Consider the following 227913-nt stretch of genomic DNA (forward strand, 5'->3'; position numbering starts at 1 on the left):
AAGTACCGTTGAGGGCCCCCGGGTCCCGGGGTGCGATCAAACGGCTCAAGGGGCCCGGGGCCCCGATGAGGGCCCCGGGGCCCTCATCCGTCCCACCCGCACCGACTTCCGGCATTCGCCCGGATCCCGGGAACCCGGGCCCCTCCCGGTTCGTCACATCCGCATGCTGCCGGACGAGTCTCCGCGGTGCGGTGTCGGCTTCGCTGCTGGCTGCGATCGCTGACCAACCCTCTCCGCCGCCCGCGGCCGGCAGCACGCCGTCACCGGCGCGCCCCCCTCCAACTGCGCCGGTGGCGGCCCCTTCCCGGATACTGTGCACCCCCTTGACTGGCAGAAACTTCCCGGATATTCGTGACTCCTCGGAAGTTTCCTTCACGAGGGAAGGAGCGCTTGTGCGCGACTCCAGCACGGGAAGCACCGCAAGACCGTCCGGGCCGACCGAGCCGGACAGACCGTCAAGGCCCTCCCGGCGTACGGTTCTCGCCGCCACGGCGGGCATCACCGCCGCGCTGGCCGCCGGCCCCCGCGCCCACGCGGCCGACGCCCGCCCGGGCACCGACAAGGCACTGCGCGCCCTGATCTCCCGTATGACCCTGGAGGAGAAGGTCGGCCAGCTCTTCGTCATGCGGGTGTACGGCCACTCGGCCACCGCGCCCGACCAGGCCGACATCGACGCCAACCTCACGGAGATCGGTGTCCGGACGGCCGCCGAGCTGATCGCCAAGTACCGCGTCGGCGGCATCATCTACTTCGCCTGGGCGCACAACACCCGTGATCCGCACCAGATCGCCGATCTGTCGAACGGGATCCAGCGGGCCTCGCTGGAACAGCCGCGCGGACTGCCGCTGCTGATCTCCACCGACCAGGAACACGGGATAGTGGCACGGGTGGGCAAGCCCGCGACGCTGTTCCCGGGTGCCATGGCGCTGGGCGCGGGCGGCTCGCGGGCCGACGCCCGGACGGTGGGCCGTATCAGCGGCGCCGAACTGCGCGCGATCGGCATCAGCCAGGACTACTCGCCCGACGCCGACGTGAACGTCAACCCGGCCAACCCGGTGATCGGCGTCCGCTCCTTCGGTGCCGACCCGGACGCGGTGGCGGGCCTGGTGGCCGCCGAGGTGAAGGGGTACCAGAGCTCGGGGGTCGCGGCCACGGCCAAGCACTTCCCCGGCCACGGCGACACCGCGGTGGACAGCCACTTCGGCTTCCCCGTCATCACCCACAGCCGCGAGTTGTGGTCGGCCCTCGACGCGGTGCCCTTCCGGGCGGCGATCCGCGCCGGCATCGACTCGATCATGACCGCGCACATCATGGTCCCGGCGCTCGACCCGGCCGGCGACCCCGCCACCCTCTCCCACCCGATCCTCACCGGCATCCTGCGCGGCGAACTGGGCTACGACGGCGTCGTGGTGACGGACTCGCTGGGCATGGAGGGCGTCCGGACGAAGTACGGCGACGACCGCGTCCCCGTCCTCGCCCTCAAGGCCGGAGTCGACCAGCTCCTCAACCCGCCCGACCTGAGCGTCGCGTGGAACGCGGTGCTCAACGCCGTACGCGGCGGCGAACTCACCGAGGCCCGCCTCGACGAATCGATCCTGCGCATCCTGCGGCTCAAGGCGAAGCACGGGCTGCTGGGCGACCCGTACGTCCGGGACGCGGGCGTCGACCGGGTGGTCGGCATCCCGTCGCACCTGAGGGCGGCCGACCGGATCGCCGAACGCACCACCACGTTGCTGGTCAACAAGGACGGGCTGCTCCCGCTGTCCCGGCGGCGCACCCCGAGGGTGCTGGTGGTGGGCGCCGATCCCGCCTCGCCGTCGCTGTCCGACGGGCCGCCCACCACCGTTCTCGCCGGCGCGCTGACCGAGCTGGGCTTCACGGCGACGGCCCTGTCCACGGGGACGGCACCGTCGGCGGCGACGATCGCCAAGGCCGTTACGGCGGCGGCCGGCGCGGACGCGGTGGTGGTCGGGACGTACAACCTGACGGCGACCGGGTCCCAGAAGACCCTGGTCGAGCGTCTGCTCGCCACGGGTGTCCCGGTGATCGCCGTCGCCCTCCGCAACCCGTACGACGTCGCCCTGCTCCCCGGGGTCGGCGCCTGCCTGGCCTCGTACTCCTGGACCGATGTCGAAGTGCGCGCCGCCGCCCGGGTGATCGCCGGCCGGGTGGACCCGCGGGGCAGACTCCCCGTGGTGGTGCGACGGGCGGACGATCCGGCGCAGGTGCTGTATCCGATCGGGTACGGGCTGACGTACTAGCCGTACGCAGCCCACCCGGCGTGCCACCCCCAAGTGAGCCAAAGGGTCCCGGATGTCTGGCGTGTACCCGCCTCGGCGGGTCACGCTGGGCAGGGGTCGGGGGGTGAGCCGTGCGAGCCAGCTCGGTGTGTCGGCGTTCCGCGGGAATGGTGTGCGCTCTGCTGCTGGCCGGGACCGCACTCGCGGGCTGCGACCGCTGGTCGGGATCCGGTACCGCCGCCCCCGACCCGGCGGCGGCCTCGACGCGTCCCGCCGGCTACGGACCGGTCTTCCTCGGCCGCGGCGAGTGCAGTTCCTTCGGCACGACCAGTTTCACCGAGGTGCCCTGCGACAGCGAACGGGCCGCCGCCCGGGTGACCGCCCGCTACGACGGCGACGTCGCGGACGGCCCGTCCTGCCCGGCGACCACGGACTTCGTCCTGCACATCAGCGAGACCGAGCCCTCCTCCGACGAGAGCGGCGACGCCGCCGTCCCGCAGGGGTACGCCTGCATGCGCAAGCTCGAACCCCCGCACCCCGGCGACCCGGGCGGCGGCGGAGGCCCCCGCACCATCGTCGGCGACTGCGTCTACGGATCGGGCCGCGGGCAGGTCCGCGAGACGGCGTGCGACGGCACGGGCGAGAAGCGCCCGGAGTACAGGGTGACGTCGGCTGTCACGGCCCGCCCCGCGTGCCCGTCCGCCACGGAGCTCTACGTCGATCTCGGCGGCACCAGGCCGGTGGGCTGCGCCCGCCCGGTGTGAACCGGCGAGCCCCCCGAAGGACTACGGGTCAGCAGAGGATCCAGCCGGAACTCACCGATCCCGAGCCGACCGAGCCCTTGATCCGGACACAGCGGTGGCCCGCGTACAGGGTCACCGGGCCCGCGTGATGCGCGAAGTGCCCGGAGTCCATCACCGGCCGGCCGCCGCGCGCCTGCACGCTGACGGACATCGGCTTGCGGGAGCTCCGCGCCCCGGGGAACGTCACCGCGCAGACATAGCCGCTGCGCTTGTACACCTGCACGGAGCCCGTCGTGAAGGGCAGCGTGCGGACCTTGCGGCCCGAGCAGGTGGTCGGGGCCGCCTGGGCGCTGCCCGGACTCATGAGCGCGAGCAGTCCGGCCGCGCTGAGCACGGCCAGGCCGAGCGCCAGCCGTCGGCGTATCGCACCACTGTCCACTGTCGTCCCTCCCGCAGCAATCAGCGTACTGATGTACGGACGCAGAACATGCGGCGGATGGTTGCGTACCGCTATGACATCGCTGTCGGTTCCCGCTTCATCCGTGAGAGGTTTTTTCCTTTTTCAGGGCAACCGTGCCCGTTTACCCGGGGTCCAACTGGTCAGAAAACGAAAGGCGGTAGTTCATGTCCGGCATCACGTCCTCCCGCACGACCGGCCGCGCACTCGTCGCCGCGGCCCTTCTGATCACCGCCGGTGCCTCGGTACCGGCCGTCGCGCGTTCCACCGCCCCACCGCCCGCCCGCAGCGGGAGCAACGGTCCCGTCTACGACCGGGTGGCCGACTTCTACGGCGCCTACATCGACGCCGTGACCGACACGGGTTCCGGCCGTCTCAGCACCCAGTTGCGCTCGTTCTACCTGACCCCGGGGCTCCGCACCCAACTGGCCGGCTGGGAGCGCCGGCAGCACGCCGACGGGGTGCTGCGCGCCCAGGACGTGCCGAGCGCCTGGAGGGTGACGGCGGGCGACAGCGGCGCCGGGCACACCTGGTCGACGGTCCGGCTGACCTGGGGCTCCCCGCAGCACCCGACGTACACCTATCTGACGGTGCAGTCGGATCTGGCGACGAAGAGGATCTCCGGCATCAAGCCGAGGAGCTGACAGCGGGCCAGGGAACCGACATCAGGCCGAGGAGCTGACCGGCTCCTCGGGCTCCGGGGACCCCACGAAGGTCCGCCACAGCGCGGCGTACCGGCCGTCGAGGCGGAGCAGTTCGTCGTGGGTGCCGTCCTCGGTGACGCGGCCGTGGTCCATCACCACGACCCGGTCGGCGCGGGCGGCCGTCGTCAGCCGGTGGGCGACCACCAGCGTCGTACGGCGGCCCGCCAGCCGGTCGGTGGCCTGGTTGACCAGTGCCTCCGTCCCCAGGTCCAGCGAGGCCGTGGCCTCGTCGAGGAGCAGCACGTCCGGATCGACCAGCTCCGCGCGGGCCAGCGCGATCAACTGGCGCTGTCCCGCGGAGAGGTTGCGGCCGCGCTCGGCGACCTCGTGGAGGTAGCCGCCCTCCAGCGTGGCGATCATGTCGTGCGCGCCGACGGCGCGGGCGGCGGCCTCCACCTCGGCGTCGGTGGCGCCCGGGCGGCCGTAGGCGATGGCGTCGCGGACGGTCCCCTGGAAGAGGTAGGCCTCCTGGGGGACGACACCGAGCCGGTGCCGGTAGGAGGTGATGTCGAGGTCGCGCAGATCCAGGCCGTCGACCGTGACCCGCCCGCCCGTCGGGTCGTAGAACCGCGCGACCAGCTTCACGAGGGTCGACTTGCCCGCGCCGGTCTCCCCGACGAAGGCGACGGTCTGTCCGGCGGGGATGGTCAACGACACGGCGCTGAGCGCCTCTTCGGCCTCGCCCGCGGGGCCGTACGCGAAGTCGACGTCCTCGAAGGCGATCGCGCCCCGCAGCGACGGCACGTCCAGCGGCTCGGCGGCGGCCTTCGTCGACGTCGGCTCCCGCAGCAGTTCCTGGATGCGGCCCAGCGAGACGGTGGCCTGCTGGTAGCCGTCGAAGACCTGCGAGAGCTGCTGCACGGGCGCGAAGAACAGGTCGATGTAGAGGAGGTAGGCGACCAGCGCGCCGGTGGTGAGCGTGCCGGAGTCGATCCGCTGGGCGCCGACGATCAGCACGGCGGCCGCGGCCCCCGAGGCCAGCAGCTGCACGAACGGGAAGTAGACGGAGATCAGCCACTGCCCGCGGATCCGCGCCCTGCGGTAGCTGTCGCTGCCCTCGGCGAACCGCCGCGCGCTCGCGTCCTCGCGCCGGAACGCCTGGAGGATCCGCAGCCCGGACACCGACTCCTGGAGATCGGCGTTGACCACCGACACCCGCTCGCGGGCCAGTTCGTACGCCTTGACGCTCGCCCGGCGGAAGAAGAACGTGCCGATGACCAGCGGCGGCAGCGTCACGAAGACGACCAGCGCGAGCTGTACGTCGATCACCAGCAGGGCGACCATGATGCCGAAGAAGGTGACGACGGAGACGAACGCGGTGACGAGCCCGGTCTGCAGGAACGTCGACAGTGCGTCGACGTCGGTCGTCATCCGGGTCATGATCCGGCCCGTGAGCTCCCGCTCGTAGTAGTCGAGCCCGAGGCGCTGGAGCTGCGCGAAGATCTTCAGGCGCAGCGCGTACAGCACCCGCTCGCCGGTACGGCCCGTCATCCGGGTCTCGCCGATCTGCGCGGCCCACTGGACGAGCACGGTGACCAGGGCGAGCGCGGCCGCCGCCCACACCGCGCCGAGCGCGAGCCGGGTGACGCCCTGGTCGATGCCGTGCCGGATCAGGATGGGCAGCAGCAGCGTCATCACCGCGTCGACGGCGACCAGGGCGAGGCTGACGAGCAGCGGGGCCCCGAAGCCGCGCAGCAGTCTGCGCAGTCCGTAGGAGTCCTCGGCGCCGACCGCGCGGGCCTCGTCGATGTCCGGGACATCGGTGGCCGGGGGCAGCGCCTCGACCTGGGCGAGGAGTCCGGGGGTGGCGGGCATGCCTTCGAGCGCGTTGTCCCTGGGCTCGCGGTCGCCGGTCCACAGGCGCGGTGTCACCCCGCGCTCGGCGTCGAACTCGGCGTCCAGCTCTTCCCGTACGGAGGTGTCCTCCTGCGGTGCCGCGGGCAGGGCGTGTCCCGGGGAGACGCCGCCCAGCTCGTCGGGGTCGGTGAGCAGCCGCCGGTAGAGCGCCGAGCGGTCCTGGAGCTCCGCGTGGGTGCCGATGTCGGCGAGCCGGCCGCCTTCGAGGACGGCGATGCGGTCGGCGAGGTTGAGGGTGGAGCGTCGGTGCGCGATCAGCAGGGTCGTACGGCCCCGCATGACGTGCCCCAGCGCTTCGTGGATCTCGTGCTCGACCTGGGCGTCCACGGCGGAGGTGGCGTCGTCCAGGACGAGCAGCCGCGGGTCGGTGAGGATGGCGCGGGCGAGCGCGACCCGCTGGCGCTGGCCTCCGGAGAGGGTGAGGCCGTGCTCGCCGACCTTGGTGTCGTAGCCGCCGGGCAGCTCCGCGATGAAACGGTCCGCCTGGGCGGCGCGGGCGGCGGTCTCGATCTCGTCCTGTGTGGCGTCCGGGCGGCCGTAGGCGATGTTGGCGCGCACGGTGTCGGAGAAGAGGAAGGAGTCCTCGGGGACGAGCCCGATCGCGGCGCGCAGCGACTCGGTGGTCAGCTCGCGGACGTCGTGCCCGCCGATCAGGACGGCGCCGTGCGTCACGTCGTAGAAGCGGGGCAGCAGCAGCGAGACCGTCGACTTGCCGGAGCCGGACGAGCCGACGACGGCGAGGGTCTCGCCGGGCCGGATCTCGAAGCTCAGTCCGTCCAGGACCGGCCGGCCCTCCACGTAGCCGAAGGACACGTCGTCGAACTCGACGGTGGCGGGCGCGTCGGCCGGCAGGGTCTTGGTGCCGTCCTTGATCGACGGCTCGGTGTCGATGAGTTCGAGGACCCGCTCGGCGCCGGCGCGGGCCTGCTGTCCGACGGTGAGGACGACGGCCAGCATCCGCACGGGTCCGACGAGCTGCGCGAGATACGTGGAGAACGCCACGAAGGTGCCCAGCGTGATCTGGCCGCGCACGGCCAGCCAGCCGCCGAGCGCGAGCATCGCGACCTGGCCGAGGGCGGGCACGGCCTGGAGGGCCGGGGTGTACTTGGCGTTGAGCCGGATGGTCCGCAGCCGGCCCGCGAAGAGCCGCCGCCCGACCTCGCGCAGCTTGCCGGTCTCCTGGTCCTCCTGGCCGAAGCCCTTCACCACGCGGACACCGCTGACGGCGCCGTCGACGACACCCGCCACGGCGGCGGCCTGCGCCTGCGCGTACCAGGTGGCCGGGTGCAGCTTGGAGCGGCTGCGCTTGGCGACGAACCAGAGGGCCGGGGCGACGGCCAGCGCGACCAGGGTGAGCGGCAGGGACAGCGCCGCCATGATCCCGAGGGAGATCAGGAAGAGCAGGACGTTCCCGATGGTCATCGGGAGCATGAAGAGCAGGCCCTGGATGAGCTGGAGGTCACTGGTCGCGCGGCCCACGACCTGCCCGGTGGACAGCTCGTCCTGGCGCCGCCCGTCCAGCCGGGTGATCGTCTCGTACATGTCGGTACGGAGATCGTGCTGGACGTCGAGGGCGAGCCGGCCGCCGTAGTAGCGGCGGATGAAGGTGAGGACGTAGACGAGGACCGCCGCGCCGAGCAGCGCGCCCGCCCAGGGGGCCATGCCTCTGCTGTGGCCGCCGATGACGTCGTCGATGATCACCTTCGTGATCAGCGGGACCACCGCCATGAGGGCCATGCCGCCCAGGGAGGAGCCGAGCGCGAGCACCACGTCCTTCGGGTACCGCCACGCGTACCCGGCGAGCCGCCGCGCCCATCCCCGTTCCGTCGCCACTCCGGTGCCTTCCGTAGATCTCACTCCGCCGGAAGGCACCAACACCGAGCGAAGCGGATTTCATCCCTCCGCAACAATTCGTCCGCCGGTCTCCGCCACAGCAGTCCGCCCGCCGGGCACGGTGGCCGGGCGGGCGGAAGACGACGAGAGGCGTGCGGACGCGGGAGTACGAGGCGTACGGACGCCCGGGGCGCGGCCTAGGTCAGCCGGCCGGGACGGCCGGGAAGGCCTCCGCCGGCTGCGAGGTCGGCGTGAAGCGCTGGGCACTGACGGTGACCGGAACGAGGTCCTTGTGGATGGCCTTGGCGACGCCCTGAATGGTGGCGACGCCGTAGTCCATGGTGCTGCTGCCGACGGTGAGCACCGACATCATGTAGTCGTGGCCGCCGCCGTTGAACGTGCCGAGGCTGTGCACCCGCCAGGCGTTCGTGGAGCGCGAGAGCCAGCCGTTCTTGACGTGCACGGCGACGGTCGAGGGCGCACCGGCGGGGGTGCCCCAGCGCTGCGAGGAGATGACCTGGCCCATGAGCTTCAGGATGTACGCGCGGGAGTTGTCGCTCAGCACCGTGTTCTTGGCGGTGACGAGCTTCAGCAGCTTCTGCTCGTCGGTGACGTTGATCTGCGTCAGACCCCAGTAGCCGCCGGTGCCCGGCGTGGTCTTCGTCATCCCCGCCGCGGTCAGGAAGCCCTTGATCTTCGTCAGACCGAGCTGGTTCCACAGCTTGGTCGTCGAGGCGTTGTCCGACTGGGTGATCATCTTGGTGGCGAGCGACGTCTCGGTGCTCGTCAGATAGCGGTTGTGCTTCTTCGCGTCCCACAGCAGCGTGGCGAGGACGGTGACCTTCACCGTGCTGGCCGAGTCGAACGAGGTGGTGGCGCGGAGTGAGCAGGTGGTGTTGGTCGTACGGTCGTAGAGGCCGACCGCGACGGTGCCCTTGCGGTTCGCGAGCGCCGCGGTGATGTCCTTCTGCAGTTTGGCGGCCAGACCGGCCTTGCCCGACGTACAGCTGACGGCGGGCGCCGCCGCGACGGCGGGCGCCGCGGCGGCCACGCCCGCCAGGAGCACGCCGGCGGTAAGACCCGCCGCCACCACTCGCGCACGTCTGAATATCTCGTGAGTCATGCCCGTGTTGACTCACGAGTTCGACCGAATGGTTGTACGGATCATCGCGGGGATTGTGTGTCGGTCGCCGGTGCCGGCGGTACACGCCGGGAGCCTCCGAGTCCCGTGCGCCGGGTCTCGGAGGCTCCTTCAGGGTTACTTCACGACCCCGGGGTTACTTCACGACGGCGCCGAACCGGACGCCGGCTGCCGGGAGGCCTCCGGTGCCCGGGGCGTACGTGGTGATCGCGGCCGCCGTGCCACCGGTCGCGTTGGACCAGGGCAGCACGTGCACCGCGCCGTACGCCGACGGACCGTAGGGCATGCCCACGTACAGGCTGGTGCCGGTCGCGGCGATGCTGATGCCGACCTGCTGGTTGGTCGCCGGAGCGCCCGGCAGACCCGAGGCACCGCCGGCCTCGATCCAGTAGTCGGAGTCACCCGGAGCGCCCAGCAGGGAGAACGTCTGGATCGCGCCGGACTTGGTGGCCGTACCGATCGCCTCGCCCGGGATACCGACCGCGAGCCTCATCGTCGCCGCCGTGCTCAGCGCGCGGGGCGCGGTGTTCATGACCGCCACCCGCTCACCGAAGCGGTCGCCCACCTCGGCGGTGCCGGTCACCCCGTCGCCCTCCTGGCTGATGTCGCCGATCTGGCTGACCACGCCCGCGGCGGTGATCCGCAGGGTCACCACACGTCCCGCGTTCGCCTTGTCGACGTCGCTCACGGTCAGCGACTCGCCCGGCGAGCCCACCGCCAGGATCGAGTCGGTCGCGGCCGTGGCCCCGGCCGGACGGTACTCGGTCATCGACAGCGACGCGCCGAACTGGTCGCCCGCCTCGGCCGCACCGGTGATCCCGTCGGTGTCCTGGTCTATGCCCGCCAGCGGGGTCGGGATACCGCCCGCGTTCAGCTTGTGGTCGAAGACCGCCAGACCGCCGGATGCCGCCAGCGTGCCGATCTTCTCGCTCGGGATGCCGACCGCGATGTGGTTGGCGTCACCCGCGACCGAGGTGCCGAAGCCGTCGTTGGCCTCCGCCGTGCCCGGCACGTCCGTCTTCTCCTGGTGGACAGCCACGTTGGTGGTGCCGCGCAGGTAGAACACCTCGCCCGCCTTGGTCACCGTGCCGAGCGACTCGCCCGGCACGCCGATCACCAGCCACGGCTCGCCCGCCGCGGTGGCACCCGCGGCCAGGGAGTAACCCATGAGGTCGCCGGCCTCGGGGGTCGACCCGAGGATCGCGCCCGAACCGGTGCCCTGCTCGAGGTGCAGCGTCGCCGGACCGGTGCCGAAACCGCCGCTCCCTCCGTACAAGACATCCACGAAACCGGCGTCCGCCGCAGAACCGACGTCCTCGTGCGGCGTACCGACGACCAGGTCGGTGTAGCCGTCCTGGTTGTAGTCGACGGTCGCCAGGGCCGCGCCGAAGCCGTCGCCCGTCTCCGCGCTGCCCGGCACCCAGGACAGGTCCTGGGTGATCTCGGCGGTGCCCTTGCCCCCGCCGTACACGATGCGCACCAGGCCGGCCTTGGTCTGGGTGCCGACGGTCGCCTCGGGGTCGGCGACCGCAATGTCCTCGATGCCGTCGCCATTGAAGTCGTTCACCTGGGTGGCGTTGACCTTGGAAGTGATCCAGGAGCCGAGGTCGTCGACGCGGGTGGCGACGGCGCCGGTGCGGGTCTCGGTGGCGTCGATGCCGTAGCAACCGCCCTGCCAGGAGCGGCTGTTGATCGCGACGAGCTGGGCATTGCCGCCGGTGACGCGAATCTCGGGGCCGCCGGTGTCGCCGGGGCAGACGGACACGCCGTCCTTGCCGGTGACGGAGGCGGTGGTGGCGTCGGAGGCGTCCACCGAGAAGGCGCCGGTGTGCAGGGCGAGGGGCGCCCACTCGTCCTTGGTGCGGCCGTATCCGGCGACGCGCAGTTCCTCGCCGACGGTCGGCGCGGTGGTGGCCAGGGCGATCGGGTTGACGCCGGTCGCCGGGCCGGAGAGGCGGGCCAGCACCAGGTCGCGGTCGGTGCGCGGCACCAGCTCGACCACGTTGCGGACCACACCGGCAGTACCGGTCAGGTCGGCGCGACCGATGGTGGCGGTGGTGGCGAGCTTCGGCGCGCCGGCGGGCACGGTCAGGCCGGCTGCGGGGTCGTCGACGAAGCAACTGGCGGCTGTGAGCAGCCATTCGGGATCGACGAGGACTCCGGAGCAGCCGCGAGTGCTGTTGCCGATGTCCAGGCGGACGGTGTAGCCGTAGGTGGTGTCGGCGGCGGCGACGGCGGGGCCGGTGAGGGCCTGCGCGGGCACGGCGCACAGGGCGAGCGGCGCGGCGATCAGGGTCGCGGCCAGCGCGGCGACCCGGACGGGTCTGGCGTGTGGGGTGAGCATGACGTCCTTGGGGCGAGAAGACGGAAAAAAGGAAGAAGAAGGAGTCGGCCGGGAGCAACAGGGCTCGCTTCGGAGCGACTTGGGCCGTCCGGCCCGCAACACGACGCTCACGAAGTGAACTCGACGGCCACGGAGCGAACTCGGCTGTCCCTCGGAGTACTTGACGGAGCGCTACTTGGTGGTCCTGATCTCCACGAGCATGAACTCGCGCCCCTGATCGTCCGCGCTCTCGCCCACGGCCGTCCAGGTGTTCTTGGTGATGTCGTAGGACTTCTCCTCGTCACCCACGGTCATGTCCACCTGCGTCGCGTAGTCGTTGCCCCTCACGACATAAACGGCGGGGATCTCCAGCGTCAGCCAGCCCGAGCTGCCGACCGTCTTGAAGCAGATCGTCTTCGACTGCCGCCGGGCCATGACCTGGAGAAGGCCGGTGCCACTGGCACAGTCGGCCAGGGTGATGTGACCGTCACCGCGCTTGAGAACGATGCCCTGCTCCGCCAGGATCTTGCCGGCCTGCGGGTAGTCGAAGTTCTCCACCGCGTAGCCGGGCGCCTCGCCCGCGACCGGAGCCGCCCCGGCGGCCGACGCGCCCACCCCGGCAGACCCGCCCGGCAGTCCCTGTGCCACGACGAGCCAGCCCATGGCGGCCGTCGCCGCCAGGGCCACAACACGCCGCACAAGTCTCCCGCGGCTCGGCCGCGCCTGAAGCGCGGTACGCACACGTGCCTTTATCACAGTCTTGATCCACAGCCTTTGTCGTCGGTTCCGGGAAACTCCGGAACGCGGAATGAAAGGCGGGCATTAAAGCCGTGTCCAGCGGCGAGGGCACGTTCAAGGATGCGCGAAGAAACGACTCTCGACATAACAAAGCGACAGCATGCAAACGCATATCCATAAGCTCACCCTCCCCCTGGAACCCCCGGCTGCTCCGCCCCCAGACAGCCACTCAAAGTCCCGTCCACCCACCTTGCCGCACGATGAGACCAGGGGTCGGGGAAGCACCCAGCCGCACGGGCAATGGACCGCGAAAGCGCTTGTACATCCCGAACGGGAGCCTTTGACTGCGCTATGAAATCTCATGATCCACACTTTGTCCAGCCCGTCGCGCTCTACGCATAAGTGGACATAAGACCGGCTCCGGTCGCGACGTACGGCACCTCATCATGAACGTCTCGCATGCTTCACACAATCAGAACGCAAACATCAAGTGATGGATCGGCAAGGGGCAGTCCGGTCCGCCGGCACCCCCGCCACTCCCTCACACCCACCCGACGCATACGCGCGCCCATGCGGGATAAATCAGACATGTTTGCCTTGTGCGTGAATTCACCCGTGCGATCCATGCCATCCTTCCGCCGGTAATCGATGACATCGGCACCTGTTTCGGGAGGAACAAAGGGACCCTTGCGCCGCTTACCCCTTTCGCGGGTGCCTTTTGGTCCTCCCCGGGGGGTACCCAAAGGTGCGAGACAACGGCCACGGCCGCAGAGCAGGCAGCGCCGCCCTGGACTCCGGCGGCCAGGCGGCCAGGCGCCCTGGCCACGCTCATCACGCATACCCCTCGGCCACGCGCCGCTCGACCGGCCCATGCGCCTCCGGCCCACCGCGCACGGGAGACAAGCCACTCGCCATACGGCGTCGAGGGCTCGGGACTGCACCACCGACCCCCTCGCGGCCGCGCGCACAGGGAAGGAGCAGTAGTCGTCCTTGACCGAGTGGGCAGCGGGGATCTCCAGGATCAGCCGGCCCTCGTCACCGATGTTGTTGCAGGCCAGGAGCTCGAACCGCCCGGTCCTGTCACGCAGCCGTCAAGCGTGGTGCGGCCGTCACCATGCCTCAGGGCGAGGCCCTTCCCTGCCAGGAGCTTGCCGGCCTGCGAGTGGTCGAAGCCCTCCACGGCATGGCCGGGGGTGCCGTCCGCGACGCTCGCCACGTCGGCCTTCCCGGACGGCGCGACAAGGACCCCGGCGGTCATGGGGAGTACGGCAAGTGCGCCTGCCGCCGCAGTGGCAGGCATCCGCGCAACAAGTCGCTTGCTTCGCCGCTTCACAGCCATTACGTCACGCTCCATCAGCGCACCCCTCGCCTCGAAGCGGAATGGCAGCTTTACGAAATACCCCTCATATCGAGCTGTGTCGCAGCTACTCCGTAAAGGCTCGCCCGACCTCTCACGGCGAGGACTGCAGGCCTGCACGACCTTCACGAACGCAACCACGGCAACACAGACACACAGTGCTGATCAACCGTCAAAGTCCTTTTAGAAGCGAGATCTTGACGATACATCAGGTGTGATGTGCGCCACCTCGCGAAAGGTTGTATGAAAAGAAGCGGCAATCGAGTAACACCTCCCGTCGCACCTACGACCTTCCCGGTCCTTTAACTCGGCTTTCACCGTGGTGAGTTGATAGGGTCACCGTCATTCATCGACGTTTCCACGTATACCCATGCCGGATCCTGCCCGCGCGGTTTCAGCGGAGCTCATCCCACTTTTCACGCGAGGAAATCCCCTTTGCAGACAATTTTCTGGAGCCGACGCCGCGTGCTCGGTGCGCTCGCCGCCGCGACCGCCGTCGCGGCTATTCCTTCGGTCCTGATACCGGCCACCGCCGCTGCCGCCGAAGGCACCGCACCCGAACCGGTGCCGCTGCCCGACACCGAGCGCGCCAAGGTCGTCAGGGCGTGGCTGACCGGTGGCAAGGGCGCCAAGGCCGCCGCCGCCGAGGCCCTCTACGGGTCGGACGCCGACATCCAGACCTTCCTCGCCGAGACGCTGCCGAGGCAGACCGTGGAGGACAACCGGGTCGCGATCGTCCGCAGCCTGGACCGTGCGGGCAAGGGCCTGCGCCGGGAGGCCGCCGCCGCCCTCGACAACGGCGACGCCGCGATCGCCGCGTTCCTGAAGGACGGCTTCAAATCGGCCATCCTCGAAGATCTCCAAGTCGCCACCACCACCGTCTCGGCCACCGGCGGCAAGGCGGTGGTGCGCAGCGCCAACACCGCCCTCAACGCCGGCACCAATCCGGCTCTCACCGCCTTCCTCACCGACAGCCAGTACGACTCCCGCCTGGAGGACACGCGGGTCCAGGTCAGCACCATGCTGATAACCGCCGGCCCGGAGGTGCAGAAGTACGCGAGCCGTGCGCTCGACGGCGCCGCAGCCGATGTGCAGTGGTTCATCGAGACCGGCCAGCACATCGCGCGCGCCCGTGACCAGGAGTCGGCGACCATCGAGGAGCTGGTGGCCCTCGTCGAGCGCGAGGGCAAGCTCGCCGAACAAGAGACCAACCTGGCCGTGGAGGCCTCGGCCCGCGCCGAGACCGCCGCCGGGAAGGCCAAGGAAGCCGCCGAGAAGGCCGCTGCCGAGGCGACCGCCGCCCAGAACGATGTGCAGAAGTCGGGGGCGGCGGCCCGCAAGGCGGCGAGCGCGGCGAAGGGAGCGGCGGACGCCGCACGCAACGCCATCAACGCCTCCAATGCCGCGGTGAGTGCCTCCCGCCGCGCCTCCTGGGCGGCAACCGGCGCCGCTCAGGCCGCCTCGAAGGCGGGCAGCGCCGCAGCCACTGCCTACAAGGCCGCGATAGCCGCCTCCAAGGACGCGAGCAAGACGGCGGAGGCCAAGAACGCCGCGGTCGCCGCCAGGAACGCGGCGGCCAAGGCCCGTAGCGCCGCCAAGGCCGCCGACAAGGCAGCCATCGCCGGCGATGCGGCCGCGACCGCCGGCAAGGCCGCCGCCTCCGCCGCACGCAACGCGGCCGCCGCCGCCACGGCCGCCGCCCAGGCCGCCGTCGCCGCCGGTGTCGCCCAGGCGGACGCCGACGAGGCCAAGCACCAGGCCGCGATCGCCACCGCTGCCGCCAACCGTGCCACCAACGCGGCCTCCACCGCACAGGCCCTGGCCAGCACTGCCGCCGCCGCGGCCCGCACCGCCCGCGACGCCGCCAACTCAGCCGCCGACCACGCCGACAACGCGGCAGCCGCGGCCGAGGAGGCCGTGAAGTACGCGGGCCAGGCCATCGACTACGCCAACAAGTCGACCGCCCACGCCGATGCGGCCGTGAAGGCGGCGAACGTCGCCACCAAGGCCGTCTCCGACGCCATCGAGGTGGAGAAGAACGCCCGCGCCGCCGAGGCCCAGACCCTGGATCAGGACAAGCAGCAGGCGATGGAGGAGGCGCGGTTGCTCGCCTCCGTCGAGGCGGACGAGCTGTCCGACGCCCGCGACAAGCGGCTCCTGGCGGACCGCACCGCCCAGGACATCAAGGACCTCACCTCCAGGGCCGAACAGGCCCTGTACTCCGGCGACCTGACGCTCGCGGGGACCCTGGGGCGCAAGGCCGCGATCGGCCTGCTCGACGCCCGGGGAGCCTGGACCCGGCAGGCCGCCCAGCACGCCCTGGCGGGCTCCGACGACGACATCTTCGCCTGGATCGACCTCGACCGGGCCCTCGCCGAAGCCCAGGACGACCGCGAGACCGCCCTCCATGTGGCGACGGTCGCCGCACCGAAGATCGCCCAGGCCGCCCAGCTCGCCCTGGCGAGTTCCAGCTCCACGGCCGTCGGCGACTTCCTCACCATCGGCATCAAGAACGCCTCCGACGAGGATCTGCGCGTCGCGATCGGCAAGATCCTCAAAGATGGCGCGGGCAAGGCCGTCACCAAGGCCGCCAACGATGCACTCGACGCCAACACCACCGAATCCCTCAACCACTTCTTCGACGAGGCCTACCCGCTGGCGCAGGAGGAGGACGACAAGGTCCTCGCCGGCCAGCTCATCTCCACCGCCGGCGCCTTCACCAAGGCCTACGCCGAGGTCGCCCTACAGGGCCCGGCGTGGATGCTCCGCAACTTCATCTCCCTGGTGCAGTTCCAGACGGCCCAGCTCGACCACGACACCGCCACCCATGTCGCCGCGATCCTCGGTGCGATCGCCGCCGCCTCGAAGATCGCCTACCAGGCGCAGCAGAACGCGGACCTCGCGTCGAAGGCCGCCGCTGAGGCCCGTAACGACGCCCAAAAGGCCCAGGAGTGGTCGGACAAGGCGCTCGACTCGGCCGCCAAGGCCGACGATTACGCGGACGAGGCGCGAGCGAACGCGGACGCCGCCGACAAGTCGGCCGCTGACGCCCAGGCTTCCGCCGACAAGGCGAAGGCGGCTGCCGCGACCGCCCGTGGCGCGGCGCGTACAGCCAACTACGCGGCCAACAAGGCGATCGACTCGGCGCGTGCCGCCCTCAAGTCCTCCGCCGACGCCCAGACTTCGGCCAACGCCGCCCGTGCCGCCAAGCTCGCCGCGCAGGCGAACGCGAAGGAGGCCGCCGCCGCATACTCCGACGCCAAGCGGATCGCCGCCGAGAAGCACCGGGCCGAAGTGGACGCCGCGGCCCTGGAAGCCCTCAAGCAGGCCAATGAGAACCGCCAGAACAAGAATGACCCCGCCAACAACAACCAGAACAACCAGGTCAACCCCAACGGCACCAAGGACCCCGCCGACTCCGACGAGTGGTGGAACAACGCCCAGTCCTACGCCGACGCGGCCAACGCGGTCAGCATCGGTGCCGGCTTCCTGGCCGCCGGCTGCGCTCTCGCAGGCTTCGTCTTCCCACCGGCCTTCGTCGCGGCCGGCTTCTTCGCCGAGGTCTCCATGGGTGCCAGCGCCATCAGCACCGTCTTCACCGGCATCGAACACGGCTTCACCAGCAGCGAGTTCGGGTGGTCCGCCGCAAGTACCGGCCTGAGCCTGGTCACCTACGGCGCGAGCAAGGCGCTGGGCGCAGCCGCAAAGCCCGCCAGCACTCTCGTCAAGCCCGTCGTGAGCCAGATCGCGGGCTTTGCCGAGGACGGGGCCTCCTCCATCACCAGAGGTCTCGTCGATCTAGTCAGCTGACGAGTGCGTCCCTTTGATCCGGCCCTGACGCGGTAGAGCGCAGCCCACCCACCACTGCCGTTCGGGGGGCACTGCATGTCCGGTGCCCCCTGCCCCCCCTGCCCCAAGACAAAGAACCAAGGAAGAGAGATCTGACGTACATGCACGAGATACGCCCGAGAGGCGCGGCCCGAATACGGGCCCGGTCGACCGTACTGGCCGTACTGACCGCGGTGACGCTGGGACTCACCACGGCGGGTACGGCCACGGCACAGCAGAGCGCGGACGAGAAGCCGCGGCAGGTGGGGAGGGTGGACCTGACCGACCGGACCGCCGCCACCGCCACCGCCACCGCCACCAGCGCCTTCCCCAAGCAGTCCGGGGAACACTGTGAGGCCACGAAGGCAGGCTCGAAGGAGCGCCGGGCGGGCGCCGTCAAGGCGTGTGTGAGCACCAGCCCCATCCTGGCCGCGCGTACCACGGCACAGCCGCAGAGCCTTGCCGCCACTGCCGCCGCCCCCACTGCCGCCGCCGCTGCCGCCGCCAGCTGCTCCGTCCCCGGCGACTACTCCTACGAGCGCTTCAGTTACTGCGTGACCGGGATCAACGTCCTCTACCTCCTGCGCGACAGCAACGGCGCGGAGCTCGGGCGCGGCACCCTGGAGATCTCCACCAGTGCATCGCTCCCCGCGAGCGGCACGACGTGGAGCGAGCACGTCACCGTGACGATGACCTCCGCGCAGAACGCCGTCACCGCCCTCAACGCCAAGTTCCGCGCCGCCTGCGGAACCGGCTGCACGGCGACGACGACCGCGCCCTGGTACAACAGCGACCTGGTCCTGGGGAAGAGCCTCAACGGCGACGTCAAGTACTCCTCGTCCCCCGCGGCGGGCGGCGTCGCGCAGTTCCTCACCTCGTACAAGATGTACGTGACCTCCCCGGGCGCCACGGCCATCGACCCGAACGCCTCGTGGGACAACCCGCGCAAGATCCGCTGTGACAACGCGGTCGGGGGCACCTCGACGGCGGGCTGTGTCATCCCTTCGATCATGCCCGTCGTACCGATGAGCGCGCAGGCCTCCGACGCCGGCGGCGCCGTGGCCGCTTATGCGTGGGCGCAGCAGAACCTCGACGGTGGCTGGGGAAAGAAGGGCAAGCCGCTGACCCGGTCGACGAGCGGCGTGGCCAACCGCACCGCCAGCACGTGCGGAGGCTTCACGGCCGAGACGGAGATCGTCGAGAACGACTCCTGCGGTGACTTCCCCTTCGGCGAGGCGAAGGAAGGCGGCGCCGCCGGCGCGGAGTGCGTCGAGGTGATCCCCAATCTCGGCAACGGCGAATGGGACACCTACATCCTGAACGACGCCCGTGACCTGGACCGCACCTCACCCTGCGTGCAGGCCCATGTCACGCCCGCCGAGAAGCAGTACGCCGACAACCAGCTCGCCGACGGCTTCAAGAACCAGCGGGTGATCGACGCCGACCAGTTCGAGCTGACATTCTCGTTGCCGGACACTGGCCCGCAGGCCAGCTGCTTGAACGACCCCGCGCCGTTCAACTCGCTTCCCAACAGCGACGGCTGGTTCTTGAACACCAAGGAGGCGGTTCCTCTCATCAACAAGAGTGAGCCGGCGGACGGGTCCGGATACAGGCCGACCCGGGCGCAGGCATGCGTGGGGCTGAATGTTAAGGAGGGGACCGATACCAGCAATCCCGTCACCGGCATGAAGGACGCGGTGGAGTACGCGAAGACGAACAACCTCACCTACGACCAGTCCCGGTGTCATCTCATCCCGAAGGTCCTCGGCGGAAAGGGCACGAGCAAGCGCACTCGGTTCAACCTCGTCCCTTGCTGGCAGGTCGGAATGAACACGGGCACGCCCAGCATGCGGACGTACGAGAAGATGGCGGAGGACCTGGTCAAGGGCAACGATCCCAATCGGGTCCTCGGAACGAACGACGCGATCTTCTACCAGGTGACACCCGTCTACAACGACGCGACCAGCACCATCCCGGTGGGCGTCACGATGAGCGCTTACATCGAACGGGCTAACGGGACGACCGAGGAACTGTTCCCCAACGTCTACGTCACCAACACCCATGGAAACACCGGGTTGTATAACCTCGGTAACTGATCCCACTCAGTTAGCGCCAACGGGAGCCGGCATGAGTTTCACCACCCCACCGCGGCCGTTCGACATCACCGCGCTCTTCCCTCAGCTGGCCCCGCTGGCGCGCTCGGCGACCCGGTTGCACCCGCGCCCCGGGTCGCCGACCGTGCACGACAGCTCCGTCGGCGGGCCGCTCCTGTGGCCCGCCGACGAGGCGTGGCCGTACTGCGACGAGCCACACGACAGCCGCGCGGCCCCGGTGGTCCACTCCCCCGACGACGTCCGGCTCCTGCGCCACGACCGCGCCGCAGCGGCCGAGCGGCGGCGCCTCGACCCCGAGGCACCTCAGTGGACTCCCGAGGAACGGGCGACCTGGGAGCGGCTCGCGGACCGCCCGTGGTTCGAGGGCCCGATCCCCCTCCTCCCCGTCGCCCAGCTCTACGCTCGCGACGTTTCCTTCCCGCGCCCGCCCGACGCGGACCTCCTCCAGGTCCTCTGGTGCCCCTTCGACCACGAGATGGCCCACCCCCGGACAGCCCTCTTCTGGCGCTCCTCGGCCACCGTCACCGACGTTCTCGACGCACCGCCCGAGCCGCCCATCGTCCAGCGGGACTGCTACCTCCCGGAGCCGTGCCTGTTCTCACCGGAGCAGGTCACCGAGTACCCCAACCCCTTGGACCTGGACAAGGAGCTTCAGGACCAGCTGGACGACATGAGCCACTGGGAGACGATCGACCCCGCGCGGTACAACACGTACGCGGACGACCCGGGCGAGCTCTACCTGAACAACCTCTCCACCGCCCCCGGCTGGAAGACCGGTGGCTGGACCCGCTGGAGCCTCACCGACCCCAAGCCCCGCCCCTGCCCCGAGTGCGGCACCGAGCAGGTCCCTCTCCTCACCATCGCCTCCTGGGAATGGGACGGCGGCAGCGGGACCTGGATCGCCGAGGAGGAACCGACGAATCCGGCCCCGCCTCCCCTGGGCGCCAAGGCCGGCAACTTCACCTTGATCGACATCGTCGGCGGCTACAACCTCCAGCTCCACGTGTGCCCGAAGTCCCCGGACCATCCCCACATCGAACTGGTCCAGTGAGCAAGCCCAACGCCCAAGCACCGGGACGCCTACCCCTGCACGCCCGCCTCGCTGCACTCGAACCCGGCGAGGCGGGCCCCGCGGCTCTCCGCGACACGGTGGACGTCGCGCAGCGCCTCGGCCAGGCGAGCGGCCAGGAATCGGAGTTGCGGGGGCGTGGCCCTGCGGTCGGCGAGCATGTCGGCGGCGTGGGTTCCGTTCATCGCAGCCGTCAAGGCAAGCTCTCGCATCCTCTGAACCGGCCCCCCCCTGCGCCCTGTCCCGGAAGGACACCGCTCCCGTGCTCGCGTCCGTCTCGACCGAGTGGCTGTGGCTGCTGGCCATGGCCGCCACCGTGATCCACTGCTCCGCCATGGCCAAGTGGATCCCGGTCCAGAAGTTCTGGACGGTGTACCCGTCCATCATGGTCGGCTGCGGCACGGGAGCAGGCGCGGTCGGCCTGCGATCCGGCTTCGGTCTGGGCGCCATGCTGGTCCTGTGCGCGTTCGCCCTCATCGGGCTCACCATCGGGCTGTTCCCGACCCGCAAGCTGCTCACAGCCTGGGCACAAGAGATCAACAACGGGGTGACCCGCGACCGCTACGACTACCCCCGCTCACACGTGGTGTTCTGCATCGTCGTGGTGGTCGCCCTGCTGATCGCGGGCTTCGCGCTGACCCGCTGACCGGCTGACCCGCTGACCCGCCGACCCGCCGACCCGCCGACCACGACGATGGTGGGATTCAAGGTAGGATACGTAGCATGAGTGAGCCTACCGGCAAGTACTCGATCACCATGCCGCGTGACATCGCCGAGGCCGCCAAGGCCCGCAGCGGCCCCTCCGGACTCTCCGCCTACGTCGCCGCGGCCGTCGCCCGCCAGATCGAGCGGGACAGTCTCAACGAACTCATCACGGTCGCGGAGGCCGAACACGGTCCCGTCACCGACGAAGAGATCCAGGCCCTGCGAGACCAGCTCCACCGAGCCCGGGAGCAACAGACCCGAGGCGGGGCGGACGCCGCGTGAGCCCCTCCCCCGCCGTCCCCGGCGGCACTCTGGTCCTCGACAGCGAGGGGCTGGCCAGGGCCGTCCTGCGCGACCGCACGGTAACCGGCTGGCTCGCCCTGGCCCGCGCCGAAGACCTGAGGGTGATCACATCCGCGGTCACCCTCGTGGAAGTGATTCACCCACGGATCAACCGGCCGGCCCTCGAATGGACCCTGTCCCGCCTCGTCGTCGAACCGGTCACCGAGCCCATCGCCCGGCACGCCGCCGCCCTCCTCTCCGACACCGGCCTGCACGGCCACAAGTACGCCATCGACGCCATGGTCAGCGCCACCGCCCTCGCGGCCCCCGGTTCGGTGACGGTCCTGACCTCCGATCCGGAGGACATCATGGCGCTGTGCGGCGGGCACGCCACCGTCATCAAACTCTGATTCCCTCCAGGCACATCGGCACAGCACCGGTCACGCTCCGCAACGCCGTTCTCGCGCCAACCGGCTAGGACGGGTGCTCCCCTCACCCACACACCCACAGGCTGCCCCCAGCCTGGGCACAGCTGTCACCCATCGGGGGTCTGCACGGTGCAGTGGTGACATCTGCCACCGATCCACTCCCCCACCCCACCGCGACCCCCGACTCGCCGCCGGCCACGCCCGCGGCGCCGCCGGAGAGGTCGCCACGCTGGTCGCTCCCCGCCCTGATCGCGATCCTGATCCTGGCGGCGGTGCTCTACTCATGGAACCTGTCCGGCTCCGGCCTGAACAGCTTCTACAGCTCCGCCGTGTTCAGCGGCACACAGAGCTGGAAGGCCTGGTTCTTCGGCTCGTTGGACGCGGGCAACTTCATGACCGTCGACAAGCCGCCGTTCGCACTGATGGTCATGGGCCTGTCCTGCCGGGTCCTCGGTTTCGGCACCTGGCAGATGATGCTGCCGATGATCCTCGTCGCGCTGGCGACGATCTGGATCCTGCACACCTCCGTGAAGCGGGTGTGGGGTGACGGCGCGGCGACCGTCGCCGCGCTGGTGCTCGCGCTGACCCCGATCACGGTCGCCATCAACCGGGACAACAACCCCGACACCCTGCTGGTGTTCCTCATGGTGTCGGGTGCGGCCCTCGCCCTGCGGGCGACCACGAACGGCAGGCTGCTGCCGCTGCTCGGCTCGGCCGCCTGCTTCGGCCTCGCGTTCAACACGAAGATGCTCCAGGGCTACATCGCACTGCCCGCCGTCTTCGCGGTCTACCTCTACGCGGCCACGCCGAAGCTCAGGAAGCGGATCGTGAACCTGCTGCTCGCGGGTGTGGTCCTGGCCGTCTCCAGCTTCTGGTGGGCGACGGCCGTGTCCCTCGTGCCCGCCGACGACCGGCCCTACATCGGCGGTTCGACGGACGGCACTGCCTGGGACCTGATCATGGGCTACAACGGCCTCGGCCGGGTCCTCGGCGGCGAGGGCAACGGCGGGGGCGGAGGCGGCGGGGGCGGCGGCTTCTCCGGTACCGCGGGTCTCGGCCGGCTGTTCAACGACATCCTGGGCGGCCAGATCTCCTGGCTGATCCCCTTCGCGGCCATCGCCCTCGTCGGCGGTCTGGTGCTGCGCGGCCGTGCCCCGCGCACCGACCTCACGCGCGCCGCGCTGGTGCTGTGGGGCGGCTGGCTGCTCCTGCACTACCTGACGTTCGCCATGGCCGAGGGCACCATGCACCCGTACTACACGACCGCGGTCGCCCCTGGCATCGCGGTGCTGTGCGGGGGCGGCGGCGCCATGCTGCTGCGCGCCTTCCGGGGCGGTGACGTGCGCTGGTCGTGGGTGCTGCCCGCCGGGTTCGCGGTCACCGGCGTCTGGGCGGTCGTGCTGCTGCGCCGGGCCACCGACTGGAACGCCTGGCTGTGGCCCGCCGTCGCGGTGGTCATGGCGCTGGCGCTCGTGGGCCTGGTCCTCTTCCGTACCGGCCGACGCGCCCGGCTGCTGGCCGCGTCCGTGACCGCCGCGATCGTCGCGGCCCTCGCGGGTCCGACGGCGTACGCGGTCGCCGTTCCGGCGAGTACGGGCGGCGGAGGCATGGGCGGCAGCAACCCGACGGCCGGTCCGTCCACCGGCAACGGCTTCGGTGGCCGCGGTGGCGGCCCTGGTGGCAACGGCGGCGGCGAGCTGCCCGGCGGCACCCGGCAGGGCGGCCAGGCCGCCGGCCAGGAAGGCGGTCAGATGACGCCCGGCGGGGGCACGAACGGCGAGCTGCCCGGCGGTGCCCCACAGGGCGGCGGGAACGGCGGGTTCCCGGGCGGCGGCGAGAACGGCCAGGGCGGCGGCGTCCCCGGCGGCGAGAACGGCACGGCTCCCGGCGGCACGGCCCCGAACGGCTCGGGCGGTCGGCCCGGCGGCGGGGGCGGCTTCGGTGGCGGTGGCGGCATGGGCGGCGAAACCAGCAGCGAGCTGATCTCGTACCTGGAGAAGCACCAGGACGGCGCCGAGTGGCTGCTCGCGGTGTCCAACTCGCAGAGCGCCGGGCAGTTGATCCTGAGCACCCACAAGCCCGTCATCTCCATGTTCGGCTTCACCGGCAGTGACAACGGCATGACGGTCGCCAAGCTCAAGGAGCTGGTGAAGAAGGGCGAGCTGCACTACATCCAGGTCGGCGGCGGAGGCATGGGCGGCGGAATGGGCGGTGGCAACAGCGCGAGCTCCGCGGTCACCGCGTGGGTGCAGAAGAACGCCACGGCGGTGAAGGCCAGCGAGTACAGCAAGAGCACGACGTCGGCGTCGGGTTCGAGCTCCGAGGCCCAGAACGGCCAGTCGACCTCGACGCTCTACCGGCTCGACCCGTCCGACCTCGGCTGATCCCACGTCCGACACCCGGCGGCCCCTGACCACGCCCGGTCAGGGGCCGCTCGACGCTCGACGATCCTGGCCGGAGACGTCCGGTATGTCATGTCTCGCACGCAGCGGGCGAGTTGTTGAATCCCGACACGGAACCGACACCTCCCCTTAACCCCAGGAACCTCATGTCCATGTCACGCTCCCGGTTATCCGCTCCATTCAACCCGCGTAGAACGGACACCCCACGATGCCCGCCACGCACATACGCCGCTGGAAGACCCTGGCGCTGAGTACCTCCGTGGTTCTCGTCGGCCTCACCCTGCCGGCAATGACCGCGACCCCCGCGAGCGCCACCACGACCGCGTACGACAGCACGTACTACAAGAACGCGATCGGCAAGTCCGGCACGAGCCTGAAGTCCTCGCTGCACACCATCATCAGCAGCCAGACCAAGATCTCGTACTCCGCGGTCTGGAACGCGCTGATGGCCACCGACCAGGACCCGAACAACAGCAACAACGTGATCCTGCTCTACAGCGGCGTCTCGCGCGCCAAGTCCCTCAACGGCGGTGACGTCGGCGACTGGAACCGTGAGCACACCTGGGCCAAGTCGCACGGCGACTTCGGCGAGGTGACCGGTCCCGGCACGGACCTGCACCACCTGCGCCCGGCGGACGTCCAGGTCAACAGCATCCGGGGCAACCTGGACTTCGACAACGGCGGCAGCGCGGTCACCAACGGGGGCGGCAGCAAGGTCGACTCGGACTCCTTCGAGCCGCGCGACGCCGACAAGGGCGACGTGGCCCGCATGATCCTCTACATGGCGGTCCGCTACGAGGGCGACGACGGCTTCGCGGACCTGGAGCCCGACGAGAAGGTCAACAACGGCAGCGCCCCGTACATCGGCAAGCTGTCCGTGCTCAAGGCGTGGAACGAGCAGGACCCGCCGAGCGCCTTCGAGGAGAAGCGCAACCAGGTCATCTACGACACCTACCAGCACAACCGCAACCCGTTCGTCGACCACCCGGAGTGGGTCGAGGCGATCTGGTAGACGGGCCGGCCGACCCGGCGGTCTCCCGTGCCCCGGGACATCTCCCCTGCGGGAGGGGTCCCGGGGCGGGCTCTCGGCCCGGGACGGGCGCGGGCGCTCAGCCCAGGTGCGTCGGCGCGAACATCCGCAGTACCGCCGGGAGGACGACCACCGAGGGGCCGGGGGCGGCCAGCGCCTTGGCCAGGTCCTCCTCCAGCGTCTCGGGGCTCGTGAGGACCCCCGGCACGCCGAACGACTCGGCGAGGGCCACGTAGTCCGGGCGGGACAGCTCCGTGGCGGTCGCCTGACCGAAGGCGCCGGTCATGTACTCGCGCAGGATGCCGTATCCGCCGTCGTCGACGATCAGCCAGGTGACCGGGAGAGCGCACTGCTTCGCGGTGGCCAGTTCGGCGATGGAGTACAGCGCGCCGCCGTCGCCGGAGACCGCGAGGACCGGGCGGGAGGGATCGGCCGCCGCCGCGCCCAGCGCCGCCGGGAAGCCGTAGCCGAGGCCGCCGGCGCCCTGCGCGGAGTGCATGGTGTTGGCTCCGCGCGGGTCGAACGCCGACCACGCCCAGTACGCCAGGATCGTCATGTCCCAGAAGGACGGCGAGGTGTCCGGCAGGGCCCTGCGGACGGACGCCAGCACGTCCTGTTCCAGGGTGAGTTCCTGGGCGGCGATGCGCTCCGCGACCCGGGCGAGGACCGTGCTCACGCGGTCCGGCGCCGCCGGGTCGGGGCGTTCCTCCACCGTCTCCAGGAGCGCGGACAGCGCGAGGCGCGCGTCCGCGTGGATGCCCAGCGCCGGGTGGTTGGACTCCAGCTTGCCGAGGTCGGCCTCGATCTGGATCACCCGGCCGCGGGGCCTGAACGTGTGGTAGTTCGAGGAGAGTTCGCCGAGGCCCGAGCCCACCACCAGCAGGACGTCCGCGTCCTCCAGGAAGTCGGTCGTGTACCGGTCCTCCAGCCAGGACTGGAGGGACAGCGGGTGCTCCCAGGGGAAGGCGCCCTTGCCGCCGAAGGTGGTGACGACCGGCGCGTTCAGCTTCTCGGCGAGCGCGCGCAGCTTGCCGGAGGCGTCCGACCGTACGACACCGCCGCCCGCGATGATCGCGGGGCGGGCCGCCGAGGACAGCAAGTGGGCGGCCAGCGCGGTCAGTTCGGGGCGCGGGACGACGTCCTCGGGGGTCGCGTCCATCGCCGTCACCATCGGCAGGCTCGTCTCGTCGAGGAGGACGTCCTGCGGGATCTCCACCCAGACCGGGCCGTGCGGGACGGTCAGCGCCGACTCCCAGGCCGCCGCGATGGCGGAGGGGATCTGGGACTGCGTACGGACCGTGTGAACCGACTTCACCACGCCCCGGAACGAGGCCTGCTGGTCGGGGAGTTCGTGCAGATAGCCGTGACGGCCGCCGCCGAGGCCGGCGGTCGGGATCTGGCTGCTGATGGCGAGGACGGGCGCCGAGGCGGCGCGCGCCTCCTGGAGCGCGGCGAGCGAGGTCAGCGCCCCGGGGCCGGTGGAGAGCAGCAGCGGCGCGGCCTCGCCGGTGATCCGGCCGTAGGCGTCCGCCGCGAACCCGGCGTTGTTCTCGACGCGCAGGCCGACGTACTGGAGGGACGAGCGGCGCAGCGCGTCGAACATGCCGAGCGCGTGCTGGCCCGGCAGTCCGAAGACGGTCGTCGCGCCGAGCCCGGAGAGGGTCTCCACGACCAGGTCTCCGCCGTTGCGGCCGGGGGGAGGGTTGAGCGCGGCCTCCGTCTGTGCCGCCGTGGGGCGGAGAACCAGGTCGTGGTCGTGGGTCACTTGCTTCGGGCCTCCGCGATCTGGCGGGACATGATGGTGGTCAGTTCGTACGCGGTGTGGGACGCCGCCACCGCGGTGATCTCGGCGTGGTCGTACGCCGGGGCGACCTCGACCACGTCGGCCGAGACCAGGTTGCAGGACGACAGTCCGCGCAGGATCTCCAGGAGCTCGCGGGAGGTCATGCCGCCCGCCTCCGGGGTGCCGGTGCCGGGCGCGTGCGCCGGGTCGAGGCAGTCGATGTCGATGGAGATGTAGAGCGGGCGGTTGCCGATGCGCTGGCGCAGCTGGTCGGCCACCTCGTCGGCGCCGCGGCGGTAGACGTCCGCCGAGGTGACGATGCCGAAGCCCATCTTCTCGTCGTCGGTGAGGTCCTGCTTGCCGTAGAGCGGCCCGCGGATGCCGACGTGGGAGAGCGCCGAGGTGTCGAGGATGCCCTCCTCGACGGCGCGGCGGAACGGGGTGCCGTGGGTGTACTCGGCGCCGAAGTACGTGTCCCAGGTGTCGAGGTGCGCGTCGAAGTGGAGCAGCGCGACCGGGCCGTGCTTCTTGGCGACGGAGCGCAGCAGGGGCAGCGCGATGGTGTGGTCGCCGCCCAGGGTCATCAGGCGGGCGCCGGTGCCGAGCAGTTCGTCGGCGGCGGCCTCCACCGTCTCCACGGCCTCGTTGATGTTGAACGGGTTCGCCGCGATGTCACCGGCGTCCGCGACCTGCGCGAGGGCGAACGGGGAGGCGTCCTGCGCGGGGTTGTAGGGGCGCAGCAGCCGGGACGCCTCGCGGATCGCGTTGCCGCCGAAGCGGGCGCCCGGCCGGTACGAGACGCCGGAGTCGAACGGCACACCGACGACGGCGACGTCGGTGGTGCCGACCTCGTCGAGGCGGGGCAGCCGGGCGAAGGTCGCGGGGCCGGCGTACCGCGGGACGCGGGACGAATCGACGGGGCCGCGGGGCGTCTCGTTGCTGCTCATGGGGTATTGCCTTCTTTCCTACGCTTTGTCGCGTATGTACAACTAAGTACAAGTAATACGACTCTACTGGTGAACCGGGACCGGTTCGGACAGGGGTTCGGCGTCACGGCCCGCGAGCCGCTCCCGCCAGGTGGCCAGCACCGCGGCGTCGGTCGCCGGCGTGGCCAACGAGACGATCACGTACGCGGCCAGGGAGAGGAGCAGTCCGTAGTAGACGGGCTCGTTCGCGAGGATGCCGTAGCCGGCCATCAGGCCGATGACGGCGACACCGCCGACGGCGACGGAGGCGAGGGCGCCCTGCGCGGTGCCGCGCTTCCACAGCAGGCCGCCGAGGATCGGCACGAGCAGACCGCCGACGAGCAGGTTGTACGCGACGGTCAGCGCCTCGACGACGTTGTTGAGCGCGATCGCCGTACAGATCACGGCGATGCCCATGACCAGGATGAAGACCCGGTTGCCCTTGACCTCGTCGTGGTCGTCGGTGTCGCGCTTCACCGCGCCGCGCAGCCGCGACCAGATGTCGTTGTTGGCGACGGTGGCGCAGGCGATCAGGGCGCCGGAGGAGGTGGACATCACAGCGGCGAGGGCCGCGGCGAGCACCAGTCCGCGCACACCGACCGGGAGTTCGTCCTTGACGATGGTCGCGAAGGCGGTGTCGGCGCTGGGCAGCTTCGGGTAGAGGACCTTGGCCGCCGTGCCGATGACGGCGCCGGCCACGGCGTACACCAGGCAGTAGGTACCGGCGACGGTGCCGCCCCACCTGGCGGTCCTGTCACCGCGCGCGGTGAACACGCGCTGCCAGATGTCCTGTCCGATCAGCATGCCGAACGTGTAGATCAGCACATAGGTGAAGATCGTCTCGCCGCCGATGCCCAGCGGGTCGAAGTACTCGGTGGGCAGCTTGGCCTTCATCGCACCGAACCCGCCGGCCTTGACGACCGCGATGGGCAGGAGCAGGAGCAGCACGCCGACGGTCTTGACCACGAACTGCACCATGTCGGTGAGGGTGATCGACCACATGCCGCCGAGCGTGGAGTACGCGACGACGATCGAGCCGCCGAGGACGATCGCGAGCGTCCGGTTCATGTCGAAGAGGACGTCGAAGATCGTGGCGTAGGCGATGGTCGAGGTGACGGCGAGCATCAGGGTGTACGCCCACATGACGACACCGGAGACGAGACCGGCCCGGCCGCCGTAGCGCAGGTCGAGCATCTCGGAGACGGTGTAGACCTTCAGGCGGGCGATGCGGGCGGAGAAGAAGACGCTGAGCGCCAGCAGGCCGAGGCCGATGGTGAAGACCATCCAGGCTCCGGAGAGCCCGTACTGGTAGCCGAGGCCCACACCGCCGATGGTGGACGCGCCGCCCAGCACGATGGCGGCCATGGTGCCGGAGTACATGACGGGCCCGAGCCGCCGTCCCGCGACGAGGAAGTCGCTCTTGGACTTGGCGCGGCGCATGCCCCACCAGCCCATGGCCAGCATGCCGGCCAGATAGACGACGATCACTGCGTAGTCGACGGCCATAGGTCTCCTCAGGGCGTTCGGTGGCGTGTCGTGCGGGGATGTGGGGGACGAGCCGGCAGCTGATCGCGGGGACATCCGCCCGTACCCGTGGCTGCCGGTCGGGACCGACATTAGGTGGCCGGAAAGCGGCTGCGAAGTGTACGTTTCATCCATTCGATCCGAATGGGATGGAGGAACCGTCCACCGTGCCGGACCCTCAGTCACCTTCCGCCCCGGCCGTACCGCCGACTCCCCCGGTACCGCTGTCGGCGCTGCTCGCCCGCGAGGACCTGGCCCTGCGCCTGATCGCCGGACCCGCGGAGCCCGACACGGTGATCCACTGGGCGCACACCTCGGAGATGGCCGACCCCTACCCGTACCTGCTGGGCGGCGAGCTGCTGCTGTCCGCGGGGGTCCACATCCCCGAGGCGGCCGGCTCGGGCACCTATTTCGACGACTACGTCTCCCGCATCGTCGCGGCGGGCGGCGCTGCACTCGGTTTCGGCCTGGCGCCGGTCCACGACACGGTCCCGCGCGCCCTGGTCGCGGCCTGCGACGCCTACGGGCTGCCCCTGCTGGAGGTCCCGCCCCAGACGACGTTCTCCGGGGTCGCCCGCGCTGTGTGGCAGCTCATGGCCCAGGCACGGCTGGCCGAACTGCGCCGGGTGACCGAGGCCCAGCAGAGCCTGGCGGCGGCCGCCGCCCGCCCCGATCCGGTCCCGGCGGTGCTCCGGCAACTGGCCCAGCGGCTGGGCGGCCGGGCGGTGCTGTACGGCCCGGAGGGCACGGAACTGGCCCACGCCGGGAGGTTCCCGCCGCCCGCCCCGCGGGAAGCGGCGCGGGCGGCGACCGAGGCCGGCCCGGCGACCGCCTCCCAGCGGGCGGAGACGCCGTCCCCCGAGGAGGCGCTCGCCGAGCTGGCCGGTGTCGTGCGCCCCCGGGGAGCCCACGGGCCCGCGCCGTCGTCCGCCACCGACACCGTGGACGGCGTCCATCTCGCGGCCTACGCCCTCGGCAGCGGCCAGGGCTTCGTCCTGGGGGTCGCCGCGCCGCGCCGCGAGCCCGGCGACCACACGATCGCCTCCGTCGCCTCCGTACTGCTCTCCCTGCTCACCGGGGAGCACCAGAGCGGGAGCGGGGCCGCGCGGTCGGCGGCGCTGGTGCGGCTGCTGCTGGGGGCCGCGCCGGAGACGGTGGCACCGCTGCTCGGCGGCGAGCGGTGGGTGGTCGTGCACGCGCGCCCCGCCGGGGACGGTCCCGCCCCGGACACGGTCTCCGCGTCCGCGCTGGCGGCCGCGCTGGGCTCCGCGCTGGTGGACGTCGGCGGCGACATCGTCCGCGTCCTCGTCCCCGGCGACCGCGAGCCCGCCGCGCAGCCGGGCTGGACCTGCGGGGTCAGCGCTCCCGCAGGCCCGCACGCGTGGGCGGCGGCCGACACCCAGGCGGCCCGCGCGCTGGCCCGCGCCCGCGCCACCCGGGTGCCCCTGGTCCGTCACGGCGACCGTCCCGCGCTCGCCGACCTCGTCCCCCCGGCCGACGCCGAGGCCCACGCCCACGCCCTGCTCGCGCCCGTCGCCGGGATCCCCGCCCTGACCGAGACCCTGCGCACCTGGCTGTCCCTGCACGGCAGTTGGGACCGGACCGCGGTGGCCCTCTCCGTCCACCGCAACACCGTCCGCCAACGCATCGCCCGCTGCTCGGCGTTGCTGGGGGCGGACCTCGACGACCCGGACGTACGGATGGAGTTGTGGTTCGCGCTCCGGGAGGACTGAACGCCGGCCGGCCCCGGTCCCGTACACCTGAGTGACGCACATCCCAGCGACGGGGACAGCCGCGCCCCCGGCCGGAGCGCACCGGCACAATGGGGGTATGCCGATACCCGGGACTCCCAGCCGCGCCGAACTTGTCGACCATCTCGTGAAGACCCGTATCGCGGGCGATGTCGCCACGCCCCGCGAGAACAACCTCTCCCACTACCGCAAGCTGGCGAACGGCGAGCGCAACTGGTGGCTCGGCCTGGAGCTCGGCGACCGCTGGAGCGACGAGCAGGACGTGCTCGCGGTGATGGCGGAGCGGACCGGCGTCAACGACGATCCGGAGTACCGGTACGGCCAGGACACCATCGACCCCGAGCTGACCGTGGACGCGCTGGACCGTCTCGCGGCCCGGCTGCGCAAGGCGGCCGAGGGCCGCCAGCAGGTGCTGTTCGCGACCGGCCACCCGGGCGGGCTGCTGGACGTGCACCGCGCCACGGCCGCCGCCCTGCGCGCCGCCGGCTGCGAGATCGTGGTGATCCCGGACGGCCTGCAGACGGACGAGGGGTACGTCATGCAGTTCGCGGACGTGGCGGTCCTGGAGCACGGCGCCACGCTGTGGCACACGCACTCGGGCGAGCCGATGCGTGCGATCCTCAACGGCCTGGAGCGGGAGGGCCGTCCGCTGCCCGACCTGGTCGTGGCCGACCACGGCTGGGCCGGTTTCGCGGGCCAGCGGGGTCTGGACTCCGTCGGATACGCCGACAGCAACGACCCGGCGCTCTTCCTCGCCGAGTCGGAGGGCACGCTCCAGGTCGTGGTCCCGCTCGACGACCACGTCCTCAGCCCGCGCCACTACGACCCGATGACGGCGTATCTGCTCAAGGAAGCGGGCCTGGCCTGAGGCCCCATCTCCTCGGATCCCGGCGACCGACCCGGGGGCGTGCTCGGCGCGGGCGAGCCCCCGGTGACGCCCCCGGTTGGCGTTCACCGTCCCCGAACCGTCGGATCGCCTTCACCGTTCCGTACCGCCGGACCGCGTGGCGCACGCCCCGACCGCGTCTCACGGCCAGGGATTCAGCCCCTCGTCCCGCCGCTGGGCGTACCCCGGTGTCGGGTCCAGGTACACCCGGCTCACCGAGGGGAACACCGCCCGGAGCCGGTCCTCGGCCTGTTCGCAGGCCCACTCGATCTCGGCCGCGGTCGACGCGTCCCGGAAGTCGACCTTGGCGGCGATCAGCGCCTCGCGCGGCCCCTGCACGAGCGTGATCAGTTCCAGTACGGCCTCCACGTGCTCCACCGCCAGCAGCTCCGTCCGGATCCGCTCCCGCATCGGCCTGGGCAGCGGCCGTCCGATCAGCAGCTCCGCGTTGGAACGGCCCAGCACCCAGGCGACGTAGAGCAGCAGGAGTCCGATGAGCAGCGAGGCGATGCCGTCCCAGACGCCCGATCCGGTGAGCTGGCCGCCGAGCAGGCCGCCCGCGGCGAACACCAGTCCGACCAGCGCGGCCGAGTCCTCCATGACGACGGCCTTCACGGCGGTGTCGGGCGTGCGCCGGAGGTAGGTCCTGAAGGGGGCGTCGACCCGGGCGGCCTCGCCGCGCGCCTGCCGCAGCCCCGTCCGCAGGGAGAAGCCCTCCAGGAGGAAGGCGACACCCAGCACGATGTACGACACCAGCGGGTCGCCGAGCTCCTCCCCCGCGACCAGGGTGTGGATGCCGTCGTAGATCGAGAAGACGGCGCCGCCGACGAAGGTGGCGACGGCGGCGAGCAGCGCCCAGATGTACCGCTCGGGACCGTAGCCCAGCGGATGGTCCTCGTCGGCCGGTTTCTCGCTCCGTTTGAGGGCCGTGAGCAGCAGCAGCTCGGTGACGGTGTCGGCGACGGAGTGGGCGGCCTCGGACAGCATCGCGCTGGAGCCGCTGATGACCCCGGCGACCGCCTTGGCGAGGGCGATCCCGAGATTGGCCGCGGCGGCGACGATCACCGTGGAGACGCTCTGGCCGCTCCCGCCGCCGCTGTCCTCGTCCTGTGCCGCTGCTTCGGTCATGCCTCAGTCTTACCGAGGAACGCCTCCGGGCCGGGGAACGCGTCGCTATCGCGGGACGCGGACCACGCCTTCCTGGATCACCGAGATGGCCAGCCGGCCGTCCTGGGTGTAGATCCGGGCCTGGCCGAGGCCGCGGCCGCCGGATGCCGACGGTGACTCCTGGTCGTACAGCAGCCATTCGTCGGCGCGGAACGGGCGGTGGAACCACATCGCGTGGTCGAGCGAGGCGCCGACGACATCGCCGGTCACCCAGCCGCCGCGCCCGTGCGCGAGCAGGATGGAGTCGAGGAGCGTCATGTCCGAGACGTAGGTGGCGAGGACGACGTGCAGCAGCGGGTCGTCGGCGAGTTTGCCGTTGGTGCGGAACCACACCTGGGAGCGCGGCTCACGGGCCTCGCCGACGGTGGCGTACGGCGGCGCGTCGACATAGCGCAGGTCGACGGACTCCCGGGCCTCCAGGATGCGCTCCACGACCTCGGCGTCGGTGAAGACGTCGGCGTACAGCGGAAGCAGTTCGGCGGCCGTGGGCAGCGTCTCCGGGTCGGGCGCGGGCGGCATCGGCGCCTGGTGCTCCATGCCCTCCTCGTACGTCTGGAAGGACGCGGAGAGGTGGAAGATCGGCTGTCCGTGCTGGACGGCGACCACCCGGCGGGTGGTGAAGGAGCGGCCGTCGCGGATGCGGTCCACGGAGTACACGATGGGTGCGCCGGGGTCGCCGATCCGCAGGAAGTACGCGTGCAGGGAGTGGGCGAGCCGGTCCTCGGGGACCGTGCGCCCGGCGGCCACGAGGGCCTGCGCCGCCACCTGTCCGCCGAAGACCCGTGGGACGACGGCGGACCGGGAACGGCCGCGGAAGATGTCCTCCTCGATCCGCTCGAGGTCGAGCAGATCGAGGAGGGACTGAAGTGCCTCGCTCATAAGGCAGTTGTACCGCGCAGTCTTTTCGCGGACCTTACAGGCCCATGTCCTTGGCGATGATCGTCTTCATGATCTCGCTGGTCCCGCCGTAGATGCGGTTGACGCGGTTGTCCGCATACAGACGCGCGATCGGGTACTCGTTCATGAAGCCGTAGCCGCCGTGGAGCTGGAGGCAGCGGTCGATGACGCGGTGCGCGACCTCGGTGCAGAACAGCTTGGCGCTGGCGGCCTCGGCCGGGGTCAGCTCACCCGCGTCGAGGGCCTCCAGGGCGCGGTCGGCGACGGCCTCGGCCGCGTCCACCTCGGCCTGGCAGGCGGCCAGCTCGAACTTGGTGTTCTGGAAGGAGGCGACGGTCTTGCCGAAGACGGTCCGCTCCTGGACGTACTCCTTGGCGAACCGGACGGCGGCCTTGGCCTGCGCGTAGGCGCCGAAGGCGATGCCCCAGCGCTCGGAGGCGAGGTTGTGGCCGAGGTAGTAGAAGCCCTTGTTCTCCTCGCCGAGCAGGTCCTCGACGGGCACCTTCACGTCGACGAACGCCAGCTCGGCGGTGTCGGAGGTCTTCAGGCCGAGCTTGTCCAGCTTGCGGCCGATGGAGTAGCCCTCGGACTTGGTGTCCACGGCGAAGAGGGAGATGCCGTAGCGGCGGTCCTCGGCGGTGGGCGCGGAGGTGCGGGCGCAGACGATCACGCGGTCGGCGTGGACGCCACCGGTGATGAAGGTCTTGGAGCCGTTGAGGACGTAGTGCGTGCCGTCCTCGGAGAGCTTGGCGGTGGTCTTCATGCCCGCGAGGTCGGAGCCGGTGCCCGGCTCGGTCATCGCGAGGGCCCACATCTCCTCGGCGCTGACGAACTTCGGCAGGAAGCGCTTCTTCTGCTCGTCGGTGGCGAGCATCTTGATGTAGGGCAGGCCGAGCAGCACGTGCACACCGGAGCCGCCGAACTGGACACCCGCGCGCGAGGTCTCCTCGTACATCACGGCTTCGAACTTGTACGAGTCGATGCCGGCGCCGCCGAACTCCTCGTCCACGCGGATACCGAAGACGCCGAGCTCGGCGAGCTTGTAGTAGAAGTCGCGCGGCGCCTGGCCGGCGGCGAACCACTCGTCGTAGACCGGGACGACCTCGGCCTCGATGAAGGCGCGCAGGGTCTCCCGGAACGCCTCGTGGTCCTCGTTGAACACAGTACGGCGCACCGCCGCCACCTCCGCCTGGATACCTGGGTCATTTCTAAGCGCTTGCTCAGATACGAGGTTACCCGCCGGTCACGAGCGCCGTCCAGGGGTCGCCCCCCGAGACGCTCGTCACGCCCCGGGAGCCGCACGAGCCTCATGAGCCACTGCCGTCACACCAGGAGCCACGGGAGTCCCGGGGGGCACGGCGGCCGCCCCGAAGGCCCCCCGCGCCATCCGGTGCAGCAGCTCCGCCGTCCCCGCGCGCCCCGGAAGCGCGCCCGGGCGCCCCAGGTGCGGGGTCGAGTTCAGCAGACCGAAGACCGAGTGCACGGCGGAACGGGCGGCGGGCTCGGTCAGCTCCGGGTACACCTCGCGGACCACCTCCACCCACAGCTCGACGTACTGGCGCTGGAGCTGCCGCACGAGCTTGCGGTCGCTGTCCCGCAGGCGGTCCAGCTCGCGGTCGTGCAGGGTGATCAGGGGGCGGTCGTCGAGCGCGAAGTCGATGTGCCCCTCGATGAGCGAGTCGAGGAGCGTCTCCGCGCCCCCCTCGGCCTCCGCCACCCGGCGTTTGCCGCCCGTGAGCAGCTGCCCGCTGATCCCCACCAGCAGCTCGGCGAGCATCGCGTCCTTGCCGGCGAAGTGCCGGTAGAGACCGGGGCCGCTGATGCCGACCGCCGCTCCTATCTCATCCACTCCCACACCGTGGAAACCGCGCTCGGCGAAGAGCCGGGCGGCCTCCCTGAGGATCTGCTCGCGCCGGGTGGGGGCGTCGGTTCTGGTGGCCATGAAAACAATTCTAGACACGGCGGTTAGCGGTCGTTAACCTGAAGGAGTTGCGTTAACGCTCATTAACTGGTCGATCACCTGGTGAGGGGACCGCAGGATGCAAGAGGCACCTGAGCTGACGAGCGCGGCAGACCCCGCGTCGGAGGCCTGGAGGGCCAACGAGGCGGCACACCGCGCGCTCGGCGAGGAACTGCGCCAGAAGCTGGCCGCGGCGGCGCTCGGCGGCGGCGAGAAGGCACGCGCCCGGCACACCGCGCGCGGAAAGCTGCTGCCCCGCGACCGTGTGGACGCCCTGCTCGACCCCGGCTCACCGTTCCTGGAGCTGGCTCCGCTCGCCGCCGACGGGATGTACGACGGAGCGGCCCCGGCCGCCGGGGTCATCGCCGGGATCGGCCGGGTCAGCGGACGCGAGTGCGTGATCGTCGCCAACGACGCCACCGTCAAGGGTGGCACGTACTACCCGATGACGGTGAAGAAGCACCTGCGCGCCCAGGAGGTCGCGCTGGAGAACCGCCTGCCCTGCGTCTATCTCGTCGACTCCGGGGGCGCCTTCCTGCCCATGCAGGACGAGGTGTTCCCGGACCGCGACCACTTCGGGCGGATCTTCTACAACCAGGCGCGGATGTCCGGCGCGGGCATCCCGCAGATCGCCGCCGTCCTCGGCTCCTGCACGGCGGGCGGCGCCTACGTCCCGGCGATGAGCGACGAGGCCGTGATCGTGCGCGGCCAGGGCACGATCTTCCTCGGCGGGCCACCGCTGGTGAAGGCCGCCACCGGTGAGGTCGTCACGGCCGAGGAGCTGGGCGGCGGCGAGGTCCACTCCCGTGTGTCGGGTGTCACCGACCATCTTGCGGAGGACGACGCGCACGCGCTGCGGATCGTCCGGAACATCGCGGCCACCCTCCCCGCGCGCGGGGCGCTCCCCTGGTCCGTGGAGCCGTCGGCCGAGCCCAAGGTCGACCCGTACGGGCTGTACGGCGCGGTGCCGGTCGACTCCCGCACCCCCTACGACGTGCGCGAGGTCATCGCGCGCGTGGTGGACGGTTCACGCTTCGCCGAGTTCAAGGCCGAGTTCGGGCAGACCCTGGTCACCGGGTTCGCGCGGATCCACGGACACCCGGTCGGGATCGTCGCCAACAACGGCATCCTGTTCTCCGAGTCGGCCCAGAAGGGCGCCCACTTCATCGAGCTGTGCGACCAGCGCGGCATCCCGCTGGTGTTCCTGCAGAACATCTCCGGGTTCATGGTGGGCCGCCAGTACGAGGCCGGTGGCATCGCCAAGCACGGCGCCAAGATGGTGACGGCCGTCGCCTGCACGCGCGTGCCGAAGCTGACCGTCGTGATCGGCGGTTCGTACGGGGCGGGCAACTACTCGATGTGCGGCCGGGCGTACTCGCCGCGCTTCCTGTGGATGTGGCCGGGCGCCAAGATCTCCGTCATGGGCGGCGAGCAGGCCGCCTCGGTCCTCGCGACCGTCAAGCGCGACCAGATCGAGGCGCGCGGCGAGTCCTGGCCCGCCTCGGACGAAGAGGACTTCAAGGACCCGATCCGCCGGCAGTACGAGCGGCAGGGCAACGCCTACTACGCGACGGCCCGGCTCTGGGACGACGGCGTGATCGACCCGATGGAGACCCGGCAGGTCCTCGGACTCGCCTTGACCGCCTGTGCCAACGCGCCCCTGGGTGACCCCCAGTTCGGCGTCTTCCGGATGTGAGGGGACCCATGTTCGACACGGTGCTTGTGGCCAACCGGGGCGAGATCGCCGTACGCGTCATCCGTACCCTGCGCGCGCTCGGCGTGCGCTCGGTCGCCGTCTTCTCGGACGCCGACGCGGACGCCCGGCATGTCCGGGAGGCCGACACGGCCGTACGGATCGGACCGGCGCCCGCCTCCGAGAGCTATCTGTCGGTGGAACGGCTGCTGGAGGCGGCGGCCCGGAGCGGCGCCCAGGCGGTGCACCCGGGCTACGGCTTCCTCGCCGAGAACGCCGCCTTCGCGCGGGCCTGCGCCGAGGCCGGACTCGTCTTCATCGGGCCGTCCCCCGAGGCGATCTCCCTGATGGGCGACAAGATCCGCGCCAAGGAGACGGTGAAGGCGGCCGGCGTCCCGGTCGTCCCCGGCTCCTCGGGCAGCGGTCTGACGGACGCCGAGCTGATCGCGGCGGCCGGCGAGATCGGCGTGCCGGTGCTCCTGAAGCCGAGCGCGGGCGGTGGCGGCAAGGGCATGCGCCTGGTGCGCGACGCCTCGGTCCTGGCCGACGAGATCGCCGCCGCCCGGCGCGAGGCGCGGGCCTCCTTCGGCGACGACACGCTTCTCGTCGAGCGCTGGGTCGACCGGCCCCGGCACATCGAGATCCAGGTCCTGGCGGACGGGCACGGGCACGTCGTGCACCTGGGCGAGCGCGAGTGCTCCCTCCAGCGCCGCCACCAGAAGATCATCGAGGAGGCGCCCAGCGTGCTCCTCGACGCCGCCACACGGGCCGCGATGGGCGAGGCGGCCGTCCAGGCGGCCCGGTCCTGCGGCTACCGGGGCGCGGGCACGGTCGAGTTCATCGTCCCCGGCGGCGACCCGTCCTCGTACTACTTCATGGAGATGAACACCCGCCTCCAGGTGGAGCACCCGGTCACCGAACTCGTCACGGGCCTCGACCTCGTCGAATGGCAGCTCCGGGTCGCCGCCGGCGAACACCTGCCGTACGCGCAGGAGGACATCACCCTCACCGGGCACGCGGTGGAGGCCCGGATCTGCGCCGAGGACCCGGCGCGCGGCTTCCTCCCCTCCGGGGGCACCGTGCTCGCCCTGCACGAGCCGCAGGGCGACGGCGTGCGCACCGACTCGGGCCTCTCGGAGGGCACCGAGGTCGGCAGCCTCTACGACCCGATGCTCTCCAAGGTCATCGCCTACGGCCCCGACCGCCCGACGGCACTGCGCAGGCTGCGGGCCGCGCTCGCCGAGACGGTCACGCTCGGGGTCCAGACGAACGCGGGCTTCCTGCGGCGTCTGCTGGCCCATCCGGACGTGGTCGCGGGCGACCTGGACACCGGTCTGGTCGAGCGGGAGGCGGCGGGGCTCGTCCCGTCGGAGGTGCCGGAGGAGGTGTACGAGGCGGCGGCGGCCGTCCGGCTCGCCGAGCTGGCTCCGCCGGACGAGGGCTGGACCGACCCGTTCTCCGTGCCGAGCGGCTGGCGGCTGGGCGGCACCCCCCGGCCGGTGGGCTTCTCCCTGCGGGTCCTGGACCCCGTGGAGTACACCCCGCGCGGCACCCACACGGTCACCGCCGACCGGGTCGCGGTGACCCTCGACGGGGTGCGCCACACCTTCCACCGCGCCGCCGACTGGATCGGCCGCGACGGCGACGCCTGGCAGGTGCGCGACCACGACCCGGTGGCCGCGTCGCTCACCGGCGCCGCGCACGCCGGTGCCGACTCCCTGACCGCCCCCATGCCGGGCACGGTGACCGTCGTGAAGGTCGCCGTCGGCGACGAAGTGATCGCGGGCCAGAGCCTGTTGGTGGTCGAGGCGATGAAGATGGAGCACGTCATCTCCGCGCCGCACGCCGGAACGGTCAGCGAGCTGGACGTCAGACCGGGCACGACGGTCGCCATGGACCAGGTGCTGGCGGTCATCACCCCCGCGGAGGAGACAGAATGAGCACGGCCGAACTGGGCCTGCCGATGGCCGTACCGGCCCAGGACCTGCCCGCCCGGGTACGGATCTACGAGGTCGGCGCGCGCGACGGGCTGCAGAACGAGAAGGAGACCGTACCGACCGAGGTCAAGGCGGAGTTCATCCGGCGCCTCGCGGACTCGGGCCTGACCACGATCGAGGCGACCAGCTTCGTCCACCCCAAGTGGGTTCCCCAACTGGCCGACGCGGAGCGGCTGTTCCCGCAGGTGGCCGACCTGCCGGTGGCGCTTCCGGTGCTGGTGCCGAACGAACGCGGCCTTGAACGGGCACTGGCGCTCGGCGCCCGGCACGTGGCCGTCTTCGCCAGCGCGACGGAGTCCTTCGCGAAGGCCAATCTCAACCGGACGGTCGACGAGTCGCTCGCCATGTTCGAGCCGGTGGTGAGCCGCGCGAAGGCCGCGGACGTCACGGTCCGCGGGTACGTCTCGATGTGCTTCGGCGACCCCTGGGAGGGCCCGGTCCCGGTCCATCAGGTCGTCCGCGTCTGCAAGGCGCTGATGGACATGGGCTGCGACGAGCTGAGCCTCGGCGACACGATCGGCGTGGCGACACCGGGCCATGTGCAGGCCCTGCTCGCCGAGCTGAACGAGGAGGGCGTGCCCACCAGCGTGCTCGGCGTGCACTTCCACGACACCTACGGCCAGGCACTCTCCAACACGCTGGCCGCCCTCCAGCACGGCGTCAGCACCGTCGACGCCTCCGCGGGCGGCCTAGGCGGCTGCCCGTACGCGAAGTCCGCGACCGGCAACCTCGCCACGGAAGACCTCGTATGGATGCTCCAGGGCCTCGGTATCGACACCGGGGTCGACCTCGGCCGCCTCACCGCCACGAGCGTGTGGATGGCCGGACAACTGGGCCGACCCAGCCCGTCCCGCACCGTCAAAGCACTCGGTAAAACGACTCAGTCCCACCAGGAGTGATCCGCATGTCCCTGGACCACCGCCTTTCCCCCGAACTCGAAGAACTCCGCCGTACGGTGGAGGAGTTCGCCCACGACGTCGTGGCACCGAAGATCGGCGACTTCTACGAGCGGCACGAATTCCCGTACGAGATCGTGCGGGAGATGGGCCGCATGGGCCTGTTCGGGCTGCCGTTCCCCGAGGAGTACGGCGGCATGGGCGGCGACTATCTCGCCCTCGGCATCGCCCTGGAGGAGCTCGCCCGGGTCGACTCGTCCGTGGCGATCACCTTGGAGGCGGGCGTCTCGCTGGGCGCCATGCCGATCCATCTCTTCGGCACGGAGGAGCAGAAGCGGGAGTGGCTCCCGCGGCTCTGCTCCGGCGAGATCCTCGGCGCCTTCGGCCTCACCGAGCCGGACGGCGGCTCGGACGCGGGCGCGACCCGTACGACGGCCCGGCTCGACCCCGAGACGGACGAGTGGGTCATCAACGGCAGCAAGTGCTTCATCACCAACTCCGGCACGGACATCACCGGCCTGGTGACGGTCACCGCGGTCACCGGCCGCAAGCCCGACGGCAAGCCGCTGATCTCCGCGATCATCGTCCCCTCCGGCACCCCGGGCTTCACGGTCGCGGCCCCGTACTCGAAGGTCGGCTGGAACGCCTCCGACACCCGTGAACTGTCCTTCGCGGACGTGCGCGTCCCGGCGGCCAACCTGCTCGGCCAGGAGGGCCGCGGCTACGCGCAGTTCCTGCGCATCCTGGACGAGGGCCGCATCGCCATCGCGGCGCTGGCCACGGGGCTCGCGCAGGGCTGTGTCGACGAGTCGGTCAAGTACGCCAAGGAGCGGCACGCGTTCGGGCGCCCGATCGGCGCCAACCAGGCGATCCAGTTCAAGATCGCCGACATGGAGATGAAGGCCCACATGGCCCGCGTGGGCTGGCGCGACGCCGCGTCCCGTCTCGTCGCGGGCGAGCCCTTCAAGAAGGAGGCGGCCATCGCCAAGCTGTACTCCTCCACGATCGCCGTCGACAACGCCCGTGAAGCCACCCAGGTCCACGGCGGCTACGGCTTCATGAACGAGTACCCGGTCGCCCGCATGTGGCGCGACTCCAAGATCCTGGAGATCGGCGAGGGCACGAGCGAGGTGCAGCGGATGCTGATCGCGCGCGAACTGGGCCTCACGGGCTGATCCTTCGCACCCAGCCACCACATCGCGGCCACCGCCGGGCACCCGCCCGCCGGTGGCCGCCATGCGTCCGGCGTCCGGCCGACGGCCTCAAGGGCCGTGGGCGCCCGCGGACGGGATCGTCGCCGTCCCGTCGAGCCGCAGGTGAAGGGCCACCGGGCGGTCGCCAACGGCAGGGCACGACCGCCTGACCGTCCGTCACCCCGCCGAACCGAGCCGGGTCGACAGGTGAGTCGAGGCGCCGTGGTCCCCTGCCCGACCCCAGGGGACCACGGCCTCGTCACGTCGGCCGCACCGCGCAGGCCGCGGATTCGGCCGTGGTGCGACCTGCCCCCGGACAGGAACTGAGGTTAGGCTAACCTACCTTCGAACTCATCCGGCGGGCGCTCCCGCCCCGTGCCGAAAGCAGCCACACTCATGCCCAACGCCCGTGCCACTCACCTCACCCGTCGCGGCATCCTCGCCGCGGGCGGCGCCCTCGGCCTCGGTGCCGTCCTCGCCGCCTGCGGCGACGACAACGCCTCGAAAGACGGTGGCTCGGACTCGACGAAGGCCGCCGAGAAGTCCGGCCCGTGGACGTTCGAGGACGACCGCGGCACGACCGTGAAGCTGGACAGGGTTCCGGCGAACATCGTCGCCTTCACCGGTGTCGCCGCCGCCCTGTTCGACTACGGCATCGAGGTCAAGGGCGTGTTCGGCCCGACGAAGACCAAGGACGGCAAGGCCGACGTCCAGGCCGGCGACATGGACATCAGCAAGGTGACGATCCTCGGCAACGAGTGGGGCCAGTTCAACATCGAGAAGTACGCGGGCCTGGCCCCCGACGTCCTCATCTCGACCATGTTCGACACCGCGGGCACGCTCTGGTACGTCCCCGAGGAGTCCAAGGACAAGATCCTCAAGCTGGCCCCGAGCGTCGGCATCGGCGTCTACGACGTCCAGATGCCCCAGCCGCTGGAGCACATGCTCGCCCTGGCCGAGTCGCTCGGCGCCGACGTGAAGTCCGCGAAGACCGTCCAGGCGAAGAAGAAGTTCGAGACGGCCGCCGAGCGGCTGCGCAAGGCCGCCAAGGCCCGCCCCGAGATCAAGGTGCTCGCAGGCAGCGCGAGCCAGGACATCTTCTACGTCTCCGGTTCCAACCTCTCCATCGACCTGGAGTACTTCAAGGCGCTCGGCGTGAACATCGTCGAGCCCTCCGCCAAGGCCCTGAAGGCCAGCGGCGGCTGGTTCGAGAACCTGAGCTGGGAGAACGTCGACAAGTACCCGGCCGACATCATCATCATGGACGACCGCACCTCGACCATCCAGCCGGCCGACATCACCGAGGCCACCTGGAAGAAGCTCCCCGCCGTCAAGGCCGGCCAGGTCATCGCCCGCACGCCCGAGCCGATCCTGTCGTACGACAAGTGCACCCCGATCCTCGACAAGCTCGCCGAGGCCATCGAGAACGCGAAAAAGGTCGCCTGACACCCGCTCTCCCACCGCCTGACGATGACTCAGGAGCCCTCATGAAGACGGCCGTAGCCGCTCCGTTCCGTTTCTTCTCCCTCCAGGTCGTACGGACGAGGCGGCTCGGCCCGTCCCTGCTCCGCGTGACCTTCGCCGGGCCCGATCTACGGGAGTTCCACTCCGACGGGCGCGACCAGTCCCTGTCCCTGTTCCTGCCGCATCCGGGCCAGAGCGAGCCGGCCGTGCCGATCGAGCTCGGCGACAACTGGTGGCAGGGCTGGCGCGAACTGCCCGACGCCGTACGGGCGGTGATGCGCTCGTACACCCTGCGCGAACTGCGCCGCGATCCCGACGAGATCGACATCGACTTCGCGCTGCACGGGCTGGAGCCGGGCGCGACCGTACCGGCGGGACCCGCCTCGCGCTGGGCCTCCGGCGCCCGGTCCGGTGACCGTGTCGTCCTGCTCGGCCCCGCCGTCGAGGACAACCGGGCCATCCGCTTCCGGCCGCCCGCGGACACCGACCTCGTGGTCCTGTGGGGCGACGAGACGGCCGTCCCCGCGGCCTCCGCCATCCTCGCATCGCTGCCGGCGGGCCTGCGCGTCCGCGCCTGGCTGGAGGTCCAGCACGCCGCCGACATCCAGGATCCGACGACCTCGGCCGACGCCGAGATCACCTGGCTCGTCCGGGACGAACACTCCGACGCGAGCCACCCGGGCTCGCCGGGCTCCTCCATGGCCCTCGACGCCCTGCGGGCCGCTCAACTCCCCGCCACCCGGGCCCCGTACGCCTGGATCGCGGGCGAGTCCGGCCGCATGAGGGAACTGCGCCGCCATCTGGTGCGCGAGCGGGGCATCGACCGCAGGCGGGTCACCTTCGTGGGCTACTGGCGGCAGGGGCTGAGCGAGGAGCAACTACGGGAGCGGGGCGAGTAGTTCGCGGACACCCGCGGCGCCTCCCGGAAGTCCGGAACGGTCCGGCGCCGATCCGGGGCGTGCGTCACGAAAGACCAGGTGGGGCAGGGTCGCACGATCGACTTAGGTTAGGCTAACCTAAGTTGAACGTCGCGACTCCGCCCTTCTCCTGTCCCGCTCGGACTCTCCCCCGCACGGAGGACCCCCACATGCGCTCGCACCTGCTCAATGACACCACCGCGGACCGGTACCGCCGCTCCGTGACCGAAGGCGTCGAGCGGGTGGCGGCCAGACTCGCCACCACCGAACGCCCGTTCACGGGTGTCACGGTCGACGACCTCGCTCCCCGCATCGAGCGGATCGACCTCGACAAGCCCCTGCACGACACCACGGCCGTCCTCGACGAGCTGGAAGAGGTCTACCTCCAGGACGCGATCTACTTCCACCACCCCCGCTACCTCGCCCACCTCAACTGCCCGGTCGTCATCCCGGCCGTGCTCGGCGAGGCCGTCCTGTCCGCCGTCAACTCCTCCCTGGACACCTGGGACCAGTCGGCCGGCGGCACCCTGATCGAGCGCAAGCTCATCGACTGGACCAACGAGCGGATCGGCCTCGGACCGGCCGCCGACGGTGTGTTCACCAGCGGCGGCAGCCAGTCCAACCTCCAGGCCCTGCTGCTGGCCCGCGAGGAGGCCAAGCCCGGCGGGGAGGGCTGGGAGGGCGAGGGAACGAGGGCCGACCTCGGCAGACTGCGGATCTTCGCCTCCGAGGCCGGCCACTTCAGCGTGAAGAAATCGGCCAAACTCCTCGGCCTCGCTCCCGACGCCGTCGTCTCGATCCCCGTCGACCACGACAAGCGCATGCAGACCGTCGCCCTCGCCCGCGAGCTGGAACGCTGCCGCCAGGACGGCCTCGTTCCGATGGCCGTCGTCGCCACCGCGGGCACCACCGACTTCGGCTCCATCGACCCGCTGCCCGAAATCGCGGAGCTGTGCGCCCAGTTCGGCGCCTGGATGCACGTGGACGCGGCCTACGGCTGCGGACTGCTCACCTCGCTGAAGAACAGGGACCGCGTCGACGGCATCGAGCGCGCCGACTCCGTCACCGTCGACTACCACAAGTCCTTCTTCCAGCCGGTGAGTTCCTCGGCCGTGCTGGTCCGGGACGCCTCGACCCTGCGCCACGCCACCTACCACGCGGAGTACCTGAACCCGCGCCGGATGGTCCAGGAGCGCATCCCCAACCAGGTCGACAAGTCCCTCCAGACCACCCGGCGTTTCGACGCGCTGAAACTGTGGATGACGCTGCGCGTGATGGGCGCCGACGGTATCGGCGAACTCTTCGACGAGGTCTGCGACCTGGCGGAGGAGGGCTGGAAGCTGCTCGCCGCCGACCCGCGCTTCGACGTCGTCGTCCAGCCCACGCTCTCCACCCTCGTCTTCCGGTACATCCCGGCCGCCGTCACCGATCCAGCCGAGATCGACCGCGCCAACCTGTACGCCCGCAAGGCCCTGTTCGCCTCCGGTGACGCCGTCGTCGCGGGCACCAAGGTCGGCGGACGCCACTACCTGAAGTTCACCCTGCTCAACCCCGAGACCACGACGGACGACATCGCCGCCGTCCTCGATCTGATCGCCGGCCACGCCGAGCAGTACCTGGGAGAGCCCCTTGACCGCGCTTGCTGAATCCACGGACACGACCTACGACTTCGTGGGGATCGGGCTCGGGCCCTTCAATCTCGGCCTCGCCTGCCTGACCGAGCCGATCGCCGAACTCAGCGGCGTCTTCCTGGAGTCGAAGCCCCACTTCGAGTGGCACTCCGGCATGTTCCTGGAGGGCGCGCACCTCCAGACCCCGTTCATGTCGGACCTGGTCACCCTCGCCGACCCGACGTCCCCGTACTCCTTCCTCAACTACCTGAAGGAATCGGGCCGTCTCTACTCGTTCTACATCCGCGAGAACTTCTACCCGCTGCGCGTCGAGTACGACGACTACTGCCGCTGGGCCGCGTCGAAGCTGAGCAGCGTCCGCTTCTCCACGACGGTCGCGGAGGTGACGTACGAGGACGAGGTGTACGACGTACGGACGGAGGCCGGTGAGCTGCTGCGGGCCCGGCGCCTGGTCCTCGGCACCGGCACCTCGCCCCATGTCCCGGACGCCTGCGCGGACCTCGGCGGCGACTTCATCCACAACTCCCGCTATGTGCACCACAAGCGGGAGCTGCAGGCCAAGGAGTCGATCACCCTGGTCGGCAGCGGCCAGTCCGCCGCCGAGATCTTCCACGACCTGCTGAGCGAGATCGACGTCCACGGCTACCGGTTGAACTGGGTGACCCGCTCGCCGCGCTTCTTCCCCCTCGAATACACCAAGCTCACCCTGGAGATGACCTCTCCGGAGTACATCGACTACTTCCACGCGCTGCCCGAAGCGACCCGCTATCGCCTCCAGTCGGAGCAGAAGGGCCTCTTCAAGGGCATCGACGGGGAGCTGATCGACGCGATCTTCGACCTGCTCTACCAGAAGAACCTCGGCGGCCCGGTCCCCGCGCGTCTCCTCACCAACTCCTCGCTGGAAAGCGCGCGTTACGACGGGGGCACGTACACCCTCGGCCTCCGCCAGCAGGAGCAGGGCAAGGACTACGAGCTGAGCTCGGCCGGCCTGGTCCTGGCCACGGGCTACCGGTACGCCGAGCCCGCGTTCCTCGCACCCGTGCGTGACCGGCTCCGCTACGACACCCGGGGCAACTTCGACGTGGCCCGCAACTACGCCATCGACATCACGGGGAACGGGGTCTTCCTGCAGAACGCGGGAGTCCACACCCACTCGATCACCTCACCAGACCTCGGCATGGGCCCGTACCGCAACGCGTCCATCATCCGCGAGCTGCTCGGCGGAACCGAGTACTACCCGGTCGAGAAGTCCATCGCCTTCCAGGAGTTCGCCGCATGACCACCGCGACCGACCTCGGCACCTTCACCGTCCGCCCCCTCGACCCCGTCGAGGACGCCCCGCTGCTGCACGGATGGGTGACGCATCCCAAGGCCGCCTTCTGGATGATGCAGGAGGCGAGACTGCACGACGTGGAGCGCGCGTACATGGCCATCGCGGCCAGTGACCACCACGACGCCTTCCTCGGACTGCTGGACGGCGAGCCCGTCTTCCTGATGGAGCGCTACGACCCCCGGTACGTCGAACTCGTCGGCCTGTACGAGCCGGAGCCGGGCGATGTCGGCATGCACTTCCTGGTCGCGCCGAGCGACACGCCCGTGCACGGCTTCACCCGGGCCGTGATCACCGCGGTCATGGAGCATCTGTTCGCCGACCCGGCCACCCGCCGGGTCGTCGTCGAGCCCGACGTGGGCAACACGGCCGTGCACGCCCTCAACGAGGCCGTCGGCTTCGTGCCCGAGCGGGAGATCCGGAAGCCGGAGAAGAAGGCGCTGCTGAGCTTCTGCACCCGGGAGCGGTTCACGAAGGCGGTGTCGGCATGAGCCTCGCCGAGAGCGTCGCCCACCTCTCCCCCGAGCGCTGGGCCCTCGCCAACCGTCTTCTCGTCCGCAAGGCGCTCGCCGAGTTCGCCCACGAGCGGCTGATCACCCCCCGGAGCCTGCCGGACGGCCGGTACGAGGTCCGCGGCGACGACGGGCTGACGAGCTACCGGTTCACCGCCACCAGGCGTTCCCTCGACCACTGGCAGGTGGCCGCCGAGTCGGTCACCCGGCACCGCGACGGCGCCGAACTCCCGCTGTCCGCACTGGACTTCTTCATCGAGCTGAAGGAGTCGCTCGGTCTGAGCGACGAGGTCCTGCCGGTCTACCTGGAGGAGATCTCCTCCACCCTCTCGGGCACCTGCTTCAAACTCACCAAGCCGCCGATCCCGGTCCGCGAGCTGGCCGGCGCCGGTTTCCAGGCCATCGAGACCGGTATGACCGAGGGGCACCCCTGCTTCGTCGCCAACAACGGGCGGCTCGGCTTCGGGGTGCACGAGTACCTCGCCTACGCCCCCGAGACCGCGAGCCCGGTCCGGCTGGTGTGGCTGGCGGCGCACCGCTCACGGGCCGCCTTCACGGCCGGCGTCGGCATCGAGTACGAGTCCTTCGTGCGCGAGGAGCTGGGCGCGGAGACGGTCGAGCGGTTCGCCCGGACGCTGACCGGCCAGGGTCTCGACCCCGAGGACTACCTGCTCATACCCGTGCACCCCTGGCAGTGGTGGAACAAGCTGTCCGTGACGTTCGCCGCCGAGGTCGCCGAGCGGCGTCTGGTCTGCCTCGGCGAGGGCGACGACGCGTACCTGGCCCAGCAGTCCATCCGGACGTTCTTCAACACCAGCAGCCCGCACAAGCACTATGTGAAGACGGCGCTGAGCGTCCTCAACATGGGCTTCATGCGCGGTCTGTCCGCCGCCTACATGGAGGCGACCCCGGCCATCAACGACTGGCTGGCCCAGCTCGTCGAGAACGACCCGGTGCTGAAGTCCACCGGCCTGTCGGTCATCCGCGAGCGGGCGGCCGTCGGCTACCGGCACCTGGAGTACGAGGCGGCCACCGACCGCCACTCCCCGTACCGCAAGATGCTGGCCGCGCTGTGGCGCGAGAGTCCGGTCGGCTCGCTCCAGGAGGGCGAGAGCCTCGCGACGATGGCGTCCCTCGTCCATGTCGACCACGAGGGCGCCTCGTTCGCGGGCGCGCTGATCGAGCGGTCGGGCCTGACGCCGGTGGAGTGGCTGCGCGGCTATCTGCGCGCCTACCTCACCCCGCTGCTGCACAGCTTCTACGCGTACGACCTGGCTTACATGCCGCACGGCGAGAACGTCATCCTCGTCCTGAAGGACGGCGCCGTACGGCGGGCGGTCTACAAGGACATCGCCGAGGAGATCGTGGTCATGGACCCGCACGCGGTGCTGCCACCCGCGGTCGAGCGGATCCGGGTCGAAGTCCCCGACGACCAGAAGCTGTTGTCCGTCTTCACCGACGTCTTCGACTGCTTCTTCCGCTTCCTGGCGGCCCAGTTGGCGGAGGAGGGCGTCCTCGCCGAGGAGGACTTCTGGCGGACCGTCGCCGAGTCGGTGCGCGCGTATCAAGAGGCGACGCCCGAACTCGACGACAAGTTCCGGCAGTACGACCTGTTCGCGCCCGAGTTCGCGCTGTCCTGCCTCAACCGGCTCCAGCTGCGCGACAACCGGCAGATGGTCGACCTGGCGGACCCCTCGGGCGCGCTGCAACTGGTCGGCACCCTGAAGAACCCGATCGCCGGGTTCTGAGCACCGCGCTCCACGGAGAGCCCCACGGACAGGCGGGCGCCCCGGAGACGGTCCTCCGGGGCGCCCGCCGGCATGTCGGGCTAGCTCGCAGGCCAGGGGACCTGGGGCGAGCGGTAGTAGCCGATGCCCAGGGCGTCCCAGCGCGGCCCCTGGGCGGCGAGCCGCACCTTGTAGGTGTCCCAGTCGTGCGTGGACGCGGGCGACCAGCCGAGTTCGGCGGCCCCGGGCAGCCTCGGGAAGGCCATGACGTCGATATCGGCGGAGGTCACGATCGTCTCGGTCCACAGCGGCGCCTCGACGCCCTTGACGGCCGTGGCGGGCACGCCGGGAAGGTAGCTGCCCGGGTCCCAGTCGTAGGCCCGCCGCACCTCCACCAGGCCGGCCCAGTCCTGGCCGAGCGGGGTGTCGGCGGTGTACTTCATGTCGAGGTACAGCCGGTCCGCGGGCGACAGCACGAGCCCGGTCCCGTTCCGCGCGGCCTGGGCGACCTGTGCCTTCTCCTCGGCGCTGGTGTCGTCGAGCCCCCAGTACTGCGCGATGGCGCCCTTCGCGGGGGTGGCCCCGGTGAGCTGGTGCCAGCCGATCACCTTCTTGCCGTACTTGGCGACCAGGGGCTGCACCTTGTCCATGAAGGTCACGTAGTCGGCGTGGCTGGTGGAGTGCGCCTCGTCGCCGCCGATGTGGAGGTACGCGCCCGGGGTGAGCGCGGCCAGTTCGCGGATCACGTCGTCCACGAAGGCGTACGTCAGCGGCTTGTTCACGCACAACGAGGAGAAGCCGACGTCGGTGCCGGTGTAGAGCGGCGGCGCGATCCCGTCGCAGTTCAGTCCGGCGTACGAGGCGAGGGCGGCGTTGGTGTGTCCTGGCATGTCGATCTCCGGGACGACCTCCAGATAGCGCGCGGCGGCGTACCGGACGATCGCGCGGTAGTCGGCCTTGGTGTAGAAGCCGCCCTGGCCGCCGCCGACCTGGGTGGAGCCGCCGTGGGCCGCCAGCCGCGGCCAGGAGTCGACGGCGATGCGCCAGCCCTGGTCGTCGCTCAGATGAAGATGCAGCTTGTTGACCTTGTAGAGGGCCAGTTCGTCGATGTACCGCTTGACCTGGGCGACGGTGAAGAAGTGCCGGGAGACGTCGAGCATGGCCCCGCGGTAGGCGTAGCGCGGGGTGTCCACGATGGTGCCGCCGGCGATCAGCCAGGGTCCGCGCTGGACGGAGTCCCTCTCGACGGCGGCGGGCAGCAGTTGCCGCAGGGTCTGGACGCCGTGGAAGAGGCCCGCGGGCCGTCCGGCGGTGATGGTGACTCCGGACGCGGCGCTGTCGAGGCGGTAGCCCTCGTCGCCCAGTCCCTTGCCGCCGAGCCGCAGCCGGATCTCTCCCGCGCCGTGCGAGCTGACCGGCAGCCGGTAGCCGGTGGAGGGCCGCAGGATGTCCGCGAGGTACTCGCCGACCGTGCGGGCCTCGCGGGAGTCGTCGACGCGGATGCGGGTGTCACCGGAGACGCGGAACGGGGATCCGCCCGGCTCCACGGAGGCGGGGGCCGGGACGACGCGGCCGAGCGGAGCGGCGGCCCGGGTGTGCGGTGCCGCGCCGACGAGGGAGATACCGGCCGCCGCCACGAGCAGCAGCGTACCGAGAAGACGGGGCGTTCTGTGGTGCTGTCTCACATGCGCTCCCTTCGGTGCCCGACGGGGGCCCCGGCCCGTCCTCGGCCGCGCCCCTCGCCGTGCCCTTCGAATCGGTCGAGAACCAATTGGTCGAGACCACTCTCCCGCAGACGCGGTGGAACAATCCCCGTCATGGCGGAAATCATCCAGCGGGACGGCACCTGGATCTTCGACGGCGACGCTCTGCGGCTGACCCCGGGACGGGACAAGAACGTCGGGCTGCTGCGCCGCACACTGGGTGAACTCATCATGCCGCTCGGCGCGTTGGCAGGGGTCTCGCTGGAGCAGGGCAGGAAGGCCGGGCGGCTCAGGCTCCGGCTGCGCGACGGCGCCGACCCGCTGCTCCAGGCGACCGGCGGCAAACTCGCGGAGCCGAACGACCCGTATCAGCTCACGGTGGAGGCCGACCGTTTCGGCGTCGCCGAGTACTTCGTGGACGAGGTGCGGGGAGCGCTGCTCCTCGACCAGGTTCCGTCCGACCCTGTCGACGGCTATCTGCTGCCCGGCCCGGCGGTGCCGCTGTCCGCGTCCGCCGGTGACGGCACGGCGAGCTTCGACGGTGAACACGTACGCCTGGAGTGGAACTGGAAGACGGAGGACGCGAAGTCCGCGTCGGGCGCCCGGACCCTCGCACTCGGCGACATCACGGCCGTCGAGTGGCGTCCGGCGGCCGGTCTCGAGAACGGCTGTCTGCGCTTCACCGTGCGCGGCGCCGACACCAAGGCGCCGCCGAAGTACGACCCCAACTCCGTCGAGCTGTGGGGCTTCAAGAAGGACCCGCTGATGGCGCTGGTCGCGGCGGCCGTACAGGCGCGACTGCCGCATCCGGCGGCGGCGGTGGAGGACCGGCCGGCCGGTGAGCCGGCGTTGCCCGCCGCCGCCGATCCCGGACCCGAGGCCGACCACGACGCCCTCCTGCGCAGGCTGCGCGAACTCGGCGAGCTGCGCAAGGAGGGCGTCCTGACGGACGAGGAGTTCACCCTGGCCAAGCAGGCGGTCCTCAAGCGCCTGTAGGAACGGGCGCTCGGGGACCGCCGCTCGCGGGAGCGGGCCACCGGCCAGGAGGCGGTACGCCCCGCCTTCCGGGCGTACCTGCGTGCCGGTGTCTCTACGTACCCGTGCGCCCGGGAGCTACTTGGCCCGGCGCGCGATCGTGAAGTGGTCGACCTCGGCACCGGTCTCGGCGATGCCGCGGACCTTCAGGGTTGCGAGGCGGCCCTTCGGGGCCGGGTTCACGTCGACGCGCAGGAACGAGTAGTTGAGGTAGCGCACGCGCGACCAGGCGACCGTCTCGGCCTGCTTGCCGTCCTTGAGGTTGATGAAGGAGGCGACGGACTCGACCTCGTTCTCCTTGCCCTCGTAGGACTCCGGGGCGGTGAAGGCGTACAGGCTGCGGCCGGCCGCGCCCGCCGTCACGTACACGACACCGTCGGTCTCCGTGTACGCCGTGCCGCCGATCGGCAGCTTCTTGGTGACCGCGTTCGCCTTGATGACGTCCGTGCGCTCGTACTGGTGGTTGTGGCCGTTGATCACCAGGTCGACGGTGTACTTCTCGAACAGCGGCACCCACTCCTGTCGCACGCCCCCCTCCGAGGCGTGCGCCGTGGAGGTGCAGTACGCGCAGTGGTGGAAGAAGATCACGACGAAGTCGATGTCCCGCGAGGCGCGGTACTTCTTGAGCTGGGCCTCCAGCCACTTCGTCTGAGTACCGCCGGAGATGCCGAGGTTGGCCGGAATCTCGAAGGAGATGTCGTTGGCGTCCAGCGAGATGATCGCCGTGTTGCCGTGGACGAAGGAGTAGACGCCGGGCAGGTTGGCCTTGTCGGGGCCGTTGTCCGGCAGCGTCCAGCGGGCCTCCTCGCCGCCGTAGCCGTTGGGCGAGTACCAGGCCTCCATGTCGTGGTTGCCGTACGCCGGCATCCACGGGACCTGCTTGGCGACCGTCTCGGTCTGGGCGAGGAACTGGTCCCAGATGCGCGAGTCGAAGCCGGTGTCGGCGGTCTTGCCCGCGCCGGACGGGTCCGCGTACGCGATGTCGCCGGCGTGCAGGTGGAAGGCCGGGTTCTGGGCGAGCAGCAGGGCGTCGTTGGCGAGGCCGTGGTAGCCGACGCCCTCGTCACCGAAGGCGGTGAAGGTGAAGGGCTCGGCGTGCGAGGGCGCGGTGGTGAAGGTGCCGAGCGTGCCGAGGAGGTGGGGCTCGGCCGGGTCGAAGCCCGCGTGGCCGACGCCGTAGTAGTAGGTCTTGCCGGGGCGCAGGTGGGTGAGCTTGGCGTGCAGGTAGTACTGGGTGTGGTCGCCGCTCGCGCCCACGCCGGCCGGCGTGTAGAGGGTGCGCACCTCGGCCTCGATCTTGCGCGAGAGGTCACAGGGGTGGGCGCCGATGCGGATGTAGGGCCTGCTGACCGCGACCGGAACCTGCCAGGAGACGGTCATCTCGGTGCGGGGGTCGTTGCCGAAGGCGAGGTGGCGGCCGAAGGGGGCGACGAGCGCGCCGTCCACCTTCTCCGTCGAGGTCGGGGCGGCCGTCCGCTGCGTCGGGACGGCGGCCTGTGCGACGCCGGGAACGAAGGCGCCGCCGGCGACGGCACCGATGGTCACGGCGCCGCCTCTGATCATGTTGCGCCGGGAGAACTTGGCGCGAAGGTACTCGTACTGCTCGGCCATGGTCATCTTCTCGGCGAGCTGGTCGGGTACGCCCATGCGTGGAGTGTCCATGGCACCAGAAGTTGCTCCCGGCAATCGACGCGACGCAAGACGCCGCATGGACAGCCTGTAAACAGCACACCATAAGAGATCCAACACCCGGTTGCCCGATATCGGGCAGGATTCTTGCGAATCGTCTTCCGGTGCCCCAGGATCATCGAGTGCACGACGAACTCGTTGATCATTTGACGCGGTCGACCCCCCTGAACCGGGGCGAGGCGCTGCGAGTGATCCAGGACGTGCTCGCCTACTTCGACGAGACGACCCCCGAGTTCGTCCGTCGCCGCCACCGCGAGCTCCAGGCCCAGGGCCTGGTGAACGCGTCGATCTTCGAGCGGATCGAAGCGGACCTGAAATATCGCGCGGTCGCGCCGCCGGAGCTCACGCTCAGGCAGCTGCGCCGCATCGTTTACGGCTGAGGGACTCTACGTATATGTGCGGAATCGTCGGATACATCGGCAGGCGTGATGTGACCCCGCTGCTCCTCGAAGGGCTTCAGCGCCTGGAGTACCGCGGCTACGACTCGGCGGGCATAGTCGTGACCTCCCCGAAGTCGGCCGGCCTGAAGATGGTCAAGGCCAAGGGCCGGGTCCGCGATCTGGAGGCCAAGGTCCCCAAGCGCTTCGCCGGCACCACGGGTATCGCCCACACCCGCTGGGCCACGCACGGCGCCCCCTCCGACGTGAACGCGCACCCCCACATGTCCGGCGACAACAAGGTCGCGGTCGTCCACAACGGCATCATCGACAACGCCTCCGACCTGCGGAAGAAGCTTGAGGCCGACGGCGTCGAGTTCCTCTCCGAGACGGACACCGAGGTCCTCACCCACCTGGTCGCCCGCTCCCAGCAGGAGAAGCTGGAGGACAAGGTCCGCGAGGCGGTGCGTGTCATAGAGGGCACCTACGGCATCGCGGTGATGCACGCCGACTTCCCCGACCGCATCGTGGTGGCGCGCAACGGCTCCCCCGTCGTGCTGGGCATCGGCGAGAAGGAGATGTTCGTCGCCTCGGACATCGCCGCCCTGGTCACCCACACCCGCCAGATAGTCACGCTGGACGACGGCGAGATGGCCACGCTCAAGGCCGACGACTTCCGGACGTACACCACCGAGGGCACCCGTACGACGTCCGAGCCGACCACCGTGGAGTGGGAGGCCGCGTCGTACGACATGGGCGGCCACGACACGTACATGCACAAGGAGATCCACGAGCAGGTCGAGGCCGTGGACCGCGTGCTGCGCGGCCGTATCGACGACCGGTTCTCGACGGTCCACCTCGGCGGGCTGAACCTGGACGCCCGCGAGGCGCGCGCGGTGCGCCGCGTGAAGATCCTCGGCTGCGGCACCTCGTACCACGCGGGCATGATCGGCGCCCAGATGATCGAGGAGCTGGCCCGTATCCCCGCGGACGCCGAGCCGGCCTCCGAGTTCCGCTACCGCAACGCGGTCGTGGACCCCGACACCCTGTACATCGCGGTCTCCCAGTCCGGTGAGACCTACGACGTGCTGGCCGCCGTCCAGGAGCTGAAGCGCAAGGGCGCGCGGGTGCTCGGCGTGGTCAACGTCGTCGGCTCGGCGATCGCCCGCGAGGCGGACGGCGGCATGTACGTCCACGCGGGCCCCGAGGTCTGCGTCGTCTCGACGAAGTGCTTCACGAACACCACCGTCGCCTTCGCGCTGCTCGCCCTGCACCTCGGCCGCACCCGTGACCTCTCGGTCCGCGACGGCAAGCGGATCATCGAGGGCCTGCGCAAGCTGCCCGCGCAGATCGCCGAGATCCTGGAGCAGGAGGACGAGATCAAGAAGCTGGCCGCGGAGTACGCCGAGGCCCGCTCGATGCTCTTCATCGGCCGTGTCCGGGGCTACCCGGTGGCCCGTGAGGCCTCGCTGAAGCTCAAGGAGGTCTCGTACATCCACGCCGAGGCCTACCCGGCCTCCGAGCTCAAGCACGGTCCGCTGGCGCTGATCGAGCCGGCGCTGCCCACCGTCGCGATCGTCCCCGACGACGACCTGCTGGAGAAGAACCGCGCCGCCCTGGAGGAGATCAAGGCCCGCAGCGGCCAGATCCTCGCCGTGGCGCACCGCCACCAGGAGAAGGCCGACCAGACGATCCTCGTCCCGAAGAACGAGGACGAGCTGGACCCGATCCTGATGGGCATCCCGCTCCAACTCCTCGCCTACCACACGGCGTTGGCGCTCGGCCGGGACATCGACAAGCCGCGCAACCTGGCCAAGTCGGTCACCGTCGAATAGTCGGGCAGCCGGTCACCGGGCGGCCCGCCGCCCGAACGATCAGCCCGCATCATCCGCCCGCCGCGACACGTCCCCCGCAGACGGCCGGACATGAACGATCCCCGTGCGCACCACCCGCGCACGGGGATCGCCCTTCAAGGGGCCGGAGCCGCCCAATGCCCCGGCCCGCGCCGAGGTCAGCCGGTGGCCGTCACGCCTCGGCCGGCGGCGCGTCGCGGAAGTGCCGTGGGCCAGTGGGCGAACGCCGCGGTCGCCGCGTACCAGGCGACCGCGCCGGACGCGACGGCGAACCAGCCGCCCGCCTTGGCAAGGTCGGTGCTGTCCGCGAAGCGGCCGATGGCGAGAAGCAGCAGGGAGACGAAGAAGAGTCCGTAGGTGCCCTGGCCGAGCACGTCCCCGCCCGCGAGGGCGAGCGACAGCACGACGAGTGCGAAGAGCAGCAGGAAGAGTCCCGCCGCGTTGTCGGAGACCTGGCCACCGGCCGAGACGGCCCAGGTGAACCAGAGAGCGCCGAGTCCCGTGAAGGCCGTACCGGTGGCCGTGTCACGGTCGCGGAACGCGAGCAGGCCGGCGACGAAGAGCGCAACGCCGCCTACGTAGTGGGCGAGTGACACGGCGTCGGCCGCCGTCACTCCGTCGATCAAGCCGGTGTACCCGAGGCCGAAGGCCAGCAGGGTGACACCGAGCGCGAGTCTTCCTACGATCGTGGTGGTGCTTCCCGCAGAGACGTCATTGTCCACGGCGGGCTCCCTTCATGCGTGTGCAGTCGCGCTGCGCCGTACCGGTCGCCGCGTAGGACCGGCGTCCCGTATATGCCCTTCACAAAGGCACAAACACCTCTACGCGCCAGTAGGTTCACCCACCGCGCACAGAACGCCCTCCGCCCTCCGGCGGCCGTCCCACCTGGGATGACGGTGCGTTACGGAATGACGATGACGGGCCGCTTGGCGCGCTTGGCGAGCCGGCCGGCGACCGAGCCGAAGATGCGCCCGACGATGCCGTGCGTGGAGCCGACCACTATCGCGTCCGCCTCGTACTCCCGGCCCACCTCTTCGAGTTCGTGGCAGATGTCACCGCCGCGCTCGACCAGGATCCAGGGCACCTCGGAGAGGTATTCGGCGCAGGCGAGCTCCAGCCCCAGCACCTCGGTGCGGTGGTCGGGAACGTCGACGAAGACCGGTGGCTCGCAGCCCGCCCACACCGTGGTGGGCAGCCGGTTGGCCACATGGACGATGATCAGGCCGGAACCCGAGCGGTGGGCCATCCCGATCGCGTAGGCGAGGGCACGCTCGCTGGACGTCGAACCGTCGAAACCGACGACGACGCCGTGCTTGAAGGCTGGATCGCAGGACTGGCGGGGTTCTTCCGCCGCCAGGGGCTCGGCCGCCGTGGGATCGGCGAGCGGGCGCTTGCGGTCCGCGGGATCGAAGAATTCGTGACCGGCCATGGGTGTCTCGGCGTTTGGATCCTCGTGGTGGGGACGACAACGAACGGCAGAGCTGTGTCTGGGAAACATCTTCCCAACCCCATACCCCCAAGGGTACGGCGGCACGCCTCCTCTGCCCAGATCCCGCGCGCCTTACGCGGCATTCCAGGGAGCATGCATGAGAAGGCGCCCGTAACGCAATGGTTGCTGCCCCGTACAGGCGGTTTGCGCAAGGCACCCCGGGAATTTGCTCAGGCTCCCGGGGAACGGGGGCCGGCGTCGCCGTGCGGAGCCGGGCCGCCCCCTTCCGGACGCACGCGCCGCCGGCCGGGCAGTGACCGGCCGGTCGAACACGCGTTGAACGGGACACAGCCACCGCCATGGAGAACGGACGCCATGGAGAACACGGAGAACACCGGAGTACTAGGGAGCAGCACGTGCCCGGACCCGACACCGTCCCTCATTCCTCCGCCCCCTCCACCCCGTCCACTCCCTCCGGCCGCTTCCCGTCGCACGCGGCACCCCCGCCGGGATCGCGATCGGGAACACACTCCGCAGCGTGTCCCCCGGCGGCGCCCGCGACCGACACCGTGGGCGATGTGGTCCGCTGGGCGGCCTTCAGCTGCGTCCTGGTCCCGGTGGTCCTCCTCTGGTGCGGCACCTCGCTCGCCGGCGCGACCGGCACGGCCCTCGGTCTCGCGGCCGTGACCGGTGCCTGTCTGGTCCTGCTCCGCCAGTCCGAGCGGGGGGCGGCGCCGCCGGCCGAGGAACGACATGGGGTGTCCCGCTCACGCACCCGGCAGGGCGACGCGCGGCAGCGCGGGCGGCACGGGCGGAGCGGCCCGGGGAACACGGGCGCTACGAGGAACGCGGGGTGCACGGGGCGCCGGAGCGGAGCGGGACCGTGGGCCGGCCCACGAGGCGGAAGCGGCGCGGGAGTTCACCGAGGCGCTCGTCACAGTGGGGGAAACAAGCCGGTCGACTGACCGGTTTGCGCGTACGGCTACGCTTCTTTTCAGCCAACTTGTGGCTGTGGCCCATCCCTTGCTCGAACGACCCCCCAACCCCCGTTCGACCTGCGCTTAAAGGGGTACGGAGGGCGCGCGCACCCTACGTGGATTGGCCACTGCCACGAGGCGCACTTCCCTGCGGCGCCCACGAGTGCAACGCTTCGTGATCGAATGCTTCACGCCAAGTTGCCATGTCGACATTCTGCGGAGTACCGAACTGGTCACCTTGGCGTCAGCGGACACAGTAGATTCGATCTTGTCTTACGGCGGGGGACTCGTGCAGGACCGAGGGGAAACGTGCAGGAGCGACACAACCGAGGAGCCGCGACCACCGAGGGGGGCTTAGCAGGATGAGCCACGACTCCACTGCCGCGCCGGAAGCCGCGGCCCGGAAGCTGTCCGGGCGACGCCGCAAGGAGATCGTCGCGGTGCTGCTGTTCAGCGGCGGCCCCATTTTCGAGAGTTCCATTCCGCTGTCGGTGTTCGGGATTGACCGCCAGGACGCCGGCGTGCCGCGCTACCGCCTTTTGGTGTGTGCCGGCGAGGAAGGCCCGCTGCGGACCACAGGGGGCCTGGAACTCACCGCACCACATGGCCTGGAAGCGATCTCCAGGGCAGGCACGGTGGTCGTGCCCGCCTGGCGGTCGATCACCTCGCCACCACCGGAGGAGGCGCTCGACGCACTGCGCCGCGCTCATGAGGAAGGCGCCCGCATAGTCGGGCTGTGCACCGGCGCCTTCGTGCTCGCGGCGGCCGGTTTACTGGACGGCCGTCCGGCGACCACCCACTGGATGTACGCACCGACTCTGGCCAAGCGCTATCCGTCGGTGCACGTCGACCCCCGCGAGCTCTTCGTGGACGATGGCGACGTGCTGACATCGGCGGGTACGGCGGCCGGAATCGATCTCTGTCTGCACATCGTGCGGACGGACCACGGCAACGAGGCGGCCGGCGCGCTCGCCCGGCGTCTGGTGGTCCCACCGCGCCGCAGCGGCGGCCAGGAGCGCTACCTCGACCGGTCGCTGCCGGAAGAGATCGGTGCCGATCCCCTCGCGGAGGTCGTCGCCTGGGCGCTGGAGCATCTCCATGAGCAGTTCGACGTCGAGACGCTGGCGGCTCGCGCCTACATGAGCCGCCGGACCTTCGACCGCCGGTTCCGCTCGCTCACCGGAAGCGCTCCGCTGCAGTGGCTGATCACTCAGCGCGTGCTTCAGGCCCAGCGCCTCCTGGAGACGTCCGACTACTCGGTGGACGAGGTCGCGGGCCGCTGCGGCTTCCGTTCGCCGGTCGCGCTGCGGGGTCACTTCCGCCGCCAGCTCGGTTCGTCGCCCGCGGCGTACCGGGCGGCGTACCGCGCCCGCAGGCCGCAGGCCGACCGGTCCCCGGATCCGGACGGCCCGACGGGTCCGGTCGGACCGCCCACGTCGCTGCACCAGGAGCACGCGGGCCCGGTCCCGATGCAGACCCGCCGCACCGCGGCGGCCGGCGCCCTGGGCGCGGCCGCGTCGCTCTCCGCGGAGGCGATGCGGGAGCGGGCGGAGTTGTACGCGGCGAGCAGGCCGAGCCTGCCCGGACAGCGCAGCGCGCCGTAGTCCGGCAGGCGGAAGACGCGCGGGGCCCGCACCTTCGGGTGCGGGCCTCTTCGCACGTGGGCCCGGCCCCGGAGCGATCCGCCACCCCGGCGGGACGCACGGGCGGGTCCACCGGACGGGGGCGGGCCGTAGGGTGAGACACATGAACGATCGCATGGTGTGGATCGACTGCGAGATGACCGGACTCTCGCTGTCGGATGACGCGCTCATCGAAGTGGCCGCGCTGGTCACCGACTCTGAGCTGAACGTGCTCGGCGACGGTGTGGACATCGTGATCCGCCCGCCGGACGCGGCCCTGGAGACGATGCCGGACGTGGTGCGCCAGATGCACACGGCCTCCGGCCTGCTGGAGGAGCTCGCCGGGGGCACGACCCTGGCGGACGCCGAGGCGCAGGTCCTCGCGTACGTACGTGAGCACGTCAAGGAGCCGCGCAAGGCCCCGCTCTGCGGGAACTCCGTCGGCACGGACCGCGGCTTCCTGCTGCGCGACATGGCGGCGCTGGAGGGCTATCTCCACTACCGGATCGTGGACGTCTCCTCCGTCAAGGAGCTGGCCCGCCGCTGGTATCCCCGGGCGTATTTCAACAGCCCGGAGAAGAACGGCAATCACCGCGCCCTGGCCGACATCCGCGAGTCCATCGCCGAGCTCCGCTACTACCGCGAGGCGGTCTTCGTCCCGCAGCCCGGCCCCGACTCGGACACCGCCCGCACCATCGCGGCCAAGCACGTCCTGCCCGCCGAATAGGCCTTTGACGGGGCCCTGATGGGCCCCGGAAAAAGCCGTGCGCGAGCACCCCTTCAGACCCTGTACACTTTTTCTCGGCCGGTCGGAGAAACACGAAGACCGGACATGGTGGGTGTAGCTCAGTTGGTAGAGCACCTGGTTGTGGTCCAGGTGGCCGCGGGTTCAAGTCCCGTCACTCACCCTGAGTAATCAGCCGGTGACCTGTTGAACAGGTCACCGGCTGATTGCGTTCCCGGGCTTCATCGCAGCTGATCCCCCTCCGCGCCGATCCGCCGGGACTCCGCGGAAGCGGGCGCGAGCCCCCGGCCCGTACGCTCCCCTCGTGCGTCCTCCCGAGGAACCCTCCGCCCCCGAAGCCCACCGCCGGAACCGGCCCGCCGAGCCCGTCCCCGGCGCGGTCACCGAACCGACGGCCTCCACCGCCCGGCTCGGTCTCCTCCCGTTGCGCGTCGAGCATGCCGAGGAGATGGCCGAGGTGCTGTCGGACCCGGCGCTGCACGCGTTCATCGGCGGGGCGCCGCACACTCCGCGGGCGCTGCGGGCACGGTACGAGCGCCTTGTCGCCGGCTCGCCCGATCCCGCCGTGATCTGGTGCAACTGGGTACTGCGGGAGCGTACGGACGGACGTCTGGTGGGGACCGTCCAGACGACCGTGTCGGGAGAGGTCGCGGAGGTCGCCTGGGTGGTGGGCACGCCCTGGCAGGGGCGGGGATACGCGGTGGAGGCGGCGCGGTCGCTGGTCCGGCACGTGGTCCGCGCGTTCCCCGTCCGCACGGTCGTGGCCCATGTGCACCCCGCTCACCACGCGTCCGCCACCGTCGCCGCGGCGGCGGGACTCACCGCGACCGATACCGTCCTGGACGGCGAGGTCCGCTGGGAGCTGACGGTACGACGGTGACTCACCGCTCCCGGGACGCCCCGGCGGCGTGCCAGGCGGCCGCGAAGCGGTGCACGTCGCCGTAGCGGTCGTCCGGGTCGGGGAAGGTGGCGCGTTCGACGACCGCCAGCTGCTGCGCGGTGCCGCGCCAGGCGCGTTCGTCGTCACCCGCGTCGAGCAGGAGCCGGGCGGCGCGGCCGAGGGTGAACACGGTCGTACGGGTGTCGATGACGGCGCCGCGGACGAACTCCTCGGGGGCCATGAACCGTCGTGATCCCGGCAGCCGTTCGTCGTCGAGGACGAAGGGGCCCGGCCGGTACTCGTCGAGGTCGATCAAGTGGACGGCGCGGGCACCGAAGTCGTAGAGCAGCGCGCCGTCGTAGAGGTCGACGGCGACATGGCCGGCGGCCTCCACGGTGAGGTGCGCGTCGAGGACCCGGTCGAAGGCGCGCCGCACCTCGGCGGTGGGAAGCGACCGGAAGCGGGACATGGGGCTGCCCGGACCCGTACGGTCCTGGGGCCCGCCGCCCTCGGCGGGGCGGTACAGCACCTCACCGGAGCGCCAGGGCATGACGACCGCCCAGTCGTCCCGCACGGCGATCCGGTGGACCTGCGGGACGATCGCCGTGTGCCGAACGGCCCGGTGAAACGCCCATCCTCGTTCGAGTGAACAGCGACCGCGTTCGTTGACCGCCTCCTTGACGAACCACCGGGCACCGTCGAGCAGCCGCACTCCGTACGACACACACCCCGAGTCCTGCTCCCCGAACACCCTGAACACCTCGCCCACCCGGCCCAGATAGGACTCCACGGCGGGCACTTCGTCGATTCCCAGCAAGGGATGCAGGACCATGGACGCCAGCCTGCCCTACCCGGACGCCCGGGAACGACAGAAGCGCAGGCCGGACACCCCGAATGAATCCGGGCGCCCTACGACGAGGCCCGCACCACCAGTTCCGCCGGCAGCACCAACTGGCGCTTCTCCAGACCCCGGGAGACCGCGGGACGGCGGTCCGCGATCTCGCCGAGGAGGAGGTCGATCATCGCGCGGCCCATCTCCTCGATGGGCTGGCGGACACTGGTCAGGGGCGGGTCCATGTGCCGGGCGATGGCGGAGTCGTCGTAGCCGATGAGCGCCACGTCGTCCGGGATGCGGCGGCCGGTCTCGCGCAGCACCTGGCGGGCGCCCGCCGCCATGACGTCGGAGCCGGCGAACACCGCGTCGAGGTCGGGGCAGCGTTCCAGCAGCAGGGACATGGCACGCCGGCCCCCGTCCTCGGTGAAGTCTCCGGGGACGATCAGTTCGTCGACCACCGGGCGGCCCGCGTCGAGCAGGCCCTGGCGGTAGCCGTCGACGCGTCGCTGGGCGCCGTAGACGTCCATGCGGCCGGCCAGGTGCGCGATTCTGCGGCGGCCCCGCGAGATGAGGTGCTCCACGGCCGCGCGCCCGCCGCCGTAGTTGTCGGAGTCCACCGACGGAAGCGTCTCCTCGGCCGAGCGCCGGCCGCTGATCACCGCCGGGATCTCCAGCTGGGAGAGCAGGTCGGGGAGCGGGTCGTCGGCGTGCACCGAGACCAGCAGGACGCCGTCCACCCGGTGCGCCGCGAGGTACTGGGCCAGGCGCTGGCGCTCCCGGTCGCTGCCCGCGAATATCAACAGCAACTGCATCTCGGTCTCGGAGAGTTCGGCACCGACACCGCGCAGCATGTCCGAGAAGTACGGTTCCGCGAAGAACCGGGTCTCCGGTTCGGGAACGACCAGCGCGATCGCGTCCGTGCGGTTGGCCGCGAGGGCGCGGGCCGCCGTGTTCGGGACGTACCCGAGCTCCGCGACCGCCGCCTCGACCGCGGCGCGGGTCGCGTCGCTGACCCGTGGGGAGCCGTTGATCACCCGGGAGACCGTGCCGCGGCCCACTCCCGCGCGCGCGGCCACCTCTTCGAGGGTCGGCCGCCCACCGCTGCGGCCCCGCGCTCCGTGGACTGCCATGGACTCCGCCTCCTGTCGACACCAAGTTGGCCTGGAATCTAACAGCCTCGTCCGAGAAGGCGAGCGCCGCTGGGCCGCCGTCCCGGGAGCCTTGTCCCACCGGCCGCTCGTCTTCGAACGCCGGACGGGCTATAAGACTCTTCAGGCCATGTGGCGGAATGACATCTTCAGCTAACAGGCCGATAACTGAACGCATCTCTCCGCTCCCCCACCCTTGACACCCTCGCCGGAACCGACGACTCTTCAACACATCACTGGTGGGAGCGCTCCCACAGTACCTGACACATACACAACCCGCACGTTCCCCGCCCGAGCCGCAGCGAGTAACAACGGGCGCCACCAATGCAGTTGGCCGGGGGGTCGGCACGTCAGGCAACAGGAGGACGCAATGCGTACGAGTACCCGCCGGTCCCGCAGGCTGGCGGCCATCGCGGCCGTCGCAGCGATGACCGCAGGGCTGCTGGCCGGCTGCTCGAAGGACTCGAACGACGACTCGTCGAACTCGGACGGGGGAGGCGGCAAGGGCAAGACCACGCTGACCATCGGGACGTTCGGCGTGTTCGGCTACAAGCAGGCCGGTCTCTACGACCAGTACATGAAGCTGCACCCGGAGATCTCGATCAAGGAGAACGTCACCACTCGTACCGACGTCTACTGGCCCAAGACGCTCACCCGTCTCCAGGCCGGGTCCGGCACCGACGACATCCAGGCGATCGAGGTCGGCAACATCACCGAGGCCGTCCAGACCCAGGCCGACAAGTTCGTCGACCTCGGCAAGGACGTCGACAAGTCGCAGTGGCTGGACTGGAAGACCGCCCAGGCCACCACCAAGGACGGCAAGACGATCGGACTCGGCACCGACATCGGTCCGATGGCGATCTGCTACCGCAAGGACCTCTTCGCGAAGGCCGGTCTGGAGACGGACCGGACCAAGCTCGCCGCGCAGTGGAAGGGCGACTGGTCCAAGTACGTGGCCGTCGGCAAGGACTACATGAAGAAGGCGCCCAGCGGCACCAAGTTCGTGGACTCCGCCTCCTCGGTCTACAACGCGGCCCTCGGTGGCGAGAGCCAGCGGTACTACGACAAGGACGGCAACGTCATCTGGGACAAGTCCACGGGTGTCAAGAAGTCCTGGAACGCCGCGATGGACGTGGCGACCAGCAACATGTCGGCGAAGCTGAAGCAGTTCGACCCGACGTGGGACCAGGGCTTCGCCAAGGGCTCGTTCGCGACCGTGGCCTGTCCCGCGTGGATGATCGGCTACATCGAGCAGAAGTCCGGTGACTCGGGCAAGGGCAAGTGGGACGTGGCGGCGGCGCCGACCGCGGCCAACTGGGGCGGTTCGTTCATCGGCGTGCCGGTGGCGGGCAAGCACCAGAAGGAGGCTGTCGCGCTGGCCAAGTGGCTGACCGCGCCCGAGCAGCAGGCGACGGTCTTCGCCAAGCAGGCCAGCTTCCCCTCGACCCCGGGGGCGTACGCGAACCTGAAGCCGGCCGCCGACACCACGGCGTACTTCTCCGACGCCCCGATCACGCAGATCTTCGGCGACTCGGCGAAGACCATCCCGGTCCAGTACTTCGGCGTCAAGGACCAGCCGATCGGTACCGCGATCACCGACGTGGGCATCCTCCAGGTCGAGCAGAAGGGCAAGACTCCCGACCAGGGCTGGAACGCGGCAAAGGCTGAGATCAAGGACGTGCTCGGCCAGTGACCAGCTCCAAGCAGGCTCTCGCGCACCCCGCGACGAGCGCCGACGCCGCGCCCGGCTCTCAGCCGGGCGCGGCCCGGGGCGCTCAGGGTCGCGGTACGCCGGCGCCGAACCCGGATTCCTGGCGCAGCCGGCTGTACCGCTGGGACATGAAGGCGTCGCCGTACGCGTTCATCGCCCCCTTCTTCGTCTTCTTCGGTGCCTTCGGGCTCGTACCGCTGCTCTACACGGCCTGGTACTCGCTGCACAACGTGCAGCTGTCCGGCCTGGACCACCAGACCTGGGCGGGTCTGGACAACTACAAGAACCTGCTGTCCTCGGAGTTCTTCTGGAACGCCCTGGAGAACACCTTCACCATCGGCCTGATCTCCACGGTGCCGCAGTTGCTCATGGCGCTCGCGATCGCCCACCTGCTCAACTACCGGCTGCGCGGCTCGACCGTGTGGCGGGTCGTGATGCTCACCCCGTACGCCACCTCGGTGGCGGCGGCGACGCTGGTCTTCACGCTGCTGTATTCGTGGGACGGCGGCATGGTCAACTGGCTGCTGCACTTCGTCGGGGTCCACCCGATCAACTGGCGCGAGTCCGACTGGGGCGGTCAGTTCGCGGTCTCCTCGATCGTGATCTGGCGGTGGACCGGCTACAACGCGCTGATCTACCTCGCGGCGATGCAGGCGATCCCCACCGACCTGTACGAGTCGGCGGCTCTCGACGGCGCGGGCCGCTGGCAGCAGTTCCGCCACGTGACGATCCCCATGCTGCGGCCGACGATCCTGTTCACGGTGGTCGTGTCCACGATCGGCGCGACGCAGCTCTTCGGTGAGCCGCTCCTGTTCGGCGGGGTCAGCGGTTCGAAGGGCGGCTCCGCGCACCAGTACCAGACGCTCGGCCTGTACATGTACGACCAGGGCTGGGGCATCGGCAACCTCGGCAAGGCGTCAGCGATCGCATGGACGATGTTCCTGATCCTGCTGATCGTCGCCGCGATCAACCTGCTGATCACCCGACGGCTGAGGAAATCCCAATGACCACCACTGAACTGACTGCCCCTCAGACTCGGGTGAAGGGAACCCCGGGTGTCCGGGGTCCCGGACGCCGCCGGGTGCTCGGCGCGGGCAAGCAACTGCACGCGGGTCCGGTCACCTATCTCGTCCTGACCGTCTTCGCGCTGGTCTCCCTCGCTCCGTTGGTCTGGACGGCGGTCGCGGCCTCACGCAACAACCAGCGGCTGGCGCAGACACCGCCGCCGCTGTGGTTCGGCGGGAACCTGTTCAAGAACCTCCAGGCCGCGTGGGAACAGGCCGGGCTCGGCACCGCGATGGTCAACTCCACGATCGTCGCCGGGACCATCACCATCGGTACGGTCGTGTTCTCCACGCTCGCCGGGTTCGCCTTCGCCAAGCTGCGGTTCAGGTTCTCCGGCCTTCTGCTGCTGCTGACCATCGGCACGATGATGATCCCGCCGCAGCTCGCCGTCGTACCGCTGTATCTGTGGATGAGCAACCTGGGCTGGTCGAACCAGCTCCAGACGGTCATCCTGCCCACCCTGGTGAGTGCCTTCGGTACGTTCTTCATGCGGCAGTACCTGGTCCAGGCGCTGCCCTCCGAACTGATCGAGGCGGCGCGGGTCGACGGCGCCAGCAGTCTGCGCGTCGTCTGGCATGTCGTCTTCCCGGCGGCTCGGCCGGCCATGGCGGTGCTCGGCCTGCTGACGTTCGTGATGGCCTGGAACGACTTCCTCTGGCCGATCATCGCCCTGAACCAGCAGAACCCGACCGTGCAGGTCGCGCTCAACGCGCTGGGAACCGGCTACGTGCCCGACCAGGCCGTGATCATGGCGGGCGCGCTGCTCGGCACGCTGCCGCTGCTCATCGCCTTCCTCCTGTTCGGCAAGCAGATCGTGGGCGGGATCATGCAGGGCGCGATCAAGGGCTGACCGCCCCTCCAGGGGGCCGGGTCACCGCCGCCTCGGCCCCCTCAAGTCCCGCCTCTCCTTCCCTCCTCCAACCCATCGGTCTTCACGACCCCCCTTGGGAGCGCTTCCATGCCTGAGTCCGTAACGCCCGTGACTTTCCCTCCGGCCTTCCTCTGGGGCGCGGCGACCTCCGCGTACCAGATCGAGGGCGCGGTGCGGGAGGACGGCCGCACGCCCTCGATCTGGGACACCTTCAGCCATACACCTGGCAAGACGGCCGGCGGCGAGCACGGTGACATCGCTGTCGACCACTATCACCGCTACCGCGACGACGTGGCCCTGATGGCGGACCTCGGACTGGGCGCGTACCGCTTCTCGGTCTCCTGGTCGCGGGTGCAGCCGACCGGCCGGGGCCCCGCCGTCCAGCGCGGCCTGGACTTCTACCGGCGCCTGGTCGACGAGCTGCTGGCGCACGGCATCAAGCCGGCCGTCACCCTCTACCACTGGGACCTGCCGCAGGAGCTGGAGGACGCGGGCGGCTGGCCCGAGCGCGAGACCGCGCTGCGTTTCGCCGAGTACGCGCAGATCGTGGGCGAGGCGCTGGGCGACCGCGTGGAGCAGTGGATCACGCTGAACGAGCCCTGGTGCAGCGCCTTCCTCGGGTACGGCTCAGGAGTGCACGCCCCCGGCCGGACGGACCCGGCGGCGTCGCTGCGCGCGGCCCATCACCTGAACCTCGCGCACGGGCTCGGCACTTCGGCGCTGCGCTCCGTGATCCCGTCCCGCAACTCGGTCGCGGTGAGCCTCAACTCCTCGGTGGTCAGGCCGGTTTCGCAGGACCCGGCGGACCTGGACGCCGTCCAGCGCATCGACGACCTGGCCAACGGCGTCTTCCACGGCCCGATGCTGCACGGCGCCTACCCGCAGACCCTGTTCACCGCGACCCGTTCGGTCACCGACTGGTCGTACGTGCAGGACGGCGATCTCACCGCGATCCACCAGCCGTTGGACGCGCTCGGCCTCAACTACTACACGCCGACGCTGATTTCGGGGGCCGCCGCTCCCGCCGACGGTCCGCGCGCGGACGGTCACGGCGCCAGCTCGCACTCCCCCTGGCCGGGCGCGGACGACGTCGCGTTCCACCAGACCCCGGGCGAGCGCACGGAGATGGGCTGGACGATCGACCCGTCGGGCCTGCACGACCTGATCATGCGGTACACCCGTGAGGCGCCGGGCCTGCCCCTGTACATCACGGAGAACGGCGCGGCCTACGACGACAAGCCGGACCCGGACGGCCGCGTCCACGACCCCGAGCGCATCGCCTACCTCAACGGCCACCTGACGGCCGTGCACCGCGCGATCGCCGACGGCGCGGACGTCCGCGGCTACTACCTCTGGTCCCTGTTGGACAACTTCGAATGGTCCTACGGCTACGGCAAGCGCTTCGGCGCGGTCTACGTCGACTACGCCACCCTGGCCCGCACCCCGAAGTCGAGCGCCCACTGGTACAGCCGGGCGGCCCGCACGGGAACGCTGGCACCGGTGACGCCCGCCGAGTAGGCCCACGGTCCGGGGGACACGGGGGACACGGGGGACACGGGGGACGGGGCGCGGCACCCGAGGGGGGTGCCGCGCCCCACCGCGTTCGACCCCGTTCCCCCACCGCAGGGACCTCGCCCACGCGCTGTCCCTCCCGCGGCCCCGGGGCGATCCGGACGACGCCCTGGTGCTGTGACGGGGAGCCTCACCGAGGCGGTGCGTCCCGTTTCCCGGGCGGAGGCGTGAGTGAGGCCAGCGCGGTGGGCCGCACCGCGCCGGCCGCGGCCGAGCCGAGCAGCAGTCGGGTCAGATCATGGGGCCGCGCCCGCTCCTCGGTCGGAGCCGCCGCTGTGATGCGGTCGAGCCGGAAACCCCGGCCGGCCTGCCGCGTGCGGCACCAGGCGATGAGGTACCACCGGCCGTCGGTGGTCAGCAGTCCGGCGGGCTCCACCACGCGGTCGCTCTCGCGTCCTGCCGCGTCCACGTAGGACAGCCGCAGGACCGCGTTCGTGGTGAGGGCCTCCTCCACCGCGGCGCGGACCGTGGAGTCGGTCGGGGAGGGCAGCGCGACGATCCGTGCGGCGAGTTCCTGTGCCGCCACCGAGGCGGGACCGGTCATCGAGGCCGCGATCTTCTGGGCTGCCGTGCGGGCCGCACCGGCGTACGGTGCGGAGGCGTCCGCCCCGGCGAGCGCGACGGCCAGTGCCGAGGCTTCGGCGGCCGTGAACCGGATCGGGGGCAGGGTCATCTCCGGGTCGATCGACCAGCCCCCGCCTCGCCCGGGTGTGGCGCGCACCGGGACACCGGCCTCCATCAGCGCCTGGAGGTCACGCTGCACCGTGCGGGTGTTCACCTCGAATCGAGCGGCGAGCGCGGCGACCGTCAGTGGCCGCGGCGCCGCCGCGCGCAACTCCTCTACCAGCGCGTAGAGCCGAGTGGTGCGGTTCACGCGGCCGACGTTACCGTCCCGCGGTGGACAGGAAGTCCCGCTCGCGCCGCAGTTCCCGCTCGGTGATGGTCAGAGGGAACAGGGTGAAGCCGTGCATCGCGCCGGCGACGACACCGAGTTGCACAGCCGCACCCGCCGCCTGCCAGCGTTGAGCGAGGAACAGCGAGTCGTCCAGGAGCGGATCCTCGGTGCCGACGACGATGCGGGCGGGCGGCAGGCCGGCCAGGTCGGCGAACAGCGGTGAGACCTCGGGATCGCGGCGCTGTTCCGTCCCCATCGACGGTGTGAACAGCTCATAGCTGCCCCGCAGCGTCTCGGTGTTGGTCAGCAGCCGCTTCGATCCGAACAGTCGCTGGCTCGGTGTCATCGACAGGTCGTAGGGGCCGAAAAGCAGGTGGGCCGCCCGGAACGCGCCGGTGATGCCGTGCCGGTCGCGAAGGCGCAGCAGGGTCACGACGCTCAGGTGGGCACCGGCCGACTCACCCCCGATCAGGAGCCGTCGAGTGCCGAACTCGGCCGCGGCGTGGTCCACCAGCCATCGGGCGGCCGCTTCGCAGTCGTCGGGGCCGGCCGGGAACGGGTGTTCCGGCGCGAGGCGGTACTCCACGCTGACCACGGCCAGCCGTGCCTGCTCGGCGAGCCGCCACAGCCTCTCGTCCTGCCCGTCGGCGGAGCCGAACGCCCAGCCGCCGCCGTGCAGGTGCAGGTACACGCCGTCGACGTGGTCGGGTACGAACACGCGGGCCTTCACCCCGCCCGCGATGACGCGGTCCTGGCCCTGCGGCAGTCTCACCGGGGGCGCGTCTCCGGCGAGCCGGTTGCGCCGCAGGGCGGCGAGCAGGGTCGCGTCCGGCACCCCTTCGCGCGCCGGGCGGCTCGCCGCGGTGGCGGCGAAGCTCTCGTTGAACTTCAGGGTCTCGGCGAGGCAGTCCTCGTCTGTGATCGTCATGCTGTCGACGGTCGCAGCCGTCCGCGACAACGTCCTGTCACCTTTTCCTGGTGAGCCGCGTCACACATCTGTCGCAGCGCCTGTCATCCCACCCGGCCCTGCTGTCCGCGTGGTCGCGCATCGCACCCGGCAAGCGGCGGCGCTCAGCCGGACGGCCGGCGGCGCTCAGCCGCGGGTCACGACCACAGGTCACGGCCACAGGTCTCAACTGCCGGTCACACCCACGGGGCAGGTCCTAGCGGATGAGCCCCGCGACGATCGTGGTCAGGGTCCGTTCCACCACCGCGTCGCGCTGGTCCGGGGGCAGGAGGGCCAGCGGGCCGTCGAGGATGAGCAGGGACAGGCCGTGCACGGTCGCCCAGGCGGCCGCCTCGGCGGCGGGGCGGTTCTCCGAACGCATCCGGCCCGTCGCGACCAGCGCGTCGAGGGTGTCGGAGAGTTCCCTGAACGCGGCGAACTCGGCGCCCGTGTCCGGCACTTCGATCCCGGTGAAGTCGTGTTCCGCCGCCGCCTCGGTGCGGCAGAAGGCACTGCGGTAGAGGCCGGGGTGCTCGATCGCGAAGCGGACGTAGCCGCGCCCGACGGCCTCGGTCCTGCGCACCGCCGCCTCGCCCGGGTCGTCGCACGCGGGCAGGGCGCGTACGGCCTCTTTCATCGAGGCGGCGAGGGCCTGCTGACCGTGGGTCTTCACTTCCTCCAGCAGTTCCCCCTGGCCCTGGAAGTGCCGGTAGGCGGCGGTGGGCGACACCCCGACACTGCGGGCGGCCTCCCGCAGCACGACCCGCTCCGGGCCGCCCTCCGCGGCGAGTTCGACCGCGGCCTCGATCAGGGCGTTGCGGAGGTCGCCGTGGTGGTAGCGCGACCTGCCGCCACCGGACCGCGTACGGGCACCCACCTTCCCCCGGTCGTCGGCACCAGGGCCGGACTCCATCCCCGGGGTGCCCTCTCCACCCGTACGGGAGCCGCCGTCGGCCCCCGCGCCGGAGCCGGTGCCGCCCTCGGCCCTCGCGTCACCGCCGGTGTCCGTCCTGCCGCCCGGGATCGATTCCATGACTCCATCCTGCCCGAATCGACGGTTCCGCCCGCACCCCCGTTCCGGTCCTCCGGCCTACCCGTCCTTGCCCCTCCCCTTCAAAGTTGACGCCGTTAACATCCTATGCCATCGTCGATGTTAACGGCGTAAACATACGGAGGCGATCACCGTGTTCGACCGCATCGCACAACTGGCCCTCCATCGGAGCCGGCTTCTGCTCGCCCTCGCCGCGGTGGCCGTGGTCGCCATGGCGGCCGTCGGACTCGGGGCGTTCGGCAAGCTCCAGAGCGGCGGCTTCGAGGATCCGAGCGCGCCCTCGGCCCGTGCGCAGGCTCTCATCGACCAGAAGTTCGGCGGCGAGAGCAACCTCGTCCTGCTCGCCAGGGCCGACCACGGCGGGGCCGTCGGCTCCCCCGCCGCCGACCGCGCCGGGCGCGACCTGACCTCCCGGCTCAAGAACGAGCCCGCCCTGTCGAACGTGATCTCGTACTGGGACACCGACGCCTCCGCGCTGACCTCCCGGGACGGCAAACAGGCCCTCGTACTGGCCCACGTCAAGGGCGACGACACCCAGCGGGGCGACAACGCCTCGGCGGTCATCGGCCGGTACACCGGCGACCGGAACGGGCTGACCGTGCGGGCAGGCGGCGAGGCCGCGGTCGGCGACGAGGTGCCCACCCAGGTCGCCAAGGACCTCGCGGTGGCCGAGGCCATCGCCGTACCGCTGATCCTCGTTCTCCTGGTGATCGCCTTCGGCAGCTTCGTCGCGGCGCTGCTGCCCCTGGTCATCGGGCTGATCGCGATCGTCGGCACCTTCGCCGAGCTCTACGTACTGGGCAGCCTCACGAACGTGTCGGTGTTCTCGATCAACCTCACCACCGCGCTGGGCCTGGGTCTCGGCATCGACTACGCGCTGCTCATGATCAGCCGGTTCCGCGAACACCTCGCGGAGGGCGCCCAGGTCCCGGACGCCCTGAGGCACACGGTCCGCACCGCGGGACGGACCATCACCTTCTCCGCCGCGACCGTCGCCGCCGCACTCGCCGCGCTGCTGGTCTTCCCGCAGTTCTTCCTCCGCTCCTTCGCCTACGCGGGCATCGGCGTGGTGGCCATCGCCGCCCTGAGCGCGCTGCTGGTCATGCCGGCCCTGCTCGCCCTGCTGGGCCACCGCGTCAACAAGGGCCGGCTGCCCGGGGCGCAGACGGTCCGCAGCGCCGAGGCCCCGCTCTGGGCCAGGCTGTCCCGCACGGTGATGCGCAGGCCCGCCCTGACCGCGCTCCCGGTCCTGGCCGTCCTGCTGCTCGCGGCCTCCCCGCTGCTCGGCGTCGTCTTCGGCACACCCGACGAACGAGTCCTGCCCGAGAGCGCGCAGAGCCGGCAGGTCGCCACCGCCGTCCAGCACGACTTCACCGGCAGCGACGAGTCGGCGGTGCAGATCGTGACGACGGGGCCGGTGTCACCGGGCGCGCTGAGCACGTACGCGATCACGCTGTCGCGGCTCGACGGCGCGGCCCGCGTCGAGACCTCCGCCGGCACCTACACCGACGGCCGTTCCGGTCCGCCCGGACCGGCCGCCGCCTCGCTCGGCCGCCCCGACGCCCAGCGGATCAGCGTCGTCACGGGCCTCACACCGAAGTCGGACCAGGCCCAGGGACTGGTCAAGGCCGTACGGGCGGTCGACTCGCCCGGCGGGACCGAGGCCCTGGTCGGCGGCACGGACGCCCGGCTGGTCGACTCCAAGTCCTCGATCGCGGACCGGCTCCCGGCCGCCATCGGCCTGGTGGCCGGCAGCACCTTCCTGATCCTGTTCCTCTTCACCGGCAGCGTGGTCCAGCCCCTGCGGGCCCTGGTCCTGAACGCCGTCAGCCTCACCGCGGCCATCGGCGTCATGGTGTGGATCTTCCAGGACGGTCATCTGTCCTCTCTGCTCGGCTTCACACCGCAGCCGATGGACACCTCGATGACCGTGCTGATGTTCTGCATCGCCTTCGGTCTGTCCATGGACTACGAGGTGTTCGTGACCAGCCGTATCAAGGAACTCCACGACGCGGGCGCCGACACCGAGACCGCGGTCACCAGCGGGCTCTCGCACACCGGACGGATCGTGACCATGGCCGCCGGGCTGCTCGCGGTCAGCTTCTTCGCCTTCGGCACGGCGCACGTCAGCTTCATCCAGATGTTCGGCCTCGGCAGCGGTCTGGCGATCCTGATCGACGCGGTGGCCGTACGCGGAGTGCTCGTCCCGGCCGCCATGCGGCTGCTGGGCCCCGCGGCCTGGTACGCGCCGCAGCCCCTGCGCGCGCTGCACGGACGGCTCGGCCTCAGCGAGGGTTCGTCCCCGTCGGACGCCTCCGCCGCCTCCGCCGCCTCCTCCGGGCGGTCACCCGCGAAGGTCTGACCGTCCCAGCTCGAACCAGGTCGCCTTGCCCCGCCCCGGCCCGTGTCCGCACACGCCCCAGGCGTCGGCACCCCTGGAGATCAGCTGTATCCCCCGGCCTCCCTCCTCATCGGGGCCGGGGGTACGGCAGTCGGGACGGCCCGGGGCCTCGTCGTGCACGAGGACACGCAGGCGGCGGGGGCCCGCCCAGCCGGCGTGCAGCGTGACGGGAGCCGAACAGCCCTGACCGGTACAGGCGTTGACGGCATTGGTGACCGCCTCGGAGGTCAGCAGCACCGCGATGTCCGTGAGTTCTGGCCGGTGGGACGCGGCGAGCAGGGTACGGACGGCCTCCCGGGCGGTGCGCACCCAGACGGGCAGCGGCGGAAAGACGAGGGAGACGTCGGTGGGGCGTGGGGGGTCCTCCATCGGAGGGTGCTCCTTCACGTTGCGCGCGACCGTGGTGACCAGGTCCGGGGGCCTCAACTCCGTTGAGGGTGGGGGTACTTCCGCGGGCGCGGGGCGGATGGATCGCTTCGACGGTAGGGAAATGTTTCCCTTGGGATAAGCATTTCCCGTTGATGTCACCTAAGTGGGTGACGTGCCGACAGGCCGCTGACTCGGAGGACTCGGGATCGGCAGACTGCTCGACCAGGAGGTCGGACATGGCACCCAGAAGCAACCCGAGCGAGCGCCAGCGCAGGCTCGGTGCGGAGTTGCGCAAACTACGCGTCCGCGCCGGGCTCTCGGGCGAACGCGCGGCCGCCATCCTCGCCGCCGACCGCGCTCGCGTCAGCAACATCGAGACCGGACGCATCGACGTCTCGCGCAACCGCCTGCACAAGGTGCTCCAGGAGTACGGCTGTCCGCCCGGACCCTACTTCGACGGGCTGATGGCGATGGCCCAGGAGAACGGCAAGGGGTGGTGGGACGCCTTCAACGACACCATCGGGCCCGCGGCGCGGGACCTGGCGGAACTGGAATCCCGGTCCACGGTGCTGCGGACGCACGAGCCGCTCGTGATCCCGGGGATGCTCCAGACCGAGGAGTACGCCCGTGCGGTGCTGGAAGCCACCGAGGGGGACCCTCAACGAGCCGTCCGCTACGCCGAGTTCCGCCTGACCCGGCAACGCGTGCTCACCGGCGGCTCAGCGGTGACATATCGCGCCGTCATCCACGAGGCCGCGCTGCACACCCATGTGGGCGGAGCCGCGGTCATGCGTCGGCAACTGCTGCGACTGATGGAGATCTCGCGACTGCCCAACGTGGTCGTACAGGTGTACCCGTTCGAGGCCGGGATCTACTCGGCACACACCCAGTCGTTCGTCCTCTACGGAAGTTCCGCACCCGAACTGGACACGGTCTACCTGGAGCACCCGACGAACTCACTCTTCCTGCGGGATGTGGAACACCTCGATGAGTACGCGAAAATGTTCGAACGACTGTCAGAGCTGGCACTGGCGCCGGTCGACCCCGAGTCGGCACCGGAGTCGCACGCGTCACGTGACTCACTGAGCCTGATCCAGCACGTCATGTACGCCCTGTGAAAGGAACCCGCGATGTCCCGACCCAGTTGGCAGAAGTCCTCGTTCAGCACGGGCGGCGAAGGCAACTGCGTGGAACTGGCGACAGCCGCGACCGGTCACATCCACCTCCGGGAGAGCGATCGGCCCGGCGACATCGCCACCTCGACGCCCCGCGCGCTGGCGAACCTGCTCCTCGTGCTCAAGGGCGACTCCTGGGGGCCGGATCGGAGTCGGTGAGACGGGCAAAGGGCCTGGGCCGTGTCCGGAAGATCACCGGATACGGCCCAGGCCCTTGGTGCGGTCCGGCTACGACGCCCCGGCCGGGTGGGGGGTGGAGAAGCCCGGCCGGGGCGCGCAACCCCCGTTTCACAGTGGCCGGTTGGGTTACTTCAGCGCGGCGAACGCGGTCGAGAAGGCGCCGTCGCTCTGGACGATGGAGCTGCACACCGCGTCCGCGGTGTTCTTGGCACCGCCGGCGCACTGCTTGTCACGGGCGGCGGACCACATCGACAGCCAGCCGATGCCCTTGGACTGAGCGAAGGTCACGAGCTGCGAGGCGTCGTCGACCTTGAAGATCTCCGAGGACACGTCGTTGACGCCGATCATCGGGGTGATGGCGACGGTCTTCCACGCGGCGCTGTCGGAGAGGCCGAGGACGCTCTTGATCTGCGCCTGCGTGGCCGTGGCGGCCTGCTGGGCGAGGTCTCCCATGTCACCGCTGAACGCGGGGCCGTAGTCCATCGCCATGATGTTCACGGTGCTGATCTTCACGCCGTTGGACTTGGCGTCGGAGAGCAGGTTCACGCCGTCCTGGGTGAGGCCCTGCGGCATGACCGGCAGGGTGAGGGAGACGTCCAGGCCCGGGTGCTGCTGCTGGAGCTTGACGATGGCCTTCGCGCGGTTCGTGTTCGCGGTCGCGTTGGGCAGCGCGCCGCCCTCGACGTCGAAGTCGACCTTCGTGAGCTTGTAGGCGTCCACGGCCTTGCCGTAGGCAGCCGCCAGCGTGTCGGCCGAGGAGCAGGTCGTGGCGAGCTCCGAGCCGGACGCTCCGCCGAAGGAGACCCGCACGTCGCCGCCCTTGGCGCGCAGCGCGCCGATCTGCGCCGCCACCGCGTCACTGGCGAGGTCGCTCACGCCGCCCCACTTCGGCGTGCAGCCGCCGCCGTCGGTGATGAAGGCGAGGTTGTAGTTCTTCACGCCGGTGGTGTCGGCCGCCTTGACCAGGTCGAAGGCGGGGAAGAGGGAGGTGTCGACGTAGGGCGCGAAGCCCGCGGACGTCGTGGTGCCGCCGCCCGAGGTCTGCGTGGGGGACGGGGTCGCCGTGGCGGTCGCGGTGGCGGTCGGCTTCGGAGTCGCGGTCTGTGTCGCGCTCGCGGTCGGGGTGGGGGTGGCCGTCGGGGTCGCGGTCTGCGTCGGGCGGCCGCTCGGCTCGGGCGTCGCGCCGTCCACCGAGCACTTGGTGCCGTCGATGACACAGCCGGTCGGGTTGGCGGTGCCGTTCACGACGAAGCCGACGGTGACGGACTCGCCGGCCGCCAGACCGTCCTTGTCCCAGGACGGCGGCGTCACGGTGACGTGCTGCCCGCTCACCGACGAGGTCGCGTCCCACAGCGAGCTGAGCTTGGAGCCCGAGGGCAGGTCGAACTCCAGCTTCCAGTCCGGCTTCGCCTGGTTCGTGTCGTTGGAGACGACGTACTGCGCGGTGTACCCCGTGGACCACTCGCTGGTCCTGGTGTACGCGGCGCCGACGCTGGACGCGTTCGCGATGCCGGTGAACAGGAGAGCGCCACCGCCGGCCACGGCCGCCGCGACGATGCCGCCTATCGCCTTGTTCCTGCCACTGACCTTGCGCCGGTGCGTGCTGCTCATCGCGTGTGCCTGCCTTCGCGGAATCACGGGGGGGGTTCACTGGGGACGTCCCAGGAGGTGCGGGCATCACGCTAGCGATCCGGAATCGGTCAAACCGCTTGATCTGGACGGCGGTTGAGGATCTTAGGGTCCGCTTAAGGAAGGCATCGGGAGCCGTTAAAGGTCGAGACCAATGTGGGCGGTTTGGCGCGTCGCACAGCCTTCTCTCAGCGCACGCCCGCGCCGCGCCTGCGGCGCCGTACGCTGCCCCGGTGCCCGCTCCGGACGGGTGCCCTTCCGTCGAGCTGGATCCAGATGCGCACCTCGGTTCCGCCCAGCACGGAGGAACCGATCCGTACGTCCCCGCCCGTCGACTCCGCGAGCCGTCGCACGATGTCGAGGCCGAGGCCCGTCGAGCCGTCGTTGCCCGAGCCCCGGCCGCGCGCCATCGCCGCCACCGGATCCGCTATTCCCGCGCCCGCGTCCGACACCAGCACGATCACGGCGTCCTCGGCGTTGTGCACGTCCACCGCGAAGGCGGTGCCCTCGGGGGTGTGGCGGAAGACGTTGCCGAGAAGGGCGTCGAGCGCGGCGGCGAGATCGGCGCGGGCCACGGGTATGCGCACCGGCCGGTCCACACCGGCCACCCGCACCTTGCGGCCCTCGTCCTCGGCGAGCGCCGACCAGAAGTCCATGCGTTCCCGGACGACTTCGGACGCGTCGCACCCGGCGCCGACACCGATCGCCGCGGTCTGCGGCTTGGCCTCCCGGGCCGTGCGGATGATCGTGTCGACCTCGCGTTCCAGTTGCGCGACGGCGGCCCGGGTCTGCTCGGCGGCCGGCCCGTCGCCGAGCGAGGCGGTGTTGAGGCGGAGCACGGTCAGCGGTGTACGCAGCCGGTGCGAGAGGTCGGCGGCGAGTTCTCTTTCGTTGGCGAGCAGTTGGACGACCTGGTCGGCCATGGAGTTGAAGGCGACGGCGGCCAGCCGCAGTTCGGTCGGCCCCTCCTCGGGCACGCGGGAGCCCAGCTTCCCCTCGCCCAGTTCGTGCGCGCTCTCGGCGAGGTGCTGCGCGGGCTGCACCATCCGCACGCCCAGCCGGTCGGCGACCGCGACGGAGCCGATGACGAGGGCGACGCCGACCCCGGCGAGAACCGCCCAGGCCGTACCGACGCCGTTGCTGACCTCGGCCTCGGGGACGTACACCTCGATGACCGCGATCTCGCCGGAGCTGAGCGCGATGGGCTGGAGCAGCGCGGAGCCGCCGGGCACCTCCGCGGTGGAGGCGCGGCCCAGCCGCCGGGTCATGGCGATGTCCTTGCCCGCGGCGCGCTGCTTGCCGATCTCGACCGCCGGCTTGCCGTCGGCCGCGGGGATGTGCACGCCTATCCCCGCGTCCGAGCCGGCCGAGGCGACGACCCGCTCCAGCTCGTCCCGTTCGGTGGTGATGGAGAGCGCGGGCGCGATGGCCGCGGCCTGCCGCTCGGCGTTCGAGAACGCCCGGTCCCGCGCCATCTCCTTGATCACCAGGCCGAGCGGGACCGCGAAGGCGACCACGACCATCGTCGTCACCGCCACGCACACCTTGACCAGTGCCCACCTCATAGCGGCCGCTCCGCTCTCGGCGGCTCCAGCTTCACGCCGACGCCCCGCAGCGTGTGCAGATAGCGCGGACGCGCCGCCGTCTCCCCCAACTTCCTTCGCAGCCACGACAGATGGACGTCGATGGTCTGGTCGTCGCCGTAGGCCTGCTGCCACACCTCGGCGAGCAGTTCCTTGCGCGGCACGACGACGCCGGGGCGCCCGGCGAGGAAGGCGAGCAGGTCGAACTCGCGCCGGGTGAGGTCGAGTCGTACGCCGTCCAGCTCCGCCTGGCGGCGCAGCGGGTCGATGGCGAGCCCGCCGACGCGGATGACCGTCGACACGGGCGCGTCGCCCGCGGTGGTGCGCGAACGGCGCAGCACCGCGGCCATCCGCGCCGACAGGTGCTCGACCGAGAACGGCTTGGTCAGATAGTCGTCCGCGCCGGCGTTCAGCAGGCGGACGATCTCCGTCTCGTCGTCCCGCGCGGTGGCGATGATCACAGGGACATCGGTGATTCCGCGCAGCATCTTCAGTGCCTCGGACCCGTCGAGATCGGGCAGTCCGAGGTCGAGGATCACGACGTCGAAGGAGAAATGGGCGACCTCGCGCAGCGCCTCCAGGGCGGTGCCGACGCTGCGCACGATGTGCGCGGCCTCGGTCAGATGCCGGATGAGGGCCGAGCGTACGAACTGGTCGTCCTCGACAACGAGCACACTTGCCATGGGCGGCACCGTACGCCATCCGGGTGCGGCCGTACGGCGCCTGTGGACAACCCTGGTCGGGCACCTGTGGACAATCCCGGCCCGCCCTGCGGGGACATTCCGGATCTTGGCGGGGCCGTGAGACACCCGTGGTGCTCGTGGTGCAGTATGGCCGGGATGCGCAGAGGACTCGTACACGTACTCGCGTGGTTGCTCGCCACGGGCGCGGCGGTCACGCTGTCGTGGTGGGGTGTCCACACCGTCATGACGGGGACGGCCTACGACCCGCCGCGGGCCCTGCCCATCACGGTGGCCGGCGCGACGGCGCCGGAGACGCGGCCGTTGGCGTCCTCCACACAGCGCCCCGAGCCGTCCCGGAGCGCGCCGAACAGGCCCTCACCGAGCGCGAAGCCGAGCACGGCACCTTCGAAGTCCGCGCCCGCGAGCAGCAGTCCGACGTCGGCCTCCCCGGCCCCGTCCTCCGCGCCGACGCCCTCCGGGCAGGTCAAGAGCTACGACTCCGACGGCGGCCGGGTGGTCTTCGACATCGCCGCCACGTACGGGACGCTGGTGTCCGCGACCCCGAACACCGGATGGTCCATGCAGGTATGGAAGACGGACACCTATATCCGCGTGGAGTTCACCTCGGGCGCCGACCGGGTGTCGGTGTTCTGCGACTGGCACGACGGGCCGCCGCACGTCGACATCGGGACGTACTGAGCCGCTGTCCAGGGCGTGTTGAGGCCGGGTCAGCGGAACACGGACGGCGGCGGCGCGGGTGACGCGACCGCGACCGCGTCCGTGACCGGTGCGGCGCCGCCCGTGAAGTCCAGGAGTTCCCTGCCGTGTTCGACCCGGGCGGGGTGCGGGTCGGAGGCGGCGCGGCGGGTCAGTTCGGTGATCGGCAGCGGGCGGCCCGAGGCGACGAGGACGGCGTTCCCGAAGCGTTTGCCGCGCAGCACCGTCGGGTCGGCGACCAGGGCGAGTTCGGGGAAGACGGAGGCCACGGTGGCGATCTGGCCGCGGAGGTGGGCGAGCGGGGGCCCGTCGGCGAGGTTCGCGGCGTAGACCCCGGAGTCCTTCACCGTCCGGCGGACCTCCGTGACGAACTCGACGGACGTCAGATGTGCCGGCGTGCGCGCGCCGCTGAAGACGTCCGCGATGACCAGGTCGGCCCAGCCGTCGGGCACTTTCGCGAGACCTTCCCGGGCGTCCGTGGAGCGCACCCTGATGCGGGCGTTCGGATCCAACGGGAGCTCGCGGCGGACCAGTTGGACGAGGGCCGCGTCGCGTTCGACGACCTGCTGGGTGGACCGGGGGCGGGTCGCGGCCGTGTAGCGGGCCAGACCGAGGGCGCCGCCGCCGAGGTGCACGACCTGCACGGGCTTGCCGGGCGGGGCGATCAGGTCGATGACATGGCCGAGGCGGCGCTGGTACTCGAAGCTCAGGTAGGCGGGGTCGTCGAGGTCGACGTGGGACTGCGGGGCGCCGTCGATGAGCAGGGTCCAGGCGCGTGCCCGGTCGCGGTCGGGCAGCAGCTCGGCGAGCCCGCCGTCGACGGCCTCCACGACCGCCTCGGCCGCCGCCTGCCCACGTCGCCCGCCCCGCCCCGTGTCGCGGCCCTCGTCCGCCCGCTGATTCCTCGCCCTTGCCATCCCGCCATTATCGGGGCGCGACGGCGGCTCGGCCCAGCGACCGGTCACCGGGGTGGCCGGCCGGGCGCCCGGCAGGACTCACGAGGGCCGACAGCGGGGTGCCCTGACAGGCGCCGGGAGGACTCATGGGTGCCGACCGCGGGCTGCCCCGACAGCCGTCGCCAGGACTCACGGACGCCGCCACCGGGCAGCCCGGACAGGGCAAACAGCAGGACTCACCGGCGCCACCGCCGGGACCTTCTCTCCGCCACCCACGGGCATCGGGAAGCGGCGTTTGCAGGACCCACGAACAGCGCGACCGGGACGCGCTCCCGCCGGCCACGGGCGTCGAAGAGCAGCAGTCGCGGGGCTCGCGGGCGCCGCGACCGGGACCGCTCCCGCCGCCCGCGGGCATCGGGAGGCGGCGGTCACCGGTCGCGGCCCGGCGGCCTCACCGGCAGCCGTCCGCCGCCTCGATCAGCCGCGCGGCCTCGCCGAGCGCGGCCCGCAGCATCGCCGGGTCGGTCGCGAGGTCCGCCTCGCCGGGCGGGAGCAGCCAGTCCGAGCCCTCGACCGGGGGCTCGGGCGCCGGCCGCAGGCCGCGGCCGTTGGTCTGCGTACAGGTGCTGCCGGGCACGTCCCAGGCGTCCGCGGTGCCCGGTGGCACCAGGAAGCCGAGGGTGTCGCAGCCGCCGTCGTGCAGGACGGGCCCTACGAGGTCGGCCGCACCGCGGCGCAGGATGTCGACCGCCTCAAGACCCTGCCGTGCCGGCACGGTCACCAGGTCGCATGCGGCGGCCGACCGCAGCGGAACGCCGTACTCCGGGGACGGCCCGTGCTGCGCGGTCGACGGCGGCGTACGGAACTCGGTGCTCTGCGTGATCTGCATCCCGGCCTCCAACGGAACCCCTCCTCATGACGAGTGGGTCGGGAGTTCGGGCGGCTCCCGGTCCACCCGGTTCAACGCGCCAGGACGTCAACGGCTACGGCGAAACTCCGCCATAAAGGATGGCAGTTCATGGCAGATCGTGGATGAGATATCCGGTTTGTAGCTAAACCCAGCGTGGCGGCGTTGTCACAGCAGGTACGTTCTTGCCCCGCCGGAAGCAGGGCACCTACTGGGCACAACCCGGTCAACCCAGCCCGAAATCCGGCTTGGTTCGACGGTTCGCAAGAGAGGGCCCGGCCATGGCGTCGTCAACGGTGACCTCGTCCCCGTCCCCCCGGCCACCCCGGCCGAATCTCGCCTTCCGGCGGTTGCGCGGCCAGCGCTCCCCGGGCGAGTTCGCCGCGGCGGTGCGGAGGGCCGCGCGCGAGATCGGCGAGCGGGTCAGCTGCGACGCGCGCTACATCGGGCGCGTCGAGGCGGGTGAGATCCGCTGTCCCAACTACGCGTACGAGCGGGTGTTCCTGCACATGTTCCCCGGCCGCACGCTGACCGACCTCGGTTTCACCCCCCGCTCCTGGGTACGCGGACGCGGGGCGCGCGACACGGACGACACACCCCTCGCGCACTCCACGGACCCTTCACACGCCCCGTATGAGACGGACGGGGCGCACGAGACGTATGAGACGCCGGGCGCACACCGCTCCCGGGCCCTGTACCCCCCGCACACCGCGCACGACCCGTACAGCCCGCATGATCCGCACGACTTGCATGATCCGTACGACCCGCACCATGCGTGCGACCCGTACGACCCGTACGAGAAAAGCGATCAGAACCACGAGGAGAGCGACGTGCAGCGTCGCGCATTCATGACACGAGGCACCGCCACCGTGGCGGCGGCCTCACTGGGCCCCTTCGGCGGCGGTGCCGCGGCGGCCGGACGGCACGTCCACCGGGCGGGCACGTCCGAGGCGGGCGCCCTCGAGGAGGCCGTCCGCAAGATCCGGCTGCTCGACGACCGGCACGGGGCCGACGGCCTCTACCGACGCGCCGCGGCTCCCCTGCGCACGGCGTACGCGCTGCTGGACGCGGGCACCACGCGGCAGACCACCGCCGACCGGCTGTACTCCGGCGCGGGCGAACTGGCCATCTCGGTGGGCTGGTTGGCCCACGACTCAGGGCGCTTCGACGACGCGCGCTCGCACTACGCGGAGGCCCTAGCGACCGCCCGGATGGCCGGCGACCCGGGTCTTGAGGCCCATGCCTTCTGCAACACCGCGTTCCTCGCGCGCGACGCGGGGCGCCCGCGCGAGGCCGTCCGCGCGGCCCAGGCGGCCCAGCGCGCCGCACGCCCCCTGGGCTCCCCCCGCCTGCTCTCCCTGCTCGCGCTGCGCGAGGCGGGCGGCTGGGCCGGGCTCGCCGACCGCAGGGGATGCGAGCAGGCGATGGCGCGCGCCCAGGCCCTCTACGAGCGCGGCCCCTCGGAGACCGACCCCGAGTGGATGACCTTCTACGGAGAGGCCGAACTGGAGGGGCTCGAAGCGCAGTGCTGGTCGACGCTGGGCGACTGGACGCGGGCGGCCCGCCACGCACGCCGCGCGGCCCACCTCCAGGACCCGCACTTCACCCGCAACATCGCCCTCTACACCGCGGAACTCGCCGACGACCTGGCCCGTGGCGGCCGCCCCGACGAGGCCGCCCTCGCCGGTCTGCGCGTCCTGGACCTGCTGAACGAGGTCCAGTCCTCCCGCATCCAGACCATGCTGGCGGGAACGGCCCGCGTGCTGCTCCCGCACCGCAGGGCCTCGGGCGTCTCCGCGTTCCTCGACCGCCACGCGAGCCTGCCGCGCACGGCGTGAGCGCCGCTCCGGGCTCCGGTCAGGCGCTCAGGTGTCCGCAGTCGTTCCACACCTCGACGGCGGGCTCCCCGTAGGCCCAGCCGAGCACCGACAGCGAGGTCGGGTTGAGGCGGATGCGGGCCGCGAAGTCCAGCGGAAGGCCCAGCCAGCGGGCGCCTATGGAACGCAGGATGTGGCCATGGGCGAAGACCAGCACATCGCGGTCCTCGGAGCGGGCCCATGAGACGACCTCGTCCGCGCGCGCGGAGACCTGCTCCAGCGTCTCCCCCTCGGGAACGCCGTCGCGCCAGATGAACCAGCCCGGACGGATGCCCTGGATCTCCGCCGGGGTCATGCCCTCGTAGGCGCCGTAGTCCCACTCCATGAGCGCGTCCCAGGTGCTCGCGCGCTCCCCGAAACCGGCGAGTTCACACGTCCCGTGCGCGCGCGACAGCGGGCTGGTGCGCACCTCCACCCCGGGAAGCCCGTCGAAGGGCGCCCGGTGCAGCCGCTCGCCCAGCAGCTTGGCGCCGCGTCGTCCCTCTTCCAGGAGCGGGATGTCGGTCCTGCCGGTGTGCTTTCCGGACAGCGACCATTCGGTCTGTCCGTGCCGGGCCAGCAGGATGCGCGGTGCCATGGAGAAGAGCCTTTCCGGGACGGGCCGCACGAATGAGAGATGGCTCACTCGACGACGGCTTGAGGAGTGGGTGATTCCATCATCGCTCACCTCAGTTCAGGGCAACCCGGGGGGCGATCTCCGCGTCTTTGAGATCCGGGGCGCCCCTTCGGGGCATTCGCGTACACCGTAAAATCCCGGGGTGGCCGCGGACCGTCGTCAGCGGACAACGGACCGTCGGGTCACCACGAGCAGATGGGCACGAGCAGATGGGGGAGGGCGATCGGATGCCGCAGACCGATGCACCGCGTACCGAAGCGGCACCGCGCGCCCGGTCGCGCCGGGAGACCGAGCCGCGCACGTCCGCGGCGGAGCGGGCACGGCTCCGCTGGTGGACCGAGGTCCCGCTGATCCTGCTCGTGTACGCGTCGTACACGGCGGGCCGGCTGCTCGCCCGGGGCGACACCGACGGCGCCGTCGGCCACGGCCTGTCGATCCTGCGGATCGAGAAGGCCCTCCACCTCAACGCCGAACATCCGCTGAACCGGCTGTTCACGCGTGAGGCCTGGCTGGGCGTGCCCGCCGACTTCTGGTACGGGTCGCTGCACTACCTGGTGACGCCCGCGATCCTGATATGGCTCTTCCGCTCCCGGACCGTCCGCTACCGCGCGGCCCGCACCTGGCTGATGACCTCCACGTTCATAGGCCTGATCGGTTTCACCCTGCTGCCGACCTGCCCGCCCCGGCTGCTGTCGCCCGGCCACGGCTTCGTCGACACGATGGCCCAGTACAGCTCGTACGGCTGGTGGGGCGGCGAGGCCAGTGCGCCGCGCGGTATGGGCGGGATGACGAACCAGTACGCGGCGATGCCGAGCCTGCACGTGGGCTGGGCCCTGTGGTGCGGGGTGATGCTCTGGCGCCACGGCCGTACGCCGGCCGCCAAGGTCGCCGCCGTCGTCTATCCGCTGTTCACCACCATCGTCGTGATGGGCACGGCCAACCACTACTTCCTCGACGCCGTCGCGGGCGCCGCGGTGATGGGGGCGGGCCTGCTGCTCACCCCGTTCGTGATGCGGGCGGCGAACCGTCTGCGGACCCTCGTCGAGGGCCGCGTCCCGTGGCTCTCGGGTGCCTCGCGGGGCGAGGGTTCCACGATTGTCAGTGCGGGGTGCCAGACTTCCCCGGGTGAACGAATTCCCCGACAGCGCGAGTCCCGATCCGGGCCGGGAGCGGAGCAGGGTGCCTCTCCCACGGACGCGGGGGAAAGCGCTGCGACAGCAGCTCGCTGAGCTGCGCGGTCCGGACGTCGCACCGAAGGCGCTCGACGCGCGCGCCCTCGCGGCGCTCGCGGCCAACCCCGGGTGCGACCGCCGTGCCCTGCTGGACGGGGCGGGCGTCGACAAGGCGAAGCTGGCGAGTGCGCTCGGCGCGCCGTCCGCGTTCGGGATGTCGCAGTTCGCCTTCATGCGGGGCAACGCGTTCGAGGCGCGGGTCAAGGCCGACGGCGGTGCCGAGCTGCTGCGGCTGGTGCACGAGAAGCTGGACCCCGGCGCCGAGCCGCCCGGTGCGGGTGCCGTGCCCGACCTGAGCGCGATCGGCCCCGAGGGACGCGCAGCGCGTACGGCGCTCGCGCTGCGCGAGGCGACCGAGGCGGGCGTCTGGACCCTGCTCGACCACCCCATGCTCGCCCTCGACGTCGCGGGCTCCGCCGCCTTCCTGGAGCCGGACGCCGTGGTCGTGCACCCCGACGGCCGCTGGACGGTCGTCGAGATCAAGTCGTTCCCGATGCTGGACGGTTCGGCCGACCCCGCCAAGGTGGGCGCCGCCGCCCGGCAGTCCGCGGTGTACGTGCTGGCCCTGGAGGAGGTCGCCGCCCGCCTCGACCCGGCCCCCGAGGTCCGCCACCGTGTCCTCCTGGTCTGCCCGAAGGACTTCTCCAACCTGCCGGCCGCCTCGGCCGTCGACGTACGCAAGCAGCGCGCGGTCACCCGCCGCCAGCTCGCCCGGCTCACCCGCGTCGAGGACATCGCGGCCGCCCTCCCCGAGGGGAGCTGCTTCTCCCCCGCCCTCCCCGCCGAGGAACTCGTCACGGCCGTCGAGGCGGTGCCCGCGACCTACGCCCCCGAGTGCCTGTCCGCCTGCGAGCTGGCCTTCCACTGCCGGGCCCGCTCGCGCGCCGAGGGCGCGGTGACCTCGCTCGGCCGCTCGCTGCGCGCTGAGCTGGGCGGTCTGACGACCGTCCCTGACGTACTGGCGGCGGCGCGCGGAAGGGCCGGGGACCCCGACGACCCCGCCGTCGCGGCCCTCAGGAGAGCGGCACTGCTACGGGCGGAGGCCCTGCGCGGCACGGCGTCGGAGACCCACGCCCGAGCCGGGGAGGCCCGGGTGCCGGTCGCGTCGGCGTCGCGGGCCCGCGTACCGGAAGACCTCGCGTCACGAGTTCCCGAACGCGGAGCCTCCGCGCCCGCAGTTCCCGCACCCGGAACCCCGGTGTCGGAGGCCGACGCACCCGGAGCGCCGGTGCCCGGAGCCTCCGCGACGAAAGCCCCGGTGCCGGTGGCCGGTGCCCCGGAAGGCCGGGAGGCGGGCGCATGTCGCTGATCGCCACCCTGGCGCGGCTGGAGGCCGTGGAGAGCGGGCGGGCGCAGCCCGCCGCCACCGTGCTCCACCGCCATCTCGTCGAACGGCCGCTGGTGTTCGTGCCGCTCACCACCTCGGGCGAGGCGGGAGCGCCGCTCGGCGCGCTCGTCGGCACCGACCGGGACGCGCCCCGGCTGCTGGTCGTGCCGCAGCCCCGCGGCCGCGACCTGCGGTTCGCCTTCCTCGCCGAGCTGGCGGACGTCGTCCTGCCCTACCTCGACTCGTACGCGGACGTGGTCGAGGCGGCCGAGCGCAGCGAGACCGACCCGGAGACCGGCAAGCGCGTCAAGGTCGAGGTCGAGCTGTGCGCCGACGCGCCGCAGATCGTCGTGCCGGGCCGCGCGGGCATCGAGTTCGTCCGCCTCCTCGGGCGTTCCACGCGCTTTCGCCGCACCGCCGAGCAGGATCCCGAGACCCCGCATCCGGCGCCGCCCCGGGTTCCGTTGTTCGGGCGCTGGCTGACCCACTTCGGGGAGCGCGCCCGGGTGCCCGGCTCCGCCCTGCTCCTCGCCCTCACCGACGTGCTGTCCCGGCACTGGGCCACCGGCCAGAGCAGCCTGGAGGACCAGCATCTCGGCGCGCTGCTCGCCTGGCTCGATCCGCCGGAGGGGGAGCCGGGCGCCGAGGCCGCGGTGCGGGCCGAGCTCCAGCGGGACGCGCGGGGACAGCTCGTCTGCCCGCCCGCCGGACCGGCCACGGACCCCGCCTTCGACAACCAGCTCCTGGCCCCCGCCATCGAACGCTACGACCGCGCGCGCACCGCGCTGGCCGCCGCCGAGGACGGCATCGAGGCGGACGACCGGCTCGGTGAACTCACCGCCGCGGAGCGGGAGATCCGCGAACTCGTCGCGAGCGTCACCCTGCCCACCTGGGACGCGGTGTGGCGCGGGCTCGACCTGCTGCGCGCGCTGCCGGAGGGGGCGCACGCCGCCGACCGGTGGACCCGCGACCGCTGGTCGTTCACCGGACACCGCGACCGGGTCGTGGCGGGCGAGCCACCGCAGCCGCGCCGCGACGACGCGGTCACCGCCGCGAACAAACTGGCCGGCCGCGAGCGGGAGCAGGCCCGTCTGGAAGCGCAGGAGGCCCTGGACGACCCGCTGGTCATGGCCGGCCGGCGGCTCGCCGGAGAGGCTTTCGCCGGAGAGGTCACCGATGTCGTGATGGCGTACAGCGAGGGCAAGCGGCCGAGCCCCCGCCCGCTGGTGACCGTCCGCACGGACGACCGCCCGCACCTGGGGGAACGGGCCAGGGTGTACCGCTCGCTCGGCGGGAAACCGCAGGCCGCGGAGTTCGTGGGGTACGACGACGAGGGCGCCGCCGTGGTGCTGCGGATCGTCGACAAGATGGGGCGCGGCAAGGAGCCCGAGGCCGGCTCCCTGCCGGAGAAGGGGGACCTCGTCTGCTTCACCCTGTTCGAGCACGAACAGCGCGGGGGCGCCAAGCTGCCCGACCCGGAGGAGACGCCGTGGACGCACGGAGGACCGCCGGGTGAGCCCGACGCCGTACCGCCGCCGGACGCGGTGACCGAGGAGGACGTGCTGTGACCGCCGTGTTCGACCCGGGTGCCGAGGCCGCCCGCGCCACCGACGCGATCCTGCGCGACACCCTGCACGGCACCGACCGCGGTGTCGTGGTGGACTCCCCGCCGGGCGCCGGCAAGTCGACCCTCGTCGTCCGGGCCGCACTCGAACTGGCCGCCGCGGGACGCCCGTTGATGGTCATCGCGCAGACCAACGCCCAGGTCGACGACCTGGTGCTGCGGCTCGCCGAGAAGGCCCCGGAGCTGCCGGTGGGGCGGCTGCACAGCAGCGACTCCGACCCGTACGACAAGGCTCTCGACGGTCTCGATCACGTGCGCAAGTCGACGAAGGCGGCCGACCTCGCGGGCCTGGACGTCGTCATCTCGACCGCCGCGAAGTGGGCCCACGTCAAGGGCGTCGAGCCCTGGCGGCACGCGATCGTCGACGAGGCGTACCAGATGCGCTCCGACGCGCTGCTCGCCGTCGCCGGGCTCTTCGAGCGGGCCCTGTTCGTGGGCGACCCAGGGCAGTTGGACCCGTTCGCGATCGTCGGTTCGGAGCAGTGGGCGGGGCTGTCCTACGACCCGTCGGCGTCCGCGGTGAGCACGCTGCTCGCGCACAATCCGCATCTGCCGCAGCACCGGCTGCCGGTGTCCTGGCGGCTGCCCGCGTCGGCGGCACCGCTGGTCTCGCACGCCTTCTATCCGTACACGCCGTTCCGCAGCGGCACCGGTCACGGCGACCGGCGGCTGAACTTCGGTGTCCCGTCGGACGGTTCGGGCACCGACCGGGTCATCGACGAGGCGGCCGAGTCCGGTTGGGGTCTGCTGGAGCTGCCCGCCCGGCACACACCGCGTACGGACCCGGAGGCGGTGCGCGCGGTGGCCGGTGTCGTACGGCGGCTGCTCGACCGGGGCGGTGCGGCCACGTCGGAGCGGGCGGAGGATCCGGTGCCGCTGACGGCCGACCGGATCGCCGTCGGCACGGCGCACCGGGACCAGGCCGCGGCCGTGCGCGCGGCCCTGGCCGGCCTCGGTGTCACGGAGGTCACCGTCGACACGGCGAACCGGCTCCAGGGACGGGAGTTCGACGTCACGGTCGTCCTGCACCCGCTGTCGGGGCGGCCCGACGCCACGGCGTTCCACCTGGAGACCGGACGGTTGTGCGTACTCGCTTCCCGGCACCGGCACGCGTGCATCGTGATCTGCCGGGAAGGAATCACGGAGTTGCTGGACGACCACCCGTCGACCGAGCCCGTACAGCTGGGAGTGACCGTGAAGTTTCCGGATGGTTGGGAGGCCAATCATTCGGTGTTGTCCCATCTGGCGGAGCATCGGGTGGCGTGGCGGCCCTGAACCCGTTCCGGGCACACCCCGGACCGGCGACATCCCGGACCGGCGGCGCGCGCTCGACCCTTCGGGCCCACTTGCGCGGGCGCGAGACAATGGACGGTGGCCCTTTACCGAGAGGGGCCCCTGAACCGTACGAGGAGGAGAAGACATGGCGGAGCCCACGCCGCGTCGGAACGAACCGCGGCTACGCCCCGCGCCCCTGCTCTTCGAGCCCGCGGAAGCCGCCGGGGACCCGGAGCACTTCTTCGACCTGGAGTCGATCGACGATCCGCGCGCGCTGCTCGACCGGTCCACGGAGCTGGCGCACGCGTTTCGCGCCGCCGCCGACCGGGCCGTCGAGTTCCAGGCCATCGCCGCCGCTCAGCTCGCCGATCCGCGCCGCTTCGACCGGCTGACCGCCGCCTCGATCGCCGAGCGGGCCGAGTGGACCGAGGACTACGCGAAGAAGATGGTCGAGTTCGGCGAGGGGCTGCTGCGGGGCACGGAGGGCAACGGACACGGTCACGGCGTGACCGACCCGCTCTGAGCCGCTCCACCCCGCCCTGACACCCTCCGCCGCGCCACGCGCCGGCGACGGGGCCGCACCGTTCCCGAAGCGGGGCCGTTCCTGCGCGGGCCGTTCCCGGAGCGGGGCCGTTGCCGGAGTGGGGTCACTTCTGCGACCGGCAGCAGGACCGGCAGGCGAATCCCGCCGACCGCGGGGCCGGTCGGCGAACCTGCAGGCGAACCCGCAGAGGGACCGGTCCGGGGCCGGTAAAGGGACCTGCCAGGGGGCCAGCAGGCGAACCCGGCGGGCGAACCTGCCGAAGGACCGCCAAGCGAACCTGCCGAGGGCCGGTCGGCGAACGCGCAGGTGAACGGGTCGGGGGCCGCTGAGGGCCAGTCGGGGGCCGGTCGCGGGGCCGGTCCGGGGGATGTTCCGGCGACGCCCGCAGCCTCTCTGGCATATGCCAGGCGGGCAAGATACTCCACCTCACCCGATCCTGTCCCGATTTCCGGCAACCCTCCGGGATCGAGCGCTCACCACCGGTAGATGTATGCGGCATGAGCAGCACACGGAATCCGCCGAGCAGCACCCCCCGCAGCCCCGGAGCGCCGTCGCCCGAGCGGCTGGACGTCGCGGGTGTCACTCCCGAGGGAGCCGCCTGGCTCGCCTCGGCGGGAACGTATCCGCGCAGCACGCTCGCCCTCTGGCGCGAACGGCCGAACGCCCCGCTCGTCCTGCCCTGCGGCAGCGCCTTCGACGTCGTGAGCGCGCCTGCGCTCTTCGGACGGCGGATGCTCGACCGGCTCTGGGACGACGGACCGGGCTCGGGCCCGGTGGCGGTGTACCGCGGGCGGATGCTGATGTTCGCCGCGCCCGGCACCGCCCAGCGGCTCCCCTCGCTGATGAAGTGGGAGGAGTGGGGTTCGGGTGCATCCGTGGAGCCTGAGGCGGTCGTGGGGCACGGCGGTCCCGTGGGGCGCGAGGCTCCGGGACAGGGCGGGCACGTGGGGCGGTGCCGGGAGGTACCGCCGCTCCTCTGCCACGGTACGGGGGACGCGGTCACCGTGCCCGCGCTGGGCGCCGGGGACGGTGGAGCGGAGGGCTTCCGGGCCGATTCCCGCTGGCTGGTCGCCCCCGACACACGGCAGCCCTGGCTTCCCGGGCCCGAAATCCTGCTCTGGGCGGCCGTGCGGGCGGCCCGTGCGGCGGCGTCCGCGGCGGTACGGATATCGATTTTTCCTCGCGCCGATCAGGATGCTAAGGTCTACGACGTCAGCAGGCGCCGCTAGCTCAGTTGGTTAGAGCAGCTGACTCTTAATCAGCGGGTCCGGGGTTCGAGTCCCTGGCGGCGCACGCCAACGAGAGCGGGATGATTCGCGGAAACGCGAGCATCCCGCTCTCGTCGTTTCCGGGTGGCTCAGCCGGTCGTGATCCTTACCGTCCAGGCTCCCGAAGCCGACCGGTCCTCCACCTGGACCCGGACCTTCGAGCCCGGCACCTTGAAGTTCTCGCCGAGGCTCACCGGCGCGTCCGCGAGCGGCGGGTACACCGAGTCCTCCCAGCAGGACTCGGTGTGGGGGTGGGCGTCGAGCACCTGGATGGGACCGCTGCCCGACTCGGTCCCGCTGCGGACCCGGTAGACGAGGACGCCCTGCTCGCAGGTCGAGCCGTCGTTGCCCGTCGAGCCGCGGGCCTCGAAGGCGAGCGCGCTGTCCGGGCCCGTCGGGACCACCGCCAGCTTGGTGCCCCGGCCCGCGCCGAAGGGCCGAGAACCGGGGGGAGCCGCCACGCCCAGCGCGTTCGAGGACGTGACCGGTCCGCCCGAACCGCGCGAGGAGGTCCGCGGTCCGTAGGAGGACACCCGCGGACCGAAGGCGGACCGTCGCGCTCCGGAAGCGGAGGCATGCGACCCGCGCGAGGACACCCTCGGCCCCTGCACGGCACCCCCCGCCCCACCCGCCACGGCGCCCCCCGTCCCATCCGGCACGGTCGAGCGGGTCGCCAGCACCCCCGCGCCGGCCGTCCCCTCGGCGCTCGCGCCGGCCGAGCCGACCGCGGGGTCGACGGGTCCGGATTCCAGCGGCTCCAGCGTCAGACGGGTGGTGCCGGAGCCCAGGACGCACGCCACCTGGTGCGGTTCCAGCCATCCCAGCCGCCATTTGTGCCAGCCGAAGAGGTCGGGGGCGAGACCGAACTGGCTGCCCATGAGGTCCCAGTCACCCACATAGGTGTCCCAGTCGCCCTTGCCGTCGGAGGGACGGTGGTAGAGGTCGGGCAGGTCGAAGACATGGCCGGTCTCGTGCGCGAGGACGAGGCGGTCCGGCGGATGCTTCTCGAAGACCGTGACGACGCGTCGGATGTCCTTGCCGTCCGCGCGCAGCGGTGTGTCCAGGTTGACGACCTTCGTGGCGTCCGAGTCGACGCCCGGCGCGTCCGGGTCCGCGATGAAGTAGACGACGTCGTAGCGCGAGAAGTCGACCTGCGGGTCGGCCACGGCGAGGGCGTCGCGCAGATAGGCGGCACGGTCGGTGGCGTTCCAGTCGCGCTGTATGGCGTACGACGTGGAGGCGTGCGGCATCTGGATCCAGGCGCGCCGGGGATGCGGGCGGACCGTGAACTTGCCGTACGAGGCACGCTCGAAGAAACGGCTGGTCGCCGGGAAGTAGTCGCCCGTCAGTTCGGCGGGAGTGGTGCGCGGGGTTGAGTCCGGGAAGGACAGGAAGACCATCACGGCGTCGAGGGGACGGGTGGGGCGTTCGTAGGAGGCGTTCCAGGTGTCGGCGCCCTCCGAGTGGTGCGCCGTGGTCCGCGTCAGGGCGCAGGGGGACGCGAGAGGTTCGGCGAGCGCGTGGGCCGGCACCAGGGAGGTCGCGGCGAGCGCGGTCATCGAGGTGAACACGGCCGCGGTGCTGCGCCAGCGCGTCGCCCCGTCACGGACGAGGCCGCGCGGAGCCTCGCGAGTGAGAACCCTCAGGGGGAGCGGACGCGGCACGTCGACCTCCGGATGCGGATTTCGGGACACCGCACCCAGCCTGATTGACTTTGTACTACTTCGCCCTGTTTGTCTGCACCGGAAGAGTGAGCGGGCCGACGAGCCGACACCCCCGGACCTTCACGGAACGTCACATGCGGTTGACGGGAGAGGGAACCCATCCAGATACAGGCAGAAACGATCTGTCAGAACGGGTGGTTGTTACTGGACACTGGACAGTGGCTGCACCGTTCGAGGTCAGCCTCTATGATCGGCACACTTTCCTGCACGGACACGGCTTGTGCGGCGGTCCATCACCGGCCGACCGCCCCGAGAGACCCATCCGAAGAACGAGTGCACTGCGGGAGCGAGCGGTGAGCGGAACGTCCGAAGGGCCGGCGCCCGCGGGAGACCTCGTCCGGCCGGCTGTCACAGAACGTCACGTCGACACGTCTTCTCGTACCTCCGCCGGGATCTCTCCCGGCCCACCCGTCCCCTCCGTCCCGCCGGTAACCCCCGGGGTGCCTTCCCGGGCACCCGGGCCCCTGGCGGTTCCGGACGGAACGTCACCCCGCACCTTTCTTGCCGCCTTCGCCACCGCTCCCCTCGCGATGGCCGTCGTCGACAGCGAGGGCCTCGTCGTCACCGCCAACGAGTCACTGGGCACGCTGCTCGGCGCCGGGGCGCGGACGTTCGTCGGGCGGGTCGCCGCCGATCTGGTGGACCTGGCCTCCGACGCCCGCACCTGGCAGGCGTACCGCGAGGTGCTGGGCGGCAGCCAGGCCCGGCTGCGCTGCACCCGCCGGCTCAAGCACCCCGACGGCCACGCGATCTGGGCACAGGTCACGGTCGCGCCGCTGCCGCCGCAGGAGCGGGCGGTCCTGATCTCGGTCACCGACATCGGTGCGAGGCGTGAACTCCAGGCACGGCTGCGCCACTTGCAGATGCACGACCCGGTGACCCGGCTGCCGAACCGCACGCTGTTCTTCGAGCGGCTGTCGGCGGCGCTGGAGGCGGAGACGTACGAAGAGGGCGGCACCGGCCGGATCGGGCTCTGCTATCTGGACCTGGACGGGTTCAAGGCGGTCAACGACACGCTCGGCCACCGGGTCGGGGACCGGCTGCTCGCGGCCGTCGCGGAGCGTCTGACGCGCTGCGCGGAGGAGGCCGGCCTCACGAGGGCCGCCACTCCCCTGGTGGCGCGGCTGGGCGGGGACGAGTTCGCGCTGCTCGTCGAGGACTCCACGGGCACCGACCAGTTGGCGGACCTCGCCGAGTCCGTACTGAAGTCGCTCCAGGCGCCGTTCGACCTGTCGGGTCAGCGGCTGTCGCTGTCGGCATCCATCGGGGTCGTCGAGCGGCGCGCCACCGGCACGAGCGCGACCGGTCTGATGCAGGCCGCGGACACGACGCTGTACTGGGCGAAAGCGGACGGCAAGGGCCGCTGGACGCTCTTCGACCCGGAGCGCAACGCGCACCGCATGACGCGCCAGGCCCTGTCGTCCACCCTGCGCGCGGCCGTCGAGCGGGGTGAATTCGCCCTGGAGTACCAGCCGTTGGTGGGCATGGAGGACGGCGGTGTGCACGGGGTCGAGGCGCTCGTCCGCTGGAACCACCCGAGGTTCGGGATGCTCACGCCGAACCGGTTCATCGGACTGGCCGAGGAGAACGGCTCGATCGTCCAGCTCGGCCGCTGGGTACTGGCCACCGCCTGCCGCCAGGCCCGCCGTTGGCAGTTGGACCATCCGGACGCCCGGCCGATCTTCGTCAGCGTCAACGTCGCCGTGCGTCAGGTCTGGGACTCCGACCTGGTCGCAGACGTGGCGGAGATCCTGGCGGAGACCGGACTGGCCCCGCATCTCCTCCAGTTGGAGCTGACGGAGTCGGCGGTGATGGGCTCCGCGGGCCGGCCGCTCCAGGCGCTGCAGGCCCTGAGTGACATGGGAGTCCGGATCGCCATCGACGACTTCGGCACCGGCTACTCGAACCTCGCCTATCTGAGCAGGCTCCCGGTGTCCGTGCTGAAGCTGGACGGTTCCTTCGTCCGCGGCTTCCAGTACGAGAACGCCGACGGCTCGTCCGCCCACCCCAACCCCGCCGACGAGGTCATCGTCGAGGCGCTCATCCAACTCGCCCACCGGCTGGGCCTGACCGTCACCGCGGAATGCGTGGAGACCGCCTCGCAGGCGTCCCGGCTGCGCGGGATCGGCTGCGACACCGGCCAGGGCTGGCTGTACTCCCGGCCGGTGGCGCCGGAGCGCATCTCCGCCCTCCTGATGTCGGCCGCCTGCCCGCAGACCTGAACGCCCCGGCGCTCGAACCCCGAACACCCCGGTGCGCGGACCGAACGTCCCGGTGCTCGGCCCCGGACACCCCGGCATTCGAACCCGGGCGTCCCGGCCTTCCGGCCTGGGCGTCCCGGCCGCGCTCGCCTGCGCGTCCCGGGCTCGCCTGCGTGTCTCGCTCTCGGGCCCGGGACGCCCGGTACTCGGACCCGAGCATCCCTGCCCTTCGGCCTGCGCGTCTCGCTTCCCGGGCCTGAGCGGCCCCCGGCCATCAGGCCTGAGTGCTCTGCTCCTTGGGCAACCCGTAGGCGTCCGCGATCAGTTCGTACGAGCGCAGCCGTACGTCACCGCCGTGCGCGTTACCCGTGATCATCAACTCGTCGGCGCCGGTGCGCTTCTGGAGGTCGTCGAGGCCGGCGCGGACCTCGTCGGCGGTGCCGTGGATGACGTTGGAGTTCCAGGAACCGACGAACTCCCGCTCCATGGCGCTGAATTCGTAGGCCTCCGCCTCCTCCGGGGTCGGCACGAGACCGGGGCGGCCGGTGCGCAGGCGGACCATGCTCAGCGCGGCTGCCAGCACCTGGCGGCGCGCCTCCTTCTCCTCGTCCGTCGCGAGGGCGGAGACGCCGATGAGAGCGTACGGGGCGTCCAGGACCGCACTCGGCCGGAAGGACTCGCGGTAGAGGTCGAGCGCCGGGATCGTGTTCTGCGCCGAGAAGTGGTGCGCGAAGGCGAACGGGAGGCCGAGGCCTCCGGCGAGACGGGCGCTGAAGCCGGAGGACCCGAGCAGCCAGATCGGGGGCCGGTGCGGGGACTGGACCCCGCCCGGCGCGGTCGCCTGGACGGGGCCGGGCACGGCGTGGATACGGGCGTAGGGGTGGCCGTCGGGGAAGTCGTCGTCCAGGAAGCGGGTGAGTTCCGCGAGCTGCTCGGGGAAGTCGTCGGCGCCCTCGTTGAGGCGCTGGGTGCGGCGCAGCGCGGCGGCCGTCGCGCCGTCCGTGCCCGGGGCCCGGCCGAGGCCCAGGTCGACACGGCCCGGGGCCATCGCCTCAAGGGTGCCGAACTGCTCCGCGATGACCAGGGGGGCGTGGTTGGGGAGCATCACGCCGCCGGAGCCCAGCCGGATGCGGTCCGTGTGGGCGGCCAGATGGGCGAGGATCACCGCGGGCGAGGAGCTGGCCACGCCGGGCATCGAGTGGTGTTCTGCCACCCAGTAGCGGTGGAAGCCGCGGGATTCCGCGAGGCGGGCGATCTGGACGCTGGTGCGGAGGGCGTCGGTCGCGGTGCGGCCCGCGCCCACGGTGACCAGGTCCAGCACGGACAGCGGTACGGGGGCGGTGCCCCGCGCCGTGCCTCGGATCTCGCCCGTCTCGGCCGTCTCGTCCACCGTGGTGCCTCCTGTTGCGTACGCGATGCTGTCCTCCGCATACGAACAGGAGGGTGACTCCGGTTATTCCCCGGGCCTCCCGGGGTCACCCCGGGGCGAGGGCTTCCCCGGGTGGGGAGAGAGTTCCCCCGGGCGGGCGGCTTTCCCCGGGGCGGGGGGCTGGGGACGAGGTATTTCGTCCCCTCCGCCCGTGCCCTTCCCCTACCTGGGGCTCCGCCCCGGACCCCGCTCCTCGAACGCCGGAGGGGCTGAGTCCGTCGGCGGGACTGGATCTTCCTTCGGAGGCTTGGAATCTACGCCTGGACGATGGGTTCCCTCGTGAAGAGGGCGCCCAGATCCGGGGCGTTCACACGGCGGTCGGTCAGGCGCAGGGCTTCCCAGACGGTGACCTGGTTCGCGGTGAGGACCGGTTTGGCGAGGTCCTTCTCCAGGGCCGCGAGGTGGGAGACGGTGTGCAGGGCCGTGTCGGGCAGGAGGACCGCCTCGGCGTCCGGGCGGTCCGCCGCGCGGGCGAGCGCGAGGACCTGGTCGTAGCCCCAGCCCGCGACCTCGGCGCCGGTGACGTCACCGGCGCCGTGCACCGCCACCACCTCCGTGCCCGCCTCCTTCAGGAACGCGGCGAAGAGCGCGGCCACGTCGTCGGGGTAGGTCGCCCCGATCGCGACCCGGTGGGCCGCGATCTCCCGCGCCGCGTGCGCGAAGGCGAACGACGTCGAGGAGGCGGGCAGGCCGGCCGCCCTGGCGAGGCCGCGGACCTGCTCGTGGGCGCCCTGGAGTCCGTACACGAAGCTGCCGCCCGCGCACGCCCAGACCACGGCCTCCGCGCCGGACAGGCGCAGCTCCTCGACGCCCGCCGCGAGGCGCCGCTCCGAGCCCATGTCGAGGAGCGCGTCCACGCCGTGGGCGTCCTCCCCCGTGTCCGTGTGGACGACGGTCAGGCGGATGTCGCTGCCGAGCAGCTGCTCCGTGCGCGGGTAGTCGTCCTCGGCCGAGTGGCCGGGGTAGAGGAATCCGAGTGCGGTCATGCCCAACCTTCCTGTTCTTCGGGCGGTACGGGTCCCTGGCGGGCGGTCCGATCGATCAGCCCGCTCCGGGGGCCCACTGCCCGGGTACCCAGTCGGCGCAGCGCCGCCCACATCCTCACCTGGTTGGCCGAGAACGCCGGGATCCGCCCTTCCGCCCGCGGGCCGGGGCTCGCCTTGCCGCCCGCCCCCGAGGCCGGGCTTCCGCGCTCGGGCCGAGGGAGGGCGGGAACCGGCCACGGAGGGGAAACAGGCGGGCAACGGACCGTATGCGAGCCCGTGTTGACGACGGTAGGTTCGGGTGTGGCGTGGTCGATCCGCGCATCTCGGACGGCTCGGCCCCGTTCGCCCGCCTGTCTCCCCGGTCATGTCGCCCCAGGATCTCCCCAGAGAAGCGGACTCGCATGGCGAAACGGTCTTCCCCGGTGAACGCCCGTACGTCCGCCGGCGCGCCCCACCCGCCGGTTCCGGCCACCCTGCTCGTCCTGGACGCCGACCCGCTGCCCCGGCTCGGCCGGCTCACCGGGCGCGTACGGATCGAGCACGCCGACGAGTCCACTCTCGCGGAGCGGCTGCCGCACGCGGACGCGCTGCTCGTGTGGGACTTCACCTCGCACGCCGTGCGCCGTGCCTGGCCGGGCGAGGGGCCGCGACCGCGCTGGGTGCACACCGCCAGCGCGGGCGTGGACCATCTGATGTGTCCCGAGCTCGCCGCCTCCGACACGGTGGTGACCAACGCGCGCGGCATCTTCGACCGGCCGATCGCCGAGTACGTCGCCGCTCTGGTCCTCGCCATGGCCAAGGACCTGCCGAGGACCTGGGACCTGCAGCGGCGCCACGAGTGGCGGCACCGCGAGTCGCAGCGGGTGGCCGGGACCCGCGCCTGCGTGGTGGGGTCCGGGCCGATCGGGCGGGCGATCGTGCGCGCCCTGAAGGCGCTCGATGTCACCACGGCCCTGGTGGGGCGTGTCCCGCGCACCGGGATCCACGGCCCGAAGGAGCTGGACCGGCTGATGGCGCGCGCCGACTGGGTGGTGTCCGCGGCTCCGCTCACCGCGGAGACGCGGGGCATGTTCGACGCGCGGCGCTTCGGGATGATGCAGCCCTCGGCCCGCTTCATCAACATCGGACGCGGGCAGCTCGTCGTCGAGGAGGCGCTCGCCGAGGCCCTGTCGAAGCGGTGGATCGCGGGTGCGGCCCTGGATGTCTTCCAGCACGAACCGCTCAACCGTGACAGTCCGTTGTGGGAGGTCCCGGGGCTGATCGTGTCTCCGCACATGAGCGGGGACACGGTCGGCTGGCGGGACGAACTGGGCGAGCAGTTCGTGGAGTTCTACGAGCGCTGGGCGGCGGGCAAGCCGCTGCCGAACGTCGTCGACAAGAAGCGCGGGTACGTGCCGGGACACTGAACCGCCCCCGGCGGCCGGGAGCGCACCGGACGCGGGCGGGACCGGAAGGCGCCCGAATACTTCACATGGTCCCGGGTAGCCGCGCGGCCATGGCTCCACCACTTGGGAACGCACGTGGAAATGAACAGGGAAACGAGCGCGGAAAGGACAGACACCCGTCCGGGACCACCCGCCGGTCGCTGCTCGCGGGGGTCGCGGCGCTCGGTGCGCTCGGCGCCGCCGGCTGCAGTCGCGTGGCCTCGGCGTCCGGGACGGACGGCGGCGATCTCCTCGACCGGCTGAGGGCGCAGGGAGTCGTACGGCTGGGCATCGCGGGCGAGATCCCGTTCGGCTACATCGACCGGGACGGCCGACTGACCGGCGAGGCACCGGAGTTGGCGAAGGCCGTCTTCGAGCGGCTCGGCGTCGGACGTGTCCAGCCGGTCCCGACCGAGTTCGGCTCGCTGATACCCGGGCTCGACTCCCAGCAGTTCGACGTCGTGTCCGCCGGGATGTACATCAACGCCGAACGCTGTCAACAGGTCATCTTCGCCGACCCCGACTACCGGATGCTCGACGCGTTCATCGTGCGCAAGGGCAACCCGAAGGGGCTGCACGACTACCGGGACGTGGTGGCGAAGAACGCCAGGTTCGCCACGGGGACCGGCTACGCGGAGATCCAGTACGCGGTCGAGGCCGGCTGCGAGGAGAGCGACATCCTGATCGTGCCCGACCAGGTGGCCGGGCTGAACGCGGTCGAGGCGGGGCGCGCCGACGTCTTCGCGGGGACCGCGCTGACCGTCCGCGAAGTGGTGAGGAAGTCCGGCAGGGCGGAGAGCACGAAGCCCTTCGCGCCGCTGGTCAAGGGCAAGCCGCACGTCGACGGGGGCGGTTTCGCGTTCCGTTCGCCGGAGACGAGGCTGCGGGACGCCTTCAACGCCGAGCTGCGGAAGATGAAGGACAGCGGCGAACTCTTCCGCATCCTGCGGCCGTTCGGCTTCACCAGGGCCGAGATGACCGACATGACCGCGAAGGAGCTGTGCCGCGGATGACTTCGGGACTCTGGAAACTCGTACTCGACGGCATCTGGGTCACTGTCCAACTGCTTTTCTTCAGCTCCCTGTTGGCCGGCGCGATGTCCTTCCTCGCCGGAATCGCGCGCACCTCGCGGCGGTGGATCGTCCGCTTCCTCGCGGGCTTCTACACCGAGGTGTTCCGCGGCACCTCCGCGCTGATCATGATCTTCTGGGTGTACTTCGTGCTGCCGCTCGCCTTCGGCTGGCAGCTCGTCCCGCTGTGGGCGGGCACCCTGGCGCTCGGGCTGACGTACGGGGCGTACGGCTCCGAGATCGTGCGCGGCGCGCTGAACGCGGTCGATCCCGCGCAGCGCGAGGGCGGGATCGCGCTCAGCTTCACGCCCTGGCAGCGGATGCGGCTGATCCTGCTGCCGCAGGCGGTGCCGGAGATGGTCCCGCCGTTCTGCAACCTGCTGGTCGAGCTGCTCAAGGGCACCGCGCTGGTGTCCGTCATGGGCATGGGCGATCTGACGTTCAGCGCCAACCTGGTGCGGCTCGCGCTCCAGCAGAGCGCGGAGGTCTACACCTACGTCCTGCTCATCTACTTCGCCATCGCCTTCCTGCTCACCCGGCTGATGCGCGGCCTGGAGAAGCGGCTCAAGGCCGGGATCGGCAAGGAGCGGGAGCGCGGCACGGCGGCACGCGAGCCGAAGCGGGCCGAGGCGACGGCCGTGGGCGCCGGTGCCGGCGCCCACGCGGGAGGTGCCTCATGACCTGGGACTGGAACGCCGTCGGCGACTTCATGCCGCACTTCCGGGACGGTCTGCTGGTCACCCTGCAGGCGCTGGCCCTCGGTTCGGTGATCGCCTTCACCCTCGGTCTCGTGTGGGCGCTGCTCATGCGGGCGCCGACACGCTGGGTGCGCTGGCCGGTCGGGGTGGCCACCGAGTTCGTACGCGACACCCCGCTGCTGGTGCAACTGTTCTTCCTCTTCTACGTGCTGCCCGAGTGGAACATCACGTTCTCCGCGCTGACCACCGGTGTGATCGCGATCGGGCTGCACTACTCGACGTACACGATGCAGGTCTACCGGGCCGGTATCGAGGGCGTGCCCGCCGGCCAGTGGGAAGCGGCCACGGCACTCGGCCTGCCCGTGCGGCGCACCTGGACGGCGGTGATCCTGCCGCAGGCGGTCCGCCGTGTCGTACCGGCACTCGGCAACTACGTCATCGCGATGCTCAAGGACACCCCGATGCTGATGACGATCACCGTGCTGGACATGCTCGGCGAGGCGCGTCTGTACGCGCAGCAGCACTTCCAGTTCACGGAGCCGCTCACGGTCATCGGTGTGGCCTTCATCCTCATTTCCTACCCGGCTTCCCTGCTGCTGCGAGCCCTGGAGCGACGCCTTGTCCGCTGACACGACCGCCGACACGAACACTGACAAGAACACTGACAGGAACGCCGACACGACTGCCGGGACCGGCCCCTCGACGGACCTGGCCAATCCCCCGGTGGACGGCAGCGAGCTGATCCGCTTCGACAGGGTCACCAAGCGCTTCGGGGACAACACCGTCCTCGACGGGCTCGACTTCCGCGTCGACTCCGGCAAGCACGTCACGCTGATCGGCCCGTCCGGGTCCGGCAAGACGACGATCCTGCGGCTGCTGATGACCCTGACCCGGCCGGACGAGGGCACGATCACGGTCGCCGGGGACCGGCTCTTCCCGGCCGACGAGAAGCGGGTCCGCGAGGTCCGCAAGAAGATCGGGATGGTCTTCCAGCAGTTCAACCTGTTCCCGAACATGAGCGTGCTGAGGAACGTCACCGAGGCGCCCGTCACCGTCCTCGGCCTGTCCCGGGACGAGGCCGAGGAGCGGGCTCGGGAACTGCTCGACCTGGTCGGCCTCTCGGACAAGTGCGACGCGCGGCCGGGCCGGCTGTCCGGCGGACAGCAGCAGCGCGTGGCCATCGCCCGCGCGCTGGCGATGCGGCCGCAGATACTGCTGCTGGACGAGGTGACGTCCGCGCTCGACCCCGAGCTGGTCGCGGGGGTCCTCGACGTCCTGCGTGACATCGCTCAGACGACGGACATCACGATGCTCTGTGTGACCCACGAGATGAATTTCGCCCGGGACATCTCGGACCAGGTCCTGATGTTCGATTCCGGCCATGTCATCGAATCCGGACCACCGGAAAGGATCTTCGGCGACCCGGAGCACGAGCGGACCAGGGAATTCCTCGGCGCCGTCCTCTGAAGTCCGGGAGTGAACGAGGGGCGGAAGGGGAGCACTCACGGGAAGCCGCGAGGTCCGACCCCTGGAGCATGCCCCAGATGCAATGCCCTTGGCATATGCCAGGGTGGTGCGTTCCTGCTGAGAGGCATGGAGCGCGCCACCAATCTCGTCAACAGGCGCCCGCAGAAGGCTGCTTGACGGTTATCGTGGAGTGGGCCCAGCTGTCCGGACCGGCGTCATTTTTGAGCCGGTCCACGAAGCGCAGGGGGAAAACCGTGGCGCTGATGAACGAGCCGACCGCGCCGTACCACTCGGCCCAGGACGCGCTGCGCGTCCTGGAGACGGTGTCGCGGCACACCACCGGCGTCACCGAGGCCGAACTCGCCCGCCAGGCCGGCCTCGGCGCCGACCGGCTGACGGCACTGCTGCGCATGCTGCGCCGGGAGGGCTACGTCGAGCAGGTCGCGGACGGCGCGTACGTCACCGGCGCCGCCCTCGGCCGTCTCGGTTCCGCGCAGGGCCGCGAGCAGGCGCTGCGCGAAAAGCTCCAGCAGACGATCGACCGGCTCCGCGACTCGGTCGGCGCCGCGATCTACATCAGCCGCTACATCGACGGCGAGGTGCACGTCACGCAGTACGCGGAGAGCCCGTCGACCCCCGCGGTCAACGAATGGGTCGACTTCCGCTCCTCCGCGCACGCCAGCGCGGTCGGCAAGAGCCTGCTCGGCCAGCTCGACCACAACGGCCGCCGCGACCACCTCTCCCGCCACAAGATGGCCCGCCTCACCTCGCGGACCATCACCAGCGAGCGGCTCCTGCTGTCGCGCCTCGACTCCCAGCCGGCCACCGTGCCCGTGCTCGACCTCCAGGAGTACGCGATCGGCACGGTCTGCGCGGCCGTACCGATCACCGCCGGCTCCTCCGTCGGCTGTCTCGCCCTCTCCCTCCCCGTCGAACACGCCCACCGGCTCCGCCGCGCCGCGGACACGCTGAACCGCGGAGCGGCCCCGGTGCTGCTCTCCCTCGCGATCTGACAGCGGCCGCACCGGGCCCGCACAGGGCGCATACCGGGCCCGCACAGGGCCGGCGGCCCGATCCGGCCGACGGCCGGGGCCGCAGCCGGTCGCGCCGCAGGTCACATGGTCGGACGGGTGGCCGCGCGGGTGGTCGGAAGCACCCCCACGGACCAGGTAGTATTTCTTTTGTCGCCGCCCGCGGAAGCGGGAGGCGAGAGTCATGCGCCGCTAGCTCAGTTGGTTAGAGCAGCTGACTCTTAATCAGCGGGTCCGGGGTTCGAGTCCCTGGCGGCGCACCTCGGTGAAGGCCCTCCACGCATGTGGGGGGCCTTCACGCATGTCCCGGGACTCCCGTGTGATCCCTGCACGCCCTGGCCGCCGGGAACCCGGTCTACTCCGACAGGACGAACTCGGTCAGCACCCGCGCCAGCAGCCCCGGGTCCCGCGCCCCGCACAACTCGCGCGCCGAGTGCATCGACAACCCCGCCACGCCCACGTCGACCGTCGCCACGCCGAGCCGGGCCGCCGTGATCGGGCCGATCGACGTCCCGCACGGCATCGCGTTGTGGGAGACGAACGGCTGCCACGGCACCTCCGCCCGTTCGCACGCGGCGGCGAAGGCCGCGACACCGATGCCGTCGGTGGCGTACCGCTGATTGACGTTGACCTTGATCACGGGGCCGCCGTTGGGCAGCGGCCAGTGGTCCGGGTCGTGGCGTTCGGCGTAGTTGGGGTGGACCGCGTGGGACATGTCGGAGGAGACGCACAGGGCGCCGGCGAGGGCGCGGTTGAAGTCCTCGGTCCCGCCGCCCCTGGCGGTCACGGCGCGGGCCAGCACCCGTTCCAGGAAGGGGCCCTGGGCGCCTGACTCCGATCCGCTGCCGACCTCCTCGTGATCGAAGGCGGCGAGCACGGGTATGGACGCGGGCGGGCGGGCCGCGCCGGCCGCGGCGACCAGGGCGGTGACGCCCGCGTGCACCGAGATCTGGTTGTCGAGGCGCGACGCGACGATGAACTCCTCGTCCGCGCCCAGATACCCGGGCGGCTGGATGTCGTGCAGCATCAGGTCCCAGCCGAGGACCTCGTCGGCGTCGGCACCGGCCTCGTCCGCGATCCGGCCGAGCAGCGCGCCGGGCCGGGGGTCGCCGAGTCCCCACAGCGGGGCCATGTGCCGCTGCCGGTCCAGCGCGAGCCCCTCGTTCACGGTCCGGTCGAGGTGGATGGCGAGCTGCGGCACCCGCAGCAGCGGCCTGTCGACGCTGACCAGCCGGGTCGATCCGTCGCGCAGGGCCAGCCGCCCCGAGACGCCCAGATCGCGGTCGAGCCAGGTGTTGAGCGGCACACCGCCGTAGACCTCCACGGCGATCTGCCGCCATCCCGCGGAGCCGGTGTCCGGCGTGGGCTTGACCCGCAGATTCGGTGAGTCGGTGTGGGCGCCGACGATCCTGAACGGGGTGCGGGCGGGGGCGCCCGGCGGAACGTACCAGGCGAGCAGCGCTCCCCCGCGGACGACGTAGCGGCCTCCTTCGGCTCCGGCCGTCCAGTCGTCCCGCTCCCGCAACTCCGCGAAACCGGCCTTCTCCAGGCGCTGCGCCGCGCTCGCCACCACGTGGTACGGCGAGGGGCTGGCTCTGACGAAGCTGAACAGGTCGTCGTTGTGCGCGCGGTCGAGCGTGTCATGCGTGGGGGACATGAGTGCCTTTCGGGTGCTGTCGAGGGTTGGGGTGGGGGGCGTCGGACCGTCCGGCCGGGCGCACGGTTCGGCCGGGTCGACGATCCGCCCGGGAGGCGCCCTGGCCAGCAGGGTCATGACAAGCCCCCACCTGGGCGGAACTCCCGGGACAGCAGGCGCGACCCGCATAACCGACACGCCCGGCGTCAGCGCCCCGGGCGGGAGCCGGGGTGACATCGCCCCGCGGCTTCCGCGGGCAGCAGGCGCGACCGGCGTGGCCGACCCGGGCGGCGTCACCGGCGCGGGTGCGAGCCGGGGCGGTATCGCCCCGCGGCTTCCGTGTCCGGGAACCGGATCAGGCAACGCGACGTCCTTCTTCCCTCGGCTCGGACCTCTCGCGCACAGGCCTCTCGGCGCACGTGCCCGGATATCCTCCCCGCGGAAGGCGTCCGGGATGCGTCACTCGACCGCCGTTCGAAAGACGCCGGGCGGGCGCTGCCGCCCACCGGCCGCGAGCAGTCCGGTACGACCGGCACGGGACCGTGCGGGTCCTGCGCGGAGGCGGATCCGGCGCGCCCCGGGCACGCGCGGCCGCGCCGAAGGCGACTCCGGCCTGTACCGGCGGTGCGGGTCCCGCGTCAGGTACCGTCCCCGGTCCGTCCGGTCGGCTACCGGGTCAGCAACTCCTCCCGGCCGCGCGCCCGGTACTGGGTCACCAGCGCGTCCAGGTCCGCCGGCGTCAGCGGCCGGTACGCCAGCTCGCCCGGGGGGCGCCACCACACCGGGTCCGGGCAGCGGAAGCCCTCACGCCTCAGGCCCACCCGGTGGATCTTGTTGGTGGCGGTGACGGGCATCCGCTCCACGATCCGCAGGAACCGGGGAGCCATCTTCGTGCCCAGGTCCGGCTGGGCGAGCAGGAACGCGGCGAAGGGCGAGGGGTCGAAGCGTGCCCCCTCCTTGAGGGCCAGCGTCGCCATCACCTGGTCGCCCGCCACCGGATCCGGCACGGCGTACACCGCGACGGCGGCGGCGTCCTCGTACCGGGCGATGATGTTCTCGATCATCGCGGCGGCGAGGTTCTCGCTGTCGACGCGGAGCCGGTCGTCGGCGCGTCCGGCGAAGTAGAGAAACCCGTCCGCGTCCCGGTAGAAGAGGTCACCGGTCCAGTACCAGCCCTCCCCCGCCTCACCCCTCCCCACCTGAGCTTCCCCCGCCTCACCTCTCCCCGCCCCGGCTTCGCCCGCCCCGCTCTTCCCCGCCACGGCTTCGCCCGCCCCGCTCTTCCCCAACTCGCCCTTCCCCGCCCCGGCTTCCCCCGGCCGGGGTGACGCGCCCCGGCGCCGGGCGGCCTCCGCGTCGGGATTGCGCCAGTACCCCTCGAAGGGACTGGCGCCCCGGTTCACCAACTCCCCTATCGCCTCCGCGCCGTTGAGCAGGCGGCCGTCCTCGGCGAAGACGGCGGACGGGCACTCGCGCCGGGTCCTCGGGTCGATCACCGCGAGGTCGTCCGCGGGCGCCGCCCGTCCAATCGCCCCGGCCGGGGTGCCGGGCGTGCGCTGGAGGGCGGCGCCGCCCTCCGAGGAGCCGTACCCCTCGATCAGCCGCGCCCCGAAACGCTTCTCGAAGGCGGCCGCGTCGACCGCTCCGGCCTCCGTCCCGAATCCGATGCGCAGGCAATGGTCACGGTCGCCGGAGCCGGCGGGCGTGGCCAGCAGATACTGCACGGCACGGCCGACGTAGGTGAAGTACGTGGCCCCACAGGCCCGTACGTCGGGGAGGAACCCGGACGCCGAGAAGCGGCGCCGTAGCGCGATCCCCGCGCCGGCCGCCAACGCCGGGGCCCAGTCGGCGATCACCGCGTTGCCGTGGAACATCGGCATGCAGATGTAGTGGGTGTCGTCCGCACGCACCCCGAAGTGGTCGACGAGCGAGCGTCCGGCGGCGGCGATCCTGCCCTGGGTGCAGATCGCGGCCTTGGGCGCGCCGGTCGAACCGGACGTGAAGAGAAGGAGGAAGCGGCTGTCCGGGCCCGCCCCGCCGGCGTCCGGCCGCGCGCCCTCGTAGGTCTTCAGGAGCTCGGCATAGGCGTCCGTGTCGGTCACCAGGACGCGTACGCCCGGGAGTTCGAGTCCGTCGAGGAGGGGCAGATGGGCCCGCTCGGTGACCAGCACGCGGCATTCGGTGTGCAGGATGTCGCGGGCCAGTTCGGGGCCGCGTCGGGTCGGGTTGATCCCCGCGACGGCGGCACCGGCGAGGGCTGCCGCGCTCAACCACAGGGGATATTCAGGGGTGTTGTCGAGCAGCACCCCCACGTGCGGCTCCGCGCCGGGCGGCAGCAGCTCGCCGAGCAGCGCCGCCCGTGCCGCCGCGCCCGCCGCGACCTGGTGGTGGCTGATGACCCGGCCCTCGAACCACAGCCCGGGCCGGTGATCACCCCACCGCTCCCGTACGAGTTCCCCGACGGTGCGCCTACTGGACCCCATGGACGCGTACGGTAATTGACGCTCCGTCAGATAGGGAGGGTCGTGCGCGCCCCGACTCCGGCCGGACCGCCGGCCCCCTCCCCCGGCCGCCCGGCCCGCGCGGTCAGCTCCCGCCGAAGAACGAATCGCCGCCCGAGGACTCCACGTGGTAGGTGATCATGAAGCCGACGCAGAAGGTGACGATCAAGCCACAGAACACCAGCATGCCGAACATGCCCGCGGCCGCCCTGGCCGGGCTCGGCGGCTGCGCCGTGGCCCTCTCGGGGCGCTGGGCGGTGTAGAACACGGTGACGGTGTCCCCCTCGACCACGGTCGAGGAGCCGTTCGCCTCCTCGAAGCGGATCGCGCGGCCCTTGTTCGTCGTGAACTCGTAGACGTGGTGCAGGGTCGTGGTGACGGAGCTGTCGTTGCCGCCCCCGCCGACCGTCGTGTACGAGCGCAGACAGCGCGCCTCCGCGGTCAGTCCGCTGTTCCAGGCGCTGCGCAGCTCCAGCGAGCGGCGCACCGTCCTGGCCGCCAAGAGCAGCACCGCGACGATGATCACGCCTGGAAAGGCATAGAAGAACACACTCATGACGGTCCCCCGGTGGTCGGATACTGCTCCCCGCACGCCGACTTGGTCGTGTCGACGTGCGGGGAACATACCCGCGCCGGTGGTGCCCGCGCCTCAAGGGAGGCTCAGAACTCCGGGCCCCGGGATTCCCGGTCCCGCGACCCCGGTCCCCCGCCACGCCGGTTCCGGGACCGCGGGGCTCAGAACGTGACGTCCGCGCAGGAGTAGAACGCGTTCGTCGTGTCCGCGACCGTCCACACCCCGAGGATCAGGTGGTGTCCGGTCCTGCCGCTCGGCAGGGTGCCGGTGTGCGTGAGCGTGGCCGGGGGGCGCTGTCCGTTGTAGGGGACCGTCAGGAACGGGGTGGTCTCCAGGTCCGCGCGGGTCAGCGCGTGGTTCTGGTTCCAGCCGGTCTTGGTGATGAAGTACTTGAAGTCGGTCGTCGCGTGCATCGCGGTGAACTGCCAGCGGAAGGTGTAGGTCTGTCCCGCGGTGACCTTCGTCGTCGGCCAGGCCGTGCCCGCGGGGGTCTTCGGCTGGTCGAGCTGGCCGAAGTTGGTGTGGCCCGCGGAGCAGATCTGCCCGTCGGCCGGGCCCGCCGCCGGGAAGCCCTTGAGACCCTCGACGCTCTGCGGCTCCCATTGGATGTCACCGCAGTTGGCGACGATGCCGCCGTTCGCGGCGCACATCTTCTGCCGGCTGAGGGGCTGGTCGGTGTAGCCGTGGGCGCTGGCTCCGCCGGTGGAGAGCACGAAGGTGCCCGCCGTGACGAGGCCGAGCGCCGCCGCGTACATCTTCGCCTTCCCGCTGGTGCGGGACTGGTTCGTCCGTTTGCGCATGCTGCCGCTCCTGGAGGACGTGGGGGATGTTCCCTGAGCTGTGCGCGCGAGGTTCAGGTCTAGACCAAGTACCAGATTATTGCGGGTAGTTGAACATGTCCATACCAATAGCGGACCTGTCCGCCCCGCCCGGTGGTCTACGAGGACACCTCCCCGCGACCCGTGCAGAACGCCACCGTCAGGTCCTTCACCAACGCCTTGCGCTCGTAGTCGTCCAGTTCGACCAGCCCCCGCAGGGTCAGCCTGGTCACCGTGTCCTCCACCGAGTCGACGACCGAGCCGAGCACGCTGTCGCGGTGCTGGGCGTCCAGGGCCGCGATCCGGCGGCGCTGCATCACGGCGGCGATCTCGGGCGCGTACTCGATCCGGGTCGGCTGCGCGGAGAACACCTCCAGGCCGACCGGGGCCGTGTCGGCGGCGACCATCCGGGTCAGCGCCTCGCCGACCGCGTCCGTGTTGCGCAGGGTCAGGTCCCTGATCACGGCGGGCGGCAGTTCGGCCGGAAGCTGGGAGAGCACCCGCGACAGGGCGGCCTCCACACACTCCCGCAGATACGTCCGGTGGTCGTCGACCGCCAGCGTGGCCCGCGCGGTGTCCTTCACGCGCCACACCACGAGCACGACCACCCGCAGCTCGACCCCGTTCGCGTCGACCACGGACATCGGCTCGCTGCGCCAGTGCCGCAGCCGTACGTCGACCCGGCGGCGCAGTACCAGCGGGTTGACCCACATCAGACCGGTGCGCCGGACCGTGCCCCGATAGCGCCCGAACAGTCCGAGCACCCAGGCCCGGCCGGTCCGGCCGCGGGCGAGACCGCCGAAGCCGAACAGACCGAGGGCGCCCGCCCCGGCGTACGCCGCCCATTGCGCGGGCCCGAGCCCGGCGCCCGTGTGCGCGTGCAGCTCCAGCGCCGCCGACACGGCGGGCGGCAGCACACCCGCCCACCATGTGGTGAGGGCACATCCGGCCACACCACAGGCCCCGGCCAGCACACCCGCCGCTCCCGGCAGGACACGTGCGGGCCGTTCGACCAGTTCCGGGTCGACCTCCGGCACCGGGCGCGGCGGTCTGCCGGACACCGGCCGCCGGATCCTCGGCTGCTCGCCGGTGCCGCGCCGGCGGCCCACGACGGCGGGCGCGAGCGGCACCGACACCGGGTCGGGGTCGTCGCGGAACAGCAGATGGACGGGGATCTCGGTGGTCACCTCGTTGTGGATGAGCCGGGCGGGCCGGTGACCGCCGCCGCACTCGGCCGCGTGGTCGGACCGGGGTTCCACCGTGGGCTCCCCTTCGGACTCCGGGGTGTCTGACGTCGTCGTACTCATAGCTGCCTCCATGCCTCCGCGCCTGGAAGTGTGTTCACGAGCCGTACGGGACCCGGGCTGCCCAACCGGGGGAATTCGCCTGCTCCGACGTGCGGGACCCGCCTGCTCGGCCCTGGGAACCCGCCCTGCTCAACCCTGCGGGACCCGCCCTGCTCAGCCCTGCGGGACCCGGCCCGGTCAGGAGAAGAGCCGCCGCCAGGTCTCCGGTCCCGGATAGCCGTCCGCCGCGCCGCCGCGCCAGCCCTGGGACCGCTGGAACGCCTCGACGTTGCGCCGGTCGGCCTCGCCCCAGCGCGGTCCGGGTCCGCTCGTGTAGTAGGTGCCGAACCCCTTCTTGACCAGCTGCTTTCCGAGCTGGGTGACATGGGCGTCGTTCGCCCCGGGCCGGAACACCGCGCGCCCCGGATAGCCGGGCACGGCGTGCGAGGAACCCGGGCCCGCCGTCACGGCGGGGATGTTCCTGCCCTTCTTCCCGACCAGGTACGACCAGGTCCTCGGGCCCGGCAGCCCGTCCGCGTCCGCCCCCGTCCAGCCCTGCGCCCGCTGGAACGCCTGGGTGGCCCGCCGGTCCGCGGCCGACCAGCGCGGCCCCGGTCCCTTGGTGTAGAAGCGGCGCGCGCCCCGGTCCACCAGGAGCCGGCCGAGCTGGGTGACGTACGCGTTGTTCGCGCCGGTCCCGAAGTACGCGGCGCCCGGGTAGCGGGTCGAGGTGGAGGGCAGCGGACCGCCCGCGCCCTCCGTGATCCCCTTGTAGCGATAGGGCACGTAGTGGTCCGAGTTCGTCCAGTACGCGTACGGGGTGGACCGCCTCCTGGTGTGCGGCGGGGTCTGCTCGTAGGCGACGTACTGGGTGTGCGTGTAGTCCGTCCAGCCTCCGAAGATGACGACGTGCGAGCCCTTGTCGGGGTTGTCGGGGTTGTGGAAGAGCAGGATGTCGCCCGGCTGGAGCCGGTCCCGGGTGATCTTCACGCCGAAGCTGTCGAGGCTGCCGGTCCATTCGTTGCCCGGCAGGTTCCAGGCCATCGAGACGAAGCCGGAGCAGTCCTGCCGGTACCCGTCCCGCCAGTAGTCGTCCATGCTGTACGGCACCTGCGCGTTGATCCATGTCATGACCCGCTTGTAGATCTCGGCCCGGGTGGTGGCGGGTACCCTGACCGCCTTCCCCGGTCTGACCGGCAGTGCCGGTTTCCCCGCCGGGCCGTGCAGCGGCGCCCTGTGGCCCTGGGGAGTGGTGTCGTGTCCGTCGGCCGGGGGAACGCCGGGCCGGGCGGGTCCGTGCACGGCGGCGACCGCCGGCACCGCGCCGAGGGCGGTGCCCGCCGCGGCGGCCAGTGCGAGCGCCATGGGGGCGCGCGCCACCCCCGCGAGGCCGAGGACGTGATCCAGGGGGCCCGACGGCCCGGGCCGCGAGGAAATGGGCAGGACGCGCCGCCAGTGAGCGCATCCGGGGCAGTCACAGTCGTTCGCGGGATCGAGTTCCTCGAATGCCGGAGTCTTCATGCGATGCCCCTCGTACTCCAGATGGAAATGTCCGCAATTCTGCACATTCGTCAGTTTCTCAACTGTCATCCGGTGTCGCACGTTGACGGTCCGAATGATGTACGGGGCCGCCCCCACCTGCCATGGAGCCTCCCGCCCGGTCAGGAGCACCCCCGCGGGTCGGGTAGAGTTTTCGCGTCAGCAGGCGCCGCTAGCTCAGTTGGTTAGAGCAGCTGACTCTTAATCAGCGGGTCCGGGGTTCGAGTCCCTGGCGGCGCACCGACCGGAGGGTCCCCTCGTGAGAACGAGGGGACCCTTCGTCATGCCCGGGAGATCACTCGCCGGAGCCGGCACCGGAGCCCGCGCCGCCCGGGCGTCGAAGGCGGCGCCGGAGGCGACATAGGGTCCCCTTTTCGTACTCGCGTCCCATTGAACGCGTATGACCGGTTAACACCGCGTTTCGCATCTTGCGATCATGACGGACGGCGTAGAACCCTGTGCTTCAAAGAACCGTCGATTTAGGGCAGTTGAGACAGTTGGGGGGTAGGGCCGGTTGCGACCGTGGGGGGCTGGGGGCCCGCCCATGAGCGACGCCGAGGGGGGCGTCGTGCAACCGGGGGGCCGTCGATTCATGTCCGTATGGTGTGAATGAGGCGATGTGACGCCGGCGGCCGGCGAACGCGTCCGTGACGGCCCAGGGGGACCCGAGCGGGCGGACGAGAACCGACGACCACGCACCCGAGCGTGCGTGCGGGGGGATGACTCATGACGCCGACGGGCGCCCCGAAGGAATTCGACAGTACAGAGACGACCCGGCTCCGGATACCGAACCACCGGACCGACAGCCTCCGGAGGACCGGGAAGACGCTGCCGCGGTACGACTACGAGCACTACAGCCGGCTCGCCGGTCCGCTCACCCAGCCCGAGCCCGGCAAACCGTACAAGGTGCGGTACCGCTCCCTGCTGTCGCAGGAGCCGCACCGCATACGCGCGGGCCTCATGCTGGGCGCGGCCCCGCTGCTCTCACTGGTCCTGCTCGGCTGGCTGCTCCAGCCCGTGCACTGGACAGAACGCGACTATCCCGCCTACGACTTCCTGCCGGTGCTGGACACCGTGATGCTGGTCTCGATCGGCCTGATCGAGTTCTTCCGCTGCATGAACGTGCTGTCCAACGCGCACGCCACCCTGGTCGCCCGCGACCCGGTCCCGGTGGTGCCCGAAGCCGGCACGAGAGTCGCCTTCCTCACCTCGTTCGTGCCCGGCAAGGAACCCCTCGCCATGGTGACGAAGACCCTGGAGGCCGCCGTCGAGCTGCGCCACCGGGGGCCGCTGCACATCTGGCTCCTCGACGAGGGCGACGACCCGGAGGTGAAGGAGGTCTGCGCGCGCCTGGGCGTGCACCACTTCACCCGCAAGGGGGTCGCGGAGTGGAACCAGGCCAAGGGCCCGCACCGCGCCAGGACCAAGCACGGCAACTACAACGCCTGGCTGCGGGCCCACGGCGACGACTACGACTACTTCGCCTCGGTGGACACCGACCACGTACCGCTGCCCAACTACCTGGAGCGGATGCTCGGCTTCTTCCGCGACCCGGACGTCGGTTTCGTCATCGGCCCCCAGGTGTACGGCAATTACGACAACACCGTCACCAAGGCCGCCGAGTCGCAGCAGTTCCTGTTCCACGCCCTCGTCCAGCGGGCCGGCAACTTCTACGGCTCCCCGATGTTCGTCGGCACCTCCAACGCCGTACGCATCAAGGCACTGAAGCAGATCGGCGGCCTGTACGACTCGATCACCGAGGACATGGCCACCGGCTTCGAGATGCACCGCGCCAGGAACCCGGAGACCGGTCGGAAGTGGAAGTCCGTGTACACCCCGGACGTCCTGGCCGTCGGTGAGGGACCGGCCGCCTGGACGGACTTCTTCACCCAGCAGCTCCGCTGGTCACGGGGCACCTACGAGACGATCCTCAAGCAGTACTGGAAGGGCTTCTTCTCGATGCCTCCCGGCAGGCTCTTCAACTACACGATGATGATCGTCTTCTATCCGATGTCGGCGCTCAACTGGATCCTCGCGGCCCTCAGCTGCGCCCTCTTCCTCGGGCTCGGGGCATCGGGCGTGAACATCGACCCGACGGTCTGGCTGATGCTGTACGGCAACGCCTCGGCGCTCCAGATCGGCCTGTACATCTGGAACCGCCGCCACAACGTCTCGCCGCACGAGCCCGAGGGCTCCGGCGGTGTGGCCGGCATGGTGATGTCGGCGCTGTCCGCCCCGGTCTACGCACGGGCGCTCATGGACGCCGTGCTGCGCCGCAAGAGCACGTTCGTGGTGACGCCCAAGGGCGATTCGGCCAGCCCCGACACGCTGTTCGGGACCTTCCGGATCCATCTGTTCTTCATCCTGGTCTTCGCCGGCTCGATCATCGCCGGATTCGTTCTCGGGCACTCCCACCCCGCGATGATCGTCTGGGGGGTCTTCGCCCTGCTGATCACCGCCTCGCCGATCCTCGCCTGGCGGTGGACCCTGCGCCAGGAGCGGAAGCGGCCGCCCCGGGCACCGGAGGACGTCCGCGTTCCGCAGCAGGCTTCCGCGCCGCGGCGGGAGCGGCACGCCCCGCACGCGCCGCACGCGCCGCAGCGCAGGCCCGGCTGGGCCGCCGCGACCGGGGAGAGCGACGAGACCGTGCGGATCGCCCTTGGGGGACGCGAGAAATGAAGGAGGACGGTGGCCGTCGCCGCCGGGTCCGCCGCCTCGGGATCACCGGGGTGGTGGTGCTCGTGCTGGCCGGGATGAACGGGCCCTGGCTGTACCGCTTCGGAACGGACAGGTATCACCAGTACACGATCGACAAGCCGGAGTACAAAGCCGACAACGGCCACTGGGACATCGTCGAATTCCCGCCGGAGTACCGGCTCAACACGATCCACGCGGCCCTGCTGCACACCGGCAGGATCCTGCTGATCGCGGGCTCGGGCAACAACCAGGACAACTTCGACGCGAAGAAGTTCGACACCCGGGTCTGGGACCCGGTCAAGGGCACGATCGAGAAGATCCCGACGCCCGCCGACCTGTTCTGCACGGGGCACACCCAGCTCGCCAACGGCAATCTGCTGATCGCCGGCGGCACCAAGCGGTACGAGACGCTGAAGGGCGACGTCACCAAGGCCGGCGGGCTGATGGTCGTCCACAACGAGAACCCCGACAAGCCCGTCACGCTGCCCGCGGGCACCCGGTTCACCGGCAAGGAGAACGGCAAGACGTTCGTGTCGAAGGACCCGGTGCTCGTCCCGCGCGCCAAGAAGGTCTTCGACAGGGCGACCGGCGCGTTCCTGCGCAACGACCCGGGCCTCGGGCGCATCTACGTCGAGGCGCACCGGAGCGGCCAGAAGTACGAGACCGGCACCCAGGACAACTACCGGATCCAAGGCCTGACCGGCACCGACGCCCGCAACACCTACGGCATCGCCCAGAAGCTCGCCCTCGACAAGAAGGACTTCCAGGGCATCCGGGACGCCTACGAGTTCGATCCGGTCGCCGAGAGGTACATCAAGGTCGACCCGATGAACGAGGCCCGCTGGTACCCGACGCTGACCACCCTCGGCGACGGCAAGGTGCTCAGCCTCTCCGGCCTGGACGAGATCGGCCAGCTCGTCCCGGGCAAGAACGAGGTCTTCGACCCGAAGACCAGGAAGTGGACGTACACCAAGGGCATCCGGCAGTTCCCGACCTACCCGGCGATCTCGCTGATGCAGAACGGCAAGCTCTTCTACTCGGGCTCGAACGCCGGGTACGGACCGGACGACGTGGGCCGCGACCCCGGCGTCTGGGACCTGGCGAGCAACCGCTTCACCAAGCTCGACGGCCTGAGCGACCCGAACATGATGGAGACGTCCGGCACCGTGCTGCTGCCGCCCGCGCAGGACGAGAAGTACCTGGTGATCGGTGGCGGCGGGGTCGGCGAGTCCAGGCTGTCCAGCAGGAAGACCCGGCTGATCGACCTGTTGGACCGGAACCCGAGGTTCGTGGACGGCCCCGCGCTGGACAAGGGCACCCGCTATCCGCAGTCCTCGATCCTGCCCGACGACACCGTCCTCGTCTCCGGCGGCTCCGAGGACTACCGCGGGCGCGGTGACTCCAACATTCTCCAGGCACGGATCTACGACCCGAAGGCGAACACCTTCGACCGGGTGGCCGACCCGCTGGTGGGCCGCAACTACCACTCGGGCTCGATCCTGCTGCCCGACGGGCGCGTGATGTTCTTCGGCTCCAACTCGCTCTACGCGGACAGGGCCGACACCAAACCGGCCACCTTCGAGCAGCGCATCGAGATCTACACACCGCCGTACCTCTTCCGGGACGCGCGGCCCTCGCTGTCCGGCGGTCCGAGGACGATCGCCCGCGGCGGCTCGGCGGCCTTCACCTCGGCGCACGCCGCGTCCATCAGGACGGCCCGGCTGATCCGGCCGAGCGCGTCCACCCATGTCACCGACGTCGACCAGCGGTCCATCGCCCTGGACTTCACCAGGACGAGGACCGGGATCTCGGTGACGGTGCCGAAGAACCGGAATCTCGTCGAGTCCGGCTGGTACATGCTGTTCGTGACGGACGACCAGGGCACCCCGAGCAAGGCGCAGTGGGTCAAGGTGCCTTGATTCCCGGGAAGTTGCGGGAGCGTACGGCTGTACGTGACCGGGGGCGCCCTCCATGGGAAGCGGAGGGTGCCCCCGGTCACGTGCAGGGTGCCGCTACTTCGAGGCCCGGGCGAGCTTCAGGGCGTAGTCCGCCCACCAATCGCCCGCCTTCGGGCCGCCCTTGCACGTGCCGTCCGACTCGCCGGGCCGCTTGACCCAGAGGTACGCGTCGACGAGCGGGTCGGCGGTCCTGGTCGTCGGACTCTCGCCGAGCGCGCGGCCCGGCGGGTTGCACCAGTTCTCGTCGGCCTTGCCGCCCGTGTACGGGCCGTTGCCGTTGCGGCTGGTGTCGATGACGAAGTGCTTGCCGCCGACCTTCGCGGCCAGCCGCTTGCCGTAGGCGATCGAGTCCTCGGTCGAGTAGAAGTTGGAGACGTTGACGGAGAAGCCGTCGGCCCCGTCGATGCCCGCCGCCAGCAACGGCTGGAAGATCTGGTCGGGGTGGCCCCAGCCGGCGTTGCCCGCGTCCAGGTAGACCTTGGTGTTCTTCAGGGACTTGAGCCTGCCGATGGCGCCCTTGAGGAGGTCGTAGCGCTCCTCCTGGTACTGCCGCGGTGTGCACTGGTTGACCAGGTGCAGGACGGCGTCCGGTTCCAGGATCACCGTGGCGTGGCGGTCCTCGACGCCCTTCGCCACCCCGTCGATCCAGGTCCGGTAGGCGTTGCCGTCGGCGGCGCCGCCCTGCGAGAACTGTCCGCAGTCGCGGTGCGGGATGTTGTAGAGGACCAGGATCGCGGACCGTCCGGACTTCTCGGCGGCCTCGGTGAAGCCGCGCGCCTCCTGTTCCGGGTTCTCCGGGCCGATCCACTCACCGGTCGGCCGCTCGGCTATCTTGCGGATCTGTTCGGCTTCCTCGCCCTTGCCCGCCTTGACGTAGGCGGCGACCTGTCCGGCCGCGTTCCCGTGCGGATTCACCCAGAACGGGTCCGCGTTCTTCGGCTGTCGTGTGACCCCGGCTCCGGAACCCTCGCCCTTGCCGCCGCCCCCGGAGGAACATCCCGCGAGCAGCAGTGCCGCCCCCAGCACCGCCATGGACGCCCGTGCCCCGGCACCCTTGTTGCCGTACATCCAACTCCCCCTCGGGTGCACCGTCCCAAGTCTCAATCCTGACATACCGACCGCGCAGCCGACGAGACCGCGCGGCCCCTGTCGGAGAGCTGTTACAGCCCCGGCATCGCGATGACGCACGGGCCACGGGGTCCGACGGCGCCCGTCGTGCACTTGGCGTCAAAGGGTCTATGAACCACACCGCTCACCTGTTCTAAGGTGGCTTCAAGTGGCCCCGTTACCAGGCCAGTTGTCCCGGTCCGACCGCCTCACCCCGGTGGACGGCCCGCAAACCTCCCGCGCCGGCGCCGGGTTACTCCCGCAATCCGTGCGCGTGCGGTCGAGGACCAGCCCGGTCGGCGGCTTCCCGGGGGAGCGGGTCGCCGGCCGGGCCCGGTGACCGCACCGGTGCCCCCGCCGTGCCCGGCACGGCTCCCGCGTCCGTTCACAGTCCGCTGCCCGTGAGATACGCCGAGACCACCACGTTCGCCGTGTAGCTGCCGCTCGTCCGGTCGAAGGTTCCGCCGCAGGTGATGAGCCGCAGCTCGGCCCGCCCGGACTTCCTTGCGCCATAGGCCTGTTGGGCATCGAAATGGTCGCGCGGCAGCACCTGGACGTCGTCCACGGTGAACTCGGCGACCGTCCCGTCGTCGCGCATGACCCGGACGGTGTCGCCGGGTTTGACGGAGCTGAGCCGGTAGAAGACGGCGGGCCGGGTCCGGGTGTCGACGTGGCCGACCATCAGCGCGGTCCCGACGGCCCCCGGCTGCGCCCCGGCCGCGTACCAGCCGACGACACCCGGCTGGTCGAACGGCGGCGGATCGATCGCGCCCCGGCCGTCGAGCCCGCGGGCCACGACGGCGGCCTGCACACCCATCGAGGGAATGTCGACGCGCTGCGGCCGGGCGTTCCCGAGGGGCTTGAGCGCGGGGGGCAACCGAACTTCCGGCGGCCGTCCGACGGCCGCGATGTCCCCCGTGGTCGGCGCCGACGTCCCGAGCCGCAGATCCGTCACCTCACGGCCCCACAGCCACAGCCCGAGCAGCAGCACCAGCCAGGCCACGCCCGTCAGCAGCCGCCCGGTGCCCGGGGAACGCTCCCGTTCGGCCATGTCAGTCGCGGCCGTCGTGGCCCCGGCGCCCGCTGCGGACCGCGACGGCGACCGCGGCGACGCTCGCGAGGACCAGCCCGACCACGGCCTGCCTGGTACCGGGTCCGGCCGCGTGCGCCTCGCCCACCGCGGCGAGGCGGGCGGTTCCGCCGCCGCCCGCGTGCACGGGCGCGATCGGCGAGACGGGCGCGGAGACGGTCGGAGCCGAGTCCGGTGCCGGCACGGTGACCGTGCCCCTGACCCGGTCGCCGTGTCCGTCGCAGTCGACCTCGACGCCGTAGCTGCCCGGCCGGAGCGAGGTCCGGACCCGGGTCTCGCCGACCAGTCCGCCGCCACCCCCGCCGGTCAGCCGCGCGTCCGAGACGAACGCGTCCGACGCCGCGGTGCCGGTCCGGCCCGCGCAGCCCATGGCCCGCACCTGGATGTCGCTGCCGGCGGGCGGGGACGCGGGGGTCACGGAGATGCCGGCCGGTCCCGCGCCGGCCGCGTACGCGGCGGGTGTGAACGCGGCCGCGACCACCGCCCCGGCGCAGAGAGTGAGTCGCATTGAGCGCATCGTGAAACCTCCAGTCACCTGGAGACTCCCCCGCACGACGGCGGCCCGCATCTTCACAGGGCCCCCGCTGCTCCGTACGGGTCTGTCCGCGCCACCACGGGTTTCGGATCCGCCGGGACCTGTCCGGGGTGCCCGGGGTCCGGATCCGGTCGGTGGCCGCGGGGCCTCAGACGCGGTCGACGAGATCCGCGATCGAGTCGACGATCTTCGACGGGCGGTACGGGTAGCGCTCGATCTCCTCCGGCGTGGTGAGCCCGGTCAGGACGAGGAAGGTCTGCATCCCCGCCTCCAGACCGGCCAGGACGTCGGTGTCCATGCGGTCGCCGATCATCGCGCTGGACTCGGAGTGCGCGCCGATGGCGTTCAGGCCGGTCCGCATCATCAGCGGGTTCGGCTTGCCCGCGAAGTACGGCTGCTTGCCGGTGGCCTTGGTGATCAGCGCGGCGACCGCGCCGGTGGCCGGCAGCGGGCCCTCGGTGGACGGTCCTGTCTCGTCCGGGTTGGTGGCGATGAACCGGGCGCCGCCCTTGATCAGCCGGACCGCCTTGGTCATGGCCTCGAAGGAGTAGGTGCGGGTCTCGCCCAGCACCACGTAGTCCGGCTCGTGGTCGGTCAGGACGTACCCGATGTCGTGCAGCGCGGTCGTCAGGCCCGCCTCGCCGATGACGTACGCCGTGCCGCCGGGCCGCTGGTCGTCCAGGAACTTGGCGGTGGCGAGGGCGGAGGTCCAGATGTTCTCGACCGGCACGTCCAGGCCCATGCGCTTGAGCCGGGCGTGCAGGTCGCGGGCCGTGTAGATGGAGTTGTTCGTCAGGACCAGGAAGGGCTTCCCGGACTCCCTCAGTTTCTTGATGAAGGCGTCGGCGCCGGGGATCGGCACCCCCTCGTGGATGAGGACACCGTCCATGTCGGTGAGCCACGACTCGATCGGCTTGCGCTCTGACATGTGCTGGGTCTCCTGCCGTCCTGGCGTACGTACGCTCTCGATCCGGGGGCGCCGGAACGACGTTGTGCCGACGCCCCCAGCCTAGTCAGGACGGCTCGGTCCCGACCGGGTCAGACCGCCCTGACCGACACTCCGTCGATCACCCAGTACCAGTTGTTCCCGCCGGTGTAACGGAAACGCACGCGCGCCGTCGTGGCACCGGCCGGGACCTGGAGGGTCACCTTCTCGACGCGGGAGGACACATCGGCGGAGTACGTCCTCACACTGACCGGCGGCGCGCCGTCGTAGGAGACGAGCACCTCGCCCTTCTGCGGGGACTCCTGGCGGTAGTACGTGGTGTACGTGAGGGTGGCCGCGGCGCCTGGGGTGACCGGGTAGGCGGGGCTGACCAGGGTGGAGTCGAAGCTGCCCGAGAGGGACTTGTCGCTCCACTCGTCGCCGTCGGCCACCGCGAAGACGTCACGGGCCCGGACGTTGCACTCGCGGCTCTGGTCGGCCTGCGTCCCCGTCCAGAACTCGTCCGTGGTGAAGGACCAGCCGCGCCACTCGGTGACACCGCCCGTCCCCATCGCGGAGTTGTCGACCGACCAGCCGCTCGGCGGGGTGTGGGTGAAGCCGACGACCGCGGCGCCGATGCCGGTCTCGTCGACGCGGGTGGCGAGCAGCGGGCGCAGTGAGTCGAAGTCGTCCGGCGAGGGCTGTTGCACCGGCCGTCCGTCGAGTCCCCAGGCCGGGTCGATGGCGACGCCCAGGTGGGCGAGGGCGGAGGCGGCGATGTCCGGCATCTTGACGTCGTACCGCACCGAACCGGCGGCCAGCGTGGGCCCGGTCGCGATCATGAAGGTCTGCCGCTCGGGCCGGCTGGAGCCGCCGTGGCCGCCCGCGTCGGTGTGCCCGTGGTCGGCGGTGATCATGATCAGCCAGTCCTCGGAGGCGTACGTGGCGCGGGCCCTGACCGCGGCGACCATCTGCCCGACCTGGGTGTCGACACCGTGGACGGCGTCCAGGTACTGCCGGCTGGCGGCGCCGTAGCTGTGGCCCGCGTGGTCGACGTTGTCGAGCTGCACGAACACCGCGTCGGGGTTGGCGTCGCGCAGTCGGGCGACGGCACGCGAGGTGGTTCCGGTGTCGTACTCGGCGCTCGGGGTGGACACCCGGGTGTCCACCCTGGAGGAGAAGACGGTGTCCGTGAGCGGGGCCCAGGACGAGACGGCGTAGGTGTTCAGGGACGGCTTCGCGGTCTCGATCCGGGTGAGGAAGTCCGGGTACTGCGCGAACTTCTGCCCGGTGAAGGTGTTGTCCTTGACGTTGTGCTTGTCGGGCCAGACACCGGTGATGATCGTGGACCAGCCGGGGCCGGAGAGCGTGGGCGCGAGCGGGTTGGCGTAGATGCTGCTGGGCGCGGTGAGGCCCGCGGCCATCAGGGCGTCCAGGTTGGGGGCGTCGGCGTCCTTGACGCGGTTCAGCAGGGTGCCGTCGAGGCCGATGACCAGGACCTTGGGGGTCCTCGCGGCGGCGAGGGCGACGGCCGCGAACGGGCCGGCGGCGAGGGCGAGACCGGCCGCCGAGGCGAGCAGCGAGCGTCGGGACATGCGTGTCGACACGTGATCCTCCGGAGGGGGGACGAGGGTGTGGGGCACGGATGGAAGAGCGAGGGTGAGGCGTTGGGGCACGGCGACACCCCCGGTGGTTCCAGGGGCGCCGCGGGGCGGGCCGGGTGGCCCGCCGGGCCGGAGCCGGCCGCCGACGGCGGTCAGCTGCCCGGTGGCGGTCAGCTGCCGGTGGCGGACTTCCAGTCCTCGACGTACGTGGTCAGGTTCTTGTCGATGTCGGCCCAGTCCGGCTGGAAGACCTCGACGCCGTCCATGAGCTTGGTGAGCGCGATGGCGTTCGCGTCGGTCGTCTTGACGTCCTTGCGCGCGGAGAAACCGCCGCCGATCTCGCTGACCTGGCGCTGCGCCGTGGCGGACAGCATGTAGTCGAGGAGCTTCCTGCCGTTCTCGGAGTGCGGGGCCTTGGTGACGAGACCGGCCGCGTACGGGAGCGCGAAGGTGGTCGGCTTCCCGGCGGCGTCGGTGGCCGTGCCGGTGGCCCGCGGGAACCAGATGCCCAGGTTCGGCATGTCCTTGGACTGCGCGTAGTTCATCTGGACATCGCCGTTGGCGACCAGCAGTTCGCCCTTGTCGACCTTGGGGGCGAGCTTGCCGGTGGAGGCGGACGGGCCGACGTTGTTGGCCTGGAGCTTCTTCAGGTAGGCGAGTGCCGCGTCCTTGCCGCCGAAGTCGTGGATCGCCTTGATGAGCACGGCCGTTCCGTCTCCGGCGACGCCCGGGGTGGAGTACTGGAGCTTGTTCTTGTACGTCCCGGCCAGCAGTTCGTCCCAGGTGGTGGGGGCCTGCTTCAGTTCCTTCTTGTTGTAGACGAAGCCGAAGTAGTTGTTGACGACGGAGGTCCAGGTGGCGTCGGCGGCCTTGTCGGCGCCGTCGACCTGCTCCGCGCCCTTGGGGGTGTACTTCTGGAGCAGGCCCTTGCCGTCGGCCTGCTGGATGAACGGCGGGAGGGTGACGAGGACGTCGGCCTGCGGGTTGGTCTTCTCGCGGACGGCCCGCTGGACCATCTCGCCCGAACCCCCTTCGACGTACTCGACCTTGATCCCGGTCTCCTTCTCGAAGTCCTTGAAGACCCGGTCGTACCAGCCGTCCCCGTTCTCGCCCTTGAGGCCGTCCGCGCTGTACACGGTGACGACCTTGGCGTCGGAGGCGGCGGAGTCCCCGCCGCAGGCAGTGAGGGAGCCGGCGAGGGCGAGGCTGCCGATGACGGCGGCGATCGGAGTGAGGTGCCGCGGGCGCGCGTTGATGGGCATGGCGAGATGAACTCCTTGCGTTGTCAGGGCTTTTGGTGGCGATCGAGAGCTGGTGGAGCCGGGCCGGATCAGCGGTAGGAGGCCTTGGTGCGGATCCGGGAGACGGCGAACAGGACGAGCACCGTCGCCGTCATGAGGACCACGGCGAGCGCGGACCCGGTGAACAGGGCGCCGCGGTCGGTGGCCGCGTAGATCTGGACGGGAAGCGGGGTCCAGTCGGGCGGGTAGAGCATCATGGTGGCGCTCAACTCGCCCATGGACAGGGCGAAGCAGAGCCCCGCGGCGGCGGTCAGCGAGGGCAGCAGCAGCGGCAGCCGCACCCGCCGCAGCACGTAGGAGGGCCGGGCGCCGAGCGAGGCGGCGGCCTGTTCGTAGGCCGGGTCGAGACGGACGACGGCCGCCGACACCGACCGGTGGGCGAACGCCGTGACGAGTACGGCGTGGGCGAGGAACACGATCCACCGGGTGCCGTTGAGCAGCATCGGCGGCTTGGAGAAGGCGACCAGGATCGCGAGTCCGACAACCACGGAGGGCACCGCGACCGGCAGCATGAACAGCGCGTCCAGGACGCGCCTGCCGCGCTTGCCCAGGGCGTGTCCGGCGAGCGCCGCCCAGGTGCCGACGACCAGCGCGAGCACGCTCGCGGTGACCGCGGTGACCAGGCTGGTGGTGAGCGCGTGGAGGGATTCGCCGCGGGTGGCGGCGGTGTAGTGCCCGGTGGTGAAGCCGGACGGGAGCGCGCCCGACCAGTTCGTGGCGAACGACGCGGCGAGGACGACGAGCAGCGGCAGCGCGAACAGGGGCAGGAAGAGGACGAGGAAGACGGCCCAGACGGCCCACTTCCCCTTGCGGCTATGCACCAGCACGGCGGCTCACCACCCGGTAGAGGCCGTAGAGACCCACGGAGATCAGGACGTTGACGACGGCGACGACGCAGGCTCCCGGGTAGTCCGACTCCAGGATCGCCTTGCTGTACACGAGCATCGGCAGGGTCGTGACCCCTTTCGCCCCGGTGAACAGCACGATCCCGAACTCGTTCAGGCAGAGCACCAGGACCAGGCTGCCGCCGGCCGCGAGCGCGGGCAGCGCCTCGGGCAGGATCACCTGCCGCACGATCCGCGCGGGCCGCGCGCCGAGCGAGGAAGCCGCCTCGATCTGACCGGTGTCGATCCCCGAGAAGGCGGCGAGCAGCGGCCTCATCACGAACGGGGTGAAGTAGGTGACCTCGGCGAGGAGCACTCCCCACTGCGTGGTCAGGAACTGGAACGGGCCCTCGGCGGCGCCTGTGGCGCCCGTCCAGAGCCCGTTGGCGATGCCGACGGTCCCGTAGACGAACAGCAGCGCGAGCGTGATCAGGAAGGACGGGAAGGACAGGAAGACGTCGATGAACCGGGCGACCGCCTTGGCGCCGGGGAACGGCACGAAGGCGATGACCAGGGCGAGCGCGAACCCGAGGACCAGACATCCGGCCGTGGAGCCCACCGCCAGCCACACGGTGGTGCCGAGCGCCTCCCGGAAGGCGGTGGAGGCGAACACGTCCCCGTACGCCTGCGCCGAGGTGCCGCCGGTGTCCGGCCGGAACGACTGCTGGACGACGAGGGCGAGCGGGTAGAGGAAGACGAGACCGAGAACGGCGACGGGGGGTAGGGCCCACACCCAGGAGGGCATTCCCGTACGGGACTTGGTGACGGCTTTCGCCGGGGCGGCGACCGAGGCGCTAGCCATCGCGCGTCACCCCCTCGGCCACCCGGGCGGTCCGCCCGGCGCCGGCTCCGGCCGTCCGCTCGGAGGCGGTCTCCGCCGTCCGCTCGGCGGTGACTCCCGCCGGGAGCAGCACCGCGTCCTCGGGGGCGAAGTGCAGGCCGACCGCGTCCCCCGGCACCGGAGCCGTACGCAGTTCCCGCAGATCGGCCATCACCCGATGGCCCCGCACGTCGACGTGGAGCCGATGGGTCGCGCCGCGCCACTGCGTCTCGACGACCCGCCCGGTCAGGGAGTTGGGCCCGTCGCCGAGTCCGACGAGGTGCGGCCGTACGCACAGGGTGGCGCTCGCGCCCTCGGCGGCATCCCCCGTCGCCACCTTCAACTCGGTCCCGGCGAAGGTGACTCCGTCCGCCCCGACCCGCACCGGCAGCAGGTTCGCCTCGCCCACGAAGGCCGCCGTGAACTCGGTGCGCGGTGTCCGGTACAGCTCCCTCGGCGTGCCGACGTCCCGCAGCCGGGCCTTGTCCATGACGGCGATCCGGTCGGCCAGGGTCAGTGCCTCGACCTGGTCGTGGGTGACGTAGAGGATCGACACGTCCGGCAACTCCCGGTGCAGCCGCGCGAGTTCGGCGAGCATTCCGGAGCGCAGCCGGGCGTCGAGCGCGGACAGCGGCTCGTCGAGCAGGAGGACCCCGGGCCGGATGGCGAGCGCCCGCGCGATGGCGACACGCTGCTGCTGCCCGCCGGACAGCTCGCGCGGGTGGCGCCGCGCGTACGCCGCCATCCCGGTCATCTCCAGCGCCTCGGCCACCCGCCCGCGGATCTCGCCCTTGGGGGCCTTCTGCGCCTTGAGCCCGAAGGCGACGTTGTCCTCGACCCGCAGGTGCGGGAAGAGCGCGTACTGCTGGACGACCATGCCGATCCCGCGCCGGTGGGGCGGCAGGTCGGTGACATCGCGGTCGCCGATGAACACCCGCCCGGCGGCGGGCCGCACGAATCCGGCGACGGCCCGCAGCGCGGTGGTCTTCCCCGACCCGGACGGCCCGAGCAGGGCCATCACCTCGCCGGGTTCGACGCTCAGGTCGAGGGAGTCGAGAACCGTGGTGCCGCCGTAGGCGACGGACACCCCCTCGAAGCGGATGCCGCTGCTCATCGTCCGGCTCCGGTGGCGAATCCGCCGATCAGCGCCGGCAGTTCGGCCACCGAGCCGAGGATGTGCCCGGCCCCGGCGGCGCGCAGCGCCTCGTCCCCGTGCGCCCCGGTGAGCACACCGGCGACGAGCCCCGCCCCGGCGCGTACGCCGCTGAGCATGTCGTACGAGGTGTCGCCCACGACGGCGATCTGCCGCACCGCCTCCGCGGCCCTGGTCCGCAGGAACGCCTCCAGCACCATGTCGGGGTACGGGCGTCCGCGGCCCCCGGCGTCGGCCGGGCACAGGGTGAGCGGCACCAGGTCCCGCCAGCCGAGGGCGTCGAGGATGGCGTCCTGGGTGACGCGGGCGAACCCGGTGGTCAGGACGACGGTCCGGCCGCCGCCCTGGAGTTCCTCGATCGCCTCGCGGGCCCCGGCGACCGGCGCGATGTGCCCGTCGTCGACGAGTTCCCCGTACGCCTTCTCGAAGGCGGTGTTGGCCCGTTCGGCGAGGGACTCCTCGCCGAACAGGTGCCGGAAGACGGAGATCTTGGACTCGCCCATGGTGGCCCGGACGTGGTCGAGCTTCGCCGCGTGGTCCGCGGAACCGGGCTCGACGCCCAGCTCTCCGGCGGCCACGGCGAAGGCCCGCTCCACGAGGCCGCCGTCGGCGACGGTGGTGCCGGCCATGTCGAGCACCACAAGCCGTAGGTCGCGTATGTCGTTCATTTCGGTCACCATCCCAGTTCGTCGGCGGTCGTCTCGGCTATCGCGGGTGAGCAGGTCATGCCACGCCCGCCGGGCCCGGTGACCAGCCACACCCCGTCCCGCACGCGCTGGCGGTGCACGACCCGGCTCGGGTCGGTGCACTGCGCGTACACCCCGGCCCAGCGGCGCCGGATCTTCGGCAGCGGTCGGCCGAGGAAGGATTCGACGACCTCGGTGAGGTGGTCGTAGGGGTCTTCGAGGGTGTCGAAGGCGAAGGGGTGCTCGTACTCGTGGGTGTCGCCGATGGTGAGCCCGCCGTCCGCGCGCTGCACCATGAGGAGCTGCATCCGGTGCTCGGCGGCGGTCGGCGCCTGTGGCTGACCGGAGTTGAGCTCGTCGAGCGCCTCGCTCCGGTACGCGGGGTAGTAGCGGAAGCTGTCCGCGTCGGCGACGGAGGTGGTGAGCGGCTCGCCCAGCGGATCGGTCTGCATCATCTGCAGCCGCACGCGCCGCACGGGCAGCTCGGGGCCCGCCAGTTCGCGTACGAGACCGCCGAGCCAGGCGCCCGTGCACAGCACCACGGCGTCGCCGCTGTGGACGTCGCCGTGGTCGTCGCGGACGGCGTGCTCGCCGATCACCTCACGGACCTCGCGGCCCGGCCGGAAGGTGTAGTTCGGGGACTTCAAGAGCTCTGCCCGGAGGGCGAGTTGGGCGGTGCGCGGCTCGACTGCCGCGTCACGCTCGCAGTACAGGGCCGCCTCGAAGGCGCCGCGCAGAGCGGGGTTCACGGCACGCGCCTCGCCCGCGGTGAGCAGTTTGTAGCCGCGGGCGGCGGCGTCGTCACGGGCCAGGGCGGCCTCGGCGACGGCGCGTTCGCGCCGGTTGCGCACCGGGGTCAGCGATCCGCACGCCCGGAAGCCGAGACCGGGGACGCGCGTCCCGATCTCCTCCCACAACTCCCTTGCCCGCAGGGCGGTTTCGAGCTCCTCTCCTCCGGCGCGACCACTGACCCAGATCTGCCCGAAATTGCGCAGCGAGGCCCCGCGGGCCTCCGCCTCACGCTCGATCTGTACGACCTCGTGGCCGCGCTCCACTGCGTGCCAGGCATGCAGGGTGCCCACCACGCCGGCTCCGACGACTATCACTCTCACGACGGCAACACTCCTCGGGACGGGGGAATCGGAAGGGTCCGGCCAGCAACCGGATGATGAACTGCCCATCACGTTTGGGCTAGACCCGTTATCTTTACGTTATAAAAGAGGCGGGCCGGAGCCCGCCCCGTCCTGGCCGGAATCAACCGCCTGTGACCGGCCGCCGGGAATCAGTCACCGAGGTGCGCGGTGAACGAGAACCGGTCCCCCCGGTACAGCGTCCGCACCCGCTCCAGCGGCCTCCCCCGGGTGTCCCGCGAGACCCGGTGGATCAGCAGCATCGGCAGCGCGGGCGGCGTTCCGATCAGCAGCGCCTCGCGGGGGGTGGCCAGCACGGTCTCGATCCGCTCGTCGGCGTCGCCGAACGCGACACCGAGCCGCTCGTGGAGGTACGCGTAGAACGAGGAGTCGGGGTCGAAGTCGCGGTCGAGGTCCGGAACCCGCTCCACGGCGACGTACGTACTCTCCAGGCCGACCCGTTCGTCGTCCGCGAGCAGGACGCGCTCCATGTGCCAGACGGGCTCACCGCGCCGGAGCCCCGCCTCGGTGGCGAGTGATTCCGGACAGGGGAACCGGTCGAGGGAGATGAGCGTACGACCGGGGGTGCGCCCCTGCCGCCGTACGCCCTCGGTGTAACTCGCCAGCGAGAGCGGCTGCTCCAGCTTGGGACCGGCGACCACCGTGCCGCGACCCTGTCGCCGCAGCTTCCCTTCGAGCAGCAGCTCGCGGAGCGCCTGGCGCACCGTCTCGCGGGCGACCTCGTACCGCTCGGAGAGATCACGCTCGGTGGGCAGGAGCCCGCCTTCGCCCAGTTCCTCGACGAGCCGGGCGATGTGCGCCTTGACCGCGTAGTACTTCGGGATGCGGCCGTGCTCCGGAATACCGGAGCGGACGGGTGCGCCGGGGGCCTGGTCGTTCGGATAGTCCACGGAAACGATCGTCGCAGACGGCGTTCCCGCCACGGCTTCCAGGTGTCGGCGGCCGTCAGCGCCGGCGCAACCGCCGCGCCAGGGCGAGCAGTCCGGCACCGGCGGCGACCAGCGCGAGCGCGAGGGCGGCCAGGACCGGCCTGTTCGGCCTGTCGGTCCCGGTCCTGGCGAGCTGGTCCACGGGCGGCGCGGTCGTACCGGTCGCGGCGGTACCGCTCGCCGTGCCCGTACCGGGACTGGCACCGACACCGGGACCCGCACTGGCCCCGGCACTCGCGCCCGGGCTCGCGCCGGCATCGGTACCGGTGTCCGCGGTGCCGGTGTCCGCGGTGGTGTCCGCGGTGCCGGTCTCCGCGGTGCCGACCGGGTCCTCGGCCTTGGGGTCGCCCCCGACGCTGAACCGGTAGGCGTTCGACTCTCCCACCCAGTCGCCGTCGTCGCCGTGCTTCTGAACGACGGCCGCGTTCGCGACGACGGCGTTCGGGGCGGTCGCGTCCGAGGTCAGGGAGAGCCGCACCTTCACGGTGAGGGTGCGGCCGGGGGCCACGGTGAACCCGGGGAAGCCGTCGTCGAACGGCCCCACGTTCTCGGCCTGGTCGCTCCTCTCGAACTTCACCGCGTGGGCCCGCTCCCCCACGTAGAACTCCAGCCGCGCCTGCTCCGGCCGCAGCGTCCGCTTCTCGTCCACGAGGACGACGACGGGGTGGATCGCGCCGCAGGGGTGCGCCGTGGTGTTGGTGAGGTCGATGTACCAGGTACCGAAGTCGCCGCCGGCCTGATAGGCGTCGGGGCCACCGTGGATACGGGTCTTGATCGGGAAGTCATGGGTGTCGGACGAGACGCAGGCGGGGCGGGGGTCCAGCGCGTGCGCCGGGGTGGGCGTGAGTGTCACGCACAGGGCGAGAGCGGTCGGGGCGAGGGCGGTCGGGGCGAGCGGATGGGACGTACGCAGTCGCATGAGGAGCCTTTGGCCGATCGGGAGGGGGCGGGGATCGGGAGGATCGAAAGCGTCAGTCGATGCCGGGCAATGGCCTCGCGACCCTGACACGCGCCACCCCCACCAGCGCACCGCCACCCGTGAAGCACCCCCCGTTCGGCCCCGAATTTCCCTCATACGGCCCGCAGTTCCCCGGGGGGGGCGACACCTCCCCGGGGAGGTGTCGCCCCCCGGCGGGCCCTCAGTTCCGGCCCGGGGGCCGTGATTCCGGCGGGGCCGCAGTTCCCCTGCGGGGCCGTCGTTCCCGGCGGGGCCGCAGTTCCCCGGCAGGACCATCGTTCCCGGCGGGGCCGCAGTTCCCCGGCAGGACCATCGTTCCCGGCGGGGCCGCAGTTCCCCGGCAGGGCCATCGTTCCCGGCGGGGCCGCAGTTCCCCGGCAGGGCCATCGTTCCCGCCCCGGTCCGTCCCGCTCGGGTCCGCAGGTCCCGCCCGGGTTCGGCAGCCCCTGCTCGGGTCCGGCAGCTCTCCCGCAGGCCTGGCAAATCCCACCCGGTCCGGCAGATCCCCCCAGGGTCCGGCAACCCCCGACCAGGGGCAACGGATCCCACGCCGGGCCCGCACTCCGTGCGCCAGGCCCGCATGCCCTCGGCCGGCGTGCGCGACCCTCGCCGGGCAGCCCGCCCCGCGGCCGCTTCGCTCAGCCCTCTCCCCGCCCGAACAGCGGGGCCAGCATGAGTTGGGCCGCGCCCTCGGCCACCCCTCGCGCTCCGCCGGGGGCCACCCGGACCGGCACCGGGGCGACGCCCCCCTCGCGCCGGGCCCGTTCCTCCAGTACGGCCCCGACCCCTCGTACGAAAACATCCTCGTGAGCGGCGACCGTACGTCCGCCCAGCAGCACGAGGTCGATGTCGAGCAGCCCCACCAGATTGGCCGCCCCGGCCCCGAGCACCCGGGCCGCCTCGGCCACGGCACCCCGGCCCACCGCGTCCAGACACAGCACCTCGATGCACCCCCGGTTCCCGCACTCGCACAGCGGCCCGTCCAACTGGATGACCTGGTGCCCGAACTCCCCGGCCCCGGTACGCGCCCCCCGGTGCACGGCCCCGCCGATCACGAGCCCGGCTCCCAGTCCCGTACCGAGATGCAGATACGCGAAGGATCCGCCGCCACCCGCGAAACCGACGCCGGAGCCGACGCCGGACGGTCCGCCGGACGAAAGGTCGGGCGATAGGCCGGACGAGGCGACGGGCCAGCCGTCGGACAGGGCGTCGGACGCGGTGCCGGTCCCCACCGCGACGCCCAGCGCCGCCGCGTTGGTGTCCTTGTCCACGACCACCGGCAGCCCGAGCCGCCCGGCGAGCGCGTCCCGCAGCGCGAACCCGTCCCACTCGGGGAAACCCGTGACCCGGTGCAGCACTCCCAGGGTGTGATCGAGGGGCCCCGGCAACGCGACCCCCACGCCCAGCGGGGACACCCCGCCGAGCAGGGCCGAGACCTCGTCGGCCGCTCCCTCGACCACCGCGTCGGCCCCGGCACCCAGGTCCAGCGGCGCGCGCCGCTCGGCCGTCACGGCCCCGGTGAGATCGCAGAGCACCGCGGTCAGCTCGTCCCGGTCCAGGTGCAGCCCGACCGCGTGCCCCGCCTCGGGTACCAGCCGCAGGACCGTACGGGGTTTGCCGCCCGTGGACGCGCGGCGCCCCGCCTCCGTCGCGAGACCGTCCGCCCGCAGCCGCGCGGTGATCTTGCTGACGGCCTGCGGGGTCAGCCCGGTCCGCTCGGCGAGCTCCAGACGGCTGATGCCGGCGGCCCCCGCCGTGCGCAGCAGGTCGAGCACCAGCGCGGCGTTGTGACTGCGCAGGGCCGGCAGGTTCACCCCGGCCGCCCCGGCACCCGAACCGGTTCCCGGACTCCCGGAGACACCCTGGTTCCCGAAAACTCCCGAAGCCCCGGCCGCACCCCGGTTCGCGAAGACACCGGACGCCCCGGTCGCACCCCGGTTCACGAAAACACCGGAGGCCCCTGCTCCACCCTTGCCCGCGAAAACACCGGGAGTCCCGGGTACACCTGAATTCCCAGGGATCTCCGGCATCCCGGCCCCACCCGCATCAGTCCTGTTCACATCACCCATTCTCCCCCGCGCTTGCACTTTGGCAACAGCGTTGCCAAAGTAGGACCCATGACAGGCATGACTGGTACTGGTACGCCCCTTCGCGTGGGTCTCGTCGGCTACGGCCTCGCGGGTTCCGTTTTCCACGCCCCGCTGATCGCCACGACCGAGGGGCTCGCCCTCGACACGGTCGTCACCACCCATCCGGAGCGCCAGGCGCAGGCCCGCTCCGAGTTCGGCGACGGACTCCGGTTCGCCGCCACGCCCGAGGAACTGCTGGCACGCGCCGACGAACTCGACCTGATCGTCATCGCGTCCCCGAACAAGACCCACGTCCCGATCGCGACCGCCGCCCTGAAGGCCGGCCTCCCCGTGGTCGTCGACAAGCCCCTCGCCGGTACGGCGGCGGACGCCCGCGAGCTGGCCGCCCTGGCCGACGAGCGCGGCCTGCTGCTCTCCGTCTTCCAGAACCGCCGCTGGGACAACGACTTCCTGACCCTGCGCAAGCTGTTCGCCGAGGGCGAGCTCGGCGACGTCTACCGCTTCGAGTCCCGCTTCGAGCGCTGGCGCCCGCAGCCGAAGGGCGGCTGGCGCGAGTCCGGCGACCCGGCGGAGATCGGGGGTCTCCTCTACGACCTCGGCAGCCACCTCGTCGACCAGGCGCTCGTCCTCTTCGGCCCCGCGGCCTCGGTGTACGCCGAGTCCGACGTCCGCCGTCCGGGCGCGCTGACCGACGACGACACGTTGATCGCGATCACGCACGAGAGCGGGGTCCGCTCCCACCTCTACGTCTCCGCGACGACCGCCCAGCTCGGCCCGCGCTTCCGTGTCCTCGGCTCGCAGGCGGGTTACGTCAAGTACGGCCTCGACCCGCAGGAGGCCGACCTGCGGGACGGCAAGCGGCCCGGCGTCACGGCCGAATGGGGCATCGAGCCGGAGGCCCTGTGGGGCCGCGTCGGCTCCGGCGAGTCCCCGCTGACCGGCGGCGGCCGCCCCGAGCCGACGGTTCCTGGCGCGTACCCCGCGTACTACGCGGCCGTCGCCGCCGCGATCCGTGACGGCGGCCCCAACCCGGTCAGCGCCCACGAGGCCGCCGCCGCCCTCGACGTCCTGGAGGCGGCCCGCCGCTCCGCCCACGAGGGAGTGGTGGTGTCGCTGTGAACGCGTCCGCCGCACCGGAGATCGCCGAGCTGATCACCGAGCTGGAGGAGCAGGAGCGCCGTCTGACGCTCCCCCGCTTCACCCACGACGACGCCTGGACTCTCGGCGCCCTCCTCGTCGAGCTCGCCCGCGAGCGGGGCGCGCCGGTCGCCGTCGACATCCGCCGCGGCGGCCAGCAGCTCTTCCACGCGGCGCTGCCGGGTTCCACCCCGGACAACGACGCGTGGATCGACCGCAAGCGCCGCGTCGTCGAGCGCTACGGCTGCTCCTCGCTGCTGGTCGGCTCGCGCTTCCGCGCCAAGGGCACGACCTTCGAGGAGTCCTCGCGCCTGGACCCCGACACGTACGCGGCCCACGGGGGCGCGTTCCCGATCGCCGTGACCGGCGCGGGTGTCATCGGCACGGTCGTGGTGTCGGGCCTGCCCCAGGTCGAGGACCACAAGATGGTGGTCGAGGCCCTGGAGAAGTTCCTCTCCGCCTGACGAACCGCTTCCCCGCGCCCCACCCGGGGCGCGGGGAACGGCGCGCCCAACCACAACACACCCGCAGCGAACAACGGACAGGCGAGCCCCGCCAGGGGCGCGAGGAACGGCGCGCCCAACCACAACACACCCGCAGCGAACAACGGACAGGCGACCCCCGCCAGGGGCGCGAGGAACGGCGCGAGCAACCACAACACACCCGCAGCAAAAGACTCACCCCGGCCCCAGCGGACCCCAACCGCGAACCGAGCGGAGCGATCACGCGTTCTTGAGTTCCTGCCGCTGCCGTCCCAACCCCTCGATCTCCAGCTCCACGACATCCCCCGCCCGCAGATACGGCTTCGGCTCGGGCTGCCCGAGAGCCACCCCGGCCGGCGTCCCCGTGTTGATGACATCACCGGGGTACAGCGTCATGAACCGGCTGACGTACCGGACGACCTCGGCGACCGGGAAGATCTGCTCGGCCGTCGTACCGTCCTGCTTGAGCTCACCGTTCACCCAGAGCTTCAGCGACAGCGCCTGCGGGTCCGGGACCTCGTCCGCGGTCACCAGCCACGGCCCCAGCGGGTTGAACGTCTCGCAGTTCTTGCCCTTGTCCCAGGTGCCGCCGCGCTCGATCTGGAACGCGCGCTCGGAGACGTCGTGCGCCACCGCGTACCCGGCGACATGCGCGAGCGCCTCCTCCTCCGACTCCAGGTAGCGGGCGGTACGGCCGATGACGACCGCCAGCTCGACCTCCCAGTCGGTCTTCTCCGACCCGCGCGGCACGAGCACCGTGTCGTCCGGCCCGACCACGGTGTCCGCCGCCTTGAAGAAGATCACCGGCTCGGCGGGCGGCTCGGCCCCGGTCTCCCGGGCGTGGTCGTGGTAGTTCAGCCCGATGCACACGACCTTGCCGATCCGGGCCAGCGGCGGCCCGACGCGCAGTCCGGCCGGGTCCAGCGCGGGCAGCTCACCGGCGGCCGCGGCGGAGCGGATCCGGCCGAGCGCCGCGTCGTCGGCGAGAAGCGCCCCGTCGATGTCCGCGACGACGCCCGACAGATCCCGCAGGGTCCCCTCGGCGTCGAGCAGCGCGGGCCGCTCCGACCCCGCCGTACCGACTCGCAGCAGCTTCATGGTCACCATCTCCCTCGATCGCGGGCCGTCGCCCGACGGGTGCGGCCATCGGAGGACCGGCCGATCCTCCAAGCTCGCCGTCCAGTCCGCAAGACCCCGTTCACGGACTGGACCGGACCGCGCCCGGTTTCCTCACCGACGCGGGGCCCCCACGGGACGGACCGGGCCGCCGTCAGACGAGAGCCACGGCCGCGGGTGCCGCCCCCGGCATGTCCCGGTAGAGCGCCGCCCGCTCCACCGCGCTCCAGGTCGTACTGGTCACGACGTACAGCGCGGCCGCCAGCGGCACCACGGCCACGGTGAACAGTGTGAAGAAGGACATGAACGGCATGAACTTGGCGACCGAGGCGAGGGCGGCCGCCTGGTCACCCTCGCCCACCGGAGGCGCGGCGGCGGTCATCTTCTTCGTACGCACGTAGTTGAAACTCGCCACGACCGCGACGACGGCGAAGAGGGCCAGGTAGACGAGACCGGCCGGCCCGAACAGCCCGCCGTGGCCGAGCGCGTCCGCCCAGCGGCCCCCGAGCGGCGCGGCGAACAGTTTGTGCCCGAGCAGGGTGTTGGCCTCGCCGCCGATCGTCGAGCTGGAGAACAGGTGGTAGAGCAGGAAGAAGGCCGGCATCTGGAACAGGCTGGGCAGGCATCCGGAGAGCGGCGACACCTTCTCCTCGGCGTGCAGTTCCATCAGCGCCTTCTGGAACTTCTCGCGGTCCTTCCCGTGCTTCTTCTTCAGCTCGGTGATCCGCGGCTGCAGCGCCGCGCGCGCCCGCTGCCCGCGCGCCGACGCCCGCGACAGGGGATGCACGAGCAGGCGTACGAGCGCGGTGAACAGGACGATCGCGGCGGCGGCCGCCGAGTCGTGGAACAGCGGCTGGAGCAGGTCGGCGATCTGTGCGACCAGGTGCGCGAACGCGGACATGAACGTGGACATGGGTGAGCCCTCCGGGGGTCTCGTCGTGCCGGGAGTACGGAATGCGGCATGACGACCCGCGCAGGTCACCTGGGACGGAGAGCCACCTCGGGTGAGAAATCACCGAGGGTGGAGGGGTGAAGAGGTGCCCTACGCGGTCGCCGGGAGGGCGTGTCCGGGGGCCCTGGGCCGCGGGCGTCCACTCGCGTCCGGATCGCGTTGCGGCAGGAAGGCCGTACGGCGGGCGCGGTCGCGGATGGCCGTACGCACGCGGGTGGGCGCCACGACGGGCGCGCAGCGCGCCACGATGAGGGAGCAGGCCGCGAAGGCGGACCCGGCCGCCGCGGTCGCGGCGAACGCGACGGTGGCGGTGAGGCTGCCCGTGTCGAGCAGGGCGACCTCGAGGAGCAGGAGCAGCAGTACGGCGGCGGGGCGGGCGTTGGCCCAGGTGCGGATCATCGGCTGCCCCTCCTCTCGTACGCGGTGCGCCCCTCGACGAGGGGCGCGTGTCCTTCCGATCGTTATACAGGATGATTCTGGGCCAACCGCCCGGCATCCGCCTTGGTATTCGTCGTGACATTCGTCCCGTCGTCCGAGCCGGCGTCCGCCCCGGCAGCCGTCCCCGCGGGCTCTGACGAGTCCCCGGCCGGCCGGGCGTCCGGCCCGACCCGCTCGCGGGAGTCGACCCCCGCCGGCTTCCGGGGTTCCGTGTCGACCGGCTCCAGCAGTCGCCGCGGTCCGAGCAGGGCCCGGCTGACCGGATCCGCCGGGTTCCGGTCGAGTCCGGGGCCCGGTGTCATCTCGACGTCCGGGACGGGCACGACCAGGGCGCAGACGGGGCACTCGCCGTACGGGCCGAGTTCCGTGCCGCAGACGGCGTGCCGGAAGTACCGCAGACGACTCTCGGAGAAGTGCTCGCGGCCCCACAGACCGAGCGAGCGCACGGTGGGCCACAGGGCGATCCCGCGGTCGGTCAGGACGTACTCGTCACGCGGCGGCGACTCCTGGTAGCGGCGCTTTTCGAGGATGCCCTCGGCGGTGAGCGCCTGGAGGCGGGCGGCGAGCACGGCGCGGGGGATGCCGAGGTGCACGAGGAAGTCGTTGTAGCGCCGTACGCCGTAGAGCGCGTCGCGGATGACGAGGAGCGTCCAGCGCTCGCCGACGATCTCCAGCGCGCGGGCGATCGAGCACTCCTGCGTCGCGTAGTCCTTGCCCAGAGCCATGCCCCCACTGTAGCCACTTTTCAACCTGTTGGTTCAGTGAACGAACCTAGGGTGTTACGGTCTATCCGTACCGAAGGTTCAATGACCGAACCCACCCAGGAAGTGAAGGGGCAGGCCATGACCCGGCTCGACCGGACCGACACCAGCACGCAGCCCGAGCACGCCACCGCACCCTCCGGGGGCACTGTGACGTCGGCCTCACCGGCCGGATCGGCCCGCACCCGTTCCTCGGCCTCCGCGGCGGAGAGCGCTCCGCGGGCCACCCCGACGCTCGCCCTGACCAGTGCCGCCACCGCCGTGGCCCTGATGACGTACACGGCGCCGATGGTCACGCTCCCCGACACCGCAGCCGCGCTGCACACCTCGGTCTCCGCCCAGGCCTGGCTGCTCAACGGCACCCCGCTGGGCCTGGCCGCGCTGCTCCTGGTCGCGGGCAGTCTCGCGGACGACTACGGCCGCCGCCGGATCTTCCTGGCCGGCACCGTCGCCCTCGGCGTCACCACCGCCCTGGGCGCCCTCGCGGGCTCGACCTGGCTGTTCACCCTGACCCGGATCGCCCAGGGCGCGGCGAGCGCGGCGATCCTCGCGAGCAGCCTCGGGCTGATCGTGCACGCCTTCCCGACCCCGCGCGGGCGGCTGCACGCGACGGGGGTGTGGGGCGCGTTCGTCAGCGCCGGCATCGCGGCGGGCCCGCTCCTCGCGGGGGCCATAGCGGGCTGGAACTGGCGGATGGCGTACGCCGTCCTGGGCGCCGCCGCGCTGGTCGTGGCCCTCCTCGGAACCCGCGCCCTCACCGAGTCCCGCGCACCCCGCGGCGGCCGGCCCGACCTCGCGGGGGCGCTGACCTTCGGCCTCGCGCTGGTGTCGCTGGTGGCCGCGCTGACGCTCGGCCGCGACGGCTGGCTGCGCGCGCCGGTGGGCCTGCTGCTGGCGGCGTTCCTCGTCCTGATGACGGTGTTCGTCGCCGTCGAACGCCGTTCCCGGACGCCCATGATCGACCTCGGACTGCTCCGGCACCGCCGCTTCCTCGCCTCGTCGGCGGGCGGCCTCTTCATGGGCCTCGCGGTGATCGGCCTGTTCAGCTTCCTGCCGGCGCTGCTCCAGCGGACGCTCGGGCTGTCCGCGATGGACACCGCCTGGCTGTTCCTCCTGTGGTCCGGCCTCTCCTTCACGGTCGCCCTCCAGGCCCGCCGTCTCGCCGGCCGGGTCTCGCACCGCCATCAGCTCGCCCTCGGCTTCGGGTTGCACGCCGTCGGCGTGCTGACGATGCTCGGCGCGATCGGGGCCGACTCCTGGCCGCGGCTGCTCCCGGGCTTCGTGATCTCCGGGGTGGGCAGCGGGCTGCTCAACGCCGCGCTGCCGCTGCTCGCCGTCGAGTCCGTGCCCGCGACCCGCGCCGCGATGGGCTCGGGCGCCCAGCAGACCTTCCGCTACATCGGTTCGTGCGCCGGGGTGGCCCTCACGATCGCCCTGGTCACCTCCACCGGCGGTCCGGCGCACGGCGCGAACATCGCGATCGTCGTCTCGGCCGGGCTCGCCGCACTGGCGGCGGCGAGCGTCCTGGTGCTCAGGGACCGGGCGTGAGCCCGCTGGACCGGCGGCGCGGCAAGGGGTCCGGCGTGAGCTGGGCCGGGTCCGACGTCAGCCGGGCGGGATCCTGCGTGAACCGGGCCGGCGTCAGCGTGGCCGCATGGAGGTGAGCTTCCCCCAGACCGCCATGCGGTACCGGGAGGTGTACTCGGGGGTGCACGTGGTGAGCGTGATGTAGTACCCGGGTTCGCTGTACCCGTACGACGGCCGGACGGTGCTGCGCGGCACCGGGCGGATCACTCCGACGTCCCGCGAGGAGGTCTGCGGAAGCGTCCGGTCGACGGTGTACGTGTAGACGGCGGTCCTCGTCTCCACGGCGATCGTGTCACCGCGCCGAAGCCTCGGGAGGTACCGGAAGGGCTCGCCGTGCGTGTTCCGGTGTCCGGCGAGCGCGAAGTTTCCCGCCTGGCCTGGCTGTTGGGTGCCCTTGTAGTGGCCGACGTACCCCTTGTTGAGGACGTCCGCCTTGCTCACGCCCTCGGCGACGGGCACCCGGAGCGAGAGCCGGGGAATGCTGAGGACGGCGTAGGCCTGGGACCAACGGGGCCGCATCTGGCCGCCGTTGCCGCCGGACGAGGAGGGCTGCCCGGCGGGGCGTCGGACGCCTCCGGCGGCGGTCCTCCCGTCGCCGCTCCCCCCGGAGCCTGAACCGCCGCCCGTGCCGGGAGTGGGGGACCCCGCGTCCGGGGTCCCCCACTCCCGTTCCAGCGCCTGCACCTTGCGCTCCGCGCCGTGCCGCGCCTCCCGGTTGGTCCACCACAGTTGGTGCACGACCAGGAGGAGCAGCACCACTCCGACGGTGACGAGCACCTCGGCACCGCTCCAGACCGCGCGCCGGTACGCGGCCCGCCGTCGCCGCGTGCCGTGGTGCACGATCCCCGGAGCCCGCATCCGTACGCCCCCTTCGCCGGGCGCACGATAGGCGCCACCCCGCCAACTCGCCAGCCCCGCGCGGCTCCCGTGCGCACCGGGCCGACTCCGCCCGCCCCGGACCCCCCGCGCACCGCTCACCAGGTCGGCCGCCAGGGCTTCCTCCACCGGTTTTAGAAAGGGCTGTCACAACTCTCGACAACCCCACACGCCACACCCGATGCTTCCTGATGGCATCAGCGGGACGGGCGAGCGCCGGCCGGGACGGGCCGGCGGCCGAGTTCGAAGTCGAGTCGTAATCGACGGTCAACTCCGGTGGGACGACCGGCAGTTGTGCCGAGACGGACGGAGAAGCCAGTCATGATCCGACGCAGAACACTTCTGGCCGCGGCGGGCGGCACGGTCCTCGGCGGCGCCCTGGCGACGGGCACCGCCCGCGCGGACGCGACGATCGCCGTCAACCCCGCGACGACGTACGGGAAATGGGAGGGCTGGGGCACCTCGCTGGCGTGGTGGGCCAATGTCTTCGGCGCCCGCGACGACTTCGCCGACCTCTTCTTCACCACCAAGTCGACGACATACAACGGCGCTTCCCGCCCGGGCCTGGGCCTGAACATCGCCCGCTACAACCTCGGCGCGTGCTCCTGGAACAGCGTGGGCGGCGAGAGCATGACCGCCTCCGCCAACATCCCCTCCTTCAAGCAGATCGAGGGCTACTGGCAGGACTGGAACAACGAGGACCCGACGTCGACGGCCTGGAAGTGGACGGCGGACGCCACCCAGCGCGCCGCCCTCACCAAGGCGACGGCACGCGGCGCGACGAGCGAGCTGTTCGCCAACTCCCCGATGTGGTGGATGTGTTCGAACCACAATCCGTCGGGCGCGTCCGGCGGCGGCAACAACCTCCAGTCCTGGAACTACCGCCAGCACGCCTCCCACCTCGCGGCGGTGGCCCTCTACGCGAAGACGAACTGGGGCGTGAACTTCGCCACCGTGGAGGCGTTCAACGAGCCCTCCTCCAGTTGGTGGACGTCCACCGGCACCCAGGAGGGCTGCCACATGGACGCGTCCGTCCAGTCGGCCGTACTTCCGTATCTGCGCAGCGAGTTGAACGCCCGTGGCTTGACGTCCACCAAGATCTCCGCGTCCGACGAGACGAGCTACGACCTGGCCCGTACGACGTGGGGATCCTTCAGCTCGACGACCAAGGGCCTGGTCAACCGGGTCAACGTGCACGGCTACCAGGGCTCGGGCGGCCGCCGGGACCTTCTCTACACGGATGCCGTGACGTCCTCCGGCAAGGCCCTGTGGAACTCCGAGTACGGCGACGGCGACGGCACCGGCCTCACCCTGGCGAGCAACCTCCTCCTCGACTTCCGCTGGCTGCACCCGACCGCCTGGGTCTACTGGCAGGTGATGGACCCGACGGCGGGCTGGGGCATGGTCAAGTACGACGCGAGCACCCTGACGGCGGGCGCGGTCGAGACGAAGCTCTATGTGATGGCCCAGTTCAGCCGCCACATCCGCCCGGGCATGACGATCCTGGACACGGGCGTGGACTACGCGGCGGCGGCGTACGACGCGACGGCCAAGCGCCTGGTCATCGTCGCGGCGAACAAGGCGACGTCCGCCCAGACCCTGACCTTCGACCTCTCCCGCTTCACCACGGTCTCCGGCGGCACGGGCGGCCTGGTCCCCCGCTGGAACACCCTGACGTCCGGCGGCGGCGACCTCTACACGTCCCACTCGGACACCTACCTCAGCGGCAAGTCCCTCGCGGTGCCGTTCGCGGCGGGGGCGGTACAGACGTTGCAGGTGGACGGGGTGGTTGTCTGAGGCAGTCCTGAGGGCGCGGCGGCGCGAACCGCCGCGCCCGACGGTCCACCGGGCGCGCGACGGTTCACCGGGGCGCTCCGGAATATGCCGTCGGGGACTCCCGCGTCTCTGGCCTGCAGGTCTCTCTCCTTGGCGGCCCGACGGCAGTACGGTGTCCCCCATGCGCCCCGACACGCCTGCCGAGAACGTCGACCACACCGCCGAAGCGGCTCGCCTGGAGCGGACCGCCGGCCTGTATCCGGAGGACGCCGAGCACCTGCTCCTGCAGGCCGCGGCCCACCTCGAACTGTCCGGCGACCGCCCCGGCGCCACCACTCTCTACGACCGCCTGCTCGCCTCGGACACTCCCCTGGAGAAGCCGTATCTGGTACGCGCCCTCAAGGCGTCGAACCTGTGGGAGTACGACCACGAGGCCGAGGCCCGCGCGATCATCGACGGCGTCAGGGCCGCGGCCCCGCGTGACCCGGCCCCCTGGGTGATCGTGGCCGAGGCCCTGGAGTCGCACGACGAACTGGAAGCGGCACAGGACACCTTCACCGAGGGAACGACCCTGCTCCTGACGGACGTACCGGAACCCCCCTACTCCACGCTCCCGCTCCTGTTCGGCCGTCACCGGGTGCGCCGCATGCTGGGCGCGGCGCACGACGAGTGGGACGCCCTGGCCGACACCCTGCACTCGTCCCCGATCTCCCTGGACGAACTCCACGACCCGAAGCGGGTCTGGTCCCTGGGCTCGGACAACCCCGCGGAGCTCCAGGCCGAGATCACCCGCCTCCAGGCCGAACTGGGCACCTACCGCGAGGCGCTCTCCCGCCCGTTCCCGGTGGCGGTCCTGCACTGGTCGGCCCCGGAACTCGCGGAACTGACCGCCGCGTACCCGGACCTCACCACCGAGTACCCCTCCCACGAGGAGCACCTCGCGACCATAGAGGCGTCCCTGCGCGAACTGGCCATGTCCGGCACCCCGAACCTCGGCATCGTGACAGCCACGGTCCCGTCCTACGAAGCCTTCGCCGCCTCGGAGGCCTCCTCCCCCTCGGACACGACCCTGCTCCCCCAGTACGCGACGACGCTGGCGGCCCGGGGGCTGGCTGTGGCTTGGCCGCCGCAGCGGGGGGCGGGGTGCTGGTGCGGGTCGGACCGGCCGTACGAGGAATGCCACGGGATCCTGGAAGTCTGAGACCGACGGCGTCCCGCCTGTCGGAGTTTCGGCCGCCCCCTGGACATGTCCGGGGGGCGTCGCGCACATATATTCCGATCCCACTATTCCTTCACAACTAGCACACGCTAACGTCACACGTGACCAGCTGAACCGGCCTGCCCGCACACATTCCGGGCATGTCCCTGTCCGCGAGGAACACGTATGCCGCCCTACCAGCCGTCTTCGGACTGGCAGTTCGACGTACCCACCAGCGGAAGCAAGCGGCTCCCCCCGGCAGCCAGGTCGTTCGAATCGCTCGCGCACCAGGGCTACGGCTTCGAGGCGGCCATCGCCGACCTGATCGACAACTCGATCGACGCGGGAGCCCACAACGTCGTGGTGAGTTTCCTGCGGGACACGGGTGAGCGCGGCGGACGAGACCGCCTCGTCGGTCTCCTCGTCATCGACGACGGCCGTGGCATGGACGAGACGGACCTGGACACGGCGATGACCGTCGGCGGGCGCGCGCAGTACGCCGCCGGCGCCCTCGGACACTTCGGTGCCGGGCTGAAGGCCGCCTCCCTCTCGCACGCCGACGCTCTCACCGTGATCAGCCGGACGAAGCGCAGCCCGTCGACCGGCCGTCGCTGGCTCACCGCCCGCGCGCAGGCCGACTTCACCTGCGACATCGTCGACGCGACCTACTGCCAGAACCTGGTCGACCGCTACGACGGGATCATCGACTGGCACGGCACGATCGTCCGTTGGGACCAGGTCCGCGCGTTCGAGACCATCACCGACGGTCAGACCGACCGCTACCTCAACGACGCGATCGAACGGCTCGAGACCCACCTCGGCCTCTATCTCCACCGCTTCCTCGCCCGCGACGGCTTCCACGTGGACATCGTCGTCGAGGACGTCCACACCCGGGAGGAACTGGACCACCGGAGCGTGGAGCACATAGACCCGTTCGGCTACCGGGTCCCGGGCCGCCCCGGTTACCCCCGTACGTACGTCGCCCCTGTCGAGGGCGTCGGCGATGTCGCGCTCACCGCGCACATCTGGCCGCCCAAGTCCCCGCTGGTCGCCTACCGGGGCATCGGCCCGCTCGCCGAGCGCCAGGGCTTCTACCTCTACCGCAACGACCGGCTCGTCCAGGCCGGCGGCTGGAACGACACCCGCAGCGCGGAGGGCCATCTCGCCCTCGCCAGGATCGCCGTGGACCTGCCGCCCGAGCCCAACGACGTGTTCGCCCTGACCGTCAAGAAGGACGGCGTCCAGGTCACCCCCGCGTTCGCCCGAGGTCTGGAGAAGGCGGCAGCTCCCACCAGTGGCCACACCTTCACCGAATACACCCGTGACGCGGAGACGACCTATCGCGAAGCCGCCAAGCGGCGTACCGAGGTCAAGCGCACGGCCGTCATCCCGCCCGGCAAGGGAATCGACCCGAAGCTGAAGCGGACGCTGCGGGACGAACTGCCGCAGCTCGATGGCGAGGACCCCATCACCTTCAGCTGGGCCAGGCTCGACGTGCCGCCCGGCATCGACTCCGCCGAGCTGCTCTTCACGATCGACCACAAGGAGCGCCTGGTCGTCCTCAACAAGGACTACCGGCACGCCTTCAACGGCGGCCGGCGCGGGGGCTCGAACGACGCCCCGGTCCTCAAGAGCCTTCTCTTCCTGATGCTCAACGAGATCTTCCAGAAGGAACGGGTCTGGGCCAATCAGACCGACAAGGTCGCCCTGTGGAACAGCGTGCTCGTCACCGCGGTACGGGCCGAACTCGCCCGCGTCGAGGGCTAGTCCGCCCCACTCTCCTCATGCATCCACCCGTACGTCAGAGAGGCCACCCGACCGCCGTGACCGCCGAGAACACGCCCTCCCCCGACCACCTCACCGACCTCCACGGCGAGATCCTCGACGCGATGAGCCGGCGCGGCCCCAGGCACTTCGCCAAGCTGGCCTTCGCGCTCGCCGAGGCCGACGAACCGGTGGACACGGACGTGACCGGCTTCCACGACCGCATTCTGGCCGCGGCCCCCGGCGACGAGCTGCTGGCCCTGTGGCGCCGCAAGCTCACCGCATGGGACTTCGAACAGTCCCCCACGTGGTCGACCACCGCGCCTCGCACCCCGGAACGCCGAGCCGAGGTCCACGACAGGCTCGCGTTGGACGCGGATCTCCGCAAAGCGCTCGACGTGGCCGTCCCGGTCCACATGGAACCGGGTCCTGTCACCATCAGCCGCGAGTTCCAGGCCTGGTACACCCGTGACCAGGCGGCGAACCGCTCCTTCTACTGGGCGTCTTACGAGGGTCTGCTGCGCCGCAAGGGCTGGAGCGACGCGGCGGTCTCCGGCCTCGACGAGGCCGCCCACGCGGTCGTCGAGCGGCTCGCCGACCCGACCCGTGACGACCCCTACGGCGCGCGCGGGCTGGTCGTCGGCTACGTACAGTCCGGCAAGACCGCCAACTTCACCGGCGTCACCGCCAAGGCCATCGACGCGGGCTACCGCCTGGTCATCGTCCTGGGCGGCACCCTGAACCTGCTGCGCGGCCAGACCCAGCGCCGTCTCGACATGGAACTGATCGGCCAGGAGAACATCCTGGGAGCCGCCGACCCGAACGACCCGGACGCCCTGGTCGGCATCGACTACCAGGACGACGAGGACTGGCCCGCGAAGTTCGTCTCGTTCGGTGCCCGCCCCTCCGACCTCGGGGCCTTCGACATCGAGCGTCTGACCTCGCGCGACCGCGACTACATGTCACTGGAACGCGGCATCAGCGCGCTGGAGTTCGAGAAGCCCGACCGCACCCGCCCCCTGCACGACCCGGCGAACCTGCACGCGGCCCGCGCACGGATCATGGTCGTGAAGAAGAACAAGTCGGTGCTGGAGAAGCTGGTCAAGGACCTCAAGAAGATGGGTCCGATCCTCGGCGAGATCCCGGCCCTGATCATCGACGACGAGTCGGACCAGGCCTCCGTGAACACCACGGACCCCAAGAAGTGGGAGGACGGCAAGGTCACCCGCACCGCGATCAACGGCCAGATAAGCGCCCTGCTCAAGCTGCTTCCCCGTGCGCAGTACGTCGGCTACACCGCGACCCCGTTCGCCAATGTGTTCGTCGACCCGAGCGACGAGGAAGACCTGTTCCCGCGCGACTTCCTGATCTCCCTCCCCCGTCCCACCGATTACATGGGCGTCCAGGACTTCCACGACCTCGACAACCTCGACGAAGGCGAAGGCGAGGCCGAGAGGAAGCACGTCCGGGGCATCTGCGACTACACGGGCGACCCCGTCATGGAGGCGGAGTCCACGGGCGATCGCCTCCAGGAAGCCCTGGACGCCTTCGTCCTCACGGGCGCCCTGAAGCTCTACCGCGAAGCGCACGGCGTCCCCTCCGGCCCGTTCCGGCACCACACGATGCTCGTGCACGAATCGGTCCGCATGGCCGAGCACGCCGTGCTCGCCGAGCGTATCCGGACGATGTGGCGCAACGCCGCCTACACCGGCCCGGCGGGCCACACCCGTCTGGCCTCCCTCTTCGAGAGGGACTTCCACACCTACGCGGACAGTTCCCTGCCCACCCCCGAGACGTACGCGGGGCTCAAGCCCTTCATCTCCGGATCCTGCCAACTGATCAATCGGGGCGGCAGCCCCGTCATCGTCGTCAACGGCGAGAGCGAACGCGACTACGCCCAGCCCGACCTGGACTTCGACCGCACCCCGAACGTCTGGAAGATCCTGGTCGGCGGCACCAAGCTGTCCCGCGGATTCACGGTCGAGGGCCTGACGATCACGTACTACCGCCGTACGACACAGCAGGCCGACACCCTGATGCAGATGGGCCGCTGGTTCGGTTTCCGGCCCGGGTACCGGGACCTGGTGCGGCTGTACATCGGCCGGGAAGAGACCCTCGGCCGGGGCCGCAGGGCCAAGACCGTCGACCTGTACGAGGCGTTCGAGGCGATCTGCCGCGACGAGGAACTGTTCCGCGCCGAGCTGGCCCGCTACGCCCCGCTGGTGGACGGCCGCCCCCAGGTCACCCCCGCCCAGATCCCACCCCTGGTGAGCCAGCACCTGCCGTGGGTGAAACCGTCGGCCCGGAACAAGATGTTCAACGCGGAGCTGGTGGAGGTGCGGTCGCCGGGAACGCCGATCGAACCGGCGGCATACCCGCTGGACTCCAAGATCACGGCACGGAACACCGAGCGCTGGAAGCCTGTTCTCGCGGCTCTCCTCGGGACTCCAACAACCTGTCTGCTGCGGCCGGATGACACGTCACCCCTATCCCGTAGCTTCCAGGCAGCCACCACGGTGATCCCGCACGCCCAGCTCCTTTCCGTCCTCGGCTCACTGGAGTGGGAGGACGACAACGTGCTCACCCCGCACCTGGCCTACCTGTCCCAGCTCGACGGACGCCTGGCCAGGGTCGACGACTGGCTGGTCATCGCTCCGCAGCGCACGCAGCGCAACCGGATCGAAGCCACTTTGCTGGACCAAGGCCCCTTCTCTCTGTTCCGCCGAAGTCGGCAGGCCGGCAAGCTCTCCTTCGGCCGTATCTCGGGCCTGGAACACCGCATGTACGCGCAGCAGTTGATCAGCAGGCCAGACTCGGACACTCCTGAGGACAGCAACCCCACTCTCGGAGCGGCTCAAGGTGTAGTCCTTCTGTATCCCGTTGTAGAGGCTGCTCAGGATGATGAAGTGAAGGCCGTAGCCGCTACGGGCGCTGCGGCCGCTGACCGGGTCACCATGGCGTTCACCGTGATTCCGCCGAAAGCGGCCATCGACACGAAACAGCGGCTCGTGCGCTTCCGGACGAAGGACTCCAGCCGCCCAGACGCGGTTATCGTCAATGCGTCCTGAGTCGCGACCGTTCCGCACGAAGCAAATCACTCACCGACGAGGAGAGCATGCTTCCTTTCGAAGAGGCCGACATCAAAGCCGCCGTTTCGGTCGCTCAGCTGCAAGCGGCAGCCGGGGTGGACCCTGAACTCGACGACGTCTACGAGCACATCAAGGCGCTCGACCCGACGGGCCAACGATTCGCCAGGATCCTCCGTGACACCATCGACCAGCTGCTCAACGGTGAGGTAACCGGACGCTACGACTGGAAGACGCTCTTCAAGACCGAGAAAACTCACGCGGGAACGCTCGTAGAGATCAATCTGCAGCGTGAGTTCAGGTTCGCCGACGGCGACGCTATGGACTACCAGATCGCCGGCGTCGACGTCGACTGCAAGTACTCCCAGCAGTTCGGGGGCTGGATGATTCCGCCTGAGGCGATGGGCCATCTCTGCCTCCTGGCCTGGGCGGACGATGACAAGTCTCTCTGGAGCGTCGGCCTCGTCCGGATACGCGACGAGTGGCTGAACAGGGGGAACAACCGGGACCTCAAGCTCACGATCAAGGCTGGCCACCGGGACAAGATCAAGTGGCTCTGGCGGGACGAGGACCTCCCCGAGAATGTGCTGCTCCACATGGACGCTGCGGATCGCGAAGCCGTGTTCGCCGCAAACTCCGGGCAGGGTCGCTTGAACGAGCTCTTCCGACGCGCCCAGAAACGGCGCATCGGCCGCAACGTGGTCCGCACGGTGGCTCAGCAGAAGGACTACATGAAGCGAGTCCGCGGCAACAGCGGCAGCCGGTCGGCGCTCAGTACGGAGGGCATCCTCATCATGGGGGACTATGCCAGCCACCGCGAGATCGCCGGCCAGCTGGGGCTCCCCCTCCCAGAGGAAGGCGAGTTCGTCAGCGCACGAGTGGTCAGCGCGCGAGCCCATCATCAGGACGCCCCCCTGGCCGTCCTGGACGGAAAGCAATGGGTCCTCGCCCAGCCAGACGACCCCGTTGAATCCGCACCGCCTTTGCCGTCACACACCAGACAGGACTGACGATGCACGCGCCATTCGCCACCCGCCTCCTAGGCTGGAAGAGGCTGGAGAAGACCGGAAAGCTCGTCCCGAACACGGCCGACTCCGACAGCAATACATCAAAGTTGCTCGCAGGACACATCCTTGAGGCGTTGGGGGTGGAGCCCGATGCCGTACTTCCCGGCACCCCCGAGAGTCTCGGCCCTGCGCTGGAACACGCCGTTTGTGACCATCTGAGAACCGCGCTGCCCCACCTGGCTCCGGAACGCTCGTGGCACGTGGATCACAAGAAGACGGTGGCCTACTTCGCACAGTACAAGCATTTGGACAGAGTCGCCGAAGCGGTACGCAAGAACGCCACTCTCCGTGTCGACCTGGGCCGCGATTACCTCATCAAACCTGATGTGACCGTAGGCGTCACGAGTCCCAGGGCCGAGGCCGCACCCTGCCCCCATCTGCATGCCGCAGTATCCTGCAAATGGACAATCAGGTCAGACCGCGTACAAAATGTGCGCCATGAGTTCCTCCAAATGATCAGGCACCGGCGCGGACGACTGCCGCATCTGGTGGTGGTCACCGCGGAGCCGATGCCCAGCCGGATCGCCTCGATCGCGCGGGGGACAGGAGAAGCCGATGCCATCTATCACGTAGCGCTCGACGCCCTGAAAGTCGCGGTTGCCGCTGTCGGCAGCAGCCAGCAAAAGGACGACCTCGCCGAGATCATCGAACAAGGTCGCCTCCTCCCTTACGGAAAACTGCCACCAACTCTGTCCGGCTGGTAAGCCACCACAGATGACAACTCCCACCTCAGAACCAGAACCGCCTCAGCCCGCCTGGGTACCGCCCGAGGGCTCATGGGCGTCGTCCGCCGCGCGTCGCCGCAACATGCAGGCAATCCGAAGCCGGGACACCACTCCAGAGCGCCTCGTCCGCCGGCTAGTACACGCTCAGGGGCTGCGGTACCGGGTGGCGGCCCGCCCGATGCCAGACCTTCGCCGCACCGCCGACATGGTCTTCCGGCCAACGAAAGTAGCTGTCTTCATCGACGGGTGCTACTGGCACGGCTGCCCTGAGCATTACGTCTCCCCAAAGACCAATCCCGGCTACTGGTCCGACAAGGTGGCCCGGAACATGGCCCGCGACCGCGATACAAACGAGCGCCTACAGGCAGCCGGCTGGCTTGTCCTGCGCTTCTGGGAGCACGAGCCAGCGGAAGAATGCAGTGCAGCGATCCGCCAAGCGGTGGTATCCAGGCGTCCGGCCTCCCCCGCCAGCAAGGCGGACGCTCCTACATAGCCAGGAACATCCCGAGTGCGCGCTGGGCCATGGCGTTGTCTTTGATCCTCATGAACTCATAGGCAATCTCGGCAAGATGGCGCCCATCACGCCCGGTCTGCGCATACCGGAGAATCACGTCCGCCTCAGAACCCAGCCCGCATGCCCTGCACGCGGTCACCGCGTGAGCCACCTCCGTCGGCCCGCCCGCCACGCCGACGTGCCGCAGAACGCCGGCAACATCCTCGGCCCTTCTGTTCTGTTTCATGTCCAACAGGGCCAGCGCGGTGGGCCACTGCACTTCCGCGTGTTGCCGGTCCCCCTGCGCCAGGGGGACCGGCAACACGGTGCGCTGGCAGTCCGCGCACAAAGCCGCCGGCGGTTCGCATGCCTTGACCCGGAGGTCTTCAAGCTCTTCCCAGGTGACCGGCATCGAGGCGTCGCTCGTCCGCGCAACCGTCTCCGCCAGGTCGTAGAGCGCGCGGATCACCTCACGTTTCGGCTTGTGGATGCGCGCGTTGAGCAGATCGGAGAGTGCACTCGATGAGGTGTCGCAGCCTCGGTCACGCCTTGCCAGCTCGGCATGTGTCTGCCTCAGCGGCAGGCCGACCACCCTCATCAAGCTGCGCAAGGTCCTGGCGAGGACCTTTCTCTCCTCCGGTATTCCGGCATCCAGTTCCCTGAAGCGACCCGATCGCGGCACGCCAGCTCCTTCTGTCCCACCCCGCCACAGCTCTTGACGACAGTGTGCCTCCGGCCACCCCCGGCTGACTCAGCATCTGTGTCCGGATCCTCATCTGGACACCCAGCCACTTCTCTTTCAGACGCACTTGAGGTTCCGTTGTGCTCAGCGGGCCACTGTCAGGCGCCAACTGCCCTGACACGCAGTCGGGCTGGTCCGCTCAAGCTCTGCGAGGTGGAGATGAGCACGGCCTTGCCTTCATGGCGGGACAGCAAACTGGGCACGATGAAGCGCGCCGCACTCTGGCTTGTCCAGGTGGTCGGCGAGGGAAACGTCTTCACCAAGACGGAGCTGCGTGATGCCTTTCCGGATGTGGCGCAGATCGACCGCCGCATGCGGGATCTCCGCGATTTCGGGTGGAAAATCGACACCAAGCGCGAGGACATTGACCTTGACGCCAACGAGCAGCGCTATGTCCAGCGCGGTGAGCCCGTCTGGGAGCCAGGCCGCGGCACCCGGCCCAAGAGCGCGATCACGGTGAACCAGCGCCGGGAGCTGCTGGCCGCGTACGGCCACAAGTGCAGTTCCTGCGGTGCCGCCCCGGGAGACACCTACGCCGACTCGGATGTCACGGCTCAGCTCGACGTGGCCAGACGTGAAGTCGTACAGCTGGACGGCACAAAGGCGCTTCAGTACGTCGTCGAGTGCAACCGCTGCCGTGTCGGCGGGATCGGTTCCACGTACGACGTGCCGGCGTTGCTCTCCGAGGCTGTATCGCTGCCCTCCCTCGAACTCGACATCCTGAAGACCTGGATCAAGCAGGACGCCCGGACCTTCAGCGCCGTCGAAGACCTCTGGGCGAGGTACCGCGCCCTGCCGGCCGAGGCACGCGACTCCTTCCGTGACGGTCTGAAGTAAACGCCCGAAGGGGGCGGGCCGGCCATCGGCGCGCCCCCATCAGCCCCCAATGCTCAATCCAGTTACGAGAGGTACCCATGCCGACGGACTTTGGCGTCCCGCCGACTGCGGAGGAGAACCGCGCCCTGGTCGAACAGCGGCTTCAGGACGCGCGCACGGGCGACGCCGTGCCCGAGACGCTCCGTGTGGAGTTCCGGGGCCGGCCGATCCACGTCGAGGTCATCGACATGGACGTAGACCGGCTCTACTACAACCCCGCTACACACAGAGTCAGCGCTCAGCGCGCCCACGACCCCTTGCAGGAACAGGAACTGGCGAAGGACGCATGGTCCGACGCCGGCCAGAGCTATCTGCACGACCTGCTGATGGCGAAGCCGTCTGACCCGCACCAGCGCGACCCGGATTTCGACAAGCTGATGGAGAGCCTTCGCGAACACCGGCAGAACGAGCCGGGACTCATCTCCCGTGAAGGTGTTCTCGTCAACGGAAACACCCGACGGGCCGCTCTCAAGAAGCTGGGCGTCCGGACCATCCGTGTAGGTGTACTCCCCGCCAGCTGCACCTGGGACGACATCCTCACGGTCGAGTTGTCGCTGCAGCTCAGGCCTGACCGTCGGCGCGAGTACTCCTACATCAACCGTCTCATGGCCGTTGAGGAGCAGATCAAGCTGGGGCTTCCCCTCGCCGCAATCTCTAAGCTGTTCCACACCACGACACCGGCGCTGGAACGGGATACCTGGGTCCTCGGACAGTTGCGTGACCTGGAGAAGCGTAGCGAGCACGGACGGAACAAACTGCGTCTGATGGACTTCGAGGACGCCCAGGAGCGCTTCGCCGAGCTGTACCGCGTCTACGTAAAGGAGAAGGCCAGGAACAAGGAAAAGGCCGACACGCTTCTTGAGTACCGTCTGGCCGCGATCGTTCTCGACATCGCCAAGACTGACATTCGGGCCATCCATACCGATTTTCGCGAGAAGTTTCTGGAGCATCGCCTGCCCGAGCGATCTCGGGCCGTGGTACCAGAGCCCCCGAAGGCGGTTTCTATCCCAGGCCTCAACCGTTCCGTGCCGGCCCCGAGTTCTGAAACGGCGCAGGCGCGCGCCCTCACGGACACGCTGCTCAAAGCCAAGGCTACGCAGAAGTCCGCAGCCACCGCGACACCCGAGGAGATCACTGACGCCAACCAGTCCGTGAAGCTTTTGGGGACTGCGTTTGGCGAGTCGGTCCAGGCCGCTGTTGACGAGAAGCGCAAGCAGAAGAAGCGACTTGCCGCTCCCGATCGAGTCACCGCGGCAGTCGACGATCTTCAACAGTGTGTGACTGACCTGGTCATGGCCCGCGGAAACAACAGCCTGGACGAGGGCGCTTTCGACGACGCTCTGATCACGCTCCGGCAAGCACTGACGAAGGTGTCCGCTGAGGCCTCAAGGAGCATTCAGCTTCCGGGGGAGGGCCTGGCCTGGCTGCGTGAGGCCGTGGCAGGCCAGCAATGACACAACCTGACAGTCCGTCTCTGCGCATCACGTTCGACGTCACAAGGACACGGGCGGTACTCCGGGCCAGGCCAGGCCTGGAAGGAGACTTCGGCATGCTGGCCACCCGGGTGACTCCGGGTGGCCAGCTGGGCCCGCTGGCGTCGGAGACCGACATGGACAGCTTCCTGTCCGTCATCGGCGAACTGGCTGGCTGGCCCCACACTGACGTTGAGTGGGAACCCGAGCTGGCCAGCCTGGTCACCGGCGTTCTTGATGACTCTGAGACCGTGCAGACCCGGCTTGGCTCACCGTCTGCCGAGTCCCAGTCAGCGCCGCTCGCGCCGGAGGATGTCCACGCCCTGCTTGGCGCCGGCTGGCAGGCAGACCTGACGTCATTCCAGCTCCGGGATATCGGGGAGCTGCTGTCCCTGGGCCATGGCGCGAACTTCAGCGTTCCCGGAGCCGGCAAGACCCGCACGACTCTCGCCGTGTTCAGCGCACTGCGGGAGCGGGGCGAGGTCCGGCGTCTGCTTGTCATCTGCCCCAAAGCGGCGTATGAGGCCTGGCGCTTCGAAGGTGACGTCTGTTTCAAGGAGCCGCTGCGAACTTCCGTAATGGACAACGGATCTCTGGATCCCGAAGCTGATGTCGTCCTGGTCAACTACGAGCGGCTGTCCGGCTCTGTCAGCCGACTGTCGGAGTGGCTGCGCACGGCTCCGGCCATGTTCGTGCTTGATGAGGCGCACCGCATGAAACTCGGAGCGCGCGGCACTTACGGCTCTGCCTGTCTCTCGCTCGGGCCACTGGCCCGGCGGCGTCTCATCCTCACCGGGACGCCAGCCCCCAACAGCGCCCGGGATCTGGAAAACCTGCTCTCGTTCGTGTGGCCGGGACGCGGCAAACAGCTCGTGGTCGAAGCGGTCAGCGGTGGTGACCTCGCTTACGCCAGCCAGGCCCTGCGCCCACTGTTCACCCGTACGACAAAGAAGGAACTGGGCCTCCCGCCCTTCGAACCGGCGGTCCGGTATGTCGACCTTCCTCCGCTGCACCGCGAGCTGTACAGCGCCCTCAAGGGGAACCCGTCCGCTCGCCGGGGTGATCTGGCCTCACTGGGCAAGGCGGCGATGCGCCTGCTGATGGCCGCGATCAGCCCCGCGCTGCTGGCTCCGAGCGACAACCCCCACGATCCGCTCGCCTTTCAGCTGCCAGCGGTTGATATCCCTGCCAGCGACTCTCTGCAGACGCTGCTGCGGCGGCTTCCTCAGCATGAGCTCTCACCGAAGTACGCGGAGACTGTTCGCATCGTCGCGAGGAACGCACAGGCCGGGCGCAAGACGCTGGTGTGGACTGGGTTCATCCGAAGCCAGAAAACCCTGGCGGAGTTGCTGGCACCGCATGCCCCGGCTTCTGTTTACGGCGCCACCTCGGGCCCGGACAGGGAAGCTGAGCTGAGCCGCTTCCGAGAGGACCCGTCCTGCATGGCCCTGATCTCCAACCCTGCCACCCTTGGCGAAGGCATCAGCCTTCACCAGGTGTGCCACGATGCCGTCTACGTGGACCGCGACTTCATGGCTGGCCGCTTTCTCCAGAGCCTTGACCGCATTCACCGGCTGGGGCTGCCTCCGGACACCGAAACCCGCGTGACGGTGCTGGCGGCCCGGGGCACGATCGACGAAATCGTCGCCCTGCGCCTGGAAAAGAAGCTGCAATTCCTGGGCAGCGTGCTCGACGATCCTGCGGTACGCCAACTCGGCGATCTTCAGGAGGAGGAGACCACGGGTCTGGGCATGGACGCCGACGACATCCACGCTCTCCTGTCGCACCTGGACAGCCGAATGCCATGACGGCCGCTGAGGGGCGGGCCCACGACCCGGTCCCGCTCCTCAGCAACTTATAGTCAACGGCTGGTACGGCGCTTGTGGTCGGCCTTGAGTACCTCGATGATCGATTCGCCGATGGCCTGCGCGACGGGCGGCGGGAACGCGTTACCGACCTGCCGGTACTGGGCCGTCTTGCCGCCCGTGAAGTTCCACTCCACCGGAAACCCCTGAATGATCGCGGCCTGTCGAACCGTGAGCATCGGACCGTCGGCACCGAACAGATCCCGGTCCTCGGTGCCAGTCGGCTCACCGTTCACCGGCGCGTTCGCCACGCCCATGCCCGAGACCCCCAGCGCCCGCCAAGCCTTCTTAGCCCGGCTGGGCCCGAGGTCAGCGCCTCCATGCTTCTTGGAACCGCCCACCAGCGTGGGAGCCACGTCCTTGTCCGCCGCTGCCTTCCAGTCCTCGAATACCTGCTGTGCCTGGGCAGCCCGAGCTCCCGTCCTGAAAGGCGCGATGCGTTCCAGCATCGTGGCCTCAAGCGCCTCGGAGACCGTCAACCTCTCAGCACTGGGCGTAGGGGCTTCGTACTTCAGATCCTTGAGTACGTCCTTACGGAAGGCGACAAGGATGGAACGGGGCCGGAGCTGCGGAACACCGAATTTCTCCGCCTCGTACACCTCCCAGCCCACTACCTTGTAGCCGGGCAACCCCTCGTCGGTCAGCTCCATGTCCTCAAGCTGGGCCTGGATCCGTGACCTGTAGTCATTGAACTTGGCATCCATGAGGCCGCGGACGTTCTCGATCATCACCGCCCGGGGCCGGATGAGCTCGGCCAGATCCAGGATGCGTGGGAAGAGGTCACGCTCGTCGTCCTCACCGAGCTGCTTGCCCGCATGCGAGAACGGCGGGCACGGTACTCCGCCAGCCAGCAGGTCGACGTCGCCTCTGCGATAAAGGCCGGCGCTCTTGTCCAGGTCACGCTCGGGATCGAACTCCAGCACGTCCTTGCAGAGAACATCGCAGTTGTCGCGCTCCCAGTCCCACTTCGGGTGCACTTCGATGTTTTCACGCAGAGTCGCAGCCGCGTACTTGTCGATCTCGATGAGGGCAAGGTGCCTGAAACCGGCCACGTGCAGTCCGATCGCCTGCCCGCCAGCGCCGGCGCAGATCTCGATCGACGTGTAGTCCCGGTCAGTCCCGGTCATGACCCCTCCTCTTGCATAAATTCCACTGACGCCTCATACGGCAGCCATCACAGAGGGTGACATGACCCACTGACATTGCGACTCGACACGGCGGCATACACCAGTGTGCGGCATTCCCATCCCCACCCCCGTCACCACAGCAACCACAGCGAGCGGGAGGGGAAGATCGTGACGATTCCTGCCGCGCAGCACAGCCATAACCGGCGGGCACAGACGCGTGGCGGTGGCCGACGTCACAGAGGCATCCCACCTTCCCCACGCAACCGCCGCCTCAAGCCCACGAGCACTCCCGCGGAATCCTGGCGCACCGCAGCAACTCTCCGGGGGCAAATACGGAAGTCCAGTCAAGCGGGCCTCACTAGGCCACGTCTGCTTCAGCTTCGTAGCGCATCTGGGCACGGTCGAGGACATCGTCCGGATCGAGCCCGCGAGCAGCCGTCCAGTGGAGCAGATCCGCGATCAGCTCCACCGCCGACTCCTCAAGACCGATATGCCGCCCACTCACCCGAAACCAAGCCTCGCGACTGGAGTCTTGGTAACCCTCAAGCGCCTCGACGGCACGCTCCATGCGCCGGCACGCCCGGCCGGGGCTGATCGCGATCTCGCACCAGACCGCCTTGCCCGCCACAGTCAGCACCGTGCCCCAGTCCACCGCTAACGCCGCGAGCAGATGCAGGCCCCGACCGCACTCCGAGTAACAGTCCGCCGCGTTCGGTGACGGCAGAACCCGGCTCTTGTCGTGCACTTCGAGACGCAGCCGCTCACCGCGCAACTCAATGATCAGAGTCGCCGAGGCCCCTTCACCGACATGCCTGACCACGTTGGTCGCCAGCTCGGTAACGAGCAGTTCCGCCTCATCGACGGCCGTCGGCATGCCCCATCGGTTCAGCTGTGCCGCAGCGGCCCTCCGGAGGAGGCTCACTTCTGCCGGAACAGCCTCAAAGGGCAGCACAGAACGGAGCCGGGGTTCGGTGACTTCACAGCCGGACATTCGACCGCTCCTCCCTCTTGCACCACACATGCGCAACACCGAACGCACCTGTTCGGATGCGCTGTGTAGTGATCCGTAAGGGAGCATCGCACAGAGAATTCCCACTGTGTAACTTCTCATGAGAATCCATAGGGTGAATCTGATGGCGGGGCCGCGTTCGTGCTGCCCTAGCCTGTGGGGCAGTCCGGGTCTCCGCCCGGCACTTGGCGAGGGAGCCGCATGGCCGAACGAACCACCACCCGGCGACGCCAACTAGGCGCGATGATGCGCAAGTTGCGCACACGCAAGGGCCTGACTCTTGAGGAAGCCGGGCAGGCTGTCGGCGTGTCCAAGGCGACAGTGAGCCGTTACGAGACTCAGTCCGGGCCGGTCAAATGGATCGTCGTCGACGCACTGTGCCGCGAGTACGGAGCAACTGACGCTGAACGTATGGCCGTTGTCGGACTGGCCAAGAATGCCAAGCAGCAAGGCTGGTGGAGTTCCTTCGCCGACTCGATCCCTGAGAGCATGAATCTGCTGCTCACACTTGAGGACGAGGCCGTACGCGAGAGTCACTTTTCCTGCGTCTACGTTCCCGGCCTCCTGCAGACGCGCGCGTACAGCACCGCGCTGCAGAAGGCGAACGAAGTACCCCTGGAGCCAGCCGAGATCGAGCGGCTGGTCGATATCCGCATGAGGCGACAGGAGATCCTCGCCCGATCGAAGCCGTTGCAGCTGTGGGCGATCCTCGACGAGTCCGTTATCCGCCGGGTAGTCGGGTCGCCGCAGGCCATGAGAGAGCAGCTCGACCGCCTGCTGGAAGCGAGCGAGTCACGGCACATAACGCTTCAAGTGCTGCCCTTCTCGAAGGGAGCTCATGCCGCCGCGCTCGGGAGCTTCGTGATCATCGGTGGCGTCGAACCGGCACTCGACGTCGCGTACGTGGACTTCCATACAGGTTCCCTGTTCCTGGAAAAGGACGAGGAACTGGAACGATACAGACTTGCGTTCGAGTACCTGCGCGCGCAAGCGTTGGACATTGAGGCGTCCTCCGCCATGATCCATCGCGCCCGCAAGGAGTTGTGAATGCCCGTCGGCCTCCAGCCCGCTTCCGAGCCTGCCTGGTTCAAGTCGTCTTACAGCGGCGGTAACACGACCGAGTGTGTGGAAGCATCCTTCACGCCGAGCGGTGTCCTCGTACGGGACTCCAAACACACGGGTGGCCCCATCGTCGCGGTATCAACCGCCGTATGGCAGGCCTTCATACGCCACCTGCCCGAACAAGGGGCAACGGAACCAACGAAGTGATCGCCGACGGCGCAGGGAGTCACCCCGCAGTCGGCCTCAAGTCGACGGCGAGGGGGTAGCTGATCGCTTTGGCCGCCGCGACGACCGTCTCGGCACCGACCGACGGGTTCAGGGCAACGATGTCCCGTAGCCCAAGAGGGTGCAGGTCGTAGATGTGGCGAAGGGCCTCGATGTCCACCGGCATCTCGTAGTAGTCCTCGGCGAACGCTTGGAACACCTCCGGGGTCGGGGCGAGCAGCAGCTCGAAGAGCCAGGCCGAGCCGTCGGGGTCCGGGTGGTCGTCGGGGAAGGCGATCTGGCCCGTCTGCCAGGACGGGGCGTCCGTCTCGCGCCACAGGCACACCGTCACCACTGGGCATCCGTTCTCGTCCGTGAAGGCGGGCTCGTCGACGTAGCGCCGGAAGGCCTCGGGCACCGAGTCCAGCACACCTGGCCAGGGCTCCGGCACGTCCTCTCGCCGGTACGGGCTCAAAGGGGACTCGTGGTCGAAGCCGCGGATGTACGCCCCGACGGGCGCGAAGACGATGTCGAACTCGTCGCCCGAGCCGTTGCGCATGAAGGCCGCTTGCTCGGTCTCGGACCACTCGGCGCTGTACGAGTAGAAGCACTCGCCGTCGGGGTTCAGGATCGCCTCGGCCATGGCCATCGATCGGCAGAGATCCTTCAGGGAGTCGATGCCGGGCAGGGCGGCGGCGATGTCTCGGGCTGTCATACGGCCCATCCAATCGGGTGCCACCGACAGTGGGTCCGGGGCGGCCCCGAGCGGCGACCGGGCCTCACCCGGCCCGCGGCCACCCGCGCGCCCCGCGGGCCCGGACCGGGCGTTAGCCTCGGGGAACGAACAAGGAGGCAGCAATGGCGAAGGTACCGGCCTCGATGGTGGCCGCCGCGGGGCTTGTCGGCGGGTACGGCGTCGCCCGGTGGACCAGGAAGCGGCAGCTCGGCGGGGTCGTGCTCGCCGGTGCCGGGGTCGTCGCCGCGCGGCAGTGGAAGCGGCAGGCCGGCGGGACGGCCGCCGGGGTGCTGACCGCCACCTACATCGCCGCCTTCGCCGGCTCGCATCCGCTGGCCAAGAAAGTGGGCGCCTGGCCCGCCGTCTTCGGCGTCGCCGGTGCCGTGGCCCTCGCCTCCTGGGCCGTCGCCGACCGGCCCGCCTGAGCGAGCGACGCCGCGCCCTCGCCTCAGGGAGATCCCACTCCCCGAAACGCCCGCCGGTACGCGTACGGGCTCGTCCCCACCACCCGCTTGAAGCGCTCCCGGAATGCCGTCGGCGAGCCGAACCCGGCCTGGGTGGCGATGCGTTCGACCGGGTAGCTGGTCGTCTCCAGGAGGTACTGGGCGCGTCGTACCCGGGCCCGGTGCAGCCACTGGAGCGGTGTCGTGCCGGTCTGTTCGCGGAAGCGGCGGTTGAGGGTGCGGGTGCTCGTACCGGCGTGGCCGGCGATGTCCTCCAGGGTCAGGTCCCGGTCCGCGTTCTCCTCCAGCCAGTCGAGGAGCGGCTCCATGGTCGCGCCCGCCGGTACCGGCGGCTGGGTGTGGACGATGAACTGGGCCTGGCCGCCCTCCCGTTCGAGGGGCATGACGGACAGCCGGGCGGCGTCCGCGGCGACCGCCGAGCCGTGGTCCTTGCGGATCATGTGCAGGCACATGTCGAGGGCCGCCGCCGCGCCCGCCGAGGTGAGGAACTGGCCGTTGTCGACGTAGAGCACGTTCGGGTCGACGGTCACCGCCGGGTACCTGGCCGCCAGTTCCCGGGCCGCGACCCAGTGCGTGGTCGCGCGCAGTCCGTCCAGCAGGCCGGTGGCGGCGAGGACGAAGGCGCCGACGCACACCGAGGCGATCCGGGTGCCGTTCGCGGCCGCCGCGCACAGCGCCTCGGCGACGCCCGGCGGGAGGGGGACGGACGGGTCGGCGACGCCGGGCAGGACGATCGTTTCCGCCTCGGCCAGCGCCTCCAGACCGTACGGGGCGCGCAGAGTGAAGGCGCCCGCGCTCACCTCCATGTCCGCCGCGACCGAGCACACCCGGGTCCGGTACGCCGGCCGGCCGTCGGGCAGCCGGGCCCAGCCGAAGGTGTCGATCGGGGCGGAGAGATCGAACGGGATGACCTGGTCGAGTGCCAGTACGGCCACGGTGTGCATGGCCAGAGCGTAGGCATACGCCGGATTCCCGTCATGCGGCAGGAAGCGGCCGACGGCGGTCCGCAGCGGGCGGCAGGACCCGGACCCCGGGCAAGACCAGTAGTGCGGTGCTGGCCGGAATCCGTTGGCCCCTGGCAGAAGTGCCACTTCTCCAAGATCCGCCCCGGCCCCTAACGTCACCCCGTGACCAAGTTCCTCCTCGCCGTCCATGTCATCGCCGCGATCGTCGCCATCGGGCCCGTCACGGTCGCCGCGAGCATGTTCCCGCCGGCCGCGCGCAAGCTGCTCGAAGCGCCGGACGACGCGGGCGCACTCGCCACCGCCCGGCTGCTGCATCGCATCTGCCAGGTGTACGCCGTGGCGGGCGTCGTCGTCCCCGTCTTCGGGTTCGCCACGGCGAGCGACATGGGCGTGCTCGGCGACACCTGGCTGATCGTCTCGATCGCGCTGACCGCGCTCGCGGCCGTGGTCCTCGCCGCACTGGTACTGCCCAGGCAGAACGCGATCCTGGAGGGCGCCGTCCAGGCCGGGGCGGCGCGGGAAAGCACCCTTCAGGCGGGAGCGGTCCAGGAGGGGGCGGTCCAGGAGGAAGTTGTCCTGGTGGGAGCGGTGGGCCGTACTGCGACCGTACGGCTCGCGATGTTCACCGGGATCTTCAACTTGTTGTGGGCCACCGTCACCGTCCTGATGATCATCCGGCCGGGCTCCACCACGGGGGCCTAGCCGTATTGCCCTGTGAGGTTGGGGACGCGACCGCCCCGAGGGCTCCGCTCGCCTGCCCGGAGCACCCGGGCCCGGTGGTCGGCTCCGCCAGGGCCTGATCGCGTCAGCCTTGAGCCGACGGCACACCGTGGCGGCACTCAGGCCGTGGGCGGGGCTACCGCGTGGCGCGTCTGCTGGATCAGGACCGTGGTGGCGCGTTCCAGGAGTTCGCAGAGCGCGGTGTGCTCGGAGGGCGTGAACGCGTCGGTGAGTGCGCGCTCAAGGATGATCACCTCCTGGTAGGCGCGGTCCAGCAGCGCCTGACCCTCAGCCGTGAGGGTGGCGATCTGTACCTTGGCGTGCACGGGAGACGTCTCGCGACGGATGAGTTCCTTGTTCTCCATATTGGCCAGCACGCTGCTCATGCTCTGCTGCGTCACCCCGCAGGAGCGGGCCAGTTGGGCGCCGGACATGCCACCTTCGCGCGAGATGACCAACAGCACCGTGTACTGGGTCATGGTCAGCCCGTAGGCGCGCAGTACCGCCTCATGGTGCGCCATCAACGCCTGCTCCGACCGCCTGATCCGGGCGCAGAGGTCGTTCTCGATCGGGATTTCCACCGCGCACCCTCACTCCACTGACAGGTTCATGGGTTGACTCAGGAACCTTATATACATAGCGTCTCGACTATCAGGATACTGAGTCAACGCAGGAGGCTGTAATCGTGAAGGCTGTCGTTCTCGACGCCGATGACCGCTACCGGGTCGCCGAACTCGATGAGCCCACCCCCGGCCCCGGCCAAGTGGCGATCCGTGTGGCCTACGCCGGGATCCAGTGGGGCGACACGATGGTCAGGGACGGCCACTTCGCCGTACCGCGTCCTTTCGTCCCCGGGTTCGAGGCGGCCGGGCACGTCGTCGCGGTCGGCGCGGGTGTCGACGCACGCCGTGTCGGCGCGCCCGTCACCGCACTGACCGCCTCGGGCGCCTACGCCGAGGTGGTCCTGGCACCCGCCCCGCTCACCTTCGACACCGGCGGCATGCCGCTGAGGACGGCCGCGGGTCTCGGGTGGGGCGCGCCGACCGCCTACGACCTGATCAACACCGCCGCGCACGTGCGGCCCGGCGAGAACGTACTGATCCACGCCGCCGCCGGCTCGGTGGGCACGCTCGCTGCCCAGTTCGCCCGACTGGCCGGAGCGGGCCGGATCGTCGGTGTAGTCGGCAGTGCCGACAGGGCCGACTACGCCGCGCAGTTCGGGTACGACCAGCTTCTGCTGCGCGAGGAGTTCCCGGCCGAGCTCGGCGACGAGAAGCCCGACGTCATCCTCGACCCGGTCGGCGGCCCGACGCGCACCGCCGGCCTCGAACAGCTCGCGGCGCACGGCCGGCTGGTGGCATACGGCAACCTCGCCACGTACGAACCCGTCCGCGCCGACACCAACGACCTCCTCACGCACGGCAAGTCACTGCTGACCTACAACAGCAACCTGCTCAGCCGGACCCACCCTCAGCGGCTCGCCGACAGTGCACGCCGCGCACTCGGCCTCGTCGCCGACGGCAAGGTCCGCATGGACATCACTGCCGAGTACGCCCTCGAGGACCTGGCCATGGCCGTGCAGCGCCTCGCCGAGGGAACGACCCATGGCAAGAGCATCCTCCGCGTCGCCTGACAACACGCGGAGAACACCGACCACGAGGCGGCTCCCGCGATGAACCGCGCCAGGACGAGAGACCCTCGTGGAGCGTCCGTTGACGGCGGACGGATGCGCCACGCTGTGGGAGGGGCCGGCCGGATGCCCGTACTCGTGGGGCGGCGGCCCGAGTTCCGGATGCGCTGGACGGCGACGAAGCCGCATCTGCTCACGGTGGCCGCGGCCGTCCGGGAGACAGGCGGTACGCCCTCGCCTCATCCCAGTACGCCCTCGCCCCGATGTCCCAGCACATTCACCACCCGCCCGTTCGGATCCCGTACGAAGAACCGTCGTACGCCCCACTCCTCGTCCCGCGGCTCCCGCAGGACCTCCGCGCCCGACGCGATCACCCGCGCGTACACGGCGTCGACGTCCTCGACCTCCACGCTCAGGTCGGGGACGACGGGGGCGGTGCGCTCCTCGGTGAGGAAGCTGATCTGCGCGGTGGGGTTGGACGGCGACGCGAGCGTCATGACCCAGCCCTGGTTCATGACCTCCTCGAAGCCGAGCAGGCCGTAGAAGTCCCGGTTCGCGGTCATGTCCTTCTCGGACCCGACCCGGATGTCGGGGACGATCCTTCGGACGGTCATGGCCTGCCTCCTCGCGGCCCACGAACGGTGAGCCGGTTCTCGTCACGCACCGGTGCGGTTGTCGTCACGGACCATGGGACCCCCGCTCGTCGCGAACGGTGGACCGGCGTCCCGGCGGCGGCCGGCCAGGGCCAGCTCCTCCTCCAGGGCGTCCGGCAAGTCTGACCTGAACTGCCGCGCCACCGAGGCCACGACAAGCACGGTGGCGGCCGCCAGCAGGGTGACGGCCGCCCACGTCAGCGGCCATACGTCGGCGAAGCCGTCCGGGGCGCCGGGATGGGTGCGCAGGGACACGTAGAGCAGGGTCGCCGGAGGCACCGCGACCAGCAGCAGCGGCCAGGCGAGCGCGTCCCGGAGGCCGAAGTGGACGGCCAGGAGCAGCAGGAGCGCGGCGAGGGCGACGACACCGGTCGCGGTCACCGGGGTCGTCTCCACGGCCGAGCCCGGCGTCCCGGGGCGGTTGCGCAGGTCCCAGGGGAGGCAGAGGAGGTACGCCGCGCAGGACAGGGCGGCGCCGAGCACACGCGTCAGCCAGCGTTCCGGCCAGGGGCGCGTTCGCAGAGGGCGGAGCAGCTTCTCGGTCATGCGTACGAGAATTCCGCGCCCGGCGGGGGCGCGACAGAGTACGCGTACTCAGAACCGGCTTCTCGGAACGGGCCCGTGAGGCGCCCGGCGGGCAGCGGGCGCGAGCCCTCGCCCGGCTCCCCGTCCCGGCTTCCTGTCCCGGCTCCCTGTCCCGGCTTCCTCGCCGGGCTTCCTCGCCGGGCTCCCGCCCCGACCCCGTGTCCCGGCTTCCTCCCCGGCCGGTCATGCCCCCAGCGCGTGCGACACCACGTAGATCAGCAGTCCGGCCAGTGAGCCGACCACGGTGCCGTTGATCCGGATGAACTGCAGGTCACGGCCGATGTTCGCCTCGATCTTCTTGGTCGTGTGCTCGGCGTCCCAGCCCGCGACCGTGTCCGTGATGAGCGAGGTGATCTCCTTGCGGTACGTCGTCACCACGTACACCGCGGCGCCCTCCACCCAGCTGTCGACCTTGGCCTGGAGCTTGGGTTCGGTGGCCATCCGGGCCCCGAGGGACAGCAGTGAGGCCCGCACGCGCAGCCGCAGTTCACTGCGCTCGTCCTCGGCCGCGGACACGATCATCGACCGTACGGCCGTCCACGCGGACGCGATCAGATCCTGGACCTCGCCGCGGCCCAGCACCTCGCCCTTGAGGCGCTCAACGCGCGCGCGGGTGTCGGTGTCGGACTGGAGGTCGGAGGCGAAGTCGGTGAGGAACCGGTCCAGGGCGCCACGGGCCGGGTGGGACGGGGAGTCGCGCATCTCGGTGACGAAGCGGAGCAGTTCCTTGTAGACGCGCTCGCCGACCTTCTTGTCGACGAAACGGGGTGTCCAGCCGGGCGCGCCGCCCTGGACGGCGCCCATCACCTGCTCGTCGTGGAACACCAGCCAGTCGTGGGCGCGGGTGACCACCAGGTCGACGAACCGTCTGTGGCCGCCGTCCGCGACGATCCTCTCCAGCATTTTCCCTATGCCGGGCGCGATCTCCTGGGCGTCGGCGCGGCGGGTGATCGCCTCCCCGACGACGGCCTGGACGTCGGAGTCCCTGAGGACGGTCAGCGCGCCTCTGAGCGCGGCGGCCAGTTCGGCCGTGACCCGGTCCGCGTGGTCGGGATCGGCGAGCCAGGCGCCGAGTCTGCTGCCGATGCCCACCGCGCGCAGCCGCTGTCTGACGACCTCCTCGGAGAGGAAGTTCTCGCCGACGAACTCGCCCAGCGAGACGCCGAGCTGATCCTTCTTGGTGGGGATGATCGCGGTGTGCGGGATGGGCAGCCCGAGCGGGTGCCGGAACAGGGCCGTGACCGCGAACCAGTCGGCCAGCGCGCCGACCATGCCCGCCTCGGCGGCCGCCGCGACATAACCGGCCCAGGCACCCGCGCCCTCGTGCGAGGCCCATTTGGCCAGGACGTAGACGACGGCGACGAAGAGCAGCAGGCCGGTGGCGGTCGTCTTCATCCGGCGCACGCCGCGGCGTTTCTCCTCGTCGGCGGGGCTGAAGGTGTTCATCGCCCGGCCCGGCGGTCCGGCGGCCGTCGCGGCACTCGTGGCGCTCGTGGCGCTCGAAGCACCCGTGGCGTTCGCGGCGGTGCCGGGACGGGCATGCTGCTCCATGCCGTCCGCTTCACCCGAATTCGTGCGTTCCATTCACTCCACCCGTTCGCAGGCCCCGTCGCGCCCCGTACACATTGTCCCTTTCTCCCTCTCCCCCTGACCGACTCCTGGAACGACACAGGAGTTCCCGGCGTCTGTTCGGATGGGGAATCGACCAGGGGATCCCCTAGGGGGCGCGTCGGAGCGCTGCCACCCCATGCCGCATCATGGGGTGATCACATCGGAGCCCCGGGCTCCCTCGCTCGAGGAGAAACGCACCGCATGACCAAGCGTCACGGTTATGCCCTGCTCGCCGCGGTCCTTGCCGTGGTCGTGGTCCTTTCCGGAGCCATCTACCTCGGCGCCGCGGCCGGCGACGGCAGCCGCGCCAGGACCGATGTCGCCGGCGGCCGCACGTCGCACGGCGCCGCCGCCCCCGCCTCCACCGGCACCTGGGTCGGCGCCTGGTCGGCCTCCCCGGCCGGAGCCGAGCCCGGCACCGAGCAGCGGGGACTGGCGGGCCGCTCCGTGCGCAACGTCGTGCACACGGCCGCCGGGGGTACGAGTGCCCGCGTCACGCTGTCCAATCTCTACGGGCAGCAGCCGCTGGTCGTCACGCACGCCACGATCGCCGTCGCCGCGACGGCGAACAACGCCGCCGCCACGGCCGACACCATGCGCCGCCTCACGTTCGGCGGCGCCACCGCGGTCGTGGTCCCCTCCGGCGGGCAGGTGATGAGCGACGCCGTGCGCGTCCGTATCCCGCACGGCGTGGACGTCCTCGTGACGACGTACTCGCCGACCCCGTCCGGTCCGGTCACCTACCACCCGCGCGCCCGGCAGATCTCGTACGTGGCCGACGGCGACCGCACCGAGGACGTGAGCGCCGCCCCGTACACCGAACAGAGCCCGTACTGGCGCTACCTGACCGCGCTCGACGTGCTGAGCGACGAGGCCACGGGCACCGTCGTCGTCCTCGGTGACTCGCTCACCGACGGCGTCACCTCCACCGTGGGGGCCAACCGCCGCTGGACGGACGTCCTTTCGGACCGGCTGCGCGCGTCGGCCGGATCCGGCGACACCCCCCGCTACAGCGTCGTCAACCAGGGCATCAGCGGGAACCAGATCCTCGCCGCGGGCTCCGGCCGGCCGGCCGACAACCCCAGCGGGCTGAGCCGGTTCGGACGCGACGTGCTCGACCGTACGAGCGTCAAGGCCGTCGTCGTCGACCTCGGCGTCAACGACATCCTGCGCAACCCGGACCCGGTCGATCCGCGCACCGTCACCGACGGCCTGCGGACCCTGGTGCGGCAGGCGCACGCCCGTGGACTGCGGGTGGTCGGGGCCACGTTGATGCCCTTCCAGGGGCACCGCGGGTACACGGACGAGCGGGAGGCCGTACGCGAGGCCGTGAACGCGGAGATCCGGGCCGGGCGGGTGTACGACGCCGTCGTCGACTTCGACCTCGCGCTGCGGGACCCGCACAACCCGCGCCGGCTGCGGCCCGACTACGACTCGGGCGATCATCTGCACCCCGACGACGAGGGGTTCCGGCGGATGGCCGACGTGTTCGACCTGGAGGACCTGAAGGGATCGGCCCCGGCGGAACTGTGATCGGCCGGACGCCCGCGCACCGGTGATCCGCCGGACGCCCGCGCACCGGTGACGACCGGGTTCCCGCGGCCCACGACGGCACGGACAGCAGTCGGCTACGGGCGCCAACGTCCGTGGCCACCGCCGGAGTTCAGTAGTCGCCGTCCCGCCGTCGGTGTCGGTCGTCCCGGCGCTCCCGGTGCCGCTCCCTGCGCTCATCATGGCGCCGGCGACGCTCCTCATGGCGCTCACGGCGGTCCTCGTGGCGGTCGCGGATCAGGTCGCGGACATCGTCGAGCGCGTCGAACGCGTCACCGAGGCCCCCGTCCTGCGAGCCCCGCAACTCCTTGCGGGCCTCGCGGCGTTCCAGCTTCTCCTGGCGGCGCTCCTCCTTCAGCCGCTGGCGCTCGGCGCGGGTGAGTTTGCGCTCGACACCGACACCGCCCCAGAAGGCGAAGCCCGTGACGATCACCCGGGGTGCCCCGGGGTCACCTGCGTGGTCCGACTCGCTGTGGTCGAAGCCCCCCATGATGCCGATGCCGCGGACGACGACCTCGACGCCGGGTGGCACGATCACGTTCATCCCGCCCATGACCGCGACGCAGTTGACGACGACCTCGCGGTCCGCGAAATTCGCCTCGCGCAGGTCGATCTCACCGCCGCCCATGAAGGCGAAGGAGTTGAAGCGCTTCGGCACGGTCCAGCGGCCCTTGCGCTCGAAGCCGGACAGGATCGCCACCGCCCACGAGGACGAGCCCTCGCCGCCGACGATACGAGCGCCCCAACTCCCTTCGTCCACCGGCTGCTTGACCATGGAGATACGCGCGGCCGGGACCGCGCCCGGCAGATCGCGGGTGATCGGCGTCAACTCCCCGTAGGTACGGGCCGTGTACGTCGCCTCCAGCCTCTCCTCGAACTCCTCCATGTCGAGACGGCCCTCCGCGAGGGCGTCCCTCAGCTGTTCGGCGACACGTTCACGATCGGCGTCGGAGGCGCGCAGCTCCGGGAGTTCGTCGTCGGTCATGGACAGCAGCCTACGAGTTCCCCCGCCCGTGGGCCATCCGGCCCGCCCTTCCGGGAGGCCCCCGCTACGAGGCCGTCTTCCCGGCGTACATACGGCTGATGACCGCCTCGATGTCCGGCTCCCGTACCGAGAGGTCCAGCAGCGGGTACTCCGCCGCGATCCGCGCCACCAGCGGAGCCGCCGACCGGCCGGCGGGGAAGGCGAGCCACTGCCGCGGCCCCTCCACCTTCACCACCCGCGCCGACTCCACCTCGATCGGCGGCAGTTCCCGCTCCAGGTCCACGACCAGGGTCCGTTCGCTCTCCCCCACCTCGTGCAGCCCGCTCAGCGCGCCGTCGTACATCAGCCGCCCGTGATCGATGACCATCACCCGCCGGCACAACTGCTCGATGTCGGTGAGGTCGTGCGTGGTGAGCAGAACCGTGGTGCCGCGCTCGGCGTTCAGATCCCGCAGGAACTCCCGGACCCGTACCTTGCTGACCACGTCGAGCCCGATCGTCGGCTCGTCGAGGTAGAGCACCTCGGGGTCGTGCAGCAGGGCCGCCGCGATGTCCCCGCGCATCCGCTGCCCCAGCGACAACTGCCGCACGGGCACGTCCAACAGGGCGCCGAGCTCCAGGAGTTCGACACAGCGGTCGAGGTTCTCCCGGAAACGCGCGTCGGGGATGCGGTACATGCGATGCATCAGCCGATACGAGTCGATCAGCGGGAGGTCCCACCACAGCGTCGTACGCTGCCCGAAGACGACCCCGATCCGGCGCGCCAGACGGGTGCGCTCACGGGACGGGTCGAGACCGGCGACCCGCAGCCGGCCGCCCGACGGGGTGAGGATGCCGGTGAGCATCTTGATCGTGGTCGACTTGCCGGCGCCGTTCGGACCGATGTAGCCGACCATCTCACCACGCGCCACGGTGAAGGAGATCGAGTCGACCGCCCGCACCTGCCGCCGCTCACCGCGCAGGAACCCCGTCTTCTTGCGCACGTCGAAGACCTTCTCGACACCGTCGAGTTCGATGAACCCGCTCTCCGCGCCCGCACCCCCGACCGGCCCGGTCGATTCCCTTTCCGGAGCGGCACTCTCTCCGCCCCGCCGGGTGAAGTCGCCCCCCGGACCGGTGTGTTCGCTGTTTCCGGCGATGGCCACGCCCATTCCCCTAACTTCCCGTACTCCGGTACGCGCGCAGCCCCGCGCGCCAGGCGATCCCGGACAGCGCGCAGCAGCCCGCCGCCACGAGAGGTGGTGCGAACGCGACCCACGTCGGCAGGTCGAGCGGATAGGGCCGCCCCAGCACATACAGCGCGGGCAGCCAGTTGACGAAGGCGAGCGGGAGGACGAAGGTCGCCCCGCGCAGCAGGTCCTTGGTGAAGACGGTCGGCGGGTACTGCAGGAGCGTATTGCCGCCGTACGTGAAGGAGTTCTGCACCTCGGAGGCGTCCTGCGCGACGAACTGGAAGGCCGCGCCGGCCACGAACACCGCCGCGAAGATCGCTCCGCCGCTGAGCACCGTCATCGGGATCATCAGCACCTTGAGCGGCGTCCAGTGGATGTCGAGGACGGCGAGGGCGTATCCGAGGACGAGCAGGCCCTGGGTGATCCGGCCGAGACGGCGCAGTGCGAAGCGGTCCGCGGCGACCTGCGCGAGCACGGGCACCGGACGCACCAGGAGCGTGTCGAGGGTGCCGTCCCGCACCCGGCGCCCGAGCCGGTCCATCGAGCCCAGACCCAGGTCCGCCAGCCCGAAGGCGGTGCCGGACAGCCCGTAGAGCAGGGCGACCTCGGGCAGGCTGTAGCCGCCGAGCCGGTCGACCTGCGAGAACATCAGCAGGATCGCCACGAAGTCGAGAGCGGTCGCCGCGAAGTTCCCGAACGCGGTCATCGCGAAGGAGGCCCGGTAGGCCATCGTGGAACGGATCCACATAGCGCTGATCAGCCGGTAGGCGCGCAGCCCGTCCCGCAGCCGCTCGTACGCCCCCTGCCGCCCGAAGGGGTGGGAATCCGCAGCGCGGACCGTCCCCCGCACCGGGCCGCCCACGACCCGCGCCCGCTCGCGCACCGGGCCGGCAGCCCCGCGCGCCTCCTCCGAAAGACCCGCCACGCCCCGGGCCCCTTCCTCCGTCCGACCCGCCTTCGCCCGGGCCGCCTCCTCCATCGGACCGGCCACGCCCAGGGCCGCCTCCGCCATGGGGCCCGCCACAGTCGGCTCCCCTTCCGCCACCGGGTCAGCCACCCTGAACCACCACCCTCCGCGTCGCCGCCGACTGGACCAGCCGCCCGGCCGCGAGCAGCCCGATCGCCCAGGCGGCCTGCACCGCGTACGTGCCCAGCGGGTCCGCCGTGCCGAGCAGGACGTCCACCGGAGCCTGGATCAGCGACGACCAGGGCAGCGCCCGTACGACCTCGCCGAGGACCCCCGGGAAGACGTTCAGCGGCAGCAGCATCCCCGAGCAGAAGATCCCCGCGATCGAGGTCAGCTGCGCCACCCCCGCGCCGTCGAGCAGCCAGAACGCGGACAGCGCCACCAGGAAGCGGATCGCGAACCCGACGACCACTCCGAGCGCGACCGCGACCAGGAAGGCGAGCCAGGTCAGCGGATCCGAGGGCAGCGCCAGGTCGAAGACGAGCGCGCCGAAGACGAGCGGGATCACTCCGCGGCCCATCAGATGGAACAGCGCCCGGCCCATGTCCTGCGCGAGCCACCACATCTGGAGGTCGGCCGGCCGGTACAGGTCGATCGCGATGTCACCCGTTCGGATGCGCTCGATCAGTTCCTCCTCGAAGCCGCCGCCCATCACCGCGACCACCATCAGCAGCCCCTGGCTGAGCCACACGTAACTCAGCGCCTGCGCCTGGTCGTAGCCGCCCAGATGCGGCTTCGTGTCCCACAGGGCGATGAACAGGTACGCCAGGATCAGCCCGAAGACGGTGTTGGTGAAGACGCCCGCCGCGGTGGCCGTCCGATAGGTGGCGTACCGCCGGAACCCGCTTCCCGCGACAGCCGCGTACAGCCGCGCCGTGCCCACAACCCGTCCCCGTCCTCAGCGTTGGGCCAAAGCGCAGGAGCCTAGCCCCGGCCCGGCGTGACCCGCCACGCATTTTCCGGCGCGACGCGTGCCGGGATCGGGGAACGGAACGCATGGTGCGAGAGTCTTCAAGAGGTGACGTATCAGGCGTACGAGGGCGTATGGCAACGTACGACGCGAAACAGGAGTTCGGCGAACAGATGAGCGACGAGCCGCAGCAGCGCAGCCAGGGCTGGGCACCCAGGGAACCGGGAACGGGCCCCCGCCCGGCCCCGGCCACCGCGGCGGGACCGCAGACGGGACCACAGAGGGCCCCGGGCAAGCCCGGCGGGAAGCCGAAGCGGAAACAGCGGCCGAAGCGGACCGGCCTGCGCCGGCTCGTCCCGACCTGGCGCATGCTGCTCGGCACGATCCTCGGCGCGGTGCTGCTCCTGGCCGGCCTCTTCGCGCTCGGCTACTTCCTCGTCAGGATCCCGTCCGCGAACGCCGCCGCGATCAAGCAGAGCAACGTCTACCTGTACGCCGACGGCAGCCAGCTCGCCCGCGACGGTGACATCAACCGCGAGAACGTCTCGCTCGCGCAGATCTCCAAGGACGCCCAGCACGCCACCCTCGCCGCCGAGGACCGGGACTTCTACAGCGAGTCCGCCATCGACCCCAAGGCGATGCTCCGCGCCGGCTGGAACACGGTCACCGGCAAGGGCAGACAGTCCGGCTCGACGATCACCCAGCAGTACGTCAAGAACTACTACCTGGGCCAGGAACAGACGGTCACCCGGAAGGTGAAGGAGTTCTTCATCTCCATCAAGCTCGACCGGGAGAAGAGCAAGGACGACATCCTGGAGGGCTACCTCAACACCAGCTACTACGGCCGCAACGCCTACGGCATCCAGGCCGCGGCCCAGGCCTACTACGGCGTGAACGCCAGGGACCTGACCGTCGGGCAGGGCGCCTACCTCGCCGCACTGCTCAACGCCCCCAGCGAGTACGACGTGATCGCGCACCCCGAGAACAGGGCCGCGGCCCTCGCCCGCTGGAACTACGTCCTCGACGGCATGCTCAAGCAGAAGTGGCTGACCCGGGCCGCGCGCGACCGCGTCGCCTTCCCGGCGCCCAAGCAGGCCAAGGGCTCGGCGGGCCTGTCGGGCCAGCGCGGCTACCTCGTGCAGGCCGTCAACGCCTATCTGGCCTCGAACAAGATCCTCGACGAGGACACCCTCACCAGTGGCGGCTACCGCATCACCACGACACTCCAGAAGTCCAAGCAGGACGCCTTCGTGAAGGCCGTCAACGACCAGGTGATGGACCAGCTCGACAAGAAGAACCGCAAGGTCGACACCTACGTCCGCGCCGGCGGCGTCGCCATCGACCCGTCCAGCGGCAAGGTCCTCGCGATGTACGGCGGCATCGACTACACCAAGCAGTACGTCAACAACGCCACCCGCCGCGACTACCAGGTCGGCTCCACCTTCAAGCCGTTCGTCTTCACCTCCGCCGTCCAGAACGGCTCACAGACCGAGGACGGCCGCACGATCACCCCGAACACCGTCTACGACGGCACCGACCAGCGTCCCGTGCAGGGCTGGAACGGCGGCTCCTACGCGCCGGAGAACGAGGACGGCGTCTCGTACGGAGACATCTCCGTCCGCACCGCCACCGACAAGTCGGTCAACTCGGTGTACGCGCAGATGGCCGTCGACGTCGGCCCCGCCAAGGTGGAGAGGACCGCCGTGGCCCTCGGCCTCCCGGCCGACACCCCCGACCTGACCGCCTCCCCGTCCATCGCGCTCGGACCGGCCACCGCCAGCGTCCTCGACATGGCGGAGGCGTACGCCACCCTCGCCAACCACGGCGGCCACGGGACGTACACGCTCGTCCAGAAGATCACCAAGGAAGGCTCGGAGGACGTGCAGTCGCCGGCCCGGAACGCCCTGCCGGGCACCCGGCAGGTGGTGAGCCGCGAGGCCGCCGACACCACGACCTCCATGCTCCAGAGCGTCGTCGACGGCGGTACCGGGCAGGCAGCACAGGACGCCGGCCGGCCCGCCGCGGGCAAGACCGGCACAGCCGAGGAGGACACCGCCGCCTGGTTCGCGGGCTACACCCCCGACCTCGCCACCGTCGTGGCCGTGATGGGCCAGGACCCCGAGACCGGCGCCCACAAATCCCTGTACGGCGCCCTCGGACAGCCCCGCGTCAACGGCGGCGGCTTCCCCGCGCAGATCTGGGCCCAGTTCACCCAGGACGCCCTGGACGGAACCGAGGCGTCGGACTTCGACCTCCAGCTCCAGCCGGGCGCGGACGAACAGGACGACCCCGGCTACGACCCCGGCACACCGGACGCCACCGACAACCAGGACGGCGGCGGCACCACGGACGGCGGCCAGGACGCGGGCGGCACACAGGGCGGGGCCAACGGCAGCACACCGGCGTCGACGAACGGCCGGACACAGGGCCAGTCCCAGGGCGGGACGAACGGCCGGACCGGCGGCCGGACCCAGGGCCGGACGAACGGCGGCACCGACGCCTCCGGCGGAACCACGACCGGGACCACCGGTGGCACCACCACGGACGGCGGCGCCACCGGAGCCACCACGACCGGCGGCACCACGACCGACGGTGGCGCCACGGACGGCGGCATCGTGGGCACGACAGCGGGCCAGGGACCCCTGAGCGGGCTCACGCACAGGAAACAGAAACACTGAGGTCCGGACAGCCGGCGCGGGCGCCGGTCCGGCGGTCAGATCCCCAGGTCCTTGATGATCTTCGCCACGTGCCCGGTCGCCTTCACGTTGTACAGCGCCCGCTCGACCTTGCCCTCCTCGTCCACGACCACCGTGGAGCGGATGACACCGACGACGGTCTTGCCGTACAGCTTCTTCTCCCCGAAGGCCCCGTACGCCTCCAGGACCGTCTTGTCGGGGTCCCCGACCAGGGTGACCTTCAGGGACTCCTTCTCGCGGAACTTGGCGAGCTTCTCGGGCTTGTCCGGGGAGACGCCGATGACGTCGTAACCGGCACCGGCCAGCAGGTCGAGGTTGTCCGTGAAGTCGCAGGCCTGCTTCGTGCAGCCGGGAGTCAGAGCGGCCGGGTAGAAGTAGACGATGACCTTGCGGCCCTTGTGGTCGGCGAGGGAGACCTCGTTGCCGTCGGCGTCGGGCAGGGTGAAGGCGGGGGCGGTGTCGCCGGGCTGGAGTCGCTCGCTCATCGGAACCTCACGTGGCCGGGGTGGATGGAATGGATACGGAACGAGCGTAATGGGGGGTGCCGAGGGGTGCGGTCCGGTCCGAACTGACAGACTGTCCGAATCAGGGAGTCATTACACGACCACGGAGGCAGCGCGGTGTCGGATACGTCGAGAACGCCGGATACCAGGACTCCGGCGCAGATCGAGGCGGACATCAAGCACCGCCGCACAACACTCGCCGACACGCTCGACGAGATCGGCGTACGGGTGCACCCGAAGACCATCGTCGGAGACGCCAAGGCCAAGATCGCCTCCAACATCGATCACACACTCGGACAGGCCTACGTCGGCGTCAACCGCGTCGTCGGCGACGTGAAGGGGCAGTTCGTCACCGAGGAGGGCGCGCCCCGACTGGAGCGCATCATCCCGGCGGCTCTCGTCGCGGTGGGACTCGTCGGGCTGCTCGTGGTGGGCACGCGGCGCCGCAAGCGCTGACCCGCCCGCGTACGAAACTGGCCGGGACAGGTAGGTTCGGGGGCGTGAGCGCCAATCGTGAAACGCACAGCACCCATGACGACAAGCTGCCCATCCGGATGCTGCACGACCGCGTGCTGGTACGGCAGGACGCCGCCGAGGGCGAGCGGCGCTCCGGCGGCGGCATCCTGATCCCCGCGACGGCGGCGGTCGGCCGTCGCCTCGCCTGGGCCGACGTCGTCGCGGTCGGGCAGAACGTCCGTACGGTGGAGCCGGGCGACCGGGTCCTGTACGACCCGGAGGACCGGGCCGAGGTCGAGGTGCGCGGCATCGCCTACGTGCTGATGCGCGAGCGGGATCTGCACGCCGTGGCCGCGGACCGCTTCGAGGGGTCCGAGGACTCCACCGGCCTGTATTTGTAGGGCATACGCCACCCGAAGGGGCCGGTGACCATGGTCACCGGCCCCTTTGCCATTGTTTTGCTACGGTGGAAGAACCCCCGACGAGACGCGCCGTACCGGGCACCGCAAAGACGACGCACCCGTCGAGCCGTCGTCTCCCGGAGGTCCCCATGGCCTGGGTTCTGCTGATCATCGCCGGTCTGCTCGAAGTGGGCTGGTCGATAGGAATCAAGTACACCGAGGGCTTCACCCGCCCGGTCCCGAGCGCGCTCACCGCCGCCGGCATCGTCGCCAGCATGGTCCTGCTGTCACAGGCGGCGAAGTCGCTCCCGATCGGCACCGCTTACGGCGTCTGGGTCGGCATCGGCGCGGCGGGCGCGGCGGTCCTGGGCATGCTCGTCCTCGGCGAACCGGCCACAGCCGCCCGCATCTTCTTCGTCTGCCTGCTCCTGGTGTCGGTGGTGGGCCTGAAGGCTACGTCGGGGCACTGAGCCCCTGCCGCGGCCGCGGGTCAGAACGAGATCCACTCCGGCCGGCCGTGAAGAGATACGGGGACCGGTCGTCGGAGTCGGTGAAGGCCGCATGGAGTCGCTCGCCACGGAACGTCCCATCCGATCCGGGCAGTTGACCACCGAACTCGGACAGGTCGTGCCGGAACAGCAGCCAGAGCCGCTCCACGGCCGGACGATCGTCACCGGTCGCCCGACGAACGGTGACGTCGCCGGGCAGGATTTCCCTCTCGAACTGGGTCACAGACATGAAAAAAAGCCTCCCGAGCGGACAGAGGTCCGAGCCCGGAAGGCTTCACCGACGATCAGAAATCCACCGCTGGGCGCGACTGTCCGATGAGCGGTTCACTGCTCCGTACACCAGGACCCAACTGCACAGAGCCCTGAAGGAAGTCGGAGTGCCGTACGCATGCGCGAGTTGCGGCAACAAGGACAGGCTGCCGCTCGCCGGACAGCCGTGGATCGCCGTACACTTGCACCCGCCCGTCACGCTTGACGACGGGCAGCCGGCGGCCTTGGCGGAACGGCAGACGCCTCGCGTTTAGGGCGCGATGGGAGAAATCCCGTGAGGGTTCGAATCCCTCAGGCCGCACTCACCTTCTCTTGCAAGGTTCGGCTTGCGACTTCCGCAAGCCGAACCTTGTCGGTACGCGGTGCGCACCCCTCAGCCCAACAACTCCCGCACCACCGGCGCCAGCGCCCGGAAGGCCTTCCCCCGGTGGCTGATCGCGTTCTTTTCCGCGGGGGACAGCTCCGCGCAGGTTCGGGTGTCGCCGTCGGGCTGGAGGATCGGGTCGTAGCCGAAGCCGTTCGTACCGGCGGGGACGAGCCGCAGGGTGCCGCGGAGTTGGCCCTCGACCACGCGTTCCGTGCCGTCCGGAAGGGCGAGCGCCGCCGCGCAGGCGAAGTGGGCGCCCCGGTGCGGGGCGTCGATGTCGGAGAGCTGGGCGAGGAGCAGGTCCAGGTTGGCCCGGTCGTCGCCGTGTCGGCCGGCCCAGCGGGCGGAGAAGATGCCCGGGGCGCCGTTCAGGACGTCGACGCACAGGCCTGAGTCGTCGGCGACGGCGGGCAGTCCGGTGGCCCGCGCCAGCGCGTGGGCCTTCAGCAGGGCGTTCTCGGCGAAGGTGACGCCGGTTTCCTTGACGTCGGGGATGTCGGGGTAGGCGTCCGCGCCGACGAGCTCATGGGCGAGCCCTGCGTCGGCGAGGATCGCCGTCAACTCGGTGAGCTTTCCGGCGTTGCGGGTGGCGAGGATCAGGCGGGTCATGGTCGCCAGTATCTCCGAGTCCGCTCCCAGGTCCGGCCCTTGTCCGGTCCCGAGCGGGCCCCCGGCCGTGATCCCCCGCCCGGTCGGATCCCGAGCCGGACCGCTTGCCAGTTCCCGAGCCCGGCCCCCGACCGGTCCCGGTCGGTTCCAGGTGTCGGTCCCAGGTACCGGTCCCGAGCCGGGCCCGGCCGAGGTCCCCCGTCCGGTCCGGTCCGGTCCCGAGCCGGGCTCCGCCCGGTCCACCCGCACCCGTTACGGCGTGCACACCTTCGTCAGTTCGCCCGCCGCCGCCGTGACGGGGCTGATGTCGGGGGTGCTGTCGCCGTTCTTGACGGCCGTACGGACGTTGCCGACGGCCTTGTTGAGGTCGTCGACCGCCTTGTTGACGTCGGCGTTGTCGGTCTTGTCGCCGATCTTGGAGAGGTTGTTCTCGATCGAGTTGAGGGACGCGTCGGTCTGCGTCGGGTCGTTCGCCGCGTTCTCCACGGCCTGCTGGAGCGCGGTGACGCTGTCGGCGATCGAGTCGGCGGTCTGCACGCAGTCGAGCGCCTTGTTGACCGCGTCGCAGCCGACGGCCGCCGGAAGGGCGACGAGTGCGGCGACGACGGCGAGTACGGCGGTACGGCGGCGATTGCGGTGGCGCGCGGCCATGGAACGGTCCCTCCCCGTGGGCATGATGTGGCGCGGCCACGTCGGCGGACCGCACCGGCCCGCTGTGCGGTCGGCCCGATCCGCCCGAAGGGGCCGGCGGGCGCACGGCTGGACCGTACGCCCGTACCCATAAGAACGCGAGGGGTTAAGGCGCGGTTGCCTCACCGGTCGCTTCGAGTACCGCTCGCTGGACCGCGGCGAGTTCGTCGCAGCCTCCGACGGCGAGGTCCAGCAGGGCGTTGAGTTCCTTGCGGTCGAAGGGCTCCGCCTCGGCGGTGCCCTGGACCTCGACGAAGCGGCCGTCGCCGGTGCACACGACGTTCATGTCGGTGTCGGCCCTGACGTCCTCCTCGTAGCAGAGGTCGAGGAGGGGGACGCCGCCGACGATGCCGACGGAGACGGCCGAGACCGTGCCGGTGAGCGGCTTGCGGCCGGCCTTGATCAGCTTCTTGCCCTGGGCCCAGGTGACGGCGTCGGCCAGGGCGACGTACGCGCCGGTGATGGCCGCGGTGCGGGTGCCGCCGTCGGCCTGGAGGACGTCGCAGTCGAGGACGATGGTGTTCTCGCCGAGCGCCTTGTAGTCGATGACGGCGCGCAGCGAGCGGCCGATGAGGCGACTGATCTCGTGGGTCCGGCCGCCGATCTTGCCGCGGACCGATTCGCGGTCGCCGCGGGTGTTGGTGGCGCGGGGCAGCATGGAGTATTCGGCGGTGACCCAGCCCTCGCCGCTGCCCTTGCGCCAGCGGGGGACGCCTTCGGTGACGGAGGCCGTGCAGAAGACCTTGGTGTCGCCGAAGGAGACGAGGACGGAGCCCTCGGCATGCTTGCTCCAGCCACGCTGGATGGTGATGGGGCGCAGCTGTTCGGGGGTGCGGCCGTCGATTCGAGACATGGCGTCGAGCCTATCCGCACAGGCGTGAGGGGCTGCCCGCCGGTGGCGGAAACAGCCCCTCACGGGTGAGTCGGAGCCAGTGAAGCGGTGGGTGGCTCGCGGGGAGCCGGGCCGGCCTCAGCGGGTCCGGTCGCTCACATCATGTCTTCGATCTCGCCCGCGATGGGGTCGGCGTCGGTGCCGATGACGACCTGGATGGCGGTGCCCATCCGGACGACTCCGTGCGCGCCGGCGGCCTTCAGGGCGGCCTCGTTCACCAGGTCCGGGTTGGCGACCTCGGTACGGAGGCGGGTGATGCAGCCTTCGACCTCTTCGATGTTGTCGATGCCGCCGAGCCCGGCGACGATCTTCTCAGCCTTGGTGGCCATGTCCTACTCCCTGATCAGAACCGCTTTGTCGCAGTAACCCACAGTTGGCCCATCTTCGCGAGCGGTCATGTCGTGGGTGCCGAAGGATGGCGGTCACGACAGAGCGACGCGTCGCCAACTGGTCTACACCAGTGGACGGGCTGTCGCCAAACCGGTCCGGCCCGGAGGACGCCCATGAGTGCCGTCAGCGCCGTCTCGCCAGCGCGCGCCCGCTGGAACAAGGCTTTCCAGGGGCTGCAGAAGATGGGCCGGAGCCTGCAGTTGCCGATCGCCGTGCTGCCGGCGGCGGGCATCCTCAACCGGCTGGGGCAGCCGGATGTGTTCGGCGCGGACGGGCTCGGCTGGGACAACCTGTCCAAGGTGATGGGGGCGGCGGGCGGCGCGCTGCTGGACGGTCAGCTCGGGCTGCCGATGCTGTTCTGTGTCGGCGTGGCCATCGGTATGGCGAAGAAGTCGGACGGCTCCACGGCGCTCGCGGCGGTCGTGGGCTTCCTCGTGTACTACAACGTGCTGCGCGCGTTCCCGGAGACCTGTCCGGGCGGGAGTGTCAAGATCAAGCTGGGCTGCCAGCTCGAGGACAACTCCGTCGTGGAGTTCAGCTACCAGAATCCCGGGGTGTTCGGCGGGATCGTCATCGGACTGCTGTCGGCGTACTTCTGGAAGCGCTACCACCGGACGAAGCTGGTGGACTGGCTCGGCTTCTTCAACGGACGGCGCCTGGTGCCGATCATCATGGCGTTCGTGGCCGCCGCGTTCGCCTCGCTGTGCCTGTGGGTCTGGCCGCCGATCGGTACGGGGCTGGAGAACTTCAGTGACTGGCTGGTGGGACTGGGGGCGTGGGGTTCGGGTGTGTTCGGGCTGGCCAACCGGGCGCTGCTGGTGATCGGTCTGCACCAGTTCCTGAACGTGCCCATCTGGTTCCAGTTCGGCAGTTACACCAAGCCGGACGGTCAGGTCGTGCACGGGGACATCAACATGTTCCTGGCCGGCGACCCGAACGCGGGGCAGTTCCTCACGGGCTTCTTCCCGATCATGATGTTCGCGCTGCCGGCGGCGGCGCTGGCGATGACGCACACCGCGAAGCCGCATCGGCGCAAGGAGATCGGCGGCCTGATGCTGTCGGTGGCGCTGACGTCGTTCGTCACGGGCATCACCGAGCCGCTCGAGTACTCGTTCCTGTTCATCGCGCCGCTGCTGTATGCGGTGCACGCGGTCCTCACGGGTGTGTCCATGGCGGTGACGTGGGGGCTCGGTGTGCACGACGGCTTCAGTTTCTCCGCGGGTCTGATCGACTACATCATCAACTGGAACCTGGCGACGAAGCCATGGCTGATCGTTCCGATCGGGCTGTGTTTCGCCGCGGTCTATTACGCGATCTTCCGGTTCGCGATCACGAAGTTCGATCTGAAGACTCCGGGGCGGGAGCCCGACGAGGACGTCGAGGACACCACGAAGGCGTAGCCCTCCCCCGCCAGGAGACGAGTCTCCCGCCGTCAAGGTATAGACCTCTGCACGAGCGCGACGCGGACTGCCGCACGAAGGGCCCCCGGGACAGCCGGTCCGGGGGCCCTTCGGCATGACCGGAACCGGTTGTTCCCGTTATGGCCGAGACCACAAAATTCGTGGGTTCCTTATCCAGCCTTCACCGTGCTAGAAACAGGTCTACACCACTGAGTGGTGTAGACCACGCGAGGCCGAGCGTCGCCGCGTGCCGTCGAAGACGCCGCCGTCCTCTCCCCTGTCCCCTGGGCGGCGCCTTGCCAACTGGAGGAAGTTGATGACCACGGCCAGCGCGGCACCCGCCGCCGAGAAGAAGAAGGGCGCCGGCGCGATGGCGGTGCTGCAGCGCATCGGCCGCAGCCTGATGCTGCCGGTCGCCGTGCTGCCCGCAGCCGCGCTCCTGGTGCGCCTCGGCAACCCCGACATGCTGGGGCGCCCGTCGTTCCCGGCGTTCCTCACCAAGATCGCCGGCTTCATGGCGGCGGGTGGCAACGCGATCCTCGACAACATGGCGCTGCTGTTCGCGGTGGGCATCGCGATCGGCTTCGCGAAGAAGTCGGACGGCTCGACCGCGCTCGCCGGCGTGGTGGGCTATCTGGTCTTCAAGAACGTGCTGGCCACGTTCACCGACAAGAACCTGCCCAAGGTGGCCACGGCCGTCGACGGCAAGGTCGTCATGGTCGACGCCCCGGTGGACGCCAAGGTGCTCGGCGGCGTCGTCATGGGCATCGTCGTGGCCCTGCTCTACCAGCGCTTCTACCGCACGAAGCTGCCCGACTGGGCGGGCTTCTTCGGCGGCCGGCGGCTCGTCCCGATCCTGTCGGCCTTCGCGGGCCTGGTCATCGGCATCGTCTTCGGCTACATCTGGCCGGTCCTCGGCACGGGTCTGCACAACTTCGGTGAGTGGCTCGTCGGTTCGGGCGCCGTGGGCGCCGGCATCTTCGGTGTCGCCAACCGTGCGCTCATCCCGATCGGCATGCACCACCTGCTGAACTCCTACCCCTGGTTCCAGGCGGGCGACTACCACGGCAAGAGCGGCGACATCTCGCGCTTCCTCGCGGGTGACCCGACCGCCGGTCAGTTCATGACGGGCTTCTTCCCGATCATGATGTTCGCACTGCCCGCGGCCTGCCTCGCGATCGTGCACTGCGCACGGCCCGAGCGCCGCAAGGTCGTCGGCGGCATGATGTTCTCGCTCGCCCTGACCTCGTTCGTCACGGGTGTCACCGAGCCCATCGAGTTCACGTTCATGTTCATCGCGCCGGCCCTGTACGCGATCCACGCGGTCCTCACCGGTGTCTCGCTGGCGCTCACCTGGGCGCTCGGGATGCGGGACGGCTTCGGCTTCTCGGCAGGCGCCGTCGACTTCGGCCTCAACATAGGCATCGCGTCCAACCCCTGGGGCCTGGTCCTGGTGGGCCTGTGCTTCGCCGCCGTCTACTACGTCGTCTTCCGCTTCGCGATCACCAAGTGGAACCTCCCGACGCCGGGCCGCGAGTCCGACGAGGAACTCGCCGAACTGCAGAAGGCCGAGGCCAAGTAACTCCAGGCTTTCCGTCCAGCACAGCCGAATTCCCCGGGCCGACGGCCGGTCCGGGGAATTCGGCATGCCCGGAAAGCGAATGGACCGGTGCCCCCACAGGAGCGTGAAGAGCCCGCTGTCGATAGCCCGTGCCGTCCTGCACGCCCCAGAGGTCTACCTGTTCGACGAGACGTTCAGCGGGATCGACCGAGAGACCCTCACCCTCATCTGGGGCCACCTGGGCTCGGTGAAGGGAACGAAGGTCATGGTCTCGCACGGCCATGTCCAGGACATTGCGTTCGACCTCGTCCACACCCTCGGCTGAGTCCCGACCGGAAAGGCCCCCCCTCCGATGAAGCTCGCGAAGCTGCTCGATCTCGTCCGCACGGACGGCGGCCTCCCACCGTCCCGGCTGGCCGCCGACCTGGCCCTGATCACCACAGTGTCCCTGGACCTCGCAGAGACCGAGCTCGTCTCTTCCGACTGCGCGCGGCTGGCAGCGTCGTACGAGCGGAGCCGGCCCGCCACTGTCACGGCCGTCGTCCTCACCCGCGACGAGGAGGACCGTGTCGAGGGCACGCTCCTCGCGCTCGCCCGCGACGCCGACCACTGCCTGCTGATCGACTCCGGTTCCACGGACGCCACACTGGAACGTGCCCGCCGGGCCCGGCCTGACCTGCGCGTCCTCTCCGCGCCCTGGGTCGAGGACTTCTCCCACCACCGCAACCTCGCCCTCGCCGACGTAACCGAGGGCTGGATACTCCACGTCGACGCGGACGAGGTCCTCGCCGCTGAGCACGGGGGCCGCATCCGCCGCGCACTGACCGTCCTCGACCACCTCCTGCCCACGGCGGACTTCGTCGTGTCGCCCGCGATCGCCGACATCGACGGCCCGACCTACACCAACACCCAGCGCTTCCTGCGCTCCGGCAGCCCCTTCCGTTTCATGGGCCGCGTCCACGAGCACCCCTACGACGTCTCGGGGAACGCGCCGGCCCGCGTCGGCATCGATGTGCGGCTGGACCACTCGGGGTATCTGCCGAACGTGGTCGACGCCCGCGGAAAGCGCGACCGGTACGGCCGACTCTGCCGGCTGGCCGCGGCCGAGGAGCCCGACAACCCCAAGTGGGCCTTTTACGAGGTCCGCGACACCCTGGACTACCGGACCATGTCCCGACAGGAACTGATGGCGGCCTTCACCCGGATCGAGAAGGCCTTCAAGGGTGCTGTTCCCGGTGCGGGACCGGAGTACCGGTCGGAGCGGACCGTCGACGCGTGGGCCCTGCTGTGCGAGCTGGCCGTCCGTTTCGGCGGAGCCGAGGAAATCCGCGCCTACACCGCGCTGCTCGCCGGGGCCGGGAGGTCGGTGGAAGCGACGTACTACCGCACCGTGCTGGAGTCGAGCCGGCTGCTCGGACGTCTCTCCGCACTCGTCGACGGCGTCACCGCCGTCGAACGGGACGAGGAGCCGGGCAACCGGCATCTGATGGCGCGGCTCTTCGAGCTCCAGGCGACGCTGGCGCTCGCCAGCGGCCGGTACGAGACGGTCGTGCCCGCCTACGGCAAGGCCGTCGCGCGGGGCGCGGGGCAGAGCGTGACCGAGGACTTCGCGATGCTGGCCCGTGTACTGCCCGGCCCGCACGACGGCGCCGGGCAGTAACAGCGGTCAGATCTCGTACGTGACCCCCGGTGCCGCCAGTTCCACCGGGCCCCGGTATGCCGAGCGGGCGTCCGTCAGGTTGGTGGGGGCGTCCGTCCACGGGGGGATGTGGGTGAGGACGAGGCGGCGGGCGCCGGCGCGGGCGGCGGTCTGGCCGGCCTCGAGGCCGTTGAGGTGGAGGCCGGGGATGTTCTCCTTGCCGTGGGTGAACGCGGCCTCGCACAGGAACAGGTCCGTGTCGCGGGCGAGTTCGTCCAGGGCCTCGGTCACCCCGGTGTCCCCGGAGTACGTCAGTGACCTTCCGTCGTGCTCCACCCGGATGCCGTACGCCTCGACGGGGTGGCTCACCCGCTCCGTGTACACCGTGAACGGGCCGATCTCGAACGTGCCCGGCTTGACGGTGTGGAAGTCGAAGACCTCGCTCATCGAGGACGCGGACGGCGTGTCGGCGTAGGCCGTGGTGAGGCGGTGTTCCGTTCCCTCGGGTCCGTAGACGGGGATCGTCTCGCAGCGGCCGCCGTCGTGGCGGTAGTAGCGCGCGACGAAGTACGCGCACATGTCGATGCAGTGGTCGGCGTGCAGATGGCTGAGGAAGATCGCGTCGAGGTCGTAGAGACCGCAGTGGCGCTGCAGCTCGCCCAGGGCACCGTTGCCCATGTCGAGAAGCAGCCGGAAGCCGTCGGCCTCTACGAGGTAGCTCGAACAGGCCGATTCCGCGGACGGGAACGACCCCGAGCAGCCGACGACGGTGAGCTTCATAAGAGCTGGAACCTCCGCGCTGGCAGGAAGTGCAGAGAGAGTAGATGCGGGGTGCAGGTACTCGGTTGCAGATACGGGAACGGGGGTCGTGCGGTCCGTCGAGCGTAAGGCGCAAAAGGGCCGGTCGCTCCTCCGCCAGGGGCTGTTGTGGGCGAACTCACCTGTGGTGTCACCGGTTCGGATGGACCTTGGGGCAACCGGGGTCCGCACCGGGCGGGCGCCGGCACATGCGCGCCGGTACCTTCTTCGGTATGGACACGTCCTGGTGGCTCGCGTTGGCGGCGGTGGTGCTGCTCGCGCTGGTCGCGGCACTGGTGGACGGCTGGGGGCGCCGCGGGCGCCGGCCGGCCGCGCGGAAGCGTCCCCCGGGGCGGCCGACGGGTCCCCGCCGGGGCGGAACGCTCCGCGGAGGGCCGCTGCCCAAGGCGGCGGAGATCTGGTGGGCGAACGTCCCCTACGAGGACGGGCCGGAGGCCAAGGACCGGCCGTGTCTGGTGCTGGTGGTGCGCGGAAAGCGGGTGACCGTCGCGAAGATCACCAGCAAGTACCACGGCGAGCGGCCCGGGGTGATCCCGCTGCCGCCGGGTGCCGTGGGGGACGCCCACGGGCGGCCGAGTTTCCTGGAGACGGACGAGCTGCGCGAAGTGCCGGTCGGCGATTTCCGGCGGCGGGTCGGTGTGGTGGATCCGATCCTGTGGGACCAGGTCCGCTACCTGGCCCGCTGAGCCCGGCCTCGACGTAGACATAGACCTATAACCACCCAGACCTAGACATTTACGTAGACCTAATCTAGACCCGCACCCATGCCCGGCCCCTCTCGGCCGGTCCCGGACCCGGCGGCTCCTCCTCGGCAGCGCGGACATGCCGGAGGGCGCGGGGCCCTGTTCGGTCCCCGCGCCCTCCGGTCCGGTCCGTCCGGCCTGTCCGGCCTCTCCCGTCACCCGGGCTAGGCCCAGAGCTGGCCCTGCAGTGCCTCGATGGCCTCTTCCGTCGTCGCCGCCGTGTAGACGCCCGTCGACAGGTACTTCCAGCCGCCGTCCGCGACCACGAAGACGATGTCGGCCGGCTCACCGGCCTTGACGGCCTTGTTGCCGACGCCGATCGCCGCGTGCAGCGCGGCTCCGGTGGAGACGCCCGCGAAGATGCCCTCCTGCTGGAGGAGTTCCCGGGTGCGGGTGACCGCGTCCGCCGAGCCGACGGAGAAGCGGGTGGTGAGGACGGAGGCGTCGTACAGCTCCGGTACGAAGCCCTCGTCCAGGTTCCTGAGCCCGTAGACCAGGTCGTCGTAACGCGGTTCCGCGGCGACGATCCTGACGTCCGGCTTGTGCTCGCGCAGGAAGCGTCCGACGCCCATGAGGGTCCCGGTGGTGCCGAGGCCCGCCACGAAGTGGGTGATGGACGGCAGGTCGGCGAGGATCTCCGGGCCCGTCGTGGCGTAGTGCGCGCCGGCGTTGTCCGGGTTGCCGTACTGGTAGAGCATCACCCAGTCCGGGTGCTGCGCCGAGAGTTCCTTGGCGACGCGGACGGCGGTGTTGGAACCGCCCGCGGCCGGGCTGGGGATGATCTCGGCGCCCCACATGCCGAGCAGCTCACGGCGTTCCTGCGAGGTGTTCTCGGGCATGACGCAGACCATGCGGTAGCCCTTGAGCTTCGCCGCCATGGCCAGGGAGATGCCGGTGTTGCCGCTGGTCGGCTCCAGGATCGTGCAGCCCGGAGTCAGGCGGCCGTCCTTCTCCGCCTGCTCGATCATGTGGAGGGCCGGCCGGTCCTTGACCGAACCCGTCGGGTTGCGGTCCTCCAGCTTCGCCCAGATTCGGACGTCCGCGGACGGCGAGAGTCGCGGCAGGCGCACCAGGGGGGTGTTGCCCACCGCGGCGAGCGGGGAGTCGTAGCGCATCGGAGACCAGCGGCCGATCAGGCCATGCCACCGGCGACGGCCGGCAGGATCGTGACGTTGTCGCCGTCGGTCAGCTTGGTGTTGATGCCGTCGAGGAAGCGGACGTCCTCGTCGTTGAGGTAGACGTTGACGAAGCGGCGCAGTTCGCCGCCGTCCACGATCCGGGCCCGGATGCCCGCGTGACGGGTGTCGAGGTCGGTGAACAGCTCGGCAAGGGTCGCCCCGCCGCCCTCGACGGCCTTCTCGCCGTTCGTGTAGGTGCGGAGGATGGTGGGGATGCGGACCTCGATGGCCATGGTTGCGGGCTCCTGTCGGAAGGAAAGTCAGGTCGGAAGACGCGCGGCAGCGCGGGCAGGGCAGGGAGTACGCCGGTTGCGGTGCCGCGGCTCTCGGCCGTACGGCGGCGGCAGGTCAGCGCGTACAGATGGCGCTCTGCAGCCTGCACAGGTCGACGTGCAGCCGCGCCACGAGCAGCATGCCCGGCGTCTTGTCGCTCACGTCGTGGGAAACCATGGGCTCATCGTATCGATTCCCGGTACGGGCCCCGGAGTGTGATCTCGCATTCCGGACGCTTTTTGACCGTTGGGTGAGATCAGTAACTCTCTACGACCTTGACCTCCTCCTCCGTGACCTCGCCTTCCACGATCCGGTACGAGCGGAACTGGAAGGGGCCGGCGTCGTCGGTGTCCGCGGTGGAGACCAGGACGTAGTGCGCGCCGGGCTCGTTCGCGTACGCGAGGTCGGTGCGGGAGGGGTAGGCCTCGGTCGCGGTGTGCGAGTGGTAGATGACGACGGGCTCCTCGTCGCGGTCGTCCATCTCGCGGTAGAGCTTGAGGAGGTCGCCGGAGTCGAACTCGTAGAACGTGGGCGAGCGGGCCGCGTTGAGCATCGGGATGAAGCGCTCGGGGCGGTCGGTGCCCGCGGGTCCCGCGACGACGCCGCACGCCTCGTCGGGGTGGTCCTGGCGCGCGTGCGCGACGATCTGGTCGAACAGGGCGTCGGTGATTCTCAGCATGCTGGTCAGGATAGACAGAAGGGCCGTCCCGTACCGAGGCGTGGTACGGGACGGCCCGTATGCCGGACGTCCTGAGCGGTGGCCGGGGCGGCCGGACATCCGGGGGAGGTCAGCCGATCGTCTCGAGTTCCGGTTCGCGGCGTTCGGTGACCTGGGGGTTGCGTGCCTTGAGGACCGCCCAGCCGATGGCCAGGGCGGCGGCCCAGACGGCCATCACGTACAGACAGATACGGGACTCGGAGTCGTAGGCGATCAGGCCGGTGACGAAGAGGAGGAACACGACGGCGACCCAGCTGCACTTCGCGCCGCCCGGGGCGGGGAAGGACGAGGCCGGCAGCCGGCCGGCGTCGACCGCGCGGCGGTACAGGATGTGGCTGACCAGGATCATCAGCCAGGTCCAGATGCCGGCCGCGGTGGCCACCGAGGTGACGTATCCGAAGGCCTTCTCGGGGACGACGTAGTTGAGGACCACGCCGATTCCCATGAAGAGCACGGAGACGGTGATGCCGAGCGCGGGCGTCTTGGTGGACGACAGCCTGCTGAAGACCCTCGGGGCCTCGCCGCTGTCGGCGAGGTTCCGCAGCATGCGGCCGGTGGAGTACATGCCCGAGTTGCAGGAGGACAGGGCGGCGGTGAGGACCACGAAGTTGACGATGCCCGCGCCGGCCGGGATGCCGATCTTGGCGAAGGCCTCGACGAACGGGCTCACACCTGGCGCGAACTCCGTCCACTTCACGACGCAGAGGATGACCGTGAGGGCGCCGACGTAGAAGAGGGCGATGCGCCACGGGAGGGTGTTGATGGCCTTCGGGAGCGTCTTCTCGGGGTCCTCGGACTCGCCCGCCGTGACGCCGACGAGCTCGACGGCGAGGTAGGCGAACATGACGCCCTGGAGGGTCATCAGGGACGAGCCGATGCCGTTGGGGAAGAAGCCGTCGAACTGCCAGAGGTTGCTGACGGAGGCGGTGTCACCGGCGGAGCTGAAGCCGAAGGTGAGGACACCGATCCCGATGACGATCATGCCGATCAGCGCGGTGACCTTGACCATCGAGAACCAGAACTCGATCTCGCCGAAGAGCTTCACCGAGATCAGGTTGGCCACGAAGAGGACGACGAGGAACACCAGTGCCGTCACCCATTGGTGGATCCCGGGGAACCAGTAGTGGACGTAGATCGCGGCGGCCGTGAGCTCGGCCATGCCGGTGACCACCCACATCAGCCAGTACGTCCAGCCGGTGAAGTAGCCGAAGAACGGGCCGAGGAACTCGCGGGAGTACTCGGCGAAGGAGCCCGAGACCGGGCGGTAGAGCAGGAGCTCGCCGAGCGCCCGCATGATGAAGAAGATGATCACGCCCGCGAGGGCGTACATCACGATGAGGCTGGGCCCGGCCTTGGCGATGTTCGCCCCGGCTCCCAGGAAGAGGCCGACGCCGATGGCGCCGCCGATCGCGATCATCTGGACCTGACGGCTGCCGAGCCCGCGCTCGTACCCCTCTTCGGGGGCGTCGCCGCCCACGGCCTCACTGCCGTCGTATTTCTTGCCGACCTGCGATGAGGTCATGTCTGGTGCGCCTTTCTCCATACCGGTCCGAGCCAGTCCCTCGGCTTCGAATCGGCTTCCGATCCCCCCGGACAGGTGGAGCTTGTGCCTGGCCGGCGGTCCGCCGGCTCGGTGGCGCACCCGGCGGGACATGGGTGGTGTCCTGCCGGGCGGTCGTGAAGATCTATCACGGCGGCGGCGTCGATCGGTTGAGGGTGATGTTGCGCAGACCACAGAAAGAACCGGACAAAACGTCGAACCGCACCCCATAGGGCGCGGCTGCGGTGACGTGATCGTTATCCGGATTTGAGCGTCCGCTGAGCGAACGCGAGAGGTGTCATGTCATGACAGTTCAGGGCATAAGGGTTTCGACCAGCGTCTCCTGGAGGCCGCCGAGCCAGAGGTACGCCATCACCATCGGCTTGCGCGGGTCCTCGTCGGGGAGGCGGTAGAGGAGGTCGGTGTCCTCCTCGTCGACGACGTCGAGCCGCGAACCGATGGCCAGGCGCAGGTCGTTCAGGGCGCGCAGCCACTGCTCGGACTGCTCGGTGGTCAGTTTGAGGACCGCTCCGCCGTCGCCGCCGGGCGTCAGCCCGTCCAGCGAGCGGATCACCGTGAGGGCGTTCTCGCGCTTGCCCGCACGCAGGTCGTTCTCGGTGAAGCGGCGGAACTCGGCGGAGTGGGCCTGCTGTTCCTCCGCCTGCTCGGGCGAACGGGCCTCGACGCCGGGGCCGCTGTAGGCGTCGGGGAACAGGCGCTTGAGCACCGGGTCGCTCGGCGGCTCGCTGGGGCCTTCCGCGAACAACTCGGCGAGCGGGTCCGCGGAGGCGTCCTCCGCGGGGCCGGGACCGATGAGCTCCAGGAGCTGGACGGCGAGGGAGCGGATGATGGAGATCTCGACCTCGTCGAGCGCGACGGCCGCGCCGCCGCCGGGGAGCGGTTCGAAGTGTCCTGGCATGGAGTGAGTTCGCTACTTCCGGTCCTGCAGGCGGTCGGTTGACAGGGGGCCGGCTACTTCCGGTCCTGCTGAAGGGTGGCCCACAGACCGTAGCCGTGCATGGCCTGCACGTCGCGCTCCATCTCCTCGCGCGTGCCGCTGGAGACGACCGCCCGGCCCTTGTGGTGGACGTCCATCATCAGCTTGGTGGCCTTGTCCTTGGAGTAGCCGAAGTACGTCTGGAAGACATACGTCACATAGCTCATGAGGTTGACCGGGTCGTTGTGGACGATCGTGACCCAGGGGACGTCCGGCTCGGGTACGGCGAAGACCTCCTCCGCCGACTCGGTCTTCTCGATCTCTAGAGGTGCGGGAGCCGTCACACGCCCATGCTGCCACCAGAGGGGGTCACCCGCACAAACGCACCCCCGAAAAGAGGGCCGGAACGAGGACCGGAACCTGAGGGAACCAGGGGCCGAACCGGGGGCCGAAGCGGGGGCCGACACCCCGGGAATCCCGGACCACCGGAAATCGTCAGACTGACGAAATGGGGGTACGATCCCTGCCATGAACACAGCGGACCTTGGGCTGCCGGTGGATGTTCCCTCTACGGCACTCTTCACTGACCAGTACGAGCTGACGATGCTGCAGGCCGCGCTCGCGGCCGGAACCGCCGAGCGGCGCTCGGTCTTCGAGGTCTTCACCCGGCGGCTGCCCGAAGGACGGCGCTACGGAGTCGTCGCGGGCACCGGACGCGTCCTCGACGCCGTCGAGAACTTCCGGTTCGACGCGGACGTCCTCGGCTTCCTGCGCGAGCGCGGGATCGTGGACGAGCCGACCCTGCGGTGGCTCTCCTCGTACCGCTTCGGCGGGGACATCTGGGGCTACCCGGAGGGCGAGGTGTACTTCCCGGGCTCTCCTCTCCTGCGGGTCGAGGGCAGCTTCGCGGAGTGCGTGCTCCTGGAGACGGTGATCCTCTCGATCCTCAACCACGACTCCGCCATCGCCGCGGCCGCCTCCCGCATGGCCTCCGCCGCGGGCGACCGGCCGCTGATCGAGATGGGCGCCCGGCGCACCCACGAGCTGGCCGCGGTGGCCGCCTCGCGGGCCGCGTACATCGGCGGGTTCACCACCACCTCCGACCTGGCCGCCGGTTTCCGCTACGGCATCCCGACCGTGGGCACCTCGGCGCACGCCTTCACCCTGCTGCACGACCACGAACGGGACGCCTTCCGGGCGCAGGTGGACTCACTGGGCCGGGGCACCACGCTGCTCGTGGACACCTATGACGTCACCGAGGCGGTCCGCACGGCCGTCGAGGTCGCCGGCACCGAACTCGGCGCCGTGCGCATCGACTCCGGTGACCTGCTGCTCGTAGCCCACCGGGTGCGCCAGCAGTTGGACGAGCTGGGCGCGACCGGGACGAAGATCGTCGTGACCTCCGACCTCGACGAATACGCCATCGCCTCGCTGGCGGCGGCGCCCGTGGACGCGTACGGCGTCGGCACCCAGCTCGTGACCGGATCCGGCCATCCGACGTGTTCGATGGTGTACAAACTGGTCGCCCGTGCCGAGTCGGCCGACCCGAAGGCACCTCTGGAGCCGGTGGCGAAGAAGTCCACGGGCGGCAAGACGTCCATCGGCGGCCGCAAGTGGGCCGCACGGCGCCTGGACGAGCAGGGGGCCGCCGAGGCCGAGGTGATCGGCGTCGGGCCCGTGCCCGGCGAGCTGGCCGACCAGCAGCTCCTGGTCCAGCTCGTCAAGGGCGGACAGGTCCTGTCCCGTGAGCCGCTCGATGTCGTACGCGACCGGCACGCGGCCGCCCGCGCCCGGCTGCCGCTCTCGGCGACCCAGCTGTCGCGCGGCGAGCCGGTGATCCCCACCGAGTACGTCTGAGGCGCGCGGGGCGGGCGGGACGGCCGGTGCGGGAGTGACGCCGCGCATGAACCTCCGGTGAGCGGGAATGCAACGGCAGCGTGCCCGCGCGGGCCGCGAAAGCCGAATCCCCCCTCCCGCACAGCCCTCGAAGTCTCTAGGCTCGGAAGTTCAACGGCCGGGCCCGCACCCTTGTCTGCCGCACCCATAGCCGAAGGACACCGCCCATGCGCCGCGCCTTGATCGTCGTAGACGTGCAGAACGACTTCTGCGAGGGAGGCAGTCTCGCGGTGGCCGGGGGCGCCGATGTGGCCGCCGCGGTCACGGAGCTGATCGGGCAGGCCCCCGCCGGCTACCGGCATGTCGTCGCCACCCGGGACCTGCACATCGCGCCCGGGGGGCACTTCGCCGACAACCCCGACTACGTGCACTCCTGGCCCGCGCACTGCGTGGCCGGCACCGAGGGGGTGGGCTTCCATCCGAACTTCGCCCCGGCCGTCGCCTCCGGCGCGATCGACGCCGTCTTCGACAAGGGCGCCTACGCGGCGGCCTACAGCGGCTTCGAGGGCGCCGACGAGAACGGGATGCCGCTGGGCGACTGGCTGCGCGCCCGCGGAATCGGTGAGGTGGACGTGGTCGGTATCGCGACCGACCACTGTGTCAGGGCGACCGCCCTGGACGCCGCGCGGCAGGGCTTCCGCACGACCGTCCTGCTCGACCTGACGGCCAAGGTGGCGGAGGAGACGACGGAGCGCGCGCTGGAGGAGCTGCGCGCCGCCGGAGTCGAGCTCACGGGCAAGCCCGTGGTGTAGCGGTACCGCGACACCGGGTCACAGCCGCCCCCGCGGGCACTCCCGCGGCCTCACGGCTGCGGTGTCGGGCGTCTGAGCAGGGTTCTGATCGGGTGCCACAGCTCCTGGGGGAGCTCGGGGACACCGCTGGCGATGACGCCGCCGTCGGGGACCACGCCGTCGGGAGCCGTGCGCCATATGAGCCCGTCGGGGTGGTGCAGGACCGCGGTGATCTCGTCGGGGGTGGGCGGGGCCGCGTTGCCCCGGAGGTAGACGGCGCGCAGGCCCAGGTTCCGCAGCCGGGTCAGGGCGCGGGCCCGGTTCTGGGCGACGACCAGGAACCGCAGGCAGCCGAAGCCGTAACCTGCCGGACTGGGCAGGTTCAGCGCCACTACGACGCTGCCGTTCGGCAATCTGCAGAAACCTCCTGCGGCCATGCGGTCACACCCCCGTGCGAGTCGGTGTCAATAAGCCGGGCACAGGACGCACCTAAACACGATCGGCGGCAACCCGCCAGGGGGTTGCCGCCGATACGTCTTTGACCTGCGGAAATGCTGACTACTTCACCGCGGGGCCGACCTTGAGGGAGATCGTGGAGCCGTCCTTGGCCTCCTTGACGATCTGGATCTTGGTGTTGGTGTCAGTGATCTTGACGCCGCCGGTCGGGTTCCGGTTGTCGTAGTAGTCGCTGGTGTGGTCGTTGAAGACGGACACACCCTTCGACGACGGGATCCTCGTGGCGACGTCCGCGCTGTGCAGCGTGAGGCCGTCCGTGCGGTACAGGCTGAACGGGGAGTCGTAGGCCTGGATGCGGTTGCGCATCAGCGTGCCGTTGTCCCACCACAGGGCCTTCGGGTGCGAGTCGACCGGAAGCGCGAGGCCGACACCCGGGTGCTGGCTGGTGTTGTTGTCCGCCTGCGAGGTGTCCCACTTCCAGATCAACAGGCCGTTCTGGTACGGGTAGTGCTCCACCCAGTCCGGACGGGTCGTCGAGAAGCCGAAGTTGTACGGGCCGACCTTGAGGGTCTTGTCGTACGAGACGTACTGGCGGTTCTCCGCGAGGTAGTACTGCGCGTAGTCCTTGGTGAACGAGGCGCCGATGCGGGAGAAGCCGCTCGCGGTCCAAGCGGGGTCGGCCGTCTCGGCGTTGTCCGAGAAGAGCGCGCCGCCGTCGGCGGTGACGCCGATCTCGTCGGCCGCGAAGCCCTTCAGCGCCACACCGCCGTCGCTCTGGTAGCGGAAGCGGATGTCGATCTTCTTGCCAGCGTAGGCGTCGAGCGGGTACGCCAGCTTCTTGTACGCGTCGACCGTGCCGGTGAGGGCGGGCTTGTCGCTGCCGTCGCGCGGGATGGCGGCGCCGTTCACCGTGCCGTCGAGAGCGGTCCAGTTGGCGCCGCCGTCGGTGGAGACCTCGGTGTAGAGGTAGTCGTAGCCGGCCTCGATGTCGTACCAGCCGTCGAGGGTCAGCGTCGCCGACGACTTGCCCGTGAGGTCGACGGAACGGGTCAGCGTGTTCTTCAGGTTGTCGCCGCTGCCGCTCCACCACTGGGCCGAGCCCTGCGCCGGGTTGACGACCGTGGTCGTGACCGCCTTGTCCGGCAGACTGACGACGAGCGCCTGCTTGTTCCAGGTGTTGTACTCGGCGACGCCCAGCTTGTGCGTGGACTGCTTGCCGGCCTTGGCGGTGTCGTAGTTCAGCCAGCCGAGCTGGAGCTTGTCCCAGGCGTTGAAGTCGCCGGGGAGGTTGCCGATGGAGTCCTTGCCGGTGCCGAGCCAGGAACCCGAGGACATCAGGGTCCAGAAGCCGGTGGAGTTGTCGCCGCCGGCGGTGTCGTAGTGGTCCGGCAGACCGAGGTCGTGACCGTACTCGTGGGCGAAGACGCCGAGTCCGCCGTTCTCCGGCTGGATGGTGTAGTCGCCGACCCAGATGCCGGTGTCGCCGATCTGGGCGCCGCCGAGCTTGTTGTCGGCCGGACCCGTGGCACCCGCGTCGGTGCCGAACGCGTACCAGCGGTGGGCCCAGATCGCGTCGGTGCCCTGGACGCCGCCGCCCGCGGACTCGTCCTCACCGGCGTGCACGATCTGGAAGTGGTCGATGTAGCCGTCCGGCTCGTTGAAGTTGCCGTCGCCGTCGTAGTCGTAGCGGTCCCACTGGTCGAACTGGGCCAGGTCCGCCTTGATGGCCGCGTCGCTCTTGCCGGCCGCCTTCTGCTGGGCGACCCAGGCGGTGACGCCGTCACTGACGACGTTCCACACGCTCGTGCAGTTGGTGGAGCCGCAGGCGTCGTTGCCGTAACGGGCCTCGTTGTAGGGCACCTTGACCCAGTCGGCGACCTTGCCGTCGACCGAGTAGCGGCCCGAGGACTGCGTCTCGTAGAACTTCTTCATCGACTCGGTGTTCTTGCCGGTGCCGAAGTAGAGGTCCTGGAAATGCTTCTGGTTGTAATCCGCCTGCCAGGCCGTGCTGTTGTCCTTCGCACGGTCCGGCGCGGCTATCTGGTTGTGCGCGGGCCCGGCGGTGCCGCCGAACTTGGGGTCCGTCTTGTCGCCGAACTCGACCAGGATCGTGAAGATCTTGTCGGTCTTCTCGCGGCCGAGCTCCACGTACTTGGAGCTGCCCTTCTTGCTCTTCAGCTGGACAACCTGCGAGCCGTTGCGGTTCTGCACCTTGGCGTCGCCGGAGATCACCTGGTTCAACGCCTCTTGGTGCTGGGCGTTCTGAGTCTTGCTCAGCGGTCCGTCGAGGTCGTGGTCGACCGTGTTCCGGACCGGCTGGGGGTCGTGGCGTTCCACGACCGGTGACGCGTGGGCCGCATCGGCCTGCGCCACGGCGTACGTCGAGAACGTGGCGGTGGCCGCCGCGAGGGCGACGCCCACCGCGGCCGCTCTGAACGTCCATGGTCTGTTGGTCACTTGATGTCCTCCCCCGCGCACGTTCACGCGGAGGGGGTTCCGGGTCATGGAGGTCCGCGAGCGTCTGCGCGTTTCAAGTGACGACATTTGACCGGAGTTACCAAAGAAAAAACAGATCTTGACTTGAACCTGGCAAGTGCATTATGCGGAGCCTACGTTCGCTATCCGGACGCCCCCGAAACCCCCCAACCGGCGCGCCCATACGTCCACTTGATGGACGCGATGACTCCGTGCGCCCCCTGTGCACCGGCACCGTGGGTAAGGTCACGCTTACCGGACGTTCCACTCGGGCATGCAGGCGAATAGAGTCGCTTGGCGAAGCGTCGGAAACCGGCGGGAAGCCACGTCGACACCGTTGTCCCACCCCCGATTCCTATCCGCACCCTCCCCCATCGCGAGAGGCCCCGGGGGGAGAACCCCCATCCGAGGACACGATTGCCATGCCTCGTCCGACCGCCGCACAGCTCGCCTACGGTTCCTGCACCGTGATCTTCTCCACCCTCGCCATGCTGCTGCTGTCACAGACGAGTTCGAGCCTGGGGATCGTGCTGATCGCCCTCTCGGCACTCGCTCTCGGCCTGCTGGTGGCCATGACGGTCCCGCTGCCGAAGCCGAAACCCGCGCCGCCCGCCGCCGCGGCCGTCATCCACGAGCGGGTGACGGTGCGACGCGAGACCGCGTCCGTCTCCGCCGCCTCCGTGCCCGAGCCGGTGCGCGAACCCGCGGGGCCCTGAAGCGGCGTACGCGAGCCCGCGCGCCCCGGTTCCCCGGTGGACCGGCGGACGGCCTGCGCCCCGGACGCTTCGACCTCGTACCCGAACCGAACCCGAACGGCGGGCCCGTGAACCACGGACCCGCCGTTCGTGCGTGCGCCGTCGCCGCCACGGCCCCGGCTCACGCGGTCCCGGCCCAGAATGCCCCGGCACAGATCGTCCGGCCCGCGCTGTCCGGCCCGCGTCACCGGGCCGTACGACCCGGCCACCGTCACCCGGCGTCGACCACCACCGTCTTGGCCGCCTTGTCGTGCAGGCCCTGCTTGTAGGGCTTGTCGAAGAAACTCCAGCCGCCCGCGATCGCCGTCCAGATGCAGGCGCAGCAGAACGCGAACGGAATCCACAGGACCAGGGCGCGGACCAGCGAGGTCTGCACGGAGGGCGTCGAGCCGTTGTCGAGGTTGGCGACGCGGTGGTTGAACAGCCGCTTGCCGAAGGTCTGGCCCGTCTTGCTGATCATCACGGTGTCGTACGCGACGAAGCACACGGCGACCACCAGGGACTGCCCGAGCGACTTGCTGTACTCGATCTTGTTCGAGTCCATGTTGTACTCGGTGACCCCGAACGCCCAGGACAGCAGCCACGCCACGATGCCCACCAGGATCATGTCCAGGATCCTCGCCAGCACCCGCTTCCCGCTGTCCGCGAGCGGCGGCATCCCGGCGAGCGGGTCGCCGCCGTACGGGCCGCCACCGCCGTAGGGGTCTCCGCCGCCGCCTTCGCCGTAGGGGCCGCCGCCTCCGTTCGGAGGGGGCCCGCTTCCGAACGGAGGCGGCTGACTGCCGTAGGGCGGGGTCTCGCCCCCGGACGGGGGCGGCGGGTCGTACGGGGACCCCGCGCCCTCGCCGGGCGGTGGCTGCTTCCTGAACGGGTCGTCGTCCGGTGGCCGGCCGGGGCCCGGGGGCGGCGGTTCGCTGCTCATGGCCCGAGTCGACCGCGAACCCCCCGGCTCCGCATCCGGCGAAGGGCCGTCCGGGGGACGCTATTGCCGGGCCGTGGACGGGACTACCGGGCGGGCCCCGCCACGAAGGTGTGCGCCGCCTTGTCGTGCCAGCACTGGCTCCAGGGCTTGTCGAACAGGCACCACAGGACGCCGACGAACCCGACGAGCAGCAGGCACGGCACGCTGAGGACGAGCCAGCGGCCGAGGGCCCGTCCGAAGGTGGGCGGTTCATGACCCTCTATGTCGCGCACCTCGACGTCGAACAGCTTCTTGCCCGGCGTGCGGCCCCACTTGGCGGTGGGCAGGACCTCGTAGAGAACGCCGAACAGGAGCAGTACGGCGAGGACGGCGCCGAGGCAGGAGACGGTCGTGCCGTCGAGGAGCCAGACGGTCACCTTCTCGCCCGACAGCCTGGCCGCGTCGATCTTCTCGTTGATGTGGTCGACCGCCCTGGTGCCCAGCGGCACGGCGGCCGCCGCGGTGACTCCGGCGAGGACGACGGTGTCCACCAGCCGCGCGGCCAGCCGTCTGCCGAGTCCGGCCGGACGGCCCTCCGACTGCCGGCGGGCCGCCGCCTGGAACACGTCCTCGACCGGCGGCTTCCACTGCGGGACCCGCTGCCCCTCCTCGGCCGGGTCGCCCGCGAGCTGGTGCACCTGCTGGGCCCAGGAGGGCTGGCCGCCACCGGCCCCGGAGGCCATGGGGGCTCCGTCGCCGGGCTGTTGGGGGACGGTGGGAGCGGCCTGCGCGGCGGACGCCCTGGCGGCGGCCTGCGCGGCGGCGCTCTGCGCGGCCTCAGCGGCGGCGTTCCGAGCTGCCTGCCCGGTGCCGAAGCCGCCTCCGGACGACGTCCCGGACGCCGTGGGCGCGCCGGACGGGCCGGACGCGGCAGGTGCGGCGGACGCGGCCGCCGCCGGCCCTGCGCTCCCGCCGCGCGCCCCGCTCTGCCGCTCCGTACGCGGGGAGGGCGCACGAAAAGCCCTGTCGTCCTCGGCGGGCACGAGGTCCGGGGTGCCGGGAGTGACGGTGGAGTGTCCGGCTCCGGACGGTCCGGCACCCGCGGCAGCCCCGGGCCCGCGCCGGCCGTCGGCTCCTCGCGAACTCGCGTCACCCGTACGGCCCGTACCGTCCACCCCGCCCGTACCGCCGGCGCCTTCCGCACTCTCCGGCCCCTTGGGCGGAACCGGTCCCGTGGGGCGGCGGAAGACCACGGAGCCTCCGGTCGCCGGGGGCCGGGGGATGCCGGAGTCGGCGGGCGGGATCGTCGTCGTACCGTCCGTCCGCGCCGCGGCCCCGTCGGGCTGGATCACCGCGTCGGCGGAACCCGCCGCACGCGGGTCGCGCGGGTCGGATGCCTGCGGCGCGCCCCAGGAGACCCGGCGGTCCTGGTCGCTGCCGAAGCCGGACTGCTGGGAGCGGTCGGCGCCCCACGCGGCGGCGGGTTCGGGCCGGCTGCCGTGCTGGGACTCGGCGCGGGTGGCCGGGCGGGGCTGCGGGTCCTCGTCGAAGAAATGCGGACCCGTCTCCTCCGCGGCGGGGGTGACTCCCCGCCCGCGCGCGTCCGTGAACTCGGGGGACGGTGCCGGAGCGGGCACGCGCGCGGGGCGCACACCGGGCGGCGGGGCGAGCGCCTCGCCGCCCGACGGTGCCGGGCGGCTCGTGCCCGGCACCCAGGCGGCACCGTTCCAGTACCGGACATATCCAGGGATGGAGGGGTCCGGGTAATACCCTTCGCGGGGCCTGTCGTCACCGGGGGCCGGGGTTGGGGCGCTCATGTCCGTCGTCCCGTATCTGCTCGGGGGTCATATTGGGGGTCCACATCTACCAGACCCGCGCACGCGTCACGGCCGGTCCCGCCGTACCCACTCCTTTCGGGCAAGGTTCCGCCCCGTCTTGCGAGCGGACGTCCGAGGCTGTCCGAGCCGTGCCCGAACAAGGGCCGAAGGGGAGCCGTGGATGGGCCCCGGGAGAGCCGTGGAAGAGGCGGGGAAGAGGCGGGGAAGAGCCGTACGAGAGCCGAAGCGGGCCCGAAAGAATCACCCGAACCCGCGTAATGCTCACGGCGCCAGGCGCTCTCCACTCGTACGGGCCCTCCCACAGGAGCCCGTACGACGAAAGGAAGCGCATCGACATGCACACCGTGGTGGAACGCGAGCTGGAGCTTCATCTCGTCCTGTCGCCCGAGCGCAGCATCCCCGTGCCCGCGCGCCTGAGTTACCGCTCCGACGACCCGTACGCCGTCCGCATCACCTTCCACATCGGCTCCGACCATCCCATCAACTGGACGTTCGCCCGTGAGCTGCTCGTCGAAGGGGTGTTCCGGCCGTGCGGGCACGGCGATGTGCGGGTGTGGCCGACGAAGGTCGGCGGCCGGGGTGTCGTCCTGATGGCGCTGAGCTCGCCGGACGGCGACGCGCTGCTGGAGGCACCCGCCGGGCAGATCTCGGCCTGGCTGGAGCGCACCCTCAGGGCGGTCCCCCCGGGCTCCGAGGCCGAGGCGCTCGGCATCGACGCGGGTCTGGCCGAGCTGCTCGCGCCGTCCCCGAGGCTCTCGGCCTCGCTCGACCAGGGGGGAACCCCGTCGCCCGACGACCTGTGGCTGCGCGACCCCTGGCCGTCGGACGAGTCCACGGACGGTGAGTAGCCCTGCCGGGGCGGCGGACGGTGAACACCCGGGCGGGGCCTCGCACGGCAAACAACCGGATCGGGCCTCGGACGGCGAGCGGCCGACCCGGGCCTCGCACGGCGAGCGGCCGACCCGGGCGTCGCACGGCGAGCGGCCGGCCCGGGCGTCGGACGGCGAGCGGCCGGCCCGGGCGTCGGACGGCGAGCGGCCGACCCGGGCCTCGCACGGCGAGCGGCCGACCCGGGCCTCGCACGGCGAGCGGCCGACCCGGGCCTGGCACGACAAACAACCGGACCGGACGTCGGACGGCAGGCGGCCGGACCGGGCCTCGCACGGCGAGCGGCCCTGCCGCGTCGGCAGTGGTCGGCGGGCTGCCCTGCCGCGTCGGCAGTCGGTCGGCGGCCCTGGGTCTCAGAACAGTTTGCCCGGGTTCAGGAGGCCCAGCGGGTCGAAGGCGGCCTTGATCGCCCGCTGCATCTCCACGCCCACCGGGCCGATCTCCCGGGCCAGCCATTCCTTCTTCAGCACGCCCACGCCGTGCTCACCGGTGATCGTGCCGCCGAGTTCCAGGCCGAGGGCCATGATCTCGTCGAAGGACTCGCGGGCGCGCCGGGACTCGTCGGCGTCGGTGGCGTCGAAGCAGACGGTGGGGTGCGTGTTGCCGTCGCCCGCGTGGGCGCAGACGCCGATGGTCAGGGCGTACTTCTCGGCGACGCGCTCGATGCCGTCGAGCATGTCGCCCAGCCGCGAGCGGGGCACGCACACGTCGTCGATCATCGTGGTGCCCTTGACCGCTTCGAGCGCGGTGAGCGACAACCTCCGCGCCTGGAGCAGGAGTTCGGACTCGGCCGCGTCCTCGGCCGGGACCACCTGGGTCGCGCCCGCGGCCTCGCAGAGGGCGCCCACCAGGGCGAGGTCGGCCGCCGGGTCGTGGGTGTCGAAGGCGGCGAGCAGCAGCGCCTCGGTGGTCTCCGGGAGGCCCATGTGCGCGAGGTCGTTGACGGCCTTGACGGTCGTACGGTCCATCAGTTCGAGGAGGGACGGCACATGACCGCCCTCCATGATCCGGCAGACGGCGTCGCACGCGGCCCGCGCCGACCCGAACTCGGCGGCCAGGACCAGCTGTTGGGGCGGCTGCGGCTTCAGTGCCAGGATCGCCCGTACGACGATGCCGAGCGAGCCCTCGGAGCCCACGAACAGGCGGGTGAGGTCGTAGCCGGCGACGCCCTTGGCGGTTCTGCGCCCGGTGGACATCAGCCGCCCGTCGGCGAGGACGACGTCCAGGCCGAGGACGTACTCGGCTGTCACCCCGTACTTCACACAGCACAGGCCGCCGGAGGCCGTGCCGATGTTGCCGCCGATGGTGCACGTCTCCCAGCTGGAGGGGTCCGGCGGGTAGTACAGGCCGTGTTCGCCGACGGCGCGGGAGAGCGCGGCGTTGACGACACCGGGTTCGACGACGGCGATGCGGTCGACCGGGTTGATCTCCAGGATGCGGTCCATCCTGACCAGGGACAGCACCACGCAGCCGTCGGTGGCGTTGGCCGCTCCGGACAGTCCGGTGCGGGCGCCCTGCGGAACGACCGGGACGCGCAGTTCGGTCGCGACGCGCATGATGTGCTGGACCTGCTCGACGGTGCGCGGCAGGACGACCACGGAGGGTGTGCCCGCCTCGCAGAAGCTCGCCATGTCGTTGGCGTAGGAGGCCGTGACGTCCGGGTCGGTGAGGACGGCCTCGGCCGGCAGACCGATCAGCAGACGGTCGAGAAGGTTGCCGGTCGCTTCGTCGCGCGGGGCTTCGATACGGCTCATGATCACAGCGTCGCACCCGGGGCCATCGGTGTGAACCCCCTCCGCGCGAGGCTTCGCGTGCCGGGGCGCGGTCTTCGTATTGACGCACAGTGAGCGGCATGGAGATCGAAGAGCGACAGCCGGTGCCCGCCGGATCCGGGCGCGCGGTGCCCGCCGGCGCGCGGCCCGAGGAGCCCGTCGGCGCGCAGTCCCCGGAGCCCTCCGGTCCACGCCGCTCCCCGCGCGCCCGGCGGGCGCTGATCGGCGCGCTCGCCGGCGGTGTCGTGCTCGGCGGTGTGCTGGTGCTGCTGCCCTCGCCGGACCGGGGCGGGGCGCCGCGGCCCGCCCCCGGTCCGGTGGCACGGGCGGTGACCGCGGTGGGAGCCGGGGTGCCCGCGGCGCTGCCCGATCTCGCCGCCCTCATCGACGACCGCGAGGCCCGGGTGCGGGCCCGTCCGCGCGACGACGTGTCGTGGGCGGTGCTCGGCGCCGCGTACACGGAGCAGGGGCGGCGGACGGCGGCGTCCGCGTACTACCCGAGGGCCGAGAAAGCGCTGCTCACCTCGCTGAGCGTGCGCCCGAAGGACAACCTGGCGGCGCTGGACGGGCTCGCCACGCTCGCCGGAGCGCGGGGCGACTTCCGGACCGCGAAGCGGTGGGGCGAGGCGGCGGTGAGGCTGGCGCCGAAGCGGTGGACGACGTATCCGACGCTCATCGACGCGTACACCGGGCTCGGTGACCACAAGGCCGTGGACAAGGCCCTCGACCGGCTGCTCGCCCTGAGTTCCGGGCCGGCGGCACAGGCCGTCGCGGCGCGGGTGTACCGGGACCGCGGCCGGCGCGAGGACGCCGCCGCGGCGGTCTCGGACGCGGCGGCGGGCGCGGCGACCCCCTCGGAGCAGGCGGCGTTCCTCCAGCAGGCCGGTGATCTCGCGTGGGAGCGCGGCGACCGACAGGAGTCCCTCGACCACTACCGGGCCGCGGTGAACATCGACGCCGACGCGTACGACGCGCTGGCCGGGCAGGGGCGCGCGCTGGCGGCGCTGGGGCGCAACGCGGAGGCGCTGCGCGCGTACCGGGCGGCGCTCGCCAAGCGGCCCGCGCCCCGTTACGCGCTGGAGCTGGGCGAGCTGTACGAGAAGCTGGGGCTCGGCGGGGCCGCCCGCGTGCAGTACGACCTGCTGCGGGATCTGGTGCGGCAGGAGAGCGCCGCGGGGGTGGACGACGCGCTGGTCCTCGGGCTCTTCGAGGCGGACCACGGCGATCCGCAGGCGGCGGTACGGGGGTTGCGCGCCGAGTGGCAGCGGCAGCCCGGCATCGCGGTGGCGGACGCGCTGGGCTGGGCGCTGCACCGCGCCGGGGCCGACGGTGAGGCGCTCGACTTCGCGGTGCGGGCCACGGACCCGGAGCACGGGGGCGGTGTGCGCAGTGCGTTGTACGCGTACCACCGGGGGCTGATCGAGCGGGATCTGGGGATGTCCGGTCCGGCCCGCAGGCATCTCGCCGAGGCGCTGCGGATCAACCCGTACTTCTCGCCGCTGCTGGTGCCCGAGGCTCAGCAGGCACTGTCGGCGCTGGGCGAACCACCGGCCGGGGGCCCACCGCAGTCGACGGGTGAGCCGGACGGCTCGGAGGAGTCCGGACAGTCCGGGTCCGGGCAGTCCGGGTCCGGGCAGTCCGGGTCCGGGCAGTCCGGATCTGGGCAGTCCGACGAACCGGTGGGGGCGGCCGGGGCTCCCGGGGCGGCGGAGTCGTCGCCCGGGGCCGGCTCTTCCGGCCCGGCGGTCCCGTCGACCGCGCCGGAGCAGCCGTCGGCTCCCGCCCCGGGGCCTTCCGCGGCACGGTGAACGCGCGAGCACGCGTGTCCCGCGGGCGCGTGCCGCCGACTCCGGACGCACGCGGGGCGCCGGCCCCGGGGGCAGGTAAGTCGCCGACCCCGAAGGAACGCCGGTCGCCCGCCCCGGGGGCACACGGGTCCCCGGCCTCTGAGGGCAGGCAGGCCGCCGACCCCGGGAGCACGCGGGGCGCCCCGGGAAGGCGTGTGTCCGGTGGACGCCGCCGTGGCGGCCACCGGACACGCGAGGTACAACTGGCCCTCAGGGATTGCCCGTTCTACGGGTTCAGAGGTTGCCGCGCTTCTCCTGCTCGCGCTCGATCGCCTCGAAGAGGGCCTTGAAGTTGCCCTTGCCGAAGCCCATCGAGCCGTGCCGCTCGATCATCTCGAAGAAGACGGTCGGACGGTCCTGGACCGGCTTCGTGAAGATCTGCAGCAGATAGCCGTCCTCGTCGCGGTCGACGAGGATCTTCAGTTCGCGCAGGGTGTCGACGGGGACACGGGTGTCACCGGCCCACTCGCCGAGGGTGTCGTAGTAGGAGTCGGGGGTGTCGAGGAACTGGACGCCGGCCGCGCGCATGGTGCGTACGGTCGCGACGATGTCGTTCGTGTTCAGCGCGATGTGCTGGACGCCCGCGCCGCCGTAGAACTCCAGGTACTCGTCGATCTGGGACTTCTTCTTGGCGATGGCGGGCTCGTTGATCGGGAACTTGACCTTGAGCGTGCCGTCGGCGACGACCTTCGACATCAGCGCGCTGTACTCGGTCGCGATGTCGTCGCCCACGAACTCCTTCATGTTCGTGAAGCCCATGACCTTGTTGTAGAAGGCGACCCACTCGTTCATCCGGCCGAGCTCGACGTTGCCGACGCAGTGGTCGATGGCCTGGAAGGTGCGCTTGGAGGGCGGCTCGACGATCGGCGCGGCGGCCACGAACCCGGGCAGGTAGGGGCCGTCGTAGCCGGTCCGCTCGACGAGCGTGTGGCGGGTCTGGCCGTACGTGGCGATGGCGGCGAGGACGACGGTGCCGTTCTCGTCCTTCATCTCGTGGGGCTCGGCGATCGAGCGGGCGCCGTGCTCGACGGCGTAGGCGTACGCGGCGCGCGCGTCCGGGACCTCGATGGCGAGGTCGACGACGCCGTCGCCGTGCTCCGCCACGTGCTCGGCCAGGAAGTGGCCCCAGGGGGTGGCGGGCTTGATCACCGAGGTGAACACGAAGCGCGCCGAGCCGTTCTCGAGGACGTACGACGCCGTCTCGCGGGTGCCGTTCTCCGGTCCGGAGTAGGCGACGAGCCGCATGCCGAAGGCCGTGGAGTAGTAGTGCGCGGCCTGCTTGGCATTGCCGACGGCGAAGACGACCGCGTCCATTCCCTTGACCGGGAAGGGGTCGGCCTGCCGGGCGGTGTCGGGAGCGTGGTGTGTGGTCTGCGTCATGGCCGCAGGCTCCCTCCGTTCCGCAAGGTGCGCAATAGTTCGCCTGTCGGATGAACAATATGTGCAGCGAGAGACCCGACCAGGCGGGCTTTCTGTACATGATGACCATCTCGGAGGTCCGCATGGCGATCGATCATCTGGACGGGCGGCTGCTCGTCCTGCTGGCGAAGGAGCCGCGCATCGGGGTACTGGAGATGTCACGGCGGCTCGGGGTCGCGCGGGGAACGGCGCAGGCCCGGCTGGACCGGCTCCAGTCGAACGGGGTCATCCGGGACTTCGGTCCGCAGGTCGACCCGGCGGCGCTCGGCTATCCGGTCACGGCGTTCGCCACGCTCCAGATCCGGCAGGGACAAGGCGCGGACGTACGCGCCCACTTGGCGACCGTGCCCGAGGTGCTGGAGCTGCACACGACCACCGGCGGCGGGGACATGCTGTGCCGTCTCGTGGCCCGCTCGAACGCCGATCTCCAGCGGGTGATCGACCGGGTCGTCGGATTCGACGGCATCGTCCGGGCATCCACGGCCATCGTCATGGAGAACCCGGTTCCGCTGCGGATCATCCCGCTCGTGGAACAGGCGGCGACCGAGCACTGAACCCCTTCGTCGCCCCTTCGTCAGGCAGGACTGAACCGGCGGCGCACTCCAAAGAAGTGGTTGCAAAGAAGTCGTTGCAAGGGGTTCTTTGCAGCGCTATCTTTGTACGCATGACGGAGCAGCCCCCGCTTCCCCCGGAACCCCCTCACCCGCCGCAGCCACCTCTGCCGCCGGAACCCCCGCAGCACCGCCGCCTCGACGCCCGCTCCCTGCGCGGTCTCGCCCATCCCCTGCGCATGGAACTGCTGAGCAGCCTCCGGCAGAAGGGGCCGGCCACCGCGTCGATGCTCGCCGAGCGGCTGGGCGAGTCCAGCGGGGCGACCAGCTACCACCTGCGGCAGCTCGCGGCGCACGGCTTCGTCGAGGACGCCCCGGAGCGGGGCAAGGGGCGTGAGCGCTGGTGGCGGGCGGTCCATCAGGGCCTGGGCTTCGACGAGGAACTGCTCAAGGACCCGGATCCGGCGGTGCGCGGGGCGGCTGACTTGTTCCTGCACGAGATCGCCACCACTCACGCCCGTGAGCTGTCGACCTGGCTGGGCACCCGTGACGAATGGTCCGACAAGTGGACCCACGCCCACGACATGAGCGACTTCACGATGCGCCTGACGCCGGCCCAGTCCCGGGAGCTCATCCAGAAGATGCACGACCTGCTCGACAGCTACTGCGCTGTCGAACGCCCCGAGGACGACCCCGAGGCGGAACGGGTGCGCTTCCACACGCACGTGTTCCCGCAGGCCTCCGACTGATCCGCTCGATCAAGGGCCGGGCGATGCCTGCCCGGCCCGGTCGGCCCACTCAAGTCGGACAACTCGCTCGGCCCGCACGACCCGCGTGAACCGCTCGACTCGCGTGACCCGCACGACCCGCACGACCCGCACGACCCCATCGACTCGTTCGCACCGAAGAGAGGTCATTCCGATGCATCCGGACACCAGTCTCCAGTTGCAGCACGTGCGCGCCGCCGACCTGCGTGCGGAGGCGGACGCGTACCGGCTCACGGCCGAGACCAGGAGCCCCCGCCGACTGCGCGCCCGGGTCGGCTGGACCCTCGTGGAGGTCGGCCTCCGGCTGGCCTCCGCACCGAGGCCGGCCGTCGCCTGTTAGCAGCTCGGAACCGAGCCCTTGTCCTTCTCCAGGGCCACCAGGGCGTTCACCGCGCCCTGAAGGGTGGTCACCGGGATCAGCCGAAGGCCCTTCGGCAGCTCCGCCTTCGCGTCCGAGCACTCGGCCTTCGGAACCAGGAACACGGTCGCACCGTCGCGGCGGGCCGCCTGGGTCTTGAGGCTGACGCCGCCGACCGCGCCGACCTTGCCGTCGGCGTCGATCGTCCCCGTACCCGCGATGGCACGGCCGCCCGTGAGGTCGCCGCCGCTGCCGTCGCCGTCCAGTTTGTCGATGATGCCGAGCGAGAAGAGCAGTCCGGCGCTCGGTCCGCCGACGTCGGCGAGCTTGAGCGTGACCTTCACGTCACCCTTCTCGTGCAGGTAACCGAGGGCCGCCTCGGTGGCGGTGTCCTGGGACTGCTTCATCTCGTTCGCGTTGTGCTGCTCGATCTCCTTGACGCTGCCGCCGCCCGGGTAGACCGAGTCACGGGGCATCACGGCCCTGTTCGTGGCGAACCAGCCGCTGAGCACATCGCCGAGGGAGACGGTCGCGTCCGGGCCGGTGGCCTCGATCGTCGTCATCCGCAACTGACCGCTGGTGTTCCGGGTGGGCGCACCGCTGATCGTGATCACCGGGTCGCCCTTGTTCTCGCCGAGGACGTTCGCCGTGAGGCCGGGCTGCGCCAGGGAGAACGGCAGCGGCGCGAACGCCGCCGTGGCGAGCAGAGCCACGACGGGGAGGGCGCAGACGGCGACGGCCTTGGGGCGCGTGAGGCGAGAGAGCACGGGTTCAATCTAACGTCACCACCCGGCGAGACCTCCGTACAGGTCCCGCAGGACGGTCAGGGGACCGGGACCGCGGGCGGGAGGTGCGGGACCGGGGTCCGAGACCGGGAGCCGAGGCCCGAGACCGGGACCCGAGACCCGAGACCGGGAGCCGAGGCCCAAGGCCGGGACCCGAGGCCCGAGACCGGGAGCCGAGGCCCAAGGCCGGGACCCGAGACCCGAGACCGGGAGCCGAGGCCCAAGGCCGGGACCCGAGACCCGAGACCGGGAGCCGAGGCCCAAGGCCGGGACCCGAGACCGGGGTCAGCACAGGGACTTCGCGGCCGGAGGCCAGAGGCGTCCGGTCGGCAGCGATGGGCAGGGTCAGCGCAAGGCGTCTGCGACCTCGCGGGCCGCGTCGACCACGCGTGGCCCCACCCGCTCCGGCACGGCGTCCGCCAGCATGACCACACCCACGCTGCCCTCGACCCCCGTCACCCCGATCAGCGGTGCCGCGGCCCCGCTCGCGCCCGCCTCCAACTCCCCGTGGGTGAGCGTGTATCCGGGCTCCCCCACGGGTGCCTGCCGGGCGGCGAGGATCGCGCGGCCCGCGGCCCCCCGGTCCAGGGCGTGCCGGAAACCGGCGCGGTAGGCCACGTGGTAGTCCGTCCACGTCGGCTCGACGACGGCGACGGCGAGCGCCTCCGTCCCGTCGACCAGCGTCAGATGGGCGGTCGCCCCTATGTCCTCGGCCAGCGAGCGCAGTGCGGGCAGCGCGGCCTCCCGTACCAGCGGATGCACCTGGCGCCCCAGGCGCAGCACACCGAGCCCGACCCGGGCACGGCCGCCCAGATCACGGCGTACGAGAGCGTGCTGCTCCAGCGTGGCGAGCAACCGGTACACCACGGTCCGGTTGACGCCCAGTTTGTTCGAGAGTTCGGTGACGGTCAGCCCGTGATCCGTGTCGGCGAGCAGCTTGAGGACACGCAGTCCCCGGTCGAGCGTCTGAGAGGTCTCCGCGGTCACGACGCCCACTCCTTATTGGTGAGGTCGACGGCCCCCGCTCGGCGGATGCGGCACCGAGTCCCGTCGGCGACGCGCTTCAGAGGCCGCCGGTCGGCCGGCAACCCGGGCTCTTCCCGGGCGCAGTCGCTTCACGGCTGCGCTCCGCGGCGGCGCTGCCACGGGGCGTGTGCGTAGCGGGACAGTAGCGAGCCGGTCCGCTCAGCGGAAGTCTCCGTCCAGAATCCGGGCATCCACCGGTACGGACTGATTCCGTTTGTCCCAGAACGTGGGGCGCGCGCCACTAGGCGTACACCGCCTGTGTACGCAGCGCACAGGCCGCGGCGCACGCCTCCCTGAACAGAACGCGCCCCCGCGGTACCGGCTCGGCACCCCGCACCCAGGGGTTCCGGATACCAACGGCCCCGGAGATAACCGGTTCGCCATGTCACCCCGACCGATGGACGCACGAGCGCACACGCCGGTTCCAGGAGGCCGAAAACCAACCCGCACGGAAGCCGATCCGTACGCAAGTCGATCCATACCGAAGCCGATTCGTACGCAAGACGATCCGTACGCAAGACGATCTGTACCGAAGCCGATCTGTACGGAAGCAATCCTCCGGAAGTCGCTCCGTGCGGACGTCAGCGCATCCGGGTGGCCCACTCCTGGACCTTGGCGATCCGCTGCCGGAGCTGTCCGGCCGTCGCCTCCGCGCTCGGCGGGCCGCCGCAGACGCGGCGCAGCTCGGTGTGGATCACTCCGTGCGGCTTGCCGCTCTGGTGGACGTACGCGCCGACCATGGTGTTGAGCTGCTTGCGCAGTTCCAGCATCTCCTTGTGGGAGACCACGGGCCGGCGTTCGGCGGGAAGTTCGAGGAGATCCGCCTCCTCGTCCGGCTTCCTGCGGCTGTGCGCGATCTGCCGGGCCTGTCGCTTCTGGAGAAGCAGCTGCACCTGGTCGGGTTCGAGGAGGCCGGGGATACCGAGGTAGTCCTGTTCCTCCGCGCTGCCGGGGTGGGCCTGCATGCCGAACTCGGCACCGTCGTACAGGACGCGGTCGAAGACGGCCTCGGACTCCAGCGCCTCGAAGGAGAACTGCTCCTGCTCGCCGGTGTCCTCGTCCTGCTCCTTGTTCGCCTCCTCCATCTCCTGCTCGGATTCGGCGTACGGGTCCTCCTCGCCCTCCTTCTTGGGCTTGTCGAGGGCGTGGTCGCGCTCGACCTCCATCTCGTTGGCGAAGGTGAGGAGGTCGGGGACGGTCGGCAGGAACACGGACGCGGTCTCGCCGCGCCTGCGGGACCGTACGAAACGGCCGACGGCCTGCGCGAAGAAGAGGGGCGTCGAGATGGTGGTGGCGTACACGCCGACGGCCAGGCGCGGCACGTCGACGCCCTCGGACACCATGCGGACGGCGACCATCCACCGGTCCTCGCTCGCCGAGAAGTCGTCGATCCGCTTCGAGGCCCCGGTGTCGTCGGACAGCACGAGAGTGGCCTTGGTGCCGGTGATCTCGCGGATCAGCTTGGCGTAGGCGCGGGCCGACTCCTGGTCGGAGGCGATGACGAGCGCCCCGGCGTCCGGGATGCCCTTGCGCACCTCGGTGAGGCGCTGGTCGGCGGCGCGCAGCACGCTCGGCATCCACTCGCCGCGCGGGTCGAGGGCGGTGCGCCAGGCCTGGCTGATGGCGTCCTTGGTCATCGGCTCGCCGAGCCGGGCGGCGATCTCGTCGCCTGCCTTGGTGCGCCAGCGCATGTTGCCGCTGTAGGAGAGGAAGATGACGGGCCGCACGACGTGGTCGGCCAGCGCGTTCCCGTAGCCGTACGTGTAGTCGGCGGAGGACCGCCGGATGCCGTCCCTCCCCTCCTCGTACGTGACGAAGGGGATGGGGTTGGTGTCGGACCGGAAGGGCGTACCGGTGAGCGCGAGCCGGCGGGTGGCGGGCTCGAACGCCTCCAGGCAGGCCTCGCCCCACGACTTGCTGTCACCGGCGTGATGGATCTCGTCGAGGATGACCAGGGTCTTGCGCTGCTCGGAGCGGTTGCGGTGCAGCATCGGCCGCACACCGACACCGGCGTACGTCACGGCGACGCCGTGGTACTCCTTGCTGAGGGGCCCGGCGCTGTACTCGGGATCGAGCTTGATCCCTATCCGCGCGGCCGCCTCGGCCCACTGCTTCTTGAGGTGCTCGGTCGGCGCGACGACGGTCACCTGCTGCACGACATGGTGGTGCAGCAGCCAGGACGCGAGCGTCAGCGCGAACGTCGTCTTGCCGGCGCCGGGGGTGGCTACGGCGAGGAAGTCGCGCGGCTGCTCCTGGAGGTACCTCTCCATCGCCCCCTGCTGCCAGGCGCGCAGCTTGTTGGCGGTGCCCCAGGGGGCTCGGCCGGGGAAGGCGGGCGAGAGGTGATGCGTGTGCGTGGAGGCGCTGGCGGCGGTGGTAGTCACGGTCTCCGGTCTGGGTGTCGATTGGGAGCGTCCGGGTCCGCGCGCGGCGCGTCAGCCGAGGCGTGACGGGAGGCGGGCGGGCGGTTCGGCTACATATGACAACCGGGCCACCCTACCGGCGCCCGGCTCACGACAACGTGCGGACAAGGCCGGGGCACCCGTGGATGGGACTGACGTCACAGGCCGCGCGCCGGCCCCTGGACCACCGCGGCTCGCCCTTCGCCCCCGCCACCCCATCGGTGACCAGCCCGTACGCGGCGGTCCTGATCACAGCCACCCGGAACAGGGCTGTCGGGCGCGCCACACCCGGAACAGCGCAGCCGGCACGCCTTCCGTCCTCACCGTTCCCGAAGCCGGGTCGTCACCCATGCCCCCAGCAGCGCCACCCCCGCCATCGGCAGGAACACCACGGCGAAGGCGGCCGGGTGGGAGCTGTGGGCGGCGGACGTCGTGGCGGTGGCCGTTCGGGCGACCGCGCCGCCGCCCAGGGCCGCGAAGGCGGCTCCGCCGACGGCGAGCAGCAGCACGTTGGACAGGGCGTCGGAGATCTGCAGGGCGGCCGAGTTGGCGCCGGCCTCCTCGGGGGCCGAGAGGTGGAGCAGCAGCACGCTGGTCGAGGCGATCACCAGGCCCATCCCGAAGCAGCCGAACGCCCAGGCGACGGCGACGGTCCACACCGGCACGGCCGGGATCAGGACGCTCGGCGCGGCTGCGACGGCCGCCGCGACCAGCAGCATGCCGAGAAACATCAGGCGGTCCCGGTACGGCTCCACGCGCGGCCGCGCCTGCACCCAGGACCCCAGCGCCCAGGTCCCGCCGCCGGCCGCGAGCGAGAGCCCGGCGAGGGTCGGCGACAGCCCCCGCTGGGTGACCAGCATCAGCGGCACGAAGGACTCGGCGGCGATGAAGGCGCCGGCGGAGACCCCGCGCAGCAGCACCACGGACGGCAGCCCGCGCGCCGCCCGGCAGGTGCCGCGGGGCAGGAGTCCGCGCACGGCCGGGACGAGCAGCGCGGCACCGGCCGCGGCGGGGACGAGGGAGAGCGGGCGCAGATCCTGGGCGGCGTACTGAAGGAGCCCCGCGCCCAGCGCGATCCCGAACGCCAGCCGGATGCGCCGCCGGTCCAGCGGCACGCGGTCCCCCGCCCCCGCCTGTCCGGACGCCCGCCGCCGTATCTGCGGCAGCGCGAGCGCGAGCGGTACGCCGACCAGCGCCGGAATCCCGATGAACACCCAGCGCCAGCCGAGGTGCTCGGTGACCGCGCCCGCGGCGAGGGGTCCGACCACGGACGGCACCACCCAGGCCGCCGCGAAGGCCGCCATGATCGAGGGCCGCAGCCGCTCCGGATAGGCCCGCCCGACGACGACGTAGAGCGCGACGATGACGAGTCCGCCGCCGAGCCCCTGGACGGCCCGCCCGAGGATGAACACCCACATGCCGCCGGCCGTCCCGGACAGCAGCAGCCCCGCGGCGAACGCGCCGATGCCCGAGGCCAGCGAGCCCAGTGGCCCGTCACGGTCGGACCACTGCCCGGCGAGCACCATCCCGAACAGGCTCGTCGTGAAGTACCCGGAGAACGCGAACGCGTACAGGGCGACCCCGCCGAGCTCCCGCGCGGCGACGGGCATCGCCGTCCCCACGGCCGTCGCCTCGAACGCGATCACCAGCACCACGGACACGATCCCGATACTGAGCGCCCGGTACGGCCCGCTCAGCACGCCACCGTTCCCCCCGGACGGAACCGTGACCACGTCGCGCACTTCCACTGCTGTCATGCCGGTCAGCGTAAGGTGCGCAGCCTTCACTGACTCCTGTCCAAAGACGGTGATCACCCAGTCCTTTGGCCCTAGTCCCTCTCCCTCGGACCCGGCCCACACCCACGCCCACCACGCCCCACCCCGGTCCGCCCCACCCCGGTCAGGCCCGGCCCCGCGGTTCGTGAACGGCGTATGGCAGTCGCGTTGCGGCGACCCCGGAACCCTTGAGCCCGCTCCCGCACCCCGCCTACGGTCGACCCATCAGGTTCGGAACGAGTGAGCCGTGCCGCACCTGAGACTGGCCGTGTGCCCGAGTGGTTCAGGGACTCGCCTGCAAAGCGAGTTACGCGGGTTCAATTCCCGCCACGGCCTCCAGTAGCAAATCCGACCCGTAGTAGGCCCGACCCGCGTATTCCGGGGGATCGTCGGGTCGCCGCGCGGCCACTGCGGGCCTCACTGCCACTTCGGGCTGGTTGCGATGGCCAGCAGTCGGGCCGGTGACAGGATCGGCGTGCTACGGGTCGAGGGACCGAGCCCGCTCGGGGCCTCCCACTCCATGATGGTGACGTAGAGCCCGTCGGGACGCAGCACGTTCACCGTCTCGTGTCCGGGGTCCGTTCCGGATGGTGCCTGACGGGACTGGATCAGGGTGCCGTCGGCCAGGCGTGTCGCGCCGGCGAAGACGTGGCTGCGGATCGCCGTGGTGGAGGTCTGCCGGGAGACGTGCACCTCGAGCAGCGACTTGCCGTGGCCGTCGTCCACCCACAGTTGCCCGGACCGCTGGCCGCCGGGCGGGCTCGAATGGGTCACGCCGGTCGGCAGCAACGCGGTCAGGGTGGCGAGAGCGCGGTCGGCGGGCAGTGCGCCGGTAAAGGTCGGCTTCGGGACGGCGGATGCCGTGGCCGAGCCGGTTGTGGCCGAGATCGTCGGACCGGCGATCGCATGGCCGGCCGCTCGTCCGTGGGACAGCAGTCCGGGGACGGCCGCCGTGCCGAGCCCGACGAGCGCGAGCACGGCTGCTCCGCTCACGCCGACAGCCGTGGCGCGGCGGCGGCGCCTTCGCCGACCGTTGCGGACGCCGGCTCGCACAAGTGACGGGGTGTTGGGCGGTTCGAAGGTCAGGAGGGTGGTGCGGAGGGCTTCGGTGAAGTCGTCTTCGACGGGCATGGCGGGTCACCGCGTTTCGGGGGTCGGTGCTGAGGGTGAGGTAGGTGCCGCGGCACCTAGGTCAGGGGCTGACGAGCTCGGTCAGGTCGTGGCCCAGAAGGTCCCGGATGCGGGCGAGCGCGCGCATGCTCCGGTTGCGTACCGCGCCCGGCCGGACCTGAAGGATCGCGGCGGTCTGCTCGACACTGTGGTCCTCCCAGTAGCGCAGGAGCAGCACGGCTCGGTCCCGGGCGGAGAGCCGGCCGAGAGCGTCGAGCAGCGTGACCCGCAGCGTGGCGTCGTGCTCGGTGGCGGGACCGGAGTCCGGAAGGGTGTCGGTGGGCTGCTCGGAGCTGCTGCGCCGACGGCGGTGGGACAGATAGGTCCGCACGAGGACGGTGTGGGTGTAGGCGGCCGGGTCATCCACCTGTGCCATCTTGCGCCAGTTGGCGTACATCCGGCCCAGCGTGTCCTGCACCAGGTCCTCCGCGAGGTGCACATCACCACTGGTGAGCACACACGCGGAGCGAAACAGAGGTGCGGATCGCGCGGTGGCGAACGCCATGAATTCCTCTTCGTACCGGAGCTTCATCCGAGATCCTGTTCGTCGTCCACACTCTGAAGACGCCGCGGCCGCGCGGTTACGTCCCACCCGAGGAAGCAGGGATCTTCGAACGTCTCTTCCCGCCCGACCGGGCAGGACGAAGGGGCGGCACCGCTCACGCGGTGCCGCCCCTTCTGTCCGTCCGTCCCGGTGTGCCCTGACGGCGGACCCTAGGTCGACGCAGGCACGAAGACCGTCTGCGAGGTGGCCGACCGGAAGTTGTCGTCGGCGTCGAAGACAGCCCGGTAGTGGCCGGCACCGCTCTCGTCGAGGTCCGCGGCGAAATCGTTCCCCGTGCCGCCCCAGGAAGCCTCGACCGTGGTGAGCGTCGACCAGGTCACGCCGTCGGGCGAGTACTGGATGTGGACGTTGATCCGGCCGGGCGTCCATCCGTCGGGGAAGTCGATGAGCCCCTCGGCGTGGACCTGTCCCGTGTCGGAGCGGGCGGCCGTGAAGGCCGTGAACCGCGACGCCCGGTGCACGTGGACGACGTCGCTCGTACCGGTGCCGGCCTGGAGGAACGGGTCGTCCGAGGTGTCCAGGGCGAGCTGGAAGTAGCCGCCCTGCCATGGCGTGTAGTCCATCGTGAAGGTGCCGTCGTCAGCGGTGGTGAAGCGGCCCACGGTGTCGGTCTGCGCGTCGTCGGGGCCGAACAGGACGCCCCCGGAACGCCCGGCCAGCGGGACCCAGCCGTCCGCGGTCTTCTGCTCGACCTTGACGCTCACCGTGACCGGCTGCCCGAAGTCGATGTCGGTCGAACTCACCGGGGAGGTGAACCGGGTGGGGATCTGGTCGACACCGATCTGTACCGGCTCGGACTCCCCGTACAGAACCGTCGGCGTGCCATCGTCCATGGCGAACACGGCCTGGACGGGCGCGGCGGCGTCGAGCCGCACCGAGGCGGTGAAGTGACCCCGGGCGTCGGTGGTCACCGTGGTCTGCGTCCAGTAGTCGACGTTGATCTCGACCTGGCGTGCCGCAAGGGGCTTCACCTGACGGGTCGGCCAGCGGCCGTACAGCGTCCCCTCGACCTGAACGTCACGGTGTTCGCGGTCGATGGCGGCGCGGTCGACGGTGAGCGCGCCGAACTTCGCCACGACGTAGTAGGCGAAGTCCCCCGCGGACTGCTGCAGCACGTGGCCGCCGTCGGCGTCCGTCACGTCCACGTCGATGCGGTAGGAGCCGAACCCGGGCAGCTTCAACGGCTTCTTGGTGCGCCAACTGCCGTCCTGAAGGCTGCCGGAGAAGAGCCGGAAGTCCTTGGTGCCGATCTCGGCGACCTCGGTCTGCGAGGCGTACGAGACCAGGTGTGCCGTGATGCTCTTGATGTCGGCGGCGGACCGGGCATTGATCTGCAGGATCCCGAGGTCGTCCGACACGCTTCCCGCGTAGGTGACCTCCGGCTGGTCCGCTGCGTGCGCGGCGGTCACGCCTCCCATGCCGAGCGCGGCGGCCGCGACGGCCACCGTGACCCATCTGCGTACTCTCCACAGCAACACTGCCGATCCCCACCTCTGACGCGATCGAGACAGCGGGGACCTCTTCGGACCGCCCGCCCGGCCGTCTTTATATCGGCCGCACGGCACGGACGCACGGCAATTACGGAGCAGGCCCGACGCTTCAGATGGGCCTCAAGTGCGCCCAGACCGTGGGGACTTGGTGCCTGTCGGGCATCGGGTCGATCCGGGCGCGGGTGTCGGTCCGGTGGTCCGGTGGTCCGGTGGTCCGTCAGGCGTACAGCGTGCCGCCCGCCCGGTCCTCGAAGATCTCCGGCCAGTAGCGGCGGCCGTCGTCGCCCGGGAGGGTGGGGGTCGGGTCGCAGGCGGTGGGGTCGACGGTGGCGAGGGTTTCGGTCAGGGTGGCGGCGAGCTGCTCGTAGGAGTCGCTGAGGCCGTGGGCCGCGTCGACGGTCTTCTCGCGGTGGTGGAGCCAGAGGGTGAACGCCAGCGTGGAGATGTCCGCGTTGAGCGGGCGCAGGGTGAGGTCCGGCTCGCTCCAGGCGAGGACGGCGCCCGTGGTGCCGTCCACGACCAGGCTCGTGTCCTCCAGGAGGTGGCCGAGGCGTATCAGGCGGTCGGCCGCGGCGGGGAGCAGTCCGGCCGAGAACTCGTCGGGGCGCTCGTCCGCGTAGTACTCGGTGAGGGCCGGCAGCGGCACCTCCGTGTCGAGCTGGAAGAGGAAGCCGTCCTCGGGCAGGCCGGACTCCCGCAGGAAGCGGCGGGTCGGTTCGTGCGTCAGCGCGGGCGGGAAGTCGACGTCCTCGAACCGCATGATCCCACCCGCGCCGAACTCCTCGTCCAACAGCCGCTTCGGCAGCCCGAGGACAAGTCCCTCGCCGGGTCCGGCGATCCGGGCGAGCGGGCGGATCAGCGCGGCCATCCGCCAGTACGCCGGTACGTCCGCGCCCGTGGCGTCCTCGAAGACGGCGCTCAGCCGGTCCGACACCTCCGCGACCGCCTTCGGGCCGAACGGGCCCCGCCGGCCGCGGGACACGGTCAGTTCCTCGGTGGCCGCGGCGAAGCGCAGCAGGGCCTCCAGGGAGGGCGCCAGGGGCGAGAGGTCCAGTTGGGCGGGGTTCCGCTGGAGGTACGTCGAGGAGACCTCGCCCGTCGTCCCGTCCAGCAGGATCGACTCCAGGTCACGGTCCAGGCTGCGCAGCGCCCCGATGACGAGTTGGTCGCGCAGTTCCCCGGCGAGTTTGTCGGCGTCGCCCGCCAGGTCGGCGACGGTGCGCAGGCCGTGCTCCCGCAGCGTGCCGAACCCGAGCAGCGTGCCGTCGCCGGGCAGTCCGGGGCCGGTGAGCCGGTTCCGGGTGCCGGTGTGGGTGACGTACGGATCCAGCTCGTCGTCGGTCAGTGTGATCGCGCCGCCGACATCGGTGTCAGTCGTGCTCATGGCTCCCCCGCGCATGTGAACGCATCGTGCTTCCCCCTGAGGGAACGGCCGGTCGTCCCACGGCAGTTCCCCATTGAGCCAGAACCATACGCCGCCCCACTGACAACGCCGGAAACACACGGAAACGGGCCCTCCACGGTCCGGAGACGGCGTGAGGGGCCCGTGTGGTGACGCGGGGCGCGTCAGGTGAAGCGGGGCGCGTCAGGTGAAGTAGACGCCGCCCAGGACGACGACGATGGCCGCCAGCACGAACAGCAGCACCCAGATCAGCAACTTCCCCACGCTGGGCGGGGGTTCGTAGCGCGGCTGCCCGGCCTCGGCGCCCGGGACCGACGGTTCGGCTCCGTGCGTCGACGGTTGGACGCTGTGCGTCGACGGTTCGACGCCGTTCGGCGAGGGTTCGCCGGTCGTCGGCTCCTGCGCGCTCACGAGGTCGTCACCACGGCCGCCTGGGGGCGGATCGGCAGACGGTTGACCGGCCGGCCGGTGGCCGCCCGTACGGCGGACGCGATGGCCGCCGGTGAGGTCACGACCGGTACGGCGCTGACCGCCTTGGCGCCGAAGGGGGCGACGACGTCGCGCTCCTCGACCAGCTTGACGATGCGGATGTCGGGCGCGTCCAGGGCGGTCGGCAGGGCGTAGCCGGTGAGGTCGGGGTGCCGGACCAGGCCGCGGGCCGTCCGGAGGTTCTCGGTCAGCGCGGCGCCGACGCCCTGGGTGACGCCCGCCTCGATGCGGGCCGTCAGCTGGGCCGGGTTGAGGATCCGGCCGACGTCCTGGGCGAGCGCCAGCTCCACGACCCGTACGGAGCCCAGTTCGATGTCGACGTCCACCACCGCGCGGATGGCGCAGAAGGCGAGGCCCACGAAGGCGTCGCCCTGGCCGGCCTCGTCCAGCGGTTCGGTCGGGTGCGGGCGGCACTGCGCGGTCGCCCACAGCTCCTTGCCGTCCATCGCCTCGGTGACTGTGGTCGACAGCACACCGTCGTACGACGTGATCTTGCCGTCGGTGATCTGGAGCAGCTCGGTGGACATGCCGAACTTGTGCGCCAGCGGCTGCAGCAGTTGCGTACGGACCATCTTGGCCGCGCGCTCCACCGCTCCGCCGGACACCCAGGTGTGCCGGCCGCGGCAGCTCGGACCGGCCGGGGGCTGGTCGGTGTCGACCGGGGCCACGTGGACCTCGTCGATGCCGAGGGTCTCCTGGACGATCTGCCGGGCCAGCGTGGTGAAGCCCTGGCCGGTCTCCACGGCCGCGCAGAGCACCGTGGCGACGCCGTCGTGGACCTTGACGGTAGCCGTCGAGACCTCGTCGGCGCCCTCGGCGCCGAGCATGTGGACCATGCCGAGCGCGTAGCCGACACCGCGGCGTACGGCACCGGGCTCGCCCGCGCCCTCGGGGCCGCCGGGCAGCAGCCACTCGTCCTCGGGCGTGTCCTTGGGGAGGGCGGGCAGTGGGTAGTCGCGTACGGCCTGGAGCAGCTCGGCGACGGGCGCCGGGCAGGTCACCGTCTGGCCGGTCGGCAGGACGTCTCCGGTGGCCATGGCGTTGCGCAGGCGCAGTTCCGCGGGGTCCGTCCCGAGTTTCTTGGCCAGCTTGTCCATCTGGGCCTCGTAGGCGGCGCAGACCTGGAGGGCGCCCTCGCCGCGTACATGCCCGGAAGGCGGGTTGTTGGTGCGCACGGCCCAGCCCTCGATGAAGGCGTTCGGGACGACGTACGGGCCGCAGGCGAAGGAGACCGCGGCGGCGAGGGACTCCCCGGAGGTGTCGGCGTAGGCGCCCGCGTCGAGCAGGATCTGTGCCTCGACCTTGACCAGCATGCCGTCGGCGTCGGCGTGGTGCCGGTAGCGCAGCAGGGTCGGGTGCCGGTGGGCGTGGCCGAGGAAGGACTCCTCGCGCGTGGCGGTGAGCTTCACCGGGCAGCCGGTCGTCAGGGCGAGCAGGCCGAGCGCGAGCTGGAAGCCCTGGTCCTCGCGGTCCGCGGAGGCTCCGGGGACGCCGGTGACGACGACCTTCACGCGCGCGGGTTCGAGGCCGTAGCAGGCGGCGGCGGCGTCGCGGTCGCTGTGCGGGTCGGTGGAGGCGATGTAGAGCTCGACGCCGCCGTCGGGGCGGGGCACGGCGAGTCCGGCCTCGGCGCCGATGGGGGCGGGGTCCTGGCGGCCGATGCGGTACAGGCCCTCGACGACGATCTCGCCCACCGCGTCCGGGTCGCCGTGGCGCAGCGGGATGTGGCGGATCAGGTTGCCGTCGGGGTGCAGGGGTTCTGCCTCGAAGGCCTGCTCCGGGTCGGTGACCGGTTCGAGGACCTCGTACTCGACGATGACGGCGGCGGCGGCCATCCGCGCGGTGTCCGGGTGGTCGGCGGCGACGGCCGCGATGGGCTCACCGTGGTGGCGTACGACCTCGGAGGCGAACACCGGGCGGTCGGCTCTGCCGCGGCCGTGCAGCGGGGTGCCGGGCACGTCCTCGTGGGTGATGACGGCGCGTACGCCGGGCATCTCGCGCGCGTGGCTGGTGTCGATGGACAGGATCCGCGCGTGCGGGTGGGGCGAGCGGAGCACGGCGGCCCACAGCAGGCCCTCGGCCCACAGGTCGGCGGCGTAGGGGAACGTGCCCTCCGTCTTGGCACGGTCCTCGGCGGCCGGCAGCGAGACGCCGAGCCCGTGCGGCAGGGGCTCGGGGCCTGTCTCGTGCGCCGCGGGTGTCGCGGTCGCGGCTGTGTTGGTCACGCCTGGCCTCCGTCCTGGCCGTACGGCTGTTCGTGCTGGGCCCGGGAACCGTAGGCGGCCTCGTCCTCGTAGGCGGAGGGGTGGACGCCGCCGGCGCCTGGGCCGGCCTGGTGCGGGATACGGGCCTCGTCCGCCTCGGGGGCGGCTTCGGCCGCGGCGGCGGAGTGCGCCTCGCGTTCGGCGACGACCTCGCGCACGGCGTCCAGGACACCGCGGTAGCCCGAGCAGCGGCACAGGTTGCCGCACAGGGCCTGGCGGGTCTCCAGCTCGCTCGGCGCGGGGTTGCCCTCCAGCAGGTCGTGCAGGGTCATCGCCATGCCGGGGACGCAGAAACCGCACTGCACGGCACCGCACTTGGCGAGGGCCCGCTGGACGTCGGAGGGCTGTCCGTCGGCGGCCAGGCCCTCGACGGTGCGGACCTCGCTGCCGGCCGCGGTGACGCCGGGCACCAGGCAGGACGCCACGAGCCGGCCGTCCACCTGGACGTTGCAGGCGCCGCACTCGCCCTGCGAGCAGCCGTCCTTGGCGCCCGCGAGGCCGAGCCGCTCGCGCAGCACGTAGAGCAGCGACTCGCCGATCCAGGCGTCGGTGACGGGCCGGTCGGCGCCGTTGACGCGCAGGACGTAGGAGGCGAGGGGGTGTTCGTCGTGCGGGGCCTGGGCGGGATGGTCCGCGTCCGGTGTCTCGTCGCCCGTGCCCACGGCCTCGTGCGCCGGATCGGGCTCGGACACCTCGCGTGTCCCCGTGGTCACCGGCTCGAGGTCAACGACGGTCTCAGGGGCCTCATGGACGGGCCGTACGGGGCGCTGGGCGGCCTGCGCGGGCGATTCGGGCTCCGACTGCCCCGCGCGCCCCACAGGGGCCTCTGTGGCCACTTCGTGCGCGTCGGCGGTCCAGGGCTGCCCGATCTCGCTGGCCCAGGGCGCGGACGCGCCGCCGGGGAGCGTGGCGGGCGGCATGCCGCCCCACTGCTCGACGAGTGCCGATGTGGTGAACTCGCCCGATTCGTCCGGAAGGTCGCCTCCGGCCACCGGAATCGACCACTGCCCGGTCACGTCCTGCCCGGCGCCGTGCCCCTGGCCGTGCCCGGCCCCGCCGTCACGGGCGGCGTCGTCGAACTGCCACTGCCCGGTGGACCCGGGGTGGTAGGAGAACCGGTCGTCATGGGCTCCGGGGCCCGCCTGCGCGGCGTTCGGATCCGGCCACGGGGCGTTGCCGCCCTGCCCGGCCCACGTTCCGCCGGCCACCGGGTCCGCCGCCCCGGGCGGGGCGGGCGTCACGGCGATCTGCGGGGGCACGTAGCCGTGCCCCGGCGCGGCGAGCGGTTCCCGGGCCGCGAGGAGTGCCTCGATGCCGCCTTCGGGGAGTTTGACGAAGGCGGTGGCGCCGTCGTCGTAGTCGCCCTGGGGCAGCGGATCCCAGCGGCCGCCGCTCCGCGGAGCGCCCTCATCGTGCTGGTCGTCGGTCACGACAGTGCCCTCCCAAGTGCTCGTCGGGCCAGCGCGGCGACGGTGCGCCGCAGGTGCAGTACGGCGGGCGGAAGCGGTGTCACGGATCCGTCCTCGGCGGGGACGGGGTCGGGGATGCAGGCCGCGGCAACGTACTCGCCGAACGCGGCCAGCGCCTCCGGGACGATCGCGCGGCTGTTGTCCCAGTCGATCAGCTGGGCCACCCACGCCTCGGCGTCCAGGGGCCGCAGCGGCATCGGCGCTATGGCGCCGACCGCGCACCTCACACCGCGCCGGGCCGGGTCGAGGACGACCGCCACGGAGGCGATGGCGCGCCCGGGTCCGGTGCGCCCGGTGGCCTTCAGGAAGACCTGCGGGGCGTGCAGCAGCGGCACGCGCACGTAGCCGATGAGTTCTCCGCCGCCGAGCATGTCCACGCCGGCGAGCAGGTGCGACACGGGGATCTCGCGGCGGGCTCCGCCCGGCCCCGCGATGATCAACGTGGCTTCCAGTGCGGCCAGTACGGGCAGCGCGTCCCCGGTGGGGGCGGCCGAGGCGATGTTGCCGCCGAGGGTGCCGGCGTTGCGGATCTGCGGCGGTCCGGCCGCCCGCGCGGCTGCGGCGAGGGCCGGGATGAGGGCCGCGAAGTCGGGGCGGCCCATGCGGGCGTGGGTGAGTCCCGCGCCGAGCAGGGCGTGGCCGTCCTGGTACTGCCAGCCGCGGATCTCGCTGATCCGGCCGAGGCCGACGAGCGCGGCCGGCCTGAGCTGTCCGGAGTTGACCGCGGCCATCAGGTCCGTGCCGCCTGCCACCGGAACGGCCGTGGGCATGGCGGCGAGCGCCGTCACCGCCTCGTCCAGCGAGACGGGCAGCGTCACGGCCTGCGCCGTCTGCGGTGCGTGCGTGGTCAAACCGGTTGCCCCTTCCCGCTGCCCCACCTGGTCCCACCTGTGCTGCCGTACGGTACGTGCTGACAGGGCGGACGTGGCAACTCTGGCACATCTTCCCCGGCCCCCGACGCGGGGGTCCGCTAGGAGGCATTCGCCCCTCTCACCAGGGGGATGGCCGGTTTTCGCATGGCATCGCCGGTGAGCGCGCATTGTCACTCTTCGGTGACCCTTGGGGCTCTTTTTCCTTGCGGGGCAACGGTGCCAGGGCACTCGCACCGGGGCACACCGGTCGTGAGGCGTCTCACACGTTCGAGGGCGCCCCCTCGATCGGGCGTCCGAGCACCCCGGGCCGCCGCTGCCACGGCCGCGGTCCCGTGGGCGGGCGGTAGGCCACTCCGAGGGCGTCGAGCCGCTCGTAGTGCGCGCTCATCCGCCGCTCGAAGCCGGCGAAGTCCCGCTCCGCGGGGGCCGGCAGCCGGCTCCAGGCGACCTCGGCGAAGGCGGCGAGCCTCGGGAAGGCCTGGTAGTCCACGCGCGTGTGGTCCTCCATCACCTCGGTCCACACGTTGGCCTGCGTGCCCAGCACGTGCCGTGCCTCCGCCGCGGTGAGCTGCGGCGGAACCGGTTCGAAGCGGTAGACGTCCTCCAGTGTGCGCACATAGGCGATCGGCACCGGTTCGTCCTCGCCCGCGGCCTGACGGTAGTCCAAGTACACGTGCTGCTCGGGGCACATGACGACGTCGTGGCCCGCGCGCGCGGCCGTGACGCCGCCCTGGTAGCCGCGCCACGACGACACCGCGGCGCCCGGCGCGAGACCGCCCTCCAGGATCTCGTCCCAGCCGATCAGCCGACGCCCGCGCGCGGACAGCCAGTTGTCGAAGTGCCGGATGAACCAGGACTGCAACTCGTCCTCGTCGGCGAGCCCGAGTTCCCTGATGCGCGCCTGCGCCGTGGCCGACCGCTTCCACTGGTCCTTGGAACACTCGTCGCCCCCGATGTGGAAGAAGCCCGAGAACTCCGGGAAGCGCGCGGGGTCCGCCGGGAACAGGTCGAGGAGTTCCTCGAAGACCCCCTCGTAGAACCGCAGGGTGTTGTCAGTGGGGGCGAGTACGTTTTCGGAGACGCCCCAGTTGTCCCAGACGGTCAGGGAGGTCGTGTCGATGACGTCGGTGTTGCCCAGTTCCGGATACGCGGCGATGGCGGCCTGCGAGTGGCCGGGGATGTCGATTTCGGGGACGACGGCGATATGCCGCTCGGCCGCGTACGCGACGATCTCGCGGATGTCGTCCTGTGTGTAGAAGCCTCCGTGCGGCTTCTCGTCCCACAGCGGCGAGGCCCGGTGGCCGAATTTGGTGCGCGGCCGCCAGGAACCGACCTCCGTCAGCCTCGGGTAGCGCTTGATCTGAACACGCCACCCCTGATCGTCGGTGAGATGGAAGTGGAAGACGTTGAGTTTGTGCGCGGCCAGCAGGTCGAGGTAGCGCAGGACGCCTTCCTTGGGCATGAAGTGCCGGGAGACATCGAGCATCAGGCCGCGCCAGCGGAATCGGGGCGCGTCCTCGATGGTCCGGTGCTCGATTTCGTACGCCGTCCGCGGATGGATCGGGGCGCGGCGAAAAGCGTCGGGGCCGAGCAGTTGACGCAGTGTCTGCGCGCCCCAGAAGACGCCGGCCGCGTCGCCGCCGCGGATCTCGGCGCCGTCGTCGCCGACACCGAGCCGGTACGCCTCCGGTTCCAGGGTGTCGTCCAGGAGCAGGCGTACGGCGCCCGGCGCGCCCTGCGGCCCAGGTCGCAGCGGTAGTCCGAGCGCGGTGCCGAGCGTCGAGCGCAGCCAGCGTTCGACGGTGTCCGTGCCGGGCGCGGCCCACAGGGTGGTGTCCGCGTCCAGCGCGAACCGCCCCTGCGTGGCGCCTTCGACGAGGCGGGGCGCGGGAATCAGGCCCGTATCCATCATGTCCATCCGTCCTTCAGTTCTTTACCGCCGACGAGGTCGCAGGCGAGTCGCCGGTGTACGCGTACGAAGAAGATCGGCGTCTGAATCACCATCACCGCGGAGACGGCCGCCATACCGTCCGGTCGGGTCGCGCCGGCTTACGGAGGACACGGTGGACCGGCGGCGCGGGGACCGTTGTCCGCCGTCGAGGAAGAACGACTCGGGGAACGGAAAATCGTTCCCGGCCGGGACGGAGGAAAACATCCGGGCGGCCATGAACACCGTCGCCGGGAGAAACCCGACGAGCGCCGGAACGACCGGAACGGAGCTCGCCCCGAGAGGGAACTCGAGGAAGTGCCGGCCGAATTCCCGTTGCCGGAAGACGCGCGGGAAGGAATCCGGGGAGGGCGAAAGCGACCGGAGCCGGGGCCCGGTGGGCGCCCACTGCCGCGGCGGCCCGAAAGCGCCGGGCACCGTCCGGCAGAAGAACGTTCGCCGTCCGGGCCGCGAGGATTCCGGGACCGGCGAGCATCATCGAGCGTCCTCCAACGGGGCGTGTTGCAGCATGCGCAATGGCGGTTTCGCACCGCACAACACTCCGGAGGTTATGGAGTCCGCGAACCGCCCACAAGAGGTCTCAACCACTCCGTGACCACGGCGCGCACTCCGTGCAACGCCCAGCCGCCGACGGCCTCCCCGTCGGCCCGTTCGCCCGCACTCCCCCGGATCTCGCGGACGGCCCGCGCGTCGGCCCCGATCAGGCGACAAGGAGGGCGACGAGGAGGGGCGGCCTCGAACACGACACGGCCGCGACGCCCCTCGTCAGGGGTGTCGCGGCCGTGCTCGGTCCATGCGGCGTACCGCGCCGGGGAGGACCTCGGCGTTACTTCTTGTCGCCGCCCTTGCCCTGGTCGCCACCGGCGCCCATGGACTCGAAGATCTCCTTGCACATGGGACACACGGGGTACTTCTTCGGGTCGCGGCCCGGTACCCACACCTTGCCGCACAGCGCCACGACGGGCGTGCCGTCCAGCGCGCTCGCCATGATCTTGTCCTTCTGGACGTAATGGGCGAAGCGCTCGTGGTCCCCGTCGCCGTGCGACACCTGCGGCGTCGGCTCTACGAGGGTCCCCGTCCCCGTGCCTCGCTGGGGCTGGGTCTCAGGCTCAAGAGTGCTCATGAAGCCAAGGGTACTGGGGCTCGCACCCATCAGTTGAGGGAAGGGTCGCGCGCCCGTGACGGAAGCGTCGGGGGCCGGTGCGCCGGTCAGTTGAGGGAGGGGTCGTCGGGGTACGTCGCCACCATCGCCAGTTCGCTGCGCTGGCGGCGCAGGACCTCGCGCCACAGGCGTTCCGGTGACGGGGAGGAGACGTCTCCCGGTTCGGACTCGACGACGTACCAGGCGCCCTCCACCAGTTCGTTCTCCAGCTGGCCCGGGCCCCAGCCCGCGTATCCGGCGAAGATGCGCAGGGAGCCGAGGGCCGCCGCGAGGAGCTCGGGCGGGGCCTCCAGGTCCACCAGACCGATCGCGCCGTGCACCCGCCGCCAGCCGAGTGGCGCGCGCTCTCCCGCCGTACCGCCCGGGATGACCGCCACCCCCAGCGCCGAGTCCAGCGAGACGGGACCGCCCTGGAAGACGACACCCGGTTCCCCGGCCAGTCCGGCCCAGTTCTCCAGGATGTCGCCGACACCGACCGGGGTCGGGCGGTTGAGGACGACACCGAGGGAGCCCTCCTCGTCGTGGTCGAGGAGAAGCACCACCGCACGGTCGAAGTTCGGGTCCGCCAGGGCGGGCGTGGCCACGAGCAGCCGCCCTGTGAGCGAGGACACCTCGGTCATGCCAGACATGATCCCGCACATTCCCTTCATGTGGGGAGCCAATACACGTACGGGAGTGAACGCAGCTCAGGGCGCAACGGAGCGTTGCCCGCGCACACCGGGACCGGTGACCCCGTGTGCCCGATTCGGAACGGTTCGTGTTGTGGCCAAGCCATGACCCAGCCGAGTCCTCCGAGGGCTTACTGCGCCGGGGTGGGCGGCCATTACCCTTGCTGTTCGGCGCCCGTACGACCGGCCGGCCGACGACCCACACCTGCCCAACTCATCGGAACGCGAGATACATGACCGTCAACGACGATGTCCTGCTTGTCCATGGCGGAACCCCGCTTGAGGGCGAGATCCGTGTCCGCGGTGCGAAGAATCTCGTACCGAAAGCCATGGTCGCCGCTCTGCTGGGCAGCGGTCCGAGCCGGCTGCGCAATGTCCCCGACATCCGCGACGTACGTGTCGTACGCGGACTGCTGCAGTTGCACGGTGTGACCGTCCGTCCGGGTGAGGAGCCCGGCGAGCTCATCCTCGATCCCTCGCACGTCGAGAGCGCGAACGTCGCCGACATCGATGCCCACGCGGGCTCGTCGCGCATCCCGATCCTCTTCTGCGGTCCGCTGCTGCACCGCCTCGGCCACGCCTTCATCCCGGGCCTCGGCGGCTGCGACATCGGCGGCCGGCCGATCGACTTCCACTTCGAGGTGCTGCGGCAGTTCGGCGCGAAGATCGAGAAGCGGGAGGACGGCCAGTACCTGGAGGCCCCGCAGCGACTGCGCGGCACCAAGATCCAGCTGCCGTACCCGTCCGTGGGCGCGACCGAGCAGGTGCTGCTGACCGCGGTGCTCGCGGAGGGAGTCACGGAGCTCTCGAACGCGGCTGTGGAGCCGGAGATCGAGGACCTGATCTGCGTCCTGCAGAAGATGGGCGCCATCATCGCGATGGACACCGACCGGACGATCCGCATCACCGGTGTGGACTCGCTCGGCGGCTACACCCACGCGGCCCTCCCGGACCGCCTGGAGGCCGCCTCCTGGGCTTCCGCGGCGCTGGCGACCGAGGGAAACATCTACGTCCGCGGCGCCCAGCAGCGCTCGATGATGACGTTCCTGAACACCTACCGCAAGGTGGGCGGTGCCTTCGAGATCGACGACGAGGGCATCCGCTTCTGGCACCCGGGCTCGCAGCTCAAGTCCATCGCGCTGGAGACGGACGTCCACCCCGGCTTCCAGACCGACTGGCAGCAGCCGCTGGTCGTGGCGCTGACGCAGGCCACCGGCCTGTCCATCATCCACGAGACGGTGTACGAGTCCCGGCTGGGCTTCACGTCCGCGCTGAACCAGATGGGCGCGCACATCCAGCTCTACCGTGAGTGCCTCGGCGGCTCCAACTGCCGCTTCGGCCAGCGCAACTTCCTGCACTCCGCGGTCGTTTCGGGCCCGACGAAGCTCCAGGGCGCCGACCTGGTCATCCCCGACCTGCGCGGCGGCTTCTCGTACCTGATCGCGGCGCTGGCGGCGCAGGGCACGTCCCGCGTCCACGGCATCGACCTGATCAACCGCGGCTACGAGAACTTCATGGACAAGCTCATCGCGCTCGGCGCGAAGGTCGAACTGCCGGGCAAGGCACTGGGCTGACCCCCGTCTCCGCCGGGCAGGGCACTGGGCTGACGCCGGTCTCCGCCGGGCGCGGCGGACGGACCTACGACGATGGGGCGGCCCCCCTGAAAGGGGCCGCCCCATTGGCGTTGCTGCGCCTTGTACGCGTCCCGCGTCGGCGGGAGCGTACCGGCGGGCCTTACTTGCCCTTGGCGGCTTCCTTGAGCTTCGAGCCCGCGGAGACCTTCACGCTGTAGCCGGCCGGGATCTGGATCGGGTCGCCGGTCTGCGGGTTGCGCGCGGTGCGAGCGGCACGGTGGGTGCGCTCGAAGGTCAGGAAGCCGGGGATGGTGACCTTCT

The 227913-nt window shown here is 70.9% G+C and carries 196 protein-coding genes, 6 tRNA genes, 2 pseudogenes and 1 riboswitch (1 of these 205 only partly in view); of the genes and pseudogenes, 97 read left to right on the forward strand and 107 right to left on the reverse strand.

What is annotated here, in order from left to right; genetic code table 11:
• The first annotated feature begins 392 nt into the window (after window positions 1-392).
• Window positions 393-2261: a glycoside hydrolase family 3 protein gene (locus ACIQRL_RS05575; protein ID WP_401327334.1), complete on the forward strand. Its 1869-nt coding sequence runs from the start codon at window positions 393-395 to the stop codon at window positions 2259-2261.
• Between the two features lie 146 nt (window positions 2262-2407).
• Window positions 2408-3004 (forward strand): hypothetical protein, encoded by a 597-nt coding sequence (locus ACIQRL_RS05580; protein ID WP_401327336.1) that lies wholly within the window; start codon window positions 2408-2410, stop codon window positions 3002-3004.
• A gap of 28 nt (window positions 3005-3032) precedes the next feature.
• On the opposite strand, the gene ACIQRL_RS05585 is transcribed toward ACIQRL_RS05580, so the two are convergent.
• Window positions 3033-3422 carry a hypothetical protein gene (locus ACIQRL_RS05585; protein WP_401327339.1) on the reverse strand — a complete coding sequence of 130 codons (390 nt, stop codon included), beginning with the start codon at window positions 3420-3422 and terminating at the stop codon, window positions 3033-3035.
• A gap of 185 nt (window positions 3423-3607) precedes the next feature.
• Here ACIQRL_RS05585 and ACIQRL_RS05590 point away from each other — a divergent pair, with 185 nt between their 5' ends.
• A complete protein-coding gene (locus ACIQRL_RS05590; RefSeq protein WP_401327342.1) occupies window positions 3608-4084 on the forward strand; it encodes a hypothetical protein in 477 nt (158 codons plus the stop codon).
• A gap of 21 nt (window positions 4085-4105) precedes the next feature.
• Here the strand turns inward: ACIQRL_RS05590 and ACIQRL_RS05595 are convergent, their stop codons facing one another.
• The 5 genes from ACIQRL_RS05595 to ACIQRL_RS05615 all read right to left on the reverse strand — a co-directional run bounded on the left by ACIQRL_RS05595 (window position 4106) and on the right by ACIQRL_RS05615 (window position 13294).
• Window positions 4106-7834 (reverse strand): ABC transporter ATP-binding protein, encoded by a 3729-nt coding sequence (locus ACIQRL_RS05595; RefSeq protein ID WP_401327345.1) that lies wholly within the window; start codon window positions 7832-7834, stop codon window positions 4106-4108.
• A 202-nt stretch (window positions 7835-8036) separates the two neighbouring features.
• Window positions 8037-8957, reverse strand: coding sequence for a serine hydrolase (locus ACIQRL_RS05600; RefSeq protein ID WP_401327347.1), 921 nt, complete (start codon window positions 8955-8957; stop codon window positions 8037-8039).
• A 154-nt stretch (window positions 8958-9111) separates the two neighbouring features.
• Window positions 9112-11319, reverse strand: coding sequence for a trypsin-like serine protease (locus ACIQRL_RS05605; RefSeq protein WP_401327350.1), 2208 nt, complete (start codon window positions 11317-11319; stop codon window positions 9112-9114).
• A gap of 171 nt (window positions 11320-11490) precedes the next feature.
• Complete coding sequence (locus ACIQRL_RS05610) at window positions 11491-11961, reverse strand: hypothetical protein (RefSeq protein WP_401328122.1); 471 nt, start codon at window positions 11959-11961, stop codon at window positions 11491-11493.
• 1096 nt (window positions 11962-13057) lie between these two features.
• Complete coding sequence (locus ACIQRL_RS05615; protein WP_401327353.1) at window positions 13058-13294, reverse strand: hypothetical protein; 237 nt, start codon at window positions 13292-13294, stop codon at window positions 13058-13060.
• 534 nt (window positions 13295-13828) lie between these two features.
• On the opposite strand from ACIQRL_RS05615, the gene ACIQRL_RS05620 reads away from it, so the two are divergent.
• From ACIQRL_RS05620 to ACIQRL_RS05630, 3 genes are all read left to right on the forward strand, one after another.
• Window positions 13829-17203: an ALF repeat-containing protein gene (locus ACIQRL_RS05620; RefSeq protein ID WP_401327356.1), complete on the forward strand. Its 3375-nt coding sequence runs from the start codon at window positions 13829-13831 to the stop codon at window positions 17201-17203.
• Window positions 17204-17343: 140 nt separating this feature from the next.
• A complete protein-coding gene (locus ACIQRL_RS05625; RefSeq protein WP_401327359.1) occupies window positions 17344-19317 on the forward strand; it encodes a DNA/RNA non-specific endonuclease in 1974 nt (657 codons plus the stop codon).
• 31 nt (window positions 19318-19348) lie between these two features.
• Window positions 19349-20386 (forward strand): hypothetical protein, encoded by a 1038-nt coding sequence (locus ACIQRL_RS05630; protein ID WP_401327362.1) that lies wholly within the window; start codon window positions 19349-19351, stop codon window positions 20384-20386.
• A 29-nt stretch (window positions 20387-20415) separates the two neighbouring features.
• Here the strand turns inward: ACIQRL_RS05630 and ACIQRL_RS05635 are convergent, their stop codons facing one another.
• Complete coding sequence (locus ACIQRL_RS05635) at window positions 20416-20589, reverse strand: hypothetical protein (RefSeq protein ID WP_401328177.1); 174 nt, start codon at window positions 20587-20589, stop codon at window positions 20416-20418.
• 77 nt (window positions 20590-20666) lie between these two features.
• Between ACIQRL_RS05635 and ACIQRL_RS05640 the strand changes: the two genes are divergently transcribed.
• The 5 genes from ACIQRL_RS05640 to ACIQRL_RS05660 all read left to right on the forward strand — a co-directional run bounded on the left by ACIQRL_RS05640 (window position 20667) and on the right by ACIQRL_RS05660 (window position 25233).
• Entirely contained in the window at window positions 20667-21050 is a 384-nt protein-coding gene (locus tag ACIQRL_RS05640) for a hypothetical protein (protein ID WP_401327365.1), read from the forward strand.
• Between the two features lie 77 nt (window positions 21051-21127).
• Window positions 21128-21391 carry a CopG family transcriptional regulator gene (locus ACIQRL_RS05645; RefSeq protein WP_329299809.1) on the forward strand — a complete coding sequence of 88 codons (264 nt, stop codon included), beginning with the start codon at window positions 21128-21130 and terminating at the stop codon, window positions 21389-21391.
• Window positions 21388-21801 carry a type II toxin-antitoxin system VapC family toxin gene (locus ACIQRL_RS05650; RefSeq protein ID WP_401327368.1) on the forward strand — a complete coding sequence of 138 codons (414 nt, stop codon included), beginning with the start codon at window positions 21388-21390 and terminating at the stop codon, window positions 21799-21801. Before ACIQRL_RS05645 ends, ACIQRL_RS05650 begins: the two co-directional genes overlap by 4 nt.
• A 155-nt stretch (window positions 21802-21956) precedes the next feature.
• The gene (locus ACIQRL_RS05655) at window positions 21957-24203 is read left to right on the forward strand and encodes a glycosyltransferase family 39 protein (protein WP_401327371.1); all 2247 of its coding nucleotides are present in this window, start codon (window positions 21957-21959) and stop codon (window positions 24201-24203) included.
• A 226-nt stretch (window positions 24204-24429) separates the two neighbouring features.
• Window positions 24430-25233 (forward strand): endonuclease I family protein, encoded by an 804-nt coding sequence (locus ACIQRL_RS05660; protein ID WP_401327374.1) that lies wholly within the window; start codon window positions 24430-24432, stop codon window positions 25231-25233.
• Between the two features lie 97 nt (window positions 25234-25330).
• Here the strand turns inward: ACIQRL_RS05660 and ACIQRL_RS05665 are convergent, their stop codons facing one another.
• The 3 genes from ACIQRL_RS05665 to ACIQRL_RS05675 form a co-directional block, all read right to left on the reverse strand.
• Complete coding sequence (locus ACIQRL_RS05665; protein WP_401327376.1) at window positions 25331-27016, reverse strand: thiamine pyrophosphate-binding protein; 1686 nt, start codon at window positions 27014-27016, stop codon at window positions 25331-25333.
• A complete protein-coding gene (gene speB / locus ACIQRL_RS05670; protein ID WP_328555425.1) occupies window positions 27013-27981 on the reverse strand; it encodes an agmatinase in 969 nt (322 codons plus the stop codon). The genes ACIQRL_RS05665 and speB overlap by 4 nt, the downstream gene beginning before the upstream one ends.
• Before the next feature lie 63 nt (window positions 27982-28044).
• The gene (locus tag ACIQRL_RS05675; protein WP_401327379.1) at window positions 28045-29505 is read right to left on the reverse strand and encodes a sodium:solute symporter; all 1461 of its coding nucleotides are present in this window, start codon (window positions 29503-29505) and stop codon (window positions 28045-28047) included.
• A gap of 167 nt (window positions 29506-29672) precedes the next feature.
• Between ACIQRL_RS05675 and ACIQRL_RS05680 the strand changes: the two genes are divergently transcribed.
• Together ACIQRL_RS05680 and ACIQRL_RS05685 are read left to right on the forward strand one after the other, a co-directional pair.
• Window positions 29673-31256 (forward strand): PucR family transcriptional regulator ligand-binding domain-containing protein, encoded by a 1584-nt coding sequence (locus ACIQRL_RS05680; RefSeq protein WP_401327381.1) that lies wholly within the window; start codon window positions 29673-29675, stop codon window positions 31254-31256.
• 97 nt (window positions 31257-31353) lie between these two features.
• Window positions 31354-32142 (forward strand): phosphatase, encoded by a 789-nt coding sequence (locus ACIQRL_RS05685; RefSeq protein WP_401327384.1) that lies wholly within the window; start codon window positions 31354-31356, stop codon window positions 32140-32142.
• Window positions 32143-32301: 159 nt separating this feature from the next.
• Here ACIQRL_RS05685 and ACIQRL_RS05690 read toward each other — a convergent pair whose 3' ends face one another.
• The 4 genes from ACIQRL_RS05690 to ACIQRL_RS05705 form a co-directional block, all read right to left on the reverse strand.
• Window positions 32302-33288, reverse strand: coding sequence for a cation diffusion facilitator family transporter (locus tag ACIQRL_RS05690; RefSeq protein ID WP_401327386.1), 987 nt, complete (start codon window positions 33286-33288; stop codon window positions 32302-32304).
• Between the two features lie 45 nt (window positions 33289-33333).
• Window positions 33334-34206 (reverse strand): acyl-CoA thioesterase II, encoded by an 873-nt coding sequence (tesB, locus tag ACIQRL_RS05695; RefSeq protein WP_328452203.1) that lies wholly within the window; start codon window positions 34204-34206, stop codon window positions 33334-33336.
• A 34-nt stretch (window positions 34207-34240) separates the two neighbouring features.
• The gene (locus ACIQRL_RS05700; protein WP_401327389.1) at window positions 34241-35398 is read right to left on the reverse strand and encodes an acyl-CoA dehydrogenase family protein; all 1158 of its coding nucleotides are present in this window, start codon (window positions 35396-35398) and stop codon (window positions 34241-34243) included.
• A 108-nt stretch (window positions 35399-35506) separates the two neighbouring features.
• Window positions 35507-36166: a TetR/AcrR family transcriptional regulator gene (locus ACIQRL_RS05705; protein WP_401327390.1), complete on the reverse strand. Its 660-nt coding sequence runs from the start codon at window positions 36164-36166 to the stop codon at window positions 35507-35509.
• 97 nt (window positions 36167-36263) lie between these two features.
• On the opposite strand from ACIQRL_RS05705, the gene ACIQRL_RS05710 reads away from it, so the two are divergent.
• The 10 genes from ACIQRL_RS05710 (at window position 36264) to ACIQRL_RS05755 (ending at window position 49565) form a co-directional block, all read left to right on the forward strand.
• Window positions 36264-37880 (forward strand): carboxyl transferase domain-containing protein, encoded by a 1617-nt coding sequence (locus ACIQRL_RS05710; protein ID WP_401327392.1) that lies wholly within the window; start codon window positions 36264-36266, stop codon window positions 37878-37880.
• An 8-nt stretch (window positions 37881-37888) separates the two neighbouring features.
• Entirely contained in the window at window positions 37889-39817 is a 1929-nt protein-coding gene (locus tag ACIQRL_RS05715; RefSeq protein ID WP_401327395.1) for an acetyl/propionyl/methylcrotonyl-CoA carboxylase subunit alpha, read from the forward strand.
• A complete protein-coding gene (locus ACIQRL_RS05720) occupies window positions 39814-40773 on the forward strand; it encodes a hydroxymethylglutaryl-CoA lyase (protein ID WP_401327397.1) in 960 nt (319 codons plus the stop codon). Before ACIQRL_RS05715 ends, ACIQRL_RS05720 begins: the two co-directional genes overlap by 4 nt.
• 11 nt (window positions 40774-40784) lie before the next feature.
• Window positions 40785-41945, forward strand: a complete 1161-nt coding sequence (locus tag ACIQRL_RS05725) for an acyl-CoA dehydrogenase family protein (RefSeq protein ID WP_401328124.1) — start codon at window positions 40785-40787, stop codon at window positions 41943-41945.
• A gap of 414 nt (window positions 41946-42359) precedes the next feature.
• Window positions 42360-43409 carry an ABC transporter substrate-binding protein gene (locus ACIQRL_RS05730; protein WP_401327399.1) on the forward strand — a complete coding sequence of 350 codons (1050 nt, stop codon included), beginning with the start codon at window positions 42360-42362 and terminating at the stop codon, window positions 43407-43409.
• Window positions 43410-43450: 41 nt separating this feature from the next.
• Entirely contained in the window at window positions 43451-44326 is an 876-nt protein-coding gene (locus tag ACIQRL_RS05735; protein ID WP_401327401.1) for a siderophore-interacting protein, read from the forward strand.
• A gap of 188 nt (window positions 44327-44514) precedes the next feature.
• Window positions 44515-45990 carry a lysine decarboxylase DesA gene (gene desA, locus ACIQRL_RS05740; protein ID WP_401327404.1) on the forward strand — a complete coding sequence of 492 codons (1476 nt, stop codon included), beginning with the start codon at window positions 44515-44517 and terminating at the stop codon, window positions 45988-45990.
• Window positions 45974-47254, forward strand: coding sequence for a lysine N(6)-hydroxylase/L-ornithine N(5)-oxygenase family protein (locus tag ACIQRL_RS05745; RefSeq protein WP_401327406.1), 1281 nt, complete (start codon window positions 45974-45976; stop codon window positions 47252-47254). The genes desA and ACIQRL_RS05745 overlap by 17 nt, the downstream gene beginning before the upstream one ends.
• On the forward strand, window positions 47251-47796 hold the full coding sequence (locus tag ACIQRL_RS05750; protein ID WP_401327409.1) for a GNAT family N-acetyltransferase: 546 nt from the start codon (window positions 47251-47253) through the stop codon (window positions 47794-47796). Before ACIQRL_RS05745 ends, ACIQRL_RS05750 begins: the two co-directional genes overlap by 4 nt.
• The gene (locus ACIQRL_RS05755; RefSeq protein ID WP_401327411.1) at window positions 47793-49565 is read left to right on the forward strand and encodes an IucA/IucC family protein; all 1773 of its coding nucleotides are present in this window, start codon (window positions 47793-47795) and stop codon (window positions 49563-49565) included. The genes ACIQRL_RS05750 and ACIQRL_RS05755 overlap by 4 nt, the downstream gene beginning before the upstream one ends.
• Window positions 49566-49645: 80 nt before the next feature.
• Here the strand turns inward: ACIQRL_RS05755 and ACIQRL_RS05760 are convergent, their stop codons facing one another.
• Window positions 49646-51229 carry a beta-N-acetylhexosaminidase gene (locus ACIQRL_RS05760; RefSeq protein WP_401327413.1) on the reverse strand — a complete coding sequence of 528 codons (1584 nt, stop codon included), beginning with the start codon at window positions 51227-51229 and terminating at the stop codon, window positions 49646-49648.
• A gap of 132 nt (window positions 51230-51361) precedes the next feature.
• Between ACIQRL_RS05760 and ACIQRL_RS05765 the strand changes: the two genes are divergently transcribed.
• Window positions 51362-52243, forward strand: a complete 882-nt coding sequence (locus ACIQRL_RS05765) for a DUF4429 domain-containing protein (RefSeq protein ID WP_401327416.1) — start codon at window positions 51362-51364, stop codon at window positions 52241-52243.
• Between the two features lie 117 nt (window positions 52244-52360).
• On the opposite strand, the gene ACIQRL_RS05770 is transcribed toward ACIQRL_RS05765, so the two are convergent.
• The gene (locus ACIQRL_RS05770) at window positions 52361-53929 is read right to left on the reverse strand and encodes a purple acid phosphatase family protein (protein ID WP_401327418.1); all 1569 of its coding nucleotides are present in this window, start codon (window positions 53927-53929) and stop codon (window positions 52361-52363) included.
• 164 nt (window positions 53930-54093) lie between these two features.
• Between ACIQRL_RS05770 and ACIQRL_RS05775 the strand changes: the two genes are divergently transcribed.
• Both ACIQRL_RS05775 and glmS read left to right on the forward strand, forming a co-directional pair.
• A complete protein-coding gene (locus ACIQRL_RS05775) occupies window positions 54094-54351 on the forward strand; it encodes a hypothetical protein (RefSeq protein ID WP_401327421.1) in 258 nt (85 codons plus the stop codon).
• Between the two features lie 14 nt (window positions 54352-54365).
• Window positions 54366-56183: a glutamine--fructose-6-phosphate transaminase (isomerizing) gene (gene glmS, locus ACIQRL_RS05780; protein ID WP_401327423.1), complete on the forward strand. Its 1818-nt coding sequence runs from the start codon at window positions 54366-54368 to the stop codon at window positions 56181-56183.
• Window positions 56184-56359: 176 nt separating this feature from the next.
• On the opposite strand, the gene ACIQRL_RS05785 is transcribed toward glmS, so the two are convergent.
• Window positions 56360-56923: a GPR1/FUN34/YaaH family transporter gene (locus ACIQRL_RS05785; RefSeq protein ID WP_401327426.1), complete on the reverse strand. Its 564-nt coding sequence runs from the start codon at window positions 56921-56923 to the stop codon at window positions 56360-56362.
• Between the two features lie 179 nt (window positions 56924-57102).
• Window positions 57103-57630, reverse strand: coding sequence for a universal stress protein (locus ACIQRL_RS05790; protein WP_261703579.1), 528 nt, complete (start codon window positions 57628-57630; stop codon window positions 57103-57105).
• Between the two features lie 569 nt (window positions 57631-58199).
• Here ACIQRL_RS05790 and ACIQRL_RS05795 point away from each other — a divergent pair.
• The 5 genes from ACIQRL_RS05795 (at window position 58200) to ACIQRL_RS05815 (ending at window position 61854) form a co-directional block, all read left to right on the forward strand.
• Window positions 58200-58595, forward strand: a complete 396-nt coding sequence (locus tag ACIQRL_RS05795) for a hypothetical protein (protein ID WP_401327429.1) — start codon at window positions 58200-58202, stop codon at window positions 58593-58595.
• Between the two features lie 374 nt (window positions 58596-58969).
• Complete coding sequence (locus tag ACIQRL_RS05800; RefSeq protein ID WP_401327431.1) at window positions 58970-60211, forward strand: helix-turn-helix domain-containing protein; 1242 nt, start codon at window positions 58970-58972, stop codon at window positions 60209-60211.
• Window positions 60212-60353: 142 nt separating this feature from the next.
• Window positions 60354-60956 (forward strand): oligoribonuclease, encoded by a 603-nt coding sequence (orn, locus tag ACIQRL_RS05805; protein WP_401327433.1) that lies wholly within the window; start codon window positions 60354-60356, stop codon window positions 60954-60956.
• A 108-nt stretch (window positions 60957-61064) separates the two neighbouring features.
• A tRNA-His gene (locus ACIQRL_RS05810) sits at window positions 61065-61137 on the forward strand.
• 141 nt (window positions 61138-61278) lie between these two features.
• Window positions 61279-61854 carry a GNAT family N-acetyltransferase gene (locus ACIQRL_RS05815; RefSeq protein WP_401327436.1) on the forward strand — a complete coding sequence of 192 codons (576 nt, stop codon included), beginning with the start codon at window positions 61279-61281 and terminating at the stop codon, window positions 61852-61854.
• Window position 61855: 1 nt separating this feature from the next.
• Here ACIQRL_RS05815 and ACIQRL_RS05820 read toward each other — a convergent pair whose 3' ends face one another.
• Complete coding sequence (locus tag ACIQRL_RS05820) at window positions 61856-62686, reverse strand: serine/threonine protein kinase (protein WP_401327438.1); 831 nt, start codon at window positions 62684-62686, stop codon at window positions 61856-61858.
• 77 nt (window positions 62687-62763) lie between these two features.
• Window positions 62764-63819, reverse strand: coding sequence for a LacI family DNA-binding transcriptional regulator (locus ACIQRL_RS05825; RefSeq protein ID WP_401327440.1), 1056 nt, complete (start codon window positions 63817-63819; stop codon window positions 62764-62766).
• Between the two features lie 388 nt (window positions 63820-64207).
• Here ACIQRL_RS05825 and ACIQRL_RS05830 point away from each other — a divergent pair, with 388 nt between their 5' ends.
• From ACIQRL_RS05830 to ACIQRL_RS05845, 4 genes are all read left to right on the forward strand, one after another.
• Entirely contained in the window at window positions 64208-65530 is a 1323-nt protein-coding gene (locus ACIQRL_RS05830; RefSeq protein ID WP_401327443.1) for an ABC transporter substrate-binding protein, read from the forward strand.
• Window positions 65527-66555, forward strand: a complete 1029-nt coding sequence (locus ACIQRL_RS05835; protein ID WP_401327446.1) for a carbohydrate ABC transporter permease — start codon at window positions 65527-65529, stop codon at window positions 66553-66555. The genes ACIQRL_RS05830 and ACIQRL_RS05835 overlap by 4 nt, the downstream gene beginning before the upstream one ends.
• Complete coding sequence (locus tag ACIQRL_RS05840; RefSeq protein WP_401327449.1) at window positions 66552-67463, forward strand: carbohydrate ABC transporter permease; 912 nt, start codon at window positions 66552-66554, stop codon at window positions 67461-67463. Before ACIQRL_RS05835 ends, ACIQRL_RS05840 begins: the two co-directional genes overlap by 4 nt.
• A gap of 108 nt (window positions 67464-67571) precedes the next feature.
• Entirely contained in the window at window positions 67572-69002 is a 1431-nt protein-coding gene (locus ACIQRL_RS05845; RefSeq protein ID WP_401327451.1) for a GH1 family beta-glucosidase, read from the forward strand.
• 184 nt (window positions 69003-69186) lie between these two features.
• On the opposite strand, the gene ACIQRL_RS05850 is transcribed toward ACIQRL_RS05845, so the two are convergent.
• The 3 genes from ACIQRL_RS05850 to ACIQRL_RS05860 form a co-directional block, all read right to left on the reverse strand.
• A complete protein-coding gene (locus ACIQRL_RS05850) occupies window positions 69187-69930 on the reverse strand; it encodes a helix-turn-helix transcriptional regulator (protein ID WP_401327453.1) in 744 nt (247 codons plus the stop codon).
• Window positions 69931-69940: 10 nt separating this feature from the next.
• A complete protein-coding gene (locus tag ACIQRL_RS05855) occupies window positions 69941-70879 on the reverse strand; it encodes an alpha/beta hydrolase (RefSeq protein ID WP_401327456.1) in 939 nt (312 codons plus the stop codon).
• Window positions 70880-71114: 235 nt separating this feature from the next.
• On the reverse strand, window positions 71115-71930 hold the full coding sequence (locus tag ACIQRL_RS05860) for a TetR/AcrR family transcriptional regulator (protein WP_401327459.1): 816 nt from the start codon (window positions 71928-71930) through the stop codon (window positions 71115-71117).
• Window positions 71931-72081: 151 nt separating this feature from the next.
• Here ACIQRL_RS05860 and ACIQRL_RS05865 point away from each other — a divergent pair, with 151 nt between their 5' ends.
• Window positions 72082-74310, forward strand: a complete 2229-nt coding sequence (locus ACIQRL_RS05865) for an MMPL family transporter (protein WP_401327461.1) — start codon at window positions 72082-72084, stop codon at window positions 74308-74310.
• On the opposite strand, the gene ACIQRL_RS05870 is transcribed toward ACIQRL_RS05865, so the two are convergent.
• On the reverse strand, window positions 74293-74718 hold the full coding sequence (locus ACIQRL_RS05870; RefSeq protein WP_401327463.1) for an ATP-binding protein: 426 nt from the start codon (window positions 74716-74718) through the stop codon (window positions 74293-74295). The genes ACIQRL_RS05865 and ACIQRL_RS05870 overlap by 18 nt on opposite strands.
• Window positions 74719-74954: 236 nt before the next feature.
• Here ACIQRL_RS05870 and ACIQRL_RS05875 point away from each other — a divergent pair, with 236 nt between their 5' ends.
• Together ACIQRL_RS05875 and ACIQRL_RS05880 are read left to right on the forward strand one after the other, a co-directional pair.
• Window positions 74955-75836, forward strand: a complete 882-nt coding sequence (locus ACIQRL_RS05875) for a Scr1 family TA system antitoxin-like transcriptional regulator (protein WP_401327466.1) — start codon at window positions 74955-74957, stop codon at window positions 75834-75836.
• Between the two features lie 12 nt (window positions 75837-75848).
• Complete coding sequence (locus ACIQRL_RS05880) at window positions 75849-76052, forward strand: DUF397 domain-containing protein (RefSeq protein ID WP_401327468.1); 204 nt, start codon at window positions 75849-75851, stop codon at window positions 76050-76052.
• 147 nt (window positions 76053-76199) lie between these two features.
• Here the strand turns inward: ACIQRL_RS05880 and ACIQRL_RS05885 are convergent, their stop codons facing one another.
• The 3 genes from ACIQRL_RS05885 to ACIQRL_RS05895 all read right to left on the reverse strand — a co-directional run bounded on the left by ACIQRL_RS05885 (window position 76200) and on the right by ACIQRL_RS05895 (window position 79968).
• Window positions 76200-77684 carry a cellulose binding domain-containing protein gene (locus ACIQRL_RS05885; RefSeq protein WP_401327471.1) on the reverse strand — a complete coding sequence of 495 codons (1485 nt, stop codon included), beginning with the start codon at window positions 77682-77684 and terminating at the stop codon, window positions 76200-76202.
• A 206-nt stretch (window positions 77685-77890) separates the two neighbouring features.
• Entirely contained in the window at window positions 77891-79267 is a 1377-nt protein-coding gene (locus ACIQRL_RS05890; protein WP_401327474.1) for a sensor histidine kinase, read from the reverse strand.
• Window positions 79264-79968 (reverse strand): response regulator transcription factor, encoded by a 705-nt coding sequence (locus ACIQRL_RS05895; RefSeq protein WP_401327477.1) that lies wholly within the window; start codon window positions 79966-79968, stop codon window positions 79264-79266. The genes ACIQRL_RS05890 and ACIQRL_RS05895 overlap by 4 nt, the downstream gene beginning before the upstream one ends.
• Window positions 79969-80124: 156 nt before the next feature.
• Here ACIQRL_RS05895 and ACIQRL_RS05900 point away from each other — a divergent pair, with 156 nt between their 5' ends.
• A complete protein-coding gene (locus tag ACIQRL_RS05900; RefSeq protein WP_401327480.1) occupies window positions 80125-80667 on the forward strand; it encodes a hypothetical protein in 543 nt (180 codons plus the stop codon).
• A gap of 29 nt (window positions 80668-80696) precedes the next feature.
• Here ACIQRL_RS05900 and ACIQRL_RS05905 read toward each other — a convergent pair whose 3' ends face one another.
• Window positions 80697-81602: a spermidine synthase gene (locus tag ACIQRL_RS05905; protein ID WP_401327483.1), complete on the reverse strand. Its 906-nt coding sequence runs from the start codon at window positions 81600-81602 to the stop codon at window positions 80697-80699.
• Between the two features lie 430 nt (window positions 81603-82032).
• A complete protein-coding gene (locus ACIQRL_RS05910; protein WP_401327486.1) occupies window positions 82033-82470 on the reverse strand; it encodes a hypothetical protein in 438 nt (145 codons plus the stop codon).
• Window positions 82471-82769: 299 nt separating this feature from the next.
• On the opposite strand from ACIQRL_RS05910, the gene ACIQRL_RS05915 reads away from it, so the two are divergent.
• The gene (locus ACIQRL_RS05915; protein WP_401327489.1) at window positions 82770-84326 is read left to right on the forward strand and encodes a hypothetical protein; all 1557 of its coding nucleotides are present in this window, start codon (window positions 82770-82772) and stop codon (window positions 84324-84326) included.
• A 19-nt stretch (window positions 84327-84345) separates the two neighbouring features.
• On the opposite strand, the gene ACIQRL_RS05920 is transcribed toward ACIQRL_RS05915, so the two are convergent.
• Window positions 84346-84942 carry a histidine phosphatase family protein gene (locus tag ACIQRL_RS05920; protein ID WP_401327492.1) on the reverse strand — a complete coding sequence of 199 codons (597 nt, stop codon included), beginning with the start codon at window positions 84940-84942 and terminating at the stop codon, window positions 84346-84348.
• A gap of 266 nt (window positions 84943-85208) precedes the next feature.
• Here ACIQRL_RS05920 and ACIQRL_RS05925 point away from each other — a divergent pair, with 266 nt between their 5' ends.
• The 7 genes from ACIQRL_RS05925 to ACIQRL_RS05955 all read left to right on the forward strand — a co-directional run bounded on the left by ACIQRL_RS05925 (window position 85209) and on the right by ACIQRL_RS05955 (window position 92276).
• Entirely contained in the window at window positions 85209-86210 is a 1002-nt protein-coding gene (locus ACIQRL_RS05925) for a phosphatase PAP2 family protein (RefSeq protein WP_401327495.1), read from the forward strand.
• Window positions 86161-87522, forward strand: coding sequence for a hypothetical protein (locus ACIQRL_RS05930; RefSeq protein ID WP_401327498.1), 1362 nt, complete (start codon window positions 86161-86163; stop codon window positions 87520-87522). Before ACIQRL_RS05925 ends, ACIQRL_RS05930 begins: the two co-directional genes overlap by 50 nt.
• Window positions 87513-89108: a hypothetical protein gene (locus ACIQRL_RS05935; RefSeq protein ID WP_401327500.1), complete on the forward strand. Its 1596-nt coding sequence runs from the start codon at window positions 87513-87515 to the stop codon at window positions 89106-89108. Before ACIQRL_RS05930 ends, ACIQRL_RS05935 begins: the two co-directional genes overlap by 10 nt.
• A complete protein-coding gene (locus tag ACIQRL_RS05940; RefSeq protein ID WP_401327503.1) occupies window positions 89105-90439 on the forward strand; it encodes an AAA family ATPase in 1335 nt (444 codons plus the stop codon). The genes ACIQRL_RS05935 and ACIQRL_RS05940 overlap by 4 nt, the downstream gene beginning before the upstream one ends.
• 145 nt (window positions 90440-90584) lie before the next feature.
• Entirely contained in the window at window positions 90585-90962 is a 378-nt protein-coding gene (locus ACIQRL_RS05945; protein ID WP_401327505.1) for a hypothetical protein, read from the forward strand.
• Between the two features lie 518 nt (window positions 90963-91480).
• Window positions 91481-92212: a bifunctional DNA primase/polymerase gene (locus ACIQRL_RS05950; protein WP_401327508.1), complete on the forward strand. Its 732-nt coding sequence runs from the start codon at window positions 91481-91483 to the stop codon at window positions 92210-92212.
• Window positions 92203-92276: transfer RNA gene (locus ACIQRL_RS05955), tRNA-Lys, on the forward strand. The genes ACIQRL_RS05950 and ACIQRL_RS05955 overlap by 10 nt, the downstream gene beginning before the upstream one ends.
• 64 nt (window positions 92277-92340) lie before the next feature.
• On the opposite strand, the gene ACIQRL_RS05960 is transcribed toward ACIQRL_RS05955, so the two are convergent.
• Entirely contained in the window at window positions 92341-93945 is a 1605-nt protein-coding gene (locus tag ACIQRL_RS05960; RefSeq protein ID WP_401327510.1) for a M6 family metalloprotease domain-containing protein, read from the reverse strand.
• Window positions 93946-94268: 323 nt separating this feature from the next.
• Between ACIQRL_RS05960 and ACIQRL_RS05965 the strand changes: the two genes are divergently transcribed.
• Window positions 94269-96197: a putative bifunctional diguanylate cyclase/phosphodiesterase gene (locus ACIQRL_RS05965; protein WP_401327513.1), complete on the forward strand. Its 1929-nt coding sequence runs from the start codon at window positions 94269-94271 to the stop codon at window positions 96195-96197.
• A gap of 253 nt (window positions 96198-96450) precedes the next feature.
• Here ACIQRL_RS05965 and ACIQRL_RS05970 read toward each other — a convergent pair whose 3' ends face one another.
• The 3 genes and pseudogenes from ACIQRL_RS05970 to ACIQRL_RS05980 all read right to left on the reverse strand — a co-directional run.
• The gene (locus tag ACIQRL_RS05970) at window positions 96451-97566 is read right to left on the reverse strand and encodes an LLM class flavin-dependent oxidoreductase (RefSeq protein WP_401327516.1); all 1116 of its coding nucleotides are present in this window, start codon (window positions 97564-97566) and stop codon (window positions 96451-96453) included.
• Window positions 97567-97859: 293 nt separating this feature from the next.
• Entirely contained in the window at window positions 97860-98591 is a 732-nt protein-coding gene (locus ACIQRL_RS05975) for a decarboxylase (protein WP_401327518.1), read from the reverse strand.
• Window positions 98588-98758, reverse strand: a pseudogene (locus tag ACIQRL_RS05980) (decarboxylase); the annotation flags it as partial. The pseudogene ACIQRL_RS05980 and the gene ACIQRL_RS05975, both read right to left, overlap by 4 nt.
• A 234-nt stretch (window positions 98759-98992) precedes the next feature.
• On the opposite strand from ACIQRL_RS05980, the gene ACIQRL_RS05985 reads away from it, so the two are divergent.
• The 7 genes from ACIQRL_RS05985 to ACIQRL_RS06015 all read left to right on the forward strand — a co-directional run bounded on the left by ACIQRL_RS05985 (window position 98993) and on the right by ACIQRL_RS06015 (window position 104541).
• Window positions 98993-99997, forward strand: a complete 1005-nt coding sequence (locus ACIQRL_RS05985; protein ID WP_401327521.1) for a D-2-hydroxyacid dehydrogenase — start codon at window positions 98993-98995, stop codon at window positions 99995-99997.
• A gap of 89 nt (window positions 99998-100086) precedes the next feature.
• Window positions 100087-101028 carry an ectoine/hydroxyectoine ABC transporter substrate-binding protein EhuB gene (gene ehuB / locus ACIQRL_RS05990; RefSeq protein WP_401327524.1) on the forward strand — a complete coding sequence of 314 codons (942 nt, stop codon included), beginning with the start codon at window positions 100087-100089 and terminating at the stop codon, window positions 101026-101028.
• Complete coding sequence (gene ehuC, locus ACIQRL_RS05995) at window positions 101025-101765, forward strand: ectoine/hydroxyectoine ABC transporter permease subunit EhuC (protein WP_401327527.1); 741 nt, start codon at window positions 101025-101027, stop codon at window positions 101763-101765. Before ehuB ends, ehuC begins: the two co-directional genes overlap by 4 nt.
• Window positions 101762-102412, forward strand: coding sequence for an ectoine/hydroxyectoine ABC transporter permease subunit EhuD (gene ehuD / locus ACIQRL_RS06000; protein ID WP_401327530.1), 651 nt, complete (start codon window positions 101762-101764; stop codon window positions 102410-102412). The genes ehuC and ehuD overlap by 4 nt, the downstream gene beginning before the upstream one ends.
• Window positions 102413-102491: 79 nt before the next feature.
• Window positions 102492-103250, forward strand: coding sequence for an ectoine/hydroxyectoine ABC transporter ATP-binding protein EhuA (ehuA, locus tag ACIQRL_RS06005; RefSeq protein ID WP_401328127.1), 759 nt, complete (start codon window positions 102492-102494; stop codon window positions 103248-103250).
• A 254-nt stretch (window positions 103251-103504) separates the two neighbouring features.
• Window positions 103505-104263: an IclR family transcriptional regulator gene (locus ACIQRL_RS06010; protein ID WP_401327533.1), complete on the forward strand. Its 759-nt coding sequence runs from the start codon at window positions 103505-103507 to the stop codon at window positions 104261-104263.
• A 204-nt stretch (window positions 104264-104467) separates the two neighbouring features.
• Window positions 104468-104541, forward strand: a tRNA-Lys gene (locus ACIQRL_RS06015).
• Window positions 104542-104636: 95 nt separating this feature from the next.
• On the opposite strand, the gene ACIQRL_RS06020 is transcribed toward ACIQRL_RS06015, so the two are convergent.
• The 6 genes from ACIQRL_RS06020 to ACIQRL_RS06045 form a co-directional block, all read right to left on the reverse strand.
• A complete protein-coding gene (locus tag ACIQRL_RS06020) occupies window positions 104637-105938 on the reverse strand; it encodes a M18 family aminopeptidase (RefSeq protein ID WP_401327536.1) in 1302 nt (433 codons plus the stop codon).
• Between the two features lie 647 nt (window positions 105939-106585).
• Window positions 106586-108400: an AMP-binding protein gene (locus tag ACIQRL_RS06025; protein ID WP_401327539.1), complete on the reverse strand. Its 1815-nt coding sequence runs from the start codon at window positions 108398-108400 to the stop codon at window positions 106586-106588.
• Between the two features lie 103 nt (window positions 108401-108503).
• Window positions 108504-108974, reverse strand: a complete 471-nt coding sequence (locus tag ACIQRL_RS06030; RefSeq protein WP_401327542.1) for a DUF3592 domain-containing protein — start codon at window positions 108972-108974, stop codon at window positions 108504-108506.
• Window positions 108975-109153: 179 nt separating this feature from the next.
• A complete protein-coding gene (locus ACIQRL_RS06035) occupies window positions 109154-109792 on the reverse strand; it encodes a lytic polysaccharide monooxygenase (RefSeq protein ID WP_401327544.1) in 639 nt (212 codons plus the stop codon).
• Between the two features lie 137 nt (window positions 109793-109929).
• A complete protein-coding gene (locus ACIQRL_RS06040) occupies window positions 109930-111117 on the reverse strand; it encodes an SPFH domain-containing protein (RefSeq protein WP_401327545.1) in 1188 nt (395 codons plus the stop codon).
• 177 nt (window positions 111118-111294) lie between these two features.
• Window positions 111295-112617, reverse strand: a complete 1323-nt coding sequence (locus ACIQRL_RS06045) for a peptidoglycan-binding protein (protein ID WP_401327547.1) — start codon at window positions 112615-112617, stop codon at window positions 111295-111297.
• A gap of 184 nt (window positions 112618-112801) precedes the next feature.
• On the opposite strand from ACIQRL_RS06045, the gene ACIQRL_RS06050 reads away from it, so the two are divergent.
• The 3 genes from ACIQRL_RS06050 to ACIQRL_RS06060 all read left to right on the forward strand — a co-directional run bounded on the left by ACIQRL_RS06050 (window position 112802) and on the right by ACIQRL_RS06060 (window position 117251).
• Window positions 112802-112875, forward strand: a tRNA-Lys gene (locus ACIQRL_RS06050).
• A 486-nt stretch (window positions 112876-113361) separates the two neighbouring features.
• Window positions 113362-115314: a glycosyltransferase family 2 protein gene (locus ACIQRL_RS06055; protein ID WP_401327550.1), complete on the forward strand. Its 1953-nt coding sequence runs from the start codon at window positions 113362-113364 to the stop codon at window positions 115312-115314.
• A complete protein-coding gene (locus ACIQRL_RS06060; RefSeq protein ID WP_401327552.1) occupies window positions 115311-117251 on the forward strand; it encodes a galactose oxidase-like domain-containing protein in 1941 nt (646 codons plus the stop codon). The genes ACIQRL_RS06055 and ACIQRL_RS06060 overlap by 4 nt, the downstream gene beginning before the upstream one ends.
• 93 nt (window positions 117252-117344) lie before the next feature.
• Here the strand turns inward: ACIQRL_RS06060 and ACIQRL_RS06065 are convergent, their stop codons facing one another.
• The 14 genes from ACIQRL_RS06065 to ACIQRL_RS06130 form a co-directional block, all read right to left on the reverse strand.
• Entirely contained in the window at window positions 117345-118358 is a 1014-nt protein-coding gene (locus tag ACIQRL_RS06065) for a glycoside hydrolase family 6 protein (protein ID WP_401327555.1), read from the reverse strand.
• A gap of 424 nt (window positions 118359-118782) precedes the next feature.
• Window positions 118783-119448: a class F sortase gene (locus ACIQRL_RS06070; RefSeq protein WP_401327557.1), complete on the reverse strand. Its 666-nt coding sequence runs from the start codon at window positions 119446-119448 to the stop codon at window positions 118783-118785.
• A 1-nt stretch (window position 119449) separates the two neighbouring features.
• Window positions 119450-120004 carry a hypothetical protein gene (locus tag ACIQRL_RS06075; RefSeq protein WP_401327559.1) on the reverse strand — a complete coding sequence of 185 codons (555 nt, stop codon included), beginning with the start codon at window positions 120002-120004 and terminating at the stop codon, window positions 119450-119452.
• A 166-nt stretch (window positions 120005-120170) separates the two neighbouring features.
• A complete protein-coding gene (locus ACIQRL_RS06080) occupies window positions 120171-120950 on the reverse strand; it encodes an HAD-IIA family hydrolase (protein ID WP_261703629.1) in 780 nt (259 codons plus the stop codon).
• A gap of 110 nt (window positions 120951-121060) precedes the next feature.
• Window positions 121061-122542 carry an alkaline phosphatase family protein gene (locus ACIQRL_RS06085; protein ID WP_401328130.1) on the reverse strand — a complete coding sequence of 494 codons (1482 nt, stop codon included), beginning with the start codon at window positions 122540-122542 and terminating at the stop codon, window positions 121061-121063.
• A 179-nt stretch (window positions 122543-122721) separates the two neighbouring features.
• A complete protein-coding gene (locus ACIQRL_RS06090) occupies window positions 122722-123813 on the reverse strand; it encodes a 2-aminoethylphosphonate ABC transporter substrate-binding protein (RefSeq protein ID WP_401327562.1) in 1092 nt (363 codons plus the stop codon).
• Window positions 123814-123881: 68 nt separating this feature from the next.
• Window positions 123882-124679: an ABC transporter permease gene (locus ACIQRL_RS06095; RefSeq protein WP_401327565.1), complete on the reverse strand. Its 798-nt coding sequence runs from the start codon at window positions 124677-124679 to the stop codon at window positions 123882-123884.
• A complete protein-coding gene (locus tag ACIQRL_RS06100) occupies window positions 124666-125538 on the reverse strand; it encodes a 2-aminoethylphosphonate ABC transporter permease subunit (RefSeq protein ID WP_401327568.1) in 873 nt (290 codons plus the stop codon). Before ACIQRL_RS06100 ends, ACIQRL_RS06095 begins: the two co-directional genes overlap by 14 nt.
• Window positions 125531-126670: an ABC transporter ATP-binding protein gene (locus tag ACIQRL_RS06105; RefSeq protein WP_401327570.1), complete on the reverse strand. Its 1140-nt coding sequence runs from the start codon at window positions 126668-126670 to the stop codon at window positions 125531-125533. Before ACIQRL_RS06105 ends, ACIQRL_RS06100 begins: the two co-directional genes overlap by 8 nt.
• Window positions 126667-127377: an HAD family hydrolase gene (locus tag ACIQRL_RS06110; protein WP_401327573.1), complete on the reverse strand. Its 711-nt coding sequence runs from the start codon at window positions 127375-127377 to the stop codon at window positions 126667-126669. Before ACIQRL_RS06110 ends, ACIQRL_RS06105 begins: the two co-directional genes overlap by 4 nt.
• A 5-nt stretch (window positions 127378-127382) precedes the next feature.
• Window positions 127383-128507, reverse strand: coding sequence for a TIGR03364 family FAD-dependent oxidoreductase (locus ACIQRL_RS06115; protein ID WP_401327575.1), 1125 nt, complete (start codon window positions 128505-128507; stop codon window positions 127383-127385).
• A gap of 170 nt (window positions 128508-128677) precedes the next feature.
• Window positions 128678-129436, reverse strand: a complete 759-nt coding sequence (locus tag ACIQRL_RS06120; protein ID WP_401327578.1) for a GntR family transcriptional regulator — start codon at window positions 129434-129436, stop codon at window positions 128678-128680.
• A gap of 55 nt (window positions 129437-129491) precedes the next feature.
• A complete protein-coding gene (locus ACIQRL_RS06125; RefSeq protein WP_401327580.1) occupies window positions 129492-130394 on the reverse strand; it encodes a hypothetical protein in 903 nt (300 codons plus the stop codon).
• A gap of 677 nt (window positions 130395-131071) precedes the next feature.
• Window positions 131072-132376 carry an ROK family protein gene (locus ACIQRL_RS06130; RefSeq protein ID WP_401327583.1) on the reverse strand — a complete coding sequence of 435 codons (1305 nt, stop codon included), beginning with the start codon at window positions 132374-132376 and terminating at the stop codon, window positions 131072-131074.
• 174 nt (window positions 132377-132550) lie between these two features.
• On the opposite strand from ACIQRL_RS06130, the gene ACIQRL_RS06135 reads away from it, so the two are divergent.
• Both ACIQRL_RS06135 and ACIQRL_RS06140 read left to right on the forward strand, forming a co-directional pair.
• Window positions 132551-133642: a Gfo/Idh/MocA family oxidoreductase gene (locus ACIQRL_RS06135; protein WP_401327585.1), complete on the forward strand. Its 1092-nt coding sequence runs from the start codon at window positions 132551-132553 to the stop codon at window positions 133640-133642.
• On the forward strand, window positions 133639-134124 hold the full coding sequence (locus tag ACIQRL_RS06140) for a heme-degrading domain-containing protein (RefSeq protein ID WP_401327588.1): 486 nt from the start codon (window positions 133639-133641) through the stop codon (window positions 134122-134124). Before ACIQRL_RS06135 ends, ACIQRL_RS06140 begins: the two co-directional genes overlap by 4 nt.
• Window positions 134125-134382: 258 nt before the next feature.
• Here the strand turns inward: ACIQRL_RS06140 and ACIQRL_RS06145 are convergent, their stop codons facing one another.
• The 4 genes and pseudogenes from ACIQRL_RS06145 to ACIQRL_RS06160 form a co-directional block, all read right to left on the reverse strand.
• The gene (locus ACIQRL_RS06145) at window positions 134383-135240 is read right to left on the reverse strand and encodes a fumarylacetoacetate hydrolase family protein (RefSeq protein ID WP_401327591.1); all 858 of its coding nucleotides are present in this window, start codon (window positions 135238-135240) and stop codon (window positions 134383-134385) included.
• 172 nt (window positions 135241-135412) lie between these two features.
• Complete coding sequence (locus ACIQRL_RS06150; protein ID WP_401328132.1) at window positions 135413-136159, reverse strand: YidC/Oxa1 family membrane protein insertase; 747 nt, start codon at window positions 136157-136159, stop codon at window positions 135413-135415.
• Window positions 136160-136300: 141 nt separating this feature from the next.
• On the reverse strand, window positions 136301-136609 hold the full coding sequence (locus tag ACIQRL_RS06155; RefSeq protein WP_401327594.1) for a DUF6412 domain-containing protein: 309 nt from the start codon (window positions 136607-136609) through the stop codon (window positions 136301-136303).
• A 242-nt stretch (window positions 136610-136851) separates the two neighbouring features.
• A pseudogene (locus tag ACIQRL_RS06160) lies at window positions 136852-137373 on the reverse strand (winged helix-turn-helix transcriptional regulator); the annotation flags it as partial.
• An 81-nt stretch (window positions 137374-137454) separates the two neighbouring features.
• Here ACIQRL_RS06160 and ACIQRL_RS06165 point away from each other — a divergent pair.
• A complete protein-coding gene (locus ACIQRL_RS06165; RefSeq protein ID WP_401327597.1) occupies window positions 137455-138957 on the forward strand; it encodes an MFS transporter in 1503 nt (500 codons plus the stop codon).
• A 93-nt stretch (window positions 138958-139050) separates the two neighbouring features.
• Here ACIQRL_RS06165 and ACIQRL_RS06170 read toward each other — a convergent pair whose 3' ends face one another.
• A complete protein-coding gene (locus ACIQRL_RS06170; protein ID WP_401327600.1) occupies window positions 139051-139854 on the reverse strand; it encodes a class E sortase in 804 nt (267 codons plus the stop codon).
• A gap of 339 nt (window positions 139855-140193) precedes the next feature.
• Here ACIQRL_RS06170 and ACIQRL_RS06175 point away from each other — a divergent pair, with 339 nt between their 5' ends.
• The 7 genes from ACIQRL_RS06175 (at window position 140194) to ACIQRL_RS06205 (ending at window position 149981) form a co-directional block, all read left to right on the forward strand.
• The gene (locus tag ACIQRL_RS06175; RefSeq protein ID WP_401327603.1) at window positions 140194-141669 is read left to right on the forward strand and encodes a beta-1,6-galactanase; all 1476 of its coding nucleotides are present in this window, start codon (window positions 140194-140196) and stop codon (window positions 141667-141669) included.
• Between the two features lie 160 nt (window positions 141670-141829).
• Window positions 141830-142849 carry an SEC-C domain-containing protein gene (locus ACIQRL_RS06180; protein ID WP_401327606.1) on the forward strand — a complete coding sequence of 340 codons (1020 nt, stop codon included), beginning with the start codon at window positions 141830-141832 and terminating at the stop codon, window positions 142847-142849.
• Between the two features lie 183 nt (window positions 142850-143032).
• Window positions 143033-144613, forward strand: a complete 1581-nt coding sequence (locus ACIQRL_RS06185; RefSeq protein WP_401327607.1) for an ATP-binding protein — start codon at window positions 143033-143035, stop codon at window positions 144611-144613.
• A gap of 122 nt (window positions 144614-144735) precedes the next feature.
• Entirely contained in the window at window positions 144736-147678 is a 2943-nt protein-coding gene (locus ACIQRL_RS06190) for a Z1 domain-containing protein (RefSeq protein ID WP_401328135.1), read from the forward strand.
• A 47-nt stretch (window positions 147679-147725) separates the two neighbouring features.
• Entirely contained in the window at window positions 147726-148706 is a 981-nt protein-coding gene (locus ACIQRL_RS06195) for a NaeI family type II restriction endonuclease (RefSeq protein ID WP_401327610.1), read from the forward strand.
• A 2-nt stretch (window positions 148707-148708) separates the two neighbouring features.
• Window positions 148709-149467 carry an NgoMIV family type II restriction endonuclease gene (locus ACIQRL_RS06200; protein WP_401327613.1) on the forward strand — a complete coding sequence of 253 codons (759 nt, stop codon included), beginning with the start codon at window positions 148709-148711 and terminating at the stop codon, window positions 149465-149467.
• A 10-nt stretch (window positions 149468-149477) separates the two neighbouring features.
• A complete protein-coding gene (locus tag ACIQRL_RS06205; RefSeq protein WP_401327615.1) occupies window positions 149478-149981 on the forward strand; it encodes a very short patch repair endonuclease in 504 nt (167 codons plus the stop codon).
• Here the strand turns inward: ACIQRL_RS06205 and ACIQRL_RS06210 are convergent.
• Window positions 149974-150663 carry a hypothetical protein gene (locus tag ACIQRL_RS06210; protein ID WP_401327617.1) on the reverse strand — a complete coding sequence of 230 codons (690 nt, stop codon included), beginning with the start codon at window positions 150661-150663 and terminating at the stop codon, window positions 149974-149976. The genes ACIQRL_RS06205 and ACIQRL_RS06210 overlap by 8 nt on opposite strands.
• 219 nt (window positions 150664-150882) lie before the next feature.
• Here ACIQRL_RS06210 and ACIQRL_RS06215 point away from each other — a divergent pair, with 219 nt between their 5' ends.
• The 3 genes from ACIQRL_RS06215 to ACIQRL_RS06225 all read left to right on the forward strand — a co-directional run bounded on the left by ACIQRL_RS06215 (window position 150883) and on the right by ACIQRL_RS06225 (window position 154879).
• Entirely contained in the window at window positions 150883-151560 is a 678-nt protein-coding gene (locus tag ACIQRL_RS06215) for a hypothetical protein (protein WP_401327620.1), read from the forward strand.
• A 77-nt stretch (window positions 151561-151637) separates the two neighbouring features.
• On the forward strand, window positions 151638-153053 hold the full coding sequence (locus ACIQRL_RS06220) for a ParB N-terminal domain-containing protein (RefSeq protein WP_401327622.1): 1416 nt from the start codon (window positions 151638-151640) through the stop codon (window positions 153051-153053).
• Window positions 153050-154879: a DEAD/DEAH box helicase gene (locus ACIQRL_RS06225; RefSeq protein WP_401327625.1), complete on the forward strand. Its 1830-nt coding sequence runs from the start codon at window positions 153050-153052 to the stop codon at window positions 154877-154879. The genes ACIQRL_RS06220 and ACIQRL_RS06225 overlap by 4 nt, the downstream gene beginning before the upstream one ends.
• A 53-nt stretch (window positions 154880-154932) precedes the next feature.
• Here the strand turns inward: ACIQRL_RS06225 and ACIQRL_RS06230 are convergent, their stop codons facing one another.
• Together ACIQRL_RS06230 and ACIQRL_RS06235 are read right to left on the reverse strand one after the other, a co-directional pair.
• Entirely contained in the window at window positions 154933-156063 is a 1131-nt protein-coding gene (locus tag ACIQRL_RS06230) for a DNA cytosine methyltransferase (RefSeq protein WP_401327627.1), read from the reverse strand.
• Window positions 156064-156421: 358 nt separating this feature from the next.
• On the reverse strand, window positions 156422-157084 hold the full coding sequence (locus ACIQRL_RS06235) for an ATP-binding protein (protein ID WP_401328138.1): 663 nt from the start codon (window positions 157082-157084) through the stop codon (window positions 156422-156424).
• A gap of 189 nt (window positions 157085-157273) precedes the next feature.
• On the opposite strand from ACIQRL_RS06235, the gene ACIQRL_RS06240 reads away from it, so the two are divergent.
• Entirely contained in the window at window positions 157274-158119 is an 846-nt protein-coding gene (locus tag ACIQRL_RS06240) for a helix-turn-helix domain-containing protein (protein WP_401327629.1), read from the forward strand.
• Window positions 158120-158341: a DUF397 domain-containing protein gene (locus tag ACIQRL_RS06245; protein ID WP_401327632.1), complete on the forward strand. Its 222-nt coding sequence runs from the start codon at window positions 158120-158122 to the stop codon at window positions 158339-158341. It abuts the gene before it with no gap.
• Between the two features lie 19 nt (window positions 158342-158360).
• Here the strand turns inward: ACIQRL_RS06245 and ACIQRL_RS06250 are convergent, their stop codons facing one another.
• Window positions 158361-159053 carry a hypothetical protein gene (locus ACIQRL_RS06250; RefSeq protein WP_401327635.1) on the reverse strand — a complete coding sequence of 231 codons (693 nt, stop codon included), beginning with the start codon at window positions 159051-159053 and terminating at the stop codon, window positions 158361-158363.
• A 143-nt stretch (window positions 159054-159196) separates the two neighbouring features.
• On the opposite strand from ACIQRL_RS06250, the gene ACIQRL_RS06255 reads away from it, so the two are divergent.
• Window positions 159197-159499 carry a hypothetical protein gene (locus ACIQRL_RS06255; protein WP_401327637.1) on the forward strand — a complete coding sequence of 101 codons (303 nt, stop codon included), beginning with the start codon at window positions 159197-159199 and terminating at the stop codon, window positions 159497-159499.
• Window positions 159500-159522: 23 nt separating this feature from the next.
• On the opposite strand, the gene ACIQRL_RS06260 is transcribed toward ACIQRL_RS06255, so the two are convergent.
• Window positions 159523-160482 carry a GlxA family transcriptional regulator gene (locus tag ACIQRL_RS06260; protein WP_401327640.1) on the reverse strand — a complete coding sequence of 320 codons (960 nt, stop codon included), beginning with the start codon at window positions 160480-160482 and terminating at the stop codon, window positions 159523-159525.
• A gap of 183 nt (window positions 160483-160665) precedes the next feature.
• Between ACIQRL_RS06260 and ACIQRL_RS06265 the strand changes: the two genes are divergently transcribed.
• On the forward strand, window positions 160666-161205 hold the full coding sequence (locus ACIQRL_RS06265) for a hypothetical protein (protein WP_401327641.1): 540 nt from the start codon (window positions 160666-160668) through the stop codon (window positions 161203-161205).
• 137 nt (window positions 161206-161342) lie between these two features.
• Here ACIQRL_RS06265 and ACIQRL_RS06270 read toward each other — a convergent pair whose 3' ends face one another.
• Window positions 161343-161804: a MarR family winged helix-turn-helix transcriptional regulator gene (locus ACIQRL_RS06270; RefSeq protein ID WP_401327643.1), complete on the reverse strand. Its 462-nt coding sequence runs from the start codon at window positions 161802-161804 to the stop codon at window positions 161343-161345.
• A gap of 104 nt (window positions 161805-161908) precedes the next feature.
• Here ACIQRL_RS06270 and ACIQRL_RS06275 point away from each other — a divergent pair, with 104 nt between their 5' ends.
• Window positions 161909-162856: a zinc-binding alcohol dehydrogenase family protein gene (locus ACIQRL_RS06275; protein WP_401327646.1), complete on the forward strand. Its 948-nt coding sequence runs from the start codon at window positions 161909-161911 to the stop codon at window positions 162854-162856.
• Between the two features lie 236 nt (window positions 162857-163092).
• On the opposite strand, the gene ACIQRL_RS06280 is transcribed toward ACIQRL_RS06275, so the two are convergent.
• The 3 genes from ACIQRL_RS06280 to ACIQRL_RS06290 form a co-directional block, all read right to left on the reverse strand.
• Window positions 163093-163467 (reverse strand): VOC family protein, encoded by a 375-nt coding sequence (locus tag ACIQRL_RS06280; RefSeq protein WP_401327648.1) that lies wholly within the window; start codon window positions 163465-163467, stop codon window positions 163093-163095.
• A gap of 42 nt (window positions 163468-163509) precedes the next feature.
• Window positions 163510-164052, reverse strand: coding sequence for a hypothetical protein (locus ACIQRL_RS06285; RefSeq protein ID WP_401327651.1), 543 nt, complete (start codon window positions 164050-164052; stop codon window positions 163510-163512).
• A gap of 222 nt (window positions 164053-164274) precedes the next feature.
• Complete coding sequence (locus tag ACIQRL_RS06290; RefSeq protein ID WP_401327653.1) at window positions 164275-165675, reverse strand: DUF445 domain-containing protein; 1401 nt, start codon at window positions 165673-165675, stop codon at window positions 164275-164277.
• A 228-nt stretch (window positions 165676-165903) separates the two neighbouring features.
• Here ACIQRL_RS06290 and ACIQRL_RS06295 point away from each other — a divergent pair, with 228 nt between their 5' ends.
• The gene (locus ACIQRL_RS06295) at window positions 165904-167235 is read left to right on the forward strand and encodes an SGNH/GDSL hydrolase family protein (protein WP_401327655.1); all 1332 of its coding nucleotides are present in this window, start codon (window positions 165904-165906) and stop codon (window positions 167233-167235) included.
• Window positions 167236-167365: 130 nt separating this feature from the next.
• Here ACIQRL_RS06295 and ACIQRL_RS06300 read toward each other — a convergent pair whose 3' ends face one another.
• From ACIQRL_RS06300 to ACIQRL_RS06315, 4 genes are all read right to left on the reverse strand, one after another.
• Complete coding sequence (locus ACIQRL_RS06300) at window positions 167366-168238, reverse strand: DUF1707 domain-containing protein (RefSeq protein ID WP_401327658.1); 873 nt, start codon at window positions 168236-168238, stop codon at window positions 167366-167368.
• A 64-nt stretch (window positions 168239-168302) separates the two neighbouring features.
• Window positions 168303-169253 carry an ATP-binding cassette domain-containing protein gene (locus tag ACIQRL_RS06305; RefSeq protein ID WP_401328141.1) on the reverse strand — a complete coding sequence of 317 codons (951 nt, stop codon included), beginning with the start codon at window positions 169251-169253 and terminating at the stop codon, window positions 168303-168305.
• 139 nt (window positions 169254-169392) lie between these two features.
• Entirely contained in the window at window positions 169393-170388 is a 996-nt protein-coding gene (locus ACIQRL_RS06310) for an ABC transporter permease (RefSeq protein ID WP_401328144.1), read from the reverse strand.
• Window positions 170389-170458: 70 nt separating this feature from the next.
• The gene (locus tag ACIQRL_RS06315) at window positions 170459-171259 is read right to left on the reverse strand and encodes an ABC transporter permease (RefSeq protein ID WP_401327661.1); all 801 of its coding nucleotides are present in this window, start codon (window positions 171257-171259) and stop codon (window positions 170459-170461) included.
• Between the two features lie 200 nt (window positions 171260-171459).
• On the opposite strand from ACIQRL_RS06315, the gene ACIQRL_RS06320 reads away from it, so the two are divergent.
• Window positions 171460-173964 (forward strand): transglycosylase domain-containing protein, encoded by a 2505-nt coding sequence (locus tag ACIQRL_RS06320; RefSeq protein WP_401328147.1) that lies wholly within the window; start codon window positions 171460-171462, stop codon window positions 173962-173964.
• A 35-nt stretch (window positions 173965-173999) separates the two neighbouring features.
• Here ACIQRL_RS06320 and bcp read toward each other — a convergent pair whose 3' ends face one another.
• On the reverse strand, window positions 174000-174467 hold the full coding sequence (gene bcp / locus ACIQRL_RS06325) for a thioredoxin-dependent thiol peroxidase (RefSeq protein WP_037619171.1): 468 nt from the start codon (window positions 174465-174467) through the stop codon (window positions 174000-174002).
• Window positions 174468-174602: 135 nt separating this feature from the next.
• On the opposite strand from bcp, the gene ACIQRL_RS06330 reads away from it, so the two are divergent.
• The 4 genes from ACIQRL_RS06330 to ACIQRL_RS06345 all read left to right on the forward strand — a co-directional run bounded on the left by ACIQRL_RS06330 (window position 174603) and on the right by ACIQRL_RS06345 (window position 176422).
• On the forward strand, window positions 174603-174941 hold the full coding sequence (locus ACIQRL_RS06330; RefSeq protein WP_401327663.1) for a DUF3618 domain-containing protein: 339 nt from the start codon (window positions 174603-174605) through the stop codon (window positions 174939-174941).
• A 98-nt stretch (window positions 174942-175039) separates the two neighbouring features.
• Entirely contained in the window at window positions 175040-175342 is a 303-nt protein-coding gene (locus ACIQRL_RS06335; RefSeq protein ID WP_103554526.1) for a co-chaperone GroES, read from the forward strand.
• 49 nt (window positions 175343-175391) lie between these two features.
• A riboswitch (guanidine-III (ykkC-III) riboswitch) is annotated at window positions 175392-175462 on the forward strand.
• A gap of 29 nt (window positions 175463-175491) precedes the next feature.
• Window positions 175492-175812: a DMT family transporter gene (locus ACIQRL_RS06340; RefSeq protein WP_401327665.1), complete on the forward strand. Its 321-nt coding sequence runs from the start codon at window positions 175492-175494 to the stop codon at window positions 175810-175812.
• Window positions 175813-176339: 527 nt separating this feature from the next.
• Window positions 176340-176422: transfer RNA gene (locus ACIQRL_RS06345), tRNA-Leu, on the forward strand.
• 72 nt (window positions 176423-176494) lie between these two features.
• On the opposite strand, the gene rdgB is transcribed toward ACIQRL_RS06345, so the two are convergent.
• From rdgB to ACIQRL_RS06365, 4 genes are all read right to left on the reverse strand, one after another.
• Entirely contained in the window at window positions 176495-177097 is a 603-nt protein-coding gene (gene rdgB / locus ACIQRL_RS06350; RefSeq protein ID WP_401327668.1) for an RdgB/HAM1 family non-canonical purine NTP pyrophosphatase, read from the reverse strand.
• 252 nt (window positions 177098-177349) lie between these two features.
• Window positions 177350-177748, reverse strand: coding sequence for a hypothetical protein (locus tag ACIQRL_RS06355; RefSeq protein ID WP_401327669.1), 399 nt, complete (start codon window positions 177746-177748; stop codon window positions 177350-177352).
• Window positions 177749-177893: 145 nt separating this feature from the next.
• Complete coding sequence (gene rph / locus ACIQRL_RS06360) at window positions 177894-178640, reverse strand: ribonuclease PH (RefSeq protein WP_401327671.1); 747 nt, start codon at window positions 178638-178640, stop codon at window positions 177894-177896.
• Between the two features lie 134 nt (window positions 178641-178774).
• Window positions 178775-179008, reverse strand: a complete 234-nt coding sequence (locus ACIQRL_RS06365) for a PTS glucose/sucrose transporter subunit IIB (protein WP_351122607.1) — start codon at window positions 179006-179008, stop codon at window positions 178775-178777.
• Between the two features lie 174 nt (window positions 179009-179182).
• Between ACIQRL_RS06365 and ACIQRL_RS06370 the strand changes: the two genes are divergently transcribed.
• The 4 genes from ACIQRL_RS06370 to ACIQRL_RS06385 all read left to right on the forward strand — a co-directional run bounded on the left by ACIQRL_RS06370 (window position 179183) and on the right by ACIQRL_RS06385 (window position 183690).
• Window positions 179183-180469: a PTS transporter subunit EIIC gene (locus tag ACIQRL_RS06370; RefSeq protein WP_401327674.1), complete on the forward strand. Its 1287-nt coding sequence runs from the start codon at window positions 179183-179185 to the stop codon at window positions 180467-180469.
• Window positions 180470-180785: 316 nt separating this feature from the next.
• On the forward strand, window positions 180786-182051 hold the full coding sequence (locus ACIQRL_RS06375) for a PTS transporter subunit EIIC (protein ID WP_401327677.1): 1266 nt from the start codon (window positions 180786-180788) through the stop codon (window positions 182049-182051).
• Window positions 182052-182154: 103 nt separating this feature from the next.
• On the forward strand, window positions 182155-182355 hold the full coding sequence (locus tag ACIQRL_RS06380; RefSeq protein WP_401327680.1) for a hypothetical protein: 201 nt from the start codon (window positions 182155-182157) through the stop codon (window positions 182353-182355).
• Between the two features lie 27 nt (window positions 182356-182382).
• The gene (locus ACIQRL_RS06385; protein ID WP_401327682.1) at window positions 182383-183690 is read left to right on the forward strand and encodes a glycosyltransferase; all 1308 of its coding nucleotides are present in this window, start codon (window positions 182383-182385) and stop codon (window positions 183688-183690) included.
• Between the two features lie 6 nt (window positions 183691-183696).
• On the opposite strand, the gene ACIQRL_RS06390 is transcribed toward ACIQRL_RS06385, so the two are convergent.
• Window positions 183697-184449 carry an MBL fold metallo-hydrolase gene (locus ACIQRL_RS06390; RefSeq protein ID WP_401327685.1) on the reverse strand — a complete coding sequence of 251 codons (753 nt, stop codon included), beginning with the start codon at window positions 184447-184449 and terminating at the stop codon, window positions 183697-183699.
• 251 nt (window positions 184450-184700) lie between these two features.
• Between ACIQRL_RS06390 and ACIQRL_RS06395 the strand changes: the two genes are divergently transcribed.
• Window positions 184701-185174, forward strand: a complete 474-nt coding sequence (locus tag ACIQRL_RS06395; protein WP_401327688.1) for a type II toxin-antitoxin system PemK/MazF family toxin — start codon at window positions 184701-184703, stop codon at window positions 185172-185174.
• 221 nt (window positions 185175-185395) lie between these two features.
• Here ACIQRL_RS06395 and ACIQRL_RS06400 read toward each other — a convergent pair whose 3' ends face one another.
• The 7 genes from ACIQRL_RS06400 to clpS all read right to left on the reverse strand — a co-directional run bounded on the left by ACIQRL_RS06400 (window position 185396) and on the right by clpS (window position 190221).
• A complete protein-coding gene (locus ACIQRL_RS06400) occupies window positions 185396-186346 on the reverse strand; it encodes a PLP-dependent cysteine synthase family protein (protein ID WP_401327690.1) in 951 nt (316 codons plus the stop codon).
• A 17-nt stretch (window positions 186347-186363) separates the two neighbouring features.
• The gene (locus tag ACIQRL_RS06405) at window positions 186364-186642 is read right to left on the reverse strand and encodes a MoaD/ThiS family protein (protein ID WP_037619201.1); all 279 of its coding nucleotides are present in this window, start codon (window positions 186640-186642) and stop codon (window positions 186364-186366) included.
• A gap of 115 nt (window positions 186643-186757) precedes the next feature.
• The gene (locus ACIQRL_RS06410) at window positions 186758-186859 is read right to left on the reverse strand and encodes a putative leader peptide (protein WP_313904860.1); all 102 of its coding nucleotides are present in this window, start codon (window positions 186857-186859) and stop codon (window positions 186758-186760) included.
• Between the two features lie 79 nt (window positions 186860-186938).
• A complete protein-coding gene (locus ACIQRL_RS06415; RefSeq protein WP_355848865.1) occupies window positions 186939-187361 on the reverse strand; it encodes a M67 family metallopeptidase in 423 nt (140 codons plus the stop codon).
• A gap of 109 nt (window positions 187362-187470) precedes the next feature.
• On the reverse strand, window positions 187471-188922 hold the full coding sequence (locus ACIQRL_RS06420; protein ID WP_401327694.1) for an amino acid permease: 1452 nt from the start codon (window positions 188920-188922) through the stop codon (window positions 187471-187473).
• Window positions 188923-189253: 331 nt separating this feature from the next.
• Window positions 189254-189859: a DUF2017 domain-containing protein gene (locus ACIQRL_RS06425; protein ID WP_401327697.1), complete on the reverse strand. Its 606-nt coding sequence runs from the start codon at window positions 189857-189859 to the stop codon at window positions 189254-189256.
• Window positions 189860-189912: 53 nt separating this feature from the next.
• On the reverse strand, window positions 189913-190221 hold the full coding sequence (gene clpS / locus ACIQRL_RS06430) for an ATP-dependent Clp protease adapter ClpS (RefSeq protein ID WP_355848856.1): 309 nt from the start codon (window positions 190219-190221) through the stop codon (window positions 189913-189915).
• A 184-nt stretch (window positions 190222-190405) separates the two neighbouring features.
• Here clpS and ACIQRL_RS06435 point away from each other — a divergent pair, with 184 nt between their 5' ends.
• Both ACIQRL_RS06435 and ACIQRL_RS06440 read left to right on the forward strand, forming a co-directional pair.
• Entirely contained in the window at window positions 190406-191734 is a 1329-nt protein-coding gene (locus ACIQRL_RS06435) for a nicotinate phosphoribosyltransferase (RefSeq protein ID WP_401327700.1), read from the forward strand.
• 206 nt (window positions 191735-191940) lie between these two features.
• Window positions 191941-192525: an isochorismatase family protein gene (locus ACIQRL_RS06440; protein WP_401327703.1), complete on the forward strand. Its 585-nt coding sequence runs from the start codon at window positions 191941-191943 to the stop codon at window positions 192523-192525.
• Window positions 192526-192575: 50 nt separating this feature from the next.
• On the opposite strand, the gene ACIQRL_RS06445 is transcribed toward ACIQRL_RS06440, so the two are convergent.
• Window positions 192576-192941, reverse strand: a complete 366-nt coding sequence (locus ACIQRL_RS06445; protein WP_401327706.1) for a hypothetical protein — start codon at window positions 192939-192941, stop codon at window positions 192576-192578.
• A gap of 121 nt (window positions 192942-193062) precedes the next feature.
• The gene (locus tag ACIQRL_RS06450; RefSeq protein ID WP_401327709.1) at window positions 193063-195417 is read right to left on the reverse strand and encodes an immune inhibitor A domain-containing protein; all 2355 of its coding nucleotides are present in this window, start codon (window positions 195415-195417) and stop codon (window positions 193063-193065) included.
• 440 nt (window positions 195418-195857) lie between these two features.
• On the opposite strand from ACIQRL_RS06450, the gene ACIQRL_RS06455 reads away from it, so the two are divergent.
• On the forward strand, window positions 195858-196151 hold the full coding sequence (locus tag ACIQRL_RS06455; protein ID WP_401327712.1) for a hypothetical protein: 294 nt from the start codon (window positions 195858-195860) through the stop codon (window positions 196149-196151).
• Between the two features lie 250 nt (window positions 196152-196401).
• Here the strand turns inward: ACIQRL_RS06455 and ACIQRL_RS06460 are convergent, their stop codons facing one another.
• Both ACIQRL_RS06460 and ACIQRL_RS06465 read right to left on the reverse strand, forming a co-directional pair.
• The gene (locus tag ACIQRL_RS06460) at window positions 196402-197112 is read right to left on the reverse strand and encodes an RDD family protein (protein WP_401327715.1); all 711 of its coding nucleotides are present in this window, start codon (window positions 197110-197112) and stop codon (window positions 196402-196404) included.
• An 83-nt stretch (window positions 197113-197195) separates the two neighbouring features.
• Entirely contained in the window at window positions 197196-198908 is a 1713-nt protein-coding gene (locus tag ACIQRL_RS06465; RefSeq protein ID WP_401327717.1) for an RDD family protein, read from the reverse strand.
• A 356-nt stretch (window positions 198909-199264) separates the two neighbouring features.
• On the opposite strand from ACIQRL_RS06465, the gene ACIQRL_RS06470 reads away from it, so the two are divergent.
• Complete coding sequence (locus ACIQRL_RS06470; RefSeq protein ID WP_401327720.1) at window positions 199265-199777, forward strand: SsgA family sporulation/cell division regulator; 513 nt, start codon at window positions 199265-199267, stop codon at window positions 199775-199777.
• 393 nt (window positions 199778-200170) lie between these two features.
• On the opposite strand, the gene ACIQRL_RS06475 is transcribed toward ACIQRL_RS06470, so the two are convergent.
• Window positions 200171-201577 (reverse strand): FAD-binding oxidoreductase, encoded by a 1407-nt coding sequence (locus tag ACIQRL_RS06475; protein ID WP_401327722.1) that lies wholly within the window; start codon window positions 201575-201577, stop codon window positions 200171-200173.
• Between the two features lie 92 nt (window positions 201578-201669).
• Here ACIQRL_RS06475 and ACIQRL_RS06480 point away from each other — a divergent pair, with 92 nt between their 5' ends.
• The gene (locus ACIQRL_RS06480; protein ID WP_401327725.1) at window positions 201670-203397 is read left to right on the forward strand and encodes a tetratricopeptide repeat protein; all 1728 of its coding nucleotides are present in this window, start codon (window positions 201670-201672) and stop codon (window positions 203395-203397) included.
• 273 nt (window positions 203398-203670) lie between these two features.
• On the opposite strand, the gene hppD is transcribed toward ACIQRL_RS06480, so the two are convergent.
• Window positions 203671-204816, reverse strand: coding sequence for a 4-hydroxyphenylpyruvate dioxygenase (gene hppD / locus ACIQRL_RS06485; RefSeq protein ID WP_401327727.1), 1146 nt, complete (start codon window positions 204814-204816; stop codon window positions 203671-203673).
• Window positions 204817-204938: 122 nt separating this feature from the next.
• On the opposite strand from hppD, the gene ACIQRL_RS06490 reads away from it, so the two are divergent.
• From ACIQRL_RS06490 to ACIQRL_RS06500, 3 genes are all read left to right on the forward strand, one after another.
• The gene (locus tag ACIQRL_RS06490; RefSeq protein ID WP_401328149.1) at window positions 204939-205409 is read left to right on the forward strand and encodes an Lrp/AsnC family transcriptional regulator; all 471 of its coding nucleotides are present in this window, start codon (window positions 204939-204941) and stop codon (window positions 205407-205409) included.
• 110 nt (window positions 205410-205519) lie between these two features.
• On the forward strand, window positions 205520-206155 hold the full coding sequence (locus tag ACIQRL_RS06495; protein WP_401327729.1) for an ArsR/SmtB family transcription factor: 636 nt from the start codon (window positions 205520-205522) through the stop codon (window positions 206153-206155).
• A 172-nt stretch (window positions 206156-206327) separates the two neighbouring features.
• Complete coding sequence (locus ACIQRL_RS06500; protein WP_401327731.1) at window positions 206328-206513, forward strand: hypothetical protein; 186 nt, start codon at window positions 206328-206330, stop codon at window positions 206511-206513.
• On the opposite strand, the gene ACIQRL_RS06505 is transcribed toward ACIQRL_RS06500, so the two are convergent.
• The 4 genes from ACIQRL_RS06505 to ACIQRL_RS06520 all read right to left on the reverse strand — a co-directional run bounded on the left by ACIQRL_RS06505 (window position 206510) and on the right by ACIQRL_RS06520 (window position 212501).
• The gene (locus ACIQRL_RS06505; protein ID WP_401327734.1) at window positions 206510-207298 is read right to left on the reverse strand and encodes a PDZ domain-containing protein; all 789 of its coding nucleotides are present in this window, start codon (window positions 207296-207298) and stop codon (window positions 206510-206512) included. The genes ACIQRL_RS06500 and ACIQRL_RS06505 overlap by 4 nt on opposite strands.
• 363 nt (window positions 207299-207661) lie before the next feature.
• On the reverse strand, window positions 207662-208303 hold the full coding sequence (locus tag ACIQRL_RS06510; protein ID WP_401327736.1) for an IclR family transcriptional regulator: 642 nt from the start codon (window positions 208301-208303) through the stop codon (window positions 207662-207664).
• Window positions 208304-208923: 620 nt separating this feature from the next.
• Window positions 208924-210726 (reverse strand): DEAD/DEAH box helicase, encoded by a 1803-nt coding sequence (locus ACIQRL_RS06515; RefSeq protein ID WP_401327738.1) that lies wholly within the window; start codon window positions 210724-210726, stop codon window positions 208924-208926.
• Between the two features lie 338 nt (window positions 210727-211064).
• Complete coding sequence (locus ACIQRL_RS06520; RefSeq protein WP_401327741.1) at window positions 211065-212501, reverse strand: MFS transporter; 1437 nt, start codon at window positions 212499-212501, stop codon at window positions 211065-211067.
• A gap of 282 nt (window positions 212502-212783) precedes the next feature.
• Here ACIQRL_RS06520 and ACIQRL_RS06525 point away from each other — a divergent pair.
• Window positions 212784-212858, forward strand: a tRNA-Cys gene (locus ACIQRL_RS06525).
• Between the two features lie 78 nt (window positions 212859-212936).
• Here ACIQRL_RS06525 and ACIQRL_RS06530 read toward each other — a convergent pair.
• The 11 genes from ACIQRL_RS06530 to ACIQRL_RS06580 form a co-directional block, all read right to left on the reverse strand.
• Window positions 212937-213650, reverse strand: a complete 714-nt coding sequence (locus tag ACIQRL_RS06530; RefSeq protein WP_401327743.1) for a hypothetical protein — start codon at window positions 213648-213650, stop codon at window positions 212937-212939.
• Window positions 213651-213711: 61 nt separating this feature from the next.
• Window positions 213712-214221, reverse strand: a complete 510-nt coding sequence (locus ACIQRL_RS06535; protein ID WP_401327745.1) for a SigE family RNA polymerase sigma factor — start codon at window positions 214219-214221, stop codon at window positions 213712-213714.
• A gap of 182 nt (window positions 214222-214403) precedes the next feature.
• Window positions 214404-215732 (reverse strand): hypothetical protein, encoded by a 1329-nt coding sequence (locus tag ACIQRL_RS06540; RefSeq protein WP_401327748.1) that lies wholly within the window; start codon window positions 215730-215732, stop codon window positions 214404-214406.
• A gap of 229 nt (window positions 215733-215961) precedes the next feature.
• The gene (locus ACIQRL_RS06545; protein WP_401327750.1) at window positions 215962-217128 is read right to left on the reverse strand and encodes an SUKH-4 family immunity protein; all 1167 of its coding nucleotides are present in this window, start codon (window positions 217126-217128) and stop codon (window positions 215962-215964) included.
• A 201-nt stretch (window positions 217129-217329) separates the two neighbouring features.
• Entirely contained in the window at window positions 217330-217557 is a 228-nt protein-coding gene (locus tag ACIQRL_RS06550) for a hypothetical protein (RefSeq protein ID WP_401327753.1), read from the reverse strand.
• Window positions 217554-219860 (reverse strand): xanthine dehydrogenase family protein molybdopterin-binding subunit, encoded by a 2307-nt coding sequence (locus ACIQRL_RS06555; RefSeq protein WP_401327756.1) that lies wholly within the window; start codon window positions 219858-219860, stop codon window positions 217554-217556. Before ACIQRL_RS06555 ends, ACIQRL_RS06550 begins: the two co-directional genes overlap by 4 nt.
• Entirely contained in the window at window positions 219857-221329 is a 1473-nt protein-coding gene (locus ACIQRL_RS06560; RefSeq protein WP_401327759.1) for a 2Fe-2S iron-sulfur cluster-binding protein, read from the reverse strand. The genes ACIQRL_RS06555 and ACIQRL_RS06560 overlap by 4 nt, the downstream gene beginning before the upstream one ends.
• Window positions 221326-222219, reverse strand: a complete 894-nt coding sequence (locus ACIQRL_RS06565) for an FAD binding domain-containing protein (RefSeq protein WP_401327761.1) — start codon at window positions 222217-222219, stop codon at window positions 221326-221328. Before ACIQRL_RS06565 ends, ACIQRL_RS06560 begins: the two co-directional genes overlap by 4 nt.
• A gap of 280 nt (window positions 222220-222499) precedes the next feature.
• A complete protein-coding gene (locus tag ACIQRL_RS06570; RefSeq protein WP_401327764.1) occupies window positions 222500-224158 on the reverse strand; it encodes a beta-N-acetylhexosaminidase in 1659 nt (552 codons plus the stop codon).
• 856 nt (window positions 224159-225014) lie between these two features.
• Window positions 225015-225311: a DUF3039 domain-containing protein gene (locus ACIQRL_RS06575; protein ID WP_103554931.1), complete on the reverse strand. Its 297-nt coding sequence runs from the start codon at window positions 225309-225311 to the stop codon at window positions 225015-225017.
• Window positions 225312-225397: 86 nt separating this feature from the next.
• The gene (locus ACIQRL_RS06580) at window positions 225398-225970 is read right to left on the reverse strand and encodes a YqgE/AlgH family protein (protein ID WP_401327768.1); all 573 of its coding nucleotides are present in this window, start codon (window positions 225968-225970) and stop codon (window positions 225398-225400) included.
• Between the two features lie 281 nt (window positions 225971-226251).
• Here ACIQRL_RS06580 and murA point away from each other — a divergent pair, with 281 nt between their 5' ends.
• Window positions 226252-227592, forward strand: a complete 1341-nt coding sequence (gene murA / locus ACIQRL_RS06585) for a UDP-N-acetylglucosamine 1-carboxyvinyltransferase (RefSeq protein WP_037619256.1) — start codon at window positions 226252-226254, stop codon at window positions 227590-227592.
• Window positions 227593-227752: 160 nt separating this feature from the next.
• Here murA and ACIQRL_RS06590 read toward each other — a convergent pair whose 3' ends face one another.
• A protein-coding gene (locus ACIQRL_RS06590) for an HU family DNA-binding protein (RefSeq protein ID WP_007382399.1) crosses the window boundary here: on the reverse strand, window positions 227753-227913 show its 3' portion. It continues 121 nt past the right edge of the window; 161 of the gene's 282 nt are visible here — the last part of the coding sequence; its start codon lies off the right edge, out of view; its stop codon occupies window positions 227753-227755.

It is taken from the genome of Streptomyces sp. NPDC091209 (assembly GCF_044757755.1).
Classification (GTDB): domain Bacteria; phylum Actinomycetota; class Actinomycetes; order Streptomycetales; family Streptomycetaceae; genus Streptomyces.

Excerpts from the sequence above, each read along its gene's own strand:
- ACIQRL_RS05580 (WP_401327336.1), top strand. The coding sequence starts at position 2,408 with ATGGTGTGCGCTCTGCTGCTGGCCGGGACCGCACTCGCGGGCTGCGAC.
- ACIQRL_RS05590 (WP_401327342.1), top strand. The coding sequence starts at position 3,608 with ATGTCCGGCATCACGTCCTCCCGCACGACCGGCCGCGCACTCGTCGCC.
- ACIQRL_RS05600 (WP_401327347.1), bottom strand. The coding sequence starts at position 8,957 with ATGACTCACGAGATATTCAGACGTGCGCGAGTGGTGGCGGCGGGTCTT.
- ACIQRL_RS05605 (WP_401327350.1), bottom strand. The coding sequence starts at position 11,319 with ATGCTCACCCCACACGCCAGACCCGTCCGGGTCGCCGCGCTGGCCGCG.
- ACIQRL_RS05610 (WP_401328122.1), bottom strand. The coding sequence starts at position 11,961 with ATGGGCTGGCTCGTCGTGGCACAGGGACTGCCGGGCGGGTCTGCCGGG.
- ACIQRL_RS05615 (WP_401327353.1), bottom strand. The coding sequence starts at position 13,294 with ATGACCGCCGGGGTCCTTGTCGCGCCGTCCGGGAAGGCCGACGTGGCG.
- ACIQRL_RS05625 (WP_401327359.1), top strand. The coding sequence starts at position 17,344 with ATGCACGAGATACGCCCGAGAGGCGCGGCCCGAATACGGGCCCGGTCG.
- ACIQRL_RS05630 (WP_401327362.1), top strand. The coding sequence starts at position 19,349 with ATGAGTTTCACCACCCCACCGCGGCCGTTCGACATCACCGCGCTCTTC.
- ACIQRL_RS05635 (WP_401328177.1), bottom strand. The coding sequence starts at position 20,589 with ATGAACGGAACCCACGCCGCCGACATGCTCGCCGACCGCAGGGCCACG.
- ACIQRL_RS05645 (WP_329299809.1), top strand. The coding sequence starts at position 21,128 with ATGAGTGAGCCTACCGGCAAGTACTCGATCACCATGCCGCGTGACATC.
- ACIQRL_RS05660 (WP_401327374.1), top strand. The coding sequence starts at position 24,430 with ATGCCCGCCACGCACATACGCCGCTGGAAGACCCTGGCGCTGAGTACC.
- speB (WP_328555425.1), bottom strand. The coding sequence starts at position 27,981 with ATGAGCAGCAACGAGACGCCCCGCGGCCCCGTCGATTCGTCCCGCGTC.
- ACIQRL_RS05675 (WP_401327379.1), bottom strand. The coding sequence starts at position 29,505 with ATGGCCGTCGACTACGCAGTGATCGTCGTCTATCTGGCCGGCATGCTG.
- ACIQRL_RS05680 (WP_401327381.1), top strand. The coding sequence starts at position 29,673 with ATGGAGGAACCGTCCACCGTGCCGGACCCTCAGTCACCTTCCGCCCCG.
- ACIQRL_RS05685 (WP_401327384.1), top strand. The coding sequence starts at position 31,354 with ATGCCGATACCCGGGACTCCCAGCCGCGCCGAACTTGTCGACCATCTC.
- ACIQRL_RS05690 (WP_401327386.1), bottom strand. The coding sequence starts at position 33,288 with ATGACCGAAGCAGCGGCACAGGACGAGGACAGCGGCGGCGGGAGCGGC.
- tesB (WP_328452203.1), bottom strand. The coding sequence starts at position 34,206 with ATGAGCGAGGCACTTCAGTCCCTCCTCGATCTGCTCGACCTCGAGCGG.
- ACIQRL_RS05705 (WP_401327390.1), bottom strand. The coding sequence starts at position 36,166 with ATGGCCACCAGAACCGACGCCCCCACCCGGCGCGAGCAGATCCTCAGG.
- ACIQRL_RS05710 (WP_401327392.1), top strand. The coding sequence starts at position 36,264 with ATGCAAGAGGCACCTGAGCTGACGAGCGCGGCAGACCCCGCGTCGGAG.
- ACIQRL_RS05715 (WP_401327395.1), top strand. The coding sequence starts at position 37,889 with ATGTTCGACACGGTGCTTGTGGCCAACCGGGGCGAGATCGCCGTACGC.
- ACIQRL_RS05720 (WP_401327397.1), top strand. The coding sequence starts at position 39,814 with ATGAGCACGGCCGAACTGGGCCTGCCGATGGCCGTACCGGCCCAGGAC.
- ACIQRL_RS05730 (WP_401327399.1), top strand. The coding sequence starts at position 42,360 with ATGCCCAACGCCCGTGCCACTCACCTCACCCGTCGCGGCATCCTCGCC.
- ACIQRL_RS05735 (WP_401327401.1), top strand. The coding sequence starts at position 43,451 with ATGAAGACGGCCGTAGCCGCTCCGTTCCGTTTCTTCTCCCTCCAGGTC.
- desA (WP_401327404.1), top strand. The coding sequence starts at position 44,515 with ATGCGCTCGCACCTGCTCAATGACACCACCGCGGACCGGTACCGCCGC.
- ACIQRL_RS05750 (WP_401327409.1), top strand. The coding sequence starts at position 47,251 with ATGACCACCGCGACCGACCTCGGCACCTTCACCGTCCGCCCCCTCGAC.
- ACIQRL_RS05755 (WP_401327411.1), top strand. The coding sequence starts at position 47,793 with ATGAGCCTCGCCGAGAGCGTCGCCCACCTCTCCCCCGAGCGCTGGGCC.
- ACIQRL_RS05765 (WP_401327416.1), top strand. The coding sequence starts at position 51,362 with ATGGCGGAAATCATCCAGCGGGACGGCACCTGGATCTTCGACGGCGAC.
- ACIQRL_RS05770 (WP_401327418.1), bottom strand. The coding sequence starts at position 53,929 with ATGGGCGTACCCGACCAGCTCGCCGAGAAGATGACCATGGCCGAGCAG.
- glmS (WP_401327423.1), top strand. The coding sequence starts at position 54,366 with ATGTGCGGAATCGTCGGATACATCGGCAGGCGTGATGTGACCCCGCTG.
- ACIQRL_RS05790 (WP_261703579.1), bottom strand. The coding sequence starts at position 57,630 with ATGGCCGGTCACGAATTCTTCGATCCCGCGGACCGCAAGCGCCCGCTC.
- ACIQRL_RS05800 (WP_401327431.1), top strand. The coding sequence starts at position 58,970 with ATGAGCCACGACTCCACTGCCGCGCCGGAAGCCGCGGCCCGGAAGCTG.
- orn (WP_401327433.1), top strand. The coding sequence starts at position 60,354 with ATGAACGATCGCATGGTGTGGATCGACTGCGAGATGACCGGACTCTCG.
- ACIQRL_RS05820 (WP_401327438.1), bottom strand. The coding sequence starts at position 62,686 with ATGGTCCTGCATCCCTTGCTGGGAATCGACGAAGTGCCCGCCGTGGAG.
- ACIQRL_RS05825 (WP_401327440.1), bottom strand. The coding sequence starts at position 63,819 with ATGGCAGTCCACGGAGCGCGGGGCCGCAGCGGTGGGCGGCCGACCCTC.
- ACIQRL_RS05830 (WP_401327443.1), top strand. The coding sequence starts at position 64,208 with ATGCGTACGAGTACCCGCCGGTCCCGCAGGCTGGCGGCCATCGCGGCC.
- ACIQRL_RS05840 (WP_401327449.1), top strand. The coding sequence starts at position 66,552 with ATGACCACCACTGAACTGACTGCCCCTCAGACTCGGGTGAAGGGAACC.
- ACIQRL_RS05845 (WP_401327451.1), top strand. The coding sequence starts at position 67,572 with ATGCCTGAGTCCGTAACGCCCGTGACTTTCCCTCCGGCCTTCCTCTGG.
- ACIQRL_RS05855 (WP_401327456.1), bottom strand. The coding sequence starts at position 70,879 with ATGACGATCACAGACGAGGACTGCCTCGCCGAGACCCTGAAGTTCAAC.
- ACIQRL_RS05860 (WP_401327459.1), bottom strand. The coding sequence starts at position 71,930 with ATGGAATCGATCCCGGGCGGCAGGACGGACACCGGCGGTGACGCGAGG.
- ACIQRL_RS05870 (WP_401327463.1), bottom strand. The coding sequence starts at position 74,718 with ATGGAGGACCCCCCACGCCCCACCGACGTCTCCCTCGTCTTTCCGCCG.
- ACIQRL_RS05875 (WP_401327466.1), top strand. The coding sequence starts at position 74,955 with ATGGCACCCAGAAGCAACCCGAGCGAGCGCCAGCGCAGGCTCGGTGCG.
- ACIQRL_RS05880 (WP_401327468.1), top strand. The coding sequence starts at position 75,849 with ATGTCCCGACCCAGTTGGCAGAAGTCCTCGTTCAGCACGGGCGGCGAA.
- ACIQRL_RS05885 (WP_401327471.1), bottom strand. The coding sequence starts at position 77,684 with ATGAGCAGCACGCACCGGCGCAAGGTCAGTGGCAGGAACAAGGCGATA.
- ACIQRL_RS05890 (WP_401327474.1), bottom strand. The coding sequence starts at position 79,267 with ATGAGGTGGGCACTGGTCAAGGTGTGCGTGGCGGTGACGACGATGGTC.
- ACIQRL_RS05895 (WP_401327477.1), bottom strand. The coding sequence starts at position 79,968 with ATGGCAAGTGTGCTCGTTGTCGAGGACGACCAGTTCGTACGCTCGGCC.
- ACIQRL_RS05900 (WP_401327480.1), top strand. The coding sequence starts at position 80,125 with ATGCGCAGAGGACTCGTACACGTACTCGCGTGGTTGCTCGCCACGGGC.
- ACIQRL_RS05905 (WP_401327483.1), bottom strand. The coding sequence starts at position 81,602 with ATGGCAAGGGCGAGGAATCAGCGGGCGGACGAGGGCCGCGACACGGGG.
- ACIQRL_RS05910 (WP_401327486.1), bottom strand. The coding sequence starts at position 82,470 with ATGCAGATCACGCAGAGCACCGAGTTCCGTACGCCGCCGTCGACCGCG.
- ACIQRL_RS05915 (WP_401327489.1), top strand. The coding sequence starts at position 82,770 with ATGGCGTCGTCAACGGTGACCTCGTCCCCGTCCCCCCGGCCACCCCGG.
- ACIQRL_RS05920 (WP_401327492.1), bottom strand. The coding sequence starts at position 84,942 with ATGGCACCGCGCATCCTGCTGGCCCGGCACGGACAGACCGAATGGTCG.
- ACIQRL_RS05925 (WP_401327495.1), top strand. The coding sequence starts at position 85,209 with ATGCCGCAGACCGATGCACCGCGTACCGAAGCGGCACCGCGCGCCCGG.
- ACIQRL_RS05935 (WP_401327500.1), top strand. The coding sequence starts at position 87,513 with ATGTCGCTGATCGCCACCCTGGCGCGGCTGGAGGCCGTGGAGAGCGGG.
- ACIQRL_RS05945 (WP_401327505.1), top strand. The coding sequence starts at position 90,585 with ATGGCGGAGCCCACGCCGCGTCGGAACGAACCGCGGCTACGCCCCGCG.
- ACIQRL_RS05950 (WP_401327508.1), top strand. The coding sequence starts at position 91,481 with ATGAGCAGCACACGGAATCCGCCGAGCAGCACCCCCCGCAGCCCCGGA.
- ACIQRL_RS05975 (WP_401327518.1), bottom strand. The coding sequence starts at position 98,591 with ATGACCGCACTCGGATTCCTCTACCCCGGCCACTCGGCCGAGGACGAC.
- ACIQRL_RS05985 (WP_401327521.1), top strand. The coding sequence starts at position 98,993 with ATGGCGAAACGGTCTTCCCCGGTGAACGCCCGTACGTCCGCCGGCGCG.
- ehuB (WP_401327524.1), top strand. The coding sequence starts at position 100,087 with ATGGCTCCACCACTTGGGAACGCACGTGGAAATGAACAGGGAAACGAG.
- ehuC (WP_401327527.1), top strand. The coding sequence starts at position 101,025 with ATGACTTCGGGACTCTGGAAACTCGTACTCGACGGCATCTGGGTCACT.
- ehuD (WP_401327530.1), top strand. The coding sequence starts at position 101,762 with ATGACCTGGGACTGGAACGCCGTCGGCGACTTCATGCCGCACTTCCGG.
- ACIQRL_RS06020 (WP_401327536.1), bottom strand. The coding sequence starts at position 105,938 with ATGTCCCCCACGCATGACACGCTCGACCGCGCGCACAACGACGACCTG.
- ACIQRL_RS06025 (WP_401327539.1), bottom strand. The coding sequence starts at position 108,400 with ATGGGGTCCAGTAGGCGCACCGTCGGGGAACTCGTACGGGAGCGGTGG.
- ACIQRL_RS06030 (WP_401327542.1), bottom strand. The coding sequence starts at position 108,974 with ATGAGTGTGTTCTTCTATGCCTTTCCAGGCGTGATCATCGTCGCGGTG.
- ACIQRL_RS06035 (WP_401327544.1), bottom strand. The coding sequence starts at position 109,792 with ATGCGCAAACGGACGAACCAGTCCCGCACCAGCGGGAAGGCGAAGATG.
- ACIQRL_RS06040 (WP_401327545.1), bottom strand. The coding sequence starts at position 111,117 with ATGAGTACGACGACGTCAGACACCCCGGAGTCCGAAGGGGAGCCCACG.
- ACIQRL_RS06045 (WP_401327547.1), bottom strand. The coding sequence starts at position 112,617 with ATGAAGACTCCGGCATTCGAGGAACTCGATCCCGCGAACGACTGTGAC.
- ACIQRL_RS06055 (WP_401327550.1), top strand. The coding sequence starts at position 113,362 with ATGACGCCGACGGGCGCCCCGAAGGAATTCGACAGTACAGAGACGACC.
- ACIQRL_RS06060 (WP_401327552.1), top strand. The coding sequence starts at position 115,311 with ATGAAGGAGGACGGTGGCCGTCGCCGCCGGGTCCGCCGCCTCGGGATC.
- ACIQRL_RS06065 (WP_401327555.1), bottom strand. The coding sequence starts at position 118,358 with ATGTACGGCAACAAGGGTGCCGGGGCACGGGCGTCCATGGCGGTGCTG.
- ACIQRL_RS06070 (WP_401327557.1), bottom strand. The coding sequence starts at position 119,448 with ATGGCCGAACGGGAGCGTTCCCCGGGCACCGGGCGGCTGCTGACGGGC.
- ACIQRL_RS06075 (WP_401327559.1), bottom strand. The coding sequence starts at position 120,004 with ATGCGCTCAATGCGACTCACTCTCTGCGCCGGGGCGGTGGTCGCGGCC.
- ACIQRL_RS06080 (WP_261703629.1), bottom strand. The coding sequence starts at position 120,950 with ATGTCAGAGCGCAAGCCGATCGAGTCGTGGCTCACCGACATGGACGGT.
- ACIQRL_RS06085 (WP_401328130.1), bottom strand. The coding sequence starts at position 122,542 with ATGTCCCGACGCTCGCTGCTCGCCTCGGCGGCCGGTCTCGCCCTCGCC.
- ACIQRL_RS06090 (WP_401327562.1), bottom strand. The coding sequence starts at position 123,813 with ATGCCCATCAACGCGCGCCCGCGGCACCTCACTCCGATCGCCGCCGTC.
- ACIQRL_RS06100 (WP_401327568.1), bottom strand. The coding sequence starts at position 125,538 with ATGGCTAGCGCCTCGGTCGCCGCCCCGGCGAAAGCCGTCACCAAGTCC.
- ACIQRL_RS06105 (WP_401327570.1), bottom strand. The coding sequence starts at position 126,670 with ATGAGCAGCGGCATCCGCTTCGAGGGGGTGTCCGTCGCCTACGGCGGC.
- ACIQRL_RS06110 (WP_401327573.1), bottom strand. The coding sequence starts at position 127,377 with ATGAACGACATACGCGACCTACGGCTTGTGGTGCTCGACATGGCCGGC.
- ACIQRL_RS06125 (WP_401327580.1), bottom strand. The coding sequence starts at position 130,394 with ATGCGACTGCGTACGTCCCATCCGCTCGCCCCGACCGCCCTCGCCCCG.
- ACIQRL_RS06135 (WP_401327585.1), top strand. The coding sequence starts at position 132,551 with ATGACAGGCATGACTGGTACTGGTACGCCCCTTCGCGTGGGTCTCGTC.
- ACIQRL_RS06145 (WP_401327591.1), bottom strand. The coding sequence starts at position 135,240 with ATGAAGCTGCTGCGAGTCGGTACGGCGGGGTCGGAGCGGCCCGCGCTG.
- ACIQRL_RS06150 (WP_401328132.1), bottom strand. The coding sequence starts at position 136,159 with ATGTCCGCGTTCGCGCACCTGGTCGCACAGATCGCCGACCTGCTCCAG.
- ACIQRL_RS06155 (WP_401327594.1), bottom strand. The coding sequence starts at position 136,609 with ATGATCCGCACCTGGGCCAACGCCCGCCCCGCCGCCGTACTGCTGCTC.
- ACIQRL_RS06165 (WP_401327597.1), top strand. The coding sequence starts at position 137,455 with ATGACCGAACCCACCCAGGAAGTGAAGGGGCAGGCCATGACCCGGCTC.
- ACIQRL_RS06170 (WP_401327600.1), bottom strand. The coding sequence starts at position 139,854 with ATGCGGGCTCCGGGGATCGTGCACCACGGCACGCGGCGACGGCGGGCC.
- ACIQRL_RS06175 (WP_401327603.1), top strand. The coding sequence starts at position 140,194 with ATGATCCGACGCAGAACACTTCTGGCCGCGGCGGGCGGCACGGTCCTC.
- ACIQRL_RS06180 (WP_401327606.1), top strand. The coding sequence starts at position 141,830 with ATGCGCCCCGACACGCCTGCCGAGAACGTCGACCACACCGCCGAAGCG.
- ACIQRL_RS06185 (WP_401327607.1), top strand. The coding sequence starts at position 143,033 with ATGCCGCCCTACCAGCCGTCTTCGGACTGGCAGTTCGACGTACCCACC.
- ACIQRL_RS06190 (WP_401328135.1), top strand. The coding sequence starts at position 144,736 with ATGAGCCGGCGCGGCCCCAGGCACTTCGCCAAGCTGGCCTTCGCGCTC.
- ACIQRL_RS06195 (WP_401327610.1), top strand. The coding sequence starts at position 147,726 with ATGCTTCCTTTCGAAGAGGCCGACATCAAAGCCGCCGTTTCGGTCGCT.
- ACIQRL_RS06200 (WP_401327613.1), top strand. The coding sequence starts at position 148,709 with ATGCACGCGCCATTCGCCACCCGCCTCCTAGGCTGGAAGAGGCTGGAG.
- ACIQRL_RS06205 (WP_401327615.1), top strand. The coding sequence starts at position 149,478 with ATGACAACTCCCACCTCAGAACCAGAACCGCCTCAGCCCGCCTGGGTA.
- ACIQRL_RS06215 (WP_401327620.1), top strand. The coding sequence starts at position 150,883 with ATGAGCACGGCCTTGCCTTCATGGCGGGACAGCAAACTGGGCACGATG.
- ACIQRL_RS06220 (WP_401327622.1), top strand. The coding sequence starts at position 151,638 with ATGCCGACGGACTTTGGCGTCCCGCCGACTGCGGAGGAGAACCGCGCC.
- ACIQRL_RS06225 (WP_401327625.1), top strand. The coding sequence starts at position 153,050 with ATGACACAACCTGACAGTCCGTCTCTGCGCATCACGTTCGACGTCACA.
- ACIQRL_RS06230 (WP_401327627.1), bottom strand. The coding sequence starts at position 156,063 with ATGACCGGGACTGACCGGGACTACACGTCGATCGAGATCTGCGCCGGC.
- ACIQRL_RS06235 (WP_401328138.1), bottom strand. The coding sequence starts at position 157,084 with ATGTGTGGTGCAAGAGGGAGGAGCGGTCGAATGTCCGGCTGTGAAGTC.
- ACIQRL_RS06240 (WP_401327629.1), top strand. The coding sequence starts at position 157,274 with ATGGCCGAACGAACCACCACCCGGCGACGCCAACTAGGCGCGATGATG.
- ACIQRL_RS06245 (WP_401327632.1), top strand. The coding sequence starts at position 158,120 with ATGCCCGTCGGCCTCCAGCCCGCTTCCGAGCCTGCCTGGTTCAAGTCG.
- ACIQRL_RS06250 (WP_401327635.1), bottom strand. The coding sequence starts at position 159,053 with ATGACAGCCCGAGACATCGCCGCCGCCCTGCCCGGCATCGACTCCCTG.
- ACIQRL_RS06255 (WP_401327637.1), top strand. The coding sequence starts at position 159,197 with ATGGCGAAGGTACCGGCCTCGATGGTGGCCGCCGCGGGGCTTGTCGGC.
- ACIQRL_RS06260 (WP_401327640.1), bottom strand. The coding sequence starts at position 160,482 with ATGCACACCGTGGCCGTACTGGCACTCGACCAGGTCATCCCGTTCGAT.
- ACIQRL_RS06280 (WP_401327648.1), bottom strand. The coding sequence starts at position 163,467 with ATGACCGTCCGAAGGATCGTCCCCGACATCCGGGTCGGGTCCGAGAAG.
- ACIQRL_RS06285 (WP_401327651.1), bottom strand. The coding sequence starts at position 164,052 with ATGACCGAGAAGCTGCTCCGCCCTCTGCGAACGCGCCCCTGGCCGGAA.
- ACIQRL_RS06290 (WP_401327653.1), bottom strand. The coding sequence starts at position 165,675 with ATGGAACGCACGAATTCGGGTGAAGCGGACGGCATGGAGCAGCATGCC.
- ACIQRL_RS06295 (WP_401327655.1), top strand. The coding sequence starts at position 165,904 with ATGACCAAGCGTCACGGTTATGCCCTGCTCGCCGCGGTCCTTGCCGTG.
- ACIQRL_RS06300 (WP_401327658.1), bottom strand. The coding sequence starts at position 168,238 with ATGACCGACGACGAACTCCCGGAGCTGCGCGCCTCCGACGCCGATCGT.
- ACIQRL_RS06310 (WP_401328144.1), bottom strand. The coding sequence starts at position 170,388 with ATGGAGGAGGCGGCCCGGGCGAAGGCGGGTCGGACGGAGGAAGGGGCC.
- ACIQRL_RS06320 (WP_401328147.1), top strand. The coding sequence starts at position 171,460 with ATGAGCGACGAGCCGCAGCAGCGCAGCCAGGGCTGGGCACCCAGGGAA.
- bcp (WP_037619171.1), bottom strand. The coding sequence starts at position 174,467 with ATGAGCGAGCGACTCCAGCCCGGCGACACCGCCCCCGCCTTCACCCTG.
- ACIQRL_RS06335 (WP_103554526.1), top strand. The coding sequence starts at position 175,040 with ATGCTGCACGACCGCGTGCTGGTACGGCAGGACGCCGCCGAGGGCGAG.
- ACIQRL_RS06340 (WP_401327665.1), top strand. The coding sequence starts at position 175,492 with ATGGCCTGGGTTCTGCTGATCATCGCCGGTCTGCTCGAAGTGGGCTGG.
- rdgB (WP_401327668.1), bottom strand. The coding sequence starts at position 177,097 with ATGACCCGCCTGATCCTCGCCACCCGCAACGCCGGAAAGCTCACCGAG.
- ACIQRL_RS06355 (WP_401327669.1), bottom strand. The coding sequence starts at position 177,748 with ATGGCCGCGCGCCACCGCAATCGCCGCCGTACCGCCGTACTCGCCGTC.
- rph (WP_401327671.1), bottom strand. The coding sequence starts at position 178,640 with ATGTCTCGAATCGACGGCCGCACCCCCGAACAGCTGCGCCCCATCACC.
- ACIQRL_RS06365 (WP_351122607.1), bottom strand. The coding sequence starts at position 179,008 with ATGGCCACCAAGGCTGAGAAGATCGTCGCCGGGCTCGGCGGCATCGAC.
- ACIQRL_RS06370 (WP_401327674.1), top strand. The coding sequence starts at position 179,183 with ATGAGTGCCGTCAGCGCCGTCTCGCCAGCGCGCGCCCGCTGGAACAAG.
- ACIQRL_RS06375 (WP_401327677.1), top strand. The coding sequence starts at position 180,786 with ATGACCACGGCCAGCGCGGCACCCGCCGCCGAGAAGAAGAAGGGCGCC.
- ACIQRL_RS06385 (WP_401327682.1), top strand. The coding sequence starts at position 182,383 with ATGAAGCTCGCGAAGCTGCTCGATCTCGTCCGCACGGACGGCGGCCTC.
- ACIQRL_RS06390 (WP_401327685.1), bottom strand. The coding sequence starts at position 184,449 with ATGAAGCTCACCGTCGTCGGCTGCTCGGGGTCGTTCCCGTCCGCGGAA.
- ACIQRL_RS06395 (WP_401327688.1), top strand. The coding sequence starts at position 184,701 with ATGGACACGTCCTGGTGGCTCGCGTTGGCGGCGGTGGTGCTGCTCGCG.
- ACIQRL_RS06400 (WP_401327690.1), bottom strand. The coding sequence starts at position 186,346 with ATGCGCTACGACTCCCCGCTCGCCGCGGTGGGCAACACCCCCCTGGTG.
- ACIQRL_RS06405 (WP_037619201.1), bottom strand. The coding sequence starts at position 186,642 with ATGGCCATCGAGGTCCGCATCCCCACCATCCTCCGCACCTACACGAAC.
- ACIQRL_RS06410 (WP_313904860.1), bottom strand. The coding sequence starts at position 186,859 with ATGGTTTCCCACGACGTGAGCGACAAGACGCCGGGCATGCTGCTCGTG.
- ACIQRL_RS06415 (WP_355848865.1), bottom strand. The coding sequence starts at position 187,361 with ATGCTGAGAATCACCGACGCCCTGTTCGACCAGATCGTCGCGCACGCG.
- ACIQRL_RS06420 (WP_401327694.1), bottom strand. The coding sequence starts at position 188,922 with ATGACCTCATCGCAGGTCGGCAAGAAATACGACGGCAGTGAGGCCGTG.
- ACIQRL_RS06425 (WP_401327697.1), bottom strand. The coding sequence starts at position 189,859 with ATGCCAGGACACTTCGAACCGCTCCCCGGCGGCGGCGCGGCCGTCGCG.
- ACIQRL_RS06435 (WP_401327700.1), top strand. The coding sequence starts at position 190,406 with ATGAACACAGCGGACCTTGGGCTGCCGGTGGATGTTCCCTCTACGGCA.
- ACIQRL_RS06440 (WP_401327703.1), top strand. The coding sequence starts at position 191,941 with ATGCGCCGCGCCTTGATCGTCGTAGACGTGCAGAACGACTTCTGCGAG.
- ACIQRL_RS06445 (WP_401327706.1), bottom strand. The coding sequence starts at position 192,941 with ATGGCCGCAGGAGGTTTCTGCAGATTGCCGAACGGCAGCGTCGTAGTG.
- ACIQRL_RS06455 (WP_401327712.1), top strand. The coding sequence starts at position 195,858 with ATGCCTCGTCCGACCGCCGCACAGCTCGCCTACGGTTCCTGCACCGTG.
- ACIQRL_RS06460 (WP_401327715.1), bottom strand. The coding sequence starts at position 197,112 with ATGAGCAGCGAACCGCCGCCCCCGGGCCCCGGCCGGCCACCGGACGAC.
- ACIQRL_RS06465 (WP_401327717.1), bottom strand. The coding sequence starts at position 198,908 with ATGAGCGCCCCAACCCCGGCCCCCGGTGACGACAGGCCCCGCGAAGGG.
- ACIQRL_RS06470 (WP_401327720.1), top strand. The coding sequence starts at position 199,265 with ATGCACACCGTGGTGGAACGCGAGCTGGAGCTTCATCTCGTCCTGTCG.
- ACIQRL_RS06480 (WP_401327725.1), top strand. The coding sequence starts at position 201,670 with ATGGAGATCGAAGAGCGACAGCCGGTGCCCGCCGGATCCGGGCGCGCG.
- hppD (WP_401327727.1), bottom strand. The coding sequence starts at position 204,816 with ATGACGCAGACCACACACCACGCTCCCGACACCGCCCGGCAGGCCGAC.
- ACIQRL_RS06490 (WP_401328149.1), top strand. The coding sequence starts at position 204,939 with ATGGCGATCGATCATCTGGACGGGCGGCTGCTCGTCCTGCTGGCGAAG.
- ACIQRL_RS06495 (WP_401327729.1), top strand. The coding sequence starts at position 205,520 with ATGACGGAGCAGCCCCCGCTTCCCCCGGAACCCCCTCACCCGCCGCAG.
- ACIQRL_RS06500 (WP_401327731.1), top strand. The coding sequence starts at position 206,328 with ATGCATCCGGACACCAGTCTCCAGTTGCAGCACGTGCGCGCCGCCGAC.
- ACIQRL_RS06520 (WP_401327741.1), bottom strand. The coding sequence starts at position 212,501 with ATGACAGCAGTGGAAGTGCGCGACGTGGTCACGGTTCCGTCCGGGGGG.
- ACIQRL_RS06530 (WP_401327743.1), bottom strand. The coding sequence starts at position 213,650 with ATGCCCGTCGAAGACGACTTCACCGAAGCCCTCCGCACCACCCTCCTG.
- ACIQRL_RS06535 (WP_401327745.1), bottom strand. The coding sequence starts at position 214,221 with ATGAAGCTCCGGTACGAAGAGGAATTCATGGCGTTCGCCACCGCGCGA.
- ACIQRL_RS06545 (WP_401327750.1), bottom strand. The coding sequence starts at position 217,128 with ATGAGCACGACTGACACCGATGTCGGCGGCGCGATCACACTGACCGAC.
- ACIQRL_RS06570 (WP_401327764.1), bottom strand. The coding sequence starts at position 224,158 with ATGGACATGATGGATACGGGCCTGATTCCCGCGCCCCGCCTCGTCGAA.
- ACIQRL_RS06575 (WP_103554931.1), bottom strand. The coding sequence starts at position 225,311 with ATGAGCACTCTTGAGCCTGAGACCCAGCCCCAGCGAGGCACGGGGACG.
- ACIQRL_RS06580 (WP_401327768.1), bottom strand. The coding sequence starts at position 225,970 with ATGACCGAGGTGTCCTCGCTCACAGGGCGGCTGCTCGTGGCCACGCCC.
- murA (WP_037619256.1), top strand. The coding sequence starts at position 226,252 with ATGACCGTCAACGACGATGTCCTGCTTGTCCATGGCGGAACCCCGCTT.